Below are 222478 nucleotides of genomic sequence, written 5' to 3'. Positions count from 1 at the left end.
GAACCGCTTGCCCTTCACGAGCGGCGAGTCGAGCAGCAGGGCGAACACCAGCGCGAGCCCGAGCATGACCGGCACCTGGACGACGCCGAACAGGAGGACGCGGCCGACCGACCCCCAGAACGCCTGGTCCTGGAAGACCAGCGCGTACTGCTGCAGGCCGCCGAACACCTCGGTCGCCGGGCCGAACGTCCCGTCGCGCTGCACGACGAGCAGCGACTCCCACACCGCGTAGGCCACGGGGAGCGCGTAGAACAGGGCGAACAGCACCAGGAACGGCGCGACGAGAGCGATGATCGCCCTCTTGTGCGGCGTCTTGATGCGGCGGCGGGGCGCGCGCTCCGGAGCGTCGACCCGCGTGGTGGCGGACGTCACGATCATGACGCCTCCTCTCTGCTGATCCCGGCATCGCCGGCGGGGACGAGGACGGATGCGGGGTCCTCGCGGATGATGCGGACGGCGCCCGCGGGCACCACGACGACGGCGTCGACGCGGTCGCCGGTGACGAGGTCGACGCCGGTCGATGCGAGTTCGACGTCGTCGTCGCCGTGGTTGATGGCGAAGAGGAACGAGACGCCGTCCGCGCCGATGCGGCGGGTGACGTCCAGCTCGGCGGCGCCGGCGGCGTGGGGGGCGACGCCGGCGCCGTCGAGGGCTTCGCGGACCAGGTCGTCGAGGTCGAGCTGATCGAGCCGTGTCGCGACGTACCAGGCGACGCCGTCGCCCCGCTCGTTGCGGGTGATCGCGGGGCTGCCCTCCGCGGGGCCGTCGGCGAACGCATCGACGACGGACGCGGTGGTCGCCCGTCCGCGCTCGCTCCAGACGGACGCGATGCGGCCCGAGGCCAGGCGGACGGTGTCGCCGGGAGAGAGCGGGGCGAACTCGTCCACGCGCACGCCGAGCAGGTCGCGCAGGAGACCGGGGTAGCCTCCCGTGACGACCGCCTGCTCGTCGTCGACGATGCCGCTGAAGAAGGTGACGAGGGCGTGACCGCCGTTCTCGACGTAGGCCTGCAGCCCGGCGGCCTCGTCGGCGCGCAGCGAGTAGAGGGCGGGGACCGCGACCAGGCGGTAGCCGCTCAGGTCGGAGCCGGGCGACACGACGTCGACCGTGACCCCGGCGGCGCGGAGCGCGCGGTACGCCGCGTGCACCTGCTCGAGGTAGCGGACGCCCTCGCTCGGGAGGTTGTCGCCGTCGGCGGCCCACCAGGCCTGCCACGAGAACATCAGCGCGACCTCGGCCTGCACGGTCGATCCGACCACGTCGGGCAGGGCGCGCAGCACGCGGGACAGCTCCTGGGCCTCCCGCCAGATCCCCGAATCGGTCCCGGCGTGGGGCAGCAGAGAGGAGTGGAACTTCTCGCTCCCGCGCACGGATGCGCGCCACTGGAAGAAGCAGATCGCGTCGGCGCCGCGCGCGACGTGCGAGAGGGCATCCCGAAGCAGCTGCCCCGGTGCCTTCGCGAGGTTGACCGGCTGCCAGTTGACCGATCCGGTGGACGTCTCCATCAGCATCCACGGCCGGCCTGCGGCGAGGCCCCGGGTGAGGTCGGCGGCGAAGGCGAGCTCCGCCGTCGGGTCCTCGAGACGGTCGTCGAGGTAGTGGTCGTTCGCAATGAGGTCGAGGTCGCTCGTCCAGCTCCAGTAGTCCATGTTCCGGATGTGGGCGGTGTTCATGAGGTTGGTGGTGACCGGAGCGCTGCTGTGGCGACGGATCGCCTCGGCCTCGGCACGGAAGTGCTCGATGATCGCGTCCGACGAGAAGCGGTGGAAGTCGACGACCTGCGCCGGGTTGCGGGTCGAGAGCGTGGCCATCGGCGGAAGGATCTCGTCCCACTGGCCGTAGCGCTGGCTCCAGAACGCTGTGCCCCAGGCCTCGTTGAGCCGGTCGATCGTCTCGTAGCGGTCGCGCAGCCAGCGGCGGAACGCGGCCGCGCTCTCGTCGCAGTAGCAGAGGGCGTTGTGGCAGCCCATTTCGTTCGAGACGTGCCACAGCGCGACAGCGGGGTGCCGGCCGTAGCGCTCGGCGATCCGCTCGGCCAGCGTGACCGCGTAGCTGCGGTAGACGGGCGAACTGGGGCAGAACGCCTGACGACCGCCGGGGAAGCGGCGGGTGCCGTCGATCGCGACCGGGAGGAGCTCCGGGTGCAGCGTGGTCAGCCAGGCGGGAGTGGACGACGTCGCCGTGCCGAGGTTCACCCGGATGCCCGCGGCATGCAGCAGTTCGATGATCTCATCGAGTCCGGAGAAGTCCCACACGCCCTTGGCCGGATTGACCTGCGCCCAGCCGAAAATGTTGATCGCGACGAGACCGACGCCGAGCTCGCGCATCAGGGCGATGTCCTCGGTCCACACGGCGCGATCCCACTGCTCGGGGTTGTAGTCGCACCCGAGGATCATGCCGTCCATGTCGCGGATGAGCACTGCGGCTCCTTTGCCATTCTGTGAACGTGCACACATCGAGGTGCCCGCGTCCGTCTCTTGCTGTGGGAACGTGCACAGCCACCTCCGCCCGAAGGCCGGTGCGGTAGGACTGTGAACGTGCACAGACTAAGCAGGCCGCAATCCGTCTGTCAAGCCGCCTATCCCCTAGACTTCCCCCATGACCGAACAGCGCCGCCGGGCCACCGTGGTGGACGTGGCCCTCGAGGCCGGCGTTTCGCGCGGTACGGTCTCGCGCTACGTCAACGGTGGCCACTACGTCTCGAGCGAGGCCCGGCAGGCGATCGAGGCGGCGATCCGCAAGGTCGGTTACACGCCGAACACCGCCGCGCGGAGCCTCGTCCGCCAGCGCACCCAGGCGGTCGGCTTCATCGTCCACGAGCCGCACTCGGTCTTCCTCGAAGACCCGAACATCGGTGTCATCATGCTCGGAGCCAACTCCGCGCTCTCGACCCGCGACTACCAGATGGTGTGCCTCATCGTGGACTCGGAGCGGGACACCGACCGCGTCTCCCGGTACCTCAGCGGCGGGTTCGTCGACGGCGCGATCGTGGTGTCGGCACGCGACCGTGACCCGATCCTGTCGGTCATCGAACGCCTGGGGCTCCCGGCGGCGTTCGTCGGCCATCCGCCCGGCATCACCGCCCCGTTCATCGGCATCGACAACCGCGGGGCGTCCGCGGCGATCACGCAGCGCCTCATGCAGACGGGGCGCCGCAAGATCGGGATGATCGCCGCCGCCCTCGACCGCGACTCCGGCGCCGACCGCCTCGCGGGCTTCCGCGAGGCGCTCGGCATCGCCTACGACCCGGAGCTCGTGGTCCGCGTGCCGCTGTACTCGTTCCTCGACGGCGCCGCGGGCATGCGCACGCTGCTGGAGCGGGCGCCCGACGTCGACGGGGTCGTCGCCGCATCCGATGCCGTCGCGGCCGGCGCCCTGCAGACACTGCTGGAGTCCGGCCGGTCGGTTCCGCGCGACGTCGGCCTGGTCGGCTTCGACGACAGCTCGTGGGCCACCCGCACCACTCCGGCACTCTCGACCGTGCACCAGCCCGCCGAAGGCATCGGGCGGGCCGCGGCAGAGGCCGTGCTCGAGCAGATCCGCACGGGCGACATCGGTGCGGGCGGCCTGGTGCTCGACACGTCCATCGTCTGGCGCGGCTCCGCCTGAGTCGCCGCTACAGGGCGTGCCGCCCGCGGCGCCGCTCCCCGCCGCCGAGCCGGCCGTCGTGCAGTTCGAGCACCCGGTCGGCCCGCGCCATGAGCAGCGGGTCGTGCGTGGTGACGACCGCGGCGACACCGTCGCGGTGCACCAGCTCCACGAGCAGGTCCATGATCGCGCGCCCGGTCACGCTGTCGAGCTGGCCGGTGGGCTCGTCGGCGAACAGGATGCGCGGCCGCGCGGCGAGCGCCCGCGCGATCCCGACGCGCTGCTGCTGACCGCCGGACAGCTCGGTCGGACGCTGGCGGGCGTGCGCGCCGAGGCCGACGGCCTCCAGCAGCTCCGCGACCCGCTCCTCCCGCTCCGCCGGGGCGACGCCGAGCAGGCGCAGCGGCAGCTCGACGTTCTCGGCCGCGGACAGCACGGGCACCAGACCGAACGACTGGAAGACGAATCCAGTGCTCCGCCGCCGCAGGCTCACGAGCTGCGACTCGGAGGCGGACCCGAGCTCCACCCCGTCGAGCACGATCCGGCCGGCGGTGGCGCGGTCGAGCCCGCTGAGCACGTTCAGCAGGGTCGTCTTGCCGGAGCCGGACGGGCCCTTCACCACGACCAGCTCGCCCGGGTGCACCGAGACATCGGCTGCGGCGAGCGCCGCGACCGGACCGGCCGGCGTCTCGAAGCTGCGTGCGACCCCCTCGGCGACGAGGAGCGGGCCGTCGCCGTCTACCGGCTCGCGCTCGACCGCCGTCTCAGCTGTCGTCACCGTCGGACTCCCTCCGGTCCTCGTGCGGCCAGACGCCGACGTGGTCCTGCTCCAGCGCCAGGCGCACGCGATCGCGCATCCCGAGCGTGGTGAGGTACTCCTGCGGCAGCTGCAGCCGGCCGACCCGGTCGAGCACCGCGAACTCCTCCGCCACCATGTGCTCGTCACCGTGCTCGTTGACGCCGGTGCGGCGCAGCACCTCCGTTGCGGTGCGTCCGTCGCGGATCTGGACGGTGCGTGCGACGTGCTCCGAGACGGTCGGGTCGTGCGTCACGATCAGCGTCGTGACGCCGAGCTCGCGGTTGACGCCGCGCATGGCCTCCAGCACCTCCGCACTCGTCGCCTCGTCGAGCTCGCCGGTCGGCTCGTCGGCGAGCAGGACGCGCGGCTCGTTCGCGAGCGCGACCGCGATCGCGACGCGCTGCTGCTCGCCGCCGGACATCTCGGTCGGGCGGCGGTCGGCGCAGTGGGCGACCTCCAGCAGCTCGAGCAGTTCGGCGGCGCGGCGGTCGCGGTCGCCGGTGCGGGCGACGGACATCGCCAGCGCCAGGTTCTCGCGCGCCGTGAGGTAGCCCAGCAGGTTGCGCGAGGTCTGCTGCCAGACGAAGCCGACGGTGTGCCGGCGGTAGTCCACGCGCTCCCGGTTGCCGAGGGTCAGGAGGTCGCGCCCGGCCACCGAGACGGAGCCGGCGGTCGGCTTGTCGAGCCCGGAGAGGATGCCGAGCAGCGTCGACTTGCCCGAGCCCGAGGCGCCGACGATGGCGACCAGCTCGCCGGAGTCGACCCGGAGGTTCAGCCCCTGAAGCGCCTGGACCTCGACGCCGTCCGCGGTGAAGATGCGCACCAGGTCGGCGCAGCGGATGGCGGCGTCGGGGGCTGGCGATGTCACGTCGGTCATTCTCCTCCGTTCCTCAGCACGGCCGCGGCCGACCGGCGGCGGGCGCCCGCGAGCGCCACCGCGGTCGCGACCGCGGCCACCAGGGCGAAGCCGGCGAGCGCGGCCCCGACGAGGGTGGGATCCTGCACGACCGCGGGCTGGACCGGACTCCCGGTGAACCCGCGCAGGTCGAGCGGGCTGAGCACGAGCGCGGGCAGCACCAGGCCTACGACGGCGCCCGCGGCGAGGCCGAAGACGAGCACCGGGCCGAGCTCCCACGCCAGCACGCCCGCGGTCTGCCGGGAGCTGTACCCGATCGTGCGCAGCGTGGCGACGAGCCGGATGCGCGCGGCGGTGTTCAGAACGAGCGTCAGCAGCAGGGCGGCGATGCAGAGCAGCAGCGTCAACGCGATCGACAGTGCGGCGATCGACTCGGAGCCCGCGACCAGCGGCGATGCGCGCAGGGCGGCGCGCTCGGCGACGGCGTCCCCCACGACCGCGCCGCGCCCGCCGATGCGCTCCAGCTCGGCGTGCACGCGTGCGGCGTCGGCTCCGGGGGCGAGCTTCACCAGCACGGTCTGCGGGCGCCCGGTGATACCGCTCGACGCCGGCAGGGTCGTCTTGTCGATGAACACCCACTCGGCGTCGCGCACGTACACACCGGGGACGAAGTCGACCTCCTTCACGCCCAGGTGGACGTTCGTGCCGCTGGTCTGCACGAGGGCGGAGGTGATCGGGATGCGGCTCGTCGAGCCGCCGAGCGCGGCGCCGGTGCGACCGGGGAGGACGCCGGTGAGCGCGGTGGAGAGGCGGGCGGCGCGCGGCAGATCGGCCTGGACGGCATCGAGGGCCCGCGGGTCGACGAGGTAGCCGGAGACGGACGAGGAGTCTCCGGCCGCGCTCAGCCGCAGGCCTCCCGCCCAGTCGACGGTCGCGGTGCGCTGGACTCCGGGGATGCGGGCCACCGCATCCACTTGTGTGCCCGACAGGGTGGACGCAGCGGTGAGCGACAGGTCGGAGCCCACCCGGATGCGGGCGCCCTCTGCGAGCCCCGCACCCGTCGTCGCCAGCATGCTCACCGAGAACAGCGCGATGCCGACGCCCGCGACCAGCGTGAAGACCGGCCAGAGCAGCCCCGACCGGGCGTGCCGCGCCGACGACGCCCCGAGGAAGGCGACCGCGCCCCGCCCCCGGCGCAGCGCGCCCGCGACCCAGCCGACCGGGTAGCCGGCCAGCCGGACCACCAGGATGCACGCCGCGAGGGCCACGAGCACCGGCGTCAGCGCGGTCAGCGGGTCGACCTGCATCCCCCCACCGGAGGAGTCCAGCCCACGGCGGGCGACCAGGGCGATCCCGGCGACCGCCAGCCCCAGCACGACCACCTCGGCGACCCAGGCGAAGCGGTTCCTGCGCCGCGTCTCCGGCGCAGGCTCCAGCCTGCCGGCGGCGAGCAGGAGCGCGGCCGGCGGGAGCAGGACGCACAGCACGGCGAGCACCATCGGCAGGGCGAGCGGCACCGCTCCCGGCGTGAGCAGCAACGCCGCGGCCAGACCGATCGCCGCGGCCGGGAGCGACGCGAGCAGGCCGTGCGCGGCCAGCTCCGTTCGCAGCCGGGCGGGCGAGGCACCGCGCGCCGCCATCAGAGAGAGGGCCGGTCTGCGGCGATCGACGACGAGGCGAGCGGCCTGCGCGAGCACGGCGAGAGCGACCACCAGCGGCCCGCTGACGAGGATGGCGAACAGAGTCTGCGCCGGCTGGGCCCGCGCGGTGTAGTCGTCGAGCGGCTGCTGCAGCGCGGTGGCGAAGGTGAGCGGCACCGATGCGCCACTGACGGCCGCGGTGCGCGGGGACGCGAGGAACGCTCCGAGCGCGCTGCGGACCTGCGGGAGTTCCTCCGCGGTGAACCGATCGGGGACGACGGGGAACCACACCTGGGCGATGGTCGCGTCGAAACGCGCGGCGAGCGCGGGCCACGCCTGCGGGGCGACCCAGGCGACGCCGCCGTAGTCCTTGCCCGAGTCGCCGCCATCGACGAAGTGGCCGAGCGCACGCGTCACATCGAGGTCCCAGAAGTCGGCGGACCGGTCGACGGGACGGATCGTCCCGACCAGCCGCAGGGGCACCGTTACGCCCGGCATGGGCGTGGCGGTGCGCGACTCTCCGACGTGCCAGCCCAGCAGCGACGCGGCCGTGGCGGTCAGCACCACCGGGACAGGCCCCGCGTCGTCGGCCGACGGCGCCGTCGGCCACTCCCCCGACACCAGCCGCGCGGTCCGTCGCAGGTCCGGGTAGGCCTCCACCGTGACCGAGTACCTGCTGTTCGGCGCCGCCCCTGCGGGCGAGTCGGTCGGCTCGGCAAGGCTGCGAGCGGCGATGTCGCCCGGCGAGGCGACGGCACGGAGCGACGGCCGCATGGCGTCGCGCACCGCGGTGGCCGAGGCGGGCAGGTCCTGCCACAGCTGCGCGGGATCCACTTCGGGACCGTTCGTGAACGTGCCGGTGCGGATGCCGGCGACGATGTCCCGGCCGCCGGCCCCGGCCTCTACGAGGTCGTGGCGCAGCTCGCCGCCCAGGATGGTGCTCGTCACCCGGGGCCACGCGGCGAGCGCAAGAGTGGTCACCAGCGCGACGACGGCCAGCAGGGCGAGCCCGCCGCCGTATGCCCGCGCAGAGCGGAGGAGGAGCCCGGCGTCGGTGGTGCGCCCGCTCACCGTGTCTCCTCCCGGTACGCGGTGTCCGCGGCCTGGCGGCGGACGGCCCTCCCGTAGCCCCACACGGCGAGCGCGAGCGCTGCGGCGAGGGCGCCGAGCCCGATGGCCAGTCCGACGGGGTCGACACGGCCCTGGACGGAGAGAGTGGAGGGCGCGGTCACCACGGAGAGCCGGGCGAGGGTGTTGGCGACCAGGAGCACGACGGCGACGCCTCCCGCCAGACCGAACACGGCGGAGGCGACGGCCACGCCGATCACCTCCAGCCGCCGGGACCACGCCTGCTGGCCGCCGGAGAGCCCGACCGCGCGGAGCACCACGACCTCGCCCCGGCGACGCCGGAGCGAGGAGGAGATCGCGGCGGCGACGGCGGCGACGGCGAGCAGGGCGCATCCCGCGGCGCCGAGCCAGGTGCTGAGCACGGCGCCTGAGAGGAAGCGCGAGACGAACGTCCCGTCGGCCGTGGTGACGACCGCGTCTGGTCCGACGGCCGCGGCGACGCGGGAACGCAGGGCGTCCGCGTCCGCGGCTGTCGCCCACACGGACGACACCCGCGTCACCGCGGGCGCGGTGCGCAGCAGCTGCGCGGTCACGGCGGAGGAGTCGGCGAGCACGGCCCGCTCGGAGGAGGTGCCGGGCACGGCCGCGACGATCCGCGCGACAGTGCCGGTCAGGGTGCCGATCGGGCCCTGCACATCGATCCGCTGGCCGACCTGGAGCGCATCGTCGTCGGCCAGGGCCTGCGTGACCACCAGGCGGAGCGGAGCCGACGCGGGAGCGGGCACGAACCGCGCCGACGCGGCCCGGTCGAGCGTCGCCGTGCCGGCGCGGCCGGCGGAGGACGCCACGAAGTCGGAGGACGACGCGAATGCCGCGGGGGCGAGCGACCAGGCGGCCGTCGCCCGCGGCAGGCCGGAGAGCGCGACCTCCACATTCGTCGCGCCCGCCTCCGAGTGTGGCTCGGTGGTGACGTCGACGGCGACCAGCCGCCGCGGTCCGCCTGCCGCGAGTGGAATGCGGACGACTCCACCGGCGTCCGGCCGCGCCGTCACGGGCACGGCCTCGCCCTGGGTGGTGGCCAGCCACGCCGTCACGGCGCTCGGCGCCACGGCGCCGCTGCTCGCGGTGGCGGCGACGCGGAGGGTGAGCGCGCGGTCGCCCGCCGGCAGATCGGCGCCCGGGATGCCGCCGCGCGGAGGGAGAGCCGCCGCGACGCCCGCGGCGTCGAACAGGTAGGAGCCGACCGGCACGAGCGCGGGCAGCAGAGCGGTGTCCGTCACGACCACGGCGACATCCGTCTCGCCGACCGTGCCGTCGTCCACAATCGCCGGCGACGCCGTCGTGCCCCCGTGGGAGAGCGCAGAGGCCGGCGAGAGGGCGGCGGCGGACCGGGCCGCCCCGCCCGTTCCGAGATCGGCCCGCACGGCCGCGCCCGTGGTCAGCAGCCCCGAGTCGTGGAGGAACCCGGAGAAGGTGCCCGCGTAGCCCGCCGCGAAGCCGAACGAGCCGACGGCGAGCACGATCAGGGCGACCGGGCCGGAGAACAGGGCGATTCCGCGGCCGACCTGGCGGGCCGGGAGCACACCCTCCACTCCCCGGCCGCGACCCGCGAGCCGCTCGACCGCAGCGGCCGCGGGCCCGAACAGCGACAGCCCGAGCAGCGCGATCGCGCACAGCACGGCCGCCGGCGCCAGGACACCCGCCGGGTCGACGCCGCCGACGCCCGCGGAGGAGCTGAACACGAGGAAGCGCCATAGGGTGAGCGCCGCGGCCGCGAGCGCCAGCACGGCGAGCCCGGCCGAGACGGCACTCCTGGCGCGTCCGGCCTCGACCGCTCCCGGCGCGTCCGTGAGGGAGCGCGCGGACAGCACTGCGGTGAGGGTGGCGGTGGCGACGGCCGCCGCGAGGGTCGCGAGCGGAGGGAGCACGACGTCCAGCATCCCCGCAGCGCCCGCCGTGGGACCGCCGGTCAACGGGAGCAGCACCGCCTGCGCGCCGAGGGCGCCGAGCGAGACGGCGATCACCGCGGCCGCCGCGGATTCCGTCGCAGCCGCACCGGCCAGGCCCGGGAGCGTCACCCCGCGCGACCGGAGGAGGCGGGTCTCCGGCCGGCGCGCGTCCGCGAGCAGGCGGCCGAGCAGGGCGAGCGCGATCACGGAGCACACGGCCAGCACCGCGAGCGGGACGGGTATGACCGCCTGCAGCGCGACCACCGACCGCTGCATCGCCACGACGGTCGCGAGCCCTTGGCCGGTCGACGAGAACGGGCTGTCCGCGGCTGTCGGGTCCGCGCTGAGCGCGGCACGGATCCCCTCGAACCCGGCGCGCAGGCGCGGGAGGTGATCCGCCGTGACGCGGTCGGCGTCCGGTGTCACCACCCACTGCACGGCGGTGCCGTCGCTCGCGGCGTCGGCGACGGCTGCCGAGACGATCACGCGGCCGTCCGTGCCGTCCGCTCCGTCGCGGAGGCCCAGCCAGGCCGGAGCGGAGGGGTCCACCGGCCGCCACACCGCAGTCACCGTCACAGGAACGGCACGATCGGGTCCGGCGAAGGTCAGTCCCCCGCCCACGGCCAGGTGGTGGGCCCGGGCGAAGGACTCGTCGACGGCCGCCTCCGCCGCCGTGGAGGGCCAGCGACCGGAGACGAGCCGGACACGGTCGCGCACGTCGCCGGAGGCCACGATCAACGACGCAGACCCGCCACCGGCGACCGAGGCGGACGGCACGAACGCGGTCTCCGCCGTCTGCAGCGGCACGCCGCGGAACTGCGACCGCAGGACGGACCGCACCGCGTCATCCTGCTCCGCCGCATCCGTCGACCGCGACGTCTGCAGGGCCAGCGCGGTGGCCGCTGCGGGCTCGTGCGCCAGGGTCGCGCGCACGGCCGCGTCGGGCGACCGCAGCGCCAGGCCGGTCATCACCGACGCGAGGAAGGCGACCACCGCGACCACGAGAGCCGTCGAGATCAGGGTGCCCAGCTGCGCGCGGCTCCGGAGCAGCCAGAAGGGACGCATCCGCCCGGACCGCCCCTCCTGTGCACGCATCGTCTCACCGTAGCGCGTACATTTCTGACGGTGAGCCTTTCCACACCCCTGCTTCTCGGCCCCAACCAGCCGCTGGACCGGCCCTATCGAGGCGGTGCCGGGATCGCGCGATTCCGCGGGACGCCGCAGCCCAGCCCGTTCACTCCGGAGGACTTCGTCGGCTCCACCACGGAGATCTTCGCGGGCGGCGGGATCGGGCTCACGGTCCTCCCCGACGGCCGGACGCTGCGGGACGCGGTCGACGCCGACCCCGTCGCGTACCTCGGCGAGGAGCACGTCGGCCGGTTCGGCGCCCGCACCATGCTGCTGGTGAAGCTGCTCGACACCGCGGAGCGCCTGTTCGTGCACTACCACCCGGACGACGCGTTCGCGGCGCGCCACCTGCGCAGCCCGCTGGGCAAGACGGAGGCGTGGGCGGTCATCGAGACCGCGGGAGACGCCTACGCGGCCCTCGGCTTCCGGCGCCCGGTCGAGCGCACCGACGTCCGGGCCTGGTGGGACGGCCAGGACACGGAGGCCATGCTCGACGCCATGAACCGCGTGCCGCTCTCCGCGGGCGACACCCTGCTCGTGCCGGCCGGACTCGCGCACGCGATCGGGCCGGGCGTGACCCTCGTGGAGCTGCAACAGCCGACGGACCTCTCCGTCCTGCTGGAACGGCGCTCGCTGACCGAGGCGGAGGCGCTGCTCGGCCTCGACCTGGACACCGCGCTCGACGGGCTCGTCGTCGAGCCGACGCCCGCGGAGCGCATCGCGGAACTGCGCCAGGGCCGCGGCGCGGAGACGCTGTTCCCGGCCGACGCGGACCCCTTCTTCTCCGCCGAGCGGCTGACGGTCTCAGGATCGCGCGAGCTCGACCCGTCCTTCTCCGTGCTCGTCGTGCTCGACGGCACCGGGACGCTGGAATCGGCGGCGGGGAGCCTCCCGCTCCGGCGCGGCAGCACGGTGCTGACGGCTTTCGGGGACGGACCGGTCGGCCTCACCGGCGAGCTCGAGCTCATCCGCTGTCGCCCGCCACGCTGAGCCCGGCCGCCGGCCGCCGGTCGTCCGCTGTCGGACGCCGCGGCTACGCTCGCGCCATGGACAGCCGATGCGCCCTCTGCGGCGGCCCGCCGCATCCCGGCGCCCCGCTCGCGCTGTGCCTCACGCACCTGCTGGAGGCGCACGACTGGGTGGCGGGCGAGTTCGGGATGACCGACCTGCTGCCGTCGCCGTGCGTGTTCTGCGGTTCCCGGCTGGGAGTGCGGTACCCCTCCGGCTGGCTGTGCGCGGTGTGCGAGTGGCGCGTCGGCGAGGTGCCGCCGGACGATCCGGCGGCCTCGCGCGTGGACGTGGTCTACTACCTGCGCTTCCGCGACCGGATCAAGATCGGCACGACCGCGAACCCGGCGCAGCGCTTCGCGGCCCTCCCGCACGACGAGGTCCTCGCCTTCGAGCGCGGCGACCGGACGCTGGAGCAGCGCCGCCACGCCGAGTTCGCGCACCTGCGCATCCCTGGCACCGAGTGGTTCGAGACCGACGAGTCCCTCCTCGCCCACGTCGCCTCGCTTCGCGCTCCGACCCCCGACCCCTGGTCCCTCCTCGCCCGCTGGCGCAGCGAATCCGCCGCCCGCGCCTGACCCCCACCGTCGAGTACACGAAGACTGCACGCGACACCGGAGTGTCGCGTGCAGTCTTCGTGTACTCGAGAGTGGTCAGGCCACTTCGAGCGTGTGTTGCGGGGCGGAGGCGGAGTCGGCGTCGAATTTGGCCGCTAGGCGGGCCATGTCGGCGGCCTCTTCTGCTGCGGGGTCGATTAGGGGGATGGCTGCTGCCATCGCGGCGGGCGGCGCGGCCGCCTCTGCTGCGGGCCGTGCTCGTCGCGCCCGCATTAGGAGGGCGGCCACCACGGTGACGGCGCCTGCGGCGATCGCGAGCACTCCGGCGGTGGCGAAGCCCTCGGTGTAGCCGGACTCGGCGGGCAGGCCGTCCGGGGCGATGGCGCCGGTCACCAGCGCGGTCATCACGGCTGCCCCGACCGCGGAGCCCACGGTGCGCAGGTTCGCGTTCATCCCGCTCGCGATCCCGGTCTGGGTGGCGGGGACGCTCTGCACCACCACGCTCGTGATCGCCGCGTAGATGAGCCCGAGCCCGATTCCGAAGACCCCGGAGGCCGCGGCCACCGCGAGCAGCGACCCGTGCAGGAACGCGAGCGACAGGCTCGCGACGCCCATGAGCACGGCGGAGAGCACGATCTGCGCCCGGAAGCCGACCCAGCGGGCGAGCGGTCCGCTCAGGAACCCGGTGACGGCCATGGTCACGAGCATCGGGAGCATCAGCATCCCGGACTCCGCCACCGAGGCGCCCAGGCCGTAGCCGGTGGAGGCCGGCGTCTGCACGAACCGCGGGAAGTAGGCGAACACCGCGAACATCGACGCGCCGATGAACACGGCGGCGGCGTTCATGGACCAGACGCCCGGCTCCCGCATGAGCCGCATGTCCACCAGCGGGTGGCGGGAGCGCAGCTCGACGAGCACCCACGCGGCGAGTAGCACGGCCGCCACGACGAACAGGCCGACGACCTGCGGGGAGCCCCAGCCCCACTGCGCGCCCGTGCTGAGCGGGAGGAGGAGGGCGATCAGCCAGCCGGAGAGCAGCACGGCCGCCCACGGGTTGACCCCGCCGGTCGCCCGGGTGGGCGACTCGGGGATGGCGATCAGGGCGAGCACGGCCGCGGTGACCGTCAGGGCGACGGGCACGAGGAACAGGCCGCGCCAGCTGAGGGCGTCCGCCAGCGGTCCGGCGAGCACGGTGCCGAGCCCGCTGCCGATGGCGATGATCGACGCGATCGCGCCGATGGCGGAGGGCAGGCGATGGGCCGGGAACTCGTCCCGGATGATGCCGAAGGCGAGCGGGAACATGGCCCCGCCGAGACCCTGGATGACACGGCCGGCGATCACGACGCCGATGCTCGGAGCGACGGCGGCGACCACGCTCCCGAGCGCGACGGCCAGGAGGGCGAGGACGAGGATGCGCCGCTTGCCGACGAGGTCGCCGACGCGGCCGAGCAGCGGGGTGGCGACCGCGGCGGCGATGAGCCAGGCGGTCATGGTCCAGGTCACGCCGGCGGTGGTGGTGTGCAGGTCCGCCTGGATGACGGGGAGGACGGGGACGACGAGCGACTGCAGGGTCGCGAAGGAGCCGACGCTCAGCGCCAGGATGGCGAAGGTCAGGCCGGGATGGGATCGAGACATTGTCGGTTGTTTCCGTTTCTCGAGATGAGTGCCGAAAAGGGCTAGAATTGGAGGCAGGCTCCGTTCGGAGGGTTCCTCCGGTTAGTTGATACAGTACCGGAGGGTGCCTCCGCTTCGCAACCCCCGATCTCCCGACCCCGGAAGGACCGACCTCGTGACCGGCACCGAGACCCCCACCCTCGGAGTGGTACGCCCGCAGCGAGCGGACGCGCGCCGCAACTTCGACGCGCTGCTCACCGCGGCGCGCGAGGCGTTCGCCGCACAGGGTTCGAACGCGCCGCTCGAAGACATCGCGCGCCGCGCCGGCGTCGGCATCGGCACGCTGTACCGCAACTTCCCGACGCGGGATGCGCTGGTCGAGGCCGTCTACATCGACGAGGTCGCCGCGGTCGTCCGCGCGGCCGACGACGCCGCCTCCCTGGAGCCGTGGGAGGCCGTCGAGGCGTGGCTGCGCCGCTTCGTCACGTACGTCGGAACGAAGCGCGCGCTGATCGACGGGCTCAACAAGGAGTCGCCCGTGCTGCTCAGCTGCCGCACCTCCCTCTACACCGCAGGAGAGCCGCTCATCGAGCGCGCCCAGGCGGCCGGCGAGCTGCGCGGTGACGCCACCATCGGCGACGTGATCCGGATGGTCTCCGGGATCGCCGGGGTCGCGTTCGACGACGACGACCAGCGCGACCGCGTGATCGCCATGGCCATCGACGGCCTCCGCGCCCGCTGAGCCGTGAGCCGCATGCCGCCCGCGACCCCTGACTACGCTTAGAGGATGGAGCTCGGCGTCTATGCGGTGATCGCCGTCGCGGTCATCGTCGGCGTCGCCGCCTTCGCGCGCAAGCTCGGCGTCGCCGCCCCGATCATCCTCGTCATCGTCGGCGTGCTCCTCTCCTTCCTCCCCGGCGTCCCGGACATCAAGGTGCCGCCCGAGGTGATCCTCGACGGGCTCCTGCCGCCCATCCTCTATGCTGCGGCCATCAGCGTGCCGTTGACCGACTTCCGCCGCAATCTCGCCCCGATCGCCGGCCTGTCGGTCGTGCTCGTGATCATCACCGCGTTCGCCTCCGGGTTCGTCCTGTTCACGATGCTGCCGGAGCTGAGCCTCGCCGCGGCGGTGGCCCTCGGGGCCATCATCAGCCCGCCGGATGCGGTGGCCGCGACCTCCATCGGACGCAAGCTCGGGCTCCCGCCGCGCCTGCTGACCGTGCTCGAAGGCGAAGGCCTGGTCAACGACGCCACCGCTCTGGTTCTGCTGCGGACCGCGCTGGCGGCCGCGCTCGGCACTCTGGCCACGCCCTGGGCCGGCGTGCTCGACTTCCTGTCGGCCGTGCTGATCGCCCTCGTGATCGGGCTCGTCGTCGGCTTCGTCTCGGTCTGGGTGCGGTCGAAGCTGAACGACCCGGTGCTCGACACTGCGCTCTCCGTCGTCGTCCCGTTCGCGGCCTTCGCGCCCACCGAGGCGATGCACGGCTCCGGCGTGCTCGCCGTGGTCATCGCCGGCCTGTACACCGGGCACGCGGCACCGCGGCAGTTCAGCGCTCAGGCGCGGATCAGCGACCAGATCAACTGGCGCACCATCCAGTTCCTGCTCGAGAACGGCGTGTTCCTCCTGATCGGGCTCGAGCTGCGGACGCTCATCGGCGACGTGCAGCATCCGGAGGTGATCAGCGTCTGGAACGCGATCGGGATCGGCCTGATCGCGATGCTCTCGCTCGTCGTCATCCGGTTCGTGCTGATCGTGCCGCTCATCCTGGGCCTTCGAAGACGCGCGGAGCGCGCAGAGCGCTCCGTGCTCCGGGAATGGCTGATGATCAGCTACTTCCGCGACCATCCGGTCCGCTACCGCTGGCAGGCGCTGCGGAAGCAGCGCGCCGAGCAGCGCTACCTGCGGCACCGCAGCGACCTCGAGGAGTTCCGCCAGGAGGCGATCGGCTGGAAGGGCGGCGTCGTGCTGGGCTGGGCCGGGATGCGCGGCGTGGTCACCCTGGCGGCCGCCCAGTCGCTGCCGACCAGCATCCCGTACCGCCCGCAGCTCATCCTGATCGCGTTCACGGTCGCCTTCGTCAGCCTCGTGCTGCAGGGCGGCACCCTGCCGTGGCTCATCCGGATCCTCGGTCTGCAGGGCGCGGACGTCGGCGAGGACCGCCGCCTGCTCGCGCAGCTGCTCGACGACCTCAGCGAGGCCGGACTCGCCGTGCTCGACGATCCGGAGTCGGCGGCGGGCACCTCCGCACCCGTCGACCCGGAGGTCGTGGAGCGGGTGCGCCAGTCGTCCTACCTGCGGGCCGAGTCGGCCTGGGAGCGCACCCTCCTCCACGCGCCGGAGGACCAGCGGCCGCACCACGTATACCGGACGCTGCGGCTCGCGGTGGTCGATGCCGAGCGCACACGCCTGCTGCTGGAGCGCGCCCGCGGCTCCTACCCCTCACGGGTCCTCACAGAGGCGCAATCCCTCCTCGACCTGGAGGAGACGCGGCTGCGCACCCGTTCGCGTTGAGCGGGCCGGATCGGGCGGATCGCGTCATACCGCTCCGCCCGCCTCGTCTGAATGGGTGAGCCCTTTCCCCGTGAAGGGCATGAGGAGGAACCCATGGAACTCACCGTGATCCGGGAATCCGACGGCCGCCGCATGGTGGTCGCGGTGACCGCCGCCGACGAGAACGAGGCGCTGCGCACCATCCAGAACGCGATCGGCACGGTCACCGTCGCACGCGACTCGCCCGTCGTGCGCTCCCGTCGGCAGCCGTTCCGGATGGCCGCTGCTTTTTAGTGATTCAAAACACCGTGTAGGGTCGGAGCATGGACACGGCACGGTGGGAAGGCGTCCTCCACGACGCCGGCCTCAAGGCGACGCGGGGGCGGATGGCGGTGCTCGACGCGCTGACGGTCCACCCGCACGTCGACGCCGAGACGGTGTTCCGGGCGATCCTTCCGGAGCTGCCCGGCACCTCCATCCAGAACGTGCACAACGTGCTCGGCGACCTGGCATCCGCCGGGCTGATCCGCCGCATCGAGCCGGCGGGCTCCGCCGCGCTGTACGAACGGCGGATCGGCGACAACCACCACCACGTGGTCTGCACCGGATGCGGTGCCGTCGCCGACGTCGACTGCGTCGTCGGTCACGCCCCGTGCCTGCATCCTTCGGATGCCGGCGGGTTCGCGATCGACACGGCGGAGGTCACGTTCTGGGGGCTGTGCCCGTCCTGCCAGTCGAAGAGATCGATACGAGGAGAAGAATGACGGACGACTACACCACCACCCAGACCGGCACCCCGGTCGCCAGCGACGCGCACTCGCTGACCGCGGGACGCGACGGGGTCACCGCCCTGCACGACCGCTACCTCGTCGAGAAGCTGGCCCAGTTCAACCGGGAGCGCATCCCGGAGCGGATCGTCCACGCGAAGGGCGGCGGAGCGTTCGGCGAGTTCGTCGTCACCGGCGACGTGACCGCCTACACGAAGGCCGCCGTGTTCCAGCCGGGCACCGCCACCCGGACGCTGCAGCGCTTCTCGTCCGTCGCGGGCGAGCAGGGCTCGCCGGACACCTGGCGCGACGTCCGCGGCTTCTCGGTGAAGTTCTACACGACCGAGGGCAACTACGACATCGTCGGCAACAACACGCCGGTGTTCTTCATCCGCGACGGCATCAAGTTCCCCGACTTCATCCACTCGCAGAAGCGCCTCCCGGGCTCCGGCCTGCGCGACGCCGACATGCAGTGGGACTTCTGGACGCTCTCCCCGGAGTCCGCTCACCAGGTCACCTACCTCATGGGCGACCGCGGCCTCCCGCGCTCGTGGCGCACCATGCCCGGCTACGGCTCGCACACCTACCAGTGGATCAACGCGGCCGGTGAGCGCTTCTGGGTGAAGTACCACTTCCACTCGCTGCAGGGCAACGAGGAGATCACGGGCGTCGAGGCCGAGCAGCTCGCGGGCGCCGACGCCGACTACTACCGCCGCGACCTGTACGAGGCGATCCAGCGCGGCGACTTCCCGGCCTGGCGCGTGTCGGTGCAGGTCATGCCGTACGAGGACGCGAAGACCTACCGCTTCAACCCGTTCGACCTCACCAAGGTGTGGCCGCACAGCGACTACCCGCTGATCGAGGTGGGCATCCACACGCTCAACCAGAACCCGGAGAACTTCTTCGCGGAGATCGAGCAGGCGGCGTTCTCGCCGGCCAACACCGTCCCGGGCATCGACATCAGCCCGGACAAGATGCTCATGGCGCGCGTGTTCTCCTACCCGGACGCCCAGCGCTACCGGGTCGGCACCAACTACAACGAGCTGCCGGTGAACCGCCCGGTCGCGCCGGTGCACAACTACTCGCAGGACGGCTCGCTGCGCCACGGCTTCAAGCCGGCCGACGCGCCGGTCTACGCGCCGAACTCCTTCGGCGGCCCGGCCGCGCAGCCCGAGCGCGCGGGCGAGGGCTCGTGGGAGTCCGACGGCGCCCTCGTGCGCTCGGCGGCGACCCTGCACGCGGAGGACGACGATTTCGGTCAGGCCGGCACCCTCTACCGCGAGGTGTTCGACGACGCGGCCAAGGCGCGCTTCCTCGACACGATCGCGGGCGCGGTCGGCGGCGTGAAGCGCGAGGACATCCGGGAGCGGGCGATCCAGTACTGGACGAACGTCGACGGCCAGCTCGGCCGCGCACTCCGCGACCGCCTCGACTCGGCCACCGAGACCCCGGACGAGGCCGCCGAGTACGTCGGCGTCGCCGAGTAACCACGTCGAAAAGGGAAGTGCCCGCGGCCGGTCCGGCCGCGGGCACCTCCCTTTTCCGTCTCCGGCTAGAGGGTCGCCTCGATGGTGCGGTCGTAGACCGTGGTGCCGCCGACCCGCACGCGGCCGTCGCCGACCGGTTCGGTCGCGATGTCGGAGCCCTCGCCCTGCAGGATGCTGAGGGCGCGGCCGAGGCGTGCCGTCAGCGCGACGGCGGCGGCGCCGGTCGCCTCGTCCTCGACGATGCCCATCGCCGGGGCGAACATGCGGGCGCGGATGCTTCCCGCGGCCTCGTCGATCCAGGCGTAGGCGAAGGTCTGGCCTGTGGTGAAGGCGAACGGGTCGAGCGCCTCGACGTCCTCGGGCGACTCCAGCGCCAGCCACTCGAACTCGGGCGTCCACTCCGGCCGCGCGGTGATCCAGGCCAGGTCGTCGTCGAGGTCGACCTCGACCTCCACGTCGCCCGCCGGCTCGCGCAGCACGTCCACGGGGGTGCGGCGGTCGGCCAGCCACCAGGCCGTGCCGACACTGGGGTGGCCGGCGAAGGGCAGCTCCTTGGCCGGGGTGAAGATGCGGATCGACGCAGCGCGGCCGGGCTCGTCGACCGCATCCACGAACACGGTCTCGCTGAATCCGAGCGCGGTCGCGATCTCCTGCTCGCGGGCGGCGGTGGCCTCCGAGCTCTGCACGATGCCGAGCTCGTTGCCGTTCCGGCCGCTCTCGTTGGTGAACACGCGTACTACGACGACGTCGATGGTCTCATCCATGGTCCCAGCCTGGCAGACGCACATACCCGCCGTTAAGACCGCTGGTGCATAATCGCGGCATGAGCGACGACCGCCAGAACGCCAGCGAAGAGGACCTCGCCGTCGAGCACGCCGCAGAACGGCTCGCCGAGCGCTTCCCCGACGTCCCGCGCGACCACATCGACGCCCTGGTCGAGAAGCACCACGAGGGGTTCGACGGAGCGCCCGTGCGCGACTTCGTCCCGGTGCTGATCGAGCACGACGTGAAGCGGGAGCTGAACGCGCGAGGGCGCACCGACTGACCCAGCCGGCGCGCCCTGCCGATCCGTTCCCGGTCAGGCCGGGATCAGCGTGTACTTCGTGCTGAGGTACTCGTGGATGCCCTCGAGGCCGCCCTCGCGGCCGAGGCCCGACTGCTTCACGCCGCCGAAGGGCGCGGCCGCGTTGGAGACCAGTCCGGTGTTGAGGCCCATCATGCCGGTGTCGACGCGGTCGATCATCCGCTGGCCCCGCGCGAGGTCGCGGGTGAAGACGTACCCGACCAGCCCGTACTCCGTGCCGTTGGCCGCGGCGACGGCCTCGTCCTCCGTGGAGAACGTGGAGATCGCGAGCACCGGGCCGAAGATCTCCTCGCGGAGGATGTCGCTGCCCGGCTGCACGTCGACGACCACGGTCGGCTCGAAGAAGTAGCCGTCGCCCTCCGGCGCGGTACCGCCGGTGAGGACCCGCGCGCCGCGGGCGACCGCATCCTCCACCAGGGCCGTCATCGAGGCCACCGCGCGGTCGTCGATGAGCGGGCCGATGGTGACGCCGTCGTCGGTGCCGCGGCCGAGCCGCAGCGCCTGCACCTTCTCGGTCACCCGGCGGGCGAACTCGTCGGCGACCGACTCGTGCACGATGAAGCGGTTGGCCGCGGTGCACGCCTGCCCGATGTTGCGGAACTTGGCGAGCATCGCACCCTCGACGGCCTTGTCCAGGTCGGCGTCCTCGAAGACGACGAACGGGGCGTTGCCGCCGAGCTCCATCGACGTTCGCAGCACGTTCTGGCCGGCCTGCGCGAGCAGGGTGCGGCCGACCGGGGTGGAGCCGGTGAACGACAGCTTGCGCAGCCGCGGGTCGGCGATGATCGGCTCCGACACCGCGCGGGCGGTGCTGGTCGGGATGACGTTGACCACCCCTGCGGGCACGCCGGCGTCCTCCAGCAGCTGCGCGAAGAACAGTGTGGTGAGCGGGGTCAGCTCGGCGGGCTTCACCACGACGGTGCAGCCGGCGGCGAGCGCCGGTGCGATCTTGCGCGTCGCCATCGCGAGCGGGAAGTTCCACGGCGTGATCAGGTAGCACGGGCCGACGGGACGCTGCGAGACGACCATCGTGCCGGTGCCCTCGGGGTTCTGCCCATAGCGGCCGGAGATGCGCACGGCCTCCTCGGAGAACCAGCGCAGGAACTCGCCGCCATAGGTGACCTCGCCGTTCGCCTCGGCGAGGGGCTTGCCCATCTCGAGCGTCATCAGCAGGGCGAAGTCCTCGCGCCGCTCCTGCAGCAGGTCGAATGCGCGGCGGAGGATCTCGGCGCGGACGCGCGGCGCGGTGGCCGCCCAACCGTCGGCTGCGGCGGCGGCCGCATCCAGAGCCCGGATGCCGTCCTCGGGCGTCGCGTTCGCGATGCGCTTGATGACGCGGCCGGTCGCGGGATCCTGCACTCCGATCCGCTCGCGGCTGCCGGCCTCCCAGACTCCTCCGATGTAGAGGCCGTCGGGGACGCGGGCGAGGAGCTCGCTCTCGCGGGCGGTCAGCTCCGTGGTGGTGTCGACGATGGTCATGCTCCGGCCACCGCCTCCGCGACGACGTCCAGCCCCTCGATCAGCAGGTGGTCCGGGATGCTGAGCGGCGGGAGGAAGCGGATGACGTTCCCGTAGGTGCCGCAGGTGAGCAGCACGACGCCCGCGGCGTGGGCGGCGGAGGCGACCTTGGCGGTGAGGGCCGCGTCCGGCTCCCCGGTGGTGGGGTCGACGAGCTCGATCGCGACCATGGCGCCGCGGCCGCGCACCTCGGCGACGCGCGGGTCGGCGTCGCGGAGCGCGCCGAGCTTCTCGAACAGGATGTCGCCGATCTGGCGGGCGCGCGCGGCGAGGTCCTCTGTCTCGTAGGTCTCGATCGCGGCGAGGGCGGCCACGCATGCGAGCGGGTTGCCGCCGTAGGTGCCGCCGAGGCCGCCGACCTGGGGCGCGTCCATGATCTCTGCGCGGCCGGTGACCGCCGACAGCGGAAGGCCGCCGGCGATGCCCTTCGCGGTGACGATGAGGTCGGGCACGATGCCGAACTGCTCGGACGCGAACATGGTGCCGGTGCGGGCGAACCCGGTCTGCACCTCGTCGGCGATGAACACGACGCCGTTGGCGTTCGCCCAGGCCTGGAGCGCAGGGAGGAAGCCGTCGGCCGGGACGATGAAGCCGCCCTCGCCCTGGATCGGCTCGATGATGAGGGCGGCGAGGTTGGCCGCGCCGATCTGCTTCTCGATCATGCTGATCGCGCGCTTCGCGGCCTCGGCGCCTGTCAGCCCGCCGTCGCGCAGCGGGTAGCTGAGCGGCGCCCGGTAGATCTCGGGCGCGAAAGGACCGAAGCCGTTCTTGTACGGCTGGTTCTTGGCGGTGAGGCCCATCGTGAGGTTGGTGCGGCCGTGGTAGGCGTGGTCGAAGGCGACGACGGCCTGCTTGCCGGTGTAGTGGCGGGCGATCTTCACGGCGTTCTCGACGGCCTCTGCGCCCGAGTTGAACAGGGCGCTGCGCTTGGCGAAGTCGCCGGGGGTCAGACGGTTGAGCGCCTCCGCTACGTCGACGTAGGAGTCGTACGGCGCGACCGTGAAGCAGGTGTGGGTGAACGCGGCGACCTGCGCGGTCACGGCGTCGACCACGCGCGGGGCGGAGTTGCCGACGCCGGTGACGGCGATGCCGGAGCCGAAGTCGATGAGGGAGTTGCCGTCCACATCCACCAGCACGCCACCGCCGGCGGCGACGGTGTAGACGGGGATGGTGGCGCCGACGCCGGCCGCGACGGCCTGCGCCTTCCGCTCTGCGCGCTTGCGCGACTCGGGGCCGGGGATCGGGGTGACGAGCCGGCGCTCCTGCGGGAGCGAGGGTCCGCCGACGGGGGTGTCGATGGCGGTGTCGAGGATGCTCATGTGGGGAATCGTAGGAAGGACGGACCACGGAGACGGTGGACGCGACGTACAATCGGTTCGCCGACGATCGACACCCTGGCGGATGGAGCCCGATGCCCGCGACCCTCACCCAGCTCCTCGCGCGCGCCGAGCTGGGGCTCCGTCTGCTCACGCCGCACAGCGCGGGCGACCCGGATGCTCCCCTCGCCTGGGCGCACAGCTCCGACCTGCCCGACCCGACCCCCTTCCTCTCCCCCGGCCAGGTGCTCCTCATCACGGAGCCCCCGGAGGACGCGGAGGCCTACGTCGCGCGACTGTCCGCGCACGGCATCGCGGCGCTCGGCTTCGGCACGGAGGTGGTGCGGGCCGGGACTCCGGAGTCGCTCGTCGCGGCGTGCACACAGCACGGCCTCCCGCTGTTCGAGGTGCCGTACCGGACGCCGTTCATCGCGGTGGTGCGCTTCGTCGCCGACCGGGTGGCCGCCGACGCGTACGCCAGGAACACCTGGGCGCTGCGCGCCTCCCGGGCGATCTCGCTCGCCGCCCTGCGCCCGGGCGCGCTCGGCGCGGTGCTCTCGGAGCTGTCGCGTCAGATCGAGCGGCCGGTGGCACTGGTCGGCGCGGACGGCGCGGTCGCGCGGTCCTATCCGGCCGGCGCCGTCGACGCGCGCGCCCGCCGCGCCCTGGCGGAGGCGGCGGACCCGTTGCTGCGAAGCGGACGGCGCGCCGCGGGGACCGTCGGCACCGACGCCGGTCCGTTCGCGCTGCAGACCCTCGGCGCCGCCGGCCGCCTCCGAGGAGTGCTGGCCGTCGGCTCTGAGGGGCTGGATGCGGCGGCCCAGCAGGTCGTCACCGGTGTCGTCGCTCTCGCGGGCCTCGCGCTGGAGCAGTCGCGCGCCGCCGACGCTGCCCGCTCGCGCCTGCGTACGGCGGTGTGGCGGGCCCTCGTCGCCGGCGACACCGAGGTGGCGGCGTCGATCGCGGAGCCCGTGCTCGACGCTCTGCCGCAGCCGCCGTTCCGCGTGGCCGTGCTCGCGGGCAGCGGTGTGGCCGCCGCGGCCGACTGGCTCGAGTCGAATGCCGACGTGTTCTTCGCGCGGGACGGCCAGGACCTCGTCGTGCTCGGCGACGACACCGTCCCTGCGACGCTGGCCGGACGCTTCGACCTGCGCGGCGGGGTCTCCTCCCCCGCCGGTCTGGCCGGCCTCCCCACCGCGCTGGAGCAGGCCGCCGCCGCCCGCAACCGCGCCACCGCCGACGACCCGGTCGCCTCTTTCGACGACGTCGCGGCGGCCGGGATGCTGGAGCTGCTCCGCACTCCCGACGCCCGCGCCGTCGCCGCGACAGCCCTGCAGCCGCTGTTCGCCGCCGACCCGACCCTGCCCGGCATCCTGCGCACGTGGCTGGATGCGGACGGCGTCTACGACGTCGCGGCCCGGCAGCTCGGCATCCACCGCCACACGCTGCGCGCCCGCGTGGCCGAGGCGGAGCGCCTGCTCGGCCGCGACCTCTCCTCCTTCGCCGCCCGCGCCGACCTCTACGCCGCCCTCCGCGCCTCCGCCTGATCCCGCCGCCATGGGCGCACATCCGCCACAATGGGGGGATGAGCATTCCGGTATCGGGGACACACTTCGGCCTGACCGCCGGCGACTACCACGCGACGATCGCGTCGGTGGGCGCGACGCTGCGGACCCTGGAGTTCGACGGCCGCGACCTCGTCGTGCCGTTCGACGCCGACGAGGTGCGGCCCGCCTTTCGCGGGGCGACCCTCGCTCCGTGGCCGAACCGCGTGGTCGACGGGCGCTACACCTTCGACGGGGTCGAGCAGCAGCTGCCGCTCACCGAGCCGAACCGCGGGCACGCCCTGCACGGCCTCGCCGCCTGGCTCGACTTCGCCGCCGTCGACCGCGCGGCCGACAGCGTGACCTTCGTCGCGACCATCGAGGCGCAGGCCGGCTACCCGCACCGAGTCGAGGTGAGCGTCACGTTCGCGCTCGACGAGACCGGCCTGCACACGACCGTGACCGGCACCAACACCGGTCCGACGCCGGCGCCGTGGGGCACCGGCCCGCACCCCTACCTGGTCGCCGGGCCCGGCCGCGTCGACGACTGGACGCTGGAGCTGTTGGCCGGTCAGGTGCTCGAGGTCACCGAGGACCGGCTCATCCCGACCGGCCTCGCCGACGTCGAGACGGCGGAGGGCGGGATCTGGGACTTCCGCACCCCGCGCCCGATCGGCGACACCTTCATCGACCACGCCTTCACCGACCTGGCCCGCTCGGCCGACGGCGAGACCGTCGTCCGCGTCACGGCTCCCGGCGGCACGGGCGTCGAGATGGTCTGGGGCGAGGACTGCCCGTGGGTCCAGGTCCACACCGCCGACCAGCCACTCCCCGAGCTGAACCGCCTCGGCCTCGCCGTCGAACCGATGACCTGCCCGCCCGACGCCTACAACTCGGGAACCGACCTCATCGTGCTCGAGCCCGGTGCCTCCGCCTCGGCCTCCTGGACCATCCGCGCGATCTGACGCGTCCCGGCCCAAAGAAGATGCGCGCGGCCTTCCACGACCGGCCGCGCGCACTGCGATGCTAAGGCGCGCCTGCGGACGCCCGCGCTGTACGCGGTGTCGAAGGGCGACACGCCCTCTCGACAGCCGGGCGGATGCGCGTCAGCCGGAACTTCGCCCGCCGGGCGACGCGTCGTCCCGCAACAGCATCGCCGGGCGGACGATCGCGCGCTCCAGCCTGCGGACGACCTGCAGGTAGTCGGCGGTCCAGATGATGCGCACCGCCGTCGCCATCGCGTCCACGGGGCCGTCGAGGTCCTCGCGGACCGCGGCGGCCAGCTCGTCGCTCGCGGTCGGATCCGCCCGATCGGGTTCCGGCAGCGGGCCGAGCGCGACCAGCTGGGCGGCGAGGTCGGCGTACCAGTGCTGCAGCCGGTCCATCGGGTCGAGCAGCGCCTGCCGCGTCGAGGCGTGGTCGCTTCTGGCGGGCGCCTGGCCGCGCCACAGCTCCAGGATGGCGTCGGCCGCCAGCCGCACGCCCGCGACGCCGGTCACGGTCGCGGAGACCTCGGAGAGCGGGCGCGTCTTCGACCCGCGCTCGGTCAGGAACGTGCGGAACGCGTCGTCCAGCCGCCGGGAGGCAGCGGCCGCGCGAAGGGACTGCTGGTGCGGCTCCGGATGCTCCGGCGCGGACGGATCGCAGCGGCCCGCTCCGAAGGCCACCGCCGCCCGGAGGTAGTCGACCCCGGCCAGGTACGCGTCGGCGACCGCCGAGCGGAGTGACGCGGCGGCCCCGCGCGGCCAGAACAGCGCGCCGACGACCAGGCTGACGGCGCAGCCGAGCGCCACATCCTCGATCCGGACGAGCCCGACCGTCCACCCGGCGGGCGCGATGATGTTGAACAGCAGCACGAGCACCACCGTGAACGCCGCCTGCCCGGCCGCGAACGAGATCGCGGAGGGCGCCACCCCGGCGATCAGGATGGCGACCGGCAGCACCAGCCAGAGCACGACCGGGTTGGAGCCGAGCGCGAGCAGCGCCAGCGCTCCGACGACGACGCCGATCACCGTCCCGAGCACACCGCGCAACGCGGTCTGCCCGGTGCTCAGCGCGCTCGACCGGAGCACGGAGAGCGTGCCGAGCACCACCCAGAAGGCGTGCTCGACGCCGGTCAGCTTGGCGATCAGCACGGCGAGGCCGAGGCCGATCGCGCCACGGATGCTGTTGCGCAGCCAGACGGAGTTCCAGCCCACGTACCCGGAGGCGCGCTCGGCCGCGGCGGCGACGGGACCGGCCAGGTCGCCGGGCTGGCGGCCGAGGGTCCGCTGCCACCAGGAGCGGCGCTCCGCCTGTGCGGTCAGGACGATGTTGCGGCCTACGGTCATCACCGCGTAGGCGAGCTCCTGGGCCCGGAAGCCGGGGCCGAGCGCGACGATCACGGCGTCGGCCGACATTCCGGAGCCGCCGTCGCGCCCTCCGAACTCGGCGAACGCGGGCGACAGCGTGGCCGCCTCGACCGAGCTGCGCGCGAACGACAGCCGTTCGAGGGCGGCGTCGAGCTCGGCCGGGTCGCCGCCGTGACCGGCGAGGAGGGCGGCGCCGCGGTCGAGCACGTCGGCCGCGGCCTCCCGGACCGTGCGGGCGGCCTCGTGCGCGGGCGCCGGGGTGTCGTGCGGCATCCGGATGTGCCGGTCGAGCTGGTCGACGACGCTGTTCAGCCAGAGCAGCTCGTCGACCAGGCGCACCACCGTCCGGGCCGGAGCGCTGAGCCCGGTCGGCCGGTACGGGGTCGCGAGGAAGCCGGTGTGCAGGGCGGTCACCGCGGCCTGCGCCTCGGCGGCCGTCGCATCGGCATCCGCGACCGCCGCGGGCGACAGCTCCCCCGGCGCCAGGGAACGGACGCGGGCCGCGAGCGCGCGGCAGGCCTCGGCCGCCCGGCCACGCAGGGGCTCGCGGACGGGCGCCGGCCAGAGCAGCGTGATCGCGGCGACGCTGACCAGCGCGGCGATGCCCCAGCCGAGCAGGCGCGGGCCGACGGAGGCCGGGGTTCCCGGCAGCATCACCGGGAGGATGAAGGTGAGCAGCAGCGAGGTCCCCGCCGAGGCGATGACCGAGCTGACCGACCCGGCGAACAGCACGACGAGCGCGACGACGGCCATCGCCGACGCGGAGAGCCAGACCGGGGAGGACGCGAGCGTCCCCAGCGCGACGAGCGCCCCGCCCGCGACGGCGAGCGCGACCTGCGCCTGCACCCGCTCCCGCAGCGGACCGCCGAAGTCGACGAAGAGCAGCAGCGCGAACGAGCCGAACGCCGAGAACAGCGCCACTTCGGGGCTGCCGATCACCCGGCTCCCGAGCAGGAAGAGCAGCGGAACGGCGATCGCCGCCCGCCCGGCCCGGCGCAGCGCCATCAGCCCGGGATCGTGGCCGCTCAGCCAGGACATGACGCGCACGCGGACCTCCTCCCGCCGGGGCGGCGCCGGCCGGCGCGCGCGCCGCGACCCACACACTAGCGCGGGCGGGCCGTCGCCGGGGTACCGTGGCCAGAGATGAAGGTCACAGCCAAAGCCGGCGGGTCGCGCCCACCGTCCACGAGCGTCCCCCGGCACCCGGCGGGCGTCGGCCGCCCCGCGCTGTACGCGACCGCTCTGGCGGCGCTGGGGGTCGTGTTCGGCGATATCGGCACCAGTCCGCTCTACGCGCTCAAGACCGTGTTCCTGCTCGACGGCGGGGCCGTGCGACCCAACCAGGACGACGTGTACGGCGTGGTGTCGCTGATGTTCTGGAGCATCACGATCATCGTCTCGATCAAGTACCTGGGCATCCTGATGCGCGCGGACAACGACGGCGAGGGCGGCGTCATGGCCCTCGCTGCGCTCGCCCAGCGGCTGTACGCCCACAAGGCGGGCAAGGCCGGGGTGCTGCTCGTGATCGGCATCGTCGGCGTCTCGCTATTCTACGGCGACTCGATCATCACGCCCGCGATCAGCGTCCTCTCCGCGGTCGAGGGCCTCCACGTCACGACGCCGGCGATCTCGCACCTGGTGCTGCCGATCGCGGCCGTCATCCTGATCGCGCTGTTCGCGCTGCAACGGTTCGGGACCGGCCGGGTCGGCGTGCTGTTCGGCCCGGTGATGGTGCTGTGGTTCGTGGTGCTGGCGGTGGCCGGGCTCGGGATGGTGATCCAGTACCCCTCCGTGCTGGTCGGCCTCTCCCCCACGTTCGCCGTGACGTTCATCGTCGCGCATCCCGCGATCTCGTTCATCGCGCTCGGCGCCGTGGTGCTCGTCATCACCGGTGCCGAGGCGCTCTACGCCGACATGGGCCACTTCGGCCGCTCGCCCATCCGGAGGGCGTGGTTCTTCCTGGTGTTCCCGGCGCTGACGATCAACTACCTCGGCCAGGCGGCGCTGGTGCTGAACCGTCCGGAGGCGAAGGCGAACCCGTTCTTCCTGCTGTTCCCCGAATGGTCGCGACTCCCGGTCGTGATCCTGGCGACGGCGGCGACCGTCATTGCCAGCCAGGCCGTGATCTCGGGGGCGTTCTCACTGTCGCGGCAGGCCGTGCAGCTCGGGCTGCTGCCGCCGCTCACCGTGCGGCAGACGTCCGAGCGCGAGGGCGGCCAGATCTACATGCCGGCGGTCAACGTGCTGCTCTTCCTCGGCGTGATGGCGGTCACACTCATCTTCGGTTCGTCCGACCGGCTCTCCACGGCGTACGGCATCTCGGTCACCGGAGCCCTGGTCGTCGACACGGTCCTGCTGCTGCTCGTGTCCCGGAGGCTGTGGAACTGGGCGCCGTGGAAGATCGTGCTCGCGGGCGTGGTCTTCGGCGGCCTCGAACTCGCGTTCCTCGCCGGTAACCTCTCCAAGATCATCAACGGCGGCTGGGTGCCGCTGCTGATCGCCGGGGTCGTCATCCTGATCATGACGACCTGGCGCCGCGGCCGCCGCCTGGTGCAGGAGGACAGGAAGCGCAAGGAGGGCTCGCTGACGGAGTTCATCGAGCACGTGCAGGAGGAGCGGCTGCCACGCGTGCCGGGCGTCGCGGTGTTCCCGCACCCCAACAAGGACAGCACTCCGCTCGCGCTGCGGGCGAACGTCAAGCACAACCACGTGCTGCACGAGCACGTCATCATCGTCTCCGTCGGGTTCGCGCAGGTGCCGCACGTCCCGCCGGCGGAGGCGTTCGAGTACGACGACCTCGGGTACGCGGACGACGGCATCGAGTACCTCGGCATCCGGTTCGGGTTCTCCGACGACCCCGACATCCCGAAGGCGCTGCGGGCGGCCTGCCGTGTCGGCGCGCTGCCGATCAAGGCAGAGGATCTCACCCACGCGTCGTACTTCATCTCGCGCGGCGCCATCCGCACGACCCGGACCAAGAGCATGGTGCGCTGGCGCCGGTCGCTGTTCGTCGCGCTCGCGCACAACGCCGCGGACCCGGCGGCGCGGTTCGACCTGCCGCCGCTGCGCACGGTCACGATGGGCAGCGACGTCGAGATCTGACGGTCAGGCGCCCGACGGCGGGAGCAGCTGGTCCGTCAGCATCCGGCCGAGCCACTCCTCGAACCGGTCGGCACCCCAGCCGGAGTCGACGACGAGCTCGCGGTAGACCCCCGTGGCCGCGAGTGCGCGGTAGACGGATTGCGCCTCGGCGAGCGGGACAGCGAGGACATCCTCGACCGACGCGATGAGCGAATCCATCACCCGGTTGCGCCCGCGCAGCTTCGACCGCAGCAGCACCTGGGTCTCGGCGTCCTCGTCTGCGGCGGCGTCGAGGATGCGGACGACGTCGAAGTCGGTGGAGTACAGCACCGTGAGCCAGTGCGCCGCGCCCAGGATGCGCGCGCGGGGGTCCGGTTCCGCGAGGACCTCCTGGGCGAGCTCGCGGGCCCGAGCACGCTCGAGCCAGCGTTCGCAGATGAGGTTGAGGATCTCCCGCTTCGCGCCGAAGCTCGCGTAGACCGTGCGGGTCGCGACGCCGGCCTCCTGGGCGATCGCGTCGATGCTGGTCACCGCATAGCCGTTCCGAGCGAACAGGGCCTGCGCCGCCACGGCGATCCGGTTCCTCGTCGCCAGCGCCTGCTCCTGCCGGTACGACGTGATCTTGACGTCGGCATCCACAGGGTCGATACTAGTACTGCATTCAATGCAGTATTACTGCACTCAATACAGCATGAGTGCATGACGAAGGAGTCGAGATGTCCGGGAACACCGCGGGATCGCCCGCACTGCGCATCATGGAGCGGATGCTCGTCGAAGGATTCGCCTCGGGTCGCACCGAGGTCGTCGACGAACTGTGCTCGCCCGAGCTGGTCGAGCACCAGTTCGGACTCGCCGGGAACGGCGCGGAAGCGATCGCCAAGATCAAGAAGGGGATGACCGACGTCCATACCGCCATGCCCGACCTGAGCTTCAGCATCGGCGACTGGGTCGAGAGCGGCGACACCATCTGGGTCAGGGCGGAGGGCACGGCGACCAACACCGGTCCTTTCCTCGGGCCGCCCAGCGGGCTCCCCGTGCGGTTCACCGTGCTCGACATCGCGCGAATCGTGAACGGACGGATCGTGGAGCACTGGGGCGTGCCCGACCGGTTCGAGATCCTGGTGCGGACGGGGCGGCTGCCCGTCCCGGCCGCTCAGGCGGGGGCCGGCCGGGCGTAGCTCAGGCCCGGAGACGACGCGCCGGGCCACGCTGGACGCGCCGTCTCGGCCGGGCCACGATGGAGGGATGACGAGCGCGCGCGTGGTCGGGGTCAGCCGGGACGGGGAGCACCGCTTCTCGAAAGAGCCGGAGGAGGCCATCCGGCTCGTGGCGGGCCTCGGCGTCGAAGGCGACGCGCACTTCGGCGCGACCGTGCAGCACCTCTCGCGGGTGCGGCGCGACCCGTCGCAGCCGAACCTGCGCCAGGTCCACCTCATCCACCGCGAGCTCTTCGACGAGGTCACCGCGGAGGTCGGGCCGGGTCAGCTCGGCGAGAACATCACGACGGAAGGGGTGGACCTCCTGGGGCTCCCGCGCGGCACGCGCCTCAGCGTCGGCGACGCCGCCGTCGTCGAGCTGACCGGGCTGCGCAATCCGTGCGTGCAGATCGACCGCTTCCGGCCGGGGCTGCTCAAACAGGTCGTCGCGACGGATGAGGACGGCGCGGTGGTGCGCAAGGCGGGGGTGATGGCCGTGGTGATCGCGGGAGGCGTCGTCCGGCCGGGCGACCGCATCGAGGTTCTGCTGCCCGACCCGCCGCGGGAGGCGCTCGCGCCGGTATGAGCCGGAGGCCGGGGCCCTGCGCCCCTCAGTCGTAGCCGAGGATGACGGAATCGAGCCCGTCGGAGAGCCACACGGGCGCCGTCCACAACGGGCTGCGAGCGGTGTCGCGGGGGACGATCACCCGCTCCTGGTCGACATCGATGTCCACGCTCATGCCGGAATGCTAGGCCGCACGCGCGCGGCCCCGGGATGTACAGCGTGTACATTCCGGGGCCGCTTCGCGACGCGAGGTACAAGCGGTCACGCGCCAGGGAGGGCCACGACCTTCCCGCGCAGGGTGCCGGCCGCCGACTCGGCGTGGATGGCGGGGAGCTCGCTCAGCGGAACCCGACGGGCGATCTCCACGCGCAGCTCGCCGCGGTCGACGCGGGAGACCAGCTCGGCCAGCTGGGCGGCGTCGCTTCGGACGAACACCACGATGCCGCGCACGCCGCGCTCCTCGTCGGAGGGGGCGGGCATCCAGGCCGTGGTGCTCACCACCACGCCGCCGTCCGCGACGAGCGGCAGCAGGCCGGCGAACTCGTCGGGGTCGAGCGGTGCGAGGTTGAGCAGCACGTCGACCGGCTCGGTCACGGCCTCGAGGAGCGAGGTGGTCGTGTGGTCGACGACCTCGTCCGCTCCGGACGCCGCGACGCTGTCACGGCTGCGCGGGCTGGCCGTCGCGATCACGTGCGCACCCGCCCGCGCGGCGAGCTGGACGGCGTAGCCGCCGACCGGTCCGCCCGCGCCGACGATCAGCACGCGCTGGCCCTCGCCGAGCCCGGCGTCGTCGAACAGCGCCTGCCAGGCGGTCAGGGCGACCGACGGCAGATCCGCCGCGTCCTCCAGCGGGATGCTCGCCGGGGCCGCGACCAGGGCTTCGGCGGGTGCGAGCACGTACTCGGCGGCCGCGCCGTCGTCGGTCATCGGGAGGAACCCGATCACGGCCTCCCCGGCGGCGAGCCCGTCGACGCCGTCGCCGAGCGCGGCGACCGTGCCCGACACGTCGTAGCCGGGGGTGTGCGGGAGGGCGACCGGGATGGGGAGGCGCCCCTCCCGGATGCCGCCGTCGGCCGCGTTGAACGCGACGCCGGCGACGCGGAGGAGCACCTGACCCGGACCGGCGGCCGGCTGCTCGATGTCTTCGTACCGCAGCACCTCGGGACCCCCGTGCTCGTGGAACCGTACTGCCTTCATGGCTGACTTCCTTCTCTCGAGACTGTGTGCTTCGAATTCGAAGCATCTGAGAAGGACGATAACACTGCTTCGAGTTCGAAGCAAGTAGAATGTCGACATGTCCGACGAACGACCCGCTCTCGACCCCGCAGAGCTGAGCGCCTACTTCTCCCTGATCGAGGTGAGCAGCCTGCTCAAGCACACGGTCGAGCAGCAGCTGCGCGAGGCCGGCGAGCTCAGCTACGTGCAGTTCCAGCTGCTCGCCCGGCTCGGCGAGGCGCCGGAGGGAAGCCAGCGGATGACCGACCTGGCGGACGGCGTCGTCTACAGCCGCAGCGGGCTCACCTACCAGGCACAGGTGCTCGAGCAGCGGGGTCTGGTGACGCGGGCGCCCGGCCGGGACGACGAGCGCAGCGTCACGGTGACGATCACCGATGCCGGGCGGGACGTGCTGGCCGCGGTCTTCCCCGGCCACATCGCGGTGCTCCGGGAGCTGCTGCTCGCGCCGCTCACGCCGGACGACGTGGCCGAGCTCGACCGCGTGCTCGGCCTCGTGCGCGACCACATGCGCTCGAACCCGCCGAGGTCGGCCGCGCCGCGCCGCCGCCGCTCGTCCTCCTGAGCCCTCCCGGCGCCGCGGTCACCAGCCGTGGGTGTTGAACCATTCGCGGGAGCCGGCGCGCTCCTCGTCCGTCTCACCCGGGTCCGTCGTGTCGTGCTCGACGAGCCGGCCGTCGGAGTCGAGCGCGACGAAGCGGAGGCAGTGCGGACACAGCGCACGGCCGCCAGGGAAGCCGTCATCGAGCGTCGCGGCCGGCTCTCCCGGCTCGCCGGAGCCCGGGCAGCGCGGCGGGTCGGCCTCGACATCCGACCAGAGCAGGCCCTGCCGGCGGTGCAGCCCGGGATGGCCCAGCGGCCGCTCGCAGCGGCGACCACCGCGGCGGCTGGGGCAGAAACGGGGACTCTCCACCCCTCGAACCTAGCCGCCGAGCGCGTCAGGCGTCGGGGTCGTCGCCGTAGGCTCGCACCTCCTGCGGGCAACGGCAGGCCTGCGCGAGGCGGGCGGCCCAGCACAGGGCGTCCTCCTGCGTCGGCACATCGACCACGGTGAGACCGCCGTCCAGCACGCGGCCACCGAACCCGCCGGGAGTCGTGGAACCGTCACGGTCGACCAGCACCGGCGCGACGCTCTCGTCGATGCCGCCCGCGAAGACGAGGACCCCGGCGTCCTTCATCTCCTGCACGGCGGCGTGCGAGTCGGTCACCACCTGCGGCATCTCCTCCGGCGTCAGCTGCATCGCCTCGCTCGGGAACCAGATCGCGTACTTCGTCATCGCTTCTCCTCAGTGCTCACTGCATGGGGGTGTCGCGGCTCGGGGCCGGCCAGATGTACGGGAGGTCGTCCGGCACGTCCGGGAACAGCGGCCGGTAGAACTCCGGGTCCTTGCGCACCAGGTTCGACTGGTGGCTCCGATGGAAGTCCGCGTCGCCGACCCAGGGTGGCAGCTCGAGGTCGTCCTGCGCCAGGTCCGCCACCTCCGGCGCGAAAGCCAGTACCTGCGGGCGGACCGTGTCGGCGTGCCCGAGCTCGATCCAGGCGTCGGCGGACTCCAGCGCGTACTTGGTCAGCGCGGGCAGGTAGCCGCGCCACATCTTCGCCGCCGGGTGGTGCCGCCAGCCGTACCCCTCGACCGTGATGGCGCGCAGCACCTGCAGCGCCTCGACGCGCTGCTTGCCCATCCGGGCGCGGTCGAGCGAGCGCACGCTCTCCGCGAAGGACGGATAGGGCAGGAAGGTCTGCACGCCCACACCGTACGCCGGTAGCATTGTCCCGTCCGGCGGACGACCGCCGGTGCTCGAAAAATGGGCACGAAGCCACCGAGACGGCGCGCGAGACACATACGGAACCCGTCCCCTCCGTCTGTCTCGAAAGGTGTTCGCCATGCCCTCCGTCTCCGCCCACGTCGCCGCCACCCTGTCCTCCCACGTCAGCCACGTCTTCGGCGTGATGGGGAACGGCAACGCCTACTTCCTGGATGCGCTCGAGCGGCAGAGCGGCGTCGCGTACTGCGCCATGCGGCACGAGGGCGGCGCCGTCGTCGCGGCGGACGCGTACTACCGTGCGTCCGGACGGCTGGCGGCCGCGACCGCGACGTACGGCGCCGGGTTCACGAACACGCTGACCGCGCTGGCGGAGGCGGTGCAGGCGCACATCCCGCTCATCCTCGTGGTGGGCGACGAGCCGACCTCGGGGCCGCGGCCGTGGGACGTGGACCAGATCTCGCTGGCCGCCGCCGTCGGCGCGCGCACCTATACGGTCGGTCGCGCGGACGCCGCAGCGACCACCGCCATCGCCGTCGAGCACGCACTCACCTACCGGGTGCCGACGGTCATCGCCATCCCCTACGACGTCGCGACCCGCGAGGCAGGGCCGGTGCCGCAGGCGCCTGAGCCCGTGCTGCCGTCGCCGCTCGCACCGGCGGGCCCGTTCGCCGAGGCCGCGGTCGACGCCGCGGCCGCCGCCCTGGCCGCCGCGCAGCGCCCCGTGCTCGTGGCCGGACGGGGCGCCTGGCTCTCCGGCGCCGGCGCGGCACTCGGCGCCCTCGCCGACGCGACCGGCGCCCTGACCGCATCGACCGCGCTCGGCCGCGGCGTGTTCCCGGATGCGCGCTACGACCTCGGAGTCACCGGCGGCTTCGGAGCCGAGGGCGCGATGGAGCTCATCCGTTCGGCCGACGTCGCACTCGTCGTCGGCGCGTCCCTCAACCAGTTCACGATGCGGTTCGGCTCCCTGTTCGCACCGGGCACGACGGTGATCCAGGTGGATGTGGCGCCCGCCGCCTCCCACCCGCACGTCGGCGCCTACCTGCGCGGCGACGCGCGGCTGGTCTCGGAGGCGCTGCTCGAGCGGGTGCGCGCGATCGGCGCGGCACCGTCGGGCTGGCGGGAGTCGGTGGGCGTCGACGCCGCCCGAGCCCACCACACCGGCGACGGTCTCGCGCCGGACGGCCGCCTCGACCCGCGCACGGCGGCCGCCCGCCTGGCCGAGCTGCTGCCCTCGGACCGTGTGGTCGTGTCCGACGGCGGTCACTTCATCGGCTGGGCGAACATGTACTGGCCGGTCGCCTCGCCGGACCGCATGATCATGGTCGGCACCGCCTACCAGTCGATCGGGCTGGGCTGGCCGAGCGTCGCCGGTGCCGCGCTCGCGCATCCGGAGTCCACCATCGTGCTCACCACCGGCGACGGGGGCGGCCTGATGGCGCTCTCGGATTTGGAGTCGGCCGTGCGCGTCGCCGGCGGCCGCGGGCTCGCGGTGGTGTGGAACGACGCAGCGTACGGCGCCGAGGTCAACCTGTACGGGCTGAAGGGCCTTGCACAGGAGCCGATGCGCATCCCCGAGGTCGACTTCGCCGCCCTCGGCCGCGCGGCGGGCGCGGAGGGCGTCGTGGTGCGCACCCCCGAAGACCTCGACGCCCTGCGCGAGTGGACCGCCCGGCCGGCCGCCGAGCGCCCGTTCCTGGTGCTCGACCTGCGCATCTCCGGCGCCGTCGTCGCGCCGTACCAGGAGGAGATCATCCGCGTGAACTCGTAGCGCCACGCCGATTCGTGACGAATCGCGGCGATTCGTGACGAACGGACGCGATTCGTCACGAATCGCGGCGGTCAGGAGGTCGCGCGGCGGACGGCGTCCACGATGCGCGTGGCGCGGTCGTCGGCGCCCGCCTCCATCCAGTTGGTCACGAAGGCGAAGCCGAGACGGGCGGCGCGGTCGGCGAAGGCGACCTGGCCGCCGGCGCCGTCGTGCCCGAGGCTGTGCTCGCCGAGGTAGCGGCGCGCCTCCGAGTCGAGCTGGAAGCCGCGCCCCCAGCGCGGCCACGGGCCGGGCGTCGGGAAGACCGGCTCACCGCCGCTCTCCGGCACGAGAGCGCGGTCGAGCACAGCGTCGTCGAGCAGGCGGACGCCGTCCGTCTCCGCCACCGTCGACGACCACAGGGCGGCGAGCGCATCGGCGGTCGCGATGCCCCCGGCTCCCGGGATCTGCGCCGCGTGCACCCGCGGGTCGTTGAACCCGCCGTCCGGCGTCACCAGGTGCGGCGGGAAGGCGCCGCCGAGGGTCATGGCGAGGGCCGTCCACGGCGACTCCGCCCGCTCCAGGTCGCGACCGGCCTCGAGCTGGCTCTCCGACGCCTGCAGGTGGGCCACCCGCTGCTCGCGGTCGGCGGGCAGGCCGACCCAGAGGGAGTCGGACCAGGGCGCGGCGAGCTGCGCCAGGTACTCCCCCGGCATGAGCCCCGTGGCGCGGCGGACCAGCTCCCCGGTCAGCCAGCCGTGCGTGAGCGCGTGGTACGCGTAACCGGTCCCCGGCTCCCACAGCGGCTCCTGCGCGGCGAGCTCCGCCGTGACGACGGACCAGTCCAGCGCCTCGTCGAGGGTCAGCCGGCGACGCAGGGCGGAGAGGCCCGCGCGGTGGGAGACCAGCTGCGCCACTGTGACGTCCTCCTTGCCCGCCGCGGCGAACTCCGGCCAGTAGCGGGCGACGGGCGCGTCGTAGTCGAGCAGGCCGTCCTGCACCAGACGCGCGACCAGCACCGACATGACGCCCTTGGTGCACGAGAAGACGACGGAGGCCGTGTCCTCCGTCCACGGCTGCCCGTCGCGCTCGTCCTTCAGGCCGCCCCAGAGCCGGACGACGGGTCGGCCGTCGACCCGCACCGCGAGCCCGGCGCCCATCGTGGGGCGCCCGGCGAACGCGTCGGCGAACGCCTCGGCGACCTCCTCGAATCCGGGCTCCGCCGTCCCGTGGATCGCCGTCCCGTCCAGCTCCGTCGTCATGAGTTCTCCTTCTGCAGTTCTGCGTCGGCGAGGCGCGGTCGCTCGCCCCCGACGTCCAGGTCGATCGGGTCGCCGAGGCGGCCCCCGAAGCCGGTGCCGTCGCCGGTGTTCTCGAACGCGAGCAGGCGCGGAAGCCCGTCGCGGCCGTGCACGACCCGGCCGGCGTAGAAGCGCTCGTCGACGAGCAGCTCCGCCGCCTCCAGATCGTAGCCGCCGGTCGTGGATGCGGCGGGCGCGATCCACACGCCGCCGGTCCCGCCCTCCCGGTCGCCGGCGAGGTGCGCCGCGTCGCAGGAGAACAGCAGCCACGCGCGACCGCCGAGCGTGACCGTCTGCGGCACCTCCAGGTGCGCGAACCCGGTGCCGGGCGCGGTCAGCGGCGGCTGCACCGTCCACTGCTCGAGATCGGCGGAGGTCGCGTGCCCGACGACCCCGCGGTCCCGACGCGACCGGCCGTCGCGGGAGCGCGCCGTGATGAGCATGTGCCAGCCGTCGCCCTCCGGGTCGGGGAAGACCCACGGATCGCGCCACGCCTCCTCGTGCCAGGTGCGGTCGGGCAGCACTTCGTACCAGCGCGGGTCCGCCTGCAGCCGCAGTGCCGCGTCCTTCGTCCAGGCGAACAGGTCCTCCGAGCGGGCCACGCCGATCGTCTCGATGTTCGTGATCTCGGCAGGCGAGAGGAACGCGGAGCCGGTGTAGAACATCCGCCACACGCCGTCGTCGCCCCGCACGACGCTGCCGGTCCAGGTCGCGGAGGCGTCGAGGTCGGCCGGCCCGCCCGGTCGGAGCACCACGCCGTGGTCCTCCCACTCCGTCAGGTCGCGCGAGGTGGCGTGCCCGATCCGGGCGTTGCGGTGCCGCAGGTCCGGGTCGCCGAGCGACGCGGGCGCGTGCAGATAGTAGAGGTGGAAGAGCTCGCCGTCGTCGGCGACCCAGAAATCCCAGACCCAGTGACCGTCCTTGCTGAAGCCCATCCCGTCAGCCCTTGACCGCGCCCTGGATCAGCGCCTTGATGAACTGGCGCTGGAAGATCACGAAGATCAGGATCGTCGGCAGGATGATGATGAGCGCACCCGCGTTCAGCAGCGGGATGCTGAGGCTGTACTGCCCCTGAAAGAACGTCAGAGCGCCCGCCACCGTGCGCTGCAGCGGGTCGGCGATGAGCACGACGGGCAGCAGGAACTGGTTCCAGGTCCAGAGGAACAGCAGGATGGCGAGCGCCGACAGCGCCGGGCGCGCCAGCGGCAGGTGGATGTGGCGGAGCTCCTGCCACATCCCCGCACCGTCCACCCGCGCCGCCTCGGAGAGCTCCGCCGGCACGCCGACGAAGTGCGCGCGCATCCAGAACACGCTGAACGGCATGAACAGCCCGATCAGCGGCAGGATGATGGCCCACTGGGTGTTCAGGACGTTCAGCGACTGCATCTCGTAGTAGAGCGGGATGATCAGCGCCTCGAACGGGATGGTGAGCCCGAGCACGAACAGCACGAGCACCGCCTGCGACCCCTTCATGCGGAGGGCGCCGAGCGCGTAGCCGGCGAGCCCGGCGATCACCAGGCTGACCGGCACGACGCCGAGCACGATCAGCAGGCTCGAGCCGAGCAGCTCCCAGACGTGGCCGGTGTTGAACGCCTCGACGAAGTTGCCCCACTGCGGGTTCGTCGGCCAGGCGAGGCCGGTCGGGTTGACGTCCGCCGGCTGCAGCGCGGCCGAGACCATGTTCAGCAGCGGGATGACGGTGAGGACGAGCACGAGGACGAGCAGGACGCGGCCCGTCCACTTCTCGATCGGGTTGACGATCATTTGTCACCGACTTTCGAGAGACGCTGGATGGGGAGGACGACGGCGAGGACGAGGATCATCAGCACGATGCCGAAGGCGGACGCGAGCCCGACCTCGCTCTGGGTGAAGCCGATCCGGTAGATCGAGATGCCGGGCACGAGCGTCGCGCGGCCCGGGCCGCCGAGGGTCGTCGTGTAGATGATGTCGAAGCTGCTGAGGGCGGCGATGATCGTGATGGTGATGAGCACCGCCAGCTCCTGCCGGAGCCCCGGGATGGTGATGGTGAAGAACTCCCGCCACCACCCGGCGCCGTCGAGGCGGGCGGCCTCGTACAGAGAGGTGTCGATCTTGCCGATGCCGGTGAGCAGCAGCACGGTGCAGAGGCCCGTCAGCGTCCACGAGCCGATCAGGCCGACCGCGGGGAGCGCGGTTTGGTAGTCGCCGAGCCACGGCCGGGCGAGGCCGCCGAGGCCGACCCAGCCGAGGATCTGGTTGACCGCGCCGGTCTGGGCGTACATCCACGACCAGGCGATGCCGGCCGCGGCGAGCGGGATGATCTGCGGGAGGAAGAGCACCGTCTGCGAGAAGCTGGAGAAGAATCCGGCGCGGATGGAGCGGATGAGCGTCGCCAGGACGAGACCGGCGGTCACCGGGATGACGGTGAAGAACGCGATCAGGACGAACGCGTTGCGGATCGCCCCGAGCAGGTCGGGGTCGGTGAACACCGTCAGGTAGTTGGCGAACCCGACCCAGGTGGAGGCGCCGATCCCGTTCCAGTCGTAGAACGAGAACTGCACGCCCTGGATGAGCGGCCACAGCACGAAGGCCGCGTAGAAGAACAGGGCGGGGGCGACCAGCAGCCAGCCGATCCTCCCGGCCCGGCCGGGGGCGCCCCGCTTCCGGGGCGCCGGCCGGCCGGCGGTGCTGCTCGACGCGGCCCCGCGCGCGAGGTCGCGAGCCGCCCGTCGCGCCGACGGGGTGGGGCGGATCGTGTCGTCGCCCGTGCGGGGCCGCGTCGAGGTCATCGTTACTTCTTCACTTCCTGCTCGTAGAAGGCCTGGACCTTGTCCACGAACTCCTGGCCGCTGATCTTGCTCGTGACGAGCAGCTGCGACTCCGGGATGATCGCGCCGGCGTAGATGCCCGCCGTCGTGTTCGCCATGAAGTCGACCTGACCATCCTCCTTCGCGATCTGCGCCGCGGCCGCCAGGACCTGCTCGGTGATGGAGCCCTTCTCGACCTTCGGCTGCGCCTGCGACGGGTCGCCGCCGGGGGCGGCGCCGGTCACGTCGACGACGATCTGGCGCGCCTTGTCGTTTGTGTGCACCCAGTTGAGGAAGTACGCCACCTCGTTCAGGTGCTTCGACTTGGCCGCGGCCGAGAAGGAGTTCGCGGCACCCATCGCGACGTGGTCGCCGCCCTTCTTCGCCGGGGGCACGAGGAAGAACGTGACGTCCTTGCCGAGCTTCTTCGCGTAGTTCGCGGCCTCCCAGTTGCCGTTGAAGGTGAAGACACCGCCGCCGTCCTGGAACCGGCTCACGAAGGTGAAGTAGTCGAGGGCGTTGATATCGGACGGGAAGTAGCCGGCGTCCGCCCACTTGCGGATCAGCTCCGCACCCTTGACGTTGCCCGGCGTGTTGTAGGTCGCGCCCGGCTTGTTGAACATCCAGTCGAGGAACTGCTGTTTGTCGGCGTACTGGTTCATCGCCGCCTGGACCGTGAAGTTCACGACGCCGTCCTTGTCGCCCTCGACCAGCGGGGCGATCCCGGCCGCCTTCGCCTTGGCGAAGTCGTCCTCGAGCTCGGCGAGCGTCTCCGGCGGCGCGCTGATGCCCGCCTGCTGCGCCAGCTTGGTGTTCATGAAGATGCCGGTGACGCTGTAGCCGAGGCCCAGCTGGTAGAGCGAGCCGCTGCCGCGGACGCCGTCCTTGGTCATCCGCAGCGGCGCGAGCTGCGCGGGCGACCACTTGTCCCATCCGTAGGCCTTGAAGAACGGGTCGAGGTTGGCGACCAGGCCGTCCTTCACCGTGTCGCCGAGGGTCGGCAGGCGGATGAGGTCGGGCGGGGTGGAGCTCGCCAGCAGCTTCGGCGCGTTGGCGGTCAGGTTCTGGAAGGTGTCGCGGGTGATCTTGAACGTGATGTTCGGGTGCTGCTTGGTGAACTCCTTGGTGAGGTCGTCCGTCAGCGGGAAGCCGGTCTCGTCGGCGATCGTCAGCTGCACCTTGTCCTTGGTGAGCGTGGTGCTGACGTCGGTCGCCGTGGTGGCGCCGCCGGTGGAGGATCCGGGTGCGCAGCCGGCGAGGGCCAGTGCGGTGAGCGAGACGATGATGCCGGCGGCGGCAGTGCCGCGCACCCGCCTCACGCGCGTCGGTGTGGACATGCAGGACTCCTTCGTCGAGGTCCGGGACTCGGTGCGATCCCGGTGCTAAATGCTTTCAGCAGGCCCTATACTGAGTTACGCCGCGCCGATTGTCAACTGGCCGCCGCGACCGATGGGGGGAGCGGGATACGATCCCGCAAGGAGGAGGACGACTCGATGTTGAGCAAGCGCGTGACCCTGGCCGACGTGGCCAGGAAGGCGGGCCTGTCCGTCTCCGCCGCGTCCATGATCCTGAACGGGCGGCCCGACACGCGACTCTCCCAGGACGCGCACGACCGCGTCCACGCCGCCGCCGCCGAGCTCGGCTACCGGCCGAACGTCGCGGCCCGCGGGCTCAAGACCGACAAGACCCACACCTTCGCCTTCGTCTCCGACGTCGTCGCCACCACCCGATTCGCCTCGGGCCTCATCAAGGGGGCGCTGACCGCGGCAGAGGCCGCCGGCCACGTCATGATGGTGCTCGAGACCGGCGGCGACCCGAAGCGCGAGACGGAGGCGATCGGCGCGGCCCTCGACCGCCAGGTCGACGGCATCGTGTTCGCGACCATGCGCGCCCGGGAGCTGTTCCTGCCCGAGATCCGGATCGAGACGCCGGTGGTCATGCTGAACGCGACCAACGCGCGCTTCCCGCACGCGGTGCTCCCCGACGAGTACGGCGGCGGCCGCGCGGCCGTGCACGTGCTCACCGACGCGGGCTTCCGCGAGGGCATCGCCCTGCTCGGCCAGAGCGACGCCAAGGAGAAGGGGCTGTTCCGGTCGGCGACCGTGGCCCAGCGCGTTGCCGGGATCCGGGACACGATGGCGGAGCTGGGGCTCGACTTCGTGTCGGAGACCTCCGTGTGGCTGTGGGAGCCCGACGAGGGCTACCAGGCGACGAAGCGCCTGCTGCGGCAGAAGAACCCACCTAAGGCGATCGTCGCGATGAACGACCGGCTCGCCTTCGGCGCCTACCAGGCGGCGAGCGAGGCGGGCGTGCGCATCCCCGAGGACCTGTCGATCGTCTCGTTCGACAACGACGAGCTGGCCGCCTACCTGCGGCCGGGACTGACGACCGTCGCACTTCCGCACGAGGCGATGGGCTCGCGCGCGGTGGAGCTCATCCTGCAGCCGGAGCCCGCCGGCGAGACGCTCATCCCGATGCCGGTCATCACGCGCGACTCGGTGCGGCCGGTGGACTGAGCGGATCCCGTGCGTGGACGACTGGAGACAATTAGTGCAATAATGATTCGTACACGAATGAATCGTGGAGAGGATCATCATGGCAGGCCGCATGTGGCGCTTCTACGAACGCGCCAACGACGTCGTCCGCACCTTCACCGGCCCGGCGCAGCTGGGCGCGGGGCACCCGGAGGAGCCGGACGTCCGCCGCACCGACGCCGCCTGCCCGCTGTGCGGGAAGCCGCTCGACCAGCACCGCATCGAGCGCTTCGAGGACTCGCGCACGTCCACACGCATCCACTGCCCGTGACGACGACGGCCAACCCGCTGGCGCTCGAGAGCCAGGTGTGCTTCGCCCTCTCGGTGGCTGCGCGCTCGGTGATCTCGGCCTACCGGCCGGTGCTGGAGCCCGTCGGGCTGACGCATCCGCAGTACCTGGTCATGCTCGCACTCTGGGAGCACGGCGCGCTCTCCGTCCGGCGGCTCTCCGAGCTGCTCGCCCTGGAGCCCGCCACCGTATCCCCGCTGCTCAAGCGCCTGGAGGCGCTGGGCTACGTCACGCGCGAGCGCTCCTCGCGCGACGAGCGCGTGCTCGAGGTCGCCCTCACCGAGTCGGGCCGCGAGCTGCGGTCGTACGCCGAGACCATCCCCGGCACGATGATGCAGCGCCTCGGGATGGACGCGGACGAACTGCGCGAGCTGCACGCCACGATGACGAAGCTGATCGCGGCGGCCCGCCCGGCCGACTGACCGCGCGACTGCGCCCTCCCGGAACGTCTGCGGGTGCGCGAGCACCCGCAGTTGCGACGCGGCGCAGCAGTCGCGCCCGATCGTGGATGTGTCCAGGTATTCCGTCGTCCCCTGCCTTCCAGCCCCGTTCGCCGCACGGTGTCATGGGTGAGTCCCGGCGAGCGCCGGGTGACGAAGAAGTCAGGAGCTTGGATGTTCACCAAACGCCTACTGGGGCTCGGCGCCGCGGCGCTGCTCGGCCTCACCGCGGTGACGGCGTCGGCCTTGCCGGCGTCCGCCGCACCGGACACCGCCGCACCCGCGAAGGCCGCCACGCCGTCGCAGGACGTGCTGAGCGCAACGCCGTACGCCGGCTGGAACACGTACTTCGGTCTCGGCGGCGACTACACCGCCGCCCAGGTGCTCGACGTGGCCGACCACCTGAAGTCGAGCGGCCTCGCAAAGGCGGGCTACGACATCGTGTGGCTCGACGGCGGCTGGCAGTCGTCCACGCCCCGCGGCGCGGACGGCCTGCTCCAGGGCGACCCCGCGCGCTTCCCCGACGGGATGGCCGCGCTTGCCGCCGCCATCCACGCCAAGGGTCTCAAGGCGGGCATCTACACCGACGCCGGCCCGTACATCCCCGGATCGTGCGGTCTGGGCAGCTACGGGCACTACCAGACCGACGCCGACACCTTCGCCGCGTGGGGTTACGACGCGGTGAAGGTCGACTTCCTGTGCGGCATCGCGGCGAACCTCGACCCGAAGACGGTCTACACGCAGTTCGCCGACGCGCTGCGGCACAACAGCAGCGGCCGGCCGATCATCTTCAACCTCTGCAACCCGGTGACCTCGCCCGACTGGGGGAACTACCCCGAGTCGCAGCAGTCGACGAACACATGGAGCTACGCCCCGGCGATCGCGCAGTCCTGGCGCACGTACACGGACGTCGGCTTCGTGAACTCGATCAAGTACACGGACGTGCTGCGGAACTTCGACGCCAACGCGCGCCACCCCGAGGCCGCCGGTCCCGGCCACTGGAACGACCCCGACTACCTCGGACCCCAGCTGGGCATGACGGACGAGGAGTTCCGGTCACAGATGGCGCTGTGGTCGATGTCGGCCGCCCCACTCGTGGTCGGCAGTGATCCGCGCACCTTCAGCCAGGCGACGATCGCGGCCCTGACCAACCCGGACCTCCTCGCCATCGATCGCGATCCGCTCGGCAAGCAGGCCGTTCGGGTCGGATCCGCCGGAACGACCGAGACGTGGACGAAGCCCCTCGCGGACGGCTCCACTGCCGTGGCGCTGGTCAACCGCGGCGACGTCCCGGCCGAGATCGCGACGACGGCCTCCGCCATCGGTCTCAAGGCCACTCGCGTCGCGATCAAGGACGCGTGGACGCACGCTGTGACAGAGAGCAAGGACGCCATCCGCTCCCAGGTTCCCGCCCACGGTGTCTCGGTGCTCGTCGTGTCGAAGAGCACCGGCGCCCCGCAGAGCCCCCGTGTCCTCGTCGCCGCCCCGACCGTCACCGCCGTGAACGGCAGCGCGATCGCGCCGACCGGCGACCTGCTGGCGAGCGCAGGCTCGACGCTGGATGTGCGCGTCACCCTGCGCAACGACGGCACCACGCCGGTCGTCGCGCCGAAGACCACGCTGAGCGTCCCGGACGGCTGGACGGCGAAGGCCACCGGCTCGCAGCCCGCGCTGCTCCTTCCGGGGCGGACGGCTACGGCAGCCTTCGCGGTGACGATCCCCGCCGCTGCGGTCACCGGGCCGTCGGCCATCGGAGCCTCGGTCCGGTTCACCGGCATCCGGGGACAGGTCACGGTCGCCTCGCCGCCCGCGACGGTGACGATCGCGCCCGCTCCCCCGTCGGGTCCCGACCAGCCGCTGTCGCACCAGCCGTGGGTCTCGGCCAGCAGCGGATGGATGACGCCGGCGATCGATCAGAGCGTCGGCGGCGGCAACCCGATCCGGGTCGCCGGCGCCACGTACTCGACCGGTCTCGGCGTGGCGAGCCCGTCCGACATCCGCTACTACGTCGGCGGCGTCTGCACGCGGCTGACCGGAGCCGCCGGGATCGACGACGTCGTGAACAACGTCGGCCCGGAGGGCGGTACGGCTACCTTCTCCCTGGTCGCCGACGGCAGGACCGTGTGGGAGAGCGGTACGGTCTCCCGTGGCACCGCCGTCTCGTTCGACGTGGACCTGACCGGCGCCCGGGAGCTGGTGCTGCACGTCGGCGATGCCGGCGACGGCGGCTACAACGACCGCGCCGACTGGGCGGCGCCGCTGATCAGCTGCAACTGATCGGATGATCGGAGCCGGGGCGTGAGGACCGACCTCACGCCCCGGTCGCGCGTTCAGCGCAGGGCGACGCCCCAGCTCAGATCCCAGCGCGACGACGGCTCGAGCCAGACCAGGTCTGTGCCGGAGTTGAGCGCGTCCGGTGGTGCGGTCATGGGCTCGAGCGCAACGGCCACCCGGCCGTCGGCGAGGCCGGGCAGCTCGTCCGTGACGTAGACCTGCGCCCAGCGGAAACGCGCGTCCGCCCAGACCTCCGCGGCGCGGGAGACGGACGGGTCGGCCAGCGTCATGCGCACCCGACCGCCGGAGACCCGGAGTCCGGTGAACGCCGCGTGGGCGGGGGCCGCGGCGAGGGGCGTCGGCGCACGAAGGTCGAATGGCGTCTCCGCCACGGACCGCTCCGCCAGCGGGAGGTTGTCGCCGCCCAGCAGCAGGGTGCGCTCGGCATCGATCGTGAGCGTGAGGTCGTCGCGCGTCGCGTCGCCGATCCGCAGGTACGGGTGGACGCCGACGGCGACCGGCGCGGCCCGCGGGCCCCTGTTCACGACCGAGATGGTGGAGCCGACACCCGACGTCCTCAGGCGGTACGAGACGACGACATCGAGATCGAACGGATAGCCGGCGGGATGCCGCACCTCCGTCGCGAGTTCCACGGCGCCCCGCCCCCGGGCGGCCGGCGAGAACGCCGAGTGCGCGACGAGACCGTGCAGCGCGTTGCCCGCACCGGGCTCCGTCCGCACGAGCTGCTGCGGTTCGCCGTCGAGCGTCCACCGCCCTCCGCGCACCCGGTTCGGCCACGGGACGAGCACGGCCCCGGACGCCGCGACCGGGCCGTCCGGCGCGCCGCAGACCAGCTCGACACCGTCCACGGCGAGCCGCTGCAGGCCGGCGCCGACCGGCGACACCAGCGCCTCGACGGCGACGCCCCCGACGGTCCGCGACAGAAGGATCGGATCAGACCGCCCGGACATGCAGGAGCACGGAGCGGTCGGGGTCCAGCGACGGCATCTCCAGCCCCACGAGTCGCAGGACGCGGCCGGGCAGCGTCACCCCGTCGGAGAGCCACGGCGGCTGGGCGCCACCCGGCGTCCCTCCGACGGGGAAGACGGCGCGCACAGCGTAGTCACGGGCATCGTCGAGGCCCGGCAGGCCCACCCGGCCGACGGGCCAGGTGCGCGGCCGCTCGGTGATGGAGAACGCGAAGAGCGCCTCATCGCGGGCGGGTGCGACGACGCCCTCCAGGCGGGCGGCCGTCTCGGTGAGATCGGCGTGGACGCTCGTCCCGCCATGCAGCAGCGCCCGGTGCTCCTTGTGGAACGCGATCCATCCGGAGACGTCGCGCTTCGTCTCGTCGTCCACGGTCAGCAGATCGAGCTCGACGCCGAAGTGGCCCCAGACCGCCTTCTCGGCGCGGTACGACAGCGGATGGGTCCTGTGGGTCGTGTGCGACTCCGCGGCTCCCAGGTGCGTGCCCTGCAGTTCCGGCGGGACCAGCAGTCCGGTCCACCGCAGGATCTCCAGCCGCTCGTGCGGGTCGTTGCAGTCGCTCGGCCACACCCGCTGTGTGCGCTCCAGCACGCCGAGGTCGATGCGCCCGCCGCCACTGGCGCACGACTCGATCTCGAGTCCCGGGTGCCGGCGGTGGAGTTCGTCCATCAGGCGGTAGGCGGCGAGCGTCTGCGCGCGAAGGCCAGGGCGACCGGACCGGGTGTGGCCGGCATCCAGCAGGTACCGATTGTGGTCCCACTTCACGTAGGCGATGCCGAGCTCCCCGATGAGGTCGCTCATCCGATCGAGCACGTATGCGTACGCTTCGGGGTGACCGAGGTCGAGCACATGCTGGTGCCGCGAGGGCAGCCCCGTGCCGTGGCCCGCGTCGAAGATCCACTCGGGGTGCTCCCGGGCCAGCCGGGAGTCCAGGTTCACCATCTCGGGCTCGAACCAGAGCCCGAAGTCCATGCCCAGTTCGCGCACGCGGTCCGCGAGCGGTCCGAGGCCGGTGGGCCATCGCTCCGGGTCGACGACCCAGTCGCCGAGCGAGCTGGTGTCGTCGCGGCGGCCCACGAACCAGCCGTCGTCGACGACGAAGCGCTCCGCGCCGATGGCCGCGGCCTCCTCGGCGAACCGCAGGAGGGTGTCAAGGTCCTGATCGAAGTACACGGCCTCCCACGTGTTGACCAGCACCGGGCGCGGCCCCGCGGGATGCGCGTCCGAGGAGCGCAGGTGCCGGTGGAAGCGCGCGGCCAGCTCGTCGAGCCCGTCGCCCCACGAACCGTACTGCCACGGCGTGACGTACTCGTCGCCCTCGGCGAGCTCCACCTCACCGGCGGCCAGCCCCTCCACCGCGGAGAGGCGACGGATGTTCGCCGGCGTGCGTTCGGCGGCCAGGGTCTGGTTCCCACTCCACGCCAGGTGCGTCGCCCACACCCTGCCCGAACGGAAGCCGAAGCCGGGCCGGCCCGCGGCGAGCAGCAGGGTGTGCTCGAGCCCAGGCTTTCCTCCGCGGGACGCCCGCACCCACTCGCCCACGTCGAAGGCGCGCCGCTGCGGGACCCGCTCCAGCGACCAGCGACCGGTCAGATCCAGAAGCTCGTCCGCCTCCGCCGGGACCGGCAGGGCCAGCTCCAGGCCGTCGACCCGGAACACCTCCTCACTCCCGTTGCGCAGCCGTGCACGCTGGCGGACGAGGCCGCTCGCGTGGAGCACCTCCAGCTCGAGCACCAACGACAGCGCGTAGGCGTCGTCGCGGGCCTCGACCGTGAGGGTCACAGCCTCCGCCGTTCCGGTCAGCTCGGAGCCCGTCGTGAGGAACACCGGCGCCCAGCGGCGTCCGGCCGAGTCGCCGACGAGACCGGGGCGCCCGAGCCATCCCTCGTGCAGCTGGCCGAGCATGGGCACGGGCTGCGGGTACGTCACGGCGCTGTCGCCGACCGCGGGCTGAGCGGTCAGTGCGATGAGCTGAAGCGCCTCCTCCCCCAGATCGCCCAGGTCCTCGCCCCAGTGCAGGATGCGAGGGAGGCGGTGATCGTCGAGCTGGACGACGACGCTGGTGCCGCCGGCCCTCAGGTGGACGGTGTCCGAGTCGATGCGCATCTATTTCACCGATCCGAGGGCGAGGCCCCCGATGAAGCTCCGCTGGAACAGCAGGAAGACGATGGTCGAGGGAACGGCCGCGACGACGGTCGCCGCGGCGATGACGGACCAACTGGAGACGTACTGGCCCTGCAAGGACAGCACGGCGGCCGTGATCGGCAGCTTCTCCGAGGTCTGAAGCAGCGTGATCGACCACAGCAGGTCGTTGAACACCCAGGTGAACGAGAGCGCTCCGAGTGCGGCGAGCGCCGGACGGGTCAGCGGAAGGATGACCTGCAGGAAGATGCGGACGGTGCTCGCGCCGTCCAGCGTCGCCGCCTCCTGCAGCTCGTTCGGGATGGTGCGCATGAAGCCGTACAGCACGAACGTGTAGAAGCCGATGCCGAACGCGACCTGCACCGCGATGAGCGCGCCGAGGGTGTCGTAGACGTTGAGCTGCTGCGTGATCCGGGCGACCGGGATGAGCAGCATCTGCACCGGGAGCAGGTTTCCGGCGAGCATGAGCAGCAGGATGGTGCGCCGGAACGGGATCCGGAACCGGCTCAGGCCGAACGCGGCCGCCGCCGACAGCAGCAGGGTGAGCACCACGGTCGGGATGGTCACGATCATGCTGTTCACGAGCGCCTGGAAGAGGCCGCCCTGGTTCCACGCCTGCACGTAGGTGGAGAGCGTGAAGGTGTGCGGCAGGCTCGCGATCCCGTTCGCCGAGATGTCGTCGAAGGTGCGGAACGACGTGATCAGCACCACGAGGATGGGTGCGAACCAGGCCAGCGAGATCAGGATGCCGCTGGTGTGGAAGCCGACGGTCGCGGCCGTCCTGCGGCTGCTGCGCCGGCGGACGGCGGGGCGAGCGGGAAGCGCGGCGGTGCGCGTGCGGGAGGCGGTGGTCGTCACGATTCCTTCTCCTCGGAGAGTGCGCGGACGAGATACGAGACGATGACCGCGATGGCAAGGACGAAGATGACGACGGCGATGGCGGACGCGTACCCGAGCGCGTGCGAGCCGAACGCGGTCGAGAACATGTAGGTGCTGAGCAGCTCGGTCGAGTGGTACGGACCGCCGCGGGTCATCGCCCAGACGATGTCGAACGAGCGCAGCGAGTCGATGATGAGCACCGACAGCACGACCAGGTTGACGCTGCGCAGCTGCGGCAAGGTGACGAGCCGGAACCGCTGCCACGCGGACGCGCCGTCGACCCGGGCGGCCTCCTGGACCGCGGGGTCGAGCGCCTTGAGACCGGCGATGAACAGCACCATCACGTAGCCGATCTCTCGCCAGAGCGCCGCGACGATCACGGCGTACAGCGCGGTGCTGGAGTCGCCGAGCCAGACGCGGGTCCAACTGTGCAGCCCCACGGCGTCCAGCAGGTTGTTCAGCACGCCGTTCGGCTGGAAGAAGGCGCCCCAGATGAGCGCGGTCACGACCAGCGAGAAGACGATCGGGAGGAAGAGGGCCGTGCGGTAGATCCCGACGCCGCGGCGCTCCGACTGGAACAGCAGCGCGACGCCGAGGCCCGCGACGAACGAGATGCCGCCGAAGAGGACGATCCAGATCGCCGTGTTCTTCAGGGCCGTCAGGAAGATGGGGTCGGAGAACAGGTCGATGTAGTTCTGCACGCCGACCGAGCTCGCCGGCCCGACACCGTTCCAGTGCAGGAACGAGAGGCTGATCCCCTGGAAGGCCGGCCAGAACACACCGACCGCCTCGATGAGGAACGGGATGAGGACGAGGGCGAACACGATCGGCGGCGGAATCGAGATCCGCCGCCGACCGCGAACAGAGGTGAGGGTCGTCACGAAGTCGCCCGGATCTTCTTGGCGGCCGCGTCCCAGTCCTTCAGGATCTGGTCGAGGTTCTCCGGATGCGCGAAGAAGCTGGTCAGCGCGGTGTCGGCCGGGGTCTGCTGGGCGTCGCCGGCATCCCGGTTGTAGAACTGCGTGATCTGCTTCGCAGACTCCAGCAGCTCCTTGCCCTGCGTGGACAGGGCGTCCAGCTGCGCCGTCGCCTTCGTGCTCGCCGGGAGGTAGGTGCCTTGCTGGCTCTTGGCGAGTTCGCTCTGCGCCTCGGGGCTCGCCACGTACTCGAGGAACTTCTTCGTCAGGTTCGGCTTATCGGTCTTCGCACTCGCGATGAACCCGTCGGTCGGGCCCTCCTCGGCCGCCGGGATCTTCGGGTCGATGGTCGGGAACGGGAAGAACGCGAGGTCGCTCTGCTTGTCTGCGGGGACGGAGGGCTGCGCCCACGCGCCGAGCAGGTACATGGCGACCTTGCCCTGCGAGAAGTCGCTCATCGCCTGATTCTGCGTCGTGCCGAGCACTGCGGGGTCGAAGTACGGCAGCACCTGCTTGAAGGCCGCGAACACCTTCCTCACCTCGGGGCTGTCGTACTTCTCCTTGCCGGAGAGCAGCTTCAGGTGGAAGTCGGCGCCGTTGATCCGCAGGTCGAGGTAGTCGAACCAGGCGGAGGCGAGCCAGGCGTTGTCGGACAGGCCGGCGGTGAACGGCGTCACGCCTTGGCTCTTGATCTTCTCGGAGGCGGCGAGGAACTCGTCCCAGGTCTTCGGCGGGGTGATGCCGAGCTTCTCGAAGTCGCTCTTGAAGTAGTAGACGCCCCACCAGTAGTAGCCGGTCGGGACGAACACCTCCTTGCCGGACGAGTCCTGGCTGAGGGTCTTGAGCGCGTCGGGGAAGTCGCCGCCGTGGTCCTTCCAGACGCTCGAGAGGTCGAGCAGCTGGCCCTGGTCGGCGAAGTCGCGCGTGGCCTGGCCGGCGTACCAGGTGTACACGTCCGGCGGGTTCTTGGCCGTCAGGTACGAGGGCAGCTGCTGGTTGAAGGTGTTGGTCGGGATCGTGTTCACCTTCACCTGGCCTTCGCCCTTCGCGTTGAAGTTCTTGACCAGCTGCTCCAGGCCGCCCTTCTCGGCGTCGGTGAAGCGCGACTGGAGGATCAGGGGGCCGGAAGCGTCTGGCCCGGACTTGGTCTGCTGCGCCTCTCCCGAGGTCGCGACGCAACCCGCGAGGAGCGCGGTCGCGGCGACAGTGCTGCCGAACGCCGCCAGCCAGCGGGTGGTCTTTCGGGTCATCTTCGACTCCATTTCGTGAGGTGATCGCCAGGACGCTCGGCCGAGGCAAGATCCTATGGCCGAACCTGATCCACGGTATGTCGCCGTGGTGGGGCGCCGTAGCAGAAAGCTGCGGTGTATCTGGACATTCCGACGACCATGGCTCATGATCGTCGAGTGCTCATCCCCGACGGCTTCCCCGGCCAGCGCATGCTCGTCCTCCCGCGGCCGCGCGTGAGGGAGTTCCTGAACCAGCCCGGAACGGCCCGCCTGGCGGTGACCGACTGCGGATACTTCCCCCGGGCCGACTCGCACGGGCGACGGCGGGCCACCCCGATCGGGCAGGCCATTGTGATGGCGTGCGTCGACGGCTCCGGTTGGTGCGAGACCGAAGCTGGACGATTCCCCGTGCACCGCGGTCAGGTCGTCGTGCTCCCGCCCCGCCAGGCGCACGCCTACGGGGCCGACACCGAGGACCCATGGACGCTGTGGTGGTTCCACGCGGCGAGCCCGGAGGCGGAGGCGTTCCTGGCCGGCGCGGGGATGACCGCCGAGAACCCCGTCCGGCGCCCTCGCGACCTGTACCCGATCGTCTCGCTGATGTCCGAGGTGCTCTCGTGGATGGAGCGCGACAGCACGACCACGAGCCTCAACGCCGCCGCCGGCGCAGCCTGGCACGCACTCACTCTGCTCGCCTCGGAGCGCTCGCGCGCCGACGACGCCGGCGACGTGATCGAGCACGCCATGGAGTACCTGCGGGCGCACATCGCCGACCGCGTGACCGTCCCGGAGCTCGCCGCGATGGCCTCCCTGAGCACGTCGCACTTCTCCGCGCTGTTCAAACGCCACGTCGGCTACCCCGTGCTGCAATACCAGACGATGCTGCGGATGGGGCGCGCCCGGGAGCTGCTCGACACCACCTCCGCCACGGTCGCCGCGATCGCGGCGGAGGTGGGCTACCCGGACTCCTTCTACTTCGCACGCCAGTTCAAGAAGGTGCACGGGATGACGGCACGCGAATACCGGGAGCAGCACAAGGGCTGATCAGGCGACGGCCGCGGGCTCCGCTTCGGCGAGAAGGTCCCTCACCAGGGCATCGGCCGGGTCTCGCGCCTCCAAGGCCCCCAGCACGCGCTGCGCCGACGTACGGTCGCCGCGCAGGAGAGCCAGCTGGGCCTCCATGACGTCGACCAGGTCGCTGTGCGTCCGGTCGACGTCCTCCCGGAAGATCAGCATGGTCGGGAGGGAGGTCGCGAAGTAGTCGATGCTTCCGCGCTCGGTGCGCTTCTGCTCGACATAGACGGCCAGCTCGGCCGTGAGGCGTTCCGATCGCTCCGCATCGTCGAGCCGCCGGGCCGCGACGATGGAGTAGTACGTCATCGGCGAGTGCGGCACGGCGGACATGGTCGTGAAGTCGCCGGCGCTCGTGGCCGCGGCCCGCCACGCCGCCGCTGCGCCGGACTCGTCGCCCGCCGCGCGGCGGGCATCGCCGAGGGCGAGCAGCAGGTCGGAACGGTTGGCGAGCGGATGCGGCGCCTCGCCGAGTGTCTCCGGCACGTAGACGGCGGCCTCCAGCGCCTCCACCGCAGCCCTCGCGTCGCCGCGGGCGAGCGCGTGCCCGGCCGCCGCCCGCTGGGCCAGCGTCCAGATCCGGATCGCCTCACCCTCTCCACCCTCCCAGGGACTGAACCGCCGGGAAGCCATCAGCCGGATCGCCTCGTCGTGGCGGCCGACCAGCACGAGGAGCTCCGCATATGCGAGCGCCAGGTCGTCGCGGGCCGCGATCAGAACGCCTGCGTCGGCGAGGGCCTCCAGCCGCCGCTCCGGAGTCTCACCCGCCCGCCGGGCCAACTGGTCGGCCTCGTAGCGCAGCTTCGCGTCGTCCGGCGCCGCCGCGACGGCACGCCGGTACAGCGCGACGGCCTTCCGAGGGTCGCCCTCGACGTTGTACGCCGCCAGTCCCAGTCCCCGGAGAGCGACCGCGTCGTCCGGCTGCCCGGCGACCGCGGCCTCCAGGTGATGGACGGCGTCGCGGTAGCGGCGCTGGAAGTAGAGCCAGTGCCCGAGGAGCGCGTGCGCGCGGGGGTCCCCGGTCGCGGCAGCGCGGCGTTCGAGCATGGCGGCGTCCGCACCGCTGCCGGCGAAGCAGCGCGCGGCCGAGACCTCGCGGGCGTCCCGCAGCGCTCCGGCGGCCTCGTCCACCCGCCCCGACTGCTCCAGCAGCTCCGCGCGGGCGTAGTGGATGAGCGCGAGCGGGTCGCCTGCGCCGGGCACCGGCCGCCGCACGGCCGCGGTCGCCGCATCGTCCAGAACGCGCAGCGCGTCGCCGGTGCGGCCGAGGGAACGGTATTCGGCGGCGACGTCGCGAAGGGTCTGGGCGTCGGTGGCCGGCGGCAGGCCGGCGAGGTCGTTGAGCCAGGCGTCGAGGGGATCGAGCGCGCGTGCGTTCGCCAGCACCGCATCCGCCTGGCCGCCGCGGCCGAGCGCACGCAGCGCCACGACCCGCACCGCCGCCAGCTGGAGGCTGTCCGCGTCGAGGCGCGACGCCTCCTCCGCCAGGCGGAGAGCGTCGTCCCAGCGGCCGGAGCGCGCCGCGATGCGCGCACGTGCGAGCCCCGACGGCGCCCGCCAGGCATAGTTCCAAGCGGCCTTGCCGAAGGCGTCGTCCGCGTCCTCGTCCCGGCCGAGCTCCGTGAGGACGACACCGAGCAGGTACGACGCCTCGCCGTCGGCCGGATTCGGGTTGCGGTGGGTCTGCCGCCGAAGCGCCGTCCGCAGGTGCTCCTCCGCGTCGGCGAGGCGTCCCGCCGCGAGGCGGAGCGAGGCGATGGCGACGTTGCTGCGGGAGTCGGCGGGGTCGCGCCGCAGAGCCTCCTCCCAGTACGGCTCGGGCGACCGCGTCGCGTGGCGGTACTGGGCGAGGTGCACTCCCGTGAGGTAGAGCTCGTCGATCGAGGCGATCTCCATCGGCGCCGGCGGCTCCGTCGCGGTCTCAAAGCCGTCCGGCGCCGCATCGCGGAACCGAGTGGAGGCGCGCAGCAGCTCGCCGCCGTGCACGGACGCCACCAGATCCAGTTCTCCCGTCGCCGGGACGGGAACGTCGGCGGTGACGGGACGCCCGGGTGCGACGGCGACGCGCTGCTGCCAGAGCGTGGTACCGTCCTCGTCGAGCAGCGCCAGGTCGAGCCGCTCGTGCACCCGCGTGACGGCGACGCCGACGCGCGCCGTCCTCCCGGTGCCCTCGTCTTCGGTCGTGATGCTGAGCGCCACGTCGGTGGAAGCCTGCGTCAGCGGACCGATGCCGTGGAAGGGGAACCAGAACTGGCTGAACGTCTTGGTCTCCCCCGGCGCCAGGTACGAGAAGTCGGGCTGGTTGTCGGTGTAGACGCCTGCCATCAGCTCCACGTAGGCGCTGCCGTCGTCGCCGAGGTTGGCATCCCAGGCGCGCCCGAACGGCGCGTTGCCCCAGGTCCACTGCTTCTTCCCCGGCGCGATCCGGTGGTCGGCGACGTGGGCGAAGCCGAGCCCGGTGGAGTGGTCGTAGCCGCCGAAGAAGTCGTCTTCGCTCGCCACACACATGTACGAAGTGGGGACCGGGATGTTGCGGTACCAGTCGAGGCGGTCCGCGTCGTCCGCGACGAAGGCCGGGCTGCTCCGATCGGCCCGAGCCGGGTAGTCGATGCCGTAGTAGGGCCGGTCGGCGGCGGGGAAGGCGGTCGCCGCGCGCTTCGCGTGGTCCGCGACCACGTGCACGTCCGCCGGGAAGAACGACTGGTAGTCCTCGTGCACCCGCACGGCGACGTTCGCCCACCAGAGGAACGTCTGGGTGACGGCGGTGCGGTTGTACAGCCGCACCCGCGCCTCGAGCACGGCCGAGCCCGGACGGAGGCGGATGCCGTGCATCCCCTTCATGCGCGCGAACGGGTCATGGTCGGAGCACCACACAGTGACCGCGCCGTCGTCCTCCCGTTCGATCGTCCAGTCCATCGGGAGGAACGTGGCCGGCCGGTGGTGCTGCGGCCAGTTGAACTCGATCCCGCCGGAGATCCACGGCCCGGCGAGGCCTACCAGGGCCGGTTTGATCACGTCGTTGCGGTAGAAGAAGTCGAGCCCGGTGGTCTTGTCGACCGCGATGTGCACCCGTCCGCCCAGTTCCGGCAGGATCACCAGCCGGAGGTACTCGTTCTCCAGGTGCAGCGCCTGCCAGGTGCGGACGGTCGCGTCATGGCTGACGGATTCGATGAACGGCAGGGGATACACCCGGCCCGACGACCCCTGGTAGACCCGGGACTCCAGGAACGCGGGAAGACGCCCCGGCTCCCCCGGCTCGTAGGTGCGGACGTCGACGGGCTCGCTCCACGCCGCGACAGCGGAGTCGCGCTGGTCCTCGGGGACCGGCGGGAGCGGAAAGCGGGGCAGATCGTGGGACATACGGAGGACCCTATGCGGCGGGCCGATCCCGGGAGAAGATGCGTTCCCACGCATCACCTGGACAATCCTCTGGTCGCCGGCGGCGCCCCCTAGGCCGTCTGCAGCCCCCGCGGCCGGCGCAGCACGGCGGCCGTCGTGATCGCGAGCACCACGACCCCGATGGACTCGACGATGACCGTCTCGGGTACGAGGGTGAAGCTCCACACCTCGCGGATGCCGAACAGGCCGACCGTGAGGGAGAGCAGGAGGGCGGCCAGGCTCGCGAGTTCGAAGAGCAGGCCGAGCACGGTCGTGATCCGCAGCAGGGCGCCACGCGTCACCAGCATGCCGATCGCGAGCACGAGGCCGGCGATCCCGTTGAGGACGAAGAGCACACCGAGCAGGCCGCCGACCCCGACGGTGAGCAGGTAGAGGTGGATGCCGCCGGCGACGGCCAGGAGGATCGCACTCAGGATGCGCAAGGCCAGCAGCGGGCCGCGGCTCCGTTCGGACATGAGGACACCTGCCTTCCGTTCGCGCCGGCGCTGTGCCGGCCCTGTCGAGAACACGAGATGGGGCGCGGGATGGTTCACCCCGGCCCGAAGGCGGAGAGGAAGCGGTCGCGGAACGCGTCCATCCGCCACACCGGCGCGGACGGCGACGGCAGCATCCCACTCTCCCACTTCCAGGAGGAGATGCGGTCGATCACGGCCGGGTCCTTCGCGACGATGCTGATCGGGACGTCGTGGTTCGCGCCCGCGCCGCTCACCACGGTGGCCGGCTGGTGGTCGCCGAGTACGACCAGCACGAGGTTCGGGTCGTCGACGGCGCCGAGGAAGGAGAACAGCGAGCGGAGGGAGTACTGCACCGACTCGCCGTACAGCTGCTGCACGTGCTTCGGGTCGCGCCACACCACGCTCGGCGGAAGGCCCTGCGCGGGCTGCGGGTCGTAGACGGAGCCGTCGCCGATCGAGTCCCACGGCACCACCTGCGGGAGCGGCGTCCACGGGGTGTGCGAGGAGACGAGGTCGATCTCCGCCATCACCGGCGCGTGCGGTCTCGCCAGCTCTTGCCGCTGGAAGTGGGCGAGCGTGTACTGGTCCGGGATGCGGGCGTAGCTGAACTTCGGGCCCTCGTAGCCGACGTCGGTCGCGTTCAGCAACTCGTCGTAGTGGTAGAACGAGCGGCCGACCGGCCACGGTTTCGTGTCGGAGGGCACGTCGCTCACGGTGCGCCAGCCCGCCTTGCGGAACGCCGCGCTCAGGGTGAAGCGGTCGCCCGCGGTGACCTGGTCGTACTTCTGCTGCGAGTCGATCCAGAGACCGGTCTGCAGGGTCGAGTGGGCGAGCCAGCTGATGCCGCCGAAGGTCGACGAGGTGAGGAAGGCGCTGCGCTGGGAGTAGCCCTCGGCGGTCAGCTGTGCCGTGCCGTCCCGCAGCACCGCGTCCACCCCGGGCGAGAAGCTCGTCCCCTGGACGGCGACCTGGCCGTAGCTCTCCACGAAGGCGACGATCACGTCCTTCCCGCGTAACCCCGTGAGCAGGTCGGATGCGGGGACCTGCGCATACGGGTCGGAGCCCGACTGCCGCGCCAGCGCGGCCTGCGCGCCGACGGTCTCGACCGCCTCGCGCGTCTTCGCGATCCCGGTGGACACCGTGTCCGCTGCGGCGACCGGCTCGCCCGGCACCAGCTGGGCTCCGACGAGGGCGACCACGAGCCAGCCCGCGGTGACGCCGGCGGCCCCGATGAGCGCAGGTCGCCGTCGCGGGACGAGCAGCCGCGTCACGCGCAGCAGTGCGGCCGCCAGCAGCGCGACGGCGGCGAGCGCCGCGATCCCGACCAGGACGACGAGGGCCGCGGCCCCGACCGGCCCGGTGGAGTCGCTGACCACGCCGTAGCCGTCGGCCAGTTCCTTCCACCCGCCGACCGGGTCGAACGGACGGCCGACCGTCGATGCGAACACGCGGTCGAGGGCCGCGAGCAGCGCGGCGACGACGAGCGCGAGCGCCAGCAGGACGGCCACGATGCGGCGGGCCGGGCGCCACGGCAGCAGGAGGAGCAGCACCAGCGCCAGCACAGCCTCCAGCGGGATGCGCACGAGCGCGAGCACGGAGTCGGACGCGATGAGGCCGGGCGCGAGGCACGCGAGCACCACCACGACGGCGGCGAGCACGTCGAGCACCCGGGCGACGACCCGGCGCGTCCGGGCCGTCACGCGCCCTCCCGCGTGCTCCGGCCGCGGCGGGCGTCGGCCGCCGCGGTATCGGGTACGAGCTCGAACCGGTCGGAGAGGGCGTACCGGAGCAGGACGACGTCCCCGATCGGGCGCACCTCCACGAGCTCCGCACGGCGCTCGGCCGACCAGGGGAACGCCGCGTCGCCGACGAAGCGCGGGGCACGCCTGTCCCCCACGAAGAAGGGCGCGACGGCGACGGCCAGCTCGTCCACGAGCCCCTCGGCGAGGAACTGCGTCAGGGTCACCCCGCCGCCCTCGACCATCAGCCGCCGCACGCCGCGACCGCCGAGGTCGTCGAGCAGGTCGGCCATGACGACCTCCGTGCCGAGCCCGACCACCTCGGCGACCTCGCCCAGGCGGCGGCCGATGCGCCTGGCCTCCTGGCGCGGGCAGTAGACCAGCTTGCGCGAGTCGCCCTCGGTGAAGAACGCCGCCCGCGGATCGAGGTCGCCCGTCGCCGTCACCGTCGCCTTCCACGGCGAGCGCTCGGCGCCCGACGCCTCGCGCCGGCCGCGCCGCTCGGCGCTGCGGACCAGCAGCCGCGGGTTGTCGCGGCGGACGGTGCGCGCACCGACCAGGATGACGTCGCTGCGGGCGCGCAGCTCATCCACCCGGTCGAAGTCCTCCGCGTTCGACAGCGCCAGCCGCGGCGGGTCGGCCGAGTCGAGGTACCCGTCGAGGGAGATGGCGCAGTTGACGGTCACGTAGGGACGCTCGGACACGGGAGGTCCTCCTCACGATCAGAGGGACGAGTGCCGCCGCGAGCACGCCCGGGACGACGGAGACGACGGCGAGCACGCCGACGAGGGTGGCGGCGGAGACGCCGAGGGAGGCGGTGGAGCCGCCGACGGCGAACGCCCAGGCGGCGACGCCCTCGCGCGGGCCCCAGCCGCCGATGTTCACCGGGATGGACGCGGCGCACAGCACGACGACCGCGAGCGTCAGCATCCGGTCCGGCTGCAGGCGGACGCCGACCGCGGCCGACGCGACGACGACGGTCGCGACGTGGCACGCGACGACGACCACCGAGGCGGCGGCGATCTGCGCGAGGGCGATCGCGGCGCGGCGGTCGGTGCGCAGCCGGTGGACGCCTGCCCGCAGCAGGCGTCGCATCCGGGGGCTCAGGAGGGCCGCGGCCGTGAGGACGACGGTCACGACGGCGAGCACGCCGCCGATCGCCGGGAACAGCACCCCGCCGAACGCCGCGCCGCCGGCGAGCAGCACGGCCACCGCGATGACGAGCTGCACCAGCTGGCCCGCGACCCGCTCCCCAGCCACGGCCTGCGCAGCCCGGCCGGGGCGGTCGGTGCTGCGGCCGTGGTCGACCGCGCGGTGCACGTCGCCGAGCACGCCGCCGGGCAGCACGGTGTTGAGGAACTGCGAGCGGTAGTACATCCCGACGGCGCGCGGCCAGGCGACCTCGATGCCGAGACCGCGCGCGACGAGGCGCCACCGCCACGCGGCGGCGGCGGTGGCCACGAAGGCGAGGGCGACTGCGGCGACGACGACCCCCGGCCGCAGGCTGAGCAGGCCGTGGAGGAACGGGCCCGCGCCGACGCGCCACACGACGGCCGCGAGTGCGGCGCCGGCGACGACGAACCGTGCGACGAGCAGGAACCGCCGGGAGCGGACGATCCGCCCGGCTTTCGAGGTCACCTCCCGAACGGTCATCGCGGCCACGCCAGCAGGTCGAGGTGGTAGACCACCGCGGAGAGCTCGCCCCGGCGCTGCTGCGACCGGCGCAGTCCGCGGTAGGCCGCGGCGTCGCTCCGGAGGGGCGGCTCCTGCTCCTCCGCCGCCGCCAGCCGGCCCTCGAACCACTCGCTGAGCAGCTGCGGGTCGCGGCCGGAGAGCCGCCAGGTCGTGATCGCCCGGCGGACGTTCCAGCCGGCCAGCCGGAACAGCCCCTCCACGATGCGGCCCGCGTACGGACCGAGCAGCCGGCGGCCGTCGACCTCCCGGCGCTGGTGCGCGTTGAACGCCTCCGCCACGCGGCGGTCGAGTGGATGCCGGGGCCGCAGCGCGACCTCCCCCGTCACGCTGAGCGCGAGCAGCGCGGGAGCCCGAGCCGCCACGCAGGCGTCGACGATGGCGTGCGCCTCCTCGGCGGTGAGAACGTCGAGCAGGGCGGACGCCGTGACCAGCGAGGCACCGTGGAGGTCGGCGGCGGTCAGCTCGTGCAGCGGCTCGACGCTCGGGCGCAGCGTCGCGGGCCTGCCCTCGCGGTCGCAGGGGATGCCGCGGGCGGCGGCCTGCGCGGTGAGGTCGGCGTTCCAGTCGTGCAGCACCCAGGTCTGCGGTCCGGGCAGCCACGGCGCCAGCCACCGCGCCATCGACCCGGTGCCGCTGCCGAGGTCGTGCACGGTGACGGGCCCTGCCGGCAGCAGCGCGGCCGCGGCGCCCGCGAGCGCGGCCGAGCGCGCGGCGGCGTCCTCCGCCTCCCGGAGGGCCAGCCAGTCGCTGCTGACCTCGATGACGCCGCTCACGATCGCGCCGCCGTTCCCACCGGTCCCGGATGCGCGGCCGGGGCCTCGGCCGCGACCTCCCGCAGGGCGCGCCCGACCGTCGCGGCCGTGTCCGCCCAGCCAGGACGGGAGGCCCGCGCGTCCCGCGCGGCCGTGGCCAGCTCGGCGCGCCACTCCGCGCTCGCCCACCAGCGCCGGAGCACACGCTCCAGCGCCCAGGCGTCGCCCGGCGGCACGGTGACCGCGCCGCGACCGCCGGCGATCGCCTCCGGGATGCCGCCGACCGCGGACGCGACGACCGGGATACCGCGCGCCAGCGCCTCCGCCACCGCCATGCCGTAGCTCTCGCTGCGCGACGGCCCGACCAGGAGGTCGGCCCCCGCGTAGGCGTCGCCGAGGCCGGATCCGGTGAGCACGCCCGCGAACCGGATGCGGTCGCCGAGCCCCTCCGCAGCGACCGCGGCATGCAGTTCCGCGACGAACCCCGGTTCCGTCGCGGTCGAACCGGCGATCGTGCACGTCCACCCCGGTACGTCCCGAGCGGCGGCGAGGGCCGCCACCAGCACGTCCTGCCCCTTGTGCGGGGCGACCACGCCGACGCACAGCAGCCTGCCGCCGGCCGCCGACGGCCGGGACGCCGGCGCCGCGTCCGTGCCGGGGTGCGCGACGACGATGCGCGCGGGCTCCGCGGCATCCTGCGCGATCAGCTCCGACCGCGTCCACGCACTGGTGGCGACGATCCGCCGCGCGGACCGGAACGCCTCGCGGACGCCCGGGCCGTCCTCCGGCGGAGGCATGTGCGCGAGCACGACGAAACGCAGTCGGCCGCTCTGGGCGGGGAGGGCCGCGGGCTCACGCTGGACGAGCAGCCCGTCGACGAGCACCAGGGCGCCGTCGGACACCCCGGCGAGCGCGGTCTCGAGCGCCGCGGGGGCATCCGTCACAGGAAGCAGCCGGACCTCCCAGCCGTCCGGCCGCAGGCTCTCCGCCAGGCGCCGGTCGTAGACGTTGCCGCCGCTCACGCGTGCGGGGTCGTCGATCCCGTCCGGGACCGCGAAGACGACGACGGGACGTCCGCTCACAGCGACCTCGTGTAGCTCGCCCACGCGATGTGCGACTCGTGCAGGGTGACCGCGATCGAGTCGACGGCCCCGCCACCGAGGTCGCCCGCCGCCACCCGATCGGCGAGCCGGTCGGCGATGGTCCGGCAGAGCACCTCCGTCGTCGTGTTCCGGCCTGCGAACTCCGGCAGCTCGTCCAGGTTGCGGTAGGTCAGGGCCCCGGTGATCTCGGCGAGCGCCGCGGCCGCCCGGCCGATGTCGACCACGACGCCGTCGGCGTCCAGCTCGTCCGCGCCGAAGGTCGCGTCGACGACGAACGTGGCGCCGTGCAGCCGCTGCGCGGGCCCGAACGCCTCCCCCGTGAAGCTGTGCGCGACCATCATGTGGTCGCGGACGGTCACCGTGTACGGCATCAGGCATCCCTCCAGTCGAGCGTGTGGCAGAGCGCATCCCGCTGCCCGGCGGCGAGCGCGCCCATCGTCTCCGGCAGCTCCCGCCACGACGAGGAGCCCGTGAGCAGCGCATCGAAGGCCGGGTCCCGCAGCAGGTCCAGAGCCAGCGCCAGCCGGTCGGACGTGCTCCGCCGGTCGCGCCTCCGCGGCGACACCGCACCCACCTGGCTCGACCGGATGCTCAGCCGCCGGGAGTGGAAGTCGCCGCCGAGCGGGAGCGTCACCGGCCGGTCGCCGTACCAGCTCGCCTCGACGATCTCGCCCTCGTCGACGGCGATCCGGAGGGCCAGTCGCAGGCCGTCCTCCGACCCGCTCGTGTTCACGACGACGTCCTGGTCGCGTGGCGCCTCGTCCGGGTCGGCGAAGCCCACCCCCAGGCGGCCGGCGACGGCGCGGCGGCCCGGCTCGATGTCCACCAGCGTCACGCGCGCGCCGGGCAGGCCGCGGGCCAGCCCGGCGACGCAGCACCCGATCATCCCCGCGCCGATCACCGTGACCCGATCGCCGAGAAGCGGTGCCGCGTCCCACAGGATGTTGACGGCGGTCTCGACGGCGCCCGCCAGCACGGCGCGCCGGGCCGGCACGTCGTCCGGCACCGGGATGACGGCGTCTGCCGGGACGACGAACGCCGACTGGTGCGGGTACAGGGTGAAGACGACCCGGCCGAGCAGCGCCTCCAGCCCCTCCTGCACGCGGCCGACGTTGAGGTAGCCGTACTTCACCGGGCCGGGGAAGTCGCCCTCCTGGAACGGCGCCCGCATCCGCTCGTACTCGCTGGGCGGAACCCGGCCGCCGAACACCGTCGTCTCCGTGCCGCGGCTGATGCCCGTGTGCAGCGTCCGGACCAGGACCTCTCCCGCGGCGGGTGCGCGCAGCGCCTCGGTGCGGAGCGCGCCGGCGCCCGGCCGCTCCGTCCAGAACGCTGTGACCTCCCGCACGTCGTCTCCCTCCGCGTGAACCTGCGGCGCCCCCTTCTCGTATTACACAGCGAAGGGGTCGTACCCGGGAACACGAGGCAGGCGTGGAAAGAGTTCACTTCGAGGCGATCGGCTGGTCGGCGGGCGGAGCCGCGCTCGCCCTCGCCGGGCAGACGCTCGCGGGGGCGAGCAGGGCCGTCGTCCCGTCGGTCGTGGGATGGGCGGCACTCGTGGCCTACCTCCTCGTCTCCTTCGCGCTGCTGCTCCGCGGCCTGGTGCGTTCCGGCGCCACGCGGTTCGGCGCCGCGAACGCGGTCACCGCCGTGCGCTCCTCGCTGGTCGGGCTGATCACAGGGCTCGTCGCGGGCTCGTTCGCGGGGCCGCTCTCCCCCGGCTTCCTGGTCGCCGTCGTCGTGCCCGCGCTCGCTCTCGACGCGGTCGACGGCTGGGTCGCCCGCCGCACCCGCTCGGTCAGTGCCCTCGGCGCCCGCTTCGACATGGAGGTGGACGCTTTCCTGCTGCTGGTGCTCAGCATCCACGTCTCCGGGCTCTTCGGCCCGTGGGTGCTCGCGATCGGACTGCTGCGGTACGCGTTCGTCGCCGCCGGGTGGATGCTGCCCTGGCTCGACCGCACCCTCCCCGCCCGCTACTGGCGCAAGGTCGTGACCGCTGTGGCCGGCATCGCGCTCGCCCTGGCATCCTCCGGTGCGGCTCCCAGCCCCGCGGCGCTGCTCGTCGCGCTGGCGCTCGCACTGCTGCTGGAGTCGTTCGGCCGCGACGTGCTGTGGCTGTTCCGCCGCAGGCACGACGCCGCGGTGGTGCGGCAGGCCGTGGTCGCTCAGCGGTCGCACTGACCCGCGGGCGTTTCCCGCCCGTTCACCCGGCCGTCGCCGGCTGGACGGCCGGTTTCGTTAGCTTCCGTCTCTATGAGACTTCTCAGAACCCGAGCCGTGGCGGCCCTCGCCGCCACTGCGACCGCCGGGACCCTGGCGTTCGCCCTCCCGACGGCCGCCCAGGCCGCGGCAGCACCCGACGTCCGCATCACCGAGTGGATGTACAGCCCCGGCACCACCGGCGGCGAGTTCATCGAGTTCACCAACCTCGGAAGGACCCCGATCAGCCTGACGGGCTGGTCGTTCGACGACGACAGCAGGACGCCCGGCACGGTCGCCCTCGACTCGCTCGGGACGCTGGCGCCCGGCGAGTCCGCGATCGTCACCGAGTCGACGGCTGCCGCGTTCCGCACCGAGTGGTCGCTCGGCGCCGGGGTGAAGGTTCTCGGCGGCAACACGGCCACGCTCGGGCGCGCCGACGAGATCAACCTGTTCGACGGTCCCGACGCGGTCGCGAACCTGGTCGACAGGCTCACCTACAACGACCAGGGCACGGGAACCGTGAAGGGCCCGCGCACGCAGGGCCGCTCCGGCGTGCCGGCGACCGACGCAGCGCTCGGCTTGAACGACGCGTCGCAGTGGCAGCTCTCCACCGTGGGCGACGCGGAGGCCTCGTGGACTTCGGCGAGCGGCGACATCGGATCGCCGGGCACGAGCCGGTTCGCGCCGGCCGCTCCCGACTGGACGAACGTCCACATCAACGAGGTGTCCTCGGACAACACCGCCACCCCGGTGACCGACGCGATCGAGCTGTTCAACAGCGGCTCGACCGACGTCGACATCAGCGGCTGGCTGCAGGTCGACAGCAGCACTGCGACGCCCGCGCCGTTCGCCGCGAAGCTGGCCGACGGCACCGCGACCTCAGTCGTCCCGGCGCACGGCTACGTCTACTTCGGCTCCACCAAGGGCCTCGGCAGCGGCGGCGACGGCGTGCGGCTCTACCTCCCGGACGGCGCTGGCGGCACGGCGGGCACGCTGGTGGACTCGGTGGACTACACCGCGGGCGAGGCCGGGGCGGACGAGACGAACGGCTTCGGCGCCGGCGCCTACGCCCGCTGCCCGGACGGCACTGGCGCGTTCGCCTCGGTCGCCGCCAAGAGCTTCGGCGCCTCCAACGCGACCGCCTGCCAGAACGTGCTCACCAACCCGGGCGGCGGCGGGAACGGCGGCGGCCCGACGCTCACCTGCCAGCCCGAGGCGCCGTCCGGCACCGGCACGCTCCCCGCGTCCGCGCTCACGCCGATCGCGTGGCCGGGCAGCGGCTCGGTCGCGGTCGCGGACCAGCAATGCGCGTGGGAGACCACCACGGGCCCCGAGGGCCGCGACGTCAGCGGCCTGGTCTTCGACCCCGCCGACCCGAACGTGCTCTACAGCGTCAAGAACAAGAGCTGGGTGTTCCGGATGGTGAAGCAGGGCGGCCTGTGGGTCGCCGACACGGCGAACGGCTGGGGCGCGGGCAAGCAGATCTTCTTCCCGGGCAGCACGGACACGGCGACGAACCAGCCCGACTCCGAGGGTCTGACCGTCGGCCCGGACGGCGCGCTCTACGTCACCACCGAGCGCAACAACGCGGCCAACACCATCCCGCTCAACTCCATCCTGCGCATCGACCCGTCCTCGTCGGCGACGCAGCTGGTCGCGACCGACCAGTGGGACCTCACCACCGAGTTCCCGGAGCTGCACGCGGGCAACAAGACGGAGGCGAACCTCGGCTTCGAGGGAGTCACCTTCGTGCCCGACAGCTACCTGACCGCGAACGGCTTCGTCGACCAGTCCACCGGCAGAACGTACCGCCCGGCGGACTATCCGCAGCACGGCAGCGGCCTGTTCTTCGCGGCCCTGGAGAACGACGGCAAGCTGTACGCCTACGCGTTGAACAGCGACCACTCGTTCCACCGCGTGGCCGTGGTGGACACCGGCATGGGTCACGTCATGGACGTGCAGTTCGACGCGGCGACGCAGCGCATCTGGGCCCTATGCGACAACACCTGCGGCGTCACCTCGGCGGTGCTGAAGGTGGACGGGACGGGCGCGATCGTCTCGCAGGTGGTCTACGCCAAGCCCGCCGGCCTCCCTGTGGACAACCTCGAGGGCTTCGCACTCGCACCCGCCTCCACCTGCAGCGACGGCACGCGCGAGGCGCTGTGGTCGGACGACGGCGTCTACGGAGCCGGCCCCGGAAGCGCCACCGAGGGCCACGCCCTCTACAGCGGCCGGATCGCCTGCGACCTGGCCCTCGGCGGTCAGGGCGTCTCGACGCCGCCGACCCCGGCGGCCGCGCTCGCGCTGTCGCTCGGCTCCGGAATCGCCGGCGACCGCATCACGGTCCGCGGCGACCACTTCGCCACGGGCACGCGGGTGTCGTTCGAGTTCCACTCCACCCCGGTCGCACTCGGCACGGCGACGGCGGCTCCGGACGGGACGCTGACCTTCACTTTCGCCGTCCCGGCGGTCGCGCCCGGCCAGCACACGGTCACGGCGTCCGTCGGCGGCACGGTCGTGGCCAGCGCCGCCTTCACGGTCGCGGCATCCGGTGCCTCGGCGGGCGACCCCGCCGCGGCGCTCGCGTCGACGGGAGCGGACGTGAGCACGGCCCCGCTGCTGCTGGCCCTCGCGCTGCTGGTCGGCGGAGCCGGGCTGGTGGCCGTGCGGCGGCGGAAGGCGGCCGGGCAGCGCGACTGACGACCGGTTGCGACGGGGGGCGGGCGTCCCGACCCCCGTCGCAACCGGGTTACGGTTTAACCGATGACCGGCTTCCACATCAGGCCCGCCGCCGACTCCGAGTTCGCGGCGATCGGCGCGCTCACGCACGCGGCCTACACACACGACTACGACGACCTCCCGGCGAACTACCAGGACGAGTTGCGGCATCCCGAGGCTCTGACCGACTCGTTCGCGTTCTTCGTCGCGGAGGACGACGCGAGCGGCGAGCTCGTCGGGACGATCGCGATCTTGCGTCCCGGCCACGACATGCACGGGGAGATCGGGCCGGACGAGCTGTACTTCCGGCTGCTGGCCACCCACCCGGACGCTCGCGGGCGCGGGGTCGGGATCGCGTTGACCGAGTTCGCCGTCGAGCTGGCCGCGGAGCGCGGCGCGCGGGCGGTCGTCCTGAACAGCGGCCCGGACATGGTGGGAGCCCACGCGCTGTACCGCAAGCTGGGCTTCAGCCGCCGGTCGGAGCGGGAGGGCGTGGTCGAGCTGCCGGATGGTCGCAGCTTCACGCTGCTGACCTTCGTGCGCGACCTCGCGGCCTGAGCGCCGACGAAAAGGGAGGCGGCGGAGCGCGACGCGCCGCCGCCTGACAGCGAACGGAGGAGTTCCAGGCCCGACAGGACCGGGAACTCCTCCGTTCTCGCAGCGCCGACGGCGCGGGTCAGGCCTCGCGCGTCTTCGGGGACCGCGTCGCCGTGTGCGAGGGGTCGCGCTCGACGGCGCCGCCGAGCACCTCGTCGATCCGGCTGAGGAGCTCGGCGGGGATCGTGACGCCGGACGCCTTCACGTTCTCGACGACCTGCTCCGGCCGGGACGCGCCGATGATCGCGGTGGCGACGTTGTCGTTCTGCAGCACCCAGGCCACCGCGAGCTGCGCGGGGGTGAGGCCGAGCTCCTGCGCGATCGGGGTGAGCTCCTGGACGCGCGTGAGCACGTCGTCGGTCAGCCAGCGCTTGACCGCGCCGGCCCCGCCCTTCTCGTCGGTGGCACGGCTGCCCTCGGGCAGCGGCGCCCCCGGCTTGTACTTGCCGCTCAGCACGCCCTGCGCGACGGGCGACCAGACGACCTGCGAGATGCCGAGCTCCTTCGAGGTCGGCACGACCTCGGCCTCGATCACGCGCCACAGCGCCGAGTACTCCGGCTGGTTCGAGATCAGCTGGAAGCCCAGTTGCTTGGCGAGCGCGTGCCCGGCGCGCAGCTGGTCGGCCGTCCACTCGCTGACGCCGATGTAGAGGGCCTTGCCCTGGCGCACGACGTCCGCGAACGCCTGCATGGTCTCCTCGAGCGGCGTCTCCACGTCGAACCGGTGCGCCTGGTAGAGGTCGACGTAGTCGGTCTGCAGCCGCTGCAGCGAGCCGTCGATCGACTCCAGGATGTGCTTGCGCGACAGCCCGACGTCGTTGTGCCCCTTCGGCCCGGTCGGCCCGAAGACCTTGGTGAAGATTTCGAGCGACTGCCGGCGCTCGCCCTTCAGCGCCTCGCCGAGCACCGACTCCGCCACCGTGTTGGCGTAGACGTCGGCGGTGTCGAAGGTGGTGATCCCGTTCTCGAGCGCGGCGCGCACACACGCGGTCGCGGTGTCGTTCTCCACCTGGGAGCCGTGGGTCAACCAGTTCCCGTAGGTGATCTCGGAGATCTTGAAGCCGGAGTTCCCCAGGTATCTGAACTGCACTGTCGTTCCCTTTCGTGACGAGGTCTGCTGGCGATGGTAGACGCCCTTCGGCTCATCACTCCAACAGCAAATGCCTCTCGCACTCAGCGCCCCCGCCGATCAATCCCGCAGTCGCGCCGCGGGCGCCACCGGGCTAGGGTCGCGGCATGTGCAGGAACATCCGCTGCCTCCACAACTTCGACCCGCCGACGAGCGACGACGAGGTCCGGGAGGCCGCCCTCCAGTTCGTCCGCAAGGTGAGTGGATCGACGCGCCCGTCCCGCGCGAACGCGGCCGCCTTCGAGCAGGCCATCGACGAGATCGCGGAGGCCACCCGCCGGATGCTCGACCAGCTCGTGACCAGCGCCCCGCCCAAGAACCGGGAGCTGGAGGCGGTCAAGGGCCGCGAACGCCACGAGAAGCGCATGGAGCGAGAGGTCAGGATCCGAACCGCGTCAGTGTGACCGCGACGCCCGACTGAGCGATCAGCGGCGAAACGCCGACTCAGCGCGTCGGGTCCGTGCGCCACGTGACTGAGAAGTCGTCGCCCAGTTCCGTCTGGAGATCCTCCGCCAATCGATCACCCTCTTCCCGCCACCGACGATGAAGAGCCCGGTCACGCCACGGCTCCCCTGGTTCCGTCTCTCGGTACCACGTGTCGTACCAGCGGCGGAGTCGCTTTGTGAGGCCGGGCGAGAGACCGTAATCCTGTGGACTCATGTCGGGTCCGGCGTCCGATTCCCACAGGGGCCATGGGTGCCCCCAGTCCGGAAAGAGGCGAACCTCACGCTTTTCGCCATCCATTGACAATCCGCCCCATCGCTTCAAGAGTTGCAGAACGACTTCCCGTCCTTGAGTGGCAGGGCCGTGATGACCCGGTCGCTGTTCGTCGCAGCGATCACTCGCACGTTGTAAGCGTCGATCAAGGTCCAACTCTGATTGTAGAAACCCATCTTGACGACGTAGCAGCGCTTGCTGCCGCTCACGTTCTCCGTGTGGTCCGGCACGCGGCGGGTGAGGGTGCGTGCTCTCATGCTTGGTCCGTTCCAATCCAGGTCGTGCACCACAAGGCTAGAGACACGGCAATCGGAAAGCAATCGTACGTTATTTCAATAAAAGCATTACAAGCATTGTCCGCGGCACTCGAGCCCCGATCCGACGGCCTACGCCGCCCAGGCGGGATGCGCTGCAAGCCGCGGCGCGAGCACCGTGCGACACCAGGTGGCGACGTCGGTGGCCCCGAGCTCGGCCACGGCCCAGTCCGCGTCGTAGATTCCGTCGGCTTGGGCGACGAACATCTCCGTGGTGTCCCTCACCGCCTGCTCGCTCGCACCGGCCGCCCGCATGGCTCCGGCCAGATCCTCGATCGACACAGGCCGGAATGCGATCGGACGGCCCAGCGCACGGGACATGACCTCCGCCATCTCCGTCGGGGTGAGGCGGTCCGGCCCGAACAGCGGCAGGTCGCGCCGGCCCTCCCAGGCGCGATCCGTCAGGAGGTGGGCCGCCGTGACGGCGATGTCGTCGGTGGCGACGGTGGCGAAGGGTCGGTCGGCGGCCACCGCGAGGCTGAACGCGCCGTCGCGGACGATCGAGTCCACCTGGCCGAGCAGGTTCTCCAGGTAGAACGGCATCGAGAGCGCGGCATAGGCGGCGCCGGAGGCGGCGAGCTCGTCATCCATCGCGAACGCGGCCGACAGCACGCCCGCGGAAGGCGCCCAGCCGTGGCCGGCGCTCGTCACGCCGACCACGTGGCCGACGCCGTGTCGTCGCACGGCCGTGGCGGCGACCCGCGCCATGCCGAGGTAGTGCTCGCGGGCGCTCCCGGCCGAGCGGTCCGGCGGCACCAGCCAGAAGAGCGCGTCGGCGCCGGGCAACGCGGCATCCAGGACGACCGGGTCGCCGTGACTGCCGACGACGACCTCGACACGCTCGCGGACGTCGTCGGCGAGCCGCGCGGGATCGCGGACGACGACGCGGATGTCCTGGTTCGCTGCGAGCAGCCTCCGGACGAGCGCGCTGCCGATCTGGCCAGTGGGGGTGGTGACGACGATCATGGTTCCTCGCTTCGTAATCGGAATCGGAATTCCGCTTCACCATACGCTCGCCGCGCCCGGGTCGTCAACTACACTGGGGCGCCATGACGTCGGTTCCGAGCAGGCCCCTCCGCGCGGACGCCCGCCGCAACCGCGAGGCGATCCTCGCGTCCGCCGCTGAGCTGTTCGGGCAGCGCGGCGACGACGCCCAGATCGAGGAGATCGCCGTGCACGCGGGGCTCGGCGTCGGGACGGTCTACCGCCACTTCACCGACAAGCAGGCACTGGTCGCGGCGATCGTGGGCCGACGCTTCGAGGCGGCGACCGAGCTGGCGCTCGCGGCCGAGCAACTGGCCGACCCGGGCGAGGCCTTCGACCGGCTGCTCTTCGGCTATCTGGAGTCGGTGGCCGGCGACTCCGCCTTCCGGCGCGCCCTGCTCGGCCCGGACGAACCGCGCTGGGAGGCGATCGCGGAGCAGAAGTCGGCCTTCCGCGAGGTGGTCGGCCGGATCGTCGCCCGCGCCGTCGACGCCTCCCTCCTCCGCCCCGACTTCGACGCGGAGGACTTCGTGCTCGTCACCCGCGGCGCCATGGCCAACATGCCGGACGACGTGGCCTGGCGACGACACGTCGCCCTGCAGCTGGAAGGCATCCGCATCGCCGGGCCCGAGCGCTAAGGTCATACGTATGGTTGAAACGTCGGCCGCGGCACGGCTCATCCCGCAGCGGCTCCCCGCCGCGCGACTCGGTGTCGCCGTCGTCGCAGAGCTGGTCGACCTGATCGTCACGGGCCAGCTCAAGGAGGGCGACCTGCTCCCGCCCGAGGGCCCGCTGAGCGAGCACTTCGGCGTCAGCCGCACCGTGCTGCGCGAATCGGTGAAGCGTCTCGAGGAGAAGGGGCTCGTCATCGTCTCGCAGGGCCGTGGGACGCAGGTGCAGGCTCCCGGCTACTGGAACATGCTCGACCCGGTGGTGCTCTCCGCCCTCATCGACAACGACGAGAGCCTCGGCGTGCTCGACGAGCTCACGGTCGTGCGCGCGAGCCTGGAAGCCGCGATGGCCGGCGCCGTCGCCCGCTCGCACACCTCCGAAGAGCTGCGCCGCCTCGAGAACGCGCTCACCGCGATGCGGGAGAGCGAGTCGGAGACGGACTCGTTCCGCCAGGCGGACGTCGTCTTCCACTACGCGATGATGGAGATCTCGGGCAACCGGCTGGCGGAGAACATCGCGAAGCACCTCTACAAGCGCGCCGTCGAGTCCAGCCGCTATCAGGGCATCAACCCGCCGGATGCGGTCGCGCTGACCCTGGACGAGCACGCGGCGGTCGTCGAGGCCATCGCCGCGGGAGACCCTGCGGCCGCCGAGCGCGCGATGCACGACCACATCCACGTCTCGTGGGAGCGGCGTCGCCTGCCCGACCACGCCCCGCGCACGCGCAAGGGCGGAAGTCAGCCGAGCGAGTAGACCCGGGCGGCGTTGCCGCCGAGCAACGCATCCCGTTCGCCCGCCGCGAGGCCGGACACCAGCTCGTCGAACGCCGACCGCCAGGCCGGCGATCCTCCGCCGAGCTCGGCCAGCGGCCAGTCCGAGCCGTACAGCAGCCGGTCCGGACCGAACGCGTCCAGCGCGACGTCGACCACCTCCCCGAGGTCGTCCGCGTCCCACTCCCCCGGCACCAGGCCGGAGGTGAGGCCCGAGACCTTCGCGACGACGTTCCCCTGTGCGGCGAGGGCCCGGAGGCCCTTCTCCCAGCCGGCCGGATCCGCGTCGCCGGCGAGCGGGCCGCCGAGGTGGTCCAGCACGAACCGCACGTCGCCGTGCCGCTCAGCCAGCGCCGCCGCCTGCGGCAGCTGCCAGTCGCGGACCACCAGGTCGAACACCAGCCCCTCGCCCCCGAGCGCCGCCAGGCCCCCTGCCACGTCCGGACGCAGCAGCCACTCCGGGTCGGGGTCGATGTGCGCAAGGTGACGCACGCCGACGACCGGCACGCGTCCGGTCCGCACCCGGTCGAGCTGCGCGGGCACGTCCCCGGTCAGGTCGACCCAGGCGACCAGGCCCGCGACCACCGAGGGGTCGGCGTGCGACAGCCGTTCGCTCTCCTCCAGGCTGTTGCTCGCCTGCACGAGCACAGCGCGTTCCATCCCGGTGGAGGCGAGCATGGCTCGCAGGTCGTCGCTCCCGAAATCACGGTCGATGGCGGCCATCGTGACCGGGTCGATCCAGTCCTGCGGATCGGTCCGCCGGTTCCAGAGGTGCACGTGGGCGTCGATGCGCTCGGTCATGGCTGGCGGTACACCTCGTCGAGCGGCTGCCAGAGGGAGCCGGGGTCGCGCTCCTCCGCGATCCGGACCTGGCACGGATCGGTGTGGGTCCACCACTCCTGCGATACGGGATCCTCGGCGATGCGGCGCAGGTCGGCCTCGTGGTCGTCACCGATGTACTCGTAATGCGCGAACAGGATGTCCCCGAAGATGTAGATGGTGTAGTTGCGGAGGTTGCACTCCGTCATCTTCGCCTCGACGCCGGGCCACACTTTCCGGTGCAGCTCCAGGTACTCCTCCCGCTTCTCCGGGCGGACGCCGACGACGAACGCGTAGCGCTGCGGCTCCCCGCTCACGAGACGGGCCTCAGCGGCACGGTCGGGTCGTCGTTCACGTCGGGCTCGGCCACCAGGCGCAGCGCCGCGCGCTCCGGACGGATGTGGGGCCCGGTCGCCGACGGTGCGGCAGCCGCGCCTTCCGCCTCCGCAAGCAGCGACTCGTCGACGACGATCCCGATGCCGGGCCGGTCGCCGAGGACGATGCCGCCGTCCTCGAAGCTCTGGTCGACATCCAGTCCCGTGGGGAAGGAGAGGTCCTGCACCTCGTGGGTGAGCAGGTTCGGCACAGCCGCCGCCGCATGGGCGATCGGGTTGGTGTTGTAGGCGACCGGGCTGACCGGGAGGTCGTGCCCGTGCGCCAGCGTCGCGACGCGGAGGAAGTGCGTGATGCCCCACACGTTGCCGACCTGCACGATGTCGAGGGCGTTCGCGTCGAGCAGCGGCCGGTACTGCTCCAGCCCGGTGAGGTTCTCCCCGCTCGCGATCGCCGCGCGGATCTTGCCGCGCAGAGATGCCATGCCCGCGGCGTCCCAGCGCCGCAGCGGCTCCTCGATCCAGGTCAGGTCGAGCCGCTCCTCGATCGCCGCGACATAGCGGGCGGCCTGCGCGTGGTTCCAGGTCTCGTTGACGTCGAACATGAGCGCAGGATGCTTCGCGTTGCGGCTGAGCACGTCGCGCATCAGCTCCAGGCGCGGGAGGTCGCGATCGATGTCGCGGCCGCCCTTCAGCTTCCCCGCCTTGAAGCCGCGGTCGGCGAACCGGCCGTACAGGTCGGCGAGCTCGTCGTCCGTCAGTCCGTACTCGAGCCCCGACGCATACCCGGGCACGAAACGGTCGCGCGCGCCGAGGGTCCGCCACAGCGGTTCGTCCGCGGCCTTCGACTTCAGGTCCCAGAGGGCCATGTCGACGGCGCCGATGGTCCCGAACGTCGAGCCCGAATGGCCCGCCTTGAACACCCAGTCGAGCATCCGGTCGTACAGGGCCACCACCGAGCGCGGGTCCTCGCCGTCGATCGCCGGGAACACCCGGGCGATGTCGCCGTGCGCGCCGACGCCGACGCCCGTCAGCCCGCTGTCGGTCTCCAGGATCAGCACCGGCACCGGCGTCGTGTTGCCGGTCTGCACGCCGTTCACGTCGCCGGTCACCCGGCCCCAGTCGTGGACGGTGTGCAGGCTGCGGTAGCCGGTGATCTTCATGGGTGGATCTCCTTCGGTGCGGGCGCGGTCATTCCTTGGTTCCTCCCGCCGTCATGCCCGCGACGAGGAAGCGCTGGGAGAAGAGGAAGACGATGAGCACGGGCAGGATCGACACGATCGTCGCCAGCGCGAGGGTGGGGAGCTGGACCGAGTCGGAGCCGGCCGAGCTGGGGTTGAACGCCGGTGTCGCCGCGAGCAGCGACGTGAGCCCGACCTGGACCGGGTACCCGTCGCTGGAGGGCAGCATCACGAACGGCAGGAAGAAGTTGTTCCAGTTCTGCACGAAGCTGAAGAAGGCCACGAGAGCGACGACCGGAGCCGCCAGCGGGAGGGCCACCCGGGTGAACACCTGGAACTCCGTGCAGCCGTCGATCCGGGCCGCCGCCAGCAGATCGCGCGGGATGCTGGTGTTGAAGTAGATGTAGGTGAGGTAGACCCCGAACGGGAAGAACGACATCGGCAGGATCACCGACAGCGGGCTCCCGATCAGGCCGACGGTGTTCAGTTCGAGGAAGATCGGCAGCACGAGGGCGGTGCTCGGGATGAGCATGACGACCAGCGTGAGCACGAGCAGCGCCTTGCGCAGCCGGAACTCGGTGAGTGCGAGCGCGTAGCCGGCCGGGATGCTGACCAGCAGCGTGATGATCAGCGCGCCGACCGAGTAGAGGGCCGAATTGCCGATCCACGTCGTCACCGCGCCGTCCTGGAAGCCGAACAGCTGATTCCAGTTGGCCGTGAAGTCCGCCCACGAGCCGAGTGCGAACGGGTTGTCGACGATGAGCGACTTCGACGACTTCGTGACGGCGAACAGCAGCCACACGATCGGGATGGCGAAGAACAGGACGAAGACGAGCAGGATGACGCCGGCGATCGCCCGGCCGCTCCAGCCGCGGAGGTTCGGGCCGCGACGCTCGGTGCCGCGACGGTCCGCGCCTCGGCGCTCTGCGGTGAGTGAGGTCATGGTCATTCCTTTTCGAACAGTCCGCCGCGGGTGACGAACACCCACGAGAGCAGGAGCGCGACGATCAGCAGGATGAGCGAGATCGCGGCGGCGCCGTTGAAGTCGTTCTGCTGGAACGCGTACTGGTACGCCAGCTGGTTCAGCGAGTAGTCGTTCGGCACGATCGCGTTGCTCGCTTGACTGAGCAGCTGCGGTTCGACGAACAGCTGCGTGCCCGCGGCGAGCGACATCACGCCCATGTAGGCGACCCACTTGCGCAGCATCGGCAGCTGGATGCGGAACGCGATCTGCACCGCATTGGCGCCGTCGATCCGAGCCGCCTCGATGATGTCGGTGCTGATGTTGTTCAGGGCGCCGTACATGATGACGATCCAGCCGCCCGCGCCCGTCCAGAACGCGATGATCGCGAAGATGACCGGCAGGTTGCCGGGCTGGATGACCTGCACGAAGCTGTTCAGCCCCATCAGGCGCAGCAGCCCGCTGACCGGACTGGCCGTCGGGTCGAGCACGAACAGCCAGAGCAGCACGCTGGAGGCCCCGGCGAGCGCGCCGGGCAGGTAGTACACGAACCGCAGCGTGGTGCTGGCCCAGCGCACGCGCAGCGCGTGGACGACGAGGGCGAGCAACACGACGAAGATCACGAGGCTGATCAGCCAGATCACGAGGTAGATCGTGACGTGGAGCACCGCCGGCCAGAACCGGAAGTCGGTCACGACCTTCACGAAGTTGTCGAGGCCGGCGAAGCCGCCGTCGGCGTTCGTGAAGGCGAGCAGCACGGCGTAGAGCGCCGGGATGATGCCGAAGGCGATGGCGAGCAGGGCGTAGAGCGAGACGAAGACGTAGCCGATGGGGGTCCGTCCCGGCGCCCGGCCGGCTCGCCGGGCCGACCGCCGGCGCGAGGGCGCGCCGGCGGTCAGCTGGTCGCTCGGTGGAGCGAGGGTCATTTCAGTTCACCTTGTATCCGTCGACCTTGGCCTGGTTCTCGATCGCCTGCTGCCAGGTCGGCAGCAGCTCCTCGATCGTCTTGCCTCCGGTGATGGCGGGGGTCATCGTCTTGGCCCAGACGGCCTCCTGACTGAAGATCCCGAAGCCCCAGCCGTCCCAGACCTGGGATGCTGCGGTGGTGATCGGGGTCAGCGGGGTCGCGTAGTACTTGCTCGCCTCCTGCTTCGCGACCCACTTCTCGGCGGCCGGAGCGTAGGCCGGGTAACCGGGCGCCACGTCAACCTGGTAGTCGTCGGAGGTCGTGACGAACTGCACGAACTTCTCGGCCGCCTTCAGGTTCTTGGAGTGGCTGGAGACGAACCAGGTGCCGCCTCCGACGTTGCCGGTGACCGGCTTGTCCTCGCCCTTCCAGGGCAGCGGCGCCGCGATGCCGAGCTGGCCGGCCGGCACGTTGAGCGACTGCGGGTTGTTGAAGATGGCGCCGGCGTACCAGGCGGGGCCGGGCATCATCAGGACCTTGCCGGTGTAGCTCTTGACGAACTCCGGAGTGAAGACGCTGACCGCGGGAACGGTGCCGTTCTCACGCAGGGTGTCGAGCAGGCTCGCTGCGCGCTTGCACTCGGTGCTGTCGGTCTTGACGGTCACCGACTTCGGGCCGGTGATGTCGTTGGCCTGACACTTGCTGGCCCACATGAAGACCTCGGGCGTCCAGGCGTCACCGGCGGTGCCGATGATGTAGCCCGGGTGCTCCTTCGCGACCTTCTCGCCGAGCGCCTGGTACTCCTCCCAGGTGGTCGGGACGGTGTAGCCGAACTGGTCCATCAGCGACTTGTCGTACCAGAGCACCGCCTGGGCGAGGTCGTTGCGGAGGCAGTACACCTGGCCGTTCACGGTGCACGGGTTGAGGGAGCCGGGGGTGAAGTTGTCGAGCGTGTCCTTCGGCACGAGCCCCTTGTCGAGCACGGCGGCGAAGGCCTGCTTGCCGTTGCTCTTCTGGCTGGCCCAGGCGGCGTCGTTGTTCTGGCTGGAGAACACGACGTCCGGCCAGCCGCTGCCGGCCCGGTCGAACAGCTGCATCTTCGTACGGAACGAGTTGGACCCGTTCGCGGAGCCGTCGTAGGTGACGACCTTGATCTTGGTGTCCGGGTTGGCCTTCTCGAATGCCTTCGCCGCGGCCTGACGGTCCGCGTCCACCCAGACGGTGATCGTCTGGGAGGTGTCCTGCTTGGCTTCGGGAAAGCCGTACGACCCGTTCGCCGAGCCCCCGCCGGTGCTGCAACCGGTGAGGGCCAGGAGCGCCGTCGCGGCGCCAAGTGCGGCCACGGTCAGCGCCGAACGACGGCGTGAACGCACCACAGTGTGGATTCCGACCATGAGATGTCCTTGTCTTGTCGACTTCGTTGACGACTCCGAGGAGGCGTAGTCCGACTATAGGGCATACGTATGATGTTTGCCAAGCGTCAGCGCGAGACCGGCTCCGTGCCCTCCAGGAGGGCAAGGTCGGCGGCGCGCGGGGAGCTCTCCCAGTCGCCCGATCCCATGCAGGCGAAGGCGCCGGCGGCGGTCGCAAGGCGCAGGCTCCCGGCGAGATCCTCGCCCTGCAGCCGGCCGGCGAGGAAGCCGGCCACGAAGGCGTCGCCCGCGCCGACCGTGTCGACGACAGGGACAGGAAGGGCCGGCGACTCGACGACCGCGCCGCCCTCGCTCGCCATGCTGCCGAGTTCGCCGCGCTTGAGCACCGCGGTCGACGGGCCTAGAGCGAGCATGGCCTCGAGCAGCCGCTGGGGGTCGGCATCTCCTCCGACCAGCATGGCCGCTTCGTCCTCGCCCGCGAACACGACGTCCGCGGCGGAGGCGAGCTCGCGGTAGACCAGTGCGGGGTCGCCCTCGCGCCACAGCGCACTGCGGTGGTTCACGTCGAACGACACCGGGACGCCGGCCGACCGCGCGACCGCCAGCACGCTGCGCACGGTCTCCCGCGCCGACGTCGAGATCGACGCGGTGATGCCCGTGATGTGCACGAGCGCCGCGCTCTGCACCAGTCGCGCATCCACGTCCTCCGGTCGCAGCCGACTTCCCGCGCTGCCCGAGCGGTAGAAGGAGACGCGGGTGCGATGTGGGAGCGGCTTCTCTTTGACCATGAGACCGGTCGGCGCGCCGCCGTCGACGATCGCGCGCACCTCCACCCCCTCGCCGCGGAGGTCGCGGAGCACGCGCCTGCCGAGGCCGTCGTCGCCGACCCGGCCGACCCAGACGGCGGGGACGCCGAGCCGGCTCAGCCCGATGGCGACATTGCTGTCCGCGCCGCCCGTGCCGATGCGGGCCTCGTGGACGTCGGCCAGGCTCCCGACGTCGGCGGCGCGGAACAGGCCCATCGTCTCGCCGAAGGTCAGGACGTGACCGGTCATGCCAGCGCCTCGACGGCCTGCCTGCTCAACCGCTCGACGGTCGCCAGGTCGCCCGCCGCGATGGCCGACCGCGGCACCATCCAGCTGCCGCCGACGGCGACCACGGAGGGCAGCGCCGCGTAGTCGGCGGCGCGGTCGGACCCGATGCCGCCGGTCGGGACGAAGCGCATCTCCGGGAACACCGAGGCGAGCGCCGCGATCGCGGCGGGACCGCCGGACGACTCGGCCGGAAAGAACTTCACGGTGCGCAACCCGAGCGACCGGCCCCGCATGAGCTCGGTCGCCGTCGCGATGCCGGGCACGACGTCGACGCCGCGCCGCTCGCACGCCGCGACGACCTCGTCCGAGAGGCCGGGACTGACGACGAAGCGAGCGCCGGCGTCCACGACCGCATCCACCTGCACCGGGTCGAGCACCGTGCCGGCGCCGACCAGCAGCCCCTCCACGCCGGCAAGTGCGCGCAGGGCGTCCAGCGCCGCGGGCGTGCGCAGTGTTACCTCCGCCTGCCGGATGCCGCCGGCGAGCAGCGCACGACCGAGCGGCACCGCGTCCTCCGCCCGGTCGATGACCACGACCGGGAGGAGCGGACCGAACGCGATCATCTCCCGAGCCACCCTCCGTCGACCGGCAGGATCGCGCCGGAGACGTACCGCGCGGCGTCCGACGCGAGGAAGACGGCCGCGCCGCCGATGTCCTCCGGAGTCCCCCATCGGCCCGCCGGGATGCGCTCCAGGATGGAGCGCGACCGGTCGGGGTCGTCCTGCAGCGCCTGCGTGTTGTCCGTCGCGATGTAGCCGGGCGCGATGCCGTTCACCGTGACGCCCCCGCCGGCCCACTCGTTCGAGAGCGCGTGCACGAGCCCGGCGACACCGGATTTGGCGGCGGCGTACCCGGGGACGTTGATGCCGCCCTGGAACGACAGCAGCGACGCGGTGAAGACGATCCGGCCGTACCCCTCGAGCAGCATCCGAACGCCCAGCGCCTGGCTGAGGACGAAGCCGCTGGTGAGGTCGACCTCCAGCACCTCGTCGAACCACTCGAGCGGGTGCTCGGCCGCCGGTGCGCGCCGGATGGTGCCCGCGTTATTGACCAGGATGTCCACCGGACGCTCCTGCCCGGCCAGCCGGGAGGCCAGGTCGACGACCTGGGCCCGGTCGGCGAAGTCGACGCGGTGGCCCTCGAAGCTCCGGCCGAGCGCGCGCACGCGGTCGCCGATCGCCGAGCCCTCGGGGTCGAGCGTCGCGGAGACGCCGACGATGTCGGCCCCCGCCTCGGCGAGCGCCTCCGCGATCGCGTAGCCGATCCCGCGCTTGGCGCCGGTGACGACGGCCAGCCGGCCGGTCAGGTCGAAGCCGGTCATCGGGCGACCTCCACCAGGATCTTCATCGCCCGTCCGGCCTCCAGCGTCTCGAAGGCCGACGCGACCTCCAGCAGCGGCACGACCCGGGTGATCAGCCGGTCGGCCGGGATCGCGCCCTCCGCCACCAGCTCGATGGCCCGCTCGAAGTCGGGGCGCTCGTAGACGCGCGCGCCCAGGATGCGCAGCTCCCGCCAGAACAGGCGGTGCAGGTCGATCGGCCGGGGCTGCGAGTGGATGGCGACCACGACGAGCGTGCCCCGCACCTTGGCGAGCGAGGTCGCGCCGAGCACCGCGGCCGCGGCCCCGGACACCTCGAAGACGACGTCGGCTCCGGCGCCGCCGGTCCACTCGTTCACCCAGGCCACCTGGTCCACCGCCGACGGGTCGAGGGTGCGCAGGCCCATCTCCTCGGCGGCGGCGCGCCGGTTCGCGTCGATCTCGGCGACGACGACGTCCGCGCCGAACGCCGTCGCCACGGTCGCGATGAGCACGCCGATCGGGCCGGCGCCGATGACGACCGCCTTGTCGCCGGGCGCGAGCTCGGACCGGCGGACGTCGTGCACGGCCACCGCCACCGGTTCGACGAGGGCGGCGTCGCGCAGCGAGACGCCCTCGGGCAGCCGCACCAGCGTCGAGGCCGGCACGTTCCACAGCTGCTGGAGCGCACCGGGGCTGTCGATGCCGATGAAGTCAAGGTTCTGACAGATGTGTTGGTTGCCCGCGAGACAGGCGGGGCAGGTGCCGTCCCAGTCGAGCGGCATGACCGTCACCGCGTCGCCGACGGCCCAGCCGTCGACCCCGGGGCCGACCTCCGCGATCGTGCCCGACATCTCGTGCCCGATCGTCGCGGGCGTGGTGACCCGCGCATCCATGTCGCCGTGGAAGACGTGGAGGTCGGTGCCGCAGATGCCGACGTAGGCGACGGCGACGCGCACCTCCCCCGGCCGGAGTGCTTCCGGTTCCCGCTCTTCGACCGTGATCGTCCTGTCGCCTGTGTATTCCGCCGCCAACATCGCCGGTGCCCCTTCCTCGAGCTCATCAATATCCAAACATAATACGTATGCTCAATGGAATAGACTGCGCGCATGTCGACGACGCCACTCCCGCTCCGCACACTCCGCACAGGCACCACCATCACCGAGCTCGGGTTCGGCGCCGCGCAACTGGGCAATCTGTTCCGTGAGACCACCGACGCCGCATCCACCGAGGCGGTCTCGACTGCGCTGGCGGACGGCCTGCGCTACTTCGACACCGCGCCGCACTACGGCCTCGGGCTCTCGGAGCGACGGCTGGGCGCCGCCCTGCGCGACGCGCCGCGCGAGTCGATCACGCTCTCGTCGAAGGTCGGCCGACTGCTCGCCGACAGCCCCGAGACCGCGGACCGGCTCGACGACGACGGGTTCGTGGTCCCGGCGAGCACCCGCCGTGTGTGGGACTTCAGCCGCGACGGCATCCTCCGCTCCGTCGAGTCGTCGCTGGCCCGCCTCGGCACCGACCACCTCGACATCGCCTACCTGCACGACCCGGACGACCACTGGGACGCGGCCTCCACGACCGGGATCGACGCCTTGATCGAGCTGCGCGACCAGGGCGTGGTGCACGCGATCGGGGCCGGGATGAACCAGTCGGCCATGCTGGCCGAGTTCGTGCGCCGCACCGATGTGGATGCGGTGATGGTCGCCGGCCGCTTCACCCTGCTCGACCACGGCGCGCTCGACGACCTGCTCCCCGTCGCGGGCGAGCGCGGCGTCGGCGTCATCGCGGCGGCGGTCTACAACTCCGGGCTGCTCAGCACGGACGTGGTCGACCGCGCCGCCCACTTCGACTACGGCACCGCGCCCGCGGAGGTCGTCGAGCGTGCCGTGCGCATCGGCGAGGTCTGCGCCCGTCACGGCGTCAGCCTCCCGGCGGCGGCCATCCAGTACCCGCTGCGGCATCCCGCCGTGGTCTCGGTGGTCACCGGGATGCGCACGGCCGAGCACGTCGAGAGCACCGTCGAGCGCTACCGCGCCGACATCCCGGAGGCGCTCTGGGCCGAGCTCGACGCCACGGGCCTCGCGCCGGACCCCGCGCGGGCGGCCTCTCGTCGCTGAGCGACGAGGAAAGGTCATACGTCTCTTGCGACAAACATAATACGTATGATAACCCTGTTCGGGGGGGCACCGACGCCCTCCCCGACAGGAAGCGATCGAACATGACATCGACGTCAGACTCGCGACGATCGATGGCACGGCGACGAGGGAGCAGGCCCGTCCTGCTGTCCCTCCTCGGCGCCGCCGCCGTCATCGCCTCGGCACTGATCCCGCTGAAAGCCAACGCCGCCCCGGCCACGGTCTTCTACGCCGCACCGGACGGGAAGGACGCCGGGCACTGCAGCCAGTCCCAACCCTGCTCGCTCGAGCGCGCGCAGCACGTCCTCCGCCCCTCCATCAAGCACGGCGACGTCACCGTGCAGCTCGCCGACGGCACGTACCGCCTCTCCAAGCCCCTGAGCTTCGACGCGGGCGACGGCGGCGGCGACCACACCGTCCACTGGGCCGCCGCCCCCGGTGCCCACCCCGTGATCACCGGCGCCTCTGCCGTGAGCGGCTGGACGAAGTCGGACGCCGGCGACGGCATCTGGGTCGCGAAGAGCCCGGCCGGACTCGACACGCGCCAGCTGTACGTGAACGGGACGATCGCGCCGCGCGCGTCCATCCGGCTCGCCAACTCGGATGTGACCCCCACCGCCACCGGGCTCACCATCAAGAACCCGGCGCTCTCGTACCTGGCCGCCCTGCCGGACCAGGGGCGCATCGAGTTCGAGTCCCTCGGCGACTTCACCAACCGCTACTCGCCGGTGCAGAGCATCAGCGCGAGCGAGATCACCATGGCGCAGCCGGCCTGGGACAACAACACCTGGGGCTGGGACACCGTGCAGAACTCATTCCTCGCCGGGCCCAGCTGGTACCTGGACAACTCCCTCGCGTTCCTGACGCAGCCGGGCCAGTGGTACATCGATCCGCAGGGCGGGAAGCTCTACTACAAGCCCGCGGCCGGCGTCGACCCGAACAGCCTCGACATCGAGCTGCCGCGGCTGCAGTCGCTGATCAGCATCGGCGGCACGTACGACAAGCCGGTCTCCGGGCTGTCGTTCGAGGGCATCCAGTTCTCCGGCACCTCGTGGCTCGGCCCGTCGACGGACGGCTACGCCGACCAGCAGAACGGCCTCTTCATCAAGGGCAGCTACGACTACCGGCCCGCCGACGCGTTCACCAGCTGCTCCCGCGGCTGCGAGATGTTCGAGCGTGCGCGCACCAGCTGGTTCCAGGAGCCGTCGGCCGTGCAGGTGTCCGCCGCGAGCCGCGTGTCGTTCACGGGCAACACGTTCACCAACCTCGGTTCGACCGCCCTCGGCATCGGTCAGGACACCAACGCGGTCGCGACCGGCGTCGGCTACGGCGCCAGCAGCATCAGCGTCGTGGGCAACCGGTTCATGGAGGACAGCGGGCACGGCGTGGCCATCGGCGGAGTGCTGCCGGACGCGCACCACCCGAGCGATCCCCGGATGACGAACAAGGACATCCTCATCCAGGACAACACGATCGACCACGTCTCGGTGGACTACAAGGACAACAGCGGCATCCTCAGCACGTACGTCACGAACGCGCAGATCCTGCACAACGAGGTCTCCAACGTCCCCTACGACGGCATCGACACCGGCTACGGCTGGGGCATCAACGACGCCGGCGGCTCCAACGACTACGTCGACCGCGGCTACTACAAGTGGAACACGCTCTACACGACGCCGACCACCCTGAAGGACAACCGCGTGGAGGGCAACCTGGTGCACAACACCAAGGCGCGCTTCGCCGACGGTGGCTCCGTCTACAACCTGTCCGCCAGCCCGGGCAGCGTCGTCGACAAGAACTACCTGTTCAACATCTCGGGAGTCGGCCTGTACCTCGACGAGGGATCGCGCTCGATGATCTACGAGAACAACGTGGTGCAGGGCGGTTCGTTCGTGTTCACCAACGCGTACAGCCTGCGCAACAACACCAGCGACAACGTGATCAGGAACAACTGGTACAACTCCGGCGGCATCTCGGCGCCGAACGCGGCAGCGCACAACAACCAGCTGATCAACAACGTCAAGGTGACCGGCACCAACTGGCCGCAGGGCGCCCTCGACGTGATCTGCGCCTCCGGTGTCGCCCCGCAGTACCGGACCTCGCTCAACGCCAACCAGTTCGGGTTCACCGGCTGCCCGGTCGCCGCGCCCGTGAAGGGCTACGCGACCACCGGCTCCTCGGCCGTGAGCTCGTACTTCGGGCAGGCGGGCGACGCCTTCGGCATTGCCGCGGCCGGTGCCGACGTGTGGGGTGCGGGCGGCCAGCGCTCCGACCAGTTCGGCGCGATCTACCGCGCCGGATCGTTCGGCGGCGACGCCACGGTGTCCGCCCGGGTGGTGTCGGTGAACGACAGCAACGCCTCGGCGAAGTCGGGGGTGATGGTCCGCAACGACATCACGAAGGCCGGATCCTCCGCGGGCTACGCGGTGGTCGCGGTGACGGCTCGCAACGGCGTCGTCTTCGAGTGGGATGCGAACGGCGACGGCTACCTGGACACGGAGGCGAAGGCATCCGTCGACGTGTTCCGTCCGATCTGGGTGAAGCTCGCCCGCACGGGCACGACGTTCACCGCGTCGTACTCGTACGACGGCGCGAACTACGTGCCGATCGGCTCGCCGGTCACGCTCGCCTCGGCGGCCGCGACGCAGGACGCCGGGATCTTCTCGACGTCGCACGACGTCAGCCAGTCGGCGATCAACCAGTTCGACGGTCTGACGATCACGTCGCACTGATCCACCGCCGCTGACACGGAAGGGCGGGACCGGCACAGCGCCGGTCCCGCCCTCTCGCGTCCCTTCTACTTGGTGACGGTCACCGTCATCGTCTTGCTGCTCGTCGTGCCGGCGGCGTTGGCGAAGTCGACCCGGTACACGTACGTGCCCTTGTCCTTCCCCTCCACCTTGAGCGTCGCGGTCTGCGCGTTCGGGGTGCTCGCGGTGAGCGCCCCCTGCCCGACGGCGACGCCGTTCTCGTAGAACGTGTACGACGTGGCGTTGGTGCCCCACCAGAGGTTCGCGGTCACCGTGTAGGTGCCGCCGCCGCTCCAGTCGTCGTTGCTGAGCACCGGCGTGCCGGGGTTCGCGTCGGTGACCTTTACCGTGGTGCTGGTGGTCGCGGTCGTCCCCGTCGCGTTCACGAGCTCGCCCGTGTACACGTAGGTGCCGTTGGGCTTGCCGTGCACCGGGATGGATGCGCTCTGCGCCCCGACGCCGCCGAACGCGAGCTGCTTCGTCGCGATCAGCGTCCCGTTCTCGTACAGGCGGTAGATCGACCCCTCCTCGCCCCACCACAGGTTCATCACCACGTTGTAGTCGCCGTCCTTGAGGCCGGTGTCCCACCCGTTGTCGTTCGACAGCACCGCCTGGCCGGGCTTCGCGGTCGAGCCGTCCGGGACGACGACCGGGCTGCTCCAGTCCGACTTCGCGCTCTCGCCTGCGGCGTTCACCGCCGACACCGCGAAGCGTGCGGTGTCGCCCGGCCACACGCCGGTGACCGAAGCGGACGTGGCGTCGCCCGAGACCGTGGCGACCGGATCGGCGACGCCGTCGCGGTAGACGCGGTAGCCCGTGACCGGAGAGCCACCGTCGTCCGCTGCCGGGCTCCAGTTCACCGTCACGGCGGACGCGGTCGCGCTGGCGGCGACCCCTGTCGGCGCGACCGGCGCGCTCACGGCGTGCAGCGTCCAGAAGTGGTCGGCGGTCTGGGCGTCGTTGGCCGAGGTGCTCGTCGTCGCCGAGCTGCCGGCGACCACGGTGCCGTTACGGCCCGCACCGGAGGAGTCGACGAGGGTGGCGCCGCCTGCCTCGTCGAACGCGTAGTGCACGACGTCCCCGCTGCCCGCCTGACCGGAGGCCAGCGCAGCCACCTCGGCCGCGCTCAGCGCCCGGCCGTAGATGTTGAAGTCGTCCACCGTCGCGTTCAGCGCCGGGTCGCTGCTGTACTGCGACTTGCCGATGTAATTGCGCGTGCTCTGGCCGAACGCCGACGGGTGCGTCGTCATGTTCGCGTTCGTCGCGACGACCTGGCCGTTGACGTAGAGCGTGCCCGTGCTGCCCGCGACGGTCACCGTGACCAGCGACCACTGGTTCAGCGGGAGCGTCTTCGCACTGCTGTTCAGCCGCTGCTCGCCTCCCGCGCCGCTCGTGGTGATCGCGTAGCGGAGCTCCGTGCCGTCGTTGAGCGTGAGGAACATGCTGGCGTTGCTGCTGGAGCCGATGTCGAATAGCCGCTGCCACGACGCGTTGCTCGCCGGGTTCACCCAGGCCGACACCGTGTAGTCGCCGGTGAGGCTGCTGACAGCCCCCGTCGGCAGCGTCGCGTAGGCGGTGCTGTTGCAGAAGGAGAGAGCGGAGCCGATCTTCCCCGGCTGGCGTGGACCGGTGGCCGTGCAGCCCGAGGTGACCGAGCCGTCCGTCCACTGGATGACGCCGGCGCCCGCCGCCTTGCTCATGCCCGCGACGCCCAGCACCAGACCCGTTCCGTAGTTGGCGAAGCGATAGTTCCCCTTGCCGTCCGGCACCACCTGCCAGAGGTGGTCGTCGCTTCCGCTGTCGCCCCAGACCACGGCCGGTGCCCCTGTGGAGGTCGCGGCGCCCTGGATGCCGAGCACCAGTCCCGTCGCCGGGTTGACGATCTTGTATAGCCCCGATCCGGCCGCGACGAGCTTCCACGTCTGGGTGGCGCTGCCGCCGGCCGCCGGAGCGCTCTGCACCGCGACAGTCCCCTCGCTGGTGCCCGACGCCTGCGTGTCGAGCGCGAGCCCGCTGTTGACGTTGGTCACGGTGTAGGTGCCGGAGAGGTCGGTGGTGTCGGTCGCCGGGGTGACCACCAGGTGGTAGCCGTAGGCGGGGTTCATCACGACGGGGACGGTGATGGAGCCGTCGGCGCCGACCGTGTAGGCGGTGTTCGAGATCGTCGTCGGTCCTGCGACGGCCACGGTGCGACCGTACGACGGCGTGAACTCGAGCTTGACGTTCACCTTCGAACCGACGGCGAGCTTGTCGAGACCCGCGATGCGGATGCCCGCGGTGCCGGAAGTGCCGCCGGTGATGACGTCGACCTCCTTCTTGTCGGAGGTGACGGCCGCGGCCGCGTCGAAGTTGTTGTTCGCGGGTGGCGTCGTGGTGACCATGTCGCCGCTCATCCCGGCGTACCAGGTGTACAGCCAGTAGGCGCCGTTGGGGTTGCCGCCCTGGCCGGTCAGCAGGTCGCCGAGCGCGCCGGACTGGTTCCAGAACGCCAGCTCGGCGTTGCGGATGCCCAGCCGCTCGAACTTGGAGATGTAGCCGACCAGCGATCCGGGGATGCCGACCTCCGCGGGGGCGGCGTACTCCTCGATGTCGATCGGACGGCGCTGGATGCCGAGCGCATCCTCCATCGCCTCCACCTTGGCCACGTCGCCGGCGATCTTCGACGAGGTCTCGAGCTCGTGCCAGGCGAGGATGTCGGGGACGGTGTTCGTCGCGACGGCATTGTTCAGGAAGTTCTGCATGTCGCCGATGTTGTCCGAGAGCGACGGACCCTGGATCGGCGTGGTCGGGTCGAGGCTGCGGATCAGGCGGTAGGTGTGGGTCCAGAAGTCCTCGAAGCTGCCGTTGGACGCGAGCCAGGTGTTGTCGGACTCGTTCCACGGCGCGTAGGCGGCGAGGTTGGTCATGCCGGACGCCTGAACCTGGTGGACGTGGTCGGTCACCACCTGATCCCACGTGCTCCAGCTGAACTGGTAGGGCCAGCCCGCGTAGTAGTCCGAGAGGCGGTCGACGACCTTCGCTCCCGCGGCGGCGGCCTTCTGCCAGGTCACGCCGATGTCGCCGGTCGGCTGCTGCTTGCCCCCGATGGGCTTCATGACGAACTCGCTCGGCTTGATCGCCTGCACGAGCGCGTCGGAGGGGGTCGTCGCGTTGGCGAGGCCGTAGAGCGAGCCGGTGGCGACATGGCTCACCGGCCGGAAGGGCTGGTCGGCGCTGACGGTGAGGGTGTTCGCCGCGGTCGGGGCGGCCTCGGCGGGCAGGGCGGCGATGACCCCGCCTGCGGCGATCAGCGCGGCGGTCGCGACTCCGGCGGTGAGGCGGCGCAGCGAGTGCTGCGGCGGAGGACCGGAGGGGTCGTGAGCGGAGAGGGGCGGCTTCATGGATGCTCCCTTGCATCGGGGTCCGGCGAATCGTCGAACCGGTTCGATTAACTCAGCGGCAAAATAGCGCCCTCCGTTGCCGTACGTCAAGGAATCCGTCGCGAACCGGTTCGACGCGCGATCCCGGGGCAGACGTCGTTCGTTGCGCTCGCGGCGGCCGAGTTGCACGTCGTGGTCGCTATTCGACGCGGATAGCGACCACGACGTGCAACTCGGGCGGGCAGACGGAGTCGGCGGAGGCCGGCGTGGGAGAATCGGGACACCGACGAGCCCGGAGGGAGGCAGCATGGCGGCGACGATCGGCGACGTCGCGCGCGCGGCCGGCGTCTCCCGCAGCACCGTCTCGTACGCACTCTCCGGCAAGCGGATGATCTCGGACGAGACCCGGGAGCGCATCCAGGCTGCCATCGACGAGCTCGGCTTCACCCCCAACGCCGGAGCGAGGGCCCTCGCCACCGCGCAGACCAACGTGCTCGGCCTGTACCTGCAGTTCCAGGAGGACGAGTTCGCCCCCGCGATGCTCCAGTACGTGCTGCCCGTCTCGACGACCGCCCGCGAGCACGGCTTCGACCTGCTGATGGTGACCGACACCGACCTGGTGGGCGCGGTCACCCGCACCACGTCGTCGTACATGGTCGACGGCGTCGTGCTGCTCGATGTCACCTACGACGACGTGCGCCTCGAGCCGCTCCGGCGCGCGTCGCAGCCCGCCGTGCTCATCGGCTACGCCCGGGACGCGGAGGGGTTCGACTCGTTCGACCTCGACTTCGGCGAGGCCGCGCGGCTCGCGATCGACCACCTCGCCGACCTCGGGCACCGGGACATCATCCTGATGACGCCGCCCGAGCACGTCGTGGCCCGCGGCGGCTCGTACGTCTGGAGGTTCCGGGATGCCGCCGTCGAGCGCGCCGCCCGGTACGGCATCCATCTGACGGCGCACTACGGCGACTCGCGCCAGCCCGGGATCCGCGAGTCGCTCGACGCGGCTTTCGCGGCCTCCCCCGCTGCCACCGCGCTGATCGTGCACAACGACGCGACGATCGCCGCGCTCCCGTCGTACCTGAACGACCGCGGACTCCGCTCGCCGGACGACCTCTCCGTGGTCGGCGTGTTCTCGCGGGAGTTTGGGCAGACCTTCTCACTGCCGTACACCGCCGTCGAGACCTCGCCGGACCGCCTCGGCCAGCTCGCCGTGCAGCAACTGATCCGCCGCATCGCGGATCCCGCCGAGGCCGGCGTGCCCGTGGTCCGCCTGATCGAGCCCTCGCTCACCGACCGCGGCAGCACAGGCCCGGCCGCATAGCCGCTCGCCGGCGTCGCCCGTTCGGCGCGGAGGGGAGCCGGGCGGCTCCCGCCGGGCGTGCCGTCTCCGCCGGGGCGACCCACTTCGTCGTCCGGGCGCCGCGTCCGCAATCGATGGGACGCAACACGCCGTCATCGACGCGCCATTGCGGCGTGTTGCGCCCCACGGATGTCGCGGCCCATGGCTTCGGCACCTACGCGCCAGCGCCCGCGCGTCGCGGCGATTCGTGACGAATGGGCGCTATTCGTCACGAAGCGCGGCGATTCGCCACGAATCGTCGCCAGGACCGAGCGGCGAAATCGGCGGCAATTCCGTCGAACCGCTTCGACTTGTATTTGGGCGCGAAGAGGCGCTACGGTGATCGAACCGGTTCGACAACGACGATGGACGAGAAGGAGGAGGCGCCGTGGCGATCACCATCACGGATGTGGCCCGCCACGCGGGCGTGTCCCCCAGCACCGTCTCGTACGCCCTCTCCGGCAAGCGGTCCATCTCGCCGTCGACCCGGGCGCGCATCGACGAGGCCATCGCCGCCCTCGGGTTCACCGCGAACGCCGGCGCCCGCGCCCTCGCCACGTCGCAGACGATGGTCATCGGCCTGCTCACGCAGTTCCATCAGGACGAGTTCGCGCCCGCCATGCTGCAGTACGTCCTTCCCGTCTCCGACACCGCCCGCGAGCTCGGCTACGACATCCTGCTGGTCACCGAGGTGGACGCCACGGCAGCCCTGCGCCGCGTCACCAGCGCAGGGATGGTCGACGGCGTCGTGCTGCTCGATGTGATCCACGAGGACCCACGGCTCGACACGCTCCGTGCCGCCCCGCAGCCCGGCGCGCTCGTCGGGCTCCCCCGCCACACCGAGGGTCTCGACGTCTTCGACCTCGACTTCGGCGAGTCGGCGCGCATCCTGATCGACCACCTGTACGGGCTCGGTCACCGCGAGATCGTCGTCGTCTCGCCCCCGCGCCACGTGTTCGACCGCGGCGGCGCGTACGGCTGGCGCTTCCGGGATGCGGCCCTCGAACGCGGCGCGCGCTACGGGCTGCAGATCCACACCTACTACGGCGAGTCGCAGCAACCGGCGATCGGGCGCAGCATCAACGCCATCCTGGACGCACGCCCCGACGCCACGGCGCTGGTCGTGCACAACGACGCCACCATCGCGGCGCTGCCGTCGGTGCTCGCGCGACGCGGCACCCGCGTCCCCGAGGACCTCTCGGTGGTCAGCCTCTACTCGAAGGACTTCGGGCGCACGTTCTCGCTGCCGTACACGGCTGTCGAGAGCTCGCCCGATCAGCTGGGCCAGCAAGCGGTCCGGCAGCTGGTGCGACGGATCACGTCCCCGGAGCTCGCGGGAGCCCCGGTCACGCGGTTCATCGCACCGGAACTCACGATCCGCGGAAGCACACGATAGACCCGGACCAGACGCAGCAGCAGACGGCTCCGCGGACCCACACCCAGCAATGCACGATTCAAGGAGGAATACTGTGATCGCAACAAAGCGCGTGCGCCTCATCGGCGCCGCCATGCTCGCGGCCGCCGTCATCGGCGGAGTGTCCGCGTGCTCCGGCTCCGGCGGGGGCTCCGGCTCCGGCAGCAGCGCCGGCGGAACCTACACGTTCTGGGACCCGTACCCCCAGTTCGACGCCTCGGCCGACTGGACCAAGCTGGTCGAGCAGTGCGGCACCAAGGCGGGCGTCACCGTCAAGCGCACCGGCTACGACACCAGCGACCTGACCAACAAGGCGCTCCTGGCCGGCCAGCAGGGCAGCTCGCCCGACCTGCTGCTCGTCGACAACCCGGTCGTCTCCACGCTGGCGGAGGCCGGCATCCTGACCACGACGAGTGAGAACAAGCTCGACACCTCGGACATCCAGAAGAACATCCTGGCCGCCGGGGAGCTCGACGGGAAGACGTACGGCGTCCCGATCGGCGCGAACACGCTGGCCCTGTACTACAACAAGGCCGTGCTGAGCGCCGCAGGGGTGGATGTCGCCTCCATCAAGGACTGGAACAGCCTCACCGACGCCCTCGCCAAGGTGAAGGCCGCGGGCAAGAAGGGCATCACCTTCTCGGCCATCGGCACGGAGGAGGGCAGCTTCCAGTTCCTGCCGTGGTTCTGGGGTTCCGGAGCCGACCTGAAGAAGCTGGACTCCGACAAGGCCGTGCAGGCGCTGTCGCTCTGGACGGACTGGGTCAAGCAGGGCTACGCGCCGAACTCGGTCATCAACAACACCCAGACCACCTCGTGGCAGGAGTTCGCGACCGGCGACTTCGCGTTCGGCGAGAACGGCACCTGGCAGCTCGGGAACGTGAAGAAGGCCGGCATCGACTACGGCATCCTGAACATCCCCGGCATCGACGGCGGGTCCGCACCGGCACCGACCGGCGGCGAGTTCATGACCATCCCGGTGCAGAAGGACACCGCGCGTTACGCCACGTCGAAGAAGATCGCCGACTGCCTCACCAGCACCGAGAGCTTCGTGAAGACCGACACCACCCTCTCCTACATCGCGCCGACCACGGCCGCGCAGAAGGAGCAGGTGGCCGCCAACCCGGAGCTCGCGCCCTGGGTCGACGCCGTCGCCGCCGCGAAGGGCCGCACCAGCGACAACCTCGGCACGAAGTACCCGAAGATCTCCCAGCAGCTGTGGGGCGCGGTGCAGAACGCACTGAGCGGTTCGCAGTCGCCGGCGGACGCGCTGAAGGCCGCACAGTCGGCCGCGGCCGCCGCAACGAAGTAACCCGCGCGACACCTGAAGGCACACCGATGACAACCATTCAGACAGCACCGCGCGGCTCTGTCGGAGACCACGGCGGGGTGGCGTCGAACGCCGCCCCGCCGGCTCCCCGGCGCCGCCGGCGCTCCGGCCAGTGGGCGGCCTGGGCGTTCCTGGCACCCGTGGTGATCTACCTCGTGGTGTTCTACGCCTTCCCGCTCTACCGCAACATCGAGCTGAGCGTGCGCGACTACACGGTGCGCTCGTTCGTCATGGGCGACGCCCCGTTCGTCGGCTTCGACAACTACATCAAGGTGTTCCAGAGCCCGACCTTCGGGCCGGCGCTGCTGCACACGGCCCTGTTCACGATCATCTCGATCGTGTTCCAGTTCACGATCGGGATGGCGCTGGCGGTGTTCTTCCGCCAGAACTTCCGCCTCTCCGCCACGCTGCGCGCCCTGTTCCTCGTGCCGTGGCTGCTGCCGCTGATCGTGTCCGCCTCCACCTGGTCGTGGATGCTGAACAGCGACTCCGGCGTGGTCAACGCAGCCCTGGAGGCGTTCGGCCTCCCTGGCATCAACTGGCTGACCTCGCCCGACTGGGCGCTGACCAGCGTGATCATCGCGAACATCTGGATCGGCATCCCGTTCAACCTGGTCATCATCTACTCGGGGCTGCAGAACATCCCCTCCGACCTGTACGAGGCAGCGGCGCTGGATGGCGCGAACGGCTGGCAGATCTTCTGGCGCATCACCTTCCCGCTGCTGCGGCCGGTCTCCGCGATCACGCTGCTGCTCGGCCTGATCTACACGCTGAAGGTCTTCGACATCATCTGGATCATGACCCGCGGCGGGCCCGGCATCGCCTCGACGACGTTCGCCACCTGGTCGTACCAGCTCGGGTTCGCGTCGACGCTGCCCGACTTCAGCCCGGCGGCCGCGGTCGGCAACGTGCTGATCGTGATCGCGCTGGTGTTCGGCTTCATCTACATCCGCACGCAGCGAAAGCAGGACATCGCATGAACCGCCGGCGCTCCTGGTGGAAGACGCTCGTGGGCGTCGTCCTGACCCTCATCATGCTGTTCCCCGTCTACTGGATGATCAACGTCTCGCTGACGCCGACCTCCGAGATGCGGAAGAGCCCGCCGAACCTGTTCCCCATCCACGCGACCTTCGAGGGATATCAGGCGGTGCTCAGCCAGCAGCTGCCGTACCTCGGCACGAGCCTGCTGGTCGGCATCGGCACGGTGATCCTCACGGTCGCCCTGTCGGCCCCGGCCGCGTACTCGCTCGCGAAGCTGCGGCCGCGCGGGCGCGGCGCCCTCAACTTCGTGCTGCTGATCGCGCAGATGATCCCCGGGATCATCATGGCGATGGGGTTCTACGCGATCTACCTGAACCTGGGCATCCTGAACACCCTCTGGGGTCTGATCATCGCCGACTCCACCCTGGCGGTGCCGTTCGGCGTGCTGATCTTCTCGGCGTTCATGGCCGGCATCCCGGACGAGCTGATGAGTGCAGCCAAGATCGACGGGGCCGGTGCCTGGCGCACCTTCCAGTCGATCGTGCTGCCGGTCAGCCGCAACGCGGTGGTGACGGTGTCGCTGTTCGCGTTCCTGTGGGCGTGGTCCGACTTCATCTTCTCGTCGACGCTGAACAGCGGCGGGACGCTGCAGACCATCACTCTGGGCATCTACAAGTACATCGGCAACAACAACCAGGAGTGGAACGCGATCATGGCGACGGCTGTGGTCGCCTCGATCCCGGCCGCCGTGCTTCTCGTGCTCGCGCAGCGCTACGTCGCCGCCGGTGTGACCGCGGGGGCGGTGAAGGACTGAGATGGGAGCTGAGCACGCCTTCTCGTTCGACATCGCCGAGATCCCGTTCTCGCGCCGCGGCGCCTGGATGGACCTCTCCCGGGTCGTCGGCCTGCACCGCACCGTGGACGACATCCACCTGGTCACCCACACCGGCGGGATGCATGCCGTGTTCCGCCTGCTCCCGGTGCTCGATGGCAGCGTGGTGGGCGCGGAGGTGCGGGCCACGCCGTCCGTCCTCTCCTGGAGCGTCGGCGAGCGCACGGTGCAGGCCGCGTTCGAGGACGGCCAGGGGGTCCGCTTCCGGGGGGACGGACTGGGCCTGCGCTTCGAGGCCGGCGACGAGCTGACGCCTTTCACGGGCGGCTACCTGTTCACCGATCCGGTCGACGGCTCCGTCACGCTGACGAGCTACGAGTCGGGCAGGCGCTACCGGCTCACGACCCTCACCGGGTCGCCCACGGTCGTGGGCGATCAGAGGCTCGGCCGCGGCGACCGGTTCGTGGAGTTCGGCGGCGATCAAGACGAGTGGGAGGCGGTGCTCGAGGAGATCGGCACGGCGGCCGCACCGTTCGTCGCGACCGGGACCTTCGCCGTGCTCGCCCGGCGGAGGGAGGCGGAGTTCGCGGAGTACAGCGGACGCATGGCCGGATGGGAAGCCGGCGCCGCCGCGGTCAAGGCCGCCTACGTCATGTGGTCCGCCACCGTCTCGCCCGCCGGGTTCGTCGGCCGCGAGGCCGTGCTGATGTCGAAGCACTGGATGGACAAGGTGTGGAGCTGGGACCACTGCTTCAACGCGATCGCGCTCGCGCCGGCCGACCCGGATGCCGCGCTCGATCAGTTCCTGCTGCCGTTCGACCACCAGGACCCCTCCGGTGCACTCCCGGATTCGGTCACTCACTCGGAGGTACTCTACAACTTCGTCAAGCCGCCCATCCACGGCTGGGCCTTTGCACAGCTGCGGGAGCGCTCGCCACGGGCGTTCACCGAGGAGGAGCGCAGGGTGGTCCACGACCGCCTGGCCGCCTGGACGCGGTTCTGGCTCGACCACCGGCGCCGCCCCGGGCACCGGCTGCCGTACTACCAGCACGGCAACGACAGCGGCTGGGACAACTCCACTGCATTCGACCGCGGAGGGGTGGTGGAGGCGCCGGATCTGGCCGCGTTCCTCATCCTGCAGCTGCGCGAGCTCAGCCTGCTGGCGGAGAGTCTCGGCCTGCCGACGGAGGAGTGGGAGACCGCGCGGCACGACCTCACCGACGCCCTGTTCGACGAGCTGTGGACCGGCGACGGCTTCGTCGCGCGCTCCGTGCGGACGGGCGAGGCCGTGCCCTCGCGCAGCCTGCTCACCACCCTGCCGATCGTGCTGGGCGAGCTGCTCCCCGGCGACGTCGCGGAGGCGCTGGCCCGGCGGATCGAGGGTCACCTCACCGAGTGGGGGCCCGCGACGGAGCCGGTCGACTCGCCTGAGTACGAGGATGACGGCTACTGGCGCGGCCCGGTGTGGGCCCCGTCCACCGCGCTGATGGAGGACGGTCTGCGCCGGTCCGGGCACGGCGCGCTGGCCGATCGCGTGAGCGAGCGCTTCCGGGCCGTCTGCGAACGGTCCGGTTTCGCCGAGAACTTCGACGCGCGCACGGGCGCAGGCCTGCGCGACCGCGCCTACAGCTGGACGGCGAGCGTCTACCTGGCGCTCGCCGCCGATGCGGGCCGCCGGGCCGAGCCGGCCGCCGCACCCGCGGCCCTGACAGGAGAACGATGACCGACACCACCCCGCGGACCCGCATCGGCGGCCCCGTGATGCCCTCGCACGCCCGGCTGCGACCGCTCGGGCCGGAGGAGCTCCGCATCGTCGGCGGCTTCTGGGGTGAGAAGCAGGAGCTGAACGCCTCCACGATCATCGGGCACTGCCTGACCTGGATGGAGCGGATCGGCTGGATCGGCAACTTCGACCGGGCGGCGGCGGGCACCGTCGCCGAGCACCACGACGGCATCGAGTTCGTCGATTCGGAGGTCTACAAGCTGCTGGAGACGATGGCCTGGGAGCTGGGCCGCTCGGCGGACCCGCAGCTGGAGCAGACCTACCTCTCGCTCGTCGATCGGGTGGCTGCGGCGCAGGAGCCGGACGGCTACCTGCACACATCCTTCGGCCGCCCGGGGCAGCGTCCCCGTTTCTTCGACCTCGAGTGGGGGCACGAGCTGTACTGTTTCGGGCACCTGTTCCAGGCCGCGGTCGCGCGGTTCCGCACCGGCCACGACGACACCATCGTGGCGGTGGCGCGACGGCTCGCGGACCACGTCTACGAGGTGTTCGGGCCGGACGGCCGCGACGCGGTGTGCGGGCATCCGGAGATCGAGACCGCCCTCGCCGAACTCGGCCGGGCCCTCGACGAGCCGCGTTACCTCGAACTCGCCCGGCTGTTCGTGGAGCGTCGCGGCCGCCGGAGCCTCAAGACCACGTTGTTCCAGGGCAGCGAGTACTTCCTCGACGACCGGCCCGTACGCGCGGCCGACCACCTGCGCGGCCACGCGGTGCGCGCGATGTACCTGGCGGCGGGCGCGGTGGATGTGGCGACCGAGTTCGGCGACGCCGAGCTGCTGAATGCGGTCGAACGGCAGTGGGAGAGCACGGTCGCGCGGCGCACCTACCTCACCGGCGGCGTTGGAGCGCACCACCAGAACGAGGAGTTCGGGTCGGACTACGAGCTCCCGCCGGACCGCGCCTACGCCGAGACGTGCGCGGCGATCGGGTCCGTCATGCTGAGCTGGCGGCTGCTGCTGCAGACCGGCGACAGCAAGTACGCCGACCTGATCGAGCGGACGCTGCTCAACGCAGTGCTCGTCTCCCCGCGCGAGGACGGGCGCGCCTTCTACTACGCGAACACCCTGCACCAGCGGGTCCGCGGAACGGTCCCCGCGGAGGACGAGCTGAGCGAGCGAGCGGAGTCGAGCCTCCGGGCGCCGTGGTTCGAGGTGTCGTGCTGCCCGACGAACGTCGCCCGGACACTCGCCAGCGTCGCGTCCTACGTCGCCACCGCGAGCGAGCACGGCATCCAGGTGCACCAGTTCGCGGACGCGGAGCTGACGACCACGACCGGCGACGGCGTCGCGGTGTCGCTGCGGATGCGGGCGGGCGGGTACCCGTTCGACGGCTCGATCGTGCTGGAGGCCGAGTCGGGCGCCGAGACGGAGCTCGCGGTCCGCATCCCCGCCTGGGCCGAGGGCGCTCGCGTCTCGTACGCGGGCGCGCCGGTGGAGGTGCGGGACGGCTATGCGCGGATCGTCGACGAGTTCCGGCCGGAGGAGCCCGTGCGGGTCGAGCTGCCGATGCTCCCGCGGTTCGCCTACCCGGCGCCCGCGATCGACGCGCTCCGCGGCACCGTGGCGGTCGAGCGCGGACCGCTCGTGCTGTGCGCCGAGTCCACTGGGCTGCCCTCCGGCACCGACGTGGATGCGGTCCTCCTCGCCGACGACCGCCCTCTCGTGGCCACGCCGACCGGCGCCGAGGTGACCGTGCGGCTGCGCCCGCAGGCGCATCCCGGCTGGCCCTACGGATCGCAGCCGGCGGCGCCGGGCGCAGAGGAGGAGCGACCGCTCCGGCTGGAGCCGTACTTCCGCTGGGCGAACCACGGGCCCAGCACCATGCGCGTGTTCCTCCCTCGCGCGGGAGGCTGACAGCCACCTGGCCGCCACCGAAGTCATCGGCGGTGGCGGCCAGGTCCTCGATCGGTCGGGAGATCCGCTGGTGCAGCGCCCGCGCCGATCCGCGCCCGGGCTACTCGGTCGTCCGGCGGCGACGGACAGCCGCCAACGTGACCGCCGCAACACCGATGAGGAGCGCGAGCGCACCGCCCGCGATCGCCGGCCCGGCGATGGTCGAGCCGGTGCTCGCCAGCGGGTCGCCCGTTCCGCCCGCGCTCGCTGCGTCGGACGTGCCGGAACCGCTGCCGGTCCCGGCCACCGCGGCCGCCAGGGAGAGGTCGTCCCAGCCGATCAGAGCGCCGGAGGCGTCGGCGAGCGCCAGCTTGTGCGCCCCGAGAGCCGCATCCGCAGGGATGGTGACCGTGATCGCCCGGTTCGTCACCGTCGAGGTCCCCAGGGTCCGCGGGCTGGAGAACAGCAGCGCCGTCACCGTCTGACCGTCATACGCCGAGGTCGGCAGTGTCACGGTGACCTTCGCGCCGGGTGCAATGGTGTCGGGCGACGCGGTGACGCCGTTGCGGGTGGCATCGGTGAGGTCCGCCTCGGTGATCGGCGCCGGCCCGGTGACGACCGGCGTCGTGAGGGTGGAGGTGCACGTCGCGCACGTGATCCCGAGCGTCGCTCCGGTGGCGGTGGCCGTCAGGGTCCCGCCTGACGAGGCCGCCTTCACCGTGGCCGAGAACGTCGTCGTCGCGGTGTCGCCGAGCGCCGTGTCCGGCACCGTCCACTGGAGTGTGGAGCCGCTCGCGACCAGATCGGCCGGGAGCGTCGCGAGGTCGGCGTCGTCGACCAGGTCGGCCGCATCCACCCGGACGATACCGCCGGTGAGCGGCACCTGCCCGGTGTTGGCGAGCGACAGCGTGTAGTCGACCGTGTCGCCCGGGTGCACCGAGCCGGTCGCCGGAGCGGAGGCCAGCGTCAGCGTCGAGGTGGCCGGCCACGCGGGCTTGTCGGCGTCGAACAGCCAGTCCTGGAAGAAGGCGGTCAGGTCCCTGCCGGAGAGCTCCTCGGCGAGCGCGATGAAGTCGTGCGTATCGCGGCTCTGCCCGGCGTACCGTGTTGTCCAGGTCTTCATCACGTCGTCGAACACGGCGGGCGTGATCGCCTGGCGCAGGGCCTCCAGCGTCATCGCGCCCCGCGAGTAGACCTGCCAGTCGAAGAGGTCGGCCGGGTCGGTCATCCCCGCAGGAGGGATGGTCCACCGGGAGTTGCTCGCGGCCGTCGAGTTCCACAGGTTGAAGTACGTGGTGGCGGTCGAGTTGGCCGACGTCCCGTGGTCGTACGCATACTGCGTCGGGATGAACGTGGCAGGTCCTTCGTTCAGCCAGATGCTGTTCCAGTCGCCCGGGGTGACGGAGTCGCCGAACCACTGGTGCGCGAGCTCATGGATGAACGTGGACTGGCTCACGGACCGCTCGAAGTACGGCCTGTCCTGGGTCTCGAGCGCGTATCCCAGGCTCGTGATGTCGACGACGAAGCCGGTGCTGTCGCCCGGGTATGGTCCGTAGTGCGCTTCCAGGTAGTTCAGGATCTCGGGAAGCGCGGCACGACGGGCCTGGATGGTCGTCTGATTCGCCGTCGTGACGGCGGGGTCGACGAATGTCCACTCGTGGATGGTGCGGCCGCTCGAGAGCGCAATGTCCGACTCATAGGTCAGGTACTTGCCGTAGGAGATCATCGCGAGCTCGGTGGCCATCGGCTTGTTCTGCTGCCAGTGCCACGTGGTGCGGCTGCCGTCGCCGACCGGCGTCGCCGTCACCAGCTGCCCGTTGCTGACGGCGGCGGCCGGTGCCCCTCCGACGGTGTTCGGCGCGGTGATGGAGATGTCGTAGGTGGCCTTGTCCGCCGGGGTGTTGTTGCTGGGCAGCCACGTCATGGTCCCAACCGGCTGGCCGAGGGCGGTGAAGCCGTCGCTGGTGAGCACCCAGCCCTCGCTGGAGCCGTCCGGGTCGACGTGCGTGACCGGCGACCCCGAGTAGGCGACCTGAACGGTGAACGCCCCCGACACGGGTGAAACCGGCACGATGTTCAGCTTGTAGGACGAGGTGGCCGGGTCGCTGCTCCGGTCGAAGCTCGCCGCCGGGACGCCGTTCACCTGCACGGCGCCGACCGTGAGACCTTCCAGGTCGAGCGAGAACGACGAGAGCTCCTGCGTCGCCGTCGCGCTGATCGTGGTCGTCGCGTCGATGGTCTTGTCGTCGTTGTAGGCGATGGCGACGTCGTAGTGGGTCACGTCGTAGCCCCCGTTGCCGATTCCCGCGAAGAGCGTGTCGCCGATGGTCGGCGCGCCGGGTGCCGGCGCGGCGGCCGCCGGCGCGGCGATCGGCAGCTGGATGGCCGCGACGATCGCCGCCGTGGCGGCCACGGCGGCGAGGCGTCGGCCGATGGGTGGATGGTGGTGTCTCCCCGAACGCATGGATCCTCCTGGGTGGTCTCTCTGGTGAGTCTTCAGACCCTATCCACCGCGTGTTTCCGGCATGCGTCGAGGTTCGGCGGGAACGTCGTTGTCGGCCCGCCACCGAAATCTTCGGCGGTGGCGGCCACGTCGCTTCACGTTCGTCACGCCCGCTCGGGCTACGCCTGCGCGGCGATCCGCTCCAGTGCTCGCTCCATCCCGTCGGCGAGCACCCGTGCCGGGGGCAGGTGCGACGCGTCGGTCTGGATGCTGACCCGGAAGCGCCCGGCGTAGGACACGGCGAGCGCGCCGACGCGGACGTTGCCGGAGAGCAGCGCGAGCGGCCACGCAGCGATGAGCTCCGCACCGGCCAGCCGCAGCGTCTCCGGAGGTCCGGTGAGCTCGGACGCGATGGCGCCGACCGCGCGCTGGCTCCGCGCGAAGTGCATCAGCATCCGGGCCGCGCGCGGGTTGCTCATCAGACGGTACGTGCCGACCGCGCGGGCGCGGGCCTTCTCGGAGCGGGTGAGGGACGCGACGCGCGCGACGCTCCCCGCGATGTCGGCGTCGGCGTCGGAGCCCGCGACGGGGATCGGGATCAGCATCACGCCCGTGGCGTTCCCCTCTCCCGCCCGGCGCGCGAGCCGCACAGGGCTCGACACCGGGACTGAGTCCGGCGGGGTCTCGCCCGCCGCCGTGAGCATCGCGCGCATCCCGTGCCCGAACGCGGCGAGGAACGCATCGCCGACGGTGCCGCCGAGCCGGTGGGCGCCGTCGTGCAGGCGCTCCAGGTCGACGTCGAGGAAGGCGACGTCGCGGGTCGGCCCGAGCGGTCCGAGCAGCACGCCGGAGCGGACGCTGCGCCGGAAGACGGCGGCCGTCTGCACGGCGAGGTCGCCCCAGCGGCGGAGGAGCGGACGGCGTGCGGCGGGCGCAGGCTCGGAGGGCCTAGCGCCGGCGGCCTCCTCGCCCGGCGCCTCGTCGGAGAGCGCTGCGACCAGGGCCTCGGCCCCGAGCCCGTCGGCGACGGCGTGGTGCAGCCGGAACAGCATCCCGCAGCGGTCGCCGTCGGCGTGCGGCACGAGCAGCAGCTCCCAGAGCGGCCGGCCGGGATCGACCGGCGTCATCACGACGCGCGCGCAGGTGCGCTCGAAAGACATGGAGGCGTCGATCACGCGGATGTGGTGGGCGAGGTCCGGGACGGCCGCACGCCACATCCACTCTCCCCCGGTCTCGACGGGCACGCGGTGCAGGGCTGGCACCCGCGCGATGCGCGGGGCGAGAACCTCGCGCAGCGCGGCCGGATCGGGACGGCCGTCCGCATCCACGACGCCCCCGGGCGCGAGCAGTCCGGCCAGCGTCACAACGTTCGGCTGGCCGCGCTCGAGCGCCAGGTTCGCCGCGTCGACCGCCGCCATCGGCGTCGCATCCGCCGCCCTTGCCTCCATGCGCCGACCCTAGGCCGGGCACATCGGCCGCGTCGGGCCGAAGGTCCCTGCGCCGCGAGCGCGGTGTCAGCGGCCTCCGACCACGCTGCCCACAGCCGGATCCGGCATCCCGGCGACAGCGTCGAGCACGACCCGTCCATCCCGCACCGAGATGCTCCGCGGATCTGCGATCCCGCCGACGAAAGAGCCATCCGGCGCTGAGTTCCGGAAGGCCAGGAACATCGGCCGACCTGTCTGCCTATCGTGGATGACGCGTCCGACATAGAGATCGTGCTCGGTCAGCTGCTCGGCCAGTCGCGGATCCCACCGACCCTCCGCGTCTGCCATGACAGCCCACACGCCTCCGGTGGTCCCGGTGACTCGTCGCTCCTCGGCGAGGTCCGCGGCAAGACAGGAGAAGAAGAGCACGTGCTCACCGTCGATCTCAGCGGTGTTCAGCACCTCGAGCTGGCCGAACCCGGCACCGGGGCTGCTCAACGGCGGCTGAAGCTCCCAGTTCTCGAGGTCGCCGGAGAGAGCCGTCGCGATGACGCCGCGATCGTCCGGCCGGCCATGGTTCGAGCGCGCGGTGATCAGCATGCGCCACGCGCCGGCGCGCTCATCCCGGTAGACCCAGGGGTCGCGGAAGGCCTCGTCGTGCCAGTGCCCGTCGGCGAGACGCTCATACCAGCGCGAGTCCGCGGTCAGGATCGGGTTGCGCTCGCTCTTGGTCCACTCGTACAGGTCGGGCGACGTCGCCACACCGATGCTCTGCACGTTCCCGTGGCCGGTGAGCACAGTGCCGGTGTAGAACATGCGCCACAGCCCGTCGTCGGCGCGGACCACGCTGCCGGTCCAGGTCGCGAGCTCGTCGAAGGCGGGCGCGTCGCTTCGCACGAGGGCGTCCACGACCCGGGTCCAGTTCACGAGGTCGTCGGAGATCGCGTGCCCGATCGATGCACGGTAGTGACGGGCGTCCGGATCCTTCAGCGCCTTGGACGCGTACAGGAAGAACAGGTGGTACCGGTCGCCGTCGTCGGCCAGCCAGAAGTCCCAGACGTAGCTTTCGGGGAGAGAGAACACGGATCAGCCTTTCAGGCCCTGCGAGGCGATGGAGTTGACGAACGAGCGCTGGAACGCGACGAAGAGCGCGAGCACCGGGACGGTGATGATGCTGGCGTAGGCCATGATCTGGCCCCACGACGTGTTGAGCTGCTTGAAGTAGTCGATGCCGACCATCGCCGGCCGGACGGCCTCGCTCTGTGTGACCATCAGCGGCCACAGGTACTGGTTCCACGCGGGCAGGAAGGTCAGGATCGCGACCGTCGCCACCGCCGGGCCGGCGAGCGGCATGATGATGCTCCGGTAGATGCGGAACCAGCCGGCGCCGTCGACTCGCGCCGCCTCGTCCAGCTCCTTCGGGATGGAATCGAAGTACTGGTAGAAGAGGAAGATCGAGAACGCGTTCGCGATGAAGGGGACGATCTGCACGGTGTAGGTGTCGAGCCAGCCCTGAACGATCTGAGTGCCGTCGAAGTACGGCAGCTGGTTGACCTCCCACAGCAACGGCAGGGCCATCACCTCGAACGGCACGATCAGGGTCGCCAGGATCACCCCCAGAGCGATCCGACCGCCCGGGATGCGCATCCGCGAGAGGGCGAAGGCGGCCAGCGAGTTCACGACCAGCCCGAGGCCGACGGTGAGGACCGAGATCAGGATGGAGTTGAACAGGAACTGCGCGAACGGGACCCGGTCGAACACTCCGAGATAGTTGTCGAAGCTGAGGTTCCCGACCGGCAGGAAGGCCTGGATGCCGTCGAGGTCGCCGAAGATCTGCGCATCCGGCTTGAAGCTGGAGACGATCATGAAGACCAGCGGCAGGCCGAACACGAGCGCGAGGACGATCTTCAGGGCGAGGGTCAGCGCGGGTCGCCAGATCGGGCGACGGCGCCGGTCCGGTTCGATCGCGTGCGGGGTGTCGATGTCCGCGACGTCGCGGATCGTATCCGTCATCGGCGGGCCTCCTTGTCTCGGGTGAGGAATCTCTGGATCAGGGTGACCACGAGCACGAGCACGAAGAAGACCAGCGAGATGGCCGAGGCATAGCCGGTCTGCTGCTGCTGGAATCCACTGCGCACCGCCTGGAAGACCAGCGTGGTCGTGGAGTTCAGCGGACCGCCCTGGGTCATGATCTGCACCTGGGTGAAGAGCCCGAATGCGGCGATGGTGATCGTGATCAGGATGAACGTGCGTGTGGCTCGAAGACTGGGCCAGGTGACATGGGCGAACTGCTGCCAGCGGGTGGCCCCGTCCAGCGACGCTGCCTCGTACAGCTCGGCGGGGACCGTCTGCAGCCCCGCCAGCCAGATGATCATGTGGAAGCCCATCGCCTGCCAGGCCGACATCAGGATGATCGCGAGCAGCGCCCAGTGCGGGTCGCCGAGCCAGTCGGGCCCCTGGATGCCGACCTTCGACAGCAGCACGTTGATCAGGCCGTCCTTCTGGTACATGAACAGCCACAGCATCGAGACGACGACGATCGAGGTCACCACCGGCAGGAAGAAGACCGTGCGGAAGAACGTGGTCCCGCGCGTCCTGGTGTTGACCAGGAGTGCGAGCACCAGCGCTAGGGCGGACTGGAAGGGCACGATCACGACGGTGAAGACGATGGTGTTGCGCAGCGACGCCCAGAACGTGTCGTCCGTGAACAGGGCCGCGAAGTTGTCCATGCCGACGAACCGCGCGGGCTCCGGCGAGATCAGCCGGGCGTTGGTGAAGGCGAGCCCGAAGGTGAGACCGATCGGGACGAGCAGGAAGGTGAGGATCAGCACGGCCGCGGGCAGGAGCATGGCCCAGCCGACCGCGGCCTCCTTCCGTCCACCGACCACACGGGTCCTCGCCCGCTTGGTGGTGGTGAGGGCGCCGTCGGTTCGTGACGGCGCCGTCTTCGTGATGGTGCTCATGGTGACGTCCTTGTCCGTCGAGGGACCGGCCGGGGCGAGAGGGAGCCGCGCCCCGGCCGGCCGGTCGGCTACTTGAAGTAGTTGTTCGACTTCTGGTTGGCGTCGATGTCCTTGACCGCCTGGTCGAGGGTCGATTTCGGGTCGGCGCCGTTGATGATGTCCTGCGCCGCCTTGGTGAACGTGGTGGCGATGAAGGGGTAGCCCGGGGTCACGGGCCGGACCTCGGCGAACTTCTTGGAGAACTCGCGGAAGATCGCGTTGTCGCCCCCCGGTCCGTATCCGGGGACCATCGCGGCCGCGGCCTCGGTGGTCGGGATGGTGCCGGTCGCCTTGGCGACCTGAGCCACGTACTTGTCGGCGGCGGCGAACTTCATGTAGGCCGCGGCCCCGGCCTGGTCGGAGCAGGTCTTGGAGACGCCCCACTGCCAGGAGGCGCCGCCGATCTTCGGGCCCCTCCCGAGGTCGACGGAGGGGAGGAAGAGAGCGTCGTCCTTGAACTGGGCGCGCACCTGCTCGGCCGCCCAGCCGCCGTCGTAGAGGATGCCGGTCTTGCCGTTCACGAAATCGGCGACCGGGTCGGAGCCGCTCTTGGCGGAGATGTCGCCATTCGTCACGAGGCCGCGGAACCACTTCGCCCAGGCGATCGCGTCCGGCCCGTTCAGGACGCCGTCGGCCGTCTTGTAGCCGTCGCGATCGATGAGGTCGCCTCCAGCGCTCTGCAGGAGCGGCGAGTACGCGTAGGGCCACCACTCGCCGGTCAACCCGGTGGCGAAGTCGGCCGGGTAGGCGAACTTGCCCGATGCCTTCAGCTTGTCGAGGGCGTCCTGGAACTCCGACTTGGTCCACGGCTGGTCGATCGTGGGGATGCGGATGCCCGCCTCCTTCAGCGTCGACGTGCGGGACATCATCGTGAGCGCCACGTCGTAGAACCCGTACGAGTAGGTCTTGCCGTCGTACTTCCCCACCGTCGACGGGAGGAACTTCGACAGCGTGGAGTCCATCCCCGTCAGCGGTGCGAGGTAGCCCGCCCATGCCCAGTTCGGAACGTTCGGTCCGTCGATGTCGAGGATGCACGGCAGCTTCTTCGACGCCGCCGCCGCGGTCACGGACTGGTTGTACGAGTCCTGCGGGAACGCCTGGACCTTGACCTTGTACTTCGACTGCGACGCATTGAAGTCGGCCACGATCTTCTCGATCGCCCCCAGCTCCGCTTTGTTGCCCGCGTTGTGCGTCCACATGACGAGCTGGCCGCCGGACGTGCCGGTGCCGCCCGTGCCGCCGCCTTTGGCGCAGCCAGTCAGGGTGAGCGCCGCGGTCGCCGCGACGACGGCCGTGGCGATGAGGGCCCGGCGGGTTGTCTTCCTCACGATGGTGATCCTCCATTGGATGTGTGATCGTCGTCCGGCTCGGTGCGAGTTCGGAGCTGAACGCGTTTACCATCGGGCTAAACGCGTTTAGCAACGTCAAGATAGCAATAGGATGAGGCGAGCGCAACCAGAGCCGCGGATCGGCTGCTTGAATGGTGCGGGGATCGAAGGAGGTCGGCATGGCGGACAGGGTGACCATCGCCGACGTCGCCGCGAAGGCCGGCCTCTCGAAGTCGGCCGTCAGCCTCATCCTGAACGACCGCCCCGGCACTCGACTTTCCCCCGAGACTGCGGAGCGCGTCCGCCGGATCGCGGAAGAGCTCAACTACCGGCCCAACCCCGCCGCACGCACGCTCTTCTTCGGCAAGGCGCCGATGATCGGGTTCGTCTCGGACGACGTCACCCTCACCCGGTATGCCTCCGCGATGATCCGCGGCCTCCTGGATGTGGCGGAGGACCGCGAGCATACGGTGCTGATCGCAGAGACGGGGCACCACCCGGAACGCCTCGGCGGCGTGCTGGACGCGATGGTCGACCGCCGCGCCGCGGGCCTGGTGTTCGGTTCGATGGCGGCCCGGCAGGTGGAGCTGCCCCCTCTGCCCGACGACATCCCCGTCGTGATGCTGAACGCCACGACGACCACCGACTACCCGGTCGTGCTGCCCGACGAACGGGCGGCCGGCGCTGCGATGGCCCAGCTGCTGATCGACGCCGGCCACCGGCGGATCGGCCTGATCGGCCGCATCTCGCCCGAGATCCTTCCCCCGGAGGAGTCCGTGACGATCCTGGACCGATTCGCCGGCATCGACGGCGTTCTCGCCGAGAACGACATCGAACTCGTCGCCGATCTGCACGAGCGGCATTGGGAGCCGGAAGCGGGTTACCGCATGGCCCGCGAGCTGATCGAGGACGGTCTCGGGATCACCGGCCTGATCTGCCTCAACGACAACCTCGCCTTCGGCGTGTACCAGGCGTTCCAGGAGGCCGGAGTCCGCATCCCCGACGACGTGTCGATCGTCTCCTTCGACGACGACGTCCTCGCGTCGATCCTCCGGCCGGCGCTCTCCACGGCCCGCATCCCGTACGAGCAGATGGGTCGGAAGGCCATGGAGCTCGCTCTCGCCGGAGACACGACTCCGGCGCGCCACCTCATCCCGATGCCGGTCGTGCAGCGCCAGTCGGTGAAAGCAGTGGCACCCCGCGCCTGATGCTGTGCAGCCTGCACAGAATCACGCTCGATTCGGGCGGAACGCACATTCCCCCGCTTCCGGCGGATCCCTACGGTGGTCGCAACCCCCGCTCCCTCCACCCGTCAGAAGGAATTCCACCATGGCACGTACAGCACATGCCGACGACTTCGCCCTCTCCCGCGTGACCCCGGACGCCCGCAAGCCGTGGTTCGGGATCGCGGTGCAGCGGTTCGGCCAGGTCTCGGCTCTCTCGCAATTCCTGCTCGGGGCGACCCTGGGCTACAGCATGACGTTCTGGAACGCAGCCCTCGCGCTCCTGCTCGGCTCGATCATCCTCGAGGTCATCATGTGCATCGTCGGCATCATCGGGCAGAAGGAGGGCCTCAACACCGCCCTGCTCGCCCGGTGGACCGGCTTCGGCGAGATCGGAGCGTCGCTCGTCGGTCTCGCGATCGGCATCAGCCTGATCGGCTGGTTCGGCATCCAGTCGGCCATCTCGGCCCAGTCGCTCGACGCGCTCATGCCCGGCGCCATGCCCATCTGGCTGTGGAGCGTGATCTTCGGCCTCGCGGTGACCGCCGTGGTGGCGTTCGGCTTCGTCGGGATGCAGTGGCTCGCCAACATCACCGTGCCGCTGTTCCTCATCCTGGTCGGCTGGTCGGTCATCAGCGAGCTCAGCAAGCACAACATCGGCGACCTGCTCACCTCCCCCGCTCCCGGCCCCGCGATGAGCGTCTGGCAGGGCACCGGGATCGTGGCGGGCGGCCTCATCGTCGGCGCGATCATCACCGCCGACATGACCCGGTTCAACCGCAGCCGCGCCGATGTGGTGAAGCAGACGGTCGTCGGAGTGAGCCTCGGCGAGTTCGTGATCGGCCTCTCCGGCGTGCTGCTCGCCCACGCGGCGGCCTCCGGGAACATCGTCGCGATCGTGACCTCGTCGATCGGCTTCGTCGGGCTCATCATCGTCATCACCGGCACGCTGAAGATCAACGACTGGAACCTGTACTCCTCCACCCTTGGCCTGGTGAACTTCATCTCGACGGCGTTCAACAAGAACCTGCACCGGGTGACCACGACCATCGTGCTCGGCGTCGTCGGCACCGTCCTCGCCGCCGCCGGCATCCTGTCGGCGTTCACCGACTTCCTGATCGTCCTCGGCGTCGCCTTCCCGCCCATCGCGGGCATCATGGTGGCCGAGTACTTCTTCGTGCGCAAGTGGCGGGGCGAGCTGGATGCGACCAGGAGCAGCGGCCGGCTGCCCGAGTTCGCGCCGCGCATCGTCCCGGTGACCCTCGTGGTGTGGCTGGTCTCGTCGCTGGTCGGCTACTTCGTCACCTGGGGCATCCCCGCCATCTGGTCGCTGCTGCTCTCGATCGTGCTCTACACGGTCGCGGGCAAGCTGGGCTGGGTGCGCGGCGTCGGCCGCGCGACCACGCAGCAGGCCGACCCGGCCGACTCCGAGCCGGCCGCCGCGTCGGCAGGGCCGGAGGCGGTCGCCACCAACTGACCGGCCACCACCACTGAGCAGCGCGGCGCGCAGCACCGATCCACCCGCTGCGTGCGCCGTCCCCGGGCGGCGCACGCAGCACAGCAGAAAGCGGAACCTATGCACATCGGCATCGACGTCGGCGGGACCAACACCGACGCAGTGCTCATGGACGGCCGGACCACCCTTGCCGGCGTCAAGAACTCGACCAGTCCCGACGTGACGAGCGGCATCGTCAGCGCCATCGAGGCCCTGCGCGATGCGCGCGGCTTCGAGGGCGGCGACATCGACGCGGTGATGATCGGCACCACCCACTTCATCAACGCGCTCGTGCAGGCCAAGCGGCTCGCGCCCACCGCGGCGCTGCGGCTCGGTCTCCCGGCGACCAAGGCGCTGCCGCCGCTGGTGGACTGGCCGGAGACGCTGATCGAGGCGATCGGCGGCCGCGCCTACCTGGCGCACGGCGGCTACGAGTTCGACGGCCGGCCCATCTCCCCGCTCGACGTGGCCGAGCTGAAGGGCATCGCCGCCGACATGGCCGCGCACGGTGTGCGTTCCGTCGCCATCTCGTCCGTCTTCTCGCCGGTGAACCACGACGTGGAGACGCAGGCCGCGGCCGTCCTCGCCGCAGAGCTCGGCGACGACGTCGCCATCTCCCTGTCGCACGAGATCGGCCGGATCGGGCTGCTCGAGCGCGAGAACGCGACGATCATCAACGCCGCGCTGCGCGAGCTCGCCTCCGAGATCGTCGACGGCCTCACCGCCGCGGTCCGCGCCCAGGGCATCGACGCACCGATCTTCCTCAGCCAGAACGACGGGACGCTGATGGACGAGGACTACGTGCGCCTCTACCCCGTCGCCACCTTCGCCTCCGGCCCGACCAACTCGATGCGCGGCGCCGCCCTGACCAGCGGCCTCGACACCTGCGCGGTCGTCGACATCGGCGGGACCACGGCCGACATCGGCCTGCTCATCAACGGCTTCCCGCGGGAGACCGCCAACGAGGTGAAGGTCGCGGGCGTCCGCACCAACTTCCGCATGCCGGACGTGCTCTCCATCGGCATCGGCGGCGGCTCCATCGTCGACACGGAGACCGCGGAGGTCGGCCCGGAGTCGGTCGGCTACCGGCTGACGACCGAGGCGCTCGTCTTCGGCGGTTCCACGCTCACCGCCACCGACATCGCCGTCGCCGCCGGGCGCGCGCAGGTCGGCGACCCGTCGAAGGTGGCGCACCTCGACCCCGCGTTCGTGCAGCGCGTCCTGGCCCGCATCGCGGAACGGATCGCGGAGGCGGTCGACCGGATGCGCACCTCGCCGGACCCCATCCCCGTCGTCGCCGTCGGCGGCGGCTCCATCCTCCTGCCGGACGAGCTGCCGATCTTCGGCGCCGTGCACCGGCCGGAGAACTACGCCGTCGCGAACGCGATCGGCGCATCCATCGCGCAGGTCGGGGGCGAGATCGACAAGGTGTACGCCGTCGAGCCCGGCCGGCGCGAGGAGGCCATCGCCGCCGTTCGGGCGGAGGCGGTGGACAAGGCGATCGCCGCCGGCGCCTCCCCCACGTCGGTGGCGATCGTCGACTTCGACGAGGTGCCCATCCCGTACCTCCCCGGCAATGCGACGCGCATCCGGGTGAAGGCGGTCGGCGACCTGGCGATGGGGGTGCGGGTATGAGCTGGACCCTCACCGCCGACGCGATCGGCGACCTCGCCCGCGGCGCCGCGGTGCTCGGCACCGGAGGCGGCGGCGACCCGTACATCGGGTCGCTCCTCGCCCGGCAGGCGCTCGCGGAGCACGGACCGGTCACGGTCGTCGGTCTCGACGAGGTGCCGGACGACGCCCTCGTGCTCACGGTCGCGATGATGGGGGCTCCGACCGTCATGGTGGAGAAGCTGCCCAGCCTCGACGAGGTGGTGGCGCCCGTCCACGCTCTCGGCACCTACCTCGGCCGGCCGGTCACGCACGTGGCGTGCGCCGAGATCGGCGGCGTCAACTCCACCATCCCGGTCGCCGCCGCGGCCGCGCTGGGCCTTCCGCTGCTGGACGCCGACGGGATGGGCCGCGCCTTCCCCGAGCTGCAGATGGTGCTTCCGACGCTGTACGACGTGACGGCGTCGCCGCTCGCGTTCAGCGACGAGAAGGGCAACGTCGGCGTGCTGCAGACCGTCGACAACCACTGGACGGAACGGATCGCGCGGGTCGCCTGCGTCGAGATGGGCTGCTCGGTGATGATCTCCGGCTTCCCGATGAGCGGCTCGATCGCCCGCGAGGCCCTGGTGGGCGGATCTCTCTCGCACAGCCTCGCCATCGGCTCCGGCATCGCGGAGGCGCGACGGGCGAAGACCGATCCGGTGGCCGCGACGGTCGAACGGCTCGGCGGGCGCGAGTTCTACTTCGGCAAGGTTGTCGACGTCGAACGTGCGACGACGACCGGATTCGCCCGCGGGCGCGCCAGGATCGAAGCGCCCGGCGACACGGACGCGCTGGAGCTGTCCTTCCAGAACGAGCACCTCATCGCCCAGTCGGGTGACGTGACCTTCGCCACGACGCCCGACCTGATCATCGTGCTCGACGCCGAGAGCGGCGAGCCGATCACCACGGAGGGCCTGCGCTACGGTCAGCGCGTCCGCGTGGTCGCGGCCCCCAGCGACCCGCGCTGGCACACGCCGGAGGCGCTCGCGATGGTCGGCCCCGGCTACTTCGGCTACGACCTCCCGTCGCACCGCTTCGACGGCACGCCGGAGCGGCGGCTCGTGGAGGCGGGAGCATGAGCTGGACCCTGACCGCGGCCGACCTGCCCGACCTCGCCCGCGGCGCCACCCTGCTCGGCACCGGGGGCGGCGGCGACCCGTACATCGGCCAGATGCTGGTCGCGCGCGTGCTCGGCGACCGGGGTATCACCATCCTGGACCCGGACGACCTCGCCGACGACCTGTTCGTCATCCCGACCGCTCAGATGGGCGCGCCGACGGTGATGATCGAGAAGATCCCGGCGGGCACCGAGCCGACCCTCGCCATGCGGACGCTGGAGGCGCACCTCGGCCGCACCGCCGACGCCACGATGCCGATCGAGTGCGGCGGCATCAACTCGATGATCCCGCTGATCGTCGCGGCCGAGACCGGCCTGCCCGTAGTGGACGCCGACGGCATGGGCCGCGCGTTCCCGGAGCTGTCGATGGAGACCTTCGCGGTCTACGGCGTGCACGGCTCCCCGCTCGCCCTCGCCGGCGAGCGCGGCGAGACGGTCGTCATCGACACCGGAGACGACGACCGGCAGATGGAGTGGCTCGCCCGCGGGGTCACGATCCGGCTCGGCGGCGTAGGCCACATCGCGGAGTACGCGATGAGCGGGGCCGACGTCCGCCGCACGGCGGTCCCGCGCACGCTCTCGATGGCGCTCGCGCTCGGCCGGTCGATCCGGGAGGCGCGGGAGCAGCACCGCTCGCCGTTCGAGGCGATCGCGGAGACGCTGTCCACGACCCTGTACCCGGAGGTGCGCGAGCTGTTCAGCGGCAAGGTCACCGACGTAGAACGGCGTACGACGGAGGGCTTCGCCAAGGGCAGGGCCACCGTCTCGGCCCTGGAGGCCGGCGACGACTCGACGTTGGAGATCCGGTTCCAGAACGAGAACCTGATCGCGGTGCGCGACGGGCAGCTGGTGGCCATCGTGCCCGACCTGATCTGCGTGACCGACATCGAGTCGGGCGAGCCGATCACGACCGAGGGCCTGCGCTACGGGCAGCGTGTGCGGGTGCTCGGCATCTCGACTCCGGAGATGATGCGGACCCCGGAGGCTCTCGCCGCGTTCGGGCCGCGCGCGTTCGGGCTCACCGAGGAGTTCGTCCCGGTCGAGTCCGGCGAGCTCGCGCGGGCCGGATCGGCCTGACTCCGCCTACCCTTGTCAGCATGAGAACCCTCGGCCCGGAGCGCCTCGACGCACTGAGCCGGGGGTTCTCCCTGCTCGGCTCCGGCGGGGGCGGCTCCCCGACGCTGCTGCGGCTCATGGCGGCGCGGTCGCCGATCTGGCCGCTCAACGTGCACGCCGTCGACGACCTCGACCCGTCGACCCCCTGCGCGACCGTCGCGTTCGCCGGCTCCACCTACCTGCTCAGCGAGCGCATCCCTCCGGCCACCGCGTTCGACCCGCTGCTCGCCGCAGCGGAGCGCTGGACCGGCGTGCGGGCCAAGGCGGTGTGCGCGTTGGAGGGCGGCGGGATGAACGGCCTCGCTCCCCTGCTGCTGGCGGACCGGCTCGCCGTCGTCGACGCCGATTGCATGGGCCGCGCGCTGCCGCGGCTCGACCAGGTCTCCGTCCTGGTCGACGGGCTCCCCGGCGTCGTCACCGTGTGCGACACCGGCAGGGGCGTCGCAGTGGTGGAGACCACCCGCGCGGCCGACGTCGAGTCGCAGGTGCGCGCGGCGATCGTGCAGGCGGGCGGCACGGGCGCCGTGCTCATGGCCGGCTTCACCGTGGGCGACCTGCGCGAGCACGCCGTCACGGGCACCACGACGCGCGCGCTGCAGCTCGGCGAGCGCATGGAGGCCGCCGCCGAAGCCGACGCGGCGACGCTGGCGCAGGCGCTCGGCGGCCGGCTGCTCGGCTCCGGCCGGGTGTCGCGGGTCGAGCCGTCGCCGGAGGACCCGTTCGTCAGCGCCGTGCAGGTCGACGCCGACGACGGCTCGCTGCTGCGGCTGGTCGCCCGGTCGGAGCTGCTGGCGGTGGTGCGCGACGGCGAGACGGTCGCCTCCGCGCCCGAGATCGTGGTCGCGCTCGACACCCTGTCGCGCGACATCCTGCAGGTGGACGGCGTCACCATCGCCCGCCACGTCACCGTGCTCGCCCTCCCCGCACCCGTGTGGTGGACCGAGCGCGACGACCGGCTGTCCCGCGTCACGCCGTCCGCCTTCGGCCTGGCCGGGCTGGAGGCCGCGTGAGTGACAGCCTCGACCTCGCCGCGCTGCTCGCCCATCCGGCCGGCGGCGGCGTCCGCATCCTCGCCGGAGCCGACCCCGCCACGGTGTGGCGCGACCTCGTCGTCGGCACGACCGAGGCCGACCTGCCGGCGGACGGCGCGGGTCTGCTCGCGCTGCTCACCTCGCCGCCTCCGGCCACGCCGTGGCAGCAGGACGCGCTCGTGCGCCGGGTGCGCGACCGCGGCTACCGCGCCCTCGCCGCCCCCGGGGCGGAGTCGTTCGGGCCGGGCACCCGCATGCTCGCCGAGCGCTTCGGTCTCGCGCTGCTCGACGTCGCCGAGCCGATGGCGTTCGCCCGGGCCGCGTGGGAGCTGGTCGAGGGTCGGGATGCGCTCACCCTCGGCTACGTGCGGCGCGTCGCGCAATCGATCGAGTACCACGCCGACAACCTCGCCGACCTGCTGCGGCACCTCTCCGCGAGCGTCGGGCACGGCGTCGCCCTGATCGACAGCGAGGGCGTGCTCCTGCAGGCCGGCGGCGAACTCCCGGCCTCGGTGCACGCCGCCATCGACTTCGCCCCGTGGCTCGACACCGTCGCGGTCGCCGAGGGCGCCGCCGCGTCCGTCCGGGTGGACAGCCCGAGCCGCGCCGGCCTGCGACTCGCGGTGTTCGGCACCGGCCTCAGCACCTTCCAGCTGAGCGCGCTCGGCGTGGCGGCCGAAGTGGCGATGCCGGCCGTCGCCGCCCGCATCCTGATCGACGAGGTGGCGGACGTCAACGACGCCGCGGTCGCCTCGGGGCTGCTGCGCGAGTTCCTGGAGCGCGGCGACGATCGCGATCGGGAGCTCGACCAGCGGATGCTGGAGCGCGGCTGGCGCACCGGCGGCTACCACCTCGGCTTCCGCCTGCTCGGCCGCAGCCGGGTCGACACGTTCCAGCTCCTGCGGTTCGTCACCCGCGAGCTGACCGCGCTGCCCGCCGACTCGCACGCCGCCACCAGCGGACGCGGCGTCACCGGCTGGCTCAGCTTCGCTGCTCCCCCGGCGCCCAGCCGGGTCGAGGACAGCGTCCGCGCCCTGCGCACGCTCCACGCGTCCGCCCGTCGCGCCTTCAACGTCGCCACCGGCGTCGGCACGCTGGAGACCGGCTCCTCCGGTCTCGTCGCCACGCTGGAGGGCGCCGCCGATGCCGCGCGACTGGCCGCCGATCGATCGGCGACCGGCTACTTCCTGCGCATCGACGCCCTGGGCCTCGAGCAGCTGCTGCTGTCCTGGACCGGGAGCGACACCTTCGTGCCTGCCGCGGAGTCGCTGCTCGCTCCCCTGCTCGCCCGCGGCCCCGAGCTCGTCGAGACGCTCGCGGCCTACCTCGACCACGAGTCCGGCATCGCCGCGACGGCCGAGGCACTCGGCCTGCACCGCAACACCGTCTCCACCCGCATCGCCCGCGCGCAGGAGCTGCTCGGCCTCGACCTCGGCGACCCCGAGACGCGGCTCGCCGTGCAGCTGGCGTGCCGGACCGTCCGCCGGTGAAGCGCGCTCACTGCCCCACTCGCCACTGCTTCCGTCGGAGATCCGACTGATCGACGCCCGAATCTCCGACGGAAGTCAGCCCAGCAGGAGATTCGAACGTTCGATTGCTCGCTCAGCCGCGGTCATGCAGCGTGACGTGGTAGCCGTCGGGATCGGCGAAGGTGAACGTCCGACCGAACGGGCCGTCGATCGGCGCGGCGACGATCGGGTGACCGTCGGCGGCGAGCGCGTCGTGGATGGCCTGCACCTCGGTGGCGTGCAGCCACAGCGCGACTCCGAGGCCGGGGTGCTCGATGGAGCCCAGGTCGGTACCGGGCACGAGGTCGCGCAGCGCGAAGGCGACGGGCGCGGTGTCGAACACGACCGCGTGCGGAGGGCCGGCGGGCGAGCGGACGAGGCCGAGGTACCGCTCGTAGAACGCCTGGGAGGCGTCGAGGTCGCGCACCTGGAGCGAGACGAAGTCGGGGCCGGTGACGGGCATGGGAAGCTCCATTCAAATCGATGTCAGTTTTCTGACACATGTAGGCTATGTCAGAATACTGACATGAGTCAAGACGACGCCGGGATCCACCTGGAGACCTCCCTCGGCTACCTGCTCAAGGAGGCCGCCAGTGCGCTGCGCACGGCGATGGAGGACGTGCTGCGGCCCCTCGGCATGAACATCACGCACTACTCCTGCCTCGAGCTGCTGGCCCAGCGTCCGGGCCTGTCGAACTCCGAGCTCGCCCGCGGCGCCTTCGTGACCCGCCAGACGATGAACGTGCTGCTGCAGTCACTCGAACGCGACGGCTTCGTCACGCGCGCGGCCGAGCCCTCCGTCGGCAAGGCGCTGCCGACCCGACTGACGGAGCGGGGGCGGCGCAGCCTCGAGCAGGCGAGCGCCGCCGTCCGATCGGTCGAGCTCAGGATGCTGGCCGGCATGACACCGGACGAGCAGACGGCCGCCTTCCGCAGCCTCCAGAGCATGGTCCGGTCGCTGCGCGGCGACGCGGTCAGCTCCGCGCCGCGCCCTGCTCCGCCGGCCAGTACTCGGGAGCGTCCTTCCACTGACACCCGAAGGCTCGCGGGCCCCGATCGAACGCCGTGAGCAGCAGAGGCCGCCGTCGCGATGGCCACCGCCCAGCCGGGCGGGCGGGCGCAGTGACCTAAATCAGGGCGCATGGCACCTCGCCGACGCAGTCGACATCAATTCTCAAAACCTCGTCACAATTCGGCCCGCATCGTGTCTTATTAGGCGCGGGTCGTCGCCCGTGTCGCGTCCCACCGAGTTTCAGGAGCACTTCGAATGAGCGCATCGCCCACGCCACGGCCACTCCTCCTCACGGCGGCGATTGCTGTGCAGGCCTGCATCGTCTCGGCAGGGCTGACCGCATGCACCCCGACCGTCGACACCCGACCCAAGCAGCTCGCCGCCGAATACCTCACCCGCGTGGTCGACGGTGACATCGAGGCCGCCCTGAAACTCGATGGCACCACGGTCGGGGCAGGCGAGGTGCTGCTCACCAATGCCGCCTACAAGAAGGCGACCGACCGGATCAGCGACTACAAGATCCTCGACACAGCCCTGACGAAGGGGCGGGCCGACGTCCGGGTTCGCACCGTCCAGCACAGTGGCACCAAGACCACGCGCCTGACCCTCAAGAAGACCAAGGACTCCTGGAGGCTCCTGCCCGCCTCACTTGGGTTCCTGCAAATCGCCCCGAGCCCTGTTGGCACCGCGCCGACAATCGCAGGACAAGCGATACCGGCGGAAAAGGTGACCACCGTCCACGCTTTCCCGGGCACTTACGAACTCGCCGGAACGTCCAGCCCCAACATCACCATCACGCCGGTTACCAACACGCTCACCGGCTTCGGATCCCACCTCAACGTCACGCCCGGTGCCTCCCTGACCGAAGCGGGGATCGCCGCAGTACACCGCGGCGCAGATAACTGGCTGACCGGCTGCGCCACCAAGGGCGACGCTGCAATCGCGCCGAACTGCCCTTTCTCCATCGACACCACAAAGAAGTGGTGGACCAACAGCCGTTGGAATATCACTCAAGCACCGAGCTATACGATCAGCAGCTGGCAGGCCGATTGCGCCTGGCCCGGCTCCCAGCCCGGGTTCGCCGCCATCGGCTGCTGGCTTGTCGACTCCAACGCCGTGCCCGTCACCTTCACAGCTTCCTCCCCCGACTCCGACGACAGCACCACCGCCCCCGTCGCCATAACCGTCCACGGGTGGGTGCGCTCCTTCACCGGCGCCGAGGCCGACTTCCAGAACGTTCCCTACCCCGAACCGCGCTGACTGCCCGTGCTACTCCCCCGGACGACGGCTGCGGGACAGGATGGCGATGCCGCCCAAGTGAAGCCGATCGGCTACGCCCGCGAATCCACCCTCGACGGCTCCGCCTGCGCGCCCTTCGACTCCCTCCCGAGAGCGCGAAGGCTCCGGTCGAACACCGTGATCAGCAGGAACACGGTCGCGACACCGATCACCACCCAGCCCAGCACGTGCAGGCCGGAGGTGCTCGCGCGCGCTCCGTACACGTTGCCGTAGATCACGGACGAGACGATCGCCCCGAGGTACATGAAGGTGCGCAGCAGCCCCGCCGATGACGCGATCCGCTCGGGCTGCGCCTGGTAGTAGAGCGTGTTCTGGATCGCCAGGTTGTTCAGCCCCTGCGGGATGCCGAGCACCAGCATGGTCACGACCAGGAACCAGATCGGCGATCCACCGGTCATGAACAGCACCAGGATGCCGGCGGCGAGCTGCGCAATGGAGCCGATCAGCAGCTTCCACAGCACCTCGGGGCGCCGTCCGAACGCGAGCGCGAAGACGATCCCGGCAGCGAACACGGGCAGCAGCACGAGCCCCGCGACCGTCGGGTCGAGCGCCCGGCCCTGCTCCAGCCACTGCGTGAAGCCGTAGACGAAGGTGTAGGCGATGATCGCCGTCAGCAGCGCCCGCGTGTAGGTGAGCAGCAGTGGCCCGTTGCCGCCGAGCACGCGCAGGTCGATGAACGGCTCGGTCACGCGCAGCTCCCACCAGACCAGGCCTGCGCCAGCGACCAGTGCCACGGCGAGCAGCCAGAGGGTCGCGACCGACAGGTTCTGCAGGAAGATCAGCAGCGCCAGCATCGCCACGGCGAACAGGAGGATGCCCGGCCCGTCGATGCGCGGACGGTCCTCCTTCGCCGGCTCGAGTCCGGTCGTGCGCGGCAGCAGGATCCAGCCCAGGATCACGCAGGCGACCCCGAGCGGAAGGTTGACCGCGAACGTCGCGCGCCAGCCCCAGGCGCCGATGAGCAGGCCGCCGAGGGTCGGGCCGATGACCGCCACCGTCTGCGTCGTGACCGACAGCACGGTGAGGATGATCGCGGGAGAGGCCACGCCCGTCCGCTGCCCTTCCGCCCGGATGAGGTGCATCGCCGCGGGATAGCCGGCGCAGGTGCCGAGGCCCAACACGACCCGCGCGACGACCAGCCACCAGACGCTGTCATGGGTCGCCGGGATCAGCAGGCCGATTGCACCGGCGACGGCGACGAGGGCGCCGCCCGCGAGGTAGAGGCGCTTGACGCCGAAGACGTCGACCAGGCGGCCCACGAGCGGCTGACCGATAGCCGTCGCGAGGTAGAGCGCGGACACCAGCCACACGGTCTCGGAGGCGGGGGCACCGAGCGCGATGCCGATGGGCGCGAGCGCGACCGCGATGATGGCCGTGTTGATCGGGTTGAGCACCGCGCCGAGCATCATCGGCGCGAGCAGCCGGCGGTCGAAGCGGCCTTCTGGCGGAGGCGTGCGGGTCATCGGTCGAGGATCCGCTCCAGGATTGCCGTGGCCGCCGCGAGGGTCAGCAGCTCGGCCTGCGAGACCTCCTCGCTGAGCGCCTGATCGAGCCAGGCGACGCCCGCCTCGCGCTGACCGGCGATCTGCGCCCAGCCGGCGTCGGTGAGGTCGACGATCTGGCGACGGCCGTCGTTCGGGTCCTGGCTGCGGGTGACGAAGCCGAACCCTTCGAGCGCCTCCACGATGGTCGCCATGGACTGCGGGCGCACCTTTTCGGCGTGCGCCAGCGCGCTGACCGTGGAGACGCCGCCCTTGCCGAGCCGGGAGAGCGCGGACGCCTGCGACGGCGTGATGCCCTCGTTCGTCGCCTCGCGGAGCTTGCGGAGCAGCCTGGCGAAGACGGCGCGCAGGTCGACGGCGATCTGGTGCGGGGTCGGTCCGGGTTGCTCTGTCGTCATATAAACAGTTTAGACTGCGCAGTTGTAACTGTCTACTTTGCTCCGGAGGACTCCATGACCACCGCACTCCTGCTCCTCGACTTCCAGAACGGCATCGCCGGCCGCCCCGGCTTCGAGGGCGCCGTCGCCGCCGCGGCCCGTGCACTCGACGCCGCCCGCCGCGACGGGATGCCCGTGCTCTTCATCCGCGTCGCCTTCCGCCCCGGCTACCCCGAGGTGGCCGCCGGCTCGTCCTTCGGCGGTCGGGCGGCCGCGGCGGGCGACACCATGCTGCTCGACAGCCCCGCGACGCAGATCGCCGACGCGCTCGCCCCACGTCCCGACGAGCCCGTGGTCGTCAAGAAGCGCATCTCGGCCTTCGCGGGCAGCGACCTCGAGGTGCTGCTGCGCGGGCTCGGCGTCGACTCCCTCGTGCTGGCCGGCATCTCCACGTCCGGCGTGGTGCTCTCGACCGTGCGTCAGGCCGCCGACCTCGACCTCCGCCTCACCGTGCTCGCCGACGCCTGCGCCGACGCCGACGAGGAGGTGCACCGCGTCCTCACCGAAAAGGTCTTCCCCCGCCAGGCAGAGGTCCTCACCGCCGACGAGTGGACCGCCACGCTCGGCTGACCCACCCCAGAGCCGCAGTTCGTGACGAATGTGCGCTATTCGTCACGAACAGCGCACATTCGGCACGAATGGCGAGGGGGCGGCGTCAGCGCGGCACGCGGGCGGCGGCGTCCGGCAGCGCCGGGAACGCGCCGTGCGGCTCGGTCTGGTACCAGTAGGCCACCGAGAACACGTCGTCCACACGCTCGAACAGGCCGCCCCGGTCCCAGACGCCGATCTGCTGCACAGTGGCCCGGAAGTCGCGCTCGAACCACACCGGGTCGGGCAGGTGCCAGCGGTAGACGGCGTGCATGGGCGCCGTCGACTGGATGAAGGTGGCCGCCCGCGTCTCGTCCCGCGTGCTGAAGAACGGGTACCCGCAGTACGGTGCGCTGAAGGTCAGCGGCACCGGCTCCGGGTCGGTGCGCAGCTCGTCCTGGAACGCCCAGGCGCCGCCCGCGTAGTCCTCGAGACCCGTGCTGCACAGGGTCGGGAGGTCGGTGTCTCCGTCGACGAAGTACTTCACCTCGCCCTCGCCCCACCAGTAGCGCGACAGTGCGGCCACACCGATGTACGTCCCGAGGTATCGGCCTCGGCCGGTGACGCCGTCGAGGATGACGTGGTCCTCGCCCAGCGCTGTGGTCGCGTTCGAGCGACGCCACTGCGCGTGGAAGTACGGCGTCCCCTCCGGGATGTCGTCGCCGACCGTGTAGTCGACCTGGAAGAACACGTGGTCGATCGACGCCGGGTGCTCGCTGTCGATGACGATGCGCGCGCGACGGCGGAACGGCATCGCGAAGTAGGAGTTCATCCCGCCCGTCGGCGCGACCACGATCGGCTCCGAGGTGACCAGCGCGCGGGCGGCGAAGCCGTTGCAGAAGAAGTCGCCGAGCGGGGACTCCACCGACGGCTGCTCCTCGTCGTCCCAGTAGATGCGCAGCACCAGGTCGCGCAGCACGAACGGGCCGCTCTCCGTGCGATCGGGCACGGTGATCCAGATATGCCGGATGACGCCGGGCCCCTCGATGTCGGCCAGCGTCAGGCTGCCCCCGGCGGGCAGCGGGAGGTACGCGCTCCCCTTCCGCCCCGGGCCGAGGGGCGAGCTCGCGGCCGCAGCTGCGCCGGGTTCGCCGGTCGGGTTCTCCGCGTTGATCGAGCGGGAGCTCACGCCGTCGGCGGCGAGCAGGTCGGACAGGGTCGGAAGCACGGTTCTCCTCGGTTCTCTGGTGGTCACTTGACGCTGCCGACGGTCACACCGCGGCTCAGCGTGCGCTGGAAGATGATGAAGAAGATGAGCGTCGGCAGTAGCGAGAGCAGCGAGCCGGCGTTCAGGGAGGTGATGTCGATCGAGTTCTGGCCTTGCAGCGTCGCGAGCGCGATCGGCACCGTCTGCACCGACTGGTCGGAGAGCAGGATCAGCGGGATGTAGAACTCGTTCCACGTCCAGACGAAGAAGAACACCATGAGCACCGACAGCGTCGGCCGCATCACCGGGTAGACGACCGACCAGAGGATGCGCCAGCGTCCGGCCCCGTCGAGCGCGGCCGCCTCGAGCAGCGACGGCGGCAGCGTCGACATGACGCTCGACAGCAGGTACGTGCCGAACGCGGCCTGCAGCACGGTGAAGACGACGATGACGCTCCACACGGTGTTGAAGGTGCCGGTCGCCTGCGCCCCGTAGAACAGCGGGTAGATCAGCGCCTCCTGCGGCAGCATCGTGGCCAGCAGGAACACCGCGAGCAGGGCCGTGCTGCCGCGCACCCGGCCGACCCCGATCGCGTAGGCGCTGAGCAGGGAGACCAGCGTGCCGAGCAGAGCGACGAGCGTCGCGATGACGACCGAGTTCCACAGCGCCCGCAGGAAGTCGACGCGGTCCAGGTAGTCCTGGAACGACTTCAGACTCCACTCCGTCGGCAGGGCGAGGGGACCGTGCGCCGAGTAGTCGCCTCCGGTCTTGAAGGCGTTGAGCACGAGCAGCACCAGCGGCGCGAGCATCACGAGCGCGACGACGATCGCCGCGGCGAGGATCACCCAGCGAAGCGGCCGGGGCCGGCGCCGCCGCTGGGTGCTCCGGCGGGTGGGCGCGGGCCGGGTCGCCTCCCGGTCGGGTGCGATGGTGGCGGTCATCCGGCGGCCTCCTCTCTGGCACTCCGCCGCTGCAGCCAGAGCATGACCCCGGCGACGGCGAAGATGACGATGGACATGGCGGTCGCGATGGCGGAGCCGTAGCCGACCTTGGAGAGCTCGAAGAAGTTGCGGTACGAGTAATAGGACGGCACGACGGTCGACCCCTCCGGTCCTCCGCCGGTCAGGATGAGGACGGGCGCGAACACCTTCAGCGCCCCGACCGTCGCCGTGATGACCACGACGAACACCTCCGGCCGGATCTGCGGGACGGTGATGGCCCGGAAGCGGCGCCACCAGCCCGCGCCGTCGAGCGAGGCCGCCTCGTACAGCTCGGGGTCGACCCGCTGCAGCGCGGCCATGAAGATGACGACCGGATACCCGAGCTGCAGCCAGATCAGCATCAGCATCACCGCGTAGATCGCGATGTTCGGGTCCCCCAGCCAGTCGGGTGGACTGGTCACACCGATCGCCTCGATGACGCTGTTGAGCAGGCCGTTCTGGGTGGCGAGCACCCAGCTCCAGATGAAGCCGGCGACCGCGATCGGCAGGATCTGCGGCAGGTAGTAGGTCGCCCGAAGGAACGCGGCGGCCTTGCCGCCGAACTCCCGGCCGATGTAGTCGAACAGCATCGCCGCGAGCAGCAGGCCGAGCAGGGTCGGGATGACGACGATGCCGACGATCATGAAGATCGTGTTCTTGAAGGCCAGCCAGAACTGCGCGTCGTTCAGCAGGTCGACGTAGTTCTGGAGGCCGTTCCACCTCATCGGGGCGATCCCGCCCTTCCAGCGGAACAGGCTGATGAACACGTTCACCGCGAACGGCAGCAGCACGATCAGGAGGGTGCCGGCGATCATCGGGAGGAGGTAGAGCCAGTAGCCTGCGCTGCGCGGCCGCGTGCGGCGGCGGGTGAGTGCCGCAGTCGTCATGTGCGTGGTCCTTCGGTTCGGAGGCGTCGCTTCGGTTCGGAAGCGTCGGGGGATGCGGGGGCCGCGTCGCGCGGCCCCCGCACGCCTGGTCAGCCCTGGTCGGTGGCCTTCTTGCCGTCGTCGTAGAACTTCTGCAGCTTGGCGATGTACTCGTCGGCCGTCTCGTTCTTGTTGGACATGGCGGCCATGTTGGTCTGGATGAAGTCCAGGAAGCCGGGCACCGGGTAGTCCGGGTAGAAGGTCAGCGTGTCCGCCTTGACGATCTCGTCGAACCGCTCGGTGTACGCGCGCGTCACCGGGTCGCTGATCTTCGAGGAGTCGCCGGCCAGCGGGAGACCGCCGAGCTCGCCGATCTTGTTCTGCACCTCCGGGCTCAGCGTGGTGTCGATCCAGTCGTAGGCGAGGTCCTTGTTCTTCGCCTTCGCCGGCACGCCCCAGAGGTGGCCGGACGAGCCCATCGACATGTTCGCGCCGGGGAGGGTGAAGTAGCCCCACGGGAAGTCCTTCTGGTCCTTCACCCGCGAGAAGACGCCGTTGTTCCAGATCAGCATCCCGGTCTTGCCGCTGAGGAAGTTGACGTTCGCCTGCTCGTAGGTCAGGCCGGCGAGGTCGGTGCCGAGGTAGCCCTTGTCGATCCAGTCCTGGAACTGCTGGGTGCCCTTCTTCCACGGGTCGGCCGAGAAGTCGACCTTGCCCTTCAGGAACATGAAGTCGTCGATCTGCTTGCGGTCGGCGTAGGCGGAGACGAGCGAGTACCAGACCCACATCTGGTTGAAGCCCTGGTTCGTCGAGGCCGACGACGACACCGGGGTGATTCCCGCGGCCTGGAGCTTCTGCATGGCCGCGACGAACTCGTCCATCGTCGCAGGCGCAGCGGTGATGCCGGCCTTCTGGAACAGGTCCTTGTTGTAGTAGAAGGTGACGTACTCGCCGATGTTCGGGATGCCGTACCAGTCGCCGGAGCCGGCCCTGCCCTGCTCGTCGTACTTGGCGAACGACTGCATGCCGCCGGTGACCTTCTTGTCCCAGCCGTACTTCTTGACCTGGTCGGTCAGCGGGGTGAGCAGGCCCTGGCTGGCGAGCTGGCCGCCGTCGGCGTTGCCCTTGTTGAACTCGACCACGTCCGGCACCTTGTTGCCGCCGAGGGTGAGCTTCGCGTTCTTGCGCACGGCGTCGAAGCTGGTGGTCTGGAAGTCGACCTTCACATCCGGGTGCTTCTTCTTGAACAGCTCGAGCGCGAGCTGCCAGCCCTGGCCCTGCGCGGTCTTCGGGTCCTCGTACTGCAGGATCGTGAACGTTTTGCCTGCGTCGCCTCCCCCGCCGCTGCTGCAGGCGACGAGTCCTGCGGCGGCGACGGCCATTGCGGCGGCCGCGGCGGCGAGGCGGGCGACCCTGCGGGCGCCCGGCTTCCTGGTGGATGTCATTGCGTTGCTCCTTTGCATCGGGTGGTGCGGTGTCGTGGAGACAGGCGGCGCGAGGGCAGGCTCACGCCACCGGTGCCTCCGGCGGGTGGTGCGGATGAGGGATTCGGGGGGTGGTTCAGGCGCTGCCTGGCGGCCCTATCGACTGCCGGGTCACGGGTTCGCAGGGCATGAGACGGCCCTCCCGCTCCGCGCCGTCGAGTGTGCCGTCGAGACGGCCGACGAGGCGGCGCACCGCCCACTCGCCCATCTCGCGATGCGGCAGCTGCACGGTGCTGAGTCCGGGGTCCAGCGCCTCGGCGACGAACTCCTGGTTGTCGAACCCGGCGAGGGAGAGGTCGCCGGGGATCGACAGGCCGAGCCGCCGGGCGACGGTGTAGAAGCCCATGGCCGTCTGGTCGCTGAAGCAGAAGATGGCGGTCGGCCGGTCGTCGCGGTCGAGCAGCTGCCGTGCCGGTTCGAGCGCGTACCGCGTCGCGGCATCCTCGGCGACGACGGTGAGAGCGGGGTCGACCTCGATCCCGGCCTCTTCCAGCGCGCGCCTGTATCCCTTCGCGCGCAACCGGGAGGCGATCGGGTAGGCCGCGACGTCGCAGAAGCCGATGCGCGTGTGGCCGGCGTCGACCAGCATCCTGGTCGACGTGTAGGCGCCGAGCTCCTCATCCGGGACGACGTAGTCGACCGTCGGGTGGGAGTCGTCACGCGGCCGCCCGTCGAGCACGACGACCGGCATGGTCGGCGGCACCAGCGGGAGGTCGACGACCTTGTGGAAGTTCGTCGCGATGATGAGCCCCTCGATGTTGCGCTGCAGCAGGGACTGCACGGCGGGGGTCTGCACCTCGTCGTTGCCGTAGGTGTCGATGAGCATGAGCATGAAGCCGCTCTCCCACGCCGCCTGCTGAGCGCCTGCGAGCATATGCCCGGAGAACGGGACGGTCGCGACCTGGTCGGAGACCACGCCGATGGTGCGGCTCTGCTTGGTCTTGAGCGAGCGGGCGAGCTGGTTCGGGACGTAGCCGAGCTCGTCGGCGACATCCCGGATGCGCTTCGCGACCCCGGCGTTGACCCGGCCCTCGCCGCGTCCGCTGAGCACGAGGCTGACGCTGGACACGGAGACGCCGACGTGCGAGGCGATGTCCTTCATCGTCAGCATCCGGGGCTCCTTCGTCCGTCAATCGTTTGACTTCAATCGATTGACGCCACGCTAAAAGCGTCAAACGCGTTGACGCAAACCGCTGTTACCAACCCGTTATGCGCGCCGGCCCGAGGTCCGCGCGCCCAGCGCTGGTTGACGCAACACGCCGTGTGCCGCTCGCCGGGTCGGCGTGTTGCGTCAACCAGCGCGGCCGTGCTGCCCGACGTCACTGCATCCCGAACCGTGACCCGGGCTTGCGCTTGCCTGGATGCAGCAGGGATAGTTAGGCGCGTGCCTAACTATTACGACCAGCTCGACGGCGTGCTTCGCGCGCTCGCCGACCCGACGCGTCGGGCGGTCGTCGAGCGGCTGGCGAAGGCGCCGGCCGTCGTGTCGGAGCTGGCGGAGCCGTTCGCCATGGCGCTCCCGTCGTTCCTGCAGCACCTCCGGGTGCTCGAGGATGCGGGCGTCATCACCTCCGAGAAGCACGGGAGGGTGCGCACCGTCACCCTCCGGCCAGGAGCGCTCGACGTGCTCCACCTCTGGCTCGGGGAGCAGCGCACGCCCGCAGAGCACCAGGCCGACCGGCTCGGCATCCACCTCGTCCGCACCGCCCAGAGGAGCACTGACATGACCCGCGTCCGCATGGACCTCTTCGCCTCGCTCGACGGCTACACACCCGACCCCGCCGACGCCACGCCCGACGACCCGATGGGGCCGGACTGGGGGCGCCTCACGGCCGCCTACGTCGGCACCCGCACGTTCCGCGCCAAGATCTTCGGCGACACCACCGGCGCCGGCACGACCGGGGTGGACGACCGCTACGCCGCCGCGTTCTTCGACGGCATCGGGGCCGAGATCATGGGCGCCGGGATGTTCGGCCTGCACAGCTTCCCCGACGACCCGCACTGGAAGGGCTGGTGGGGCGAGCGTCCGCCGTTCGGGACCCCGGTCTACGTGCTCACCCACAGCGCTCCGCGACCCTCGATCGAGATGGACGGCGGCACGACGTTCCACTTCCGTGACGCGAGCCCGGAGGAGGTGCTCGCCGAAGCGACCGAGGCCGCGGGCGGTCTGGATGTGCGCATCGGCGGCGGCTACCGGACGGCGAAAGTCTTCCTCCGCGCCGGTCTGGTCGACGACCTTCACCTGATGGTCGCGCCGATCTTCCTCGGCCGCGGCCACCGCCTGTTCGACGACCTCGCCGGCTTCGACGCCGACTACACGGTGACGAGCGAGGTCGCCGAGAGCGGCGAGCTCCACATCACCCTCACCCGCTGAGACCTCATCCACTGACGAAGGGACGCCGCATGACCGCCGAACGCCGCCTCGCCCGCTCCGGCTTCACCCTCACCCGCGACTACCCGGCACCGCCGGAGCGCGTCTGGGACGCCTTCGCCGTCGAGCAGGAGAAGCTCGCCTGGTGGGGCGCCGGCGACGCCATCGAGGAGAACCGCGAGTGGGTCTTCGATTTCCGGGTCGGTGGCCGCGATGTCGCCGAGGCGAAGTTCCACAACGGACCGGTCTCTCGCTACGTCGCCACGTACACCGACATCGTGGAGCACGTCCGCATCGTCACGACGTACGACATGTGGCTGGACGGCGAGCACATGTCCACCTCCGTCGCCTCGCTGGAGTTCGACCCCGTCGACGGCGGCACGCGCTTCACGCACACCGAGCACGGCGTCTTCTTCGACCGGTTCTGGGCCGACGGGGTCGGCCGCGAGCAGGGCACGAAGGGGCTGATCGAGGCCCTCGGCCGCTACCTCACGCCTGAGCGCTGACGGCGGCGTCCTTCCGGATGCCGACGGCTGGCAGCAGGATGTCGTCGAGCACGCCCATCAGGAACGCCCGGTCGACCGGCTTGCGCAGCACCAGCACACGGTAGGAGGCCATCGACGGCGCCAGGATGGCGAGCTGCTCGATGTCCACGTCCGCCGGGATCTCGCCGCGGTCGACCGCCCGCTGCAGGAACAGCCGGTTGATCGCAGCGCGCGGTTCGACGATCGCCTGGTTCACCGCGTCGGTGAACTCGGGATTCTGCGCGAGCATCGAGACGAGACCCGCCATCACCTGCAGCTTCTTCTCGGCGTCCACGATCGTGTGCGGCTTCATCATCGCGATCATGTCGCCGCGGAGGGTGCCGGTGTCGGGCAGCGTCGCCGGGTCGACATCCACCTTCTTCATGCAGGCGACGGCCTCGATCACGAGGTCGGCCTTCGAGGGCCAGCGCCGGTACACCGTGGCCTTGCCGGCCTTGGCGCGTGCGGCGACCATGTCCATGGTCATGCGGTCGTAGCCGACCTCGGCGAGCACGTCGAGGGCGGCGTCGAGGATCTCCGGGTCGCGCGTGTGGTCCCGCTTGCGCCCGAGCCTCGTCGCGGGGGCTGAAGTATCCATTGCGGACAGTCTAGATGAATTTCTGAACAAAAGAGATCCGGAACTCGACAGTTTCGTATATGCTGGCCCGCATGTCGCAGACTTCCCCCACCCTCCCGCCGGCCTCACCCGGGCAGCCGGCCGCCTCCACCCGCCGCTGGTGGACGCTCGTCACCGTCGCGCTGGCGCAGCTGATGGTCGTGCTCGACTCGACCGTCGTGAACATCGCGCTGCCTTCCGCGCAGGCCGACCTCGGCTTCAGCGACGCCGACCGCCAGTGGATCGTGACCGCCTACTCGCTCGCGTTCGGCAGCCTCCTGCTGTTCGGCGGCCGCCTCTCCGACCTCATCGGCCGCAAGCGCGCCTTCATCATCGGCCTCATCGGCTTCGCGGGCGCCTCGGCGCTCGGCGGCGCGGCGAGCACCTTCGGCCTGCTGGTCGGAGCGCGTGCGCTGCAGGGCGCGTTCGGCGCGCTGCTCGCCCCGACCGCCCTCGCCGTGCTGACCACGACCTTCACCGTGCCGAAGGAGCGCGCCCGCGCGTTCGGCATCTTCGGCGCCATCGCCGGTGCGGGCGGCGCGGTCGGCCTGCTGCTCGGCGGCGTGCTCACCGAGCAGCTCGACTGGCGCTGGAACCTCTACATCAACGTCGTCATCGCGATCGTCGCCATCGCGGGAGCGGTCGTGTTCGTCACCTCCGTGCCGCGCGTCGGACCGCGGCCGAAGCTCGACGTACCCGGCACCATCCTGGTCTCCGCCGCCCTGTTCTCGCTCGTGTACGGCTTCTCCAACGCGGAGTCCGACGGCTGGGACTCACCGGCCTCGTGGGGCTTCCTCGCCGCCTCGGGCGTGCTCCTGGTCGCCTTCGTGCTGTGGCAGCGCAAGGCGGAGCACCCGCTGCTGCCGCTCCCCATCATCCTTCACCGCAACCGGGCGGCGTCGTACAGCGCGATCCTGATCGCGGGCGCCGGGATGTTCGGCATCTTCCTGTTCGTCACCTACTACCTGCAGGCGACGCTGAAGTTCACGCCCATCCAGACCGGACTCGGCTTCCTGCCGATGATCGTGATGCTGGTGCTCGCGGCTCAGCTGTCGACCAACATCTTCGTCCCGCGCTTCGGCCCGAAGGTCATGGTGCCGATCGGCATGACGATCGCCGCGAGCGGCATGGTCTACCTGACGCACCTCGGCGTCACCGCGAACTACGCGGCCGACCTCCTGCCGCCCCTGATGATCCTCGGCTTCGGCATGGGCTCGACGATGCCGGCGGCGATCCAGACCGCGACCCTCGGCGTCGACCGCCACTACGCGGGAGTCGCCTCGGCCATGGTCAACACCAGCCAGCAGGTCGGCGGCTCGATCGGCACCGCGCTGCTCAACACGCTCGCCGCGACCGCGGCCGCCGACTACCTCGCGTCGCACCTCCCGCCGACCCCGCAGGTCGCGGCCGAGGCGGCCGTGCACAGCTACGCCACGGCGTACTGGTGGGGCGCGGCGTTCTTCGCCTTCGGCGCCGTGCTGACCGCGTTCCTCTACCGCCGCCGCTCCGCCACGCTCGCGGCCGCGCCCGCCGGCGGCGCCGACTCGCCGGCCGACGCGCCGGAACCGGTCGTCGCGCACTGACCGACCGCGGCCGTTCGGAACGTCTGCGCCCGCTCGACCCGGGGCGGACGTTCCGAACGGCCGCAGTCGCGCGTGGGCTCAGCGCAGGGTCGCGAGCCAGCCCTCCAGCAGGCGCGCGGATGCCGCCTCGTCGAGGTCGGCCAGGGGCGGAAGCTCGAGGAAGTGCCGCGCGATGGTGATGCCCAGGATGCCGGCGACGACCATTGCGGCCCGCGCCTCCGCATCCTCGCCGGTCAGGGTCTTCGCCAGGTTCTCCGTGCGCTCCTGCAAGTAGTCGCGCATGACCGCCGCCGCCTCCGGCGAGGTGAGCATCGAGCGCATCAGGGCGCGCGTGGCCGGCGGGAGGTCGTGCAGCCGCGCCGCCAGCACCTCGGTCAGATGGGCGGGCACGTCCTCGGCATCGAGGTCGGTCGCCGGACGGACGGCCAGCGCGAAGAGCGCCTGCTTGGTGCCGTAGTGCTGCAGCACGAGCGACGGGTCGACCCCCGCGCGCCGCGCGATGCCGCGGATCGTGGCGCCGTCCTCGCCCTGCTCGCCGAACTCGGCCCGCGCCGCCCCCAGGATCTTCGCGGCCGTCGCCGCCCTGCGCTCCGCGCGTGAACTCGCCGCCGTCATGGATTCACTCTACATCTGTTGAGCGAGAGTGGTATCGTCACTCAACGTGTGGTGAGCGAGTGCTCGCCGCAGGAAGGCTGGACTCATGAGCGACGAAGAGACACCCACCCCCTCCCCCATCCGCGACGTGCTGATCGTCGGAGCCTCCCGCGGGCTCGGTCGCGCCATCGCCGAGGCGTACGCGGACCGCGGCGCGCGCGTCGTCGGCACCGTGCGGAACCCGGACTCCGAACCGCCGACGGGCGTCGAGACCGAACGACTCGACCTCACCGACCCCGCGCAGATCGCCGCGCTGCGGGCCCGCCTCGACGGACGGCGCTTCGACCTGCTCTTCGTCGTCGCCGGCGTCTCCCTCGCTCCCCGCTGGCAGGCCGGGGCCGAGACGTCCGACGACGACTTCGACACCGTGATGAGGACCAACGTGCTCGGCGTCATGCGGACCGTGGAGGCGCTCCAGGACCTCGTCGACCCCGCCGGAACCATCGCCGTGATGTCGTCGGGGCAGGGCAGCGTCGCGAACAACACCAGCGGCGGATTCGAGGTCTACCGGGCGTCGAAGGCGGCCCTCAACCAGCTGTTCCGCAGCTATGCGGCCCGTCACGCCGACGACGCGCGCTCGCTCCTGCTGCTCGCGCCCGGCTGGGTGCAGACCGGGATGGGCGGCCCCGGCGCGCCGCTGACCATCGACGAGAGCGTGCCCGCACTGCTCAACACGATCGACCGCCGGCGGGGAGTCGCCGGACTCGCCTACCTGGACCGGAACGGGGACACCGTGGCCTGGTGAGCACAGCGGCCCGGTGAGTCTGCGGGCCCTCCGGCGACCTGGCAGGATGACGGGGTGGGGACCCTTCTGACCGCCGCCAGCCTGTCGCTGCTCTTCTCGCTCCTGCTGACCCCGGCCTTCATCCGTCTGTTCCGGAGGCTGGAGCTCGGCCAGTACATCCGCGAGGACGGCCCGCAGTCGCACCACGTCAAGCGCGGGACGCCGACCATGGGCGGCATCGTATTCATCCTGGCGACGCTGTTCGGCTTCTTCGTCGCCGCGCTGCTGAACGGCGGGGACGGCATCACGCCGTCGTCGCTGCTCGTGCTGCTGATGCTGGTCGGGATGGCCGCCGTCGGCTTCGTGGACGACTTCCTGAAGGTGCGCAACCAGCGCAGCCTGGGCCTCGGCGGCTGGTCGAAGATCGCCGGGCAGCTGGCCGTCGGAACGGTGTACGCGATCCTGGCGGTGCAGCTCCCGGCCACGAACGGGCTGACGCCGGCCTCCACGGCGATTTCGGCGATCCGAGACATCCCGGCGCTGGATCTCGCGCGTTTCGCCACCGCCATCCCGGCCATCGGCGTCGTGCTCTACATCCTGTGGGTCAACGTGCTCGCCGCGGCGGCCACCAACGGCGTGAACCTCGCGGACGGGCTGGACGGGCTCGCCACCGGCGCCTCCATCCTCTCGCTCGGCGCGTACGTGTTCATCGGCTTCTGGCAGTTCAGCCAGGCGTGTGCGGGCGGCAGGCTGCACCCGGACAACGTCGCCCAGTGCTACGCCACGGCCGACCCGCTGTCGCTGGCGATCGTCGCGGCCGCGATCTGCGGCGCTCTCGTCGGCTTCCTGTGGTGGAACACCAACCCCGCGAAGATCATCATGGGCGACACCGGCGCGCTCGGTCTCGGCGGCGCGCTGTGCGCGCTCGCCATCGAGACGCGCACCGAGTTGCTGCTGCTCCTGATCGGCGGACTGTTCGTCATCGAGGCCGGGTCGGTCATCGTCCAGCGCGCCTACTTCAAGGCCACCGGTGGCAAGCGGCTCTTCCTGATGACGCCCATCCACCACACCTTCGAGCTGATGAACTGGCGTGAGGTGACGATCGTGGTGCGCCTCTGGATCGTCGCCGGCATCCTCGTCGCCGTCGGCCTCGGCGCCTTCTACCTCGAGTGGCTCGCCTGACGCCACGCCATTCGTGCCGAATGTGCGCTTTCGCGGCGCAATAGCGCACATTCGGCACGAATATGCGGCGAGGCGGCGGGTCAGCGGCCGGGAGGCGGCGGCGCCGTGCTCGCGCGCACGATGAGCTGCGGCACCGGGAACTCCGCCGGCGGCCCGGTGTCCTCGCCCTCGATCTGTGCCAGCAGCACCGCGATCGCGCGGGCACCGAGCCAGCCGAAGTCCTGACGGACCGTGGTGAGCGGCGGCGAGTAGTGCTTCGCCTCCGGGATGTCGTCGAAGCCGACGATGCTGAGCTGCTCCGGCACCGCGACACCCAAGTCCGCCGCGGCGTGCATGAGGCCGAGCGCCATCTGATCGTTCGAGGCGAAGATCGCCGTGAAGTCAGGGAAGTGCAAGATCTTGAGGCCGACCTCGTAGCCCAGGTCGGCCGTCCAGTCGCCCAGGATCGGCGCCGTCACGGGCAGATCGTGGTCGTTGAGCTCGGCGAGGAAGCCGTTCATCCTGTCCTCCGCCTCGCTCCAGTCCTGGGGGCCGGCCAGGTGCCGGATGCGCGTGTGGCCGAGCTCGATGAGGTGCCGGGTGGCGAGCCGGGCCCCGGCGAGCTGGTCGAAGGCGGCCACGCGGTCGTCGCCCGCGCTCTTCCAGTGCAGGCTCACCAGCGGCACCTTGAACGTCACGCGCTGCAGCGCCTCGTGCGCCCGCTGCTGCGGCGCGATCACCACGACGCCCTCCACGCCCTGCGCCACGAAGGCGTCGAGCGCCGCGCTGATGCTCTCGTCGTCCTCCCGGGCGAGGGTGGCGGTCAGGATGGCGTACCCGCGGTTCCTCGCCGCCTCGTCGATCGCCGTGGCAGCACTGAACGGGCCGTAGTGGGACCGGGCCGACACGAGCAGCCCGACGGTCCGCGAGCGGGCGGTCGCGAGGGCCCGCGCCGCGCTGTTCGGACGCCAGGAGTGCTCCTCGATGACCTTGCGCACCTGGGCCTCGGTGGACGGCTTGATGTACCGCTCGCCGTTGAGCACCCGCGACACCGTCTGACGCGAGACGCCGGCCAGCCGGGCGATGTCCCGGATGGAGAGCGCGCGCTTCTCGCCGGGTCCCGGTTCTTCCATACGTCCTGTTCCGTCGTGGGGTTCGGCGACAGTGCCGCGCGATTTCGCTCATCATATTTGGCCGAAGCACTTGACTGATCCGGGGTCGGGGTCATAACGTCTAACCCGTTCTGGGACCGGTCACATATATCGCGTACGGCCCAGCATACGACGAGGGAGTCGCCGATGTCAGCACCCCGATCGCACAGCCGCGGTCGCACCTGCGTCACCCCGTCGCACGCTGGCCGACGGGCGCGTGACAGTTCCGAGCCCGGCGAACCCCTGCGCATCGGGCGCACCGGTCGCCTCACCGCTCGAAGGGAATCACAGTGAAGTTCAGGAAAGTCGCACTCGCCGCCGCGGCACTCGGCGTCGCGGTCGCACTCGCCGCATGCTCCGGCGGCCGCGGAGGGGACAACTCCTCCACCACCGACAACAAGGGCGCCCTCGTCGGCGTCGCCATGCCGACCAAGGTGTCCGAGCGCTGGATCGCGGACGGCAATGCGGTCAAGTCGGACCTCGAGAAGAACGGCTACAAGGTCGACCTCGAGTACGCCAACAACGACATCCCGACCCAGGTGCAGCAGGTCAACACGATGATCACGAAGGGCGCGAAGGTGCTCATCGTCGCGTCCATCGACGGTGGATCGCTGACCGACCAGCTCGACGCCGCCGCCAAGGCGGGCATCAAGGTCATCTCGTACGACCGCCTCCTCACCGGCGACAAGAACGTCGACTACTACGTCTCGTTCGACAACTACAAGGTCGGCGTCTACCAGGCCAACTCGCTCCTCACCGGCCTGGGCGTGCTCGACAAGGACGGCAAGAAGACCGGCCAGAAGGGCCCGTTCAACATCGAGGTGTTCGCCGGAAGCCCCGACGACAACAACGCCACGTTCTTCTACAACGGCGCGATGGACACCCTGAAGCCGTACATCGCCGACGGCACGCTGGTCGTCAAGAGCGGCCAGACGAACTTCAACCAGGTCGCCATCCTGCGCTGGGACCCGGCGACGGCCAAGGCCCGCATGCAGGACCTGATCGCCAAGTCGTACTCCACGGGCGCCACGGTCCAGGGCGTGCTCTCGCCCTACGACGGCCTGTCCGACGGCATCCTGAGCGCGCTCGAAGGCGCAGGCTACGGTCAGGGCGGCAAGCAGATCCCGATCATCACCGGTCAGGACGCCGAGGTCGCCAGCGTCAAGCAGATCATCGCCGGCACGCAGTACTCGACGATCTACAAGGACACCCGCAAGCTCGCCAACGAGGCCGCCAAGATGGCGAACGACCTGCTGACGGGCAAGAAGCCGGAGGTCAACGACACCAAGAGCTACGACAACAAGGTCAAGGTCGTCCCGAGCTACCTGTTCCAGCCGGTCGTCGTCACGAAGGACAACTACAAGGAGGTCCTCGTCGACAGCGGCTACTACAAGGAATCCGAACTGCAGTAGCACCGGCCGCACGGTCCGGGCGGGCGCGCGCGACGCGCCCGCCCGGACCTCATTCGCGAAGCAAGGGAGACCATGGCCAACACGATCCTCGAGATGCGCAACATCTCGAAATCCTTCCCCGGTGTGAAAGCACTGGAGGATGTCTCGATCAGCGTCGAGGAGGGATCCGTCCACGCGATCTGCGGCGAGAACGGCGCAGGCAAGTCCACCCTCATGAAGGTGCTGTCGGGCGTCTACCCGCACGGCACGTTCGAGGGCGAGATCGTCTTGAACGGCGAGCCGGTGGAGTTCCGGTCGATCAACGACTCGGAGGAGGCCGGCATCGGCATCATCCACCAGGAGCTCGCGCTGTCGCCGTACCTGTCGATCGCCGAGAACATCTACCTCGGCAACGAGCGGCAGAAGCGCGGCTTCATCGACTGGAACGAGACGAACCTCGAGGCGGCGAAGCTGCTCGAGCGCGTCGGACTGCACGAGAACCCGATCACCAAGATCAAGGACATCGGCGTCGGCAAGCAGCAGCTCGTCGAGATCGCCAAGGCGCTGTCCAAGGAGGTGAAGATCCTCATCCTGGACGAGCCGACCGCCGCGCTCAACGACGACGACTCCGCCCACCTGCTGGAGCTGATCCGCCAGCTGCAGTCGCACGGCATCACGTCGATCATCATCAGCCACAAGCTCAACGAGATCAAAGCGATCGCCGACCGGGTGACGATCATCCGCGACGGCCACACGATCGAGACGCTCGAGATGGGCCAGGAGGGCACCAGCGAGGAGCGCATCATCAAGGGGATGGTGGGCCGGGATGTGGCGAGCCGCTTCCCCGACCACGTGCCACACATCGGCGAGGAGCTGCTCCGGGTGGAGAACTGGACGGTGCACCACCCGCTCGACCGCACCAGGAAGGTCGTCGACGACGTCAGCTTCACGGTGCGCGCCGGCGAGATCGTCGGCATCGCCGGGCTCATGGGCGCCGGCCGCACCGAGCTCGCGATGAGCATTTTCGGCCGCAGCTACGGCGTCGGCATCAGCGGCCAGGTCTACAAGCGGGGCAAGCCGATCTCGGTGAGCACCGTGTCCAAGGCGATCGACAACGGCCTCGCCTACTCGACGGAGGACCGCAAGCACTTCGGGCTGAACCTGATCGACAACATCCAGCGCAACATCTCCATCGCGGCGCTGGACAAGCTCGTCAACTGGTTCAAGTTCATCAACGAGCAGCGGGAGACCCTGGTCGCTGAGGAGTACCGGCGGTCGATGAACATCAAGACGCCCAGCGTCCTGGCGATCACCGGCAAGCTCTCCGGCGGCAACCAGCAGAAGGTCGTGCTGTCGAAGTGGATGTACTCCGACCCGGACGTGCTCTTCCTCGACGAGCCCACGCGCGGCATCGACGTCGGCGCCAAGTACGAGATCTACACGATCATCGACAAGCTCGCGGACCAGGGCAAGGGGATCGTCGTGATCTCCTCCGAGCTGCCGGAGCTGCTCGGCATCTGCGACCGCATCTACACGCTCAGCGAGGGCCGGATCACCGCCGATGTGCCGCGGGAGAAGGCCACCGCCGAATACCTCATGCAATTCATGACCCAGGAACGCGAGAAGAAGACCGCATGAAATCGCTCACCAAAGCCCTGAACTACCTCACCGGGCAGCTGCGCCAGGTCGGCCTGTTCATCACCCTGATCGCGATCGTGGTGTTCTTCCAGATCGCCACGGGCGGCATCACGCTGGCGCCGATCAACGTGTCGAACCTGATCGTGCAGAACAGCTACATCCTGATCCTCGCGATCGGCATGGTGATGGTCATCATCGCGGGCCACATCGACCTGTCGGTGGGCAGCGTGGTGGCGTTCATCGGCGCCATGGCCGGTGTGTTCATCTCGCAATGGCACCTGCCGTGGCCGCTCGCCGTGCTGTTCTGCCTGATTCTGGGCGCGCTCGTCGGCGCCTGGCAGGGGTTCTGGATCGCGTACTTCGGCATCCCCGCGTTCATCGTGACACTGGCGGGCATGCTGGCGTTCCGCGGTGCAGCCCAGATCGCGCTCGGCAACCAGCAGATCTCGTTCTTCCCGAAGGAGTTCCGCGCGATCGGCTCCGGCTTCCTCCCGGCCTTCGGGACGACCGGCTACGAGCCGCTGACGATGATCCTCGGCCTGCTCGCCAGCATCGCGATCGTCGGAAACGCTCTCCGCCAGCGGGCGGTGCGCCGCAAGTACGACCTCGAGGACGAGCCGCTGTGGTGGTTCCTGGTCAAGCTCGCGTTCCTGGTGCTGCTCGTGCTCATCATCACGGTGCTGCTCGCCAGCTACAACGGCACGCCGATCGTGCTCATCATCCTGGCGGTGCTGGTGGTCGGCTACTCGGCGATCATGAACCGCTCGGTGTTCGGCCGGCACATCTACGCCATCGGCGGCAACCTCGCCGCGGCCGCGCTATCGGGCGTCAAGACCAAGCGCGTCACGTTCCTGCTGTTCGTCAACATGGGCGTGCTCTCGGCGGTCGCGGGCCTGGTGTTCACCGCCGGCCTCAACCTGGCGAGCCCGAGCGCAGGAAACGGGTTCGAGCTGGATGCGATCTCCGCCGTCTTCATCGGAGGCGCGGCGGTCACCGGCGGCATCGGAACGGTCCCTGGCGCGATCATCGGTGGTCTGATCATCGGCGTGCTGAACAACGGCATGTCCATCCTCGGCATCGACAGCGACTACCAGCTCCTCATCAAGGGCCTGGTGCTGCTCGCGGCCGTCGCGTTCGACGTGTACAACAAGCGGCGGTCGGTCACCGCGTGAGGCGCGTCCTCGCCGGGGTGTGCGGGATGATCGCTGTGTGAACCGCACCGATCGCCTGTACGCCCTGGTCGAGGAGCTTCGCGCGGCGGCGCCGCGCCCTCGAAGCGCCCGGTGGCTCGCCGGGCGCTTCGACGTGTCGGTGCGCACCATCGAGCGCGACCTGGGCTCGCTGCAGGAGGCCGGGGTGCCGATCTGGGCGGAGCAGGGGCGCACCGGCGGCTACACGATCGACGCGGCGGCGACGCTCGGGCCGATGGGGTTCACCCCGGATGAGGCCCTCGCCGTGCTGATCGGGCTCGGCACCCTCCGCCGGGGCCCGTTCCGGCAGGCGGCCGGCTCCGCGCAGCGCAAGGTGCTCGCCGTGATGCCGGACGAGGACGCGCGCCGGGCGGCCTCCACCGCGTCTCGCATCCACCTGCTCGAGGCCGACGACGAGCGGTCCGTCGTGCCCGAGTTCGCCGCCTCGCTGCGAGCCGACCGGGTCATCCGCCTGACCTACCGAGACCGGGACGGCGCGCTCACCCACCGCGAGGTGGAGCCGCTCGGCTCGATCGGCAAGGGCGGCGACTGGTACCTCATCGGTTGGTGCCGCCTGCGCGACGGCGTCCGCGCGTTCCGGGGAGACCGCGTGGTGTCGATCGAGGTGACGGATGAGCGGCCCCCGGCGCGGACCCTCCGGCGGGAGGAGCTCGACATCCCGTTCGGCACGCTGCGGCCGATCCTCGACGACCCGCGGTGAGTGGATTCGGCGAAACACCGACAGGACGCTGTCGCGACCCCCGGGGAGGCTGATGGGGCCGGTCCGCTCGGGCCGCATCCATCCACCACCCGGAGGTCACCGTGCCGTTCGCATCCATCCGCATCATCACCGACGACGTCGACCGTCTCGCCGCGTTCTACGAGCGCGTCACGGGACTGACCGCGGAACGCCTCGCCCCTGTCTTCGCCCAGTTCGCCGGGCCCGGCGCGACCCTCGCGATCGCGGCGCCGGCGACAGTGGCGATGCTCGGCGACGCCCTGGCGCCCGCCGCGAACCGTTCGATCGTCGTCGAGTTCGAGGTCCCGGACGTCGACGCCGAGTACGGCCGCCTGAAGTCGTCGCTCGCGGACGTGGTGCTCCCTCCGACGACGATGCCGTGGGGCAACCGCTCCGCGCTCTTCCGCGACCCCGACGGCAACCTCGTCAACCTGTTCAGCCGGCCGGCGTGATCGGAAACCGCCGACCGCAACAAGCTGCGACTGGCGTCCGATAGCCGATCGGCTACCGGACGGCCGAGCCGCATACGACCTTAGCGCTGGTCTCTCGTCTCGCGCGACGGCGGGCGCTATCGGGCCGGTCACTCCCGCAGTGACGGGAAGACCCACCTTCCGTCGAGGATCTCGGCGCGGGGCCGGTAGAGCCGGACGGCGTAGTTCCATCCCTCGGGAGTGGGGATCGCGTTCGGTACATTGGGCGGGTAGTCGCCGAAGCGGATGGTGATCGTCCCGTCCGGGTTCGGCGCACCGGTGAGGTTGTTGACGCTGTACGAGTCGCGGTCGTTGGGTTCGAAGAAGCCATGAGCGTTGTAGACGGTCACCGACCAGAACCCGTCGACCGGCACCTCGCCGACGGTCAGCTCGTGCTGTCCGACCGGAAGCTGCGGCTCCACGTGGATGTAGCGGGCCTCCGTCGCGGGAAGACCGCCGAACCCTGCGGCGGTGCCGATCAGGTGACGGACCGGGTCGACCTCGCCCTCGGCGCCGAACGCTCCTTCGAACTCGGTGAGGTTCCGGGCCAGGGCGAGCAGCGCCTCCCGGGTCTCGTCCAGGCTCCGCTGGTCGTAGTCGGGCATCGCGAATGGTGTCGACGAGCCTGCCTCGAGCCCGATGCGGTCCTGGAGGGCGGCGACGGTGGCGACGTCCTCCGGATCGTCCGGACTCACCAGGATGCGCACGACGACCTGCACGTACGCCGACCCGAACTGCTCCTGGGTCAGCTCGTACCGTCCCGGTTCGTGGAAGACGGCGTTCACGTAATGCTCCTCGTTCACCACCATCGCCGAGAGGTACCGGTTCCCATGCTCCGGGATGCTCAGCGTCGCCCCACCGGTGACATCGACGATCGCGGAACTGTAGAGCGTGTCCCGGTTCATCCGGATCACCGTCTGCTTGTCGATCGCGGCCGGCTCCCGGCGATGGTCGAACCGGTTGACTCCCCCGGCGGCCTGCTGCAGATCCCGCATCATCCGATGCGTCTCCGCCCGAGCGAAGTTGTCCACGTTCACCACGACACCCATGCCGAGATCATCACCTCGACGTCCTTGAAGCACAGGGAAATCATCGGTAACCGGCGAGAGTGTAAGGGGCCTCAAGACAATCCCAGAGAACCCCGTGGGGCGATCATCGCGGAAGGGGCTCGCGTCTCGCCGCCGATGGGGCGAGCTCATTCTCGACGAGTTCGCCTCGCCCATCCTCCGCGTCGTCGTCTCCCGCCACGCGGCTGTCGCCTCTGCCGGCAGCCGCGTGGCGTCAGAGGTTCGCTGCGCCGGTGACGGTTAGACCGAGCGCCACCGGAAGAGCCAGCACCGCAAGGATCACCCAGGCGTTGCCGCCACCAAACCGGCCGCGAACTGCGGCTCGCAGCACAAATACTGCAATCGCGCTGACCGCCATGATGAGACCGGCGGCGATCATGAGAGGGAACGCCTTCGCGTCGATCGCGGCGCGCTCAGCATCCGCCGTGTACCCCCATTTCTGGGACGCTGTCATCAGCGATGCGACGACGAGGATGATCGGGAGCACTATGAGCCCCATCCCTCCGACAGCGTGAACGACCGACCGGAGCGACTCGCTCGACCGCTCGGCTGGGCGCTCGCGAGGCAGAGGCTCCTGGGAGAAGAACGTCACGATGCGCCCGCCTGACAGCTTTGTTCGACCGACGCAGCTTGATCAACGAGCATGTCTTCTCCAATCGGACGTTGCAGCCATCGTATGGGGATGCGTGTTGTCTGCCGAGGCCTCCACCGTGCGTAAGCCGGTCCACCAATGCGGCATGCGACCCGACCCCTGTCCGCGTTCGGCGGGTATTTGACGCCCGCGGCCACCGATTCCCGTGAGACACGCCCGCAGATCTGCCCGGTGATGGTGCCTCAAGCGCTTCGCAGATCACGCCCGCACGGGGATATCGCGAAACGACGACGCGTGAGGCGATCGCCGCCGTGCGTTATCGGCCGGCGGCATCCACCGTGCGGCGCCTCCCGGTAACCGCCCCGTCGCGCGCGGCCCGGCGGCGATGCTAGCCTCCGCGTGTCGGCGGGAGGTCACGCGATGGCTGAGCGGTGGGGTGCGGTGACGGTGCTCGGCGCCGCGCAGTTCGTGATGGTGCTCGACAGCACGGTGATGAACGTGTCCATCTCGACGGTGGTGCGCGACCTGCACACCACGATCGCCGCGATGCAGACCACGATCACCTTCTACACGCTGACCATGGCGGCGTTCATGCTGCTCGGGGCGAAGCTGGGCGACATCTGGGGCCGGCGGCGGGCGCTCATCATCGGCTCCATCGTCTACGCGGTGGGGTCCGGGACGACGGCGCTCAGCCCCAACATCGTCGTGCTGTTCGTCGGGTGGTCGGTGGTCGAGGGGCTCGGCGCCGTGCTGGTCATCCCGGCGATCGCAGCACTCATCGCCGACAACTACTCCGGCCACGCCCGCGTGACCGCCTTCGCCGTCATCGGCGCGGCCTCGGGCGTCGCGGTGGCGGTGGGGCCGCTGATCGGCGGGTTCCTCACCACCTACGCCAGCTGGCGGTACGTGTTCGCGGGCGAAGTGGTCATCATGGCCATCGTGCTGATGTTCAGCGGGCTGGTGCACGACAGCGGCCAGCGCGAGCGCGTCCGCATCGACGCCCTCTCCGTGCTGCTGTCCGCGCTGGGCCTCGTGCTCGTGGTGTGGGGACTCCTGCAGACGAAGGTCTGGGGCTGGCTGCTCCCGAACACCGACGTGACCGTGCTCGGCCTCTCCCCCGTCCCGTTCCTCGTGTCGGGCGGAGCGGTGGTGCTGTGGCTGTTCTTCCTGCGGCAGCGTGCGCTGATCCGGCGGGGGCGGCCGCCGCTGCTCGACCCGTCCCTCCTGCGCATCACGCAGTTGCGCGCCGGCGTCGGAAGCCTGGGCCTGCAGTACACGGTGACGGCCGGTCTCTTCTTCGTGGTGCCGATGTACCTGCAGCTCACCCTCGGCCTCGACGCGCTCTCGACGGGGCTGAAGATCTTCCCGCTGTCGATCGCGCTCGTCCTGTTCTCCATCCTCGGCACGGTGCTCGCCAAGCGCGTCGCACCCCGGCGCATCGCGCGCATCGGCCAGCTGGCCCTCGTCGGGGCGAGCCTGGTGCTGCTCGCAGCGGTGGACCCTCAGCTCGACAGCTGGAGCTTCGGCGTCGGGATGTTCGTGGCCGGCGCCGCGCTCGGCCTCCTGGCATCCCAGCTCGGCAACGTCACGATGTCGTCGGTCGGGCCCGATCAGCTGAGTGAGGCGGGCGGCATCCAGGGCGTCTTCCAGAACCTCGGCTCGTCGCTCGGGACGGCGGTGGTCGGCTCGGTGATGATCGCCGCGCTCTCGACGTCGTTCGCCGGCGCCGTCGCCGCGAGCGAGCTCCCGCAGGACGTGCAGACGCAGGTGCAGCAGGAGACGCAGCACGGCGTCGGCGTCGTGGCCGTCTCAGAGGTTCCGAAGATCGCGTCCGACCACGGGCTCTCGTCCTCCGACAGCGCGACCCTGCAGAACCTGTACTCGGAGTCGCAGTTGGCCGCGCTCCGGCTCTCCTTCGCGACGATCGCACTGATCTCGTGCGGTGCCCTGTTCTTCTCGCGCAACCTGCCCAAGACGGTGCCGACGGGCGAGCCGGTCGCCGCCGCGAAGTGACGGGAGCCGCGCTCAGCCCGCCTGAGCGGGCACGGTCACCCCGTCGAGCAGCACGCCGATCATCCGGCCCGGCCGCCCGTCGGCGTCTCCGACCCGGTCGTCCGCGAGGCGGGCGAGCGCGTGGATGAGGTCCTCGGCACGCAGGCCCGGCCGGATGGTGCCGTCGGCCGCCCCCGCGTCCAGGATGCTCTGCACCTTCGGGGCGAGCACCCCGAGGAACTGCCCGGGCAGCGGCGCATAGGCGGGGTCGCCCGAATGCAGCGCGCTCGCGAAGCCGCGCTTAGTCGCCACGAAACGGCCGAGGCGGTCCGCCCAGAGCCGCAGCGCCTCCGCGGGAGGGTGCGCCGCCGCGAGACGCTCGGCCTCCGCGCCGGTGTCCTCCAGTTCGCGGCGAAAGACGGCGATGATGAGGTCGGAGCGCTGCGGGTAGTTGCGGTAGATCGTGCCGACGCCGACCCCGGCGCGCGCGGCGATGTCGCGCATGGGCGCATCCACCCCGAGCTCGGCGAACGCCGACTTCGCCGCCTCGAGCACGACCTCGGTGTTGCGCACCGCATCGGCGCGCTTGCGCCGCGCAGGTGCGGCGGTGCGCTCGTCTGGCACGGTCATCCTGTTCCTTCGCGTGACAAACGGAACAATGTTCCGTATAGTTGCGGACGAGTGTTCCGCTTAGCCGATCCTACCGCGATCGGCACCCGGACATCGACTGGAGGAGACCATGAAGTACCGCCCGCTCGGCCGCACCGGCATCCACGTCTCGCCCTTCGCGCTGGGCGCCATGATGTTCAGCTCGTTCGGCAACAGCGACCAGGACGACGTGAACCGGATGATGGGCCGCGCGCTCGACGCCGGCATCAACCTCGTCGACACCGCCGACGCGTACGGCGACTCGGAGGAGATGGTCGGCCGCGCACTCAAAGGACGCCGCGACGAGGTCGTGCTCGCCTCGAAGTTCGCGCGCCCCATCGGCGACGACGTCAACGATCGCGGCGGCTCCCGCCGCTGGATCATGACCGCCGTCGAGAACTCCCTACGCCGGCTGCAGACCGACCACCTCGACCTGTACCAGCTGCACCGCCCCGACCCGCAGACCGATATCGAGGAGACGCTCTCGGCGATGACGGACCTCGTGCGCAGCGGCAAGGTGCGCACGATCGGGTCGTCGGACATGCCGGCCTCCGAGATCGTCGAGGCGCAGTGGACGGCCGAGCGCCGCGGCCTCGAGCGCTTCCGCGTCGAGCAGCCGCACTACTCGCTGCTCGACCGCACGGTCGAGCGGGAGGTGCTGCCCGTCGCCCAGCGCTACGGCATGGGCACCGTGATCTGGAGTCCGCTCGCCAGCGGGATGCTGACGGGCCGGGTGCGGCGCGGGCAGGACACCGACCTCCGTCGCGTCGGGCTGTTCGCCGCCCTCCGCGACGAGCGCCGCATCGACGCGGTGGAGCGGTTCATCCCGCTGGCCGAGGAGGCCGGGATCCCGCTCACGCACCTGGCGCTCGCCTTCGTCATCGCGCATCCCGGCGTGACGGCGGCACTCATCGGCCCCCGCACCATGGAGCAGCTCGACGACCTCCTGGCCGCAGCGGACGTCGAGCTCTCGGACGAGCTGCTCGACCGGATCGACGAAATCGTCCCGCCCGGAACCGGCGTCGGCCGGATGGACCAGGAGTACAACACGCCGCCGATCGTCGACGCGTCGCTCCGCCGCCGGCGGCCCGAAGACCGCTCGGCGGCGTGAGCGAGAGCGACGTTCAGTCCTCGGCGATCTCCGAGAACAGGCCGGTGAACGGGGTGCCCGTCCCGATGAGGCGCTGGAAGAACTCGCCGGCGACGGGAGTGGCGACCGCGGCCGACGCGTCCTCGTAGCTGTCGAAGTAGAGGTCGAGGGTGCGGTGGGCCGGGGTAGGAGTGCCGTCCTCCTTCGGCCACACCTTCGCCGCCTCGGTCCGGCGGAGGCCGGGCAGCCGGCGGGCAAGGGACTCGACCTCCGCGTACGCCTCCTCGAAGGCGGCGGGGTCGGCCGGGTTGTCGATGATGAGGGTGATCTTGGTGGGCATGGTCCGTCTTCCTTCTCTTATGGGTGGTTCTTATCGGTCGCTCGTGACGAGCTGGTGGGTGGACCGCGTCCTCACGCGGGTCTCGCTGCCGGCGGTCTCCAGCAGCCGCAGCCAGAGCTCGCTCATCGTCGGGTAGGCCGGGACGGCGTGCCACAGCCGTTCTAGCGGCACCTGGCCGGCGACGGCCACCGTAGCGGCGTGCACGAGCTCGGCGGTGTCGGGGCCGACGGCGGTGAAGCCGACGATCGTTCCGGCGTCCTCGTCGATCAGCATCCCGACCCGGCCGGTATAGCCGTCGGCGTGCAGGGATGCCCCCGCGACCGCGCCGAGGTCGTACTCGACCGGGCGCACGCGGAGCCCTGCCGCCGTCGCGCTGGCGAGCGTGTGGCCCACCGACGCGATCTCGGGATGCGTGAAGATCACCCGAGGCACCGCAAGGTGGTCGGCGGTCGCCGCGTGGCGTCCCCAGGGCGCGTCGTCGACGTCGCCGCCGACCGCGCGGGCGGCGATCACGTCGCCCGCCGCGCGGGCCTGGTACTTGCCCTGATGGGTCAGGAGGGCGCGGCCGTTGACGTCGCCCGTCGCGTAGAGCCCGCCACCCGCCACGGGGGTGCCGGTCTCGTCCACCACGCGCAGGGTCTCATCCACCGTGAGCCAGGCTCCCGGCGCGAGGCCGACGGCCTCCAGCCCGATGTCGCCGGTGTTCGCACGGCGGCCGGTCGCGACGAGCACCTCGTCCGCGCGGACGATCCCGCCGTCGGCGAGAGCGATCCGCACGGAGCCGTCCTCCTCACGCGACACCTCGACGGGCTCGGCGCCGACCAGGAGGCGGACGCCGTCCGCGGCGAGCGCTGACGCGACCTGCTCGGCGGCGAACGGCTCGACGCGAGGCAGCAGCCCATCCCGCGCGATGAGCGTCACGGCCGTGCCGAAGGCGCTGTAGGCGGTGGCCAGCTCGGCACCGACGACTCCGCCGCCGATGATCGCGAGGCGCTCCGGGATGCGCTCGGCGGACACGGCGGCGCGGCTCGTCCACGGCTTCGCATCGGCGAGCCCGGGGATGGGCGGGACCGCGGGGCTCGTGCCCGTCGCGACGACCACGGCGTGCCGGGCCTGTAGGACGGTGGTGCCGCCGTCGGGTCCGGTGACGGCGACCGTCCGCTCGCCCAGGAGACGCCCGTGACCGCGGACCAGTGCGATCCCGGCGCCCTCGAGCCACGAGACCTGCCCGTCGTCGTGCCAGTGCGCCGCGAACCGGTCGCGTCGCTCCAGCACTGCGGCGGTGTCGAGCTCTCCGGTGATCGCCGCGGCCGCGCCCGGGAGGCTGCGGGCCGCACGGAGCGCGGCGGCGTCGCGCAGGAGCGCCTTGGTCGGCATGCACGCCCAGTACGAGCACTCGCCTCCGACCAGCTCGGCCTCCACGATCACGGCGGTCAGGCCGCCCTGCACCGCACGGTCTGCGACGTTCTCGCCGACCGGGCCCGCACCGATCACGATGACGTCGTAAACGTCGGCGCTCATCGGGCTTCCGCCTTCGAGGCGCGCGACAGACGGATCGCCGACACCAGGAAGAAGATGCCGCCGAGCGTGGCGTACCCGGCCAGGCTCACGAGCGAGGCGCCCGCGCCGGCCGACTGCAGCGCGAACCCGGCGCCCGCGAAGACGGAGATGCCGCCGCTCAGGATCATCGGCCACTGGCCGCCGAGCGAGCGCCGCGAGATGCCGACGATCAGCTGGACGACACCGGCGGTGATCGCCCACAGCCCCCAGACCAGGAGCACGGCCGACCGCCCGGAACCGGCCGCGAAGACGAGGCCGACGGCCGCGAGGACGCTCAACGCCATGTTGACGTACAGGAGCCCAGCCGACCGGGTGCCCCGCGATGCGCGGTGGTCGATCACCGCGGCGACGACGTCGAACAAGGGATACAGCACCAGCAGGCTCGCGGTCAGCGGCGTCACCGACGCGGCGGTCAATGCGATGAGGATCGCCCAGACGATGGCGAAACCGAAGCGGACGAAGTAGAGGGCTCGCAGCGCCGACGCGATCGTCGCGGGCCGCGTATCCGGGGTGGTCGTGGTCATGAGCTTCTTTCTTCAGCGAGATGAATAGATGTAGAATGACTAGTAACTCTACAACGATTCACACCATAGCCAGAGGCCGGGCACGAACGCAAGCGGCCCACGAGGAGCACTTATGATCGGGAGCGTGAAGACGTCGATCCGGGACCGGCTGGTCGACGCCGCGACGGAACTGTTCTACGCGGAGGGACTCCGCGCGGTCAGCGTGGACAAGGTCATCGAGCGCGCCGGCACGACCAAGGTCACCTTCTACCGGCACTTCAAGAGCAAGGACGACCTCGTCGTCGCGCACCTCGAGCGGCGCGCGGAACAGGAGCGAGACGGCATCCTCGGCGCGATCGCGGCGGCCGAGGGCGACCCCGATCGCGTGTTCCAGCTCATCGCCGCCCAGCTCGGCGAGTTCGCCTGCCTACAGGGCTTCCGCGGCTGCCCGTTCATCAACGCCGCCGCCGAGTACCCGGATGCGGCGAGCGCCGTCCGGCTCACCGTCGACGCCCACCGCGCCTGGTGCAAGGCGACGTTCGAGCAGATCGTGGGGCCGCTCGGCCTCCCGGATGCGCACGCGGTCGCCGACGACCTCATGCTCATCCGCGACGGGGCGATGGTCGCCGGCTACCTCGACGCGGCCGACGCGCTCGCCGCGTCGTTCCTGCGGAGTGCGCGCGCGCTCACCGGGAGCCGTTAGGCCGGCGCAGCTCCCACCGGACGGGCGAAGAAGACGCGGGCAAACCCGTCCTGCTCGGCCCGGCCGGTCTCGATGATGCCGCGGCGTGGATAGTACGCGAGGTTCTCATGCATCTTCTCGTTCGTGTACAGCCGGAGCTCCGGGACGCCGGCGGCACGCGCCTGCGCGTCCGCCGCATCCAGCAACAGCGAGCCGATGCCGCTCCCCCGCTCCTCGCGCGCGACCGCGAGGTTCTCCACCAGGAGGTGGTCCTCATGCAGCGAGCAGACGAGCAGCCCGACGATCCGGCCGCGGCGGGCCACCATCATCCTGCCCTCCGCGATCACGGCGGCGTAGTCGACGAGCATCGGCGCGGGGAGTCGTCCGATCCGGGCCGTGTACGGCTTGTAGGCCTCGCACACCAGGGCTTCGACGGCGGGGAGGTCGGCCTCCCCGGCCGGCCCGAGCTCCACATCCATCGGCTCAGTCTAGGCAGCATCCGCCTGCTTCACACGGGCCGCCCTTTGTCAACCCGGTACGGATCGGGACGGAAGGAGGAAGCTCGAAGGGTGGATGTCCCCGTATTCGTCGTCGTGATGCCGCACGAGATCACCCCGTCCGTGCTGGGCGTCTATTTCGAGCTGTCCGAAGCGGAGGCCGCCGCGGAGGCGTCCGATGCCTTCACCGTTGTCGACAGCTCCCTGTTGCGCGCCTGACAATCTTCGCAGGCCACTGGTGTCTACCCCCCACATGGGTCACACTGGGTAGACGCCCTCCGGTAGACGTGAACTCGGCTGGCATCCGACTCTTTGCCCCCTTCCGGACCGACAGGAGGGAACCATCATGGGCTTTCTCAGCTACGAGAACCACGACGTCGAGATCGACGACCGGACGCTCGCGCACCTGCACGTCGTGATCGTCAACAAGCTCCGCCACGGGCAGAGCTTCGCCATGTCCTGGAAGGACGGACAGTCGTCGGGAGGCGGACGCACCAGCGTGTGGATCCACCCGGCGAGCAACGTCCTCTTCCACTTCGACGGCTCCCGCGCACCGGCGCTGAACCGAACGTGGCTTTCAGAGCTGGCCGCGTCCGCGGACAGCTCCCGAGGGCTGATCGTCGAGCCGGAGGAACGCGCCGCCGCTCCCGTGCGAGCCGCCGTCCGGGTCTGACCTCGGGGACGGCCGATCGGCTGTTCCCCTCGACGCGCGGACGGAGCAGAATGACCTCGATTCCCGAGCCGTCCGAGTCAGAGGAGCACCGCATGTCCGCAGCCGAAGCACCCGCCGGTGCTGCCGAGAGCCTCCGCCGCCGCTCCCGCGAGGCGCTCACCGCGCTGGCGCTCCAGTTCCTGCTCGGGATGGCGGCCAACCTGATCGGGGAGCCGGAAGGCGGGTTCGCCGTGGCCGCCGACTGGGTCGTCATCGTCCTGCACATCCTGATCGCGATCGGCCTGGTGGTGATCGCGGTGCGGCTGCTGCTGGCGGCACGACGCGCGCAGCTCGGTCAGCGGCTCGCGGTGTGGGGGCTCGTGGTGATCGTGGTCACCTTCCTCGCGGGTGTCGGGACCATGGCGTCCGGGAGCGAATGGGCGTCCTACCTGATGGCGACCGGCTTCCTGGTCGCCGCCGCCCTCTACGGCGGCACGTTCTTCGCGTCGTACCGTCTGCACACCGCGGCCGGGGCCTAGAGGGATCGCGTCAGCCCAGCTCCCGGCGCACGATCCAGCGAACCCGGCCTCCGGAGTGCGCGTCGGTCTCGGTCAGGCGCGTGAAGCCGTGCTTCTCGAACAGGTCGACGGTGCCGACGTAGCCGCTGATCACGTCCACCCGCTCGCCCCCTGTGTCGACCGGGTAGCCCTCGACCACGGTCGCGCCGCTCGCCCTGGCGTGCTCGACCGCTCCGTCCAGCAGGTCGTGCATCACGCCGCGCTTGCGGAAGCCGCCGCGCACGACGAAGCACACGATCGACCACGGGTCGCGCTCCTCATCCAGGTGCGGGATGGTGCGGGAGTTCATCAGCCGCCGGTACGTCGACTTCGGCGCGACGCTGCACCAACCGGCGACCTCGCCGTCGAGGTAGGCCAGCACGCCCGGACCGGGCGTCGTCCCGCACTCGTGCTCCATGTACGCGATCCGCTCGGGCATCGGCAGGCGCGCGTCCCGGTACGACATGCACACGCAGCCACCGCCGCCGGGCTTGCGCGGCACCATGAAGGTGGCGAAGTCGTCCCAGCGGCCGGTCGCCGGCAGCACCTCGATCGTCATGCGCCGAGCGTAGCGGGCGCGGCCGGGCGGTGTCCCGTGCCAGGCTGTGCGCATGGAAGCCGTGGTCGTGTGGGCGAGTTTCATCGGGGCGTGGTTCCTGGTCGCGGGCCCGCTGTTCCAGGGGTCGGTGGAGCTGCACAGGATCGAGTCGTCGATCGCGCACGACGAGTCGGCCCTGCCGTCGCGGTACTGGTGGCTCTTCCCGCCGGCCATGTACGTCATCACCCGCCGCCGCATCGCCGCCGACCCCTCGGTCGGGTCGCGCGCGCGGCTGTTCCGGGCGTCTGGAACGGGATGGTTCACCGTCGCCGTCGGGGGCGCGCTGATCGCGACGCAGGAGACGTGGGAGCTCGTCCGGCTGCTCCACGGCGGCACCGCGGTGTTCTGGGTCGTCTACCTGGCACTGCTCGTCGCATCCACGCTCAACACCTCCCTCCGCATGATCCGGGAGCGTGTGGTCGCGGCGAGTGGTGATTAACCGCGGGAATCCGGGTCGAGTCGTGACGTGATGTCACCACTCGGCGCGTCAGCGGGCCGGGTTCGCCGCCATGTAGTCGCGCATGGGCACGAGGTTCGCAAGCGGCGCGAAGTACCCGAATCCGGGCAGGTCGAAGACGATCCCGCGTACGCCGGAGTCGGCGAAGGACGCGGACCACTCGATCGCGTCGGGCATCGGCACCGTGAGCACGCGCGATGCGGCCTCCTCGTCGAGCCCGGCGCTCAGTGCGCCGTCGTGCGCGCGGGCGATCGTGGTGAACGCGAAGAGCATCGGACCCGAGTCCAGCTCGCCGACGAACGGCGAGGGCGCGTCGTCGGTCCCGCGGGCGATGAACGCCCAGCGCGGGAGGGCGTAGACCGCCCGCCACAGCGCATCCATCGCCGCGAAGTCCCCCGGCCCCGCCGCACGCAGGGCCGTGGCCGCCGCGTCGATCTCCGCGATCATCTTCTCGTCCGCCGGATCCATGCACTCCCCCTGCCGTCGTCCGCCCCCACCGTACCCCGTCTCCGGGAACCGGCCTCAGTGCGAGGTGAGGCGGCCCAGCGTCTCCAGCAGGGCCGCACGCTGGACCTCGTCGAGCGGAGCGAACAGGTCGTCGAGCACATCGGCGGCCACCGCGTGGCCCTCTTCCAGCGCGGCACGGCCGGCGTCGGTCAGTTCGTGGACGATGCGGCGCCCGCGGCCGGGCGTCCGGACGATGAGCCCGCGCTCGGCCAGCCGGTTCGCCAGGGTGCCGAAGGCCTGGTCGCTCTGGAAGGTGGCGGCGGCGAGATCGTGCCCCGACGCCTCGGGCATGCGCGCGATGGCGCGCAGCGCGTCCCACTGGACCAGGGTGATCCCGACCGGCCGGAGAGCGGCGTCCATCGTGCGGTGGTTGCGGTACTGCGCGCGCTTGATCGCCAGGCCGAGTGCTTCCAGTTCCACCGTCATGGTGCTACTGTATCAACATTCTTAGATAAACATGTTGATATAGGAGCCCGCCATGACGATCAGCCTTCCCCTCGACCTCCCCGTGATGGAGGCCGGCGACCCCGCCTCCCCCGAAGCGCTCGTGCTGCACGGCGGGGGCGGCCCGCGCACGGTCGCGCCGATCGTCGCGCACCTCGCCTCGACCATGCACGTCGTCGCCCCCACCCACCCGGGCTGGGAGGGGACGGAACTGCCCGGTTCCATCGCCTCCGTCGCCGACCTCGCCACCGGCTACCTCGACCGCCTGCTCGAGGGCGGTGAGCGCGGCGTCGTCCTGATCGGCTCCTCCATCGGTGGCTGGATCGCGCTCGAGATGGCGCTGCAGGCGGCCGCGCACGCCCGCTACTCCGGCCTGATCTCCGCCGTCGTCGACATCGACGGGGTGGGCGCGATCGTCGAGGGCGAGCCGATCGCCGACTTCTTCGGCCTCGACGCCCGCGGCCTCGCCGAGCTCGCCTGGCACGACCCGGAGCGCGGCTATATCGACCCGGCCGGCCTCACCGACGAGCAGCGCGCCATCCAGCAGGGGAACGGTCGCACGATGGCGACGATCGCCTCCAGCATGGCCGACCCGGCGCTGCTGGCTCGGCTGGGCGGGGTCGACGTCCCGGCGCTGATGGTGTGGGGCGACAGCGACGGGATCGTCACCCCCGCTTACGGCCGCGCCCTCGCCGCCGCGGTCCCCGGCGCCCGGTTCGCAGAGATCCCGGACGCCGGGCACCTGCCGCACCTGGAGAATCCCGAGGCCACCTGGCGCGTCGTCGACCCGTTCCTGGCGGAGGTCGCCGCTCAGTCGAGGTGATCGAGGTAGCGGAGGATGATGCCCTCGCGCAGCGCCCACGGGCACACCTCGAGCTCGTCGACGTCGAAGGCCCGCATCGCCTCGCGGAGCACGATCCCGCCCGCGACGATCTGGAAGGCACGGTCGGAGGTGATGCCCGGGAGGGCCGTCCGGGAGTCCGCCGGCATCCGGCCGAGCCGCGGGACCCAGTCCGCGAGCCCGGAGCGGGTCAGGTGCACGCGGTCGTCGCCTCCGGCGCGCGCGGAGGCGGACCCGGCGAGCCGGGCGAGCGATCGGATCGTCTTCGAGGTCCCGATGACGTGGTCGCCATCGCCCCGCTCGATCTCCGGCACCACCTCCGCGAGGAGCCTGCGGGCGTGGTCGCGGAGCTCCTCCACCTGCTCGTCGCGCGGCGGGTCGTCGTGCAGGAAGCCGATCGTCGCGCGTCCTGCGCCGAGCGGAACCGACACCGCGGTGTCCGGGTACTCGTCGGTGCCCGACGCGATCTCCAGCGACCCTCCGCCGATGTCGAGCAGCAGGATGCGACCGGAGGACCAGCCGAGCCAGCGCCGGACGGCGAGGAACGTCAGCCGCGCCTCATCCGCTCCGGAGAGCACCTGCAGGTCGACGCCCGTCTGCTCCCGCACGCGCGCCAGCAGCTCGGGGCCGTTGGTCGCCTCCCGCAGCGCCGAGGTCGCGAAGGGCAGCAGCTCGTCGATGTCCTCCTCCTCGGCGACCCGCAGCGCCGACGAGATCGCGGCGAGCAGCGCGTCGCAGCCCTCGTCGCTGATGCCGCCGTCCGGCTCGATGTAGCGCATGAGGCGCAGCACCGACTTGTGGGTCGCTGCGGGAAGGGGCCTGGCCCCTGGATGCGCGTCGACGACGAGCAGATGGACGGTGTTCGATCCGACATCGAGGACTCCGAGGCGCACGATCGGAGACTATTGCACGGCGCCCGATCCGGCGAGCGGGTGCTCGCGCTCGGATGCGAGGAGCGCTTCGACGACGGCCGCGGTCTCCGTCCAGTCGTGCACGGAGACCGACGGGACGCCGAGCTTCAGCACCGGATAGTCGTTGCCGTCGGGGTCGAGCCTGTCTCCGACGAACAGCATGTCGGAGAAAGGGATACCGGTCAGAGACGCGAGCCTCGTCATCCCGTACGCCTTGTCCACTCCGCGGCGGGTGATGTCGATGCTGGTCGAGCCGCCTGCTCGCACCTCCAGCCCGGGGAGCCTCGCCTGCAGCGCCGTGCGGAGGTCCCTCCGCCGCGTCCGTTCGGGGTCCCAGGCGGCCTTCACCGCGACGGGCGCCGACTGGCCCAGCGCGGAGAAGGTGATCTGCGAGCCGCGGTCCTCGATCACCGGCCCCCAGGTGTTCTCCTCCCATAGCCCGAGACGCGACGCCTCCTCCTCCACGGCCGTCACCGTCTCCGCGCGTTCGCGGTCGCTCAGGTCTTCGGCGTACACGAGCCGCCACCGCTCCCCCTCCCAGCGCAGGTAGCGCGTCCCGCAGGTCGGCATCAGGTGGAGCCGGTCGAGACGCGCCGTCTCCGGCAGGCGGGAGAGGAGCTGGTCGCGGAACTGCTCGAACCGGCCTCCCGAGATCACGCACACCTGCGCGATCTCGAGGAGCCCGGTCAGCAGCCCGGCCATGCGGGGGTCGAGGGGCGACTTGGAGACCGCGAGGGTGTCGTCGAGGTCGAAGGCGACGAGGCGGGGCATCAGGGAGTCCTTTCATGGCGGAGCGGAGACGGGGGCGGAGAGGTGCTGCCGCGGACGACGAGCTCTGCGCGCGGGAGGGCCGCGATCCCGGGGCGGTCACCGTCGATGCTGGCGAAGAGGAGGCGGGCGCAGTCCCGTCCCCATGCGGCCTCGTCCCTCTTCACGGTCGTCAGCGTGGGAGTCGTGGAGGCGGCGACGGGGTCGTTGTCGAGGCCGACCACCGAGAGTCTCGCGGGCACGGATAGCCCGAGGGCCACTGCCGTGCGGAGGCCCGCCACGGCGAGCAGCGCCGTCTCGTAGACGATCGCCGTGGGCGGCGACGTGCCTGCCACGAGCGCGGCGGTCACCTCCTCCGCAGCGACGGGCGAGGAGTCCGGCAGAGGACGCGGCACGATCTCGACTCCGAGCAGACGCGCCTCCTCGGCGAAGGCGTCGAACGGAGCCCGTTCCCCCGCCACGAGGGCGATGCGCCCATGGCCGAGGGCGGCCAGGTGGCGGACTGCGAGGCGCGCCCGCTCCTCCCGATCGGCGACCGCCGCAGCCGCCGGTGCCGGGGCGGCGACGACGAACGGCAGTCCCGACCGGGTCAGAACGGCCGGCACGCCCTCGCCGGTCCCGAGCGCCCCGACGAGCACGACGTCGACCTGGGACTCGTCGGCGAACACGGCATACGCCTCCTCCTCGTCAACGGCGGAGGAGACGGCGCGGACCACCAGCGCGGTGCCGCCCGAGGCGAGTGCGCCGCCGAGCCCCTCAAGGAAGCCGACCACGTCCGTCCACGGGCCCGCATCCTCGCCGTCCAGGCGGATCACCAGGCCGACGCTCCGCGGCCGCCGCCTGGCCAGGGCCCGTGCGCGGGCGTTCGGCGTCCACCCGAGGTCTTCCGCCGCACGCACGATACGCGCCTGGGTGTCAGCGCTGAGCCCGCGTCGCCCGTTGAAGACGAACGAGACGGCGCTCTTGGAGACCCTGGCCCGGGCGGCGACATCCGCGATGGTGACGGGTCGCTCGCCCGGCGGCGGGGAGGAGCCGGCGGCGGGGTCGGAGCCCAGGCCCGAACCGGGCCCCGGCCCCGCCGCCCCGCCGTTCAGCCCGCCACGGCCCATGGCCCGTTGGCCGCGCCAGGGGCCTGGTTGCGGGTGTACCACTTGGCGACGTACACGACACCCTTGTAGCTGGCGCGGTCCCCGGCGTTGAAGACACGCGACGGCGTCCAGAGAGCCGTGCCATCCGGAGCGGTCGCGATCTCCTGCCACGGTCCCGTCACCGACCCGGGGACATCGCCGCGGCTGTACCAGCCCGCGAGGAACGTCCGCCCCTGGTAGACGACGGTGTCGCCGGCGCCGAAGACACGGGACGCGGTCCACACCGCCTGGCCGCTCTCGGTCATCGCGAGCTCCTGCCAGGCCCCGGTGCTGCTGAGGCCGGGCTGCTCGCCCTTGGTCGACCATCCCGCCTTGTAGACCGAACCGCGGTAGCTGACGATGTCGCCCGCCTTGTAAGCGGTCGTCTTGACCCAGGCGTCCGGGAGGGTGACCGTCACGGCGACCGTCGTGCTGGCGCCCGCGACCGTGTCGCTGCCGCTGTACGTCGCCGTCAGCGTGTGGACCCCCGCTGCCAGCCCGACGGGGAGCGTCACCGTCGCGACGCCGTCGCGCAGGGGCGCCGCGCCGCGGTCCTTGTCGCCCTCTGCCAGCGCGACCTGCCCGGTCACCGGCAGCGGCGACGTGACGGTCACGGTGACGGTCGCCGCCGTACCCCACGCCGTCGTGACGGCCGGGGCGCTGATCGCCGAGGTGGCGCGCAGCCCGTCGATGGCGCCCTTCAACGCCGCGGCGCGGGCGTCGATCGCGGACTGGGTGGCGTCGGCCGCCTTCAGGGTCGCCTTGGCCGCTTCCAATGCCGGTACCAGCGGCGCCCAGCTCGAAGGCGTGTACTGCGTGCTGTTTAGACCGTTCGCCCTGTCCACAAGCGCCTGCAGCGCACTCCGGTCGACCGCGACCGTGACCGGACAGCGGGCGAACTCGTCTCCCGCGCCGTGCACGAGCACGATGGAGGTGCTCCCCGGCGCCCCGGTCTTGAGCGGGACCGCGAGCGTTCCGTCGGCGGCCGCCTGCGGCGCGGACGTGACCGCCGCGACCGACGGGTCGAGCGAGTACGCCGAGAACGTGTCCCCGCCGTCGACCGGCGTGATGGTCGCGCCGAGCGTCGCGGTGCTGTTCCGCTCCGCGTTCACCGAGGCGCCGCACGCCAGGCTGTACCCGCCGTAGAGCTCGAACTCCCAGATGTTGAGGCCGTACTTCGTCGCGGGTGACCCGATCACCCGGACGTACCGCACCTCCGCCGTCGGGAAGTCGGTCGTGTCGCGGTGGTGATCGGCGGTGCCGGTGTTCTGCACGCGGGCGAGCGGCGTCCAGTCCGACCCGTTCGCCGATCCTTCGATCCGGTAGTCGGTGGAGTTGCCGGTCTCCCACTCGACGACGGCCTGCGAGACCGGGCGCACCGACCCGAGGTCGACCTGCAGCCAGTTCTGGCTGGTGTACGGCGCCGAGCCGGACGGCCGGGCCGAGGACCACTTCGTCGTCTTCGAGCCGTCCGTGGCGGCGGTGGGCTGCACGTTCGCCAGGTTGTTGTACACGCTGTCCGCCGTGGTGGGCCTGCCCTGGGCGAGGTTCACCCGGCCGGTCGACGTGGGCGCCGAAGCGATGGCGCTGTCGCCGAAGACCTCGAACTCCCACACCGAGACGCCGTAACTCGTGAGCGCACGCTTGACCGTCTGCATCCGCACGTAGCGGCCGCTCGCGTTCAGCGTCACCAGGTCGGTGCCGCCGTCGCCGCCTGCCGCCGGGGTGGCGTAGGCGTCGCGCCAGGTGCTGCCGTCGTCCGAGACCTGGATCTTGTACTGGCTGGCGTAGGACGCCTCCCAGAACAGGCGGACCGCCCCGATCTTCTGCACCGTGCCGAGGTCGACCTGCAGCCATGACGTGTCCGGAGACCCTGTGCGGTCGGCGATCCAGCGCGTCGTCGCGTTGCCGTCGGTCGCGCTGGCAGGGCTGGTGCCGTCGGAGGCGGTGGTCGGTGCGCCGAGGGCGAGGTTCACGCTCGCGGCGGCCGCGAACTCGGCGATCGAGTAGGAGCCGCCTCCCGGCCCGTCGAGCGGCAGGATGCGGACGAAGTTCGCCGCGGTCGCCGGGAAGTCGACGTGCTGGTGGCCGCCCGTGCCGTTCTGGACCAGCTTCTGGTCGGTCCAGGTCTGCCCGTCGGTCGAGGTCTGGAGGAGGAAGCGGCCTGCGTAGTCGGCGCCCCAGTCGATGTCCGCGCCGGTCGCGTACGAGCCTGCGGCGAGCCGCTGCTGCAGCCACGGCGCGGCGCCGGCGGACTGCCAGGTCGTCGTCGTGTCCTTGTCGCCCGCCCGCGACGGGCCGTAGCCGGCGGCCGAGCCGCTCGCGGTGTACGCCGATCCGTCGGAGTCGTCGACGGCGAGCGGCTCGGTGACGGTCTTGCCCAGGTTCGCGCCCGAACCGAGCACGAAGGTGCCGTGCGACGCAGTCGTCCCGCCCTTCAGCGCGACGTCGACGAGCAGACCGGGCTGGCTCGGGTTCGACAGGCTCACCACCGGGGCGCCGGAAGACTCGTCGAGCATCACGATGCTCGGCTGGCTCACCGAGAGCGTGCGGCCGTCGCCCAGGTCGAGCGACCCGGCGCGGTAGAACGTCGCCATGGTCCGCTTGAGCCCGGGATGCTGCACCGCCTGCACCGACGTGTCGTTGCGGAGCACCTTCACCGCCGGGTCCGCGGCGTACGCCTTGGTCTGCGCGGCCGACTTGGCGGGGAGCACGATGTACTCGTATCCCGCGTCCGTCGGCGCCGTCCCGTGGTCGAAGTACAGCGTGAACGCGTCGTGGCTCTCGGGGTCGCCTCCGTAGTAGCTGCCGGTCTGCGTCTTGTCGGAGACGGTCACCGGCTGGTCGGTCGGGAACACGTAGCCGACCTTGTCGTTGTAGGCCCACGACGGGTCCCCGACGACCTTTCCGTCCGTTCCGGCGGCGAGGCTCTGCCCGTCGACCGACGCGTTGTCCTTCGCCGCGACCTGGTTGACCGTGGTGTGGACGGGCGCGGCCGAGGTGGAGCGGATGCCCGCGCCGAGGGCCACCATCTCGTCGTCGAAGTAGTAGTAGCTCTTCTGCGCCTGCGTGCCGGCCCGGTCCAGGCTCTCCACGCTCGCACCGTAGGTGCCGTCCGAGACGCCGCCGGTGAAGGCGCCGCCGTTGGCCGACCGCCCGTCCTTCCCGAGGGTGGTCTCCTTCACGTACGGGACGGTCGTGCCGGGGTAGTGGTACCAGTCGAACGCCGGGCCGAGGTCGGTGTACTCCTTGTTCGTCACCTGGATGGCGGTCGTGCCGGTCCGGTTCCAGACGATCTCGTTGCCGACGTCCTTGCGGATGGTCGAGCGGTACTCGCTGCCGACGGTGCGGCTCGAGTTGAGCCCGGTGACGATGCCGTAGTCCGCACGCTGGTGCGACGAGAACTCGGACCGCCAGAAGTAGCGGTCGCCGACGGCCCCGTTACCCGCGGTCTTGCCGCGGATGTTGTCCGCCATCTCCCGGTAGTCGGTCGCGTACAGCGGGTCGGTGCGCGCCATCCGATCCAGCGGGTCGAGGAAGACGGCGGCGTAGCTGGTGACGCCGTCCACCGTCGTCGCCGGACGGTAGAGCAGGTAGAGCATCTCGATCTCGCCGCGGATCAGCCAGCGGGTGCCGTCCACGATGTAGAACGCGATCGTGTCGAGCTGGTCGCGGGTGAAGGCCAGGCTGGTGCCGCGGGCGGAGTCCGCCCACATCGCGACCATCGTGAACAGCGCCATCCCGTAGCCCTCGCTGTAGAGCTGGGCGCCGTGCGCCCAGAACGTCGCGTCGGGCTGCACGGCCTCCTGCACGGTGCCGGAGTCGTCGACGGCCACGGTCTGCACCATGGTGGCGAAGCCGGCCCTGATCTGGTCGGCGTTCCGGGTGGCGAGTGCCTTGTAGAGGTAGTCGGAGGTGCGCCAGGCGCCGTTCGCACCTGCCGGGTCCAGCTTGCCCTGGTTGTGCTTGATCGCGAGGGCTGCGGCGTCCGCGCCGAGGGCGTCCCCGACGAAGATCGAGATGCGCCCCATGGCGATCGACTCGCCGATCTCGGTCTCCCACCAGTTGGTGTTGCCCGGGTTCACCTGGTCCCAGTACGCGAGCGCGCGCTGCTCCGAGTCGATCAGCCGGGCGTCCTGGTACCCCTTCGCCGTCTTGTCCCGGTACGCCTGGGCGATGGCGACCATCCGGTAGAGCGCCTTGTAGGCGTCCCAGGTCTTGCCGTTCGCCGAGCTCGTCGTGTCCTGGTAGTTCACGTCGGACCAGGAGCCGTCCGCGTTCTGCGAGGCCACGTAGTCGAGCGCGTTCGAGGTCTGCGCCAGGTAGATGCCGTTGGCGATCTGCACCTCGTCACCCTGGCTGAGGTAGTAGTCCTGCAGGCGGGAGACGATGGTGGAGACGTCCGACTCCAGGTCGGCGGCCTGGGCGGGCGCGGCGATCCCGGCCGCGCCCAGCAGGGCGGCGACGAGGAAGGCCACGAACGCCGCCGCTCGTGAGCGGCGGGCGAGCGGGGGGCGTGGAGCGTTCGGAACGGGATGACGCGTCATTGCGCTGGACTCCTCGTGTGCTGGGGCGATGCTGTCAGATGGTGCGGACCAGGCGGGCGACGGCGATGCGTGTGTCGGCCGCGCCGTAGAAGACGAAGTGCTCTCCGCCGATCTCCTCGATCGCCGTGGGGAACACCACGTTGGCCACCGTTCCCGCGGTCTCGTCCGCGGTCTCGGGGGTGAGCAGGGGCTCGCCCGTGCGGGCGAGCACGCGCGAGGGGTCGTCGGCGTCGAGCAGCATGGCGCCGACGACGTAGTGGACGCTGAACGCCTGCGGCACGAACGAGCCGCCCGGCAGGTCGCCGGTGACGCCGTGGTGCAGCAGCAGCCAGCCTTCGGGTACGCGTAGCGGCGCAGGCCCCGCGCCGATCTTGAGCGCCTCCCACTCGTGCTCCGGGCCCGCGACGAAGCGGTGGCCGGCAGGCCGGGTGAGGGCGGTGAGATCCTGGACGGCGTCGTCGACCGGGACGTACGAGATCCAGATGCTGGCTCGAGGGTCCGTCACGCCCGCCGGAAGCGGCGGCTGCTCGTCCGGCCGCACGAAGCCGAAGTCCCACATCGGCCGGTGCAGCATCGCGAAACTGGGGCGACCCTCCGGGTCGGGGACGATCTCGGGGAAGAAGACCACGTCCTTGTTGGGGAACAGGTTCAGGTCGGTGTCGAGCGCGTCGTCGTAGGCGAACTGGATAGGGCCGAGCCGCCGCCAGGAGACGCCGTCGGTCGACACCGCGATCGCGGGCTTGGGGCCGAGGGGGCCGAACGCCACGTACGCCATCACGTGGATGCCGAGGTCGGCGAGCGGGGTGATCCGCGGATCCTCCACACCGCCGTGCGCGGTTCCGTGCTCCCACCCGCGCTCCGCCTCCAGGGCGACCTCCAGGCCGTCCACCCCGCTCGGGACGCCGTCGGTCAGCACGACCCGTGCCCGGCCGATGCGCGAGACGTTGTGCTCTGCGACGAGCCGCGGGAACAGGTGGACGGTGCCGTCGGGTCCCTGCACTGTCGCCGGGTTGAGCACGCCCTCGACCTGCCGGGGGTCGCTCGGGTCCGGCTCCATGACGACGCCGGCGCGCTCGAGGAGGTACGGGATGGCGACAGCGGTGCTGCCGGCGGGGATGGTGGTGGTCACGGGACCTCTCTCAGGTGGTGGGGCCAGGGGTGCGCTGCTCAGCCTTTGACGGCGCCGACGACGCCGTTGACCAGGTAGCGCTGGATGAAGATGTAGCCGACGATCAGCGGAGCGGCGACGATGAAGGTCGCGGCCGCGAGGAGCGGCCACTGGTTGCCGTACGTCCCCTTGAAGGCGTACAGCCCGACGGTCACCGGGAACTTCGTGGGGTCGGCGAGGAGGACCGTCGCGAGGATGATCTCGTTCCAGATCCACACCGCCTGCAGGATGAACACCGTCACGAGCGCCGGGCGGGCCAACGGCAGGATGAAAGTGAAGAGGTAGCGCCAGTAGCCGACGCCGTCCATCGCCGCGGCTTCGTCGAGCTCCCGCGGGATCGACTTGACGAACCCGCTGAGCAGCAGCGGGCCGACGCCGACGCCGACGCCCACCAGCAGGATGTAGCCGAGCTGGGTGTCGTACAGCCCGAGCCGCAGCAGCAGCTGGAACTGGGTGATCAGTGCGTTGGGGAGGAACAGCACGAGCACGAAGACCACGGACCAGTACTTCGCCCCGCGGATGTACCCGCGGGCGACGGGGAAAGCGAGCACCAGAGTGAGTAGAGTGCCGATCGCGGAACCAGCGGCCGTGTAGAGGACGCTGTTGAGGATGTACGCGCCGAAGTCGCCCTTCTCCCAGGCGGTCGCGAAGTTGCCCCACTGCGGGTCGGAGACGAGCCCGACCGGGTTGGCGACGAACTCCGCCTGCGACTTCAGCGCGGTGTTCAGGAGGTACAGCAGCGGGAACATGAACAGCACCATCAGCAGGGCGGCGCAGATGTATGCTCCGATCGGAATGCGGCGACGCCGGCGGCGTTGCTCGCCCTCTCGGTGCGGCCCCGCGGGCTGCGGCGGCGGCTCGACCAGGGTCGAGGTCGCGGTGTCGGTGGTAGCGGTCACAGCTTCGCCTCCCGTCTGCGGAGGATGGCCAGGGCGACGATCGAGACGATCGCCACCAGCACGAACTGGACCATCGAGACGGCGGCCGCGTAGCCCTGCGACTGCGACAGGGTGGTCCCCGACGCGCCGCCGAAGCCCTGCACGTACACGAGAAGGGAGAGCACCTGGGTCGAGCGGTTGTTGGGCCCGCTGAGCACGTAGATCAGCTGGTAGCTCTGCAGGGCGTTGACGATGCCGAGGAGCACGTTCGCCGTGATCGAGGGCGCCAGCAGCGGGACGGTCACGCTGCGGAACCGCTGCCAGCCGCTCGCCCCGTCGATCTCGGCGGCCTCGTACAGCTCCTCGGGAACCGCCTGGAGCCCGGAGAGGAAGATGATGACCGAGACGCCGAGCACCATCCAGACCTGCACGAGGATCACCAGAGACAGCGCGAGCCGCGGGTCGCCGAAGAAGGCCGAGTGGCCGCCGAAGAGGCCGAGGATCGACGCCGCCGGTCCCCCGCTCACGTTGAAGATGAGGGACCACACGAGGCCCGTGACGGTCACGCCGAGGATCGTCGGCATGAACACGACCGCACGGTAGAAGTCCCGCCCGCGGAGGCGGCGGTTCAGGAGCACGGCGACGGCCAGCGCGACGACGATCTGCACGGCCGTGCTGACCACGGCGAAGATGATCGTGTTCCGCAGCGCGTTGGCGCTGTCCGCCCACTTCGCGGGCGAGAAGAAGTCGACGTAGTTCTGCAGCCCGACGAAGTTGATCGGGATGCCGGGGAGTCCGCGCAGGTCGGTGAACGACGCGATCAGGACGCCGACGGCGGGCACGAAGCCGAAGATGCCGAGCAGCAGCATCCCGAGGCCGAAGGTCAGCCGGACCGGCGTGCGGCGGGGGAAGGGGAACGATTCAGTCATCTGTCTCTCGACTCCCGGGAGGGCGGCCCGCTCTCATGGCGGACCGCCCTGCCCGACAGTGTCAGCCGGCCGCCGACCAGGCCTTCTGAGCGGCCTGCGCGGCCTGCTCCGGCGTGGCGGAACCGAGCGGGGTCAGCGCCGGGTAGTTGAACGGGAAGACCGCGTCCTGTCCGGCCTTGTTGTTGGCGAACCAGATCTGGTCCCACGCCGGCTCGTACGACTTCGTGTACTGGCCGATCGACTGGAGGAACGCGCTGGTCGAGATGCCGGGCTGAGCGGACGAGAAGCCGGACTTCTGCAGGAACAGCTCGTAGTTCTTCTTGTCGGAGAAGAACTTGAGCCACGCCATCGCCGCGGTCTTGTTCTTGGCCGAGGTCGGCACGGCGAGCTGCAGCTCGGTCTTGCCGTTGAGCAGAGCGTTGTCCTTCGCCTCATCGGCGCCGGGGAACGGGAAATAGCCGTAGTCGAACTTCTTCGCGACGGCCGCGTCGATCACCGGCTGGTCCCAGGTGCCGTCGACGGTCATGGCGAAGTCGCCCGCCGCGAAGCCGGACGGGATCGACGTGTAGTCGGTGCCCGCCGCGCCGTCCTGCGAGTTCTGCAGCACGTACTCGGTCTGCTGCAGCACCTTCACCTCGGTCGGGTCGGTCAGCTTCGCCTTGTTCGTCCACAGCTCCTTGGCCAGTTGCTGCTTGTCGTCGGCCGTCGGGTACAGCGAGGCGACGGAGGCGAGCATCGGCAGGCCGGCGGGCCAGCTGTCCTTGCCGCCCATGCCGAACGGGGTGATCCCCTTCGCCTTGAGCGCATCGACCACCGCGGTGAACTGGCTCCAGGTGGTGGGGATCTCGAGGCCGTTGTCGGCGAAGATCTTCTTGTTGTAGAAGACGCCGGTGTAGTAGCTGACGCCCGTCGGGACCGCGTACTGCTTGCCGCCGATGGCCTGCGCGTCGAGCAGCGTCGGGGTGTACTGCTTGAGGAACGACTCCCCCGTCAGGTCGACCAGGGCGCCGGCCTTGGCCAGGCGGGCGTCGTCGGTGGCCGCGTCCTTCGCATAGGACGGCGTCTCCATCAAGCCCTTCACCACGAACAGGTCGAGGTTGCCCGCGGTGAGGCGGGAGGACTTCGTGGCCGGGTAGTTGTCGTTCGAGACGGTCGAGAAGACCACATCCACCTTCGGGTACCGCTTCTCGAAGGCGTCGTTGACCGCGCGGAAGCCGGCGTCGGTCGCGTCGCTGCTCGAGACGAGCAGTTGCAGCTTGCCGCTCGGCTCGCCGTCGCTCGACCCTCCGCCGCCGGAGCAGGCGGCGAGCGCGCCGATCGTGGCCGCAGCGACCGCGCCGGCGATCAGCCGCCGGCCCAGGGTGCCGCGCAACCTCTTCGTTGCCATGTGTTGTCTCCTCGTCGAGTTCGGGAACGGTGCAGGGGGTGATTCGGGTACAAAAACGTTTCGGAAAGGGAACAGTGCCTTACCGAAACGTTTCGGTTCGGCCATGTTGCCATGCATCGACGGACGAATGCAAGCCCTGCGCCGGACGATCGGCGGCGAGTTCAGCGCCCGGCGCCCACCGGCCCGGTGGAATCACGGACGATCAGCTCCGCGTCGGGGATGCGCACGTCGGCCACAGCGCCCTCCTCGATCAGCTCGACGAGCATCCTCCCCGACTCCCTGCCGAGGAGCCTCGGCGACGTGTGGACGGTGGTGACCGACGGCCGCACGTAGGTGCCGAGGCGGATGTCGTCGAACCCCGCCACCGAGAGCTGCCCCGGCACGTCAACACCGAGGTGCTGGGCCTGCGCGATCAGGCCGATCGCAGACAGGTCGTTCGCGCACATCACCGCGGTCGGCGGCTCCGCGAGCGCAAGCAGAGTGGAGGCGGCGGAGGCCCCGCCGAGGTACGTGAAGTCTCCGGGGACCACCGGTCCCGGCGCGAGGCTGAGTTCGAGCAACCCACTCCGCCACGCCTGCTCGCGCTGCACCGAGTGCGTCATGTCGGCGCGGCCGCTGACGTAGGCGATGCGGCGGTGACCGAGCTCGACGAGATGCCGGAGCGTCGCACGAATGCCCGCCTCCGGATCCTCCCGGACCGCGGGGATCGGGAAGTCGATGCCCGGGTTGATCGCGACGGCCGGCAGCCCGAGCCTCTGGACCAGCTGGATGCGCGGGTCGTCGACCTCCAGGTCGGTGATGAAGACGCCGTCGACGCGACGGTCGGCCGCGAGCTTGTCGTAGCGCTGGAGGACCCTGTCCGACTCCGCGCTGATCTGGAGCACGAGCGCGTAGCCGGCGGGATCGATCGCGTCCTCGATGCCGCCGATGAAGCCGCCGAAGAACGGGTCGAGCTCGAGCACGTCCGGGTCGCGGTGCAGCACGAGGCCGAGCGTGAACGCGCGTCGCCCGGACAGGCTCTTGCCGCGCAGCGACGGTACGAAGCCGAGTTCGGCGGCGATCCGGATGATGCGCTCGCGGGTGACGTCCGAGACCCCCGGGCGCCCGTTGAGCGCGCTCGAGACCGAGCTGATCGCGACGCCGGCCTTGTTCGCGACGTCGACGATCGTCACCCGCTCATCGCCCATCGCTCCGCCTCGCCTTCCGCCCTCGGTCGAGCGACGGACATCCTATGCCGGATCGGGCGCCGGGCGCTCGTGGGCGCCGTTCCCGATGGCGACGGTCACGCGGCCGTCGTCTCCTGCGCCCTCCGCAGCTCCTGGCTCGGCGAGACGCCGAACGAGCGGCGGTAGTCGCGGCTGAACTGCGACGGGCTCTCGTAGCCGACGTCGTACGCGATCCCGGCGATGTCCGCACGGGCCGCGAGCAGGCGCATCCGGGCCTCCTGCAGACGCAGATGCTTCTGGAACTGGATGGGACTCATCGACGTCGCCGCCTGGAAGTTGCGGTAGAACGCGGAGGGGCTCATGCGGGTGACCTCGGCGAGCTCGTCCACGCGGACGGCGTCGGCGTAGCGCTCCCGGAGCAGGGTCACCGCGTCGCTCACGCGCCGGAGCGCGCTGTCGGCCGTGCCCAGCTGCCGCACGCTCGCCCCGAGGGGGCTCTGCAGGGCCAGCCACACCAGTTCCCGCTCGTACAACGGCGCGAGCACGTCGCGGTCGCGGGGGCGGTCGAGCAGCCCCACCGTGCGCGCGACGGCGTCGACGATGTCGGCGGAGACCGGCGCGACCCCGACGCCCGCCGCCGCGACGCGGCCCGAGGGCGCGACCTCCGCGGCCGCCGGCTGCAGCAGAAGCTCCGCGACGAGCTCGGGCCGGAGCTGCAGCGAGAAGCCGAGAGCGGGCTCTGCGCGGCTGGCCTCGACGAAGTTGCCCACGGTCGGCAGGTCGAGGGAGGCCACGAGGAACTCGCCCGGCCGGTACGTGTGCACCCGCTCTCCCACGACCAGCCGCTTCGCTCCCTGCGCCAGCAGCACGAGGAGCGTGCCGGTCGCACTGAACTCCGGCGGCCCCACGCGGTCGATCGCCGAGATCGTGGCGCTGCGGCCGATGCGGACGTCGCCGTGCTGCGTGTGTCGCGCGATGAGGTCGCGAAGGTCTGCCAGCTCCATGCCGTCAGCGTAGCGCGGAGGCGTCCTTCTGCGTTGCCGGATTCTCATCAGGTTGGGAGGAATAGGCAAGTCTTCGGGAGCCACGAACTAGGGCGAACGGCCCGATCCCTGTTGACTTCTGGGTGAACCTGATCGCTATCGACGAAAGAGAGTCACCCATGAATGTCGCAGTCGTCATCGGAGGCAGTGCCGGAATCGGGCAAGCCACCTCCATCGACCTCGCCCGCCGCGGTTTCGCGGTCGTGCTCACCTACCGCAGCCACCCGGAGGGCGCCGACGAGACCGTCCGCGCCATCGAGCAGGACGGAGGTCACGCCGTCGCCCTGGAACTCGATGCGGCCGACACCGCCTCGTTCGGCGACTTCGCCCAGCGCGTCAGCGACACGATCGGGACGGCGTGGGGCGAGACGCGCGTCCACGCGCTCGTGAACAACGCCGGCCGGAGCGGGACGGCGCTCGTCGGGGAGATCACCGACGACGACTACGAGGGCCTGCACCGCATCCTGCTCAAGGCGCCGCTGTTCCTGACGCAGGCACTCCTGCCGCTGCTCGCCGACGGTGCCTCCATCGTGAACACCACGAGCTCCTCGACCCGACCGACCGGCGCGACCCCGGGGTACGCGGTGTACGCCGCGATGAAGGGCGGCCTGGTCGTCCTCACCCACTATCTGGCTCGGGAGTTGAGCACCCGCGGGATCCGCGCGAACTCCGTCTCGCCCGGCCCGACGCGCACGCGGCTGGGCGGCGACGCGTTCAGCCGGTTCCCGGAGCTCATCGAGCCGCAGGCAGCTCGCACCGCGCTCGGCCGCATCGGCGAGCCGGAGGACGTCGCGGCGGTGATCGCGTTCCTGGCCTCGCCGGAGTCCGGCTGGATCACCGGCCAGGACATCGAGGCCACCGGCGGCTACGACCTCTGAACCCGCACCTCGACGAAGCAACGAATCGACAGCAAGGAGAATGCACATGACCACCATCGGATACGGCTTCAGCTCCACCATGCGGGCGAAGCCCGGTAGAGGGGATGACGTCGTCGCCCTCCTGCTCACCGGCCTGAACCCGGGCAACCCGGCGTCGTCCGAGCACTGCCTGGTCTACCTGGTCAGCCGCTCCGCGACGGACGCCGACGTCGTCAACGTCGTGGAGGGCTGGACCAGCGAGGACGACCACCACAGGGTCTTCGCCGGCGAGCCCGCCCAGGCGATCGTCGCGCAGTTCGGCGAGCTGCTCGCGGGCGACGCCGAGTACACCGACCTCACCCCGGTCGGCGGCAAGGCGGTGACCTCGCGATGAGCACGAGCACCGCATCCCGTCCTCCGGTGGACCCGGAGATCGCACCGCTGCTCGCCGCCCTGCCGGCCGGCCCGCAGCTGGACGCGCAGACCCTGCCCCTGATCCGGCCGTACTCGTCGTCTCCCGTCGAGCCGCTCCTCGAGGGGAGGGCGATCCTCCGGCGCGAGTTCGAGGTGCCGACCGCCGACGGCGGCTCGATCGCACTCACGGCCCTCTCCCCTGCGTCCGCCACCTCGCCGACCGCCTGCGTGTACTGGATGCACGGCGGCGGCCGGGTCATGGGCGACCGGTTCTCCCAGCTCGAGGTCGTGCTCGACTGGGTGGACCGGCTCGGCCTCACGGTCGTCACGGTCGAGTACCGGCTCGCGACGGAGGTGCCGGGGGCGACGTCGGTGGAGGACGCCTACGCCGGCCTCCGCTGGGTCGCGGACAACGCCGCCGAGCTCGGCATCGACGCAGCCCGCCTGATCGTCGGCGGGATCAGCGGCGGCGGCGGGATCGCGGCCGGGGTCACCCTGTTGGCCCGTGACCGCGCCCTTCCCGTCTCGGCCCAGCTGCTGCTCTGCCCGATGCTCGACCCGCGGAACGCGTCCACCTCCGCCGCCCAGTTCGTGGAGGCGGGCACGTGGACGGGCCGGGCCAACGACTTCGCCTGGTCGGCTGCCCTGCACGGCGCCGACCCGGAGGCCGTCCCCGGCGTGCTGGCGCCCGCGCTGGCCGAGGACTTCTCCGGCCTGCCGCCGACCTTCGTCGACGCCGGGAGCGCCGAGCTCTTCCGCAGCGAGGGCGTCGCCTTCGCCGAACGGCTCTGGTCGGCCGGGGTCGACGCCGAGCTGCACGTCTGGAGCGGTGGCGTGCACGGCTTCGACGCGCTGTTCCCGAAGACCCTCCTCGCCACCGATGCCCGAACCGCACGGTCGGCCTGGCTCACCCGCATCCTGTCCCGGCCCGCCGCGGGCGCGGAGTCGTCGCGATGAGCCGGGGGTCGACGCGCTTCGGCACCGTGGTGCTGACCGGTGCGACCAGCGGCATCGGCCGCGAGGCGGCGCTGCGGATCGCGCCGCGGTGCGAGCGCCTGATCGTCCAGGGTCCGGAGGCGCCCGCGTCCGTCGGAGCGCTGCTCGCCGCGCTGAACGCCGTCGCGCGCGGAACCGTGGAGTACCTCTCGGCGGACTTCTCTCGGCTCGACGACGTGGTCGCCCTCGCAGCGAGCGTGCGGACGCTGGTCGGCGGATCCCGGGTCGACCTCCTGGTGAACAACGCCGGCGTTCCCGGTGCGCCGACGCGAGTGCTGACCCGTGACGGCTTCGAGCGCACCCTCCAGGTCAACGCGCTCGCGCCGGCCCTGCTGACGCGGCTCCTCATGCCGTCGCTGGCAGAGGGTGGGCGCATCGTGAACGTCGGCTCGTCGGCGCACCGGGTCGAGCACTTCGACTGGGACGACCTCGCTCTGGAGCGCGACTACACCCCGGTCACGGCATACGCGCGGTCCAAGCTGACCATGGTCGCCTGGTCGCGCCTGCTCGCCGGGGAGATCGCGCCCGGCGGCCCGACCGTGGTCGCGCTGTGCCCCGGGCTGAACGACACCCCGCTCAGCTCGGCGATGATGGGACGGATCGGCGGTCCGGCCACGGAAGGCGCTGCCCGGGTGCTCCACGCGGCGGAGGCCGACGTCCCGAGCGGCTCCTACCTGGAGGGCGGCCGCGTCGTCGCGCCGAGCGCGGACGCCCTCGAACCGCGAAACCAGGAACGGCTCGTCGAGACCTTCTGGACCACGCTCCGGCCGTACGCCTCGTCTCACCGCCGTTCGATCACCTGGTCGACGAGTCCGTAGTCGCGCGCGGAGGCCGCGGTGAACACCCGGTCGTGGTCCGTGTCGGCTCGCAGAGTCTCCGCGGTCTGCGCGGTGTGACGGGTGAGGACGTCCTCGATGTCGGCCCGCATGCGCACGACCTCGTCGGCCTGGAGGATCAGGTCCGGGATGGCTCCCCCCCCTGGGCAGCGGGCTGATGGAGGACGATGCGCGCGTGGGGCAGCGCGGCACGCTTCCCCGGCGCGCCCGCCGCGAGGAGCACTGCGCCCACGGCGACCGCCTGACCGACGCACGTCGTCGCCACCTGGGGCCGGATGAACTGCATAGTGTCGTAGATCGCGAGCATGGCGCTCGGGTCACCGCCCTCGCAGTTGATGTAGAGCTGGATGTCGCGGTCCGGGCTGCTGGACTCGAGGTGGAGGAGCTGCGCGATCATCGCGTTGGCGACACCCGCGTCGATCGCGGTGCCCAGGTAGACGATCCGCTCGGTGAGCAGGTGCGAGTACACGTCCATGATCCGCTCGCCGCGGGGGTGCTCGGCGATGACGTTGGGGATGGTGTAGCTGCTCATCGCTCGTCTCCCTCGCTCGGTCGGCCGAAGCCCGCAACGCTCTTCGCCGACGGCCTGAACTGGCCGAACGACCGGACGATCGTGTCGACGAAGCCGTACTCGCGCGCCTCCTCGGCGGTGTACCAGTGGTCGTGGAGCGAGTCCTCGAAGACCCTCGGGAACGGCTGGCCGGTGTCTTCGGCGATGAGGGACAGCACGGTGTCGCGCGTGTGGCGGAGGTCGTCCGCCTGGAGCTCGATGTCGACGGCGGTACCGGCGATTCCCGCCGAGCCCTGGTGGAGCAGCACGCGGGAGTTGGGGAAGGCCTTCCGCTTGCCCTTGGTCCCCGCCGAGAGCAGGAACTGCCCGGCGCTGTAGGCGATGCCGAACACCAGCGTCGACACATCGTTGGGGATGGTGTGCATGATGTCGCGGATCGCGAGCATCGCCGGCACGGAGCCGCCCGGCGAGTGGATCCAGAGGGAGATGTCGGCGGACTCGTCCTCCGCGGCCAGGCTGATCAGCTGCGTCGCGATCAGCGTCCCGTTGTCGTCGTCCAGGGGACCGTCCAGGACGAGGACGCGGCGCTCGTACAGCTGCCGTCGCACGGCTTCGGAGAAGTTCGGCACTTTCGGGGATTCGCTCATGCGATCCACAGTGCACACGGCTTCGCCGATCCGGCAGGTGCCTCTGCTGTGAGCAGTACTGCTGACAGCAGACGCCCGCTACTCCCCCGCGGTCACGCGCCCCGGGACTCGGCCGCCTGCACGACCGACTCGCACACGTCGCTCGGCTTGCGGGCCGGGTCGATGCTGCCGATCAGGGCGGTCGAGATCTCGGCCAGCTGCTCCACCTGAGCCGGGGTCAGCGAGCCGAGCAGCCGCTCGCGGACCAGTTCGAGCTGTCCGGGGGCCGCGTTCGAAACGAGTTCCGCGCCCGCGGCGGTGAGAACCGCGTTCGTCGCCCGGCCGTCCTCCTCGCAGGGGACCCGTTCCACCAGGGCGCGGGACTCCAGGCGCGTGATGACGTGGCTGAGACGGGAGACCGAGGCGTTGGTCGCCGCGGCGAGCGCGCTGAGCCGCATCCGCCGCCCCGGCTCTTCGGCGAGCCGGGTGAGCACGAAGTACTCGTAGTGCGTGGAGGCGGAGTCGCGCGAGGCGTGACTGTCGAGCACCGGCGGCAGCACCTGGGTGAGCGCGACGAGGCCGAGCCACGCCGCGCGGCGCGTCTCGTCGTCTTTTGCACTCGTCATGGAGACCATTCTACCCATTTACTTGACGCTTCAAGAAAGCCGATCTACATTTAGTTGAAGATTCAACTAAGGCTTCGGCCGGAAAGAGGAAGACAATGACCACCGTCACGATCATCGGCAAGGGCAACATGGCGAACGCGATCGGCGGCGTCGTCGCGTCCGGCGGCAACACCGTCGAGTACGCCGGGCGCGAGGGGGATGCGATCAACGGCGAGATCGTCGTGTTAGCCGTGCCGTATCCCGAGGTCGACGCGGTCATCGCCACCTATGGCGACGCCCTGGCCGGCAAGACCATCGTCGACATCACCAACCCGCTCGACTTCGCCACCTTCGACGGCCTCGTCGTCCCGGCCGACGGCTCCGCCGCCGCCATGATCGCGAGCAAGGTTCCCGGTGCGACGGTCCTGAAGGCGTTCAACACCACCTTCGCGGCGACCCTGTCCTCGAAGACGGTCGGCGGCCTCCCCACCACGGTCCTGATCGCGGGCGACGACGACAGCGCCAAGGCGACCCTGACCGAGATCGTCCTGGCAGGCGGCCTCCGCGCCATCGACGCCGGTTCGCTGAAGCGCGCCCGCGAGCTCGAGGCCATCGGCTTCCTGCAGATCACCCTCGCGGCTGCGGAGCGGATCTCCTGGACCGGCGGATTCGCCGTCGCCTCCTGAGCGCGACGAGACGCTGACCTGGCAGCGGCGGCCGACGGCTCGGCTCAGCCCCAGAGGAGGAAGCCGAGCACCGCGACGGCCACCGCCGCCAGGAGGAGCACGAGGTTCATGGGCAGCGCCTTGGCCTCGCGGCGGATCAGGTGGAAGACGATCGCGGCCACCTGGAGAACGATGAGCCCGAGCGCCGCGATAGGGGCGAGGATCGGTGCGATGCCGGTGAGCGGCGGCAGGATCAGCCCGACGGCCCCGAGCACTTCGGCGACGCCGATGAGCCGGACCACCGGAAGCGGCATGTCCTTCGCCCAGCCGATGCCCGGCGCGACGAGCTTGTCAGGGGCGCGGAACGCCTTTTGCGTCCCTGCGGCGAGGTAGGCCAGGGCCAGCAGGCCGGCGATGATCCAGTAGGCGATCAACATGAGGGGGCTCCTTCGGGACGGGTTTTTTAGTTACTGGTAGTGTGGTTACAGTCAGATCAGGAACTAGAGGGAGGTGGTGACGGTGGCCAACAGGACGTTGAGCGGCCCGTGCCGCGCCTGGCCGTCCGAGAGCGCGTTCATCCGCGAGGTGCTGGATCGGATCGGCGACAAGTGGACGATGCTGGTGATCAGCACCCTCGGCGGCGAGCCCCTGCGCTACTCCGATCTCCTGGCCAGCATCCCCGGCATCTCGCAGCGGATGCTCACCGTCACGCTCAAGGCCCTGGAGCGCGACGGCCTGCTCACGCGGACCGCGTTCCCGGAGGTTCCACCGCGCGTCGTGTACGAGCTGACCGACCTCGGCCGCTCGCTGCTGGATGCGGTGCTGTCGATGGCGTCCTGGGCCGCGACCCACTACGAGGACGTCGCCGCGAGCCGGGCGGCTCACGAGCGCAGCGGGGTCGGCCGGGAGAAGGCGCACGGCGCCTCGCCCCGGCCGACCGGCAGCGCCGTCACTTCTTGACGACCAGCTCGTGCACCGCGCGGGTGTGGTGCAGGTCCCAGTACAGCGGGGCGATCTCGGCCGCAGGGAGCCAGTCCAGGCCGGAGGCCGGCGCTTCGTCCGAGATCATCAGCGCGATCGCGATGTGGGCCACGTGCACACCGGTCCCGGCCAGCGCGGAGCCCAGGTTGAGTGCCCAGTTGCGCAGCGCCGCCCCACCGGCCGTCACGTTGCCGTACTGCGCGACCGGGTACACCGATCCTGCGCCGGTCGTGAACAGCAGGGTGCCGGATCCCGCCGCCAGCAGCTCGGGCAGCACCACCTCCGTCGCGGCCATGGCCCCGTAGAGGTAGTACTCGATCTGGGGCTGCACGTTTTCCGGGGTGGTCTCGCGGATGTCCACGGGGGCCAGCGGACCCGCCGACGCGTCGGCGGGCGAGTACTCCAGCACGTCGATGCCGCCGAAGTGCTCCTTCGCGGCCGTGAGCGCCGCTCGAAGTGCGGGCCGGTCGAGGACGTCGGCCGCGAAGCCCGCGGCCGTGATGCCCTCGGAGGCGAGCTCTCCGACCAGGGCATCGAGCTTGTCCTTGCTGCGCGAGATGAGCGCGACGTCGAATCCTTCGGATCCGAACCTGCGGGCGATGGCGAGCCCGAGGCCGCGTCCGGCTCCGATGATGGCGATGGTGGGCATGGTTCTCCTCTGTGTTCTGTTGGTCTCTCTGAGCGGGCGCCGCGGCTGCGACTATCCCGCGGCCGGATCTGAAGCGGAGGCCTCGACGGTCTGCTCGAGTGCCTGCGCGTACACGTCCACGGACTGGGCGCCCGATGCTGCGAAGCGCCGGTCGAACACCGTGAACGGCACACCCTGGACACCGAGCTCCCGGCCCTCCTCGCCGTCGGCGCGCACCGCGTCCGCGTATTCGTCGGTCGCCAGCACCTCTCGCACCCGCTGGCCCGAGAGGCCGACCTCCTCGGCCACCCGCGCGAGAGCGTCCGGGTCGAAGGGGTCGATCTCCCCGGCGAAGAAGCGGTCCTGGGCCCGCGAGAAGAACTCCAGCCCCTTGCCCGCTTCGTCGGCGTAGTGCACGACGCGGTGGAAGTCGAAGGTGTTCGCGTTGAGCCGGTCGAGCGAGAAGGGCAAGCCCTCCCGCTGAGCGAGCGCCTGGATGCGGCGCTCCGCTGTCAGCACGGCCTCCGCGTTCCCGCCGTGCGAGCGGATGAACGCGCTCTCGATCGTCTCCGGCGTGTGCGGCGCGTCCGGGTTCAGCTCGAACGACCGCAGCTTGACCACGAACCGCTCCGCGTCGGGGCGACCCGCGATCGCCTTCTCCAGCCGATGCTTGCCGACGTAGCACCACGGGCAGCCCAGATCGGCCCAGACCTCGATGACCACCGGGCGATCGGGGTCGGTCGCCGCCGCCTCTCCACTCATCCTTCTACCTCACTATCAGTGCGTAACACCATTGTGAGTGAGTGAAATGAGGCGTACAAAAGGCACTTCCAGGTGCCTCTTGCGGGACCATCCGGCCGCTCAGTACGACCGCGTCGCCTCCTCTGGCGCGGCCCGTGGGATGAAGGAGTACCAGCGCAGCTTGAGCGCCTCGATCACGCCACCGCCCTCGCGCACCACGACCTCGCGGGGCACGAGGGCGGCGGCGATGCCGGTGGTGACAGGGACGGCGAGGACGAGCCCGATGCCGCTGCACAGCGTCCTGACCACCTCGGCCGCCAGGTCCTCCTGCGACAGGAGGCTGAGCGCCGAGCGGTCGTAGAGGTAGAGCACGACCAGGACCACCATGGCCGCTCCCGCGTACGCGAACGCGATCGTGTAGATCGTGGACGCGATGTGGTCGCGGCCGATGCGCATGGCCCGCGCGAACAGCTGGCGGCGGGACAGCTCCGGGGAGGCGGCGCGGAGCTCCCACACGGCCGAGGCCTGCGTCACCGTCACGTCGTTGAGCACGCCCAGCCCGGCGATCACGATGGCGCAGGTGAGCAGGCCCCGGAAGTCGATCTGGGTCGCGCCGGCGAGCATCCCGCCCACATCCCCGCTGACGCCGGTGAGATGAGTGGAGTCGACGGCGAGTTGGGCGATCCCGGCGGTCAGCAGGATCCCGAACAGCGTGCCGAGCAGGGCGACGGTCGTGCGCACCGACAGTCCGTGCGCGAGGTACAGAGCGACGAACATGATCGCCGACGCACCGACGACGCCCACCGCCAGACCCGGCCGGCCGGAGATGAGCGCGGGCAGCACGAACTGGACGATCATGAACGCGGTGAAGCCGAGCGCGACGAGCGACATCAGCCCGCGCAGCAGCCCGACGGCGACGACGATCCCGACGAACAGGAGCGTCCACAGCAGCAGCGGGTTGTCCCTCACCACGCCGTTCACGGTCACGCCCTGCGGGGCGTCCCCCTCGCCGGTCTGAGCGGAGGCGCCGGAGACCTGCGGCGGGACGATCAACTCCAGTTCGTCGCCCGGGTGCACGCCGGCGGTCGCCCACGGCCAGAGGAGCGGCACCGTCAGGGTCTTGCCCTCGTCCTTCCCGTTGAGAAGCTTCACAGTGGCGATCTGGCAGGCCCGCGTGTCGCCGGGCTGCGACGACGCCGAGCCGGACGAGAAGTAGCCAGGGCAGTCTTTCGACAGGGCGACGATGCGTCCCGTCGGGAAGGTGGTGCCGGGCGCCGCGAACTGGATGCCGGAGGATGCGGCGGCGACCTTCGCCTGGTCCGGCCACAGCAGGGCGAGCCCCGCCGCGGTCGCCAGCCCGGCCACGATCAGGATGGCCGCGACGACGACCCGCAGAGGGCCCCGTGCGCGCGGCTCGCGGCCCGACCGGCCGTGCGAATGGACGTGGGCGTGCGCCATGGGACCTCCGGGGGTGCAAGAGTCGTCGCCCCGGTCGGGCAACCGGGGCGGTCGCATCTTCGCACGCGATCTTGTACTGTCGCCGATCAGGGCCCGAACTCGAGGAGTGGATGCAGTGAAGCACCATGACGACGCCGTCGACGCGTTCGTGGGGTCGGTCGTCGACGACCCGTCCGTCCTGGGGGTCGTGATCAGCGGCTCCGTGGCCCGCGGCACCGAACGCGCCGGCTCCGACGTCGACCTGTACCTGATCGTCACGGAGGAGCGCTGGCGCGAGGCCGCCGAGGCGCGCCGGCTGATGTTCACCAGCGTCGACGGCATCGGCTACGACGGCGGCTACTACGACATCAAGCTGGCCACCCTGTCCTACCTCGACGACGCCGCGGAGCGCGGGGACGACCCGGTCCGCGACTCCTTCTCCCACGTCAGGGTCGCCTTCAGCCGCGTCGACGACCTCGGAGAGCGCTTGCGCAGGATCGCCGACGTGCCGGACAGCCGGTGGGACGATCTCTGCGCCGGCTTCGTCGCGCAGTGCCGGCTGCACGGCGGCTACTTCCTCGAGCAGGCGCACGAGCGCGGCGACAGGATGCTGCTGGCGCACGCCTCCACGCACCTGGCGACCTCGGCGGCCCGCGCGCTGCTGGCCCACAACCGCGTCTTCTTCTCCGGCCCCAAGTACCTCGCGGCACTCACCCGCGCCCTGCCGGACAAACCGGACGGGTTCGACGGGATGCTGACGGCGCTGCTCGAAGACCCGACACCGGCGGCGGCACGCACGGTGATGGACGCGGTGGAGTCGACGGTCGGCGCCCTCCTGCCCGAGGAGGAGACGCTCTCCCGCTTCGTGCTCGACAACGAGCTCGCCTGGCGGACCGGCAGGAGCCCGGTCGAGTACCGCTGACCTCCGCGCGCTACCCCTCGACCGCGGCCACGCCGGTGTCGATTGCGCCGAGCCGCTGCCGCAGGTCGGCCAGGGATTCAGCGGGAATGCGCACCTCGCCGCGGTACAGGACCGTCCTCACCTCGCCGTTGCGGATCGCAGCGTGGATCCGCAGCTCCGGCACCCCGGCCCGCAGGGCCGCGGCCGCAGGCAGGAGGAAGTCCGGGTCGTCCATGCGCGAACGGTAGCACCGCGTCCTGCGGGTGGCGACGGGAGGTTCGCCTAGACGCCCATCGGGTCGTGAGCCACGATCGGGAATCGCAACCGACCGATCAGTCGCATTAGGTGGCGTCGCGATTGAGGTGGGTTGGCCAAGCCAGTCAGCCTGCCGACTTTCCGAGCCCGTACGTGTACGACCCGCTCGTCCAATTGACCGTCGCGTTGAAGAAGTAGCCCGAACTGGTCCCGTCACCGTTGTCCTTGTTTGCGACAAAACAGTCGAACGTCGTCGTCGTGTCGGTGAGGTCATCGGTGGATCCAGACACGGGGTTACAAGTGACGCCGATCACCGGTCCGGTAAGCAGCCCCTTGTTGATATCGTCCTCGGCCATCTTCTTGATCGACGCTTCAACCTGCGTAACGGTATCTCGCCTCTGCGATCGCTTCGCGTCATCGGCAGCTTGCTGTGCGGCCGCAGCAGCCTCCTTCGCCTGCTCGGCCTCGGCCTTCTTCTTGGCAGCGGCCTTCTGCGCCGCGACCTGTTGTGCGTGCACGTTGTTGCTGACCACGACGGCGGTAACCCCACCACCGATCACAAGGAGCGCGACAATCCCCGCGACTGTGATCCAGAGCACCTTCCGCGTCTTACGCTTCTCGAGGTCGCTTGGAACGGGCGTTGCTGACAGCTCGTTCCCTCCGGACGCGTCTTCGGGACGCATCGTCGATCCGCTGTCGTCGCCGGATTCAGCTTGAGTCTCGGCAATCGCCGGGTCGTATACCGGACGCTTGTCCCCGGTCCAACGGTCGCCGTCCCAATACACTTCTTCGTCTGCGTTGGCCGGATTCGGGAACCAGCCTGGTGGGGTGCTCATCGTTCATTGCCTCTCGATCGACCGAAAGCTACCGAATCTGAGAGGACCCACACCATCCCCAGTTCGCGTAATCGGGTCGCAAAGCCCGAGGCGACTTGAGACGAGCCCGCGGCGATACTCGTTGACCCATAGGTGTCGCGGCGGTCGGGCTACCGCGTTGAACTGCCCGCCAGCGCCCCGATCGGCGGCACGTCGAACACGGCGGCTCCCGGCAGCTGCGCGTTCGCCGCGGCGACGGCGGCGGCCGCGTCGAGCGCAGCAGTGAGGCCGCCGCCGGCATCGAGCACGGCCACGAGGCCGGCGAGGTAGCAGTCGCCGCTGCCGACCGGGAACAGCCCGGGGCGCATCACCGGGGGCGCGGACACACGCTCGCCGTCCGCGGTGAGTGCGAACGACCCCGCCTCGCCGTCGGTGACCACCGCGACCGTCGCCCCGCGGGCGAGCAGGGCGGCGGCGGCGTCCTCGCGGTCGTCGCACCCCGTCAGTTCCTCGGCCTCCGACCGGTTCACCTTCACCAGGCGCGGGCTGGCGACCTCCAGGATCGTGCCGAGGGCGGGGCCGTGCACATCCACCGCCAGCAGCACCCCGCGGTCGACCTCGGCGGCGAGCAGGTCGGCGAGCGCGCGCGGGTCCACCGCGCCGGGCACGGCACCGGAGAGGGTGAGCCACTCCCCCGGCTTCACGCGTGCCGTGCGCTGCGCGATCTCCGCCAGGGGCACGTCGAACGCGGTGACGGGCTCGTAGAACTCGGTCAGGGTGCGCGCGGTCGTGTCGCTCGCCGTCACGCACATCCGGGTCTCGACGGCCGACGTGATGCGGTCGACGCGTACGCCGTGCTCGTCCAGCAACTGCGCGACCAGGTCGCCGATGCGCCCGCCGAGCGGTGCGATGGCACGCACGGGGACGCCCAGGAGCGTCAGCGCCCTGGCCACGTTGAGCGACTTGCCCCCGGCCGATCGCAGGACGACGGGTGGCCGGTGGATGCCGCCGAGCCGTACCTCGTCGAGTACGTAGACGACGTCGAGGGCCGGGGTGAGCCCGAGGGTGTGGACGGTCACGCGAGCACGCCGGCGAGGTCGCCGCGGGTCGCCTGCGCGCCGGTGCCGCCGCGTCCCCGCACCGAGAGCGAGCCGGCGACCGCGGCCCAGCGGACGCGGTCCTCCTCGGCGGTCACGCCCGCGTCGAGCGCGGCGAGGTAGCCGGCGTCGAAACTGTCGCCGGCTCCCGTGGTGTCCACCACCTCCAGGACCAGCCCAGGCGCTGCGGCGACGCGCTCACCTCCGGAGAAGACGATCCCGCCGTCGGCGCCCGCCTTCACGACGACGCGGCAGCCGAGGCGGGAGAGCACGGACGCCGCCTCGTCGACGTCTGTCAGGCGCCGTCCGGCGACGGCGGCGCCGATGGCGAGCGCCTCCTCGCCGTTGGGCAGGAACACGGCGACGCGACGGAGGACCTCCTCCAGTCCCGTCCACTTCTCGGCCGGGTCCCAGTTCGTGTCGAGGCTCACGGTGACGCCGCGGTCCGCGAGCGCGTCGAGCACGCCGGGCAGCTCCGACGCCAGCTCCGGCTGGAGGAAGTAGGAGGCGACATGCACGTGCCGCGGCCGCAGGCGGTCCACTGCGGCGAGCACGGCCTCCGCGGTGAGGGCCGGGATGGTGCCGGGCAGCGTCAGGATCGCCCGGTCGTGCGGCTCCGAGAGCACGACCGAGATGCCGGTCGGGAGACTCGCGCTGGTCTGCACCGCCGAGACGTCGACGCCGCCCTCCCGCAGCCGTTCCAGCACGAACGCGCCGAAGGGGTCGTCGCCGACGACCGCGGCCAGCGCCGTGCGGACGCCGAGCCTCGCCAGCCCGTGCGCGACGATCGCGGCGCTGCCGCCCAGGAGCAGGTCGGCGCCGTCGAGCAGCTGCTCGGCCTGACCGAACCGTGGAACGGTGTCGCCGGTGAGCAGCAGGTCGGGGTTGGCGTCGCCGACGACGAGCACGTCCACCGTGCGCGGGGCGGTCATCCCTTCAGCCCGGAGAAGGTCATGGTCGCGACGAAGTGCCGCTGGGCGAACAGGAAGAACAGGATGAGCGGCAGCGTCGCGACGACGTTCCCGGCCATGATGAGGCTCCAATCGGTCTGGTGGGCGCCCTGGAAGTTCGCGATGCCGAGCTGCAGCGTGAACGCCTGCTGGTTGTTGATCGCGATGAGCGGCCAGACCAGGTCGTTCCAGGCGCTCAGCAGGGTGAAGATGGCGAGGGTCGCGAGGGCGGGCCGGGCGAGCGGGAGCACGATGCGGAAGAAGATCTGCCAACGGTTGCAGCCGTCGATCGCCCCCGCCTCCTCGAGCTCCGCCGGGAGCGTGAGGAAGAACTGCCGCATCAGGAAGATGCCGAACGCGGTCGCGAGCCAGGGCACGATCGCCGCGCCCAGGCCGTTCAGGAGTCCGAGCTTGGCGAACAGGATGTAGGTCGGGATCATCAGCAGCTGGGTCGGGATCATGATGGTCGCCAGGATCATCAGGAAGCCGACGTTGCGCCCCGCGAACCGCAGACGCGCGAAGCCGTACCCGGCCAGCGAGCACAGGACGAGGTTCGACACGATCGCCGCGGCCGACACGATCGCAGTGTTGCCCAGCCACAGCAGGATGTCGGTCTGCCCGAACAGCTTGACGAAGCCGTCGAGCGTGAAGTGCGACGGGATGAACGGCGGCGGGAAGGCCACCAGCTCCTTCGCCGGAGAGAACGCGGCGAGCGTCATCTGCAGGAACGGCACCAGGAACAGGATCGCGATGGGGAACAGCACGAAGTGCCAGCCGCTCATCCTCCTCCTGCGCCCGGCGGGACGCGTCGGGCTGTTCGCCACCTCACGGGAGGCCTGCGACACCTCGTCGAGCACGGTCGCCATCAGAAGGCCTCCGATCCCCGGCGCCGCTGGAAGACGACGACGCCGATCGTGATGAGCAGGGTGGCCGCGAAGAGCACGTACGCGGCGGCGGAGCCGTAGCCGAACTGCAGGGCGTGGAACGCCTTGTCGTAGAGGAAGTAGACGATCGTCTTGGTGGCGTCGAGCGGGCCGCCGCGGGTGGTCGTGTACACCAGGTCGAACAGCTGGATGGCCTGGATCGTCTGCCAGATCGCGACGAAGACGGTCACGGGCGCGAGCTGCGGCCAGACGATGCGCCAGAACGTCTGCCAGCGGTTCGCGCCGTCGATGCGCGCCGCCTCGATGAGGTCGGCCGGCACGTCCTGCAGCGCGGCGAGGTAGATGACGGTGGTGAACGCGGCAGACCCCCACAGCGACATGATCGCGATGACGAGCATCGCCTGCTTCGGGTCGTCGAGCCAGCCCTGCTGCGGCAGGCCGAGCACGCGCAGCACGTTGTTCACCAGGCCGAACTGCGGGCTGAACAGGTACGTCGACAGGATGCCCGTGGACGCCGCCGAGGCGACGAACGGGACGAAGATCGCCGTGCGGTAGAAGGCCATCCCGCGGATGCGCCGGTTCAGCGCGACCGCGAGGAACAGCCCGAGCAGCACGGAGGCCGGGACGAACAGCACGGTGAAGCCGAGCGTGTTGACGACGGCGTTGCCGAACTCCGCGTCGGTGACCAGGTCGGCGTAGTTCTGACCGCCGACCCAGGTGGCCTGGCTGAAGCCGTCCCAGCTCTGGAACGACAGCACGAAGGCCCAGATCGCGGGGAAGACCGAGAGCCCGAGGATGATGATGGTCGCCGGGCCCACGAAGCCCCAGCCCGTGAGGGCCGCGGCCAGGCCCTGACGGCGGCGCGCCTTGCGCGGGCGAGCGACCTCCAGCGAGGCCGCCCGCCGCGACAGCGCGGGAGGGGTGGTGTCTGCCATGCCGTTTCCCTCCCTCACGCCTACTTCTTGTTCAGGGCGGCGTCTGCGGTCTTGGCCGCCTGCTCCAGCGCGGCCTTCGGTTCGCCATCGCCCTGCAGCACCTGCGAGATCGCCTTGCCGATCGCCACCGAGAGCGCCGCGTAACCCTTGGTGGTCGGCCGCGTCTCCTTGACGTTGGCGGAGTTGGCGACGAACACCTCGTAGCCGGGGTACTCGGCGCTCTCCTTCTTCACGGCTTCACTGCCGGCCTCCGAGGAGCGTAGCGGGAGGTTGCCGATCGCGACATTGAACCGCTCGTCCTGCTCCGCCGAGGTCAGCCACTCGGCGAACTGGGTCGCCCAGTACGCGCGGTTCTTGTCCTGGTGGTCGAACAGCGCCCAGATGTCCGGCCCGGAGGCGGTCTGGTGGTCGCCGTTCGTGCCGGGCAGCTGCACGACGCCGTAGTCCGTGCCACCGGTCTTGAGGTCGGAGAGCTGCCAGGGGCCGGAGGTGATCATCCCGATCCGGTTGCTGGTGAAGAGCTGACCGAACTTCACGTCGGTCTGGTCGAGGTAGACGCTCTTGTCGTCCACGGCCATCTTCTGCAGGAACGTCAGCGCATCGACGCCCGCCTGCGAGGCGAACTCGGACTTGGTGGCGTCCTTGTTCAGGATCTCGCCGCCGTTCTGCCACAGGTGCGGCCAGAACTGCCAGGTGGTCTCCTCGCTGCCCGAGACCGAGTAGGCGTAGCCGTAGACGTGGTTCGCGGTGTCGGTCAGCTTCTTTGCCGCCGTGCGGAAGTCGTCCCAGGTCCAGTCGTTCGTGGGATACGCGAGCCCGGCCTTGTCGAACAGCGTCTTGTTGTAGAGCAGCCCGATGTTGTCGACGACCGCGGGGAAGCCGATGACCTTCTCCCCCGTCGGCTGCGCGGTGCCGCGCGCGGCGGCGGTGAACTCGTCCCACTTGACCTCCGGCTTCTTCACCTCGGAGGAGATGTCGAGCGTGCGGCCGGAGGCCTCCAGCTGACCGGCCCACGACCCGAACGCGTACGACATGTCGGGGTACTGGCCGCCCGCGAAGCCCGCGGAGAGCTTCTGCAGCAGCTGGTCCGTGGAGGAGGCGCCGGGCGAGAGGTCGACGGTGACGTTCGGGTGCTGCTTCTCGAACTCCTTGGCGAGCGCCTCGATCTCCTGCTGCGCCGCGTCGGCCTGGCCGGACCACACCTCGATGGTCACCTTGGCCTTGGGGTCGAGCGTCGTGGCGCCCGAGGAGCCGGAGCAGCCGGCCAGCGCGATGAGGACGGCGGTCGCGGCCGCCGCTCCCGTCGTGCGCAGGAGGCGGCGACGCAGCGCACTCCCGCCGTGCCGTTTCTTCAGTGGAGTCGTCATCGTTGTCCTCATCTCGGGTGTGTGCGGTGCTGGTCGACCGGCTGGACGCGGGCGGGTGGGGCGCCCCCGCGGCTCAGCCGAGCACGATCGAGCGGGTCAGGTGCCTGGGGTTGTCGGGGTCGAGGCCGCGGTGCGCGGCGATCGCGACCGCCAGGCGCTGGGCGTTCGCGAGCTCGACGAGCGGGTCGTGCGTGCTGACGCGCACGGTCGCGCCGGTGCGCTCGATGTCGGCCGGAAGGCTGGGCTCGGCCGGGCCGATGATCCAGACCAGGGAGCGCTCGTCGGCGACGGCCAGCGGGCCGTGCCGGTAGTCGAGGGCCGGATACGACTCCGACCACGCCTGCGCGGCCTCCCGGATCTTGAGCGCCGCCTCCTGGGCGAGGCCGTGGGTCCAGCCGCTGCCCAGGTAGACGAAGTGCGAGAGCCGCTCGGTGTCGACGTCGAGCGGGAGGGCCAGGGCCGCCTCAGCCTCGTCGGGGAGGCCCGCGACGTCCTCGCCGAGGGCGGCACGGGCCAGCAGCAGGAACGTGGTCGGGAAGCGCGTCTGCACCACCGACTCCTCGTCGGCGAAGTCGAGCAGCAGCACGTCGTCGACGCGGTCGGCGACCGGGGAGTCGGCGACACCGGTGACGGCGATCGTGCGCACCCCCTCCGGCAGCGCGTCGAGCGCGTCGATCACCTCGGTGGTGGTGCCGGAGCGGCTGAGCAGCACCACGGCATCGTAGTCGCGCCACGGCCAGGGCTCCGAGGCGTAGGCCGCGTCGGTCATCCCGAACCCGGCGCGCTCGCGCAGCGCGGCGAACGACTCGGCGAGGTATGCCGAGGTGCCGCAGCCCAGCACGAGCACGCGCTGGCCGGGCAGGGTGAGCAGCTCGGTCGCGCGAGCGCTGCGCGTCTCGAGCGCCTCACGCCAGATGGCCGGCTGGCTGGCGATTTCGCGGGAAGTGAGTGTCACGTCTGGTGCTCCTGGTGTCATGTGCGGTGCGCCGCCCGGGTGGTTGGCGTTGATTTATCATTGGCACACACTGAGCGTTTGACAATAAAGATGTGCAGATCGATCATTCAGATTGATCGTTTGCACAAATGCCCCGTCCGTTCCAGAGAGGTTCCGATGACGCACGCCCCCGCTCCCGACCCGTTCGACCTGCGCCTGAAGGACTGGGCGCCCCGCAGCCAGCTGCGGGCGGCCGTCACCGACGTGACAGAGCCCGCCTTCCCCGTGATCGATGCGCACAACCACCTCGGGCGCTGGCTGACGCACGACGGCGACTGGATGATCCAGGACCCGGGCGCGCTGGTCGCGCTCCTCGACGAGTGCGGCGTGGAGACGGTGGTCAACCTCGACGGGCTCTGGGGCGACGAGGTCACTGCGAACGTCGAGCGCTACGACCGCGCCCACCCCGGCCGCTTCGTCACCTTCTGCCAGCTGGAGTGGGCGCGGCTGGCCGAAACCGACGGCGAGCAGGCGCTCATCGCCTCCCTCGACGACAGCGCGGCCCGCGGCGCCCGCGGGGTGAAGGTCTGGAAGAGCCTCGGGCTGACCTTCCGCGACGCCGACGGAACGCTGATCTCGCCCGACGACCCGCGGGTGATCGCGGTGCTCCGGCACGCGGGCGAGCTGGGGCTGCCGGTGCTCATCCACACCGCCGACCCGATCGCCTTCTTCGAGCCGCTCGACCGCCACAACGAGCGCATCGACGAACTCGCGGGCGTGCCGGATTGGTGGTTCGGCGACCGCAGCGTCCACCCCACCTTCGACCGGCTGATGGACGCGCACGCCGCGCTGGTGCTCGCCTGCCCGGGCACGACGTTCATCGGCGCACACGCCGGCGGCGCGGCCGAGGACCTCGACCGCGTCGAGCGGCTTCTGGCCGCCGCTCCCAACTACACGATCGACACGGCCGGGCGGATGGCCGAGCTCGGCCGCCAGCCGCGGCGGTTCGCGCGCCTGGTCGCCGCCTACCCGGACCAGGTGCTGTTCGGCACGGACATCTACCCGGTGACGGCGGAGCAGTACCGCCTGCACTACCGCTTCTTCGAGACCGCCGACGAGGGGTTCTCGTACGACCCGGGCAGCGAAGTCCCCGGTCAGGGCCGGTGGGACGTGTCGGCGCTCGCGCTCGACCCCGCGCTGCTGCAGCGCGTCTACGCGGGCAACGCGCGCCGCGTCCTGAACCTCTGACACGGCACCGCGCGGTGGCGGCGGCTCAGGCCGCGGCCACCACGCGGCAGAAGCCGGTCACCAGCTCGGTCATCGCGCGGCGCGCGGTGGCCGTGTAGCGGCGCGGGTCGACCGCGTCCGGCTGCTCGGCCAGGGAGGCGCGCAGCGCGGCGGTGTAGGCGACGTTGAGCGCCGTGCCGACGTTGACCTTCCGGATGCCCGCGGCCACCGCCTGCGCGATCACGTCGTCCGCGACACCGGACGAGCCGTGCAGCACGAGCGGCACCGGCACGGCCTCCCGGAGCCGGGCGATCAGCTCCAGGTCGAGCTGCGCCGAACGGTCGCGCATCGCATGCGAGCTGCCGACCGCCACGGCGAGGGCGTCGACGCCGGTCGCCGCGACGAACGACGCCGCCTCCGCCGGGTCGGTGCGGACTCCCGGAGCGTGCGCGCCGTCCTTGCCGCCGATCTCGCCGAGCTCGGCCTCCACCCAGACCCCGGCGTCGTGCGCGCGGGCGACCACCTCGCGGGTGGCGGCCACGTTCGCGTCGTAGTCGAGCTTCGAGGCGTCGAACATGAGCGAGCCGATGCCGAAGTCGGCTGCGCGGGGCAGCACCCGTGCGACCAGCTCGCGGTCCTCGATGTGATCGAGGTGGATGGCGAGCGGGGTCCCGGAGGCGGCGGCCGCCTCCCTGCAGGCCGCCAGCAGCGGCTCCGGCGCGCCCCGGAAGGCGATCGCGTTCTCGCTGAGCTGCAGCAGCGCGGGTGCTCCCGCCGCCGCGGCACCGGCGGCCACGGCCTCCACGTGGTCGAGCGAGAGGACGTTGAAGGCGGCGACGGCGCGACCCGTCCCGACCGCGGCCGAGAGCAGTTCCGCCGTGCCCGCCGGGCTCATCGGGCGACGCCGGCGCCGGCCCCCACCGGAGCCGGGACCTCCAGCGTGCCGCCGAGCGCCACGGGCAGGAGGGCGGCGTGGCGCTTCGTGAGCTCGTCGCACAGCGCCCAGATCTGCTCCGGCGTGAGCGAGGACGACGCGTTCGGGTCGGTCAGCACCGCCCGCCGCACCAGCTCCGGGTCGCCCGTGCGGGCGGCCTCGATCGCGAGTTCCGCCACCGAGAGATAGGTGCGGTTGAGCGCGGCTCCCTGCACCGGGATCGCGCCGAACGGCAGCGGGTGCACGCCGTCCACGTCCACCCGGCTCGGCACCTCGACGACGGCCCCCTGCGGGAGGTTGTCGATCAGCCCGTGGTTCACCACGTTCGCGTGGATGGTGCGCTCGGTGCCGGTGAGGATCGAGTGGATGACCTGCGGCGCGTACTCGGCGGCGCCCTCCTCCAGCTGAAGCGCCTCCCCGGCGGCGAGCGCGGCCTTGGCGTGCTCGAACTCGGCCACGTTCTCCTCGGAGATGCCGACGTACTCGAGCGGGCGCAGCCGGAATCGCTCGATCTGCTCCGGCGAGCGCAGGAACCAGTCCAGGTACTCGGAGGAGTGCTCGCTCGTCTCGGTCGGGTAGTAGCCGATGCGGGTGAAGATCTCGACGCGCACGCGGCGGCGCAGCTCCGGGTCGCGCTCGATCGCTTCGCGCAGGCGCGGGTACAGGTCCTCCCCGTCGCGCGACCACTCGACCAGCCACGCCTGGTGGTTGACCCCGGCGGCGCGGTAGTGGGTGCCCTCCAGCGGGACGCCGATCAGCTCGCACAGGTCGTGCACGGTCCAGTAGACGCTGTGGCAGAGGCCGACGGTCTTGATGCTCGGAGCGACGACGGACATCCACCAGACGTTCATGGCCATCGGGTTGGTGTAGTTGAGGAACCACGCGTCCGGGCAGAGTTCGAGCATGTCGGCGGCGATGCCGGAGAGCACGGGGAACGTGCGCAGTCCGCGGAAGACCCCGCCGACGCCGGTCGTGTCGCCGATGGTCTGCAGCAGGCCCGCGGCGGCGGGGACCTCGAGGTCGACCCGGGTGGCGTCGATGCCGCCCACCTGGATCATGTTGATCACGAAGTCGGCGCCGCTCAGCGCCTCCCGGCGGTCGAGTGTCGCGGTGATGCTCGCGGTGCGGCCGAAGCGGCCGGCGACCTGCTCCGCGGTGCCGCGCGCCACCTCCAGCCGCTCGGCGTCGATGTCGTGCAGCACGATGTCGAGCACCGGGAGGTCGTCGAAGCGGTAGAGGTCGGCGAGCAGCTGCCGCGTGAAGACCACGCTGCCCGCACCGAGGAAGACAATCTGAGGCATGCTGCGATCCTGCGATACGGTGTGCGGTGCGCGCAACGAAATGAGCGATTCGGGGCTAAAGTGATCAAGCAGATTGATTGCTTTGCTGTTCGCTTGACGTTCGGCCGACCGAGAGGACCGTCATGGCCGCCCCCAGCGCCGAATCCCTGATCGCCCGCGTCACCTCCGGGCGACGCGCCCAGCGCATGGTGTCCATCCTCGACCTCGTCTCGGAGCGAGGATCGATCGGTCTGGCCGAGCTCTCCGAGACGCTCGGCATCTCGGCGGCGACCGCACGCCGTGACCTCTCCGACCTCGCCGACCAGCACCTCATCGTGCGCACCCACGGCGGCGCCTCCGCGGTGGAGCAGGGCCGCGAGATCCCGGTGGCGCTGCGGGACACACGGTTCCAGGAGGCCAAGCGGCTGATCGCGAAGGCGATGGTGCGGCGGCTGCCCGCAGAGCGGTACGTCGTCGCCCTCTCGGGCGGGACCACCACCGCCAGCGTCGCCCGGGCGCTCGCCAACCACCGCGACATCGCGGTGGTGACCAACTCGCTCTCGATCGCCGGGCTGCTCTCCGGCTACCCGGGCGTGCGGGTGATCATGACCGGCGGCTTCCTGCGCCCGCAGTCGCTGGAACTCGTCGGAGCGCTCGCGGAGAGCACCTTCAACGCCGTCAACGTCGGCACCGCCATCCTGGGGGCCGACGGCGTCAGCGCCGCGACCGGGGTGACGACCCACGACGAGACCGAGGCGCGCACCAACCGCGCGATGGTGGCGAAGGCCCAGCGCACGGTCGTGGTCGCCGACGGCTCCAAGATCGGCAACGTGGCCCTGGCGCAGATGGCCGAGATCTCCCAGGTGGAGATGCTGATCACCGACTCCAGCGCCGACCCCGCGCAGCTCGACCTGCTGCGCGACGCAGGCGTGGAGGTCGTCATCGCCGACCAGGAGTAGCGGCTCCTACCGCGGTCGCGCTTCCCCGTCTACCCGGCGGCGGAAATTCGCGGAATCCCGGAAGATGATGGGGTGAGCAAACCCCCGGCCCCGATCCCCCTGCTGCTCGGCAGGTACCGGCCGGAGCGGCTGCTCGCGCGCGGCGGATCGTCGATGGTCTTCCGCGCCCGCGACGAGAACCTCGGCCGGGACGTCGCGGTGAAGCTGTTCTCCTCGGGCAGCCACGGCGACGTCGCGCGGTTCCGGGCCGAGGTCGGCGTGCTCGCCGCCCTTCGCCACCACGGGGTGGTGTCGATCCTCGACGCAGGGGTCGACGACTCCTCGCCGCAGGACCCGCGACCGTTCCTCGTCATCGAGCTGGTGGAGGGCGACACCCTCCGCGCACTCCTGGAGGCGGGCCCGCTGTCGACCCGGCGGATCGGCGAGGTCGCGTTCGAGGTCGCGGAGACACTCGAGTACGTCCACGCGCGGGGCGTCATCCACCGCGATGTGACGCCGTCGAACATCATGATCGTCGACTACCGCACCCGGTTCTCGCGTCCACGAGCCAGGCTGACCGACTTCGGCATCGCCATCGACGCCACGCAGCCTCAGGAGTTCACGGAGGAGACGTTCGGCACCGCCGCCTACCTGAGCCCCGAGCAGGTGCGGGGCGTCGCACTGACGCCGGCGTCGGACATCTACTCGCTCGGCCTCGTGCTGCTGGAATGCTTCACCAGGACGGTCGCATTCCCCGGGGCACCCGTGGAGTCGGCACTGGCCCGGCTGGACCGGGATCCGGAACTGCCCGACAGCGTCCCCGAGCCCTGGCGCACTCTCATCCGGTCGATGACACTCGCGGACGCGCCGGACAGGCCGTCCGCGGCGGACGTCGCGACCGCAGCGCGCGCGGCGCTGCGGTCGGACCGCGAGAACTCCTCCGATCTCACTCCGTCAGGTCGTAGAGGGTGACCCCTCCCACGGTGGTCGCCGTGAAGTTCTCCTCCACCCAGCTCGCGATCTGACTGGATGCGTCGCTGCCGCCGTTCGACCGGCCGACGCCGCCCGAGACGAAGTAGTGGATCTTCCCCTCGGCGACGTACTGCTTGAACTGCGCGAGCGTGGGCGACGGGTCGGAGCCGTTGAAGCCACCGACCGGCATCACGGCCTCCTGGGTTGCCAGCTGATAGCCGGCGGCCGAGTTGGAGCCGACCGCCGCGGCGACCCAGGTGTACTTCGAGGCATCGGCCTTCAGGAGGCTGCTGAGCTGGGAGCTGACGGTGCCGGAGTCGAGGAGGCCGCCCATCCCGCCGCGGGTGCCGCCGGTGGCGGTGCCGCCTGCGGCGTTGCCGCCGTTGGTGGTGCCGCCGGGCGCTCCGCCCGGGAAGCCGCCGGCCGGCGGCGCGCCCTGGGCGCCGTTCGGTGCTCCGCCGAACCCGCCCTGCCCGCGCGGCCTCGCTCCCCCGAAGCCGCCCATCCCGCCCGACACGGTCGGTCCCGCCGTGACGATCGAACCGGTGTGCCCGGTGGTCACCGTCTGCAGGGTGTACGCCGTCGGCGCCAGCAGCGCACCGACCAGGGTCACGGCGATGGTCGCGCCCGACAGCATCCGGCTGCGCGGGGGAAGGAGCAGCAGCACGGATGCCGCGAGCGCGACGATCAGCACGACGACCTTCAGCCACGGGAGCCAGTCGGTCGCGCGGTCCAGCAGCACCCAGGCCCACACGGCGGTGCCGAGCATCGTCACGGCCGAGAGGATGCGGATCCACAGCTTCTCGCGCGACCGCCAGACGGCCGAGGCGCCGATCGCCACGACGCCGGCGAGCGCCGGGGCGAGAGCGACGGTGTAGTACGCGTGGAAGATGCCGGCCATGAAGCTGAAGGCCAGCGCGGTGACGATGAGCCAGCCTCCGAACAGCAGGAGGGTCGCGCGGCCGGGGTCGGTGCGGGCGAGCGTGCGGCCCAGCACCAGGGCGACGACGAAGAGGACGAGCGCGGCGGGCAGCAGCCACGTGATCTGTCCCCCGATCTCGTTCTCGAACAGCCGGAGGATGCCCGTCGAGCCCCACATCCCGCCTCCCCCGGCTCCGCCGCCGCCGGTGACGCTGCCGGTCTCGTTGCCCGTGAGCCGGCCGAAGCCGTTGTAGCCGAAGGTCAGCTCCAGGAAGCTGTTGCTCTGCGAGCCGCCGATGTACGGCCGCCACGAGGCGGGGACGAGCTCGACCACGGCGACCCACCAGCCGGCGGCGACGACGACTGCGCCGAGCGCCGCGAACAGGTGACCGAAGCGCTTGGCCCACGACACCCGTGCCGCGGCGAGGTACACGCCCGCCAGCACCGGGAGGATCAGGAAGGCCTGCAGCTGCTTGGTGAGGAACCCGAAGCCGACGGCGACGCCCGCCCAGATCACCCAGCGGATGCGGCCGGACTCGATCCCCCGCAGGGTCAGGTAGGTCGCGAGGGTGAGCAGCAGCACGAGCAGCGCATCCGGGTTGTCGAACCGGAACATGAGCGCCGCCACCGGCGTCAGGGCCAGGACGCCCCCGGCGAGGAGCGCCGTGCGGGCGGAGAAGTGGCGCCGCACGGTCAGGTAGACGAGCCACACCGTCGCGACGCCCATCAGCGCCTCCGGCACCAGGATGCTCCACGAGCTGAGGCCGAACAGGCGCACGGACAGGGCCATGATCCACAGGCTCGCCGGCGGCTTGTCGACCGTGATCGAGTTGGCGGCGTCGCTGGAGCCGTAGAAGAACGCCTCCCAGTTCACCGAGCCGGCCTGCACGGCGGCGGAATAGAAGGAGTTGGCCCAGCCGCTGGCGGCGAGGTCCCACAGGTAGAGGAGGGCGGTGACGGCGAGGAGGCCGAGCAGCGCCGGACGCTCCCAGGCGGCGGCGTCCTCCCGCCCGCGGACGAGCCTCCGGAGGCCGGTGCGGAGCCGGCTGCTCGGCGGCTGGGCCGGGACTTCGGTCGGGTTCGGCGCGGTGGTGGGCGCGGTGGTGAGGGACATGGTCACTGCTCCGTTTCGGTCGGGACGAGCACGCGGGCGGGGTCGGAGGGTCGGTCGGCGTCGGTGGGATGCGGCGGAGTGGTCCGGTCGCGGCCGGCCCGGAAGACCCAGAGCCGCAGGAGGACGAAGCGCAGCAGCGTGGCCAACAGGTTGGCGGCGGTCAGCACGATGAGCTCGACCCGGGTCGATGCACCGGGTGCGGTCGCGTGCAGCACCGCGAGCGAACCGCTCGTCAGCGCCCAGGCGATCCCGAAGACGATGAGGCCCTGGAACTGGTGCCGCACCATCCCTGGCCTCCCGCGCACGCCGAAGGTGAAGCGCCGGTTGGCCCACGTGTTGGCGACGGCGGTCAGCAGCAGGGCGGCGAAGTTGGCGACCTGGCCGCCGAGCACCCCGGAGAGCAGCAGATAGAGCAGGCCGTACGCCGCGGTGGAGAGCACGCCGACGATCGCGAAGCGCACCACCTGGCCGACGAAGCTGGGAGGCGACGGCGGCGCGAACGGCCGCCGCCCGAGCTCCGCGTACACCGCCTCCAGCGGGATGCGTCCGCGCGCGATGTTGGTCCCGACGCGCACCATCCCCTTGAGGTCCTCGCGCGCGGTGCGCACGATGTCGACCGAGCTGTGCGGGTCGTCGACCCAGTCGACCGGGATCTCGTGGATGCGCAGCCCCGCCCTCTCGGCGAGGATCAGCAGCTCTGTGTCGAAGAACCAGCCGTCGTCCTCCACCAGGGGCAGGATCCGCTGGGCGACGTCGCGGCGGATGGCCTTGAAGCCGCACTGGGCGTCGGAGAAGCCGACCGCCATCGTGCGGCGCAGAAGGAGGTTGTAGCTGCGGGAGATGAACTCGCGCTTGCCACCGCGGGTGACGCGCGACGTCCTCCCGAGGCGCGTGCCGATCGCCAGGTCGGAATGGCCGGAGAGCAGCGGCGCCACCAGCGGCGGGAGCGCGGCGAGATCGGTGGAGAGGTCCTCGTCCAGGTAGACGAGCACCTCCGCCGGCGAGGATCCCCACACCGCCTTGAGGGCGCGGCCGCGGCCCTTCAGCGGCAAGTGCACGGCGACGACGTGGTCCAGCTCCGCGGCGAGCCCGTCAGCCAGCGCCGGCGTCGCGTCGGTGCTGGCGTTGTCGGCGATCGTGATCCGCCAGCTCTCCTGCACCGCATCGGTCAGGTAGCGGTGCAGCCGGCGGAGGGAGGCCTCGAGCGTCGCCTGCTCGTTGTAGACGGGCACGACGATGTCGAGGGCGAGGGTCGTTGGCTGAGACATGCCGGCAACCCTGCCGCCGTGACATAACCGTGACCTTTCGCACGGTTATGTCCCGGCGATGGGTGTTCTGACCGCTTGCTATGCGGAGGCACTCACTCCGCTGGATGCGTCCGCGCTCGTGTCGCTCAGCTCTTCGAAGGCGGACTCGAGGGCGTCGTCCTCCGCGTCCTTCTCATCCGTCACCCCGGTCTTGACGATCTTCTTCTCCGCGTTGGTGAGCAGCGCCTCGACGTCCAGCCCCTTCGGGTCGACAGCGATGATCAGGAGGCCGGCCTGTCCGGACGACAGCGTCTTCCCCATCTCCTCCACGGTCTCCTTGGGGATGTTCCGGTAGAAGTGCCCGATGAGCCCGCCCGCACCGGCGAGCGCGCCGGCGCTTGCGACCGCCCCTGCTCCCGCGCCGGCGGCGGCCAGGGTGGTGATCCCGAGCGGCGGCACGAGCACCACGAGCGACGCGCCGATGATGGCGCCTCCCCACGCCAAGTGCTTGGCGGTGGAGTCGTGGCGGTCCACGACCAGCTTGCCCTCATCGTCCTTGGCGACGACGGCGATGGCGAGATGGTCCAGCTCGCCCTGGTGCTTCGCGCCCCGGATGATCTCGTAGTCCTCGACCGCGGCGTCCCTCGAGGCGTAGGTGGCGACGGCGACCGTCGTCGGTTTCGTTGACATGGCTTTCTCCTCCCACAAGCCCGACGCCGTAACGGTACGACCGGCCGGAGCCGCCGACGCGGGCCGAAGGTCCCACGTCGGCGGCATCCGTTCAGGCGGCGTCCGGAGTGCGGCGCAGCAGGTAGGTGTGCTCCCCCGTCAGGACCACCTCCGACCGCTGGTTGTGCACCGTGACCGCGGCGGTCACGACCCCGTTCGGCCCGTCCGGCGTGAGTGCGGTGATCTCCAGCTGGGAGTAGAGGGTGTCTCCGGCGTGCACCTCGCCCAGGAACTGCGCGGAAAGGCCGGTGAAGGCGATGAACACCTCGCCGATCACATGCGGGAACAGCGTCGCACCGGGCGCCGTGAACGCCAGCACCTGGAGTCCGTGCACCACGGGTGCCGAGTGCCCGTGCGCCTTCGCCCACACCTCGTCGTAGTGCACGGGGTGGTTGTCGGCCGAGACGGCCTGGAAGGCGGAGGCGTGGGCGTCGGTGAGCGTGCGGCTCGGCGCACGGAAGACCTCGCCGATGCGCAGCTGCTCGAACGTGCGCGGCTCCACGATCGCGAAGTCGAGCGGATTGAAGTCCCCGCTCATGCGGCGAGCCATGCGCTGAGGAACGCGACCGCCTGCGCGACGGCGGCCTTCGCCTGCGGGGTGTCGTGCATGCTGTTGACCATCACGAAGTCGTGGATGATGCCCTCGTAGCGCACGCCGGTCACCTCCACGCCCGCCCGCCGCAGCTTCGAGGCGTACGCCTCGCCGTCATCCCGCAGCACGTCGCACTCGGCGTTGATCACCAGCGCAGGGGGCAGCCCGGCGAGCTGCTCCTCGGAGGCCCGGAGCGGCGAGACGGTGATCTGGGCCCGCTCGGCGTCGCTCGTCGTGTACTGGTCCCAGTACCACTTCATGGCGTCGCGGGTCAGCCAGTAGCCTTCCGCGAACTCCTGGTACGAGCCGTCGTCGAACGCGGCGTCCGTCACCGGGTAGAACAGGACCTGGCCGCGGAAGGCGATGTCGCCGCGCTCCTTGGCCATCAGGGTCAGCGCGATCGCCATGTTGCCACCGACCGAGTCGCCCGCGATCGCGATGCGGCTGCCGTCGAGGCCCTCGTCCGCGCCGTGCTCGACCGCCCACTTCGCGGCGGCGTACGACTGCTCGTTCGCGACCGGGTAGTGCACGTCGGGCGACCGGGTGTACTCGGGGAAGACCACCGCGGCTCCGGTGCCGACGGCGAGGTCGCGGACCAGGCGGTCGTGGGTGTGCGCGTCGCCGAAGACCCAGCCCGCGCCGTGCGTGTAGACGATCACCGGGAGGCTGCCGGTGGCCCCCTTCGGCTTCACGATCCGCACGGGCACCGACCCGGTCGGGCCGCCCTCGACGGTGATCCACTTCTCGTCGACGTCGGGCTTGAAGATCTCGGAGTCCTGCACCTGGTCGACCGCTTTACGGCCCTCCTCGGGCGGCAGCTGGTACAGGTACGGCGGCTCGACGGTGCCCTCGCAGAAGGCCTGCGCGGCGGGCTCGAGGGCGTAGCCCTTGGGGTTGGCAGTAGGCATGCTCTGTTCTCCTCCTGGGGTGACGATGGTCAGGACAGCTCGGCGGCGGCGTCGGCAATCACCTTCGCCACCTGCTCCGGGTGGGAGCGCATGACGAGGTGCGGCGCGTCGATCTCGACGACCGAGCGCAGGCCGGCCCGCTTGTAGCCGAAGCGCTCGACATCCGGGTTGATCGTGTGGTCGTTCGCGGAGACGATGCCCCAGCCGGGCTTGGTCTTCCAGGCGGCGACGGGCGCGGTCTCGCTGAAGGCGAGCGCGGCGAGCGGCCGCTGGGAGGCCGCGAGCACTTCGGAGACGGAGCGGTCGACGCCCGCGGCGAAGACGTCGGGGAAGGCGTCCACCTTCACCGAGACGTCGGTGCCCGGCTCCGCTCCCTCGATCGGGAACGGTGTGTAGACCAGGTTCGCGGCGAGGTCGGAGTCGGGGAACCCGCCCTGGAGCTGCCCGAGGCTCTCGCCCTCGTCGAGCGCGTAGCCCGAGATGTAGACGAGGCCGACCACATTGTCCGCCGCGCCGGCGACGGTGATGACGGCGCCGCCGTAGGAGTGGCCTGCGAGGAGCACGGGTCCGTCGATCTGCTCGACCACCGAGCGGATGTAGGCCGAGTCGCCCAGGAGGCTGCGGTTCGGCACGGCGGGCACGCGAACGGTGTGCCCGTGGTCGAGCAGGATGCGGGTGACGGGAGCGAAGCTCGCCGCGTCGGCGAAGGCTCCGTGGACGAGGACGATGGTGGGTGCGGCCATGGTGGCGTTCCTTTCTCAGGGGTTCGCTCGCCACGCTAGGCAGTGCCTCGCGCGGTGTCGTGTCCCTGCGAGGATCACCGTCCGGGATCGGGCTGCACCAGTTCGTCGGGGCCGGGGCGGTCCTTCCCGGCCGCACGGATCGCCCGGCCGACGCGGTCCTTCGCCATCAGGTACTCGATGGCGGAGGCGGCCGGCGACCCGGGGTCGCCGAAGAAGGTCGTCAGGTACTGCCCGCCGCCCGGCACCTCGAGGGTCTGCCAGCGGAAGGGGATGTAGCCGAAGGGCTCCACCGCGACGAGGGCCGCGCCCTGGCGCTGCGGGTGCGCCTCGTGGCTGGCCCACGCCTCCCGGAACACGCGGGAGCGCGACGACAGCGACGCCACCAGGAGCTGGAGCCGCGCGTCCAGCGGGTCGGCGTGGAAGCGCAGGTTCGCCGCCGCCGACCGGATCGAGCGGTCCCAGAAATCGCGCTCGCCGGCGTCCTCGCCCTCGCGGGAGGACCGCTCCGAGCCCGCGACGATCGCCTCGATCAGGTTCGCTCCCGGCTCCAGCTGCAGCGGGACGAAGCAGCGCCCGAGCGCGTTCACCGCCAGCACGTCCTGGTTGCGGTCGACCACGTACGCCGGGGACGACGTCCACTGCTCCATCATCGTGGCGACGCTGTCTAGCGTCTCGGTGTGGGAGGCGTCGGGCGCAGCTCCGCCCGCGGTGCCGCGGCGCGCGGGCGGCGACTGGCCGGCGAGGCGGAACAGGTACTCGGTCGCGTCGGCGTCCAGCCGCAGGGCTCTGCTCAGGGCGAGCAGCACCTGCGGCGAGGGCTGGTGGTCCTTGCCCTGCTCGAGCCGCAGGTAGTATTCCGGGCTGATGCCGGCCAGCGACGCCACCTCCTGCCGCCGGAGCCCGGGCACCCGGCGCCGCGCCTCGGCGGGCAGGCCGAGATCGGCCGGTCGGGCGGCGTCCCGGCGGGCGCGCAGGTAGGCGCCCAGCGCGGCGTTCGCGGCGCTCATCCCTCCCGATCTCCGTGCCGGTTCGCCCTAACTGGATTCACCGTTCCAGATTGCCGTATGCGGGGCCGAAATGGGTACAGATCTGCGCGATCGGCCGATTCCGTCAGGCGGCGCGGAGGGCCGGCGTCAGGTGCTCCAGCGCCGACGAGGCGATGTCGCGCAGCCGCTGCGGCTCCTGCTCGATGCGGCTGAACTGGATGAGGCCCTGCGACACGAGGACGATCTCGGCCGCCAGCAGCGCCCGCCCGTCGCCGGCGACGCCCTCGAGCGCGAGCCGCGCATCCACCAGGCGCTCCATCTCGGCGATCGCCCGCTGGGCGACCTCGACGACCTCGGGCCAGTCCCGCCCGACCTCCGCGAGCGTGTTGAGCATCAGGCAGCCCCAGCTCGGCTGGTGGGAGGCGCAGTCGTCGATCACTGCCTCGAAGAACGAGGCGACGGCATCCTGCGCGTCGGTGCCCTCGGCCATCGCACCGCGGACCATGTCGACACGGCCGGCGCAATAGCGCTCGAAGACGAGCAGGAACAGCTCGGGTTTCGACCCGTAGGCCGCGTAGATGCTGCCGTTCCCGACACCGGAGACCGCCGCCACGTCGGACATCGACGTGGCGGTGTATCCCTTCTCCCAGAAGAGGGACGTGCTCCGTTCGAGGAGCGCGTCCTCATCGAACTCGCGGCGGCGCGCCATGCGTCGAGCGTAGCAACGCCGCGCACTCCCCCGCCGGGGTCGTCCGCATGCGATGCTGGAAGCCCGACCCCTGGAGGGACATGCGGCTCCCGACCGACCCCACCTGCGTCCTGGTGCAGATGACGGCAACGACGCACGCCGAGGAGGCGGTGTACCGCCGCATGCGACGGCACTCGTTCGGGCATGTCGGGCTGGCCCAGATCGCCTCCGTGCCGCAGACCGTGACCGCCCACCTGGGCGAGGTGCCCGCGCAGGCGATGGAGTCGACGCAGTTCCAGCTGGTCCACTCGGGCAGCCTCATCCTGCAGCAGGGGGACGTGCAGACGCGGTTCGCCGCGGGCGACCTCGCCGTCTACGACGCCAGCCGGCCGTTCTCGTTCGTGTATCCGCGGGAGTTCCGCACCACCATCGTGCAGGTGCCGACGGTGCTCCTCCGGGCACGGGGAGTGCTGCCCGAGTCGCTCAACGGCAGGACCGTCGCCGGCGACTCGACGGGGCGTCTCCTCCTCGAAGGGATGCTGCGCGGGGTGCCGGGACCGGGAGCGCAGCACGGGTACGGCGGCCCGTACGCCCTGTCGCACGAGCTGGTCCGGGCCGCACGCTCGATGCTGATCGAGCTCGGGCACGGAGAGGGAGAGCCTGACGGCCTCCGGACGGACCGGCTGGTCGAGAAGGCGATCGACCGGATCCACGCCTCCTTCGCCGACCCGGGCCTCACGGCGGCGACGCTGGCCTCCGCGTTCCACGTCTCGGTGCGGACGTTGTTCGCCGCCTTCGAGGCGGAGGGCCGCACCGTCGGGGCGACCATCCGCGCGGCACGGACGGCGGCGGCGGAGCGCCTGCTGCTGACGACCGACGCGACCGTCGCGGAGATCGCCCATGCCGTCGGCTACACCGATGTGACGGCTTTCATCCGCGCGTGGAAGGCGGCCACCGGCACCACGCCCGCGCGCTGGCGCCGCTCGGTGCGCTGAGGTGCCTCAGGGCGCGCGGACCAGCTCGATGGTAGCCCGCGTGCCGCCGCCGGGCCCGCAGGCCAGTCCGACCGAGCCCTGGTTGCGCTCGACGAGGGCGGCGACGATCGCCAGCCCCAGCCCGGTGCCCGGGACCGCCGCCCGCTCCATGCCGGGGGCGCGGTAGAAGCGGTCGAACGCGTGCGCCAGCTCCTCCTCGCTCATGCCCGGTCCCGTGTCGGACACGACGATGGTCGCCGTCGTTCCGGAGGCGGACGCGGAGACGGTCACCGCGCCGCCCTCCGGGGTGAACTTCACCGCGTTGGAGAGCAGGTTCGTCAGGATGCGCCCGACGTCGGCGGCATCGGCCACGGCGACGCCCGCCCGCCCTTCCGTCCTGAGGGCGATCCGCTTCTTGGCGGCGACGACGCTCAGGTCGCCGAGGGCCTGGCCGATCTGCTGGTCCAGATCGACGTCCTGCCGAACGCCGCCTTCGGCCTTGCCGTCCGCAGCGCTCAGGGTCAGCAGGTCCTCGACGAGTGATCCGAGCCTCGCGGCGTTCCGGCCGATGACCTCGATCCAGGAGCGCTCCTCGCTTCCGAGCGAGTCGTCGTCGGCGAGCAGCTCGCAGAAGCCGATGATGCTCGTGATGGGCGTCCGAAGCTCGTGGCTGGTCGTCGCGACGAAGTCGCCGCGCTGGCGTTCGAGGTCGATACGCGTCGAGTGGGCCGCCTCCTGCGCCTGTTGCGCAGCGAGCGTGGCCGCCTGCAGCCGGAGCGTCTCGGTGACGTCGACGAGCTGAACGGCGAACCGGTCCTCCTCGTCGGGTATCGGGTTGGCCGCGACGGTGAGCGTCCTCTCCCCCGACGGCAAGGTCGCGGTCCCGGCGCCGGCGAGGGCGGCTGTCGCCGCGTCCGCGATGGGGCCGTCCCAGAGCGCGCCGCCGTCGGAGGGCAGGAGTTCCGCCGCCGTCCGGTTCGACCAGACGACGCGCAGCGTCCCGTTCCCCGAGCGCTCGGCGATCAGGAGGCCGACCGCTGCTTCCACGAGGCTGCCCGAGAGCAGGCGGGAGGTCGCGACCAGCCGGCGGTTCGAGGCCCGCAGCTCGTACTGCGCCGTCGCGAGCACGATGGCGAAACCGGAGAACGTCACCAGGAAGGCCTCCGCCGTCCCTGCGCGGAGCGCCACGTCCAGGGACTCCACGTTGTACGGCCCTCCGCCCGCGATCGTGAGTCCGAGCATCGTCACCGACGCCAGTAGCGTCTCCGTCACCACCACGCGGATCGGGAACCGGAACGACGCCCACGCGAGGACCGGGTACGGGACGAACGCGAGCGACAGGTGCACGGACGGATGGAACACCAGCGCGATCACTCCGGCCAGGATCGCGGCCTGGACGACCATCTCGGTCACCGTCGCCCGCACGGGCAGCGGCGGCGGCAGCAGCCCGAAGGGCGCGATCATCAGCACGGCGGCGGCGTGCGAGGCGGCGACCAGCGCTGCCGTCGGCAGGAAGGGGACGCCGGAGAGCGCGGAGACCGTCGAGCCGGCGAGCACTCCGATCACGATCGCGCCGCAGACGACGGCGAGCACGAATCGGGCTGCCGCGGCCAGGTTCCGCAGGGTCGGGTCGCCCTTTCCCGACGAGAGCAGCACGGCGAGGACGACGAGCGCCTCCAGCGCATTGGCCAGGCCGAACGCGGCGGCGACGGCGGGCGGACGCCCGGCGACGACGTTCGCGACCGCGGTGGTCAGCAGGATCGCTCCGAGCGCCCACGCCTGTTCCCGCCGCGTGCGGACGACCAGCACCAGCAGCACGGACAGCCCGGCGGCGGGCCACCAGACGGCGACGGAGCTGTGCGAGGGAGCGAACTCGACGCCGAGGATCGACGCCGCGAAGATCAGGACGAGCGCGACCGCCCAGCCCCACCAGGGAAGCCTCGTCGAGAACCACGATCGTCTCGTGGGTTCGGCGAGACTCGCATCCATGGCGATGTCGCTCACACCATGGACCGTACCAGCCGCCGGATTGCGGACGTCTGGGATCATGAGCGCATGGAGCCGGACGGGCGTCCCCTCGGGCGGGCATGGACAGGCGTGCGCGCGGTCGACGTCGTGGATGTGTTCAGCTACCTCGTCGTCCTCGGCCTCTTCATCCAGGTGTTCCCCGCCGTCATCTCCGAGAGCTTCCTCGTCGCACTGCTCACGGCGGTGCTGCTGAAGCTCGTGCTCGAGCTCGTCCTCGCCGTGAAGAAGCGGATCGTGGCGCGGATCCGGAACAGCGACCGGGCGTTGATCCGCGTGGTCAACGTCGTGGCGCTCCTCCTCGTGCTGCCGGGCAGCAAGTTCCTCGTGCTCGAGCTCGTCGACCTCGTGTTCGGCGACGCGGTCCACCTGGGCGGTTTCTTCCAGGTCACCCTGCTCATCGTCGTGCTGATGCTGGTCCGTGGCGGGGTGCGACGGCTCGTCATCCGGTGACCCGTCACCTCCGCTCGCTCAACGCCCCGAGGATCGCGTCGACGGATGCGGCGACGGCGGCGCTGCGGGTCGCGGCGTCCTCGCTCTCGGAGTCGTGGAGGAAGGTCATCGCGCCGCGCCGGGCCCCGCAGTAGTCGACGATGCCGTGCTGGAGCTGCGTGCGCATCGCGCTCGCGTACTCGTGCCGATCGTAGACACCGGCGTCGTCGCCCGCGACCGCGAGGATGTGGATCGTCAGGTGCCCGAGCCTGCGTTCGATGCCGCCCTCCGCGCCGATGGCGAACGCCCATCCGTTGGAGAAGACCCGGTCGATCCAGCCCTTCAGCAGCGCGGGCATGGACCACCAGAACACGGGGAAGACCAGGACGACGTCGGTCGCCCGGTCCAGCCTCTCCTGCTCCCTCACGACATCGGCCGGGGCGTCCCGGCCCGTCAGGTAGGTGTGCCGGTCGGCGAGGGTGAACCGGGGATCGAACCCCTCCCGTGCGAGGTCCGCGTGCTCCACCTCGGCGCTCCCCGACGCCTCCCGCAACGCCTCGACGATGCCCGAGGTCAGGGACGGTGTGTGCGGGTGGGCCGTGACGATGAGGATGGTCATCCCCTCATCCTCCACCGGGTTCCGGTCCGGCCGCGCCTGCATCCCGGAGCCGCCCAGCACCGGGTTCCCAAAGGGCATTGCCAGCGTTCACCCACGCCACGTAAGAATCCGTCAAGAATCCGCGACGACCCTGGAGGCAGGTGATTCGAAACGGAGGCGCACCATGGCGACACGGGAACGCGGCAAGCGCATCGCCGGCTGGCTGACCGGGCTGATCGGCGCAGGGAGCCTGGCCGTCACGGCGATCATGTCGGGCGTGCTGCTCGGCAGCACCCACACGGCATCCTCGACCACCCCCGCGTCGACGACGCCCTCCTCGGGTGAGTCGTCCGGGAGCTCCTCCGAGTCGTCGCAGCCGTCCGATCCGTCGACCGAGGGCGACGACGAGCAGCAGGCGCCGGCTGCTCCGGCCCCGGCCGCTCCGCAAGCCCCGGCGCCGGTGGCTCCGAGCCAGGGAGGGCAGAGCAGTGGCACATCCTCTGGCTCCTGAGCTCACGTCCGCGCGTTCCGACTGGCGGGTGTGGAGCACGGACGCCTCCGTCGTCGTCGAGCGCGGCGACGTCATCGACGCCGCCCGGGCGATCGCGGACGACGTGCTGGCCGCCGTCGGCGCGGCGTGCGACCGCTTCGACCCGGCGTCCGAACTCTCCCGTCTGGCGGATGAGCGGGCGGCACGCGGCGTGGAGGTGTCCCCGCTGCTCGCGGACCTCGTCGCCACGGCGCTTCGTGTCGCCGAGCGCACCGGCGGAAGCGTCGACCCCACGCTGGGCCGTGAGCTCGCCCGCTGGGGCTACGACCGCGACCTCGAGGAGCTCGACGCGACTGCCGCCACCTCCGACACGGGCCGGCCCGCCACGTTCACCGTCTCCGTGACGCGGCGCTCCCCCGGCTGGCGCGCCGTCCGCCTCGACGGCCGCACCCTGACGCTGCCCGCGTCCCTGCGCCTCGACCTCGGCGCCACCGCCAAGGCGTACGCCGCCGACCTCGTCGCCGCGCGGATCGCGAGCGGGCTGGACACGGGTGTGCTGGTCTCGCTCGGCGGCGACATCGCGACGGCCGGCACGACATCCGCCGGCGGGTGGGAGGTGCTCGTGCAGGACGCGCCGGCCGACCCGTCGCAGCAGGTGTTCCTTCCCGACGGCAGCGCCATCGCGACCTCCAGCACGCAGAAGCGCCGCTGGCGGCACGAGGGACGCGTCCATCAGCACATCCTCGACCCCGCCTCCGGGGCTCCCGTCGTCCCGGCCTGGCGGTCGGCGACGGTCGCCACGGCCGACTGCGTGGAGGCCAACGCCCTCAGCACCGCCGCGATCGTCCGCGGGCGCGGCGCACCCCGCTGGCTCGCCGAGCAGCGTGCGGCCGCGCGCCTGGTCGACCTGCAGGGGCGCGTCGTCGCGACCGGCGCATGGCCGGCGCCGGATGCGCTGCCGTCCGGAGGTGCGCGATGAACGAGATGCTGTGGGCCTTCGGGCGGGCGAGCGGCGTGATCGCGCTCATCCTGTTCACGGTGACGGTGCTGCTCGGGATCGTCACCCGGTCCGGACGACCACTGCCCGGGATGCCTCGGTTCTCGGTCTCGCTCGTCCACAGGAACGTGTCGCTGCTGGCGGTCGTCTTCCTCGTGCTGCACGTCGGGACGCTGATGTTCGACTCCTACGCGAAGCTGAACCCGATCGACGTCGTCGTGCCGTTCCTCGGCTCCTTCAAGCCGTTCTGGCAGGGGCTGGGCACCGTGGCCTTCGACCTGGTCGCCGCGATCGTCATCACGGGCCTCTTGCGGCGCAGGATCGGGCAGCGCGCGTTCCGGTTCGTGCACTGGTTCACCTACGCCATGTGGCCCATCGCCGTCGTGCACGCGATCGGCAACGGCACCAACGGCACGAGCGGCTGGTTCCTGCTGCTCGCGGCCGGCTCCGCCCTGCTCGTGCTCGCTGCGGTGATCTGGCGGGCGTCGGCCGGGTTCCTCGAGCATGCGCAGACCAGACGCATCGCCGACGTCTACCGGGAGGAGACACGATGACCATGACCTCGGAGCCGTCGACGGCCCCCGCCGTCCAGGCGCCGGCCGGCGCGCAACGCGTGCTCGCTGCGGGCGCGGCGGCCGACCACGAGGCGCACCTGCGCACGTTCGGACCGCTCCCCCTCCGCGACCCAGGCGCGCTGCTGGACCAGCTCGAGGCCTCCGGGCTCACCGGCCGCGGCGGAGCGGGCTTCCCGGCCTGGCGCAAACTCGCGGCCACCGGCGCGGCCGCGGCAGGGCGGCGGCGGGGACGCGCGCCGCTCCTGATCGCGAACGGCTCCGAGGGCGAGCCGCTCAGCTGGAAGGACGAGGTGCTGCTGCAGAACGCGCCGCACCTCGTGATCGACGGGATGCTGACCGCCGCCCGCACCCTCGGCGCCCGCAACGTGCTCCTGTACGCGGGGTCCGGCTCCCTCGCCTCCGTCGAGCGGGCCATCGGCGAGCGCGCCGACGCCCGCGGTATCGAGGTCGTGGAGGCGGCGGACAGCTTCATCGCCGGTGAGGCCAGCGCGGTCGTGAACGCCATCGAGAACGACGACCCGCGGCCGATCGACCGCACCGTGCGGCTCTCCGAGTCCGGTCTTCGCGGCCGGCCGACCCTCGTGCACAACGTCGAGACCATGGCGCACCTCGGGCTCATCGCCCGCTTCGGCGGCGCCTGGTTCCGCTCGGTCGGCTCGCCGGAGGACCCGGGGACGCGGTTGATCACCCTCAGCGGCGACCTCCCGCGGACGGGCGTGTTCGAGATCGCCACCGACGCGACCCTCGACGGCGTGCTCCGGGCAGGCGGCCTGGAGCCCGGCTCGGCCGCGGCGGCCCTGATCGGCGGCTACCACGGCGCCTGGGTGCCGGCGTCGTCGTTCGGCACGCCGCTGACGCCTTCCGGCCTCGAGCCGTTCGGCGCGCAGCCGGGGGCGGGGATCGTCCACGTGCTCTCCGATCGGCGCTGCGGCCTGCGGGCCACGGCCGACATCGTCGAGTACCTGGCCGGCCAGACCGCCGGCCAGTGCGGGCCGTGCATGTTCGGGCTGCCCACGCTGGCGACGCGGTTCACCTCCCTCGCCCGCGGCCAGGCCGCCGAGGAGAGCGCCGCCGAGCTTCGGCGCGTGTCGGGCCTGATCGTCGGCCGCGGCGCGTGCCACCACCCGGACGGCACGGTGCGACTCATCCGCAGCGCGCTCGACGTCTTCGCCCACGACGTGCGCGCCCACGCCACCGGCCGGTGCACGAGGAGGGCGTGATGGGAGCGACGACGGGCACCCACGCCCTGCACATCGACTGGACCCGCTGCGACGGCCGCGGTCTCTGCACCGAGATCCTGGAGCGCGCGCTCACCCGCGACGACTGGGGCTACCCGGTCGCGACGCGCGGTGCGCCGGAGCGCCGGACGGATGCGCCGCTGCGGGAGGACGAGCTCGAGGACGCCGAGGAGGCCGTGCGGCTGTGCCCGCTGGCCGCGCTGCGCCTGACCCGGGTCGCCGTCCCCGCCGCACCACGTCCCGCCCGAAGGAGCCGCTGAGCGCCTCAGTCGCCGGCGACCCAATGGGCCGTCACGTGCTGCACGTGCGCGCCGTCGAGGTCGCTCAGCTTGACGCCGGCGAACCGGCGGGCGGCCTCCGAGGTCTGGACGCGCGCCGCAGGCGCCGGGTCGAGCAGCGTCGCGACGATGACCTCCGCGACGCCCTCCGCCGTCTGCGCCGCGGACGGGTCGAAGGCCGCCGCGGTGCGGACGAGGTAGGCGTCGAGCAGCGGGGCATACGGCGTCCCCGCCACCGGCAGCGCCTCCTGCGCCTGCACCGAGGCCACGAACTCGGTGCGCACGGCGCCGGGCTCCACGACCGTCACGCGCACACCGAGCGATGCCGCGACCGGAGTCAGCGACTCCATGAAACCCTCGACCGCGAACTTCGCGGCGCAGTAGGCCTCGTTGAAGGGCTGGCCCACCACGCCGCCGACGCTGGTGACGGTGAGGAGCCGGCCGCCGCGTTCGCGCAGAAGCGGCAGGGCGGCCTTCGTCGTCGCCACGACGCCGAAGAAGTTGACCTCCATCACGGCCCGCACCGCCGCCACCGACTCGACCTCGATCGTCCCGAGGTGGCCTGCGCCCGCGTTGTTGACCAGCGCGTCGAGGCCGCCGTAGGTCGATCGGACGTATGCGAGGCACGCGTCGATCGACTCCTGGTCCGTTACATCCAGCGGCTGGACATCCACCTCCACCCCGGCCACTGCGGCCGCCTCCCGCAGGGGCCCGGCTTTGCCGGTGTCGCGCATCGTCGCGACGACGCGGAAGCCGCGGCGCGCGGCCTCCACCGCCGTCGCGAGACCGATGCCGGAGGAGGTGCCGGTGACGAGCAGGATCGAATCAGCCATGACGGCATTCTCCACCCGGGACGCGGCGGCGGCATCCGGATGTCAGCGCTCTGTAAGCGCCATGAAAGCGGCCGGTGCCATCGTCGTCCTCAGGACAGCGGACCCGAACAGGAGGAGGCCGCGATGATCGACGGCTACGAAGACATGACCGTGCTCGTCACGGGAGCCAACCGCGGACTCGGCGCAGCCTTCGCCGACGCACTCGTCGGGCTCGGCGCCAAGAAGGTGTACGGCGCCGCCCGCGATCCCGAGACGGTCCGGGCACCCGGGGTCACGCCCGTCCGGCTGGACGTGACCGACCGCCGCCGGATCGCCGACCTGGCGCAGGAGCTGTCCGACGTGACGATGGTGATCAACAACGCCGGCATCCACCAGCGCGCCTCGGTCTTCGACGACACCGTCGTCGACGTCGTCGAGTCGGTGATGCGGACGAACCTGGTCGGGACGCTCGCGGTGAGCGCCGCGTTCGCCCCGAGGCTCATCGAGAACGGCGGCGGGATCATCGCGAACATGCTCTCCGCCGGCTCCTGGCTCGCCGGCCCGGGCAACCTGGCCTACGCCGTCTCCAAGGCCGCCGCCTTGTCCCTGACGAACAATCTCCGGGCCGAGCTGAGCCCCCGCGGCGTGCAGGTGACCGCGATCCACGCCGGCTTCATCGACACGGACATGATGGCCTCGTTCCCCGGACCGAAGCTCAGCCCGCGGGAGGTCGCCGAAGCCGCCCTGTCCGCCATCGCCGCAGGAGCGCAGGAAGTGCTCATCGACGAGATGTCGCGGCGGGCGAAGGCGGCGTCGGCCCAGCCGGTGCCCGCGTTCGCCGGTCTCACGACGGCGGGCTGACCCAGCACTCCCATGCTCCGACATCGGCGAAGCCGAGTCGCCGGTACACCGGATGGCCCTCGGGGCTGGACTGCAACCAGGCGCCCGCGGCGCCGTTGCCGAGCGCGTCCTCGACGATGCGAGCGGTGACGGCCGACCCGTACCCCTTCCGCCGGCGCTCCGGCGGCGTGGCGACGTTGAAGATGCCGACGTGGTCCTGCAGGAACAGCCCGAGGCCGGTGGCGACCGGCTCGCCCTCCACCTCGGCGACATAGAACCTGAGCGCCGAACCCTCCGCCGTACCGAGCCGCGTGATCGGGGAGAACAGCGCGGGCGGCGCCCCGAAGCCTGCCGCGGCGATCTCGGCATGGAGGACGACTTCGGCGGCCCCGAGCCTCCGGATGCGGAGGCCGTCAACCATCACCGGATCGGGCCGCGCGGCCGTGTACATCAGGGGCATGTCCTCATCACGGATCAGGCCGGCGCCGGCCGCCGCATCCCGGCCTTCCGCCGAGCCCGACACGAACTGCGCGCAATACGGCAGCCCGGCATCCCCGACGGCCGACAGCAGCTCGGGCAACCGGTCCGTGTCGGGCCGCGCGGACCACACCCCGTTCATCGTGGATGCCGACAGACCGGTGACGGACGCGACCTGGTCGCCGTGCCGGAGAGACCAGCCGCCCGCCACGTGCTCCCCCAGCCATTCGCGAGCGCCCACCAGCAACGACGATGCCTGCTCGAACGAGGCCGGTTCCATGAGCGGAACCTACCACCGCGCCGCGAATCGTCCGGCAAGAGCGGCACCCGCGGCGGCCGCCCAGCGATGCGGATCGGCGATGGCGGCGGAGGTGTCCCCGGCGAGGTCCGACAGCGCCACCGCGTCCGCGAAATGCTCCGTCGTCGCCTCGACCGAGCCGGCGGCGAGTAGCACAGGCACGTGCTGCTCAGCGGCGAGCCGGGCGACGTAGGACGGCACCTTGCCGGACCGGGACTGCTGGTCGTAGCGCCCCTCCCCGGTGATCACGGCATCCGCCTGGGCGATCGTCCCGGGCAGCCCGATCGCCTCGCCGACGGCGTCAGCCCCCGGCGCCATCCTGGCACCCCAGGCCAGGAGCGCCAGCCCCGTGCCGCCGGCGGCTCCGACCCCTGAAGCGTTCACATCGACTGGGAGACCGACCTCCCGGAGGGCCGTCGCGAGGCGGTCCAGCCCGGCTTCGAGCACCGGGATGTCCTGTGGTCCCGCACCCTTCTGCAGGCCGAATACGGCGGCGGCGCCGGCCGGCCCCAGCAGAGGCGCCGTGACATCGCTGAGGATCCTCGCCCCGCCGGGAGGCAGCGGACGAAGACCCGAGACGTCCACCCGGTCGAGTGCGGACAAGCCGCGGTTGCCATACGGCACCTCCCGACCGTCCGCAGCCAGGAGCCGCGCGCCCAGCGCGGCCAGCGCCCCCGCACCGCCGTCCGTCGAGGCGCTCCCCCCGATCGCCAGCAGGAGCTCCGTCGCCCCGTGGTCGAGCGCCGCAGCGATGGCCTCGCCGAAGCCTACGGTGTGCGCGTCGAACGGCGCGAGGGACGGCATGAGCCCGAGGCCGCTCGTCTCCGCCAGCTCGATCAGCGCCCGGCCGCCGGGCAGCTCCAGCCAGTTCGCGACCACGGACGCGCCGGCGGGACCGAGCACTCGGACGGGATGGCGCACGGCGCCCGGCACCGCCGCCCCGAAGGCCGCCAGCGTGCCCTCACCGCCGTCCGCCATCGGCGCGAGCACGACCCGGTCCTGCGGACGCACGGAGCGCCAGCCCTCGGCGAGCGCCTCGGCGACCTCGACCGCGGCGGCGGAGCCCTTGAAGGAGTCGGGCGCGACCACGATGACGCTCATCGCCTCCGCCTCCCAGGACGCCCTGCAGTCACGCGCCCGTCGCCGCGCTGAGGCCGACCGTCTCCGCGAACGCGTTCACCGTCCGCTCGACCACGGCCACCGGGTCGGTCGCCCAGATGGCCTCGTTGAAGATCTCCACCTCGATGTCGCCAGAGTATCCCGCCGCGTCGACCGCCGCACCGATGGGTGCGAAGTCGATGTGGCCGTCCCCCATCATCCCGCGGGCGAGGAGCACGTCGGCAGGGAGCGGGGTGACCCAGTCGCACACCTGGTAGCTCGCGATCCGGCCGCCCGCGCCCGCGCGGGCGATCTGGGCGAAAAGCTCCGGGTCCCACCACAGGTGGAAGGTGTCGACGACGACGCCGACCGACTCCGCCGGGAAGCGCTCGGCGAGGTCCAGCGCCTGGCCCAGGGTGGAGATCACGGCCCGGTCGGCCGCATACATCGGATGCAGCGGCTCGAGCGCGAGGGTGACACCGGCGTCGCGGGCGTAGGGCTCCAGTTCCGCGACGGCGTCCGCCACGCGCCCGCGCGCGCCGGCCAGGTCCCGCGAGCCGGTAGGGAGTCCGCCGGCCACCAGCACGAGCACGGCAGCCGACCCGGGCGCCCCCGCCGCGGCCAGGGCGGCGGTCTCGTCGATCGCGCGACGGTTGTCGTCCAGCGCCGCACGCCGCTCCGGCCCCTCCGGCACGGTGAAGAACCCGCCGCGGCACAGGCTGGAGACGCGCAGACCGGAGCCGGAGACCAGACGGACAGCCGCGTCCAGGCCGACATCGGCCACCGGCTCCCGCCAGAGGCCGATGGCTTCGACTCCGGCCTCCCGGGTGACGTCGAGCGCCTCGGCCAGCGAGGCGTACTTGATCGTCGCCTGGTTGATCGACAGGCGGGGGTGCGGCCTCGTCATGCGTCCACCCCGTTCACGCGCAGGAGGGTCGACCAGCGCTCGGCTGCCAGATCGGGCCGCTCGAGGGCGCCGCACGCGGCGGCCAGGCGCACGATCTCGGACAGGTGCGGGAGGCTGCGGGCCGACTGCAGGCCGCCGACCATGGAGAACGCCGGCTGGTGGCCGTTGAGCCAGGACAGAAAGGCCACGCCGGTCTTGTAGTAGAAGGTCGGCGCCGCGAACACCTGGCGCGAGAGCGCCTGCGTCGGAGCGAGGATCTCCCGGTAGCGCCCGGCGTCGCCGGCGTCGAGCGCCTGGATCGCGGCGGAGGCGGCGGGCGCCAGCGCGGCGAAGGCGCCGAGGAGGGCGTCGGAGTGCGCTCCGCCGTCGTCCTCGATGAGCTCGACGTAGTTGAAGTCGTCCCCGGTGAACATCCGCACGCCCTCGGGGAGACGCGCGCGCAGCGAGCGCTCGGCGTCCGCATCCAGCAGGCTCATCTTGATGCCGGAGACGCGGTCACCGGCCGACTCGATGATCCGGAGCACGGTCTCGGCCGCGCCGTCGAACCCGGTCGCCCCGAAGTACCCGGCGAGGGCCGGGTCGAAGGCGAGCCCCAGCCAGTGCAGCACCACCGGGCCGGAGGCGGCGGACAGCACCTCCGAGTAAACGCGCTCGTAGTCGGCGGGCGACGCGGCGGCGCGCGCCAGGTGCCGGCTGGCCATCAGCACGACACCGGCTCCCGCGTCCTCGGTGAAGTGCAGCTGCTGCTTGTAGGCGTCCGCGACGGCGGCGAGCGGGATGACCGGCTCGTCGACGTGGTCCGTGTTCACGCCGGCGACGACCGAGCCGCCGGCCAGCGCGGCGTCCGCGGCGCTGCGGGCGATCAACTCGCGCGTCGCGGCGGCGTCGAGGCCCATGTTCCGCTGGGCCGTGTCCATCGCGTCGGCCACACCGAGCCCCCAGGAGTAGACGTGACGGCGGAAGGCCAGGGTGGCATCCCAGTCGATGTCGGCGGGCGCGCCCGGCACGTTCTCGCCCCACGCCTTCGGGATGACGTGGGCGGCCGCGTAGGCGACCCGGGACCGGAGCGGGCCGCTCGGGCGGCCGAACACCGGGGCCTCGCCGAGGACCGCCGACGACGTGCTCCCGTCCGCGTTCAGGAGGGCGACGCGGGAGGCGGTGGCGGCGGTCATCGCGTGGCCGCCAAGCCGGCCGCGAGCGCGTCGCCCTCCTCCGTCGCGGACACGAGCGATACCTCGGGCAGCTCGATGCGGCGCCCCTCGCGCGACGAGCGCAGGCCGAGCTCGGCGAGCTGGACGCCGCGGGCGCCCGCGAGGAAGTCGAAGCGGTTGGGCGCGTCCTCCAGCACGTGGCGGAGGAACTCCTCCCACTGGGTCTTGAAGCCGTTCTCGAAGACTTCGTTCGCGGGAGACTCGATCCAGTCGCCCGCGTAGTCGTGCTCGTCGGCGAGGTCCGGGTTCCACACCGGCTTCGGGGTGGCGTTGCGCGGCTGGATCTTGCAGCCGAACAGCCCGACGACGGCGCTTCCGAGCGTGCCGTCGACCTGGAACTCGACCAGCTCGTCCCGGTTCACCCGCGTCGTCCAGCTCGAGTTCAGCTGCGCGGTCGCGCCGCCCTCCAGCTGGAAGATCGCGTACGCCGCGTCGTCCGCGGTCGCGGCGTAGGGGCGGCCCTGCTCGTCGACCCGCTGCGGGATCTCCGTGACCGCCTGCGCGTACACCGTCTCCACCCGGCCGAAGAGGTTCTCCAGCACGTAGCTCCAGTGCGGGAACATGTCGACGACGATGCCGCCGCCGTCCTCCGCGCGATAGTTCCAGCTCGGCCGCTGGGCCGCCTGCCAGTCGCCCTCGAACACCCAGTAGCCGAACTCGCCGCGCACCGACAGGATGCGGCCGAAGAAGCCGGAGTCGATGAGCCGCTTGAGCTTGCGCATCCCGGGCAGGTAGAGCTTGTCGTGCACGACCCCGTTCTTGACGCCCGCGTCGTTCGCCAGGCGCGCGAGCTCGAGCGCCTCCTCGAAGCTCTCCGCGGTCGGCTTCTCGGTGTAGATCGCCTTGCCCGCGGCGATCGCCTTCTTGATCGCCGCCGACCGCGCCTTGGTGACGAGGAAGTCGGCGTAGATCTGCCAGTGGTCATCGGCGAGGGCGGCATCGAGGTCGGTCGTGTAGTCCGGGATGTCGTGGCGCTTGGCGAGCTCGGCCAGCTTCTCCTCGTTGCGGCCGACGAGCAGCGGCTCCACCTGGACCCGGCGGCCGTCGGAGAGCAGCACCCCGCCCTGCTCGCGGATCGCGAGGATCGACCGCACCAGGTGCTGCCGGTACCCCATGCGCCCGGAGACGCCGTTCATGATGATGCCGATCGACGACACGTTCACTCCTTCGTTCGTGTTGCGGGAAAGCGCTTACCCACCGTAGCGCCCGCCGCGCCTCCCGTCAACGACTCGCATCCGACGAGCCTGATTCGTGCCAAATGTGCGCTATCGGGCGAGCATTCCGCACATTCGGCACGAATCGTCAGCGGGGGGAGGCGGGAGCAGCGGGAGTAGCGGCGGGGGTGACGGCATCCGCCGCAGTGAAGTCGATCGCCTTCGCCTGCTTGCCGAACGCCGTCAGGAGGATGACCGCGATGGCGGCGATGCCGACGGTCGACGCCATCGCCCAGCCATAGCCGAGCTGCGGCGCGAGCGCCTGCTGGATCGGGAGGTTGAACGCCGCGATCACGTTGCCGAGCTGATAGGTCACACCCGGGTAGAACCCGCGGATGGCGTTCGGCGACATCTCGTTGAGGTGCGCCGGGATCGCTCCCCACGCCCCCTGCGTCGTGAACTGGATGAGCGCCGACCCCAGGCAGAGCAGCCCGGCCGTCTGCGAGAACGCGAAGATCGGGATGATCGGCAGCGTCAGCGCGGCGCCGAGGATGATCGTCGCCTTGCGCCCCCAGCGGTCCGACAGCGACCCGAGCACGATGCAGCCGACGATGGCGCCGATGTTGTAGACCACCGCGATCCAGCCCGCGGTCGCGGCGTCGAGCCCGGCTCCCCCGTTCTCGGTGGACTTCAGGAACGTCGGGTAGATGTCCTGCGTGCCGTGGCTCATCCAGTTGAACGCGGCCATCAGCAGCACCAGGTACACGAACCGGCGCAGCACCCTGCCGTCGAAGAAGACCCTGCGGATGGAGGTGTCGGCCTTGCGCATCCGCTCGCGCGTGTTCACCCACACCTCGGACTCCTTCACCCGGCTGCGGATGATCAGTGTGATCAGCGCCGGCAGGATGCTGAGCGCGAACATCCACCGCCAGTTGAGCCCGAACACCGAGTGGACGAGCAGGAAGGCGAGCGCGGCGAGCAGGTAGCCCGCCGAGTAGCCGGCCTGCAGGATGCCCGAGTACAGGCCGCGCCGGGTGCGCGGCACCTTCTCCATGGTCAGCGCCGCCCCGAGCCCCCACTCGCCGCCCATGCCGATGCCGTAGAGCAGACGGAGGATGAACAGCACCGTGAAGTTGGGTGCGAACGCGCACAGGAACCCGACGATCGAGTAGAAGCAGACGTCGACCATCAGCGGGACACGGCGGCCGATCCGGTCGGCCCACAGCCCGAAGAGGTACGCGCCGACCGGGCGCATGATGAGGGTGATGGTGGTGAGGAACGCCATCTGCTCGAGCGGGACCCCGAACTCCGCGCCGATGTCGGCGTAGACGAGCACGATGATGAAGTAGTCGAAGGCGTCCATCATCCAGCCGAGCAGCGACGCGATGAACGCGTTCCGCTGGTCGGGGTTCAGGCGGGTGGAGACGGTTGCGGTGTCGGACACGAAATTTCCCTTCCGATCGTCACTGATCGGCACGCGCGCGAGAAAGCGCTTACCATCGCGTTACGGTAGTCGCGGAAACCGGGCTGTCAACCCGACGAGAGGATCGAGGGACTTTCGATGCGAGCACTGATCCTGAGCGGGGCCGGCCGCTACGCCGACCCGTGGCACCCCTTCGCCGAGACCTCCGGGCGGATCGCCGACATCCTGCGCGGAAGCGGTTTCGACGTCGAGGTGTCGGAGGCGGTGGATGCGCGGATGGCGGCACTGGCCTATCCGCACGACAGCCCCGAAGGGCTCGACGCCGATCCCGACCTCCTGGTGCTGAACATCGGCGACCCGGCGCTCACGGGCACGCCGGACCCGGAGGCGGAAGAGCTCGGCCGGGCCGGGCTGCTGGCGTACCTCGCGCGCGGAGGGCGGCTGCTGGCATCGCATGTCAGCTCGACCTCGCTCCGCGGCGTTCCCGAGTGGGAGGACATCCTGGGCGGGGTGTGGGTTCGCGGGGCGACGTTCCACCCCGACTATGGCCGCGCGCGCATCCACGTCCATCCGGAGCGACACCACGTTGTGGCCGGACTCGACGACTTCGAGGTCGACGACGAGCGCTACACCGATCTCCGCGTCGCGGCCGACGTCGTCCCGCTCGCGTCGCACGAGCACGAGGGCGCGGAGCACCCTCTGATCTGGGCACGCACGTACGGTCCGGCGCGCGTGTTCTACGACGCCCTCGGCCACGACGCAGCATCGTACGAGTCGCCGACGCACCGCGAGATCCTGCGTCGCGCGGCGCTCTGGCTGACCGCCTGAGCACGGTCTGCGGATTCGCGCTTGACGAATCGGCGCGCCATGCGCAACTATTGGAATGCGCATTCTGGGAATGCGCTATCCGAACCGGGCTCCGGCCCACCCGAGGAGTCGACGATGACCGCAGTGCGCACGCCCGTCGCCGCATTCGCCATGCGGCCCGACCTGCCGCCGCTGCTGTTCTCGGGCGACGACCTGCGGGCACTGCGCGCGGTGACCCGGCTCGACCCCGACCTCGCGATCGCCGACCTCGACGACGCGCCGGCCGAGCTCCTGGACGAGGTCGAGATCCTGATCACGGGATGGGGCGCGCCCCGGCTGGGCCGCGCCGAACTCGACCGGATGCCCCGGTTGCGCGCCATCGTCCACGCCGCCGGGACGGTCAAAGGCCACCTCGACGACGCCGCCTGGGACCGCGGCATCCTCGTGACCAGCGCCGCCAGCGCCAACGCCTTTCCCGTCGCCGAGTACACGCTCGCCATGATCCTGCTCGCCGGCAAGCGCGTCCCCGACTACATCCGGGGCTACGCCGCCGACCCCGGCCTGTACGGGGAGGACCCCGACCCCCGGATCGGGAACTTCCAGCGCACCGTCGGCATCGTCGGCGCGTCCCGTGTCGGGCGGCGCGTGATCGAGCTGCTCGCGCCCTTCGACATCGACGTGCTGCTCTACGACCCGTACCTCCATCCCGGCGACCCGATCCTGGACGCGGTGCGCCGCGTCCCGCTCGACGACCTCTTCGCCGGGTCGAGCATCGTCAGCATCCACGCCCCGCTGCTGCCGGAGACGGTCGGGATGGTCGGGGCCGCGCAGCTCGCACTCCTCCCCGACGGCGCGACGCTGATCAACACTGCCCGGGCGCCGATCGTCGACCAGGAGGCGCTGGCCGCCGCCGTGCGCGACCGCGGGCTCCGGGCGGTGCTCGACGTCACCGATCCCGAGCCCCTGCCCGCCGGCCACCCGCTCCGGACGCTGCCCGGCGTGATCATCACCCCGCACGTCGCAGGAGCCCTCGGCACCGAGCTGCGCCGGCTCGGCGAGTGCGCCCGCCACGAGATCGAACGTTTCGTCGCCGGGGAACCGGCCGAACACCCCGTCACGAAGGAAGCTCTGATCGCCGTTGCCTGAGACTGTGACCGAACCCCTGACCCCGGCCGTCACGGCCACCACCATCCGGGAGGCACCCACCATGCGCGAACTGCGCGACTACGACGTCCAGGTCTTCATCGACGGCCGCTTCGAACACCCCGAGGCCGGCGACGGCATCCCGGTGCTCGACAAGGCTTCGGGCGTGCCGTTCGGGACCTACGGCAACGCTTCGTCGTCGCAGGTCGACCGCGCGGTGGAGGCCGCCCGCCGGGCGCAGCCCGCCTGGGCCGACGTGGATGCGAACACGCGGTCGGCGATCATCCGCCGGTTCGCGGGCGAGCTGGCCGCACGCCGCGACGAGCTGCTGACGCTGCTCATCCGGGAGACCGGGGGGACGCTGGAGAAGGCGGAGGAGGAGCTCGGCCAGGCGATCACCCAGCTGGAGAACTCCGCCACCCAGCTCACCGAGAACGCGGGCAGCATCCTGCCGCCCTACAAGTCGGGCAAGCTCTCGCTCTCCCGCGCGGTTCCGCTCGGCGTCATCGGTCTGATCGTGCCGTGGAACTACCCGATGAGCCTGGCGATGCGCGCGCTCGCACCCGGGCTCGCGTACGGGAACGCCGTCGTGCTGAAGCCGGCCGAGCTGACGCCGATCGCCGGGGGCCAGGTGCTCGCGGAGGCGGCGCACGCGGCCGGCGTCCCCGCCGGCGTCTTCGCGGTGGTCCCCGGGGACGGGCCGACCACGGGCCGTACGCTCAGCGAGCACCCGGACCTCGACCTCATCCACTTCACCGGCTCGTTCGAGGTGGGCCATCAGATCGCGAACTTCGCCGCGCGGTCCTTCACGCCGGTCGCCACCGAGCTCGGCGGTGACAACGCGTTCGTCGTGCTGGAGGACGCGGACATCGACCAGGCCGCCAGCTGCGCCGTGTGGTCCTCCCTCTGGTATCAGGGTCAGACCTGCATCACGGCCGGGCGGCACATCGTCCACCGCGACGTCGCCGAGCGGTTCACCGACGCGGTCGTCGATCGCGTGCGGGCACTCCGCGTCGGTGACCCGCTGCGCGACGACGTCGACCTCGGCCCCATCGTCAGCGAGACGCAATTGCGGCGCTTCGCAGACGGTCTCGTCCGCCCCTCCGTGGACGCCGGCGCGCGCGTCGCGGTCGGCGGCACCCATGACGGCCTCTTCTACCAGCCCACCGTGCTCACCGGCGTCACCACCGACATGCCGGTCTTCACGGAGGAGATCTTCGGCCCGGTGATGCCGATCACCGTGGTCGACAGCGAGGCGGACGCCCTCGCCCTCGTCAACCGGCACCGCACGCTCATGAACTCCGTCTTCACCGGCGACCCGCTTCGCGGGCTCGCCTTCGCGGAGCGGGTCAAGAGCAACGAGGTGCACGTGAACGACGGGTATGCCCGCCACGGCGGCGAGGGACAGCTCGCCGGCTTCACCCACCGGCAGTGGATCGGCATCCAGACCACTCCGGTGCAGTACCCCGCATGGGCCGAGGGCTGACCCCGACACCCGAAGCACCGACACACCCGCACCACGATCCATCAAAGGAGATGCACACAGTGAGGAAGACAACGCTGAGGACCGTCGGCGCCGTGATCGGCGTCGCCGCCGCCACCGCCGCGGTCCTGACCGGCTGCTCGAGCACGGGGAGCGGAAGCTCCGCGTCCGGCGGCAAGGTGACCTTGAGCTACGTGAACTGGGACGGCGGCATGCAGGCCGTCGTCGACGAGTGGAACAAGGCCAACCCGGACATCCAGGTGAAGCTGACCAAGCCGTCGGGAACCGGCTACACGCTCTACAACAAGCTGATCACTAACAACAAGGCGGGCACCAACCCCGACGTGACGGAGGTCGAGTACCAGGCGCTGCCCGCGCTGATCGCCAACAAGGTGGTCGTGCCCATCGACAAGTACGTGGGCGACCTCTCCGGCGACTTCTCGAAGTCGACGCTGGCTCAGGTGCAGTTCGAGGGCAAGACCTACGGGGTGCCTCAGAACGTCTGCCCGATGGTGTTCTTCTACCGCAAGGACATCTGGGACTCGCTCGGGCTCACCCCGCCGAAGACGTGGGACGAGTACGCCGCCGACGCGGCGAAGATCCACGCTGCGGACCCGAAGAAGTACATCGGCAACTTCACGGCCGCCGACCCGGGCTGGTTCGCCGGCCTCGCCCAGCAGGCGGGGGCGGACTGGTGGAAGGCGTCCGGCGACGAGTGGACGGTCGCCATCGACGACGCCGCAAGCAAGAAGGTGGCGGACTACTGGGGCGGCCTGGTCTCGCAGGGCGTCGTCAGCCCGGAGCCGAACTGGTCGGCGCAGTGGAACACCGACATGAACAACGGCACGCTCGTCGGCTGGGTCGGCGCGCAGTGGGCGCCCAACCAGCTGCCCTCGATCGCGAAGGACACCGCGGGCAAGTGGGAGGCCGCTCCGCTGCCCGCCTGGACCGCAGGCGACGACACGGTCGGCATCTGGGGCGGTGAGACCGAGGCGGTGACCGCGAACTCCAAGCACCCCGCCGAGGCCGCGAAGTTCGTGAAGTGGATGAACTCCTCCAAGGAGGGCGTCGCGTCGCTGATCAAGAACGTGCAGGTCTTCCCGGCCAGCCTGTCGAACCAGACGGCTCCCGAGCTCCAGACCCCGCCGCCGTTCATGTCCAACCAGCCGGACTACAACACGCTGATGGCGACCGTGGCCAAGGGCGTCCGCACCTTCGACATCTGGGGCCCGAACGCCAACGTGACGTTCGACTCCTACTCGAACGCGTTCGGGGAAGCGCTGCAGAACAAGACGTCCCTCTCGGCAGCGCTCACCACGATGCAGAACGAGACCGTCGCCGACATGAAGAAGATCGGCTTCAAGGTCGCCGGCTGATCATGCCAGGGCGGGGACGGCTCCCCCCGGCCGTCCCCGCCCGTCCCCTCCCCTGACCACCCTCGCGCGAACAGGAGCGCCGCCCATGGCCGCCATCGCACCCACCGCCACCAGGAGACCGCGCCGCCGGCGCACGCTGCTCCCGGTCCTCCTCGTGACGCCCGCGGTCGTCCTGCTGGTGCTCTTCACCGTGGCGCCGGGCGTCTACGCCGTGATCCTGAGCTTCCTGCAGCTGAAGGTCGGCGGCGGCCTGCTCGGCGGCGGCGACCCGACGGAGGTGTTCGCGGGACTCTCGAACTACATCAGCACCCTCACCGACCCGGAGTTCTGGGCGAGCCTCGGCCGGATGCTCGTCATCGCGGTCATCGGCGTGCCGCTGACCGTGGTGCTGGCGAGCCTGTTCGCGCTCTGCCTCGACGCGAAGCGGGCACGCCTGGTCGGCGTCACCCGGCTCGCCATCTTCCTGCCGTACGCCGTCCCAGGTGTCGTCGCCTCGCTGCTGTGGGGGTTCATGTACCTGCCGGCGACCAGTCCGATCGGCGGGCAGGTGATCGACTACTTCGGCAGCACCGGCATCTTCTTCTCCGTCGCCAACGTCGCGGTCTGGGGAGTGGTCGGCTTCAACATGGTGATCCTCTACACCGCGGTCCGCAGCCTCCCGCGCGAGCTGTTCGAGGCCGCGGAACTGGACGGCGCGAGCGAGCTCCAGATCGCCCTCCGGATCAAGCTCCCGCTGATCACGCCGGCGATCACCATGGTCGCGCTGTTCTCTGTGATCGGCGCACTCCAGCTGTTCAACGAGCCCACCACGCTCAAGCCGCTCGCCAACGCGATCTCGTCCACCTGGGTGCCGCTGATGCGGGTCTACACCGACGCTTTCGTCAACAACAGCATCTACGAGGGGGCGGCGACGTCGTTCATCCTCATCGTCATGACCGTCGCGGCGACCGTGATCGTCAACCTGATCGGCCGGCGCTTCGCCCGGAGGGAGACCCGATGACCACCGCCACCGCGACCCGACCCGACCAGGCAGGCACGACCGGACGCTCCGGTGCGCGCGCACCGCTGCGCACGCGCAGCGGGCTGCACATCGTGCCGACGCTCATCCTCGTCGTCGGGGCGCTCTACTGCGTGCTCCCCGTGCTGTGGATCCTCATCGCCTCCACCAAGACGAACGACGAGCTCTTCTCCACGCCCTCGTTCGTGCCGTCCTTCTCGGGCGGCTTCTGGACCAACATGCAGGCCCTGTTCACCTACAACAACGGCATCTTCGGCCGCTGGGCGCTCAACTCGGTCATTTACGCGGTCGGCGGCGGCCTGCTGTCCACCGTCATCGCGGGCGCCGCGGGCTACGCCCTCGGCAAGTACACGTTCACCGGGTCGAAGTGGATCTTCCGCACCATCGTGGCGGCCGTGCTGCTGCCGCAGATCATGCTCGCCATCCCCCAGTTCCTGCTGCTGGCGAAGTTCGGGATGACCAACACGTACGCGTCCGTCATCCTGCCGCAGCTGGTGTCGCCGTTCGCGATCTACCTGTGCAAGATCTACGCCGAGGCCTCGGTCCCGGACGAGATCATGGAGGCCGCGCGCATCGACGGCGGCAGCGAGTGGCGGATCTTCTGGTCGGTCGGCTCACGGCTGATGATGCCGGCGCTCGTCACGGTCTTCCTGCTCCAGTTCATCGGGATCTGGAACAACTTCCTGCTGCCGTTCGTGATGATCAACAACGACCAGCTGTACCCGCTGACCCTGGGCCTCTACGGCCTGATGATCATCACGGGAGGGCAGGCCGCCCAGTACTCGATCGTCATCGCGGGCGTGCTGGTGTCGATCGTGCCGTTGGCGATCCTCTTCTTGTCGCTGCAGCGCTACTGGAAGATCGACCTGATCTCGGGCGGCGTCAAGCTGTAGCGGCGCGCCTCAGCGGCGGGGCGTCGAGGCGCGGAGGCGCACCTCGGCGACGACCGGCTCGTCGTCGGCCGGCGGCTCGTCCGCAAGGGCGAGCTCCAGCGCGCGGGCGCCCATGTCGGCCAGCGGGAGCGCGACGGACGTGAGGGCCGGCGTGACATCCGCGACCAGCGGGATGTCGTCGAAGCCGGCCACCCCGATGCCCTCCCCCGGCTCGATCCCGGCCTCGCGCAGGGCCGCCATGGCCCCGATCGCCATCACGTCGCTCACGGCGAAGACGCACTCGGGACGGTCCCCGGAGGCAAGCAGCCCGGCCATGGCGCTGTGGCCGCCGGCGCGGGAGAACTCGGCGTGCACCACGCGGGCGTCCGGCATCACCGAGCGGAACCCGTCCACCCGGTCGCGCACCGTCACCAGTTCCTCCGGGCCGGCCAGCAAAGCGACGTCCTCGTACCCCGCCCGGCGGAGCTCGACGGCGAGCGCCGCGGCGCCGCCCCGGTTGTCCACGGCGATCGTTCGCAGCCCCGGTGCGCCGGAGCCGACCACGGCGACCCGCGTGCTGCCCGCGTCGGGCTGCGCCGCCCCGTCCACGCGGCTCCCGGCGAGGACGACTGCCCGGGGGCGCTGGCCCCGGAGCGCGGCGAGAGCGGCGCGCTCCCGCTCGACGGAGGCTTCCCCGGCGTAGGGGCCGGTCGCGGTGATCGTGACGACGAGCCCGCGCTGGTCCGCGACCCGGATGACCCCGGACGCGATGGCGGCGAAGTAGGGATCCGCGATGTCGCCGACCACCAGGGCCACGACATTGCTGGTGCCGCGGGCGACGGCCTGAGCCTGGACGTTCGCGCTGTAGCCGAGCGCCCGGGCGGACGCGGCGACACGCTCCTGCAGCTCCGGGTTGACCCGCCGCGCACTGCCGTTGAGGGCACGGGACGCGGTCGCGAGCGAGACGCCCGCGTGCGCGGCGACGTCGGACAGCGTGGGGAGGTTCTCGCTCACACGCCCAACCTACCGGCGCACCGGCGGCGTGGAGGCGCGGATCACGGGATGCGCGGGCACCGTCCGGCCGCCGGCGTCGCCGTCGAGCGCGCGACGGACCGTCTCCTCGGCGACCTGGTCCAGCGGGACATGCACCGTCGTCAGCGCCGGGACCACATCCCGCAGCGTGGTGATGTCGTCGAAGCCGGCGACGGCGACCTCTTCCGGGATCCGGCGGCCGCGGTCGCGCAGGCCGGCGATCGCCCCGAGCGCCATGTCGTCCGTGATCGCGAAGACGAGCTCCAGGCTCCGCAGCTCCTCGTCCGGCAGCGAGCGGATGTGTGCGCGGGCGCCCTCCCAGGAGAAGTCCGGGTATGCGATCGTCGCCTCGCCCGCGAAGCCCTCCACGAACCCGTCGACGCGCTGCTGCATGGACAGCAGCGGCGTGCCGCTCCCGAGCACCAGGGCGCGGCGGTAGCCGAGGGTGGAGAGCTCGGCGGCCAGCGTCCTGGCGCCCTCGTGGTTGTCGAAGGTCACCGTCTCGAAGGGCAGGTCGGTGCGGCTGATGAGCACCACCCGGCCGCCGGTCTCCTCGAAACGGCGCAGCTCGGCGACCAGCTCGTCGCCGTTGGGCGGGTCGACGTACCCCGTTCCGGCGAGCACGATGGCCTGCGGCTGCTGTCCGCGCAGCTCGCGGACCAGATCCAGCTCGCGGTCGACGCGGCGCTCGGTGACCGCGATGGAGACGCGCATCCCGTACTTCTCGGCCTGCTTCATCAGCTCGGTCGCCATCGCCGAGAAGTACGGGTCGGAGATCCCGCTGATGACGAGGGCGATGGTGCGCGACGTGCCGCGGGCGATGGCCTGCGCCGCCAGGTTCGGGGTGTATCCGAGCTCCCGCGCGGCCTCGAGCACGCGCGTGCGATAGCTGTCGGCGACCGTGCGAGCGCTGCCGTTGAGGACGCGGGAGGCCGTGGGCTGCGAGACGCCGGCTCGCCGCGCGACGTCGGTCAGCGTGACGGGACGCCGCGGCGCCGTATCGTTCGCTGCCTCGGTCACACGGCTCACCCTACCGTGCGGGAGCCGCCCTCGGAATGCGCATACCCGCGCGTCGGCGCGTCGCGCTCACGGGAGCAGCGCCATCGCCGCGAGCATGCCTCCGCACAGGGTCGCCGAGATCACGGTGTGCGCGCGCAGCACCCGGCGGGCCAGGAGCACTCGGCCGAGCGTCCAGCCCGCGAGCGCCACGACGGTCAACGCGACGGCCACCGGCCCCGACGCGAGCGCCGCACCGTGGTGGTGTCCCGCCGGAGACGCGGACGCGACCCCCGCCTCCCCGAACGCCATGGCCACCAGCAGCACCTGCATCGCCCACAGGTCAACGATGTGCTCGCGCGCGAAGGCGGAGCGGCGTGCGGACCGGGCGTAGAGCATGGCCAGCAGCGCGAGCGCCAGGGCGCCGCCGAACAGGGCGGCTCCCCCACCGGTGACGCACGCAGCCAGCATGAGGCCGACCGCCGGGAGCTCGTGGGCGAGCGTCATAAGCAGGCCATGCGAGGTGGGCCGCGACGTCGGCGCGGGGAGGGCGCGCCCGTCCGCGACCCGCAGCCGACGGGCCGGAGGGCGGACGGGCGCGCCGGCGGTCATGCCCGCCAGACCGTCTTGATGTTGGTGAACTCGCGGATGCCGAACGCCGACAGCTCGCGTCCGTAGCCGGAGTCCTTGATCCCGCCGAACGGCAGCTGCGGGAAGGAGGCGGTCAAGCCGTTCACGAAGACGCCCCCGGCCTCGATGCGGTCCTGGAAGAAGGCCGCCTCGTCGTCGTCCTGCGTCCACACGCTCGAGCTCAGCCCGAAGTCGGAGTCGTTGGAGCGCTCCACCGCCTCCTCGGCCGACTGCACCCGGTAGAGGCAGGCCACGGGTCCGAAGCACTCCTCGCGGAAGATCCGCATCTCGGGCGTGACGTCGCGGAGCACGGTCGCCGGGTAGAACCACCCGGGCCCCTCGGGCAGCACACCGCCTGCGAGGAGCGTCGCGCCCTTCGCCACGGCGTCCTCCACCAGCTCGTGGGTGTCGCGCCGCACCTGCTCCGTCGCGAGCGGACCGAACGAGGTCGCCTCGTCGAAGGGATCGCCGATGACCTGCGCCCGCATCCCGGCCACGAAGGCCTCCTCGAACGCGTCGTACACCACATCGTGGATGTAGTACCGCTTGGCGGCGATGCAGCTCTGCCCCGAGTTCTGGACGCGG

The 222478-nt window shown here is 71.2% G+C and carries 212 protein-coding genes and 2 pseudogenes (2 of these 214 running past the window's edge); 89 read left to right on the top strand and 125 right to left on the bottom strand.

Annotated elements, in window-relative coordinates; genetic code table 11:
- Window positions 1-378, bottom strand: the 5' portion of a protein-coding gene (locus tag P5G59_RS18765; RefSeq protein WP_301220544.1) for a carbohydrate ABC transporter permease. It extends 552 nt beyond the left edge of the window; the window shows 378 of its 930 coding nt (coding positions 1-378); it begins with the start codon at window positions 376-378; the stop codon falls past the left edge of the window.
- A complete protein-coding gene (locus P5G59_RS18760) occupies window positions 375-2420 on the bottom strand; it encodes a beta-galactosidase (protein WP_363324714.1) in 2046 nt (681 codons plus the stop codon). The genes P5G59_RS18765 and P5G59_RS18760 overlap by 4 nt, the downstream gene beginning before the upstream one ends.
- 178 nt (window positions 2421-2598) lie before the next feature.
- Between P5G59_RS18760 and P5G59_RS18755 the strand changes: the two genes are divergently transcribed.
- Window positions 2599-3609: a LacI family DNA-binding transcriptional regulator gene (locus P5G59_RS18755; RefSeq protein WP_301220543.1), complete on the top strand. Its 1011-nt coding sequence runs from the start codon at window positions 2599-2601 to the stop codon at window positions 3607-3609.
- Between the two features lie 7 nt (window positions 3610-3616).
- Here P5G59_RS18755 and P5G59_RS18750 read toward each other — a convergent pair whose 3' ends face one another.
- From P5G59_RS18750 to P5G59_RS18735, 4 genes are read right to left on the bottom strand one after another with little or no spacing between them, the layout of a single operon-like run.
- Window positions 3617-4366: an ABC transporter ATP-binding protein gene (locus tag P5G59_RS18750; protein WP_301220542.1), complete on the bottom strand. Its 750-nt coding sequence runs from the start codon at window positions 4364-4366 to the stop codon at window positions 3617-3619.
- On the bottom strand, window positions 4353-5264 hold the full coding sequence (locus P5G59_RS18745; protein ID WP_301220541.1) for an ABC transporter ATP-binding protein: 912 nt from the start codon (window positions 5262-5264) through the stop codon (window positions 4353-4355). Before P5G59_RS18745 ends, P5G59_RS18750 begins: the two co-directional genes overlap by 14 nt.
- Window positions 5261-7954, bottom strand: coding sequence for an FtsX-like permease family protein (locus P5G59_RS18740; RefSeq protein ID WP_301220540.1), 2694 nt, complete (start codon window positions 7952-7954; stop codon window positions 5261-5263). Before P5G59_RS18740 ends, P5G59_RS18745 begins: the two co-directional genes overlap by 4 nt.
- A complete protein-coding gene (locus P5G59_RS18735; RefSeq protein WP_301220539.1) occupies window positions 7951-10995 on the bottom strand; it encodes an FtsX-like permease family protein in 3045 nt (1014 codons plus the stop codon). The genes P5G59_RS18740 and P5G59_RS18735 overlap by 4 nt, the downstream gene beginning before the upstream one ends.
- Before the next feature lie 30 nt (window positions 10996-11025).
- Between P5G59_RS18735 and P5G59_RS18730 the strand changes: the two genes are divergently transcribed.
- Together P5G59_RS18730 and P5G59_RS18725 are read left to right on the top strand one after the other, a co-directional pair.
- On the top strand, window positions 11026-12018 hold the full coding sequence (locus P5G59_RS18730) for a class I mannose-6-phosphate isomerase (RefSeq protein WP_301220538.1): 993 nt from the start codon (window positions 11026-11028) through the stop codon (window positions 12016-12018).
- A gap of 56 nt (window positions 12019-12074) precedes the next feature.
- A complete protein-coding gene (locus tag P5G59_RS18725) occupies window positions 12075-12614 on the top strand; it encodes a GIY-YIG nuclease family protein (RefSeq protein ID WP_301220537.1) in 540 nt (179 codons plus the stop codon).
- 75 nt (window positions 12615-12689) lie between these two features.
- Here the strand turns inward: P5G59_RS18725 and P5G59_RS18720 are convergent, their stop codons facing one another.
- Window positions 12690-14228 carry an MFS transporter gene (locus tag P5G59_RS18720; RefSeq protein WP_301220536.1) on the bottom strand — a complete coding sequence of 513 codons (1539 nt, stop codon included), beginning with the start codon at window positions 14226-14228 and terminating at the stop codon, window positions 12690-12692.
- Window positions 14229-14382: 154 nt separating this feature from the next.
- Between P5G59_RS18720 and P5G59_RS18715 the strand changes: the two genes are divergently transcribed.
- The 5 genes from P5G59_RS18715 (at window position 14383) to P5G59_RS18695 (ending at window position 18952) form a co-directional block, all read left to right on the top strand.
- The gene (locus P5G59_RS18715; RefSeq protein WP_301220535.1) at window positions 14383-14949 is read left to right on the top strand and encodes a TetR/AcrR family transcriptional regulator; all 567 of its coding nucleotides are present in this window, start codon (window positions 14383-14385) and stop codon (window positions 14947-14949) included.
- Between the two features lie 45 nt (window positions 14950-14994).
- Entirely contained in the window at window positions 14995-16719 is a 1725-nt protein-coding gene (locus tag P5G59_RS18710) for a cation:proton antiporter (RefSeq protein ID WP_301220534.1), read from the top strand.
- Between the two features lie 93 nt (window positions 16720-16812).
- Window positions 16813-16992: a hypothetical protein gene (locus tag P5G59_RS18705; RefSeq protein ID WP_301220533.1), complete on the top strand. Its 180-nt coding sequence runs from the start codon at window positions 16813-16815 to the stop codon at window positions 16990-16992.
- A 29-nt stretch (window positions 16993-17021) separates the two neighbouring features.
- On the top strand, window positions 17022-17462 hold the full coding sequence (locus tag P5G59_RS18700) for a Fur family transcriptional regulator (RefSeq protein ID WP_301220532.1): 441 nt from the start codon (window positions 17022-17024) through the stop codon (window positions 17460-17462).
- On the top strand, window positions 17459-18952 hold the full coding sequence (locus tag P5G59_RS18695; protein ID WP_301220531.1) for a catalase: 1494 nt from the start codon (window positions 17459-17461) through the stop codon (window positions 18950-18952). Before P5G59_RS18700 ends, P5G59_RS18695 begins: the two co-directional genes overlap by 4 nt.
- A gap of 65 nt (window positions 18953-19017) precedes the next feature.
- On the opposite strand, the gene P5G59_RS18690 is transcribed toward P5G59_RS18695, so the two are convergent.
- Window positions 19018-19716 carry a PhzF family phenazine biosynthesis protein gene (locus tag P5G59_RS18690; RefSeq protein ID WP_301220530.1) on the bottom strand — a complete coding sequence of 233 codons (699 nt, stop codon included), beginning with the start codon at window positions 19714-19716 and terminating at the stop codon, window positions 19018-19020.
- Between the two features lie 59 nt (window positions 19717-19775).
- Here P5G59_RS18690 and P5G59_RS18685 point away from each other — a divergent pair, with 59 nt between their 5' ends.
- The gene (locus P5G59_RS18685) at window positions 19776-19997 is read left to right on the top strand and encodes a three-helix bundle dimerization domain-containing protein (RefSeq protein ID WP_301220529.1); all 222 of its coding nucleotides are present in this window, start codon (window positions 19776-19778) and stop codon (window positions 19995-19997) included.
- A gap of 33 nt (window positions 19998-20030) precedes the next feature.
- Here P5G59_RS18685 and P5G59_RS18680 read toward each other — a convergent pair whose 3' ends face one another.
- Window positions 20031-21515 (bottom strand): NAD-dependent succinate-semialdehyde dehydrogenase, encoded by a 1485-nt coding sequence (locus P5G59_RS18680; protein ID WP_301220528.1) that lies wholly within the window; start codon window positions 21513-21515, stop codon window positions 20031-20033.
- Window positions 21512-22873 carry a 4-aminobutyrate--2-oxoglutarate transaminase gene (gene gabT, locus P5G59_RS18675; protein WP_301220527.1) on the bottom strand — a complete coding sequence of 454 codons (1362 nt, stop codon included), beginning with the start codon at window positions 22871-22873 and terminating at the stop codon, window positions 21512-21514. Before gabT ends, P5G59_RS18680 begins: the two co-directional genes overlap by 4 nt.
- 92 nt (window positions 22874-22965) lie before the next feature.
- On the opposite strand from gabT, the gene P5G59_RS18670 reads away from it, so the two are divergent.
- Window positions 22966-24417: a PucR family transcriptional regulator gene (locus P5G59_RS18670; protein WP_301220526.1), complete on the top strand. Its 1452-nt coding sequence runs from the start codon at window positions 22966-22968 to the stop codon at window positions 24415-24417.
- A gap of 38 nt (window positions 24418-24455) precedes the next feature.
- Window positions 24456-25379, top strand: a complete 924-nt coding sequence (locus P5G59_RS18665; protein ID WP_301220525.1) for an aldose 1-epimerase family protein — start codon at window positions 24456-24458, stop codon at window positions 25377-25379.
- Window positions 25380-25520: 141 nt separating this feature from the next.
- On the opposite strand, the gene P5G59_RS18660 is transcribed toward P5G59_RS18665, so the two are convergent.
- Complete coding sequence (locus P5G59_RS18660) at window positions 25521-27803, bottom strand: FUSC family protein (RefSeq protein ID WP_301220613.1); 2283 nt, start codon at window positions 27801-27803, stop codon at window positions 25521-25523.
- A 105-nt stretch (window positions 27804-27908) separates the two neighbouring features.
- Here P5G59_RS18660 and P5G59_RS18655 point away from each other — a divergent pair, with 105 nt between their 5' ends.
- A complete protein-coding gene (locus P5G59_RS18655; RefSeq protein ID WP_301220524.1) occupies window positions 27909-29867 on the top strand; it encodes a potassium transporter Kup in 1959 nt (652 codons plus the stop codon).
- Window positions 29868-29870: 3 nt separating this feature from the next.
- Here P5G59_RS18655 and P5G59_RS18650 read toward each other — a convergent pair whose 3' ends face one another.
- Complete coding sequence (locus P5G59_RS18650; RefSeq protein ID WP_301220523.1) at window positions 29871-30485, bottom strand: TetR/AcrR family transcriptional regulator; 615 nt, start codon at window positions 30483-30485, stop codon at window positions 29871-29873.
- Between the two features lie 77 nt (window positions 30486-30562).
- On the opposite strand from P5G59_RS18650, the gene P5G59_RS18645 reads away from it, so the two are divergent.
- Complete coding sequence (locus P5G59_RS18645) at window positions 30563-31024, top strand: ester cyclase (RefSeq protein WP_301220522.1); 462 nt, start codon at window positions 30563-30565, stop codon at window positions 31022-31024.
- Between the two features lie 67 nt (window positions 31025-31091).
- Window positions 31092-31628 carry an MOSC domain-containing protein gene (locus P5G59_RS18640; protein WP_301220521.1) on the top strand — a complete coding sequence of 179 codons (537 nt, stop codon included), beginning with the start codon at window positions 31092-31094 and terminating at the stop codon, window positions 31626-31628.
- 25 nt (window positions 31629-31653) lie between these two features.
- On the opposite strand, the gene P5G59_RS18635 is transcribed toward P5G59_RS18640, so the two are convergent.
- On the bottom strand, window positions 31654-31782 hold the full coding sequence (locus tag P5G59_RS18635; protein ID WP_301220520.1) for a hypothetical protein: 129 nt from the start codon (window positions 31780-31782) through the stop codon (window positions 31654-31656).
- 86 nt (window positions 31783-31868) lie between these two features.
- On the bottom strand, window positions 31869-32804 hold the full coding sequence (locus P5G59_RS18630) for an NADP-dependent oxidoreductase (protein ID WP_301220519.1): 936 nt from the start codon (window positions 32802-32804) through the stop codon (window positions 31869-31871).
- 97 nt (window positions 32805-32901) lie between these two features.
- On the opposite strand from P5G59_RS18630, the gene P5G59_RS18625 reads away from it, so the two are divergent.
- Window positions 32902-33405 (top strand): MarR family winged helix-turn-helix transcriptional regulator, encoded by a 504-nt coding sequence (locus P5G59_RS18625; RefSeq protein ID WP_301220518.1) that lies wholly within the window; start codon window positions 32902-32904, stop codon window positions 33403-33405.
- 18 nt (window positions 33406-33423) lie between these two features.
- On the opposite strand, the gene P5G59_RS18620 is transcribed toward P5G59_RS18625, so the two are convergent.
- From P5G59_RS18620 to P5G59_RS18610, 3 genes are read right to left on the bottom strand one after another with little or no spacing between them, the layout of a single operon-like run.
- The gene (locus P5G59_RS18620; RefSeq protein WP_301220517.1) at window positions 33424-33753 is read right to left on the bottom strand and encodes a hypothetical protein; all 330 of its coding nucleotides are present in this window, start codon (window positions 33751-33753) and stop codon (window positions 33424-33426) included.
- A gap of 25 nt (window positions 33754-33778) precedes the next feature.
- Entirely contained in the window at window positions 33779-34117 is a 339-nt protein-coding gene (locus P5G59_RS18615) for a YciI family protein (RefSeq protein WP_301220516.1), read from the bottom strand.
- 16 nt (window positions 34118-34133) lie between these two features.
- On the bottom strand, window positions 34134-34586 hold the full coding sequence (locus tag P5G59_RS18610) for an MSMEG_6728 family protein (protein ID WP_301220515.1): 453 nt from the start codon (window positions 34584-34586) through the stop codon (window positions 34134-34136).
- 139 nt (window positions 34587-34725) lie between these two features.
- On the opposite strand from P5G59_RS18610, the gene P5G59_RS18605 reads away from it, so the two are divergent.
- Window positions 34726-36378, top strand: coding sequence for a thiamine pyrophosphate-binding protein (locus P5G59_RS18605; protein WP_301220514.1), 1653 nt, complete (start codon window positions 34726-34728; stop codon window positions 36376-36378).
- 71 nt (window positions 36379-36449) lie between these two features.
- On the opposite strand, the gene P5G59_RS18600 is transcribed toward P5G59_RS18605, so the two are convergent.
- Genes P5G59_RS18600 through P5G59_RS18580 form a run of 5 tightly spaced genes read right to left on the bottom strand, consistent with a single transcriptional unit; the run spans window position 36450 to window position 41781 of the window.
- Window positions 36450-37619 carry a serine hydrolase domain-containing protein gene (locus tag P5G59_RS18600; RefSeq protein ID WP_301220513.1) on the bottom strand — a complete coding sequence of 390 codons (1170 nt, stop codon included), beginning with the start codon at window positions 37617-37619 and terminating at the stop codon, window positions 36450-36452.
- Complete coding sequence (locus P5G59_RS18595) at window positions 37616-38593, bottom strand: glycoside hydrolase family 68 protein (protein WP_301220512.1); 978 nt, start codon at window positions 38591-38593, stop codon at window positions 37616-37618. The genes P5G59_RS18600 and P5G59_RS18595 overlap by 4 nt, the downstream gene beginning before the upstream one ends.
- Window positions 38594-38597: 4 nt before the next feature.
- Complete coding sequence (locus P5G59_RS18590; protein WP_301220510.1) at window positions 38598-39422, bottom strand: carbohydrate ABC transporter permease; 825 nt, start codon at window positions 39420-39422, stop codon at window positions 38598-38600.
- A complete protein-coding gene (locus tag P5G59_RS18585; protein ID WP_301220509.1) occupies window positions 39419-40426 on the bottom strand; it encodes a carbohydrate ABC transporter permease in 1008 nt (335 codons plus the stop codon). The genes P5G59_RS18590 and P5G59_RS18585 overlap by 4 nt, the downstream gene beginning before the upstream one ends.
- A 2-nt stretch (window positions 40427-40428) precedes the next feature.
- Complete coding sequence (locus P5G59_RS18580) at window positions 40429-41781, bottom strand: ABC transporter substrate-binding protein (protein ID WP_301220508.1); 1353 nt, start codon at window positions 41779-41781, stop codon at window positions 40429-40431.
- A gap of 156 nt (window positions 41782-41937) precedes the next feature.
- Here P5G59_RS18580 and P5G59_RS18575 point away from each other — a divergent pair, with 156 nt between their 5' ends.
- The 4 genes from P5G59_RS18575 to P5G59_RS18560 all read left to right on the top strand — a co-directional run bounded on the left by P5G59_RS18575 (window position 41938) and on the right by P5G59_RS18560 (window position 45984).
- Window positions 41938-42960, top strand: a complete 1023-nt coding sequence (locus tag P5G59_RS18575; RefSeq protein WP_301220507.1) for a LacI family DNA-binding transcriptional regulator — start codon at window positions 41938-41940, stop codon at window positions 42958-42960.
- A gap of 79 nt (window positions 42961-43039) precedes the next feature.
- Window positions 43040-43249 carry a hypothetical protein gene (locus tag P5G59_RS18570; protein WP_175335778.1) on the top strand — a complete coding sequence of 70 codons (210 nt, stop codon included), beginning with the start codon at window positions 43040-43042 and terminating at the stop codon, window positions 43247-43249.
- Window positions 43246-43689 carry a MarR family winged helix-turn-helix transcriptional regulator gene (locus tag P5G59_RS18565; RefSeq protein WP_301220506.1) on the top strand — a complete coding sequence of 148 codons (444 nt, stop codon included), beginning with the start codon at window positions 43246-43248 and terminating at the stop codon, window positions 43687-43689. Before P5G59_RS18570 ends, P5G59_RS18565 begins: the two co-directional genes overlap by 4 nt.
- A 192-nt stretch (window positions 43690-43881) precedes the next feature.
- Window positions 43882-45984, top strand: a complete 2103-nt coding sequence (locus tag P5G59_RS18560; RefSeq protein ID WP_301220505.1) for an NPCBM/NEW2 domain-containing protein — start codon at window positions 43882-43884, stop codon at window positions 45982-45984.
- A 53-nt stretch (window positions 45985-46037) separates the two neighbouring features.
- On the opposite strand, the gene P5G59_RS18555 is transcribed toward P5G59_RS18560, so the two are convergent.
- Genes P5G59_RS18555 through P5G59_RS18535 form a run of 5 tightly spaced genes read right to left on the bottom strand, consistent with a single transcriptional unit; the run spans window position 46038 to window position 52156 of the window.
- Entirely contained in the window at window positions 46038-46952 is a 915-nt protein-coding gene (locus tag P5G59_RS18555; RefSeq protein WP_301220504.1) for an aldose epimerase family protein, read from the bottom strand.
- The gene (locus P5G59_RS18550) at window positions 46936-49074 is read right to left on the bottom strand and encodes an alpha-galactosidase (protein WP_301220503.1); all 2139 of its coding nucleotides are present in this window, start codon (window positions 49072-49074) and stop codon (window positions 46936-46938) included. Before P5G59_RS18550 ends, P5G59_RS18555 begins: the two co-directional genes overlap by 17 nt.
- Window positions 49075-49968: a carbohydrate ABC transporter permease gene (locus P5G59_RS18545; RefSeq protein ID WP_301220502.1), complete on the bottom strand. Its 894-nt coding sequence runs from the start codon at window positions 49966-49968 to the stop codon at window positions 49075-49077.
- Complete coding sequence (locus P5G59_RS18540; protein WP_301220501.1) at window positions 49965-50870, bottom strand: carbohydrate ABC transporter permease; 906 nt, start codon at window positions 50868-50870, stop codon at window positions 49965-49967. Before P5G59_RS18540 ends, P5G59_RS18545 begins: the two co-directional genes overlap by 4 nt.
- Window positions 50867-52156 carry an ABC transporter substrate-binding protein gene (locus tag P5G59_RS18535; protein ID WP_301220500.1) on the bottom strand — a complete coding sequence of 430 codons (1290 nt, stop codon included), beginning with the start codon at window positions 52154-52156 and terminating at the stop codon, window positions 50867-50869. Before P5G59_RS18535 ends, P5G59_RS18540 begins: the two co-directional genes overlap by 4 nt.
- Window positions 52157-52312: 156 nt before the next feature.
- Here P5G59_RS18535 and P5G59_RS18530 point away from each other — a divergent pair, with 156 nt between their 5' ends.
- Complete coding sequence (locus P5G59_RS18530; protein ID WP_301220499.1) at window positions 52313-53179, top strand: AraC family transcriptional regulator; 867 nt, start codon at window positions 52313-52315, stop codon at window positions 53177-53179.
- On the opposite strand, the gene P5G59_RS18525 is transcribed toward P5G59_RS18530, so the two are convergent.
- The 9 genes from P5G59_RS18525 to P5G59_RS18485 all read right to left on the bottom strand — a co-directional run bounded on the left by P5G59_RS18525 (window position 53180) and on the right by P5G59_RS18485 (window position 63697).
- A complete protein-coding gene (locus tag P5G59_RS18525; protein WP_301220498.1) occupies window positions 53180-56566 on the bottom strand; it encodes a DUF5107 domain-containing protein in 3387 nt (1128 codons plus the stop codon).
- A gap of 89 nt (window positions 56567-56655) precedes the next feature.
- The gene (locus P5G59_RS18520; RefSeq protein ID WP_301220497.1) at window positions 56656-57060 is read right to left on the bottom strand and encodes a hypothetical protein; all 405 of its coding nucleotides are present in this window, start codon (window positions 57058-57060) and stop codon (window positions 56656-56658) included.
- A 74-nt stretch (window positions 57061-57134) separates the two neighbouring features.
- Window positions 57135-58760 (bottom strand): alkaline phosphatase family protein, encoded by a 1626-nt coding sequence (locus P5G59_RS18515; RefSeq protein WP_301220496.1) that lies wholly within the window; start codon window positions 58758-58760, stop codon window positions 57135-57137.
- Entirely contained in the window at window positions 58757-59503 is a 747-nt protein-coding gene (locus P5G59_RS18510) for a RibD family protein (protein WP_301220495.1), read from the bottom strand. The genes P5G59_RS18515 and P5G59_RS18510 overlap by 4 nt, the downstream gene beginning before the upstream one ends.
- Window positions 59385-60437 (bottom strand): lysylphosphatidylglycerol synthase transmembrane domain-containing protein, encoded by a 1053-nt coding sequence (locus P5G59_RS18505; protein WP_301220494.1) that lies wholly within the window; start codon window positions 60435-60437, stop codon window positions 59385-59387. The genes P5G59_RS18510 and P5G59_RS18505 overlap by 119 nt, the downstream gene beginning before the upstream one ends.
- An 11-nt stretch (window positions 60438-60448) precedes the next feature.
- Entirely contained in the window at window positions 60449-61267 is an 819-nt protein-coding gene (locus P5G59_RS18500; protein ID WP_301220493.1) for an SAM-dependent methyltransferase, read from the bottom strand.
- On the bottom strand, window positions 61264-62328 hold the full coding sequence (locus P5G59_RS18495) for a glycosyltransferase family 4 protein (protein ID WP_301220492.1): 1065 nt from the start codon (window positions 62326-62328) through the stop codon (window positions 61264-61266). Before P5G59_RS18495 ends, P5G59_RS18500 begins: the two co-directional genes overlap by 4 nt.
- Window positions 62325-62720, bottom strand: coding sequence for a 6-pyruvoyl trahydropterin synthase family protein (locus P5G59_RS18490; RefSeq protein ID WP_301220491.1), 396 nt, complete (start codon window positions 62718-62720; stop codon window positions 62325-62327). The genes P5G59_RS18495 and P5G59_RS18490 overlap by 4 nt, the downstream gene beginning before the upstream one ends.
- Entirely contained in the window at window positions 62720-63697 is a 978-nt protein-coding gene (locus P5G59_RS18485; RefSeq protein WP_301220490.1) for a zinc-dependent alcohol dehydrogenase, read from the bottom strand. Before P5G59_RS18485 ends, P5G59_RS18490 begins: the two co-directional genes overlap by 1 nt.
- An 83-nt stretch (window positions 63698-63780) precedes the next feature.
- Here P5G59_RS18485 and P5G59_RS18480 point away from each other — a divergent pair, with 83 nt between their 5' ends.
- The 3 genes from P5G59_RS18480 to P5G59_RS18470 all read left to right on the top strand — a co-directional run bounded on the left by P5G59_RS18480 (window position 63781) and on the right by P5G59_RS18470 (window position 67827).
- Window positions 63781-64530, top strand: a complete 750-nt coding sequence (locus tag P5G59_RS18480) for a CDP-alcohol phosphatidyltransferase family protein (RefSeq protein WP_301220489.1) — start codon at window positions 63781-63783, stop codon at window positions 64528-64530.
- A gap of 72 nt (window positions 64531-64602) precedes the next feature.
- Window positions 64603-67251, top strand: a complete 2649-nt coding sequence (locus P5G59_RS18475) for a lamin tail domain-containing protein (RefSeq protein ID WP_301220488.1) — start codon at window positions 64603-64605, stop codon at window positions 67249-67251.
- Window positions 67252-67314: 63 nt separating this feature from the next.
- Entirely contained in the window at window positions 67315-67827 is a 513-nt protein-coding gene (locus tag P5G59_RS18470; RefSeq protein ID WP_301220486.1) for a GNAT family N-acetyltransferase, read from the top strand.
- 118 nt (window positions 67828-67945) lie between these two features.
- Here the strand turns inward: P5G59_RS18470 and P5G59_RS18465 are convergent, their stop codons facing one another.
- The gene (locus tag P5G59_RS18465) at window positions 67946-68956 is read right to left on the bottom strand and encodes an aldo/keto reductase family protein (protein ID WP_301220485.1); all 1011 of its coding nucleotides are present in this window, start codon (window positions 68954-68956) and stop codon (window positions 67946-67948) included.
- Between the two features lie 146 nt (window positions 68957-69102).
- On the opposite strand from P5G59_RS18465, the gene P5G59_RS18460 reads away from it, so the two are divergent.
- Window positions 69103-69399, top strand: coding sequence for a DUF2277 domain-containing protein (locus P5G59_RS18460; protein ID WP_301220484.1), 297 nt, complete (start codon window positions 69103-69105; stop codon window positions 69397-69399).
- Window positions 69400-69759: 360 nt separating this feature from the next.
- Here P5G59_RS18460 and P5G59_RS18455 read toward each other — a convergent pair whose 3' ends face one another.
- Complete coding sequence (locus tag P5G59_RS18455; protein ID WP_301220483.1) at window positions 69760-69969, bottom strand: hypothetical protein; 210 nt, start codon at window positions 69967-69969, stop codon at window positions 69760-69762.
- A 129-nt stretch (window positions 69970-70098) separates the two neighbouring features.
- On the bottom strand, window positions 70099-70992 hold the full coding sequence (locus P5G59_RS18450) for an NAD(P)H-binding protein (RefSeq protein WP_301220481.1): 894 nt from the start codon (window positions 70990-70992) through the stop codon (window positions 70099-70101).
- A gap of 83 nt (window positions 70993-71075) precedes the next feature.
- On the opposite strand from P5G59_RS18450, the gene P5G59_RS18445 reads away from it, so the two are divergent.
- Window positions 71076-71648 (top strand): TetR/AcrR family transcriptional regulator, encoded by a 573-nt coding sequence (locus P5G59_RS18445; RefSeq protein WP_301220480.1) that lies wholly within the window; start codon window positions 71076-71078, stop codon window positions 71646-71648.
- A gap of 10 nt (window positions 71649-71658) precedes the next feature.
- Window positions 71659-72435 (top strand): FadR/GntR family transcriptional regulator, encoded by a 777-nt coding sequence (locus P5G59_RS18440; RefSeq protein WP_301220479.1) that lies wholly within the window; start codon window positions 71659-71661, stop codon window positions 72433-72435.
- On the opposite strand, the gene P5G59_RS18435 is transcribed toward P5G59_RS18440, so the two are convergent.
- From P5G59_RS18435 to P5G59_RS18390, 10 genes are all read right to left on the bottom strand, one after another.
- A complete protein-coding gene (locus P5G59_RS18435; RefSeq protein WP_301220478.1) occupies window positions 72420-73253 on the bottom strand; it encodes an amidohydrolase family protein in 834 nt (277 codons plus the stop codon). The genes P5G59_RS18440 and P5G59_RS18435 overlap by 16 nt on opposite strands.
- On the bottom strand, window positions 73250-73588 hold the full coding sequence (locus tag P5G59_RS18430; RefSeq protein ID WP_301220477.1) for an L-rhamnose mutarotase: 339 nt from the start codon (window positions 73586-73588) through the stop codon (window positions 73250-73252). Before P5G59_RS18430 ends, P5G59_RS18435 begins: the two co-directional genes overlap by 4 nt.
- Complete coding sequence (locus tag P5G59_RS18425; RefSeq protein ID WP_301220476.1) at window positions 73585-74766, bottom strand: mandelate racemase/muconate lactonizing enzyme family protein; 1182 nt, start codon at window positions 74764-74766, stop codon at window positions 73585-73587. Before P5G59_RS18425 ends, P5G59_RS18430 begins: the two co-directional genes overlap by 4 nt.
- 28 nt (window positions 74767-74794) lie before the next feature.
- On the bottom strand, window positions 74795-75727 hold the full coding sequence (locus tag P5G59_RS18420; RefSeq protein ID WP_301220475.1) for a carbohydrate ABC transporter permease: 933 nt from the start codon (window positions 75725-75727) through the stop codon (window positions 74795-74797).
- 2 nt (window positions 75728-75729) lie between these two features.
- Window positions 75730-76671, bottom strand: a complete 942-nt coding sequence (locus P5G59_RS18415) for a carbohydrate ABC transporter permease (protein ID WP_301220474.1) — start codon at window positions 76669-76671, stop codon at window positions 75730-75732.
- A 1-nt stretch (window position 76672) separates the two neighbouring features.
- Entirely contained in the window at window positions 76673-78046 is a 1374-nt protein-coding gene (locus P5G59_RS18410; RefSeq protein WP_301220473.1) for an ABC transporter substrate-binding protein, read from the bottom strand.
- An 86-nt stretch (window positions 78047-78132) separates the two neighbouring features.
- Window positions 78133-79080, bottom strand: a complete 948-nt coding sequence (locus tag P5G59_RS18405; RefSeq protein ID WP_301220472.1) for a sugar kinase — start codon at window positions 79078-79080, stop codon at window positions 78133-78135.
- Window positions 79077-79682 carry a bifunctional 4-hydroxy-2-oxoglutarate aldolase/2-dehydro-3-deoxy-phosphogluconate aldolase gene (eda, locus tag P5G59_RS18400; RefSeq protein ID WP_301220471.1) on the bottom strand — a complete coding sequence of 202 codons (606 nt, stop codon included), beginning with the start codon at window positions 79680-79682 and terminating at the stop codon, window positions 79077-79079. The genes P5G59_RS18405 and eda overlap by 4 nt, the downstream gene beginning before the upstream one ends.
- A complete protein-coding gene (locus P5G59_RS18395; RefSeq protein ID WP_301220470.1) occupies window positions 79679-80440 on the bottom strand; it encodes an SDR family oxidoreductase in 762 nt (253 codons plus the stop codon). The genes eda and P5G59_RS18395 overlap by 4 nt, the downstream gene beginning before the upstream one ends.
- Complete coding sequence (locus P5G59_RS18390) at window positions 80437-81453, bottom strand: zinc-dependent alcohol dehydrogenase (protein ID WP_301220469.1); 1017 nt, start codon at window positions 81451-81453, stop codon at window positions 80437-80439. Before P5G59_RS18390 ends, P5G59_RS18395 begins: the two co-directional genes overlap by 4 nt.
- Before the next feature lie 72 nt (window positions 81454-81525).
- Here P5G59_RS18390 and P5G59_RS18385 point away from each other — a divergent pair, with 72 nt between their 5' ends.
- Together P5G59_RS18385 and P5G59_RS18380 are read left to right on the top strand one after the other, a co-directional pair.
- Window positions 81526-82533: an aldo/keto reductase gene (locus tag P5G59_RS18385; RefSeq protein WP_301220468.1), complete on the top strand. Its 1008-nt coding sequence runs from the start codon at window positions 81526-81528 to the stop codon at window positions 82531-82533.
- 131 nt (window positions 82534-82664) lie between these two features.
- Window positions 82665-85283 (top strand): right-handed parallel beta-helix repeat-containing protein, encoded by a 2619-nt coding sequence (locus P5G59_RS18380; RefSeq protein WP_301220467.1) that lies wholly within the window; start codon window positions 82665-82667, stop codon window positions 85281-85283.
- A 65-nt stretch (window positions 85284-85348) separates the two neighbouring features.
- On the opposite strand, the gene P5G59_RS18375 is transcribed toward P5G59_RS18380, so the two are convergent.
- Window positions 85349-88681 carry a LamG-like jellyroll fold domain-containing protein gene (locus P5G59_RS18375; protein ID WP_301220466.1) on the bottom strand — a complete coding sequence of 1111 codons (3333 nt, stop codon included), beginning with the start codon at window positions 88679-88681 and terminating at the stop codon, window positions 85349-85351.
- Window positions 88682-88967: 286 nt separating this feature from the next.
- On the opposite strand from P5G59_RS18375, the gene P5G59_RS18370 reads away from it, so the two are divergent.
- The 7 genes from P5G59_RS18370 to P5G59_RS18340 all read left to right on the top strand — a co-directional run bounded on the left by P5G59_RS18370 (window position 88968) and on the right by P5G59_RS18340 (window position 98195).
- Window positions 88968-89984: a LacI family DNA-binding transcriptional regulator gene (locus tag P5G59_RS18370; protein WP_301220465.1), complete on the top strand. Its 1017-nt coding sequence runs from the start codon at window positions 88968-88970 to the stop codon at window positions 89982-89984.
- Window positions 89985-90390: 406 nt separating this feature from the next.
- Window positions 90391-91398, top strand: a complete 1008-nt coding sequence (locus P5G59_RS18365) for a LacI family DNA-binding transcriptional regulator (protein WP_301220464.1) — start codon at window positions 90391-90393, stop codon at window positions 91396-91398.
- A gap of 73 nt (window positions 91399-91471) precedes the next feature.
- Window positions 91472-92728, top strand: coding sequence for a sugar ABC transporter substrate-binding protein (locus tag P5G59_RS18360; RefSeq protein WP_301220463.1), 1257 nt, complete (start codon window positions 91472-91474; stop codon window positions 92726-92728).
- Window positions 92729-92754: 26 nt separating this feature from the next.
- Complete coding sequence (locus tag P5G59_RS18355) at window positions 92755-93726, top strand: carbohydrate ABC transporter permease (RefSeq protein WP_301220462.1); 972 nt, start codon at window positions 92755-92757, stop codon at window positions 93724-93726.
- Entirely contained in the window at window positions 93723-94541 is an 819-nt protein-coding gene (locus tag P5G59_RS18350; RefSeq protein WP_301220461.1) for a carbohydrate ABC transporter permease, read from the top strand. The genes P5G59_RS18355 and P5G59_RS18350 overlap by 4 nt, the downstream gene beginning before the upstream one ends.
- A 1-nt stretch (window position 94542) precedes the next feature.
- Entirely contained in the window at window positions 94543-96282 is a 1740-nt protein-coding gene (locus tag P5G59_RS18345) for an amylo-alpha-1,6-glucosidase (protein WP_301220460.1), read from the top strand.
- Complete coding sequence (locus P5G59_RS18340) at window positions 96279-98195, top strand: glycoside hydrolase family 127 protein (RefSeq protein ID WP_301220459.1); 1917 nt, start codon at window positions 96279-96281, stop codon at window positions 98193-98195. Before P5G59_RS18345 ends, P5G59_RS18340 begins: the two co-directional genes overlap by 4 nt.
- 100 nt (window positions 98196-98295) lie before the next feature.
- Here P5G59_RS18340 and P5G59_RS18335 read toward each other — a convergent pair whose 3' ends face one another.
- The 6 genes from P5G59_RS18335 to P5G59_RS18310 all read right to left on the bottom strand — a co-directional run bounded on the left by P5G59_RS18335 (window position 98296) and on the right by P5G59_RS18310 (window position 106374).
- A complete protein-coding gene (locus tag P5G59_RS18335; protein WP_301220458.1) occupies window positions 98296-100638 on the bottom strand; it encodes a M1 family metallopeptidase in 2343 nt (780 codons plus the stop codon).
- A 158-nt stretch (window positions 100639-100796) separates the two neighbouring features.
- Window positions 100797-102065 (bottom strand): wax ester/triacylglycerol synthase domain-containing protein, encoded by a 1269-nt coding sequence (locus tag P5G59_RS18330; protein ID WP_301220457.1) that lies wholly within the window; start codon window positions 102063-102065, stop codon window positions 100797-100799.
- A gap of 66 nt (window positions 102066-102131) precedes the next feature.
- A complete protein-coding gene (locus P5G59_RS18325; protein ID WP_301220456.1) occupies window positions 102132-103127 on the bottom strand; it encodes a glycoside hydrolase family protein in 996 nt (331 codons plus the stop codon).
- 3 nt (window positions 103128-103130) lie between these two features.
- Window positions 103131-104057, bottom strand: coding sequence for a carbohydrate ABC transporter permease (locus P5G59_RS18320; protein ID WP_301220455.1), 927 nt, complete (start codon window positions 104055-104057; stop codon window positions 103131-103133).
- Window positions 104054-105007: a carbohydrate ABC transporter permease gene (locus P5G59_RS18315; protein WP_301220454.1), complete on the bottom strand. Its 954-nt coding sequence runs from the start codon at window positions 105005-105007 to the stop codon at window positions 104054-104056. The genes P5G59_RS18320 and P5G59_RS18315 overlap by 4 nt, the downstream gene beginning before the upstream one ends.
- A 68-nt stretch (window positions 105008-105075) precedes the next feature.
- The gene (locus P5G59_RS18310; RefSeq protein ID WP_301220453.1) at window positions 105076-106374 is read right to left on the bottom strand and encodes an ABC transporter substrate-binding protein; all 1299 of its coding nucleotides are present in this window, start codon (window positions 106372-106374) and stop codon (window positions 105076-105078) included.
- Window positions 106375-106553: 179 nt separating this feature from the next.
- Between P5G59_RS18310 and P5G59_RS18305 the strand changes: the two genes are divergently transcribed.
- The 7 genes from P5G59_RS18305 to P5G59_RS18275 all read left to right on the top strand — a co-directional run bounded on the left by P5G59_RS18305 (window position 106554) and on the right by P5G59_RS18275 (window position 115499).
- On the top strand, window positions 106554-107582 hold the full coding sequence (locus P5G59_RS18305) for a LacI family DNA-binding transcriptional regulator (protein ID WP_301220452.1): 1029 nt from the start codon (window positions 106554-106556) through the stop codon (window positions 107580-107582).
- Between the two features lie 121 nt (window positions 107583-107703).
- On the top strand, window positions 107704-109074 hold the full coding sequence (locus tag P5G59_RS18300) for a purine-cytosine permease family protein (RefSeq protein ID WP_301220451.1): 1371 nt from the start codon (window positions 107704-107706) through the stop codon (window positions 109072-109074).
- Window positions 109075-109173: 99 nt separating this feature from the next.
- On the top strand, window positions 109174-110727 hold the full coding sequence (locus P5G59_RS18295; RefSeq protein WP_301220450.1) for a hydantoinase/oxoprolinase N-terminal domain-containing protein: 1554 nt from the start codon (window positions 109174-109176) through the stop codon (window positions 110725-110727).
- Window positions 110724-111824: an S-methyl thiohydantoin desulfurase family protein gene (locus P5G59_RS18290; RefSeq protein WP_301220449.1), complete on the top strand. Its 1101-nt coding sequence runs from the start codon at window positions 110724-110726 to the stop codon at window positions 111822-111824. The genes P5G59_RS18295 and P5G59_RS18290 overlap by 4 nt, the downstream gene beginning before the upstream one ends.
- Entirely contained in the window at window positions 111821-112939 is a 1119-nt protein-coding gene (locus P5G59_RS18285) for an S-methyl thiohydantoin desulfurase family protein (RefSeq protein WP_301220448.1), read from the top strand. Before P5G59_RS18290 ends, P5G59_RS18285 begins: the two co-directional genes overlap by 4 nt.
- A gap of 20 nt (window positions 112940-112959) precedes the next feature.
- Entirely contained in the window at window positions 112960-113988 is a 1029-nt protein-coding gene (locus tag P5G59_RS18280; RefSeq protein WP_301220447.1) for a DUF917 domain-containing protein, read from the top strand.
- Window positions 113985-115499 (top strand): PucR family transcriptional regulator, encoded by a 1515-nt coding sequence (locus tag P5G59_RS18275; protein WP_301220446.1) that lies wholly within the window; start codon window positions 113985-113987, stop codon window positions 115497-115499. Before P5G59_RS18280 ends, P5G59_RS18275 begins: the two co-directional genes overlap by 4 nt.
- Before the next feature lie 112 nt (window positions 115500-115611).
- On the opposite strand, the gene P5G59_RS18270 is transcribed toward P5G59_RS18275, so the two are convergent.
- The gene (locus P5G59_RS18270; protein WP_301220445.1) at window positions 115612-115980 is read right to left on the bottom strand and encodes a VOC family protein; all 369 of its coding nucleotides are present in this window, start codon (window positions 115978-115980) and stop codon (window positions 115612-115614) included.
- 63 nt (window positions 115981-116043) lie between these two features.
- Between P5G59_RS18270 and P5G59_RS18265 the strand changes: the two genes are divergently transcribed.
- The gene (locus P5G59_RS18265; protein ID WP_301220444.1) at window positions 116044-116586 is read left to right on the top strand and encodes a MarR family winged helix-turn-helix transcriptional regulator; all 543 of its coding nucleotides are present in this window, start codon (window positions 116044-116046) and stop codon (window positions 116584-116586) included.
- Between the two features lie 198 nt (window positions 116587-116784).
- Window positions 116785-117789, top strand: a complete 1005-nt coding sequence (locus P5G59_RS18260; protein ID WP_301220443.1) for a hypothetical protein — start codon at window positions 116785-116787, stop codon at window positions 117787-117789.
- A 71-nt stretch (window positions 117790-117860) separates the two neighbouring features.
- On the opposite strand, the gene P5G59_RS18255 is transcribed toward P5G59_RS18260, so the two are convergent.
- Together P5G59_RS18255 and P5G59_RS18250 are read right to left on the bottom strand one after the other, a co-directional pair.
- Window positions 117861-119291, bottom strand: a complete 1431-nt coding sequence (locus P5G59_RS18255; RefSeq protein WP_301220442.1) for an MFS transporter — start codon at window positions 119289-119291, stop codon at window positions 117861-117863.
- Entirely contained in the window at window positions 119288-119728 is a 441-nt protein-coding gene (locus P5G59_RS18250) for a MarR family winged helix-turn-helix transcriptional regulator (protein ID WP_301220440.1), read from the bottom strand. The genes P5G59_RS18255 and P5G59_RS18250 overlap by 4 nt, the downstream gene beginning before the upstream one ends.
- Window positions 119729-119782: 54 nt before the next feature.
- On the opposite strand from P5G59_RS18250, the gene P5G59_RS18245 reads away from it, so the two are divergent.
- Window positions 119783-120337: a cysteine hydrolase family protein gene (locus P5G59_RS18245; protein WP_301220439.1), complete on the top strand. Its 555-nt coding sequence runs from the start codon at window positions 119783-119785 to the stop codon at window positions 120335-120337.
- Window positions 120338-120422: 85 nt separating this feature from the next.
- On the opposite strand, the gene P5G59_RS18240 is transcribed toward P5G59_RS18245, so the two are convergent.
- The 5 genes from P5G59_RS18240 to P5G59_RS18220 all read right to left on the bottom strand — a co-directional run bounded on the left by P5G59_RS18240 (window position 120423) and on the right by P5G59_RS18220 (window position 125943).
- Window positions 120423-121523 carry a glycoside hydrolase family 172 protein gene (locus P5G59_RS18240; RefSeq protein ID WP_301220438.1) on the bottom strand — a complete coding sequence of 367 codons (1101 nt, stop codon included), beginning with the start codon at window positions 121521-121523 and terminating at the stop codon, window positions 120423-120425.
- Window positions 121524-121546: 23 nt separating this feature from the next.
- On the bottom strand, window positions 121547-122443 hold the full coding sequence (locus P5G59_RS18235; RefSeq protein WP_301220437.1) for a carbohydrate ABC transporter permease: 897 nt from the start codon (window positions 122441-122443) through the stop codon (window positions 121547-121549).
- Entirely contained in the window at window positions 122440-123297 is an 858-nt protein-coding gene (locus P5G59_RS18230) for a carbohydrate ABC transporter permease (protein ID WP_435871289.1), read from the bottom strand. Before P5G59_RS18230 ends, P5G59_RS18235 begins: the two co-directional genes overlap by 4 nt.
- A gap of 161 nt (window positions 123298-123458) precedes the next feature.
- On the bottom strand, window positions 123459-124793 hold the full coding sequence (locus tag P5G59_RS18225; protein WP_301220435.1) for an ABC transporter substrate-binding protein: 1335 nt from the start codon (window positions 124791-124793) through the stop codon (window positions 123459-123461).
- A gap of 115 nt (window positions 124794-124908) precedes the next feature.
- Window positions 124909-125943 carry a LacI family DNA-binding transcriptional regulator gene (locus P5G59_RS18220; RefSeq protein ID WP_301220434.1) on the bottom strand — a complete coding sequence of 345 codons (1035 nt, stop codon included), beginning with the start codon at window positions 125941-125943 and terminating at the stop codon, window positions 124909-124911.
- A gap of 150 nt (window positions 125944-126093) precedes the next feature.
- On the opposite strand from P5G59_RS18220, the pseudogene P5G59_RS20825 reads away from it, so the two are divergent.
- The 3 genes and pseudogenes from P5G59_RS20825 to P5G59_RS18205 form a co-directional block, all read left to right on the top strand.
- Window positions 126094-126444: pseudogene (locus P5G59_RS20825) on the top strand (ArsR/SmtB family transcription factor); the annotation flags it as partial.
- 111 nt (window positions 126445-126555) lie between these two features.
- On the top strand, window positions 126556-127206 hold the full coding sequence (locus tag P5G59_RS18210; RefSeq protein ID WP_301220612.1) for a dihydrofolate reductase family protein: 651 nt from the start codon (window positions 126556-126558) through the stop codon (window positions 127204-127206).
- A 29-nt stretch (window positions 127207-127235) separates the two neighbouring features.
- Window positions 127236-127709, top strand: coding sequence for an SRPBCC domain-containing protein (locus P5G59_RS18205; RefSeq protein WP_301220433.1), 474 nt, complete (start codon window positions 127236-127238; stop codon window positions 127707-127709).
- Here the strand turns inward: P5G59_RS18205 and P5G59_RS18200 are convergent.
- Window positions 127693-128325, bottom strand: a complete 633-nt coding sequence (locus P5G59_RS18200) for a TetR/AcrR family transcriptional regulator (RefSeq protein ID WP_301220432.1) — start codon at window positions 128323-128325, stop codon at window positions 127693-127695. The two genes, P5G59_RS18205 and P5G59_RS18200, sit on opposite strands and share 17 nt — an antisense overlap.
- A 71-nt stretch (window positions 128326-128396) precedes the next feature.
- On the opposite strand from P5G59_RS18200, the gene P5G59_RS18195 reads away from it, so the two are divergent.
- On the top strand, window positions 128397-129926 hold the full coding sequence (locus P5G59_RS18195; protein ID WP_301220431.1) for an MFS transporter: 1530 nt from the start codon (window positions 128397-128399) through the stop codon (window positions 129924-129926).
- 78 nt (window positions 129927-130004) lie between these two features.
- On the opposite strand, the gene P5G59_RS18190 is transcribed toward P5G59_RS18195, so the two are convergent.
- The gene (locus tag P5G59_RS18190) at window positions 130005-130541 is read right to left on the bottom strand and encodes a TetR/AcrR family transcriptional regulator (RefSeq protein WP_301220430.1); all 537 of its coding nucleotides are present in this window, start codon (window positions 130539-130541) and stop codon (window positions 130005-130007) included.
- 85 nt (window positions 130542-130626) lie between these two features.
- Between P5G59_RS18190 and P5G59_RS18185 the strand changes: the two genes are divergently transcribed.
- Together P5G59_RS18185 and mraY are read left to right on the top strand one after the other, a co-directional pair.
- Window positions 130627-131325: an SDR family NAD(P)-dependent oxidoreductase gene (locus P5G59_RS18185; protein ID WP_301220429.1), complete on the top strand. Its 699-nt coding sequence runs from the start codon at window positions 130627-130629 to the stop codon at window positions 131323-131325.
- Between the two features lie 54 nt (window positions 131326-131379).
- Window positions 131380-132486, top strand: a complete 1107-nt coding sequence (gene mraY / locus P5G59_RS18180; RefSeq protein WP_301220428.1) for a phospho-N-acetylmuramoyl-pentapeptide-transferase — start codon at window positions 131380-131382, stop codon at window positions 132484-132486.
- Window positions 132487-132566: 80 nt separating this feature from the next.
- On the opposite strand, the gene P5G59_RS18175 is transcribed toward mraY, so the two are convergent.
- Entirely contained in the window at window positions 132567-133598 is a 1032-nt protein-coding gene (locus P5G59_RS18175) for a LacI family DNA-binding transcriptional regulator (RefSeq protein WP_301220427.1), read from the bottom strand.
- A gap of 308 nt (window positions 133599-133906) precedes the next feature.
- Here P5G59_RS18175 and chvE point away from each other — a divergent pair, with 308 nt between their 5' ends.
- From chvE to P5G59_RS18150, 5 genes are all read left to right on the top strand, one after another.
- On the top strand, window positions 133907-135028 hold the full coding sequence (gene chvE, locus P5G59_RS18170) for a multiple monosaccharide ABC transporter substrate-binding protein (RefSeq protein ID WP_301220426.1): 1122 nt from the start codon (window positions 133907-133909) through the stop codon (window positions 135026-135028).
- 72 nt (window positions 135029-135100) lie between these two features.
- Complete coding sequence (gene mmsA / locus P5G59_RS18165) at window positions 135101-136645, top strand: multiple monosaccharide ABC transporter ATP-binding protein (protein WP_301220425.1); 1545 nt, start codon at window positions 135101-135103, stop codon at window positions 136643-136645.
- Window positions 136642-137817, top strand: coding sequence for a multiple monosaccharide ABC transporter permease (mmsB, locus tag P5G59_RS18160; RefSeq protein ID WP_175335829.1), 1176 nt, complete (start codon window positions 136642-136644; stop codon window positions 137815-137817). The genes mmsA and mmsB overlap by 4 nt, the downstream gene beginning before the upstream one ends.
- A gap of 37 nt (window positions 137818-137854) precedes the next feature.
- Window positions 137855-138556 carry a helix-turn-helix transcriptional regulator gene (locus tag P5G59_RS18155; RefSeq protein ID WP_301220424.1) on the top strand — a complete coding sequence of 234 codons (702 nt, stop codon included), beginning with the start codon at window positions 137855-137857 and terminating at the stop codon, window positions 138554-138556.
- Window positions 138557-138657: 101 nt separating this feature from the next.
- On the top strand, window positions 138658-139026 hold the full coding sequence (locus tag P5G59_RS18150) for a VOC family protein (RefSeq protein WP_301220423.1): 369 nt from the start codon (window positions 138658-138660) through the stop codon (window positions 139024-139026).
- A 128-nt stretch (window positions 139027-139154) separates the two neighbouring features.
- Here P5G59_RS18150 and P5G59_RS18145 read toward each other — a convergent pair whose 3' ends face one another.
- Entirely contained in the window at window positions 139155-140093 is a 939-nt protein-coding gene (locus tag P5G59_RS18145) for a DUF1214 domain-containing protein (protein ID WP_301220422.1), read from the bottom strand.
- A gap of 232 nt (window positions 140094-140325) precedes the next feature.
- Window positions 140326-140598, bottom strand: a complete 273-nt coding sequence (locus tag P5G59_RS18140) for a hypothetical protein (RefSeq protein WP_301220421.1) — start codon at window positions 140596-140598, stop codon at window positions 140326-140328.
- A 525-nt stretch (window positions 140599-141123) separates the two neighbouring features.
- Between P5G59_RS18140 and P5G59_RS18135 the strand changes: the two genes are divergently transcribed.
- The gene (locus P5G59_RS18135) at window positions 141124-142716 is read left to right on the top strand and encodes an MFS transporter (protein ID WP_301220420.1); all 1593 of its coding nucleotides are present in this window, start codon (window positions 141124-141126) and stop codon (window positions 142714-142716) included.
- Window positions 142717-142728: 12 nt separating this feature from the next.
- Here the strand turns inward: P5G59_RS18135 and P5G59_RS18130 are convergent, their stop codons facing one another.
- The gene (locus P5G59_RS18130) at window positions 142729-143325 is read right to left on the bottom strand and encodes a TetR/AcrR family transcriptional regulator (RefSeq protein WP_301220419.1); all 597 of its coding nucleotides are present in this window, start codon (window positions 143323-143325) and stop codon (window positions 142729-142731) included.
- 109 nt (window positions 143326-143434) lie between these two features.
- Here P5G59_RS18130 and P5G59_RS18125 point away from each other — a divergent pair, with 109 nt between their 5' ends.
- On the top strand, window positions 143435-144454 hold the full coding sequence (locus P5G59_RS18125) for an aldo/keto reductase (RefSeq protein WP_301220418.1): 1020 nt from the start codon (window positions 143435-143437) through the stop codon (window positions 144452-144454).
- A 13-nt stretch (window positions 144455-144467) separates the two neighbouring features.
- On the opposite strand, the gene P5G59_RS18120 is transcribed toward P5G59_RS18125, so the two are convergent.
- The 3 genes from P5G59_RS18120 to P5G59_RS18110 are packed head-to-tail and all read right to left on the bottom strand — an operon-like array spanning window position 144468 to window position 146857.
- Window positions 144468-144773 (bottom strand): EthD family reductase, encoded by a 306-nt coding sequence (locus tag P5G59_RS18120; RefSeq protein WP_301220417.1) that lies wholly within the window; start codon window positions 144771-144773, stop codon window positions 144468-144470.
- 30 nt (window positions 144774-144803) lie between these two features.
- Window positions 144804-146294 carry a dihydrolipoyl dehydrogenase family protein gene (locus P5G59_RS18115; protein WP_301220416.1) on the bottom strand — a complete coding sequence of 497 codons (1491 nt, stop codon included), beginning with the start codon at window positions 146292-146294 and terminating at the stop codon, window positions 144804-144806.
- Entirely contained in the window at window positions 146291-146857 is a 567-nt protein-coding gene (locus tag P5G59_RS18110) for a hypothetical protein (RefSeq protein WP_301220415.1), read from the bottom strand. Before P5G59_RS18110 ends, P5G59_RS18115 begins: the two co-directional genes overlap by 4 nt.
- Before the next feature lie 124 nt (window positions 146858-146981).
- Here P5G59_RS18110 and P5G59_RS18105 point away from each other — a divergent pair, with 124 nt between their 5' ends.
- Complete coding sequence (locus P5G59_RS18105) at window positions 146982-147539, top strand: TetR/AcrR family transcriptional regulator (RefSeq protein ID WP_301220414.1); 558 nt, start codon at window positions 146982-146984, stop codon at window positions 147537-147539.
- Here the strand turns inward: P5G59_RS18105 and P5G59_RS18100 are convergent.
- Complete coding sequence (locus tag P5G59_RS18100) at window positions 147536-147997, bottom strand: GNAT family N-acetyltransferase (RefSeq protein ID WP_301220413.1); 462 nt, start codon at window positions 147995-147997, stop codon at window positions 147536-147538. The two genes, P5G59_RS18105 and P5G59_RS18100, sit on opposite strands and share 4 nt — an antisense overlap.
- Before the next feature lie 90 nt (window positions 147998-148087).
- On the opposite strand from P5G59_RS18100, the gene P5G59_RS18095 reads away from it, so the two are divergent.
- From P5G59_RS18095 to P5G59_RS18085, 3 genes are all read left to right on the top strand, one after another.
- Entirely contained in the window at window positions 148088-148234 is a 147-nt protein-coding gene (locus P5G59_RS18095; RefSeq protein ID WP_301220412.1) for a hypothetical protein, read from the top strand.
- Between the two features lie 127 nt (window positions 148235-148361).
- Window positions 148362-148688, top strand: a complete 327-nt coding sequence (locus tag P5G59_RS18090) for a DUF7882 family protein (protein ID WP_301220411.1) — start codon at window positions 148362-148364, stop codon at window positions 148686-148688.
- 92 nt (window positions 148689-148780) lie between these two features.
- Window positions 148781-149206, top strand: coding sequence for a hypothetical protein (locus P5G59_RS18085; RefSeq protein WP_301220410.1), 426 nt, complete (start codon window positions 148781-148783; stop codon window positions 149204-149206).
- A gap of 10 nt (window positions 149207-149216) precedes the next feature.
- On the opposite strand, the gene P5G59_RS18080 is transcribed toward P5G59_RS18085, so the two are convergent.
- Entirely contained in the window at window positions 149217-149783 is a 567-nt protein-coding gene (locus P5G59_RS18080) for a GNAT family N-acetyltransferase (RefSeq protein ID WP_301220409.1), read from the bottom strand.
- Between the two features lie 52 nt (window positions 149784-149835).
- Between P5G59_RS18080 and P5G59_RS18075 the strand changes: the two genes are divergently transcribed.
- Complete coding sequence (locus P5G59_RS18075; RefSeq protein ID WP_301220408.1) at window positions 149836-150261, top strand: hypothetical protein; 426 nt, start codon at window positions 149836-149838, stop codon at window positions 150259-150261.
- A gap of 48 nt (window positions 150262-150309) precedes the next feature.
- On the opposite strand, the gene P5G59_RS18070 is transcribed toward P5G59_RS18075, so the two are convergent.
- Window positions 150310-150747 carry a hypothetical protein gene (locus P5G59_RS18070; RefSeq protein ID WP_301220407.1) on the bottom strand — a complete coding sequence of 146 codons (438 nt, stop codon included), beginning with the start codon at window positions 150745-150747 and terminating at the stop codon, window positions 150310-150312.
- Window positions 150748-150801: 54 nt separating this feature from the next.
- Window positions 150802-151212 (bottom strand): MarR family winged helix-turn-helix transcriptional regulator, encoded by a 411-nt coding sequence (locus P5G59_RS18065; RefSeq protein ID WP_301220406.1) that lies wholly within the window; start codon window positions 151210-151212, stop codon window positions 150802-150804.
- 52 nt (window positions 151213-151264) lie between these two features.
- Between P5G59_RS18065 and P5G59_RS18060 the strand changes: the two genes are divergently transcribed.
- Window positions 151265-152053: an alpha/beta fold hydrolase gene (locus tag P5G59_RS18060; protein ID WP_301220405.1), complete on the top strand. Its 789-nt coding sequence runs from the start codon at window positions 151265-151267 to the stop codon at window positions 152051-152053.
- Here the strand turns inward: P5G59_RS18060 and P5G59_RS18055 are convergent.
- From P5G59_RS18055 to P5G59_RS18010, 10 genes are all read right to left on the bottom strand, one after another.
- Entirely contained in the window at window positions 152041-152964 is a 924-nt protein-coding gene (locus P5G59_RS18055) for a Ppx/GppA family phosphatase (RefSeq protein ID WP_301220404.1), read from the bottom strand. The two genes, P5G59_RS18060 and P5G59_RS18055, sit on opposite strands and share 13 nt — an antisense overlap.
- A gap of 9 nt (window positions 152965-152973) precedes the next feature.
- The gene (locus P5G59_RS18050; protein ID WP_301220403.1) at window positions 152974-153753 is read right to left on the bottom strand and encodes an HAD-IIB family hydrolase; all 780 of its coding nucleotides are present in this window, start codon (window positions 153751-153753) and stop codon (window positions 152974-152976) included.
- Window positions 153753-154859 carry a LacI family DNA-binding transcriptional regulator gene (locus P5G59_RS18045; protein WP_301220402.1) on the bottom strand — a complete coding sequence of 369 codons (1107 nt, stop codon included), beginning with the start codon at window positions 154857-154859 and terminating at the stop codon, window positions 153753-153755. Before P5G59_RS18045 ends, P5G59_RS18050 begins: the two co-directional genes overlap by 1 nt.
- Window positions 154841-159355: a polysaccharide lyase family 8 super-sandwich domain-containing protein gene (locus P5G59_RS18040; protein ID WP_301220401.1), complete on the bottom strand. Its 4515-nt coding sequence runs from the start codon at window positions 159353-159355 to the stop codon at window positions 154841-154843. The genes P5G59_RS18045 and P5G59_RS18040 overlap by 19 nt, the downstream gene beginning before the upstream one ends.
- 103 nt (window positions 159356-159458) lie before the next feature.
- Window positions 159459-160553, bottom strand: coding sequence for a glycoside hydrolase family 130 protein (locus P5G59_RS18035; protein ID WP_301220400.1), 1095 nt, complete (start codon window positions 160551-160553; stop codon window positions 159459-159461).
- Window positions 160554-160591: 38 nt separating this feature from the next.
- Window positions 160592-161491 carry a carbohydrate ABC transporter permease gene (locus P5G59_RS18030; protein ID WP_301220399.1) on the bottom strand — a complete coding sequence of 300 codons (900 nt, stop codon included), beginning with the start codon at window positions 161489-161491 and terminating at the stop codon, window positions 160592-160594.
- Window positions 161488-162399 carry a carbohydrate ABC transporter permease gene (locus tag P5G59_RS18025; RefSeq protein WP_301220398.1) on the bottom strand — a complete coding sequence of 304 codons (912 nt, stop codon included), beginning with the start codon at window positions 162397-162399 and terminating at the stop codon, window positions 161488-161490. The genes P5G59_RS18030 and P5G59_RS18025 overlap by 4 nt, the downstream gene beginning before the upstream one ends.
- Before the next feature lie 61 nt (window positions 162400-162460).
- On the bottom strand, window positions 162461-163786 hold the full coding sequence (locus P5G59_RS18020) for an ABC transporter substrate-binding protein (protein ID WP_301220397.1): 1326 nt from the start codon (window positions 163784-163786) through the stop codon (window positions 162461-162463).
- A 161-nt stretch (window positions 163787-163947) separates the two neighbouring features.
- Window positions 163948-164973, bottom strand: a complete 1026-nt coding sequence (locus P5G59_RS18015; protein WP_301220396.1) for a LacI family DNA-binding transcriptional regulator — start codon at window positions 164971-164973, stop codon at window positions 163948-163950.
- A 95-nt stretch (window positions 164974-165068) separates the two neighbouring features.
- Window positions 165069-165956, bottom strand: a complete 888-nt coding sequence (locus P5G59_RS18010) for an AraC family transcriptional regulator (protein ID WP_301220395.1) — start codon at window positions 165954-165956, stop codon at window positions 165069-165071.
- A gap of 158 nt (window positions 165957-166114) precedes the next feature.
- On the opposite strand from P5G59_RS18010, the gene P5G59_RS18005 reads away from it, so the two are divergent.
- Genes P5G59_RS18005 through P5G59_RS17990 form a run of 4 tightly spaced genes read left to right on the top strand, consistent with a single transcriptional unit; the run spans window position 166115 to window position 169080 of the window.
- Entirely contained in the window at window positions 166115-166873 is a 759-nt protein-coding gene (locus P5G59_RS18005; protein ID WP_301220394.1) for an SDR family NAD(P)-dependent oxidoreductase, read from the top strand.
- A gap of 46 nt (window positions 166874-166919) precedes the next feature.
- Window positions 166920-167246, top strand: a complete 327-nt coding sequence (locus P5G59_RS18000) for a putative quinol monooxygenase (protein ID WP_301220393.1) — start codon at window positions 166920-166922, stop codon at window positions 167244-167246.
- Window positions 167243-168223, top strand: coding sequence for an alpha/beta hydrolase (locus P5G59_RS17995; RefSeq protein WP_301220392.1), 981 nt, complete (start codon window positions 167243-167245; stop codon window positions 168221-168223). Before P5G59_RS18000 ends, P5G59_RS17995 begins: the two co-directional genes overlap by 4 nt.
- Window positions 168220-169080, top strand: a complete 861-nt coding sequence (locus tag P5G59_RS17990; RefSeq protein ID WP_301220391.1) for an SDR family NAD(P)-dependent oxidoreductase — start codon at window positions 168220-168222, stop codon at window positions 169078-169080. Before P5G59_RS17995 ends, P5G59_RS17990 begins: the two co-directional genes overlap by 4 nt.
- Here the strand turns inward: P5G59_RS17990 and P5G59_RS17985 are convergent.
- The 3 genes and pseudogenes from P5G59_RS17985 to P5G59_RS17975 form a co-directional block, all read right to left on the bottom strand.
- Window positions 169044-169630: pseudogene (locus P5G59_RS17985) on the bottom strand (ClpP family protease). The gene P5G59_RS17990 and the pseudogene P5G59_RS17985 sit on opposite strands and share 37 nt — an antisense overlap.
- Window positions 169627-170256: a ClpP family protease gene (locus P5G59_RS17980; RefSeq protein ID WP_301220390.1), complete on the bottom strand. Its 630-nt coding sequence runs from the start codon at window positions 170254-170256 to the stop codon at window positions 169627-169629. The pseudogene P5G59_RS17985 and the gene P5G59_RS17980 overlap by 4 nt, the downstream one beginning before the upstream one ends.
- 92 nt (window positions 170257-170348) lie before the next feature.
- On the bottom strand, window positions 170349-170861 hold the full coding sequence (locus tag P5G59_RS17975) for a MarR family winged helix-turn-helix transcriptional regulator (RefSeq protein ID WP_301220389.1): 513 nt from the start codon (window positions 170859-170861) through the stop codon (window positions 170349-170351).
- Window positions 170862-170956: 95 nt separating this feature from the next.
- On the opposite strand from P5G59_RS17975, the gene P5G59_RS17970 reads away from it, so the two are divergent.
- Complete coding sequence (locus P5G59_RS17970; protein WP_301220388.1) at window positions 170957-171526, top strand: NADPH-dependent F420 reductase; 570 nt, start codon at window positions 170957-170959, stop codon at window positions 171524-171526.
- A gap of 44 nt (window positions 171527-171570) precedes the next feature.
- Here P5G59_RS17970 and P5G59_RS17965 read toward each other — a convergent pair whose 3' ends face one another.
- Window positions 171571-171942, bottom strand: a complete 372-nt coding sequence (locus tag P5G59_RS17965) for a DoxX family protein (protein ID WP_301220387.1) — start codon at window positions 171940-171942, stop codon at window positions 171571-171573.
- 82 nt (window positions 171943-172024) lie between these two features.
- On the opposite strand from P5G59_RS17965, the gene P5G59_RS17960 reads away from it, so the two are divergent.
- Entirely contained in the window at window positions 172025-172465 is a 441-nt protein-coding gene (locus P5G59_RS17960) for a winged helix-turn-helix transcriptional regulator (RefSeq protein ID WP_301220386.1), read from the top strand.
- Here P5G59_RS17960 and P5G59_RS17955 read toward each other — a convergent pair.
- The 3 genes from P5G59_RS17955 to P5G59_RS17945 form a co-directional block, all read right to left on the bottom strand.
- Window positions 172455-173135 carry an SDR family NAD(P)-dependent oxidoreductase gene (locus P5G59_RS17955; RefSeq protein ID WP_301220385.1) on the bottom strand — a complete coding sequence of 227 codons (681 nt, stop codon included), beginning with the start codon at window positions 173133-173135 and terminating at the stop codon, window positions 172455-172457. The two genes, P5G59_RS17960 and P5G59_RS17955, sit on opposite strands and share 11 nt — an antisense overlap.
- 51 nt (window positions 173136-173186) lie before the next feature.
- Window positions 173187-173876, bottom strand: a complete 690-nt coding sequence (locus P5G59_RS17950) for a DsbA family oxidoreductase (protein ID WP_301220384.1) — start codon at window positions 173874-173876, stop codon at window positions 173187-173189.
- Window positions 173877-173975: 99 nt separating this feature from the next.
- A complete protein-coding gene (locus tag P5G59_RS17945) occupies window positions 173976-175313 on the bottom strand; it encodes a YibE/F family protein (protein WP_301220383.1) in 1338 nt (445 codons plus the stop codon).
- Window positions 175314-175428: 115 nt separating this feature from the next.
- Between P5G59_RS17945 and P5G59_RS17940 the strand changes: the two genes are divergently transcribed.
- Window positions 175429-176214: a nucleotidyltransferase domain-containing protein gene (locus P5G59_RS17940; protein ID WP_301220382.1), complete on the top strand. Its 786-nt coding sequence runs from the start codon at window positions 175429-175431 to the stop codon at window positions 176212-176214.
- Between the two features lie 10 nt (window positions 176215-176224).
- On the opposite strand, the gene P5G59_RS17935 is transcribed toward P5G59_RS17940, so the two are convergent.
- The 8 genes from P5G59_RS17935 to P5G59_RS17900 all read right to left on the bottom strand — a co-directional run bounded on the left by P5G59_RS17935 (window position 176225) and on the right by P5G59_RS17900 (window position 183451).
- Entirely contained in the window at window positions 176225-176428 is a 204-nt protein-coding gene (locus P5G59_RS17935) for a hypothetical protein (protein WP_301220381.1), read from the bottom strand.
- A 145-nt stretch (window positions 176429-176573) separates the two neighbouring features.
- Window positions 176574-177284 (bottom strand): DUF2510 domain-containing protein, encoded by a 711-nt coding sequence (locus tag P5G59_RS17930; RefSeq protein WP_301220380.1) that lies wholly within the window; start codon window positions 177282-177284, stop codon window positions 176574-176576.
- Window positions 177285-177433: 149 nt separating this feature from the next.
- A complete protein-coding gene (locus tag P5G59_RS17925) occupies window positions 177434-178342 on the bottom strand; it encodes a 1-phosphofructokinase family hexose kinase (RefSeq protein ID WP_301220379.1) in 909 nt (302 codons plus the stop codon).
- Window positions 178339-179292, bottom strand: a complete 954-nt coding sequence (locus tag P5G59_RS17920; protein ID WP_301220378.1) for a carbohydrate kinase family protein — start codon at window positions 179290-179292, stop codon at window positions 178339-178341. The genes P5G59_RS17925 and P5G59_RS17920 overlap by 4 nt, the downstream gene beginning before the upstream one ends.
- Window positions 179289-180176 (bottom strand): carbohydrate ABC transporter permease, encoded by an 888-nt coding sequence (locus tag P5G59_RS17915; RefSeq protein WP_301220377.1) that lies wholly within the window; start codon window positions 180174-180176, stop codon window positions 179289-179291. Before P5G59_RS17915 ends, P5G59_RS17920 begins: the two co-directional genes overlap by 4 nt.
- On the bottom strand, window positions 180176-181129 hold the full coding sequence (locus tag P5G59_RS17910; protein ID WP_301220376.1) for a carbohydrate ABC transporter permease: 954 nt from the start codon (window positions 181127-181129) through the stop codon (window positions 180176-180178). The genes P5G59_RS17915 and P5G59_RS17910 overlap by 1 nt, the downstream gene beginning before the upstream one ends.
- A 20-nt stretch (window positions 181130-181149) precedes the next feature.
- Window positions 181150-182496, bottom strand: coding sequence for an ABC transporter substrate-binding protein (locus tag P5G59_RS17905; protein ID WP_301220375.1), 1347 nt, complete (start codon window positions 182494-182496; stop codon window positions 181150-181152).
- Window positions 182497-182569: 73 nt separating this feature from the next.
- Window positions 182570-183451 carry an SIS domain-containing protein gene (locus P5G59_RS17900; protein ID WP_301220374.1) on the bottom strand — a complete coding sequence of 294 codons (882 nt, stop codon included), beginning with the start codon at window positions 183449-183451 and terminating at the stop codon, window positions 182570-182572.
- Window positions 183452-183607: 156 nt separating this feature from the next.
- Here P5G59_RS17900 and P5G59_RS17895 point away from each other — a divergent pair, with 156 nt between their 5' ends.
- Window positions 183608-184678: an amidohydrolase family protein gene (locus P5G59_RS17895; RefSeq protein WP_301220373.1), complete on the top strand. Its 1071-nt coding sequence runs from the start codon at window positions 183608-183610 to the stop codon at window positions 184676-184678.
- A gap of 25 nt (window positions 184679-184703) precedes the next feature.
- On the opposite strand, the gene P5G59_RS17890 is transcribed toward P5G59_RS17895, so the two are convergent.
- Window positions 184704-185552 carry a class II fructose-bisphosphate aldolase gene (locus tag P5G59_RS17890; RefSeq protein ID WP_301220372.1) on the bottom strand — a complete coding sequence of 283 codons (849 nt, stop codon included), beginning with the start codon at window positions 185550-185552 and terminating at the stop codon, window positions 184704-184706.
- Entirely contained in the window at window positions 185549-186892 is a 1344-nt protein-coding gene (gene melA, locus P5G59_RS17885) for an alpha-galactosidase (protein ID WP_301220371.1), read from the bottom strand. Before melA ends, P5G59_RS17890 begins: the two co-directional genes overlap by 4 nt.
- Before the next feature lie 122 nt (window positions 186893-187014).
- On the opposite strand from melA, the gene P5G59_RS17880 reads away from it, so the two are divergent.
- The gene (locus P5G59_RS17880) at window positions 187015-187830 is read left to right on the top strand and encodes a DeoR/GlpR family DNA-binding transcription regulator (RefSeq protein WP_301220370.1); all 816 of its coding nucleotides are present in this window, start codon (window positions 187015-187017) and stop codon (window positions 187828-187830) included.
- A 72-nt stretch (window positions 187831-187902) separates the two neighbouring features.
- Window positions 187903-188781 (top strand): serine/threonine-protein kinase, encoded by an 879-nt coding sequence (locus P5G59_RS17875; protein WP_301220369.1) that lies wholly within the window; start codon window positions 187903-187905, stop codon window positions 188779-188781.
- Here the strand turns inward: P5G59_RS17875 and P5G59_RS17870 are convergent.
- The 8 genes from P5G59_RS17870 to P5G59_RS17835 all read right to left on the bottom strand — a co-directional run bounded on the left by P5G59_RS17870 (window position 188756) and on the right by P5G59_RS17835 (window position 196730).
- Window positions 188756-190816 (bottom strand): ArnT family glycosyltransferase, encoded by a 2061-nt coding sequence (locus P5G59_RS17870; protein WP_301220368.1) that lies wholly within the window; start codon window positions 190814-190816, stop codon window positions 188756-188758. The two genes, P5G59_RS17875 and P5G59_RS17870, sit on opposite strands and share 26 nt — an antisense overlap.
- A 2-nt stretch (window positions 190817-190818) precedes the next feature.
- Window positions 190819-192084, bottom strand: coding sequence for a bifunctional glycosyltransferase family 2/GtrA family protein (locus P5G59_RS17865; RefSeq protein WP_301220367.1), 1266 nt, complete (start codon window positions 192082-192084; stop codon window positions 190819-190821).
- A 78-nt stretch (window positions 192085-192162) separates the two neighbouring features.
- Complete coding sequence (locus P5G59_RS17860) at window positions 192163-192753, bottom strand: hypothetical protein (protein ID WP_301220366.1); 591 nt, start codon at window positions 192751-192753, stop codon at window positions 192163-192165.
- Between the two features lie 91 nt (window positions 192754-192844).
- Window positions 192845-193330 (bottom strand): MaoC family dehydratase, encoded by a 486-nt coding sequence (locus P5G59_RS17855; protein WP_301220365.1) that lies wholly within the window; start codon window positions 193328-193330, stop codon window positions 192845-192847.
- On the bottom strand, window positions 193327-194292 hold the full coding sequence (locus tag P5G59_RS17850; protein WP_301220364.1) for an alpha/beta hydrolase: 966 nt from the start codon (window positions 194290-194292) through the stop codon (window positions 193327-193329). Before P5G59_RS17850 ends, P5G59_RS17855 begins: the two co-directional genes overlap by 4 nt.
- Window positions 194293-194321: 29 nt before the next feature.
- Complete coding sequence (locus P5G59_RS17845) at window positions 194322-195035, bottom strand: alpha/beta fold hydrolase (RefSeq protein ID WP_301220363.1); 714 nt, start codon at window positions 195033-195035, stop codon at window positions 194322-194324.
- A 74-nt stretch (window positions 195036-195109) separates the two neighbouring features.
- Entirely contained in the window at window positions 195110-196042 is a 933-nt protein-coding gene (locus P5G59_RS17840) for an MmyB family transcriptional regulator (RefSeq protein ID WP_301220362.1), read from the bottom strand.
- A 103-nt stretch (window positions 196043-196145) separates the two neighbouring features.
- The gene (locus tag P5G59_RS17835; protein ID WP_301220361.1) at window positions 196146-196730 is read right to left on the bottom strand and encodes a TetR/AcrR family transcriptional regulator; all 585 of its coding nucleotides are present in this window, start codon (window positions 196728-196730) and stop codon (window positions 196146-196148) included.
- An 80-nt stretch (window positions 196731-196810) separates the two neighbouring features.
- Here P5G59_RS17835 and P5G59_RS17830 point away from each other — a divergent pair, with 80 nt between their 5' ends.
- Complete coding sequence (locus P5G59_RS17830) at window positions 196811-197704, top strand: AraC family transcriptional regulator (protein WP_301220360.1); 894 nt, start codon at window positions 196811-196813, stop codon at window positions 197702-197704.
- A gap of 6 nt (window positions 197705-197710) precedes the next feature.
- Here P5G59_RS17830 and P5G59_RS17825 read toward each other — a convergent pair whose 3' ends face one another.
- Entirely contained in the window at window positions 197711-199687 is a 1977-nt protein-coding gene (locus P5G59_RS17825) for an ATP-binding protein (protein WP_301220359.1), read from the bottom strand.
- A 51-nt stretch (window positions 199688-199738) separates the two neighbouring features.
- Between P5G59_RS17825 and P5G59_RS17820 the strand changes: the two genes are divergently transcribed.
- Complete coding sequence (locus tag P5G59_RS17820; RefSeq protein WP_301220358.1) at window positions 199739-200161, top strand: hypothetical protein; 423 nt, start codon at window positions 199739-199741, stop codon at window positions 200159-200161.
- A 4-nt stretch (window positions 200162-200165) separates the two neighbouring features.
- On the opposite strand, the gene P5G59_RS17815 is transcribed toward P5G59_RS17820, so the two are convergent.
- Window positions 200166-200759: an NAD(P)H-dependent oxidoreductase gene (locus P5G59_RS17815; RefSeq protein ID WP_301220357.1), complete on the bottom strand. Its 594-nt coding sequence runs from the start codon at window positions 200757-200759 to the stop codon at window positions 200166-200168.
- A 163-nt stretch (window positions 200760-200922) separates the two neighbouring features.
- Here P5G59_RS17815 and P5G59_RS17810 point away from each other — a divergent pair, with 163 nt between their 5' ends.
- The 5 genes from P5G59_RS17810 to P5G59_RS17790 are packed head-to-tail and all read left to right on the top strand — an operon-like array spanning window position 200923 to window position 204298.
- Window positions 200923-201249 (top strand): hypothetical protein, encoded by a 327-nt coding sequence (locus tag P5G59_RS17810; protein ID WP_301220356.1) that lies wholly within the window; start codon window positions 200923-200925, stop codon window positions 201247-201249.
- Window positions 201227-202207, top strand: coding sequence for an FAD:protein FMN transferase (locus tag P5G59_RS17805; RefSeq protein WP_301220355.1), 981 nt, complete (start codon window positions 201227-201229; stop codon window positions 202205-202207). Before P5G59_RS17810 ends, P5G59_RS17805 begins: the two co-directional genes overlap by 23 nt.
- On the top strand, window positions 202204-202779 hold the full coding sequence (locus P5G59_RS17800) for a ferric reductase-like transmembrane domain-containing protein (RefSeq protein ID WP_301220354.1): 576 nt from the start codon (window positions 202204-202206) through the stop codon (window positions 202777-202779). Before P5G59_RS17805 ends, P5G59_RS17800 begins: the two co-directional genes overlap by 4 nt.
- Entirely contained in the window at window positions 202776-204020 is a 1245-nt protein-coding gene (locus P5G59_RS17795; RefSeq protein WP_301220353.1) for an NADH-ubiquinone oxidoreductase-F iron-sulfur binding region domain-containing protein, read from the top strand. The genes P5G59_RS17800 and P5G59_RS17795 overlap by 4 nt, the downstream gene beginning before the upstream one ends.
- Window positions 204020-204298 (top strand): ferredoxin, encoded by a 279-nt coding sequence (locus tag P5G59_RS17790; RefSeq protein WP_301220352.1) that lies wholly within the window; start codon window positions 204020-204022, stop codon window positions 204296-204298. The genes P5G59_RS17795 and P5G59_RS17790 overlap by 1 nt, the downstream gene beginning before the upstream one ends.
- Window positions 204299-204303: 5 nt before the next feature.
- Here P5G59_RS17790 and P5G59_RS17785 read toward each other — a convergent pair whose 3' ends face one another.
- The gene (locus P5G59_RS17785) at window positions 204304-205149 is read right to left on the bottom strand and encodes an SDR family oxidoreductase (protein ID WP_301220351.1); all 846 of its coding nucleotides are present in this window, start codon (window positions 205147-205149) and stop codon (window positions 204304-204306) included.
- A gap of 123 nt (window positions 205150-205272) precedes the next feature.
- On the opposite strand from P5G59_RS17785, the gene P5G59_RS17780 reads away from it, so the two are divergent.
- Window positions 205273-205989 (top strand): SDR family oxidoreductase, encoded by a 717-nt coding sequence (locus P5G59_RS17780; protein ID WP_301220350.1) that lies wholly within the window; start codon window positions 205273-205275, stop codon window positions 205987-205989.
- On the opposite strand, the gene P5G59_RS17775 is transcribed toward P5G59_RS17780, so the two are convergent.
- The 6 genes from P5G59_RS17775 to P5G59_RS17750 form a co-directional block, all read right to left on the bottom strand.
- Window positions 205973-206725 carry a GNAT family N-acetyltransferase gene (locus tag P5G59_RS17775; RefSeq protein WP_301220349.1) on the bottom strand — a complete coding sequence of 251 codons (753 nt, stop codon included), beginning with the start codon at window positions 206723-206725 and terminating at the stop codon, window positions 205973-205975. The two genes, P5G59_RS17780 and P5G59_RS17775, sit on opposite strands and share 17 nt — an antisense overlap.
- Window positions 206726-206734: 9 nt before the next feature.
- Entirely contained in the window at window positions 206735-207844 is a 1110-nt protein-coding gene (locus P5G59_RS17770) for a glycerate kinase (RefSeq protein WP_301220348.1), read from the bottom strand.
- 28 nt (window positions 207845-207872) lie between these two features.
- On the bottom strand, window positions 207873-208748 hold the full coding sequence (locus tag P5G59_RS17765; RefSeq protein ID WP_301220347.1) for a sugar phosphate isomerase/epimerase family protein: 876 nt from the start codon (window positions 208746-208748) through the stop codon (window positions 207873-207875).
- Entirely contained in the window at window positions 208745-209920 is a 1176-nt protein-coding gene (locus tag P5G59_RS17760; protein ID WP_301220346.1) for a DUF993 family protein, read from the bottom strand. The genes P5G59_RS17765 and P5G59_RS17760 overlap by 4 nt, the downstream gene beginning before the upstream one ends.
- Window positions 209917-211116, bottom strand: a complete 1200-nt coding sequence (locus P5G59_RS17755) for a Gfo/Idh/MocA family protein (protein ID WP_301220345.1) — start codon at window positions 211114-211116, stop codon at window positions 209917-209919. Before P5G59_RS17755 ends, P5G59_RS17760 begins: the two co-directional genes overlap by 4 nt.
- Before the next feature lie 145 nt (window positions 211117-211261).
- Window positions 211262-212557 (bottom strand): MFS transporter, encoded by a 1296-nt coding sequence (locus P5G59_RS17750; protein ID WP_301220344.1) that lies wholly within the window; start codon window positions 212555-212557, stop codon window positions 211262-211264.
- Between the two features lie 117 nt (window positions 212558-212674).
- Here P5G59_RS17750 and P5G59_RS17745 point away from each other — a divergent pair, with 117 nt between their 5' ends.
- The 6 genes from P5G59_RS17745 (at window position 212675) to P5G59_RS17720 (ending at window position 219256) form a co-directional block, all read left to right on the top strand.
- Window positions 212675-213364: a ThuA domain-containing protein gene (locus P5G59_RS17745; RefSeq protein ID WP_301220343.1), complete on the top strand. Its 690-nt coding sequence runs from the start codon at window positions 212675-212677 to the stop codon at window positions 213362-213364.
- Window positions 213365-213478: 114 nt separating this feature from the next.
- On the top strand, window positions 213479-214489 hold the full coding sequence (locus P5G59_RS17740) for a hydroxyacid dehydrogenase (RefSeq protein ID WP_301220342.1): 1011 nt from the start codon (window positions 213479-213481) through the stop codon (window positions 214487-214489).
- A gap of 4 nt (window positions 214490-214493) precedes the next feature.
- Window positions 214494-215972 carry an aldehyde dehydrogenase family protein gene (locus P5G59_RS17735; RefSeq protein ID WP_301220341.1) on the top strand — a complete coding sequence of 493 codons (1479 nt, stop codon included), beginning with the start codon at window positions 214494-214496 and terminating at the stop codon, window positions 215970-215972.
- Window positions 215973-216031: 59 nt separating this feature from the next.
- Window positions 216032-217345, top strand: coding sequence for an ABC transporter substrate-binding protein (locus tag P5G59_RS17730; protein WP_301220340.1), 1314 nt, complete (start codon window positions 216032-216034; stop codon window positions 217343-217345).
- Window positions 217346-217430: 85 nt separating this feature from the next.
- A complete protein-coding gene (locus P5G59_RS17725) occupies window positions 217431-218345 on the top strand; it encodes a carbohydrate ABC transporter permease (RefSeq protein WP_301220339.1) in 915 nt (304 codons plus the stop codon).
- Window positions 218342-219256 carry a carbohydrate ABC transporter permease gene (locus P5G59_RS17720; protein ID WP_301220338.1) on the top strand — a complete coding sequence of 305 codons (915 nt, stop codon included), beginning with the start codon at window positions 218342-218344 and terminating at the stop codon, window positions 219254-219256. The genes P5G59_RS17725 and P5G59_RS17720 overlap by 4 nt, the downstream gene beginning before the upstream one ends.
- A 9-nt stretch (window positions 219257-219265) precedes the next feature.
- On the opposite strand, the gene P5G59_RS17715 is transcribed toward P5G59_RS17720, so the two are convergent.
- The 4 genes from P5G59_RS17715 to aldh all read right to left on the bottom strand — a co-directional run.
- On the bottom strand, window positions 219266-220249 hold the full coding sequence (locus P5G59_RS17715) for a LacI family DNA-binding transcriptional regulator (protein WP_301220337.1): 984 nt from the start codon (window positions 220247-220249) through the stop codon (window positions 219266-219268).
- Window positions 220250-220258: 9 nt separating this feature from the next.
- Window positions 220259-221287 (bottom strand): LacI family DNA-binding transcriptional regulator, encoded by a 1029-nt coding sequence (locus P5G59_RS17710; protein WP_301220336.1) that lies wholly within the window; start codon window positions 221285-221287, stop codon window positions 220259-220261.
- A gap of 66 nt (window positions 221288-221353) precedes the next feature.
- On the bottom strand, window positions 221354-221875 hold the full coding sequence (locus tag P5G59_RS17705; protein WP_301220335.1) for a hypothetical protein: 522 nt from the start codon (window positions 221873-221875) through the stop codon (window positions 221354-221356).
- Window positions 221872-222478: the 3' portion of an aldehyde dehydrogenase AldH gene (gene aldh, locus P5G59_RS17700; RefSeq protein ID WP_301220334.1), read on the bottom strand. It continues 770 nt past the right edge of the window; the window shows 607 of its 1377 coding nt (coding positions 771-1377); the start codon falls outside the window, past its right edge; the stop codon is at window positions 221872-221874. The genes P5G59_RS17705 and aldh overlap by 4 nt, the downstream gene beginning before the upstream one ends.

It is taken from the genome of Leifsonia virtsii, from assembly GCF_030433675.1.
Taxonomy (GTDB): domain Bacteria; phylum Actinomycetota; class Actinomycetes; order Actinomycetales; family Microbacteriaceae; genus Leifsonia; species Leifsonia virtsii.
Note: the sequence above shows the minus strand (reverse complement) of the source record. Positions and strands in the feature narration are given on the sequence as shown.

What these genes read in the sequence shown, in the direction of transcription:
- P5G59_RS18755 (WP_301220543.1), top strand. Translation starts at nt 2,599, where the DNA reads ATGACCGAACAGCGCCGCCGGGCCACCGTGGTGGACGTGGCCCTCGAG.
- P5G59_RS18745 (WP_301220541.1), bottom strand. Translation starts at nt 5,264, where the DNA reads ATGACCGACGTGACATCGCCAGCCCCCGACGCCGCCATCCGCTGCGCC.
- P5G59_RS18735 (WP_301220539.1), bottom strand. Translation starts at nt 10,995, where the DNA reads ATGCGTGCACAGGAGGGGCGGTCCGGGCGGATGCGTCCCTTCTGGCTG.
- P5G59_RS18725 (WP_301220537.1), top strand. Translation starts at nt 12,075, where the DNA reads ATGGACAGCCGATGCGCCCTCTGCGGCGGCCCGCCGCATCCCGGCGCC.
- P5G59_RS18720 (WP_301220536.1), bottom strand. Translation starts at nt 14,228, where the DNA reads ATGTCTCGATCCCATCCCGGCCTGACCTTCGCCATCCTGGCGCTGAGC.
- P5G59_RS18710 (WP_301220534.1), top strand. Translation starts at nt 14,995, where the DNA reads ATGGAGCTCGGCGTCTATGCGGTGATCGCCGTCGCGGTCATCGTCGGC.
- P5G59_RS18705 (WP_301220533.1), top strand. Translation starts at nt 16,813, where the DNA reads ATGGAACTCACCGTGATCCGGGAATCCGACGGCCGCCGCATGGTGGTC.
- P5G59_RS18700 (WP_301220532.1), top strand. Translation starts at nt 17,022, where the DNA reads ATGGACACGGCACGGTGGGAAGGCGTCCTCCACGACGCCGGCCTCAAG.
- P5G59_RS18695 (WP_301220531.1), top strand. Translation starts at nt 17,459, where the DNA reads ATGACGGACGACTACACCACCACCCAGACCGGCACCCCGGTCGCCAGC.
- P5G59_RS18690 (WP_301220530.1), bottom strand. Translation starts at nt 19,716, where the DNA reads ATGGATGAGACCATCGACGTCGTCGTAGTACGCGTGTTCACCAACGAG.
- P5G59_RS18685 (WP_301220529.1), top strand. Translation starts at nt 19,776, where the DNA reads ATGAGCGACGACCGCCAGAACGCCAGCGAAGAGGACCTCGCCGTCGAG.
- P5G59_RS18680 (WP_301220528.1), bottom strand. Translation starts at nt 21,515, where the DNA reads ATGACCATCGTCGACACCACCACGGAGCTGACCGCCCGCGAGAGCGAG.
- gabT (WP_301220527.1), bottom strand. Translation starts at nt 22,873, where the DNA reads ATGAGCATCCTCGACACCGCCATCGACACCCCCGTCGGCGGACCCTCG.
- P5G59_RS18670 (WP_301220526.1), top strand. Translation starts at nt 22,966, where the DNA reads ATGCCCGCGACCCTCACCCAGCTCCTCGCGCGCGCCGAGCTGGGGCTC.
- P5G59_RS18665 (WP_301220525.1), top strand. Translation starts at nt 24,456, where the DNA reads ATGAGCATTCCGGTATCGGGGACACACTTCGGCCTGACCGCCGGCGAC.
- P5G59_RS18660 (WP_301220613.1), bottom strand. Translation starts at nt 27,803, where the DNA reads ATGTCCTGGCTGAGCGGCCACGATCCCGGGCTGATGGCGCTGCGCCGG.
- P5G59_RS18655 (WP_301220524.1), top strand. Translation starts at nt 27,909, where the DNA reads ATGAAGGTCACAGCCAAAGCCGGCGGGTCGCGCCCACCGTCCACGAGC.
- P5G59_RS18645 (WP_301220522.1), top strand. Translation starts at nt 30,563, where the DNA reads ATGTCCGGGAACACCGCGGGATCGCCCGCACTGCGCATCATGGAGCGG.
- P5G59_RS18640 (WP_301220521.1), top strand. Translation starts at nt 31,092, where the DNA reads ATGACGAGCGCGCGCGTGGTCGGGGTCAGCCGGGACGGGGAGCACCGC.
- P5G59_RS18635 (WP_301220520.1), bottom strand. Translation starts at nt 31,782, where the DNA reads ATGAGCGTGGACATCGATGTCGACCAGGAGCGGGTGATCGTCCCCCGC.
- P5G59_RS18630 (WP_301220519.1), bottom strand. Translation starts at nt 32,804, where the DNA reads ATGAAGGCAGTACGGTTCCACGAGCACGGGGGTCCCGAGGTGCTGCGG.
- P5G59_RS18625 (WP_301220518.1), top strand. Translation starts at nt 32,902, where the DNA reads ATGTCCGACGAACGACCCGCTCTCGACCCCGCAGAGCTGAGCGCCTAC.
- P5G59_RS18615 (WP_301220516.1), bottom strand. Translation starts at nt 34,117, where the DNA reads ATGACGAAGTACGCGATCTGGTTCCCGAGCGAGGCGATGCAGCTGACG.
- P5G59_RS18605 (WP_301220514.1), top strand. Translation starts at nt 34,726, where the DNA reads ATGCCCTCCGTCTCCGCCCACGTCGCCGCCACCCTGTCCTCCCACGTC.
- P5G59_RS18600 (WP_301220513.1), bottom strand. Translation starts at nt 37,619, where the DNA reads ATGACGACGGAGCTGGACGGGACGGCGATCCACGGGACGGCGGAGCCC.
- P5G59_RS18595 (WP_301220512.1), bottom strand. Translation starts at nt 38,593, where the DNA reads ATGGGCTTCAGCAAGGACGGTCACTGGGTCTGGGATTTCTGGGTCGCC.
- P5G59_RS18590 (WP_301220510.1), bottom strand. Translation starts at nt 39,422, where the DNA reads ATGATCGTCAACCCGATCGAGAAGTGGACGGGCCGCGTCCTGCTCGTC.
- P5G59_RS18585 (WP_301220509.1), bottom strand. Translation starts at nt 40,426, where the DNA reads ATGACCTCGACGCGGCCCCGCACGGGCGACGACACGATCCGCCCCACC.
- P5G59_RS18580 (WP_301220508.1), bottom strand. Translation starts at nt 41,781, where the DNA reads ATGTCCACACCGACGCGCGTGAGGCGGGTGCGCGGCACTGCCGCCGCC.
- P5G59_RS18575 (WP_301220507.1), top strand. Translation starts at nt 41,938, where the DNA reads ATGTTGAGCAAGCGCGTGACCCTGGCCGACGTGGCCAGGAAGGCGGGC.
- P5G59_RS18570 (WP_175335778.1), top strand. Translation starts at nt 43,040, where the DNA reads ATGGCAGGCCGCATGTGGCGCTTCTACGAACGCGCCAACGACGTCGTC.
- P5G59_RS18560 (WP_301220505.1), top strand. Translation starts at nt 43,882, where the DNA reads ATGTTCACCAAACGCCTACTGGGGCTCGGCGCCGCGGCGCTGCTCGGC.
- P5G59_RS18555 (WP_301220504.1), bottom strand. Translation starts at nt 46,952, where the DNA reads ATGTCCGGGCGGTCTGATCCGATCCTTCTGTCGCGGACCGTCGGGGGC.
- P5G59_RS18550 (WP_301220503.1), bottom strand. Translation starts at nt 49,074, where the DNA reads ATGCGCATCGACTCGGACACCGTCCACCTGAGGGCCGGCGGCACCAGC.
- P5G59_RS18535 (WP_301220500.1), bottom strand. Translation starts at nt 52,156, where the DNA reads ATGACCCGAAAGACCACCCGCTGGCTGGCGGCGTTCGGCAGCACTGTC.
- P5G59_RS18525 (WP_301220498.1), bottom strand. Translation starts at nt 56,566, where the DNA reads ATGTCCCACGATCTGCCCCGCTTTCCGCTCCCGCCGGTCCCCGAGGAC.
- P5G59_RS18520 (WP_301220497.1), bottom strand. Translation starts at nt 57,060, where the DNA reads ATGTCCGAACGGAGCCGCGGCCCGCTGCTGGCCTTGCGCATCCTGAGT.
- P5G59_RS18490 (WP_301220491.1), bottom strand. Translation starts at nt 62,720, where the DNA reads ATGCCGTACACGGTGACCGTCCGCGACCACATGATGGTCGCGCACAGC.
- P5G59_RS18475 (WP_301220488.1), top strand. Translation starts at nt 64,603, where the DNA reads ATGAGACTTCTCAGAACCCGAGCCGTGGCGGCCCTCGCCGCCACTGCG.
- P5G59_RS18470 (WP_301220486.1), top strand. Translation starts at nt 67,315, where the DNA reads ATGACCGGCTTCCACATCAGGCCCGCCGCCGACTCCGAGTTCGCGGCG.
- P5G59_RS18460 (WP_301220484.1), top strand. Translation starts at nt 69,103, where the DNA reads ATGTGCAGGAACATCCGCTGCCTCCACAACTTCGACCCGCCGACGAGC.
- P5G59_RS18455 (WP_301220483.1), bottom strand. Translation starts at nt 69,969, where the DNA reads ATGAGAGCACGCACCCTCACCCGCCGCGTGCCGGACCACACGGAGAAC.
- P5G59_RS18450 (WP_301220481.1), bottom strand. Translation starts at nt 70,992, where the DNA reads ATGATCGTCGTCACCACCCCCACTGGCCAGATCGGCAGCGCGCTCGTC.
- P5G59_RS18445 (WP_301220480.1), top strand. Translation starts at nt 71,076, where the DNA reads ATGACGTCGGTTCCGAGCAGGCCCCTCCGCGCGGACGCCCGCCGCAAC.
- P5G59_RS18440 (WP_301220479.1), top strand. Translation starts at nt 71,659, where the DNA reads ATGGTTGAAACGTCGGCCGCGGCACGGCTCATCCCGCAGCGGCTCCCC.
- P5G59_RS18435 (WP_301220478.1), bottom strand. Translation starts at nt 73,253, where the DNA reads ATGACCGAGCGCATCGACGCCCACGTGCACCTCTGGAACCGGCGGACC.
- P5G59_RS18425 (WP_301220476.1), bottom strand. Translation starts at nt 74,766, where the DNA reads ATGAAGATCACCGGCTACCGCAGCCTGCACACCGTCCACGACTGGGGC.
- P5G59_RS18420 (WP_301220475.1), bottom strand. Translation starts at nt 75,727, where the DNA reads ATGACCTCACTCACCGCAGAGCGCCGAGGCGCGGACCGTCGCGGCACC.
- P5G59_RS18415 (WP_301220474.1), bottom strand. Translation starts at nt 76,671, where the DNA reads ATGACCCTCGCTCCACCGAGCGACCAGCTGACCGCCGGCGCGCCCTCG.
- P5G59_RS18410 (WP_301220473.1), bottom strand. Translation starts at nt 78,046, where the DNA reads ATGGTCGGAATCCACACTGTGGTGCGTTCACGCCGTCGTTCGGCGCTG.
- P5G59_RS18405 (WP_301220472.1), bottom strand. Translation starts at nt 79,080, where the DNA reads ATGACCGGTCACGTCCTGACCTTCGGCGAGACGATGGGCCTGTTCCGC.
- eda (WP_301220471.1), bottom strand. Translation starts at nt 79,682, where the DNA reads ATGATCGCGTTCGGTCCGCTCCTCCCGGTCGTGGTCATCGACCGGGCG.
- P5G59_RS18395 (WP_301220470.1), bottom strand. Translation starts at nt 80,440, where the DNA reads ATGACCGGCTTCGACCTGACCGGCCGGCTGGCCGTCGTCACCGGCGCC.
- P5G59_RS18390 (WP_301220469.1), bottom strand. Translation starts at nt 81,453, where the DNA reads ATGTTGGCGGCGGAATACACAGGCGACAGGACGATCACGGTCGAAGAG.
- P5G59_RS18385 (WP_301220468.1), top strand. Translation starts at nt 81,526, where the DNA reads ATGTCGACGACGCCACTCCCGCTCCGCACACTCCGCACAGGCACCACC.
- P5G59_RS18380 (WP_301220467.1), top strand. Translation starts at nt 82,665, where the DNA reads ATGGCACGGCGACGAGGGAGCAGGCCCGTCCTGCTGTCCCTCCTCGGC.
- P5G59_RS18375 (WP_301220466.1), bottom strand. Translation starts at nt 88,681, where the DNA reads ATGAAGCCGCCCCTCTCCGCTCACGACCCCTCCGGTCCTCCGCCGCAG.
- P5G59_RS18370 (WP_301220465.1), top strand. Translation starts at nt 88,968, where the DNA reads ATGGCGGCGACGATCGGCGACGTCGCGCGCGCGGCCGGCGTCTCCCGC.
- P5G59_RS18355 (WP_301220462.1), top strand. Translation starts at nt 92,755, where the DNA reads ATGACAACCATTCAGACAGCACCGCGCGGCTCTGTCGGAGACCACGGC.
- P5G59_RS18350 (WP_301220461.1), top strand. Translation starts at nt 93,723, where the DNA reads ATGAACCGCCGGCGCTCCTGGTGGAAGACGCTCGTGGGCGTCGTCCTG.
- P5G59_RS18345 (WP_301220460.1), top strand. Translation starts at nt 94,543, where the DNA reads ATGGGAGCTGAGCACGCCTTCTCGTTCGACATCGCCGAGATCCCGTTC.
- P5G59_RS18340 (WP_301220459.1), top strand. Translation starts at nt 96,279, where the DNA reads ATGACCGACACCACCCCGCGGACCCGCATCGGCGGCCCCGTGATGCCC.
- P5G59_RS18335 (WP_301220458.1), bottom strand. Translation starts at nt 100,638, where the DNA reads ATGCGTTCGGGGAGACACCACCATCCACCCATCGGCCGACGCCTCGCC.
- P5G59_RS18330 (WP_301220457.1), bottom strand. Translation starts at nt 102,065, where the DNA reads ATGGAGGCAAGGGCGGCGGATGCGACGCCGATGGCGGCGGTCGACGCG.
- P5G59_RS18320 (WP_301220455.1), bottom strand. Translation starts at nt 104,057, where the DNA reads ATGACGGATACGATCCGCGACGTCGCGGACATCGACACCCCGCACGCG.
- P5G59_RS18315 (WP_301220454.1), bottom strand. Translation starts at nt 105,007, where the DNA reads ATGAGCACCATCACGAAGACGGCGCCGTCACGAACCGACGGCGCCCTC.
- P5G59_RS18305 (WP_301220452.1), top strand. Translation starts at nt 106,554, where the DNA reads ATGGCGGACAGGGTGACCATCGCCGACGTCGCCGCGAAGGCCGGCCTC.
- P5G59_RS18300 (WP_301220451.1), top strand. Translation starts at nt 107,704, where the DNA reads ATGGCACGTACAGCACATGCCGACGACTTCGCCCTCTCCCGCGTGACC.
- P5G59_RS18295 (WP_301220450.1), top strand. Translation starts at nt 109,174, where the DNA reads ATGCACATCGGCATCGACGTCGGCGGGACCAACACCGACGCAGTGCTC.
- P5G59_RS18290 (WP_301220449.1), top strand. Translation starts at nt 110,724, where the DNA reads ATGAGCTGGACCCTCACCGCCGACGCGATCGGCGACCTCGCCCGCGGC.
- P5G59_RS18285 (WP_301220448.1), top strand. Translation starts at nt 111,821, where the DNA reads ATGAGCTGGACCCTGACCGCGGCCGACCTGCCCGACCTCGCCCGCGGC.
- P5G59_RS18280 (WP_301220447.1), top strand. Translation starts at nt 112,960, where the DNA reads ATGAGAACCCTCGGCCCGGAGCGCCTCGACGCACTGAGCCGGGGGTTC.
- P5G59_RS18270 (WP_301220445.1), bottom strand. Translation starts at nt 115,980, where the DNA reads ATGCCCGTCACCGGCCCCGACTTCGTCTCGCTCCAGGTGCGCGACCTC.
- P5G59_RS18265 (WP_301220444.1), top strand. Translation starts at nt 116,044, where the DNA reads ATGAGTCAAGACGACGCCGGGATCCACCTGGAGACCTCCCTCGGCTAC.
- P5G59_RS18260 (WP_301220443.1), top strand. Translation starts at nt 116,785, where the DNA reads ATGAGCGCATCGCCCACGCCACGGCCACTCCTCCTCACGGCGGCGATT.
- P5G59_RS18255 (WP_301220442.1), bottom strand. Translation starts at nt 119,291, where the DNA reads ATGACCCGCACGCCTCCGCCAGAAGGCCGCTTCGACCGCCGGCTGCTC.
- P5G59_RS18250 (WP_301220440.1), bottom strand. Translation starts at nt 119,728, where the DNA reads ATGACGACAGAGCAACCCGGACCGACCCCGCACCAGATCGCCGTCGAC.
- P5G59_RS18245 (WP_301220439.1), top strand. Translation starts at nt 119,783, where the DNA reads ATGACCACCGCACTCCTGCTCCTCGACTTCCAGAACGGCATCGCCGGC.
- P5G59_RS18235 (WP_301220437.1), bottom strand. Translation starts at nt 122,443, where the DNA reads ATGACCGCCACCATCGCACCCGACCGGGAGGCGACCCGGCCCGCGCCC.
- P5G59_RS18230 (WP_435871289.1), bottom strand. Translation starts at nt 123,297, where the DNA reads ATGATCGCCGGCACCCTCCTGATCGTGCTGCTGCCGTTCGCGGTGAAC.
- P5G59_RS18225 (WP_301220435.1), bottom strand. Translation starts at nt 124,793, where the DNA reads ATGACATCCACCAGGAAGCCGGGCGCCCGCAGGGTCGCCCGCCTCGCC.
- P5G59_RS18220 (WP_301220434.1), bottom strand. Translation starts at nt 125,943, where the DNA reads ATGCTGACGATGAAGGACATCGCCTCGCACGTCGGCGTCTCCGTGTCC.
- P5G59_RS18210 (WP_301220612.1), top strand. Translation starts at nt 126,556, where the DNA reads ATGACCCGCGTCCGCATGGACCTCTTCGCCTCGCTCGACGGCTACACA.
- P5G59_RS18205 (WP_301220433.1), top strand. Translation starts at nt 127,236, where the DNA reads ATGACCGCCGAACGCCGCCTCGCCCGCTCCGGCTTCACCCTCACCCGC.
- P5G59_RS18200 (WP_301220432.1), bottom strand. Translation starts at nt 128,325, where the DNA reads ATGGATACTTCAGCCCCCGCGACGAGGCTCGGGCGCAAGCGGGACCAC.
- P5G59_RS18195 (WP_301220431.1), top strand. Translation starts at nt 128,397, where the DNA reads ATGTCGCAGACTTCCCCCACCCTCCCGCCGGCCTCACCCGGGCAGCCG.
- P5G59_RS18190 (WP_301220430.1), bottom strand. Translation starts at nt 130,541, where the DNA reads ATGACGGCGGCGAGTTCACGCGCGGAGCGCAGGGCGGCGACGGCCGCG.
- P5G59_RS18185 (WP_301220429.1), top strand. Translation starts at nt 130,627, where the DNA reads ATGAGCGACGAAGAGACACCCACCCCCTCCCCCATCCGCGACGTGCTG.
- P5G59_RS18175 (WP_301220427.1), bottom strand. Translation starts at nt 133,598, where the DNA reads ATGGAAGAACCGGGACCCGGCGAGAAGCGCGCGCTCTCCATCCGGGAC.
- mmsA (WP_301220425.1), top strand. Translation starts at nt 135,101, where the DNA reads ATGGCCAACACGATCCTCGAGATGCGCAACATCTCGAAATCCTTCCCC.
- mmsB (WP_175335829.1), top strand. Translation starts at nt 136,642, where the DNA reads ATGAAATCGCTCACCAAAGCCCTGAACTACCTCACCGGGCAGCTGCGC.
- P5G59_RS18145 (WP_301220422.1), bottom strand. Translation starts at nt 140,093, where the DNA reads ATGGGTGTCGTGGTGAACGTGGACAACTTCGCTCGGGCGGAGACGCAT.
- P5G59_RS18135 (WP_301220420.1), top strand. Translation starts at nt 141,124, where the DNA reads ATGGCTGAGCGGTGGGGTGCGGTGACGGTGCTCGGCGCCGCGCAGTTC.
- P5G59_RS18130 (WP_301220419.1), bottom strand. Translation starts at nt 143,325, where the DNA reads ATGACCGTGCCAGACGAGCGCACCGCCGCACCTGCGCGGCGCAAGCGC.
- P5G59_RS18125 (WP_301220418.1), top strand. Translation starts at nt 143,435, where the DNA reads ATGAAGTACCGCCCGCTCGGCCGCACCGGCATCCACGTCTCGCCCTTC.
- P5G59_RS18120 (WP_301220417.1), bottom strand. Translation starts at nt 144,773, where the DNA reads ATGCCCACCAAGATCACCCTCATCATCGACAACCCGGCCGACCCCGCC.
- P5G59_RS18115 (WP_301220416.1), bottom strand. Translation starts at nt 146,294, where the DNA reads ATGAGCGCCGACGTTTACGACGTCATCGTGATCGGTGCGGGCCCGGTC.
- P5G59_RS18110 (WP_301220415.1), bottom strand. Translation starts at nt 146,857, where the DNA reads ATGACCACGACCACCCCGGATACGCGGCCCGCGACGATCGCGTCGGCG.
- P5G59_RS18100 (WP_301220413.1), bottom strand. Translation starts at nt 147,997, where the DNA reads ATGGATGTGGAGCTCGGGCCGGCCGGGGAGGCCGACCTCCCCGCCGTC.
- P5G59_RS18090 (WP_301220411.1), top strand. Translation starts at nt 148,362, where the DNA reads ATGGGCTTTCTCAGCTACGAGAACCACGACGTCGAGATCGACGACCGG.
- P5G59_RS18085 (WP_301220410.1), top strand. Translation starts at nt 148,781, where the DNA reads ATGTCCGCAGCCGAAGCACCCGCCGGTGCTGCCGAGAGCCTCCGCCGC.
- P5G59_RS18080 (WP_301220409.1), bottom strand. Translation starts at nt 149,783, where the DNA reads ATGACGATCGAGGTGCTGCCGGCGACCGGCCGCTGGGACGACTTCGCC.
- P5G59_RS18075 (WP_301220408.1), top strand. Translation starts at nt 149,836, where the DNA reads ATGGAAGCCGTGGTCGTGTGGGCGAGTTTCATCGGGGCGTGGTTCCTG.
- P5G59_RS18070 (WP_301220407.1), bottom strand. Translation starts at nt 150,747, where the DNA reads ATGGATCCGGCGGACGAGAAGATGATCGCGGAGATCGACGCGGCGGCC.
- P5G59_RS18065 (WP_301220406.1), bottom strand. Translation starts at nt 151,212, where the DNA reads ATGACGGTGGAACTGGAAGCACTCGGCCTGGCGATCAAGCGCGCGCAG.
- P5G59_RS18060 (WP_301220405.1), top strand. Translation starts at nt 151,265, where the DNA reads ATGACGATCAGCCTTCCCCTCGACCTCCCCGTGATGGAGGCCGGCGAC.
- P5G59_RS18050 (WP_301220403.1), bottom strand. Translation starts at nt 153,753, where the DNA reads ATGCCCCGCCTCGTCGCCTTCGACCTCGACGACACCCTCGCGGTCTCC.
- P5G59_RS18045 (WP_301220402.1), bottom strand. Translation starts at nt 154,859, where the DNA reads ATGGGCCGTGGCGGGCTGAACGGCGGGGCGGCGGGGCCGGGGCCCGGT.
- P5G59_RS18025 (WP_301220398.1), bottom strand. Translation starts at nt 162,399, where the DNA reads ATGACTGAATCGTTCCCCTTCCCCCGCCGCACGCCGGTCCGGCTGACC.
- P5G59_RS18020 (WP_301220397.1), bottom strand. Translation starts at nt 163,786, where the DNA reads ATGGCAACGAAGAGGTTGCGCGGCACCCTGGGCCGGCGGCTGATCGCC.
- P5G59_RS18015 (WP_301220396.1), bottom strand. Translation starts at nt 164,973, where the DNA reads ATGGGCGATGAGCGGGTGACGATCGTCGACGTCGCGAACAAGGCCGGC.
- P5G59_RS18010 (WP_301220395.1), bottom strand. Translation starts at nt 165,956, where the DNA reads ATGGAGCTGGCAGACCTTCGCGACCTCATCGCGCGACACACGCAGCAC.
- P5G59_RS18005 (WP_301220394.1), top strand. Translation starts at nt 166,115, where the DNA reads ATGAATGTCGCAGTCGTCATCGGAGGCAGTGCCGGAATCGGGCAAGCC.
- P5G59_RS18000 (WP_301220393.1), top strand. Translation starts at nt 166,920, where the DNA reads ATGACCACCATCGGATACGGCTTCAGCTCCACCATGCGGGCGAAGCCC.
- P5G59_RS17995 (WP_301220392.1), top strand. Translation starts at nt 167,243, where the DNA reads ATGAGCACGAGCACCGCATCCCGTCCTCCGGTGGACCCGGAGATCGCA.
- P5G59_RS17990 (WP_301220391.1), top strand. Translation starts at nt 168,220, where the DNA reads ATGAGCCGGGGGTCGACGCGCTTCGGCACCGTGGTGCTGACCGGTGCG.
- P5G59_RS17980 (WP_301220390.1), bottom strand. Translation starts at nt 170,256, where the DNA reads ATGAGCGAATCCCCGAAAGTGCCGAACTTCTCCGAAGCCGTGCGACGG.
- P5G59_RS17975 (WP_301220389.1), bottom strand. Translation starts at nt 170,861, where the DNA reads ATGACGAGTGCAAAAGACGACGAGACGCGCCGCGCGGCGTGGCTCGGC.
- P5G59_RS17970 (WP_301220388.1), top strand. Translation starts at nt 170,957, where the DNA reads ATGACCACCGTCACGATCATCGGCAAGGGCAACATGGCGAACGCGATC.
- P5G59_RS17965 (WP_301220387.1), bottom strand. Translation starts at nt 171,942, where the DNA reads ATGTTGATCGCCTACTGGATCATCGCCGGCCTGCTGGCCCTGGCCTAC.
- P5G59_RS17955 (WP_301220385.1), bottom strand. Translation starts at nt 173,135, where the DNA reads ATGCCCACCATCGCCATCATCGGAGCCGGACGCGGCCTCGGGCTCGCC.
- P5G59_RS17950 (WP_301220384.1), bottom strand. Translation starts at nt 173,876, where the DNA reads ATGAGTGGAGAGGCGGCGGCGACCGACCCCGATCGCCCGGTGGTCATC.
- P5G59_RS17945 (WP_301220383.1), bottom strand. Translation starts at nt 175,313, where the DNA reads ATGGCGCACGCCCACGTCCATTCGCACGGCCGGTCGGGCCGCGAGCCG.
- P5G59_RS17935 (WP_301220381.1), bottom strand. Translation starts at nt 176,428, where the DNA reads ATGGACGACCCGGACTTCCTCCTGCCTGCGGCCGCGGCCCTGCGGGCC.
- P5G59_RS17930 (WP_301220380.1), bottom strand. Translation starts at nt 177,284, where the DNA reads ATGAGCACCCCACCAGGCTGGTTCCCGAATCCGGCCAACGCAGACGAA.
- P5G59_RS17920 (WP_301220378.1), bottom strand. Translation starts at nt 179,292, where the DNA reads ATGACCGCCCCGCGCACGGTGGACGTGCTCGTCGTCGGCGACGCCAAC.
- P5G59_RS17915 (WP_301220377.1), bottom strand. Translation starts at nt 180,176, where the DNA reads ATGGCGACCGTGCTCGACGAGGTGTCGCAGGCCTCCCGTGAGGTGGCG.
- P5G59_RS17910 (WP_301220376.1), bottom strand. Translation starts at nt 181,129, where the DNA reads ATGGCAGACACCACCCCTCCCGCGCTGTCGCGGCGGGCGGCCTCGCTG.
- P5G59_RS17905 (WP_301220375.1), bottom strand. Translation starts at nt 182,496, where the DNA reads ATGACGACTCCACTGAAGAAACGGCACGGCGGGAGTGCGCTGCGTCGC.
- P5G59_RS17895 (WP_301220373.1), top strand. Translation starts at nt 183,608, where the DNA reads ATGACGCACGCCCCCGCTCCCGACCCGTTCGACCTGCGCCTGAAGGAC.
- P5G59_RS17890 (WP_301220372.1), bottom strand. Translation starts at nt 185,552, where the DNA reads ATGAGCCCGGCGGGCACGGCGGAACTGCTCTCGGCCGCGGTCGGGACG.
- melA (WP_301220371.1), bottom strand. Translation starts at nt 186,892, where the DNA reads ATGCCTCAGATTGTCTTCCTCGGTGCGGGCAGCGTGGTCTTCACGCGG.
- P5G59_RS17880 (WP_301220370.1), top strand. Translation starts at nt 187,015, where the DNA reads ATGGCCGCCCCCAGCGCCGAATCCCTGATCGCCCGCGTCACCTCCGGG.
- P5G59_RS17870 (WP_301220368.1), bottom strand. Translation starts at nt 190,816, where the DNA reads ATGTCCCTCACCACCGCGCCCACCACCGCGCCGAACCCGACCGAAGTC.
- P5G59_RS17865 (WP_301220367.1), bottom strand. Translation starts at nt 192,084, where the DNA reads ATGTCTCAGCCAACGACCCTCGCCCTCGACATCGTCGTGCCCGTCTAC.
- P5G59_RS17860 (WP_301220366.1), bottom strand. Translation starts at nt 192,753, where the DNA reads ATGTCAACGAAACCGACGACGGTCGCCGTCGCCACCTACGCCTCGAGG.
- P5G59_RS17855 (WP_301220365.1), bottom strand. Translation starts at nt 193,330, where the DNA reads ATGAGCGGGGACTTCAATCCGCTCGACTTCGCGATCGTGGAGCCGCGC.
- P5G59_RS17850 (WP_301220364.1), bottom strand. Translation starts at nt 194,292, where the DNA reads ATGCCTACTGCCAACCCCAAGGGCTACGCCCTCGAGCCCGCCGCGCAG.
- P5G59_RS17845 (WP_301220363.1), bottom strand. Translation starts at nt 195,035, where the DNA reads ATGGCCGCACCCACCATCGTCCTCGTCCACGGAGCCTTCGCCGACGCG.
- P5G59_RS17840 (WP_301220362.1), bottom strand. Translation starts at nt 196,042, where the DNA reads ATGAGCGCCGCGAACGCCGCGCTGGGCGCCTACCTGCGCGCCCGCCGG.
- P5G59_RS17835 (WP_301220361.1), bottom strand. Translation starts at nt 196,730, where the DNA reads ATGGCGCGCCGCCGCGAGTTCGATGAGGACGCGCTCCTCGAACGGAGC.
- P5G59_RS17830 (WP_301220360.1), top strand. Translation starts at nt 196,811, where the DNA reads ATGCGGCTCCCGACCGACCCCACCTGCGTCCTGGTGCAGATGACGGCA.
- P5G59_RS17820 (WP_301220358.1), top strand. Translation starts at nt 199,739, where the DNA reads ATGGAGCCGGACGGGCGTCCCCTCGGGCGGGCATGGACAGGCGTGCGC.
- P5G59_RS17815 (WP_301220357.1), bottom strand. Translation starts at nt 200,759, where the DNA reads ATGACCATCCTCATCGTCACGGCCCACCCGCACACACCGTCCCTGACC.
- P5G59_RS17810 (WP_301220356.1), top strand. Translation starts at nt 200,923, where the DNA reads ATGGCGACACGGGAACGCGGCAAGCGCATCGCCGGCTGGCTGACCGGG.
- P5G59_RS17800 (WP_301220354.1), top strand. Translation starts at nt 202,204, where the DNA reads ATGAACGAGATGCTGTGGGCCTTCGGGCGGGCGAGCGGCGTGATCGCG.
- P5G59_RS17795 (WP_301220353.1), top strand. Translation starts at nt 202,776, where the DNA reads ATGACCATGACCTCGGAGCCGTCGACGGCCCCCGCCGTCCAGGCGCCG.
- P5G59_RS17790 (WP_301220352.1), top strand. Translation starts at nt 204,020, where the DNA reads ATGGGAGCGACGACGGGCACCCACGCCCTGCACATCGACTGGACCCGC.
- P5G59_RS17785 (WP_301220351.1), bottom strand. Translation starts at nt 205,149, where the DNA reads ATGGCTGATTCGATCCTGCTCGTCACCGGCACCTCCTCCGGCATCGGT.
- P5G59_RS17780 (WP_301220350.1), top strand. Translation starts at nt 205,273, where the DNA reads ATGATCGACGGCTACGAAGACATGACCGTGCTCGTCACGGGAGCCAAC.
- P5G59_RS17775 (WP_301220349.1), bottom strand. Translation starts at nt 206,725, where the DNA reads ATGGAACCGGCCTCGTTCGAGCAGGCATCGTCGTTGCTGGTGGGCGCT.
- P5G59_RS17770 (WP_301220348.1), bottom strand. Translation starts at nt 207,844, where the DNA reads ATGAGCGTCATCGTGGTCGCGCCCGACTCCTTCAAGGGCTCCGCCGCC.
- P5G59_RS17765 (WP_301220347.1), bottom strand. Translation starts at nt 208,748, where the DNA reads ATGACGAGGCCGCACCCCCGCCTGTCGATCAACCAGGCGACGATCAAG.
- P5G59_RS17760 (WP_301220346.1), bottom strand. Translation starts at nt 209,920, where the DNA reads ATGACCGCCGCCACCGCCTCCCGCGTCGCCCTCCTGAACGCGGACGGG.
- P5G59_RS17745 (WP_301220343.1), top strand. Translation starts at nt 212,675, where the DNA reads ATGCGAGCACTGATCCTGAGCGGGGCCGGCCGCTACGCCGACCCGTGG.
- P5G59_RS17740 (WP_301220342.1), top strand. Translation starts at nt 213,479, where the DNA reads ATGACCGCAGTGCGCACGCCCGTCGCCGCATTCGCCATGCGGCCCGAC.
- P5G59_RS17725 (WP_301220339.1), top strand. Translation starts at nt 217,431, where the DNA reads ATGGCCGCCATCGCACCCACCGCCACCAGGAGACCGCGCCGCCGGCGC.
- P5G59_RS17720 (WP_301220338.1), top strand. Translation starts at nt 218,342, where the DNA reads ATGACCACCGCCACCGCGACCCGACCCGACCAGGCAGGCACGACCGGA.
- P5G59_RS17705 (WP_301220335.1), bottom strand. Translation starts at nt 221,875, where the DNA reads ATGACCGCCGGCGCGCCCGTCCGCCCTCCGGCCCGTCGGCTGCGGGTC.